This window comes from Bradyrhizobium sp. Gha (genome assembly GCF_900113735.1).
Classification (GTDB): Bacteria; Pseudomonadota; Alphaproteobacteria; order Rhizobiales; family Xanthobacteraceae; genus Bradyrhizobium.
In genome coordinates this window covers 339,127-525,911 of record NZ_FOQM01000002.1, presented here as the reverse complement: position 1 = coordinate 525,911, position 186,785 = coordinate 339,127, and the positions used below count along the sequence as shown (strand labels likewise).

Below are 186,785 nucleotides of genomic sequence, written 5' to 3'. Positions count from 1 at the left end.
CGAGGACATTGCCGGGCTCTATCGCCGGCGATGGGCCATCGAGTTGTTCTTTCGCTGGGTCAAGCAGACCCTCAAGATCACCCGCTTCGTGGGCACCTCCGAGAATGCCGTGCGAATCCAGATCTCCGTCGCCCTGATCGCCTTTCTGCTGCTGCGCCTGGCCCAGGCCGCCCAAAAAGCCGTTCAGAGCCCGCTCGTCTTCGCCAGGCTCGTCCGCACCAATCTCATGCACCGCAGATCGATCCAAAATCTGGACGCGCCCGAGCCAGTCCTTCAAGATCACAGACAGATGAGCCTCAGTCTATGCTAAGCGCTCAACCGGACAGCCGTGGGTCAAGCCCGGCCATGACGAGGAGAGATCCTACGAATAACTCGGCGCGTCCGGCTTCCGGAAAATGTGGATGGGATCGCCCGGCACGAACGGCTGGCCGCGGAACATCGCATAGGCATAGAGCGCGAGATAGACGATCGCCAGCGCGCCGACGGCGTAGAAGGCCCAGGTCCCGACTCGCTTCATGTTTCTGCTCCATAGCCGTCCCCGCGGGAAAGCTCAGGGCGCTTCTAGAGCGATGGGCAAGAAAAGACCAGCCTGAGCGCGGCGATCAAACGCCGCGGCGGCTGCGTGCGGGAACGCTGACCTCGGCGAGCCTCGCGACGTCCTCGTCCTGATCCACCGCCACATACTGGCCGTGCCAATAAGCGAGCGCGGCGTTGCGGACCGAGTTCTTGATGGTCCTGACGCGACCGATGACGATGCCGTGCGAATGCCGCTCGATGATGTCCTCGACCTCGCAATCGACCGATGACAATGCGCCGACCAGCAGCGGCACGCCGGAAACGGCGGTGACCCATTGAGCGCCTGCAAATCGATCAGCCCCCTTCAGGCCACCCTTGCCCGCGAAGCGCTCGGCGACATCGAGCTGATCGGCGGCGAGGATGTTCACGCCGAAGGCGCCGTAGCGGCGGATCAGCGGGAAGGACGAGGCATCACGGTTGATGCTGACCAGCAGCGTCGGCGGATCAACTGACAGCGAGGTCACCGAGGTGACCGTCATGCCCGTGATGTCCTTGCCCCGCCCGGCCGTGATGACGCTGACGCCGCCGGTGAGGCGGCGCATGGCGCCGCGGAAATCGGCGGACGAGACGGGGATTTCGGTCATGAGCTCGCGAGGGACTACATTCATGGCATGCTCCCCAAGTGGGGCTTCCCCCTATCTAGGTACGATCATCCGCGGACAAAAGGTGGCTCAGGATCGAGCCTTCGAGAGCTGCGAGCTCGACCGAACCCCGCACCCTCGGCCTGCTGGCATTAACCATGACGTCGTCGGCGATCCGGCCCTCCTCGATCACCAGCACCCGGTCGGCCAGCGCGACGGCTTCAGAGACATCGTGGGTCACCAGGATCGCCGTAAAGCCCTGGTCGCGCCAGACGCGCTCCAGAAGCCGCTGCATCGAGATGCGGGTGAGTGCATCCAGCGCGCCGAGCGGCTCGTCGAAAGCAAGCACGCGCGGACGGGAAACCAGCGCGCGCGCGAGCGCGACGCGCTGCTTCTGGCCGCCCGACAGCACCGATGGCCATTGGTCGCGCTTGTCGACGAGCCCCACCTCGGTGAGCGCCTTCTCCGCGCGCGACTGCGCGCTATCGGAGGCGCGATCACGGCCGAGACCGACCTCGACATTGGAGAGCACGCGCGCCCAGGGCAGCAGCCGCGGCTCCTGGAACATCACGCGGATGTCTGCGGCCTGCGCGTCCGCGCCAAAGCTGATGCTGCCGGCGTCGATCTTCTCCAGGCCGGCGATGAGGCGCAGCAGCGTGCTCTTGCCGCAGCCGCTCTTGCCGACGATCGCGACGAACTGGCCCGCGGGAATGTGCAGATCGATGCCGCGCAGCACCTCGTTGTCGCCGAAGGATTTGCGCAAGCCCCGGATGCTCAGCGGCAGCCCGCTTGCCTGAAAGGGCCGCTCCTCGCGCGCCACACGGGCGTGAGGCGCGAAGTTGGCAGGGATGGCGAGCTCGGTCTCGGGAAGGATCGTACGAAGCGCTGTCTGCATGGGATTCCCAATATTTCTGCTCAATTCTTCTGGAAGCCGGGGTGCCAGGCGAGCGTCGCCCGCTCCAGCACGCGGGAGGCGCTGTCGGCGAGCTTGCCGAGCAGGGCGTAGATCAGGATCGAGAGCACGACGACGTCGATCTGCATGAACTCGCGCGCCTGCATCGCCATGTAGCCGAGGCCCGAGGACGCCGCGATGGTCTCGGCGACGATCAAGGTCAGCCACATGATGCCGAGCGCGAAACGGATGCCGACGAAGATCGACGGCAGCGCGCCCGGGAAGATCACGCGGCGGAACAATTCGCTGTCGCTCATGCCGTAGATGCGGCCCATCTCGATCAGTTGCGGATCGACGGTGCGGATGCCGTGCAGCGTGTTCAGATAGATCGGGAAGAACACGCCGAGTGCGACGAGAAACAGCTTGGCGCTCTCGTCGATGCCGAACCACAGGATGACCAGCGGGATCAGCGCCAGGTGCGGCACGTTGCGCACCATCTGCAGTGTGGTGTCGGTGAGCTTTGCCGACAGCTGTGACAGACCGTTGGCGAGCCCGAAGGCGAAGCCGATGCCGCCGCCGATCAGAAAGCCGATAGAGGCCCGCCAGAACGAGACCCAGATGTTGCGGCCAAGCTCACCTGACAGCAGCAGCTTCCAGCCGGCGAGCGCAACATCGCTCGGTGCCGGCAAGACGCGCACCGGCACCAGGCCGGCGACGCTCGCCACTTGCCAGAGCACGATGATGGCGAGCGGCACGATCCACGGGAGCAGGCGGTCGATCCCGGGCAGGCGGAAATTGCGCGGGAGAGACACGCTGTCGATGAGGCTCATGATTGCGACACCCGATGCTGAGGGCGGTAATCGCTGCCGACCGTTTCTCCGAAGGGACCGCCGTTGAAGTGCAGCCTGGTCACGTTGCTCGGCTGCTCCAGCGAGAGCAGCGGGAACACCAGCTCGGCGAACCGATAGGCTTCCTCCAGATGCGGGTAGCCCGACAGGATGAAAGTATCGATGCCGATATCCTGATACTCCTTGATGCGAGTCGCGACCGTCTCGGCATCACCGACCAGCGCCGTGCCGGCGCCGCCGCGCACAAGGCCGACGCCGGCCCACAGGTTCGGCGCGATCTCGAGCTTGTCGCGCTTGCCGCCGTGAAGCTGCGCCATGCGCTGCTGGCCGACCGAGTCCATCCGCGCAAAGTTCTTCTGCGCGGCCGCAATGGTATCGTCGCTGACATGCTTGATCAGCTCGCCCGCCGCGCGCCAGGCCTCTTCGTTGGTCTCGCGCACGATCACATGGAGCCGGATGCCGAAGGAGAGCTTGCGGCCACGCGCAGCCGCGATGTCCCGGACCTTCGCGACCTTCTCGGCGACCAGTGCCGGCGGCTCGCCCCAGGTGAGATATTTGTCGACGGCGTCGACGGCAACGTCGATGCCGGCATCCGACGAGCCGCCGAAATAGAGTGGCGGCCGCGGCGACTGCACGGGATGGAACAACAGCTTGCCGTCCTCGATGCGGATGTGCCTGCCCGCGACGTTGACGGTCTTGCCCGCGAGCAGTCCGCTGTAGACGGTAAGGAACTCGCGCGTGACCTCGTAGCGCTCGTCGTGACCAAGGAAGATGCCGTCGCCCCTGTTCTCGACGGGATCGCCGCCGGTGACGACGTTGACCAGTAGCCGGCCATTGGTGACGCGATCGAGCGTCGCGGTCATGCGCGCGGCGACGGTCGGCGATTGCAGGCCGGGGCGGACGGCGACGAGGTAGCGCAACCGCTCGGTGAACGGCGCCACTGAAGAGGCGACGATCCAGGAATCTTCGCAGGAGCGCCCGGTCGGCAACAGCACGCCGTAATAACCGAGCTGATCGGCCGCCTGCGCGACCTGGCGCAGATAGTTGAAGTTGACCTCGCGGCCGCCGATGCCGGTACCGAGATAGCGGCCGTCCCCATGCGTCGGCAGGAACCAGAGGATATTAGCGTTACTCTTCGTACTCATGAACCTGGCCTCCGTGCCACGTCGGAAATCTTGATGGATTTGGGAATCAGCTTGAGTGCGAAGAACGCGTCGGCAACCTGCTGCTGATCGGCGATGACGGCGTCGGTGATCGGCTTGATGCCGTAAGCCTGCCGCTTCAAGGCGACCTCGACCACCGGGACCGACAGGCCGATCGTCGGCGCCAGCTGCGCGGCCACCGCATGGATGTCGCCCTTGGCCCAATCGTCGACCGTGCTCAGCTCCTTGAGCAGGGCATCGACGATCTCAGGATTGGCGTCGAGGAATTTCTTCGAGGAGAAGTAGAACTGATAATTGGCGACGATGTCGGTGCCATCGGCGAGCGTGCGTGCGCCGGTGGCAGCTTCGGCTGCGGCCTGGAACGGATCCCAGATCACCCAGGCATCGACCGCCCCGCGCTCGAAGGCGGCACGGGCATCGGCCGGCGCCAGGAACACCGGTTCGATCTCGGAATATTTGACTCCCGCCTTCTCCAGCGCCTTGAGCAGGAGATAGTGAACGTTGGAACCCTTGTTGAGCGCGACCTTCTTGCCTTTGAGGTCAGCGACCGATTTCAGCGGGCTATCTTTCGGCACCAGGATCGCCTCGCCCTTCGGCGCCGGCGGCTCGTAGGCGACATACTGGATCGGCGCGCCGGCGGCCTGCGCGAAGATCGGCGGCGCTTCGCCGGTATTGCCGAAATCGATCGCGCCGACATTGAGCGCTTCGAGCAGCGGCGGGCCGGAGGGGAATTCGGTCCACACCACCTTGTAGCCGTCGGCGGCTAACTTCGGCTCCAGCGTGCCCTTGCTCTTGAGCAGCACCAGCTTGCCGTATTTCTGGTAACCGATGCGGACGACCTTGTCCTGACCGTAGGAGGTGCCGACCGCCGCGGCGACGATGCCGACCGAGAGCACGATCGCCGCGACCACGCGCTGAATGATACGCCTCATGTTCAAGCCCTTACGAATGGGGAGATTGGTTGGCACGATCAGGTCGCCGTGCTGCGCCAGACGATGTCGCGGATCGCGATCGGCTTCGGGATCAGACCGAGCTTGGCGAAGCGATCGGCAACGTCCTGCTGGGTCGCGATGATGTCGTCGGTCACAGGGCCGATGACGAAATTCGCGCGATTCGCAGCGACGGTCTGGATATCCAGCGGCACGCCGGTGATCGCGGCCAGCGACTTGGCGACTTCGTCGCGGTGCTGTTCAGCCCATTGACCAGTCGCAGTCGTCACGTCGACGATCCGTTGCAGGATCGCGCCATGGCTTCTCGCGAACTCGCGGTTGGCGATGTAAAAGGAATTGGTCTTGGTGATCTCGCGCGCATTGACCAGGATTCGGCCGCTCTGCCTGGTTTCACCGATCGCGAAATACGGATCCCAGATCGCCCAGGCCTCGATGCTGCCATTGGCAAAGGCGGGACCGGCGTCCGGCGGCGTCAGATAGACGGGCGTGATGTCGGCATAGGTCAGGCCGGCCTTCTCCAGCGTCTGCACCACGACGTTGTGGGCGCTGGAGCCCTTGGTGAAGCCGACGCGCTTGCCCCTCAAGTCGGCAAGGGTGCGGATCGGCGAATCCTTGGGCACCAGGATGCCTTGGCCGTTGGTGATGGGCTGACCCGCGGCATAGACGATTGCCGCGCCCGCGGCCTGCGCGAACACCGGCGGGGAATCGCCGACCGCGCCGTAATCGACGCTGCCGACATTCATCGCTTCCATCATCGGGGGGCCCGATGAGAACTCGACCCATTTCACCTCGATGCCCTCAGGGGCGAAATGTTTTTCCAGAGTTGCCCGCTGGCGCGCGATGACGAGCACGCCGGTCTTCTGGTAGCCGATACGAATTTCCTTCAGTCGACTTTGCGCGCTCGCGCGCGAAGCGAACGCAGCAACGATCGCCGTTCCGGCCGATAGTTTGAGAAAGTCCCGACGCTGCATTCCACATTCCGGGCCGCGTGCGGCCGTCATCATTCGCGTGCAGAGGATGATGGTGCGGGTTACCGGAGCTGTCGAGACATCGGGGAAAATAGCAATGCGAGCACTGCGCGCCGCGCGATGTGCATGATTAATCTTTCAAGCGCTCGCGGCGATGCAGACGGAATTTTTCCGCACGCGAATGTGAGAGCTCGCGCAAACGGAACGAAAACCGCGAAAACAACCCCATGCACAGTAGCCGCGGCGTGCAGAACCGATTTACTACGCATTATCCGAAATTATTCTTGACCCGTCGGGCAAAACAGGCGCATGATGGCATCATGAGGCGTCGGTGACGGACAAGCCCCGCCCCTATTGCAACCATCTCACTGGCAGGTTCTGCAGGCCGCGGAACGCCCAGCCGCCGATCCGCACCGGCTCGTCATCGGCGAGCTCGATCTGCCTGGCGCGCGCGAACAGCGTCGGCAGCGCGATGTCGGCGATCATCGCGCGCGAAGCCCAGGCACCGGCGCAGAAATGCGGTCCGGCGCCAAAGGCGACGCTCTTCGAGGTGTCACGCCGCACGTCGAATTCGTCGGCGCGCTCGAAATGCTTCTCGTCACGGTTGGCGGAGCCGAACATCAGGAACACGCGCTCGTCGAGCTCGAACGAAATGTCGCGGATGGTCCACGGCTTTGCGATGCGCCGCGGCGACATGCCGATCGGCGAAATCCAGCGGGCGTACTCTTCGAACGCCTGCAGCCATGTCAGCTCGCCCTTGCGTACGAGATCGAGCTGCGCGGGATGCGTCAGCAACGCCCACACCGTGCCGGCGATCGCCTTGCGCGGCTCGTTCTGGCCGCCCGAGATCGCGAGCTTGACATTCGCGCGCACGCTCTCCATCGGCATGCCGGAGGCGAGGAGAACACCGAGGATGCTCTGGTCAGGATGTTTGCGCATCACCGGCAGGATATCGTCGATCGCGGCATCGATTCCCGACGTCGCAGCATGGCAGCGCGCCTCGACCGCGGCATCGCCGCCATAATTGGCGATGCCCTCGATCATGCCCTGCGACCACGCATCCATCTCGGCAAAGCCGATATTGGTGAGGCCGGTGATCGACTTCAGGCATTCCCCTGAAAGCGGCAGCGCGAAGTCGCGCATGAGGTCGATGCGCCCAGGCGCGATCGCATCGATGATGCGATCAGCATGGGCCTGGAACAGCGCCGTCCAGTGTGCCTTCACCGTTCTTGGCGACACCGCCGGAAACATCGCGCGCCGCTCGACCTGATGCGCTTCGCCGTCCTTGCGCATCATGTTGTGGCCCATCAGCCGGTGCATCAGGCCGGCCGGCTGATGCGAGGAGAACACGTCGACTTGCTTCTCGGAAATCGAGATATCGTCTCGACCCGTCAGAAGCGTCGAGCCGAGCTGCGGCACGAAGGCGATCGGCGCTTCCTTGCGCAATTTCGCAAGCATCGGGTAGGGGTCGGCCCAGAACGCGACGGGGTCGATGTCGATGCGCGGCGCGGTGCTCAAGGCGGTCTCCCCTGGATTGCTTTGGGGCGAGATTAGCGAACTCAGCCTCCGGCGTCTGTCCCTAGCGACTGGACCAACGGCAGTCTCAACGAAATTACTGGTTTGTCGCCGCAGCGGCGGTCGCCACATATTTCGTGTAGAATTCGGCGACCCGGCTGCGCCACATGCCGACGAACGCCTCTGAAGTCACGTTGTCCACCGATTTCCAGGTGCGCTTGAATGCCGGAAGTGCGTTGCCCCAGATCGCGCGCTTGCACCACCTCTCGCCCTTCTCCTTGCCTTCGCTGGTGGCGCACATCGATTTCCAGGCGGTGCGAGCGGGCCGGCTGATGTGCTCAGCGGCGCCTTCCCAGCCCTGCTGATGGATCAGGTAAAGATCGCTCATGTCCGGCTTCCGGTGCGTGATCCACTCGAACTGGATGCCTTCGGTAATGATCTTGTAAGCGGCCGCAACGGCGTTGTCCCGCGGGCTGCGAATCTGCCCGAAGCCGAACTTCCCGAATTCGTACTGGCTCAGCTGAAACAGGCCGATATACGAGCCGGTGCGTTGATTGGGGTTGAAACCGGATTCGATCTTGGCAACCGCCATCATGAAATTGACATCGAGACCAAACGCGTCGGAAGCGCGTTTGATCTCTTCGGCGGGCGTTCCGAGCGGAATGTCCTTGAACGCACGCAAGACGATCTCCGCCGGCTTCTCGGCGGGCGGCAGTTCGGACCAGACGTAGTAGATCAGATAACGGAAATCCTGCCTCGACGCCGCTTTCGGAGCAGCATCGGAGCCATCGCGTGCTGCCGGCAGCGGCTGGACGATATCCTGTCCCAGCGAGGCCAATTTCGGCGCGACGGCATCGTCGGCTCGTTCGGCTCCGGCGCTCGACGGCGTTGAACCAGCCGAGGTCACCGAGCCAAGCTCCGCTCTTTCTGCCCGAAGCGCTGCTGCAAGTTTTTTTGATGCCTCTGCGTACAACGCAGGCGTCACCATGTCCGCCGGGGCCGCCATCTTCGCGGGAGCCGTCACATTCGCTGCTGCTTCCGGCATGACGTCAGGCACTGTCGCGGCCGGTCTGTTTCCGCCGGCCAGATAGACTCCCACGGACGAGATAACAGCCACGATGCAGCCGGTCTGCCAAACCTTCATTGCCCGAAGTCCAGGGATGGCTTCTGTCTGAAGGCTGTTCGCATGTCCTGCGGCCTGTCGTTGAGTCCTCTTCGTAGACCCTTATGGTTTAAATGTGGTGAACGCGAGGAGGCTTTCTGGCTCCCCCATCATTGGACATGTCCCGGTTTGGGTCGAAAGCGGCCCCATTCCCGCCTCCTTAGGTTCAGGACGCACGGACCAGCCGGCAGGCCGCGACCGATGGAAACAGCTCATTCTGCAGGGAGATGCCGAGCCGGGTTGGGGCTTTCGATCTTCGATCATCCAGCGGCGAGGTGCGCCTCAGCGCGGATTGGGCGGCAACGTCTTGTGAATGTGAGTGGCTGCGATGGCCGCGTGACCGGTCCCGACCGCAATCTGGTGAAGGTCCGACACGACATCGCCTGCCGCATAGATGCCCGGCACAGTCGTCTGCTGATGCGCGTCGACATCGAGACATCCCGTATCATGGCTCCGCGCCCCGAGCCGGGTTGCGAGGATCGAGCCCGCCTTGCAGCCGAGCGCCGGATAAAGAACGTCAACCGCAACGTCGCCTTCGCTGCAGGAGATGACGATGCCCCGCTGTTCGATGCGCAACCCGGAACCAGCGCAGACCAGCTTGATCCCTGATGCGCGCAGATCATGCTCATCGAGAGCGTCGTCAGCGGAAGGCACGAGGGCAACTTCGCGCGAATAGCTGCGCAGGAACTTGGCCTTGTGCACGGCGCCGCTGCCGGCACCATAAACGCCGATGCGCTTGTCGGCAGCCTCGAACCCGTCGCAAACGGGGCAATAGCGGATCAGTCCGAGATGCACCGCTTCGTCATGCCCCTCGATCGCCGGCTCGACATCGACGATGCCCGTGGCCAGCAGAACCGTCCGCGCCCGTGCCGTGCCGCCCGCGAAGCGGGCCTCGAAGAACTCGCCGTTCCGGTCGAGACCGTCCACGCGGGCATTGATGAGGGAGATGCTGTAGGAGGAAGACTGCTTCCTGAGCAAGAGCAGGAGTTCACGGCCGGAGATGCCCGAGGGAAAGCCGGGGTAGTTGTGACTCTTCGGTATCCATTCCGCCCGGCTGCGGCCGGCATCGAAGACCGTGACGGACCGCTTGTAGCGCGCCAGATAAAGCGCGGCTGTCAGCCCGGCCGGCCCGCCTCCGATGACGAGGCAATCGAGAACGTCTGGTTTGCAAGGTGGCGTCATGGGCACTTCGTTCCGAGCTAGGGCTCACGACACCAAGGCCGCGCTCACCTCGCTATCAAACGCTCAGCGCGGTGCTCGTTCCTCGGACCGGGTGTGACCGAAGGGCCGTATGCGGGATCGCGGAGGTCGAAGGGACCCTGGTTCAGGCTGCACGGCCCGGCGAGCAGGCGCAGCACGATCCCGAACAACTCGTTCTGCGAGGAAATGCCGAACTGCTCACAGGCGCGCTTGCGGTAGGTCAGGGTCGAATGTAGGCTGATGCCGAGCGTTCGCGAGATCGCCTCGGAGGAGAAGCCGCAGCGGGAACGCCCTACCCCGCCGCGGTCTTCACCGGCGCAACATTGATCGCGAGCTTACCGTAGCGGTCGGTAAATGCCTCCGTGTCGATCTCTTCCAGCTTGATCTCGCCGCTCATCACGCTCCTCTTCCAGGCGGCCTGGTCGGGATCGTTCTGGAAGTCCGGCATCACCTCGCGGCCGAACAGTTCGAGCGATTCGCAGATGTGCTCGTGGCTGTTCTTGCCCGCTTGATTGAGCAGGATGACCTGGTCGATATGCGACGATTGAAAGCGCTTCAGCTTCCTGCGGATCGTCTCGGGCGAGCCGATCAGGCCGCCGCGTAGCGCCGCCTCCTGCGCCTCCGGATTGTCGCGCTTCCATTTCATGTATTCGTCCCACATGTTGACGGTGTAGGGCGCCGGACGCTGGCGGTTCTGCGAGGCGCCGTAGAATCGCAGCGCGAACTGGAAGAAGGTGGCGCCGTCGGCCCGCGCACGCGCCTCTTCATCCGTCTTCGCGCACATGAAGAACGACACCAGCGCCATGTTCGGGTTGATCTCGTAATCGGCGAGCTTGTGCAGCCGTTTTGTCATGGCGTTGTAGTAAGCGTGCACCCAGGCATGGGCGGCATCGGCGCTGACGAACTGGAAGCCGAGCGCGCCGAAACCGTGGCGGCCCGCGCGCTCGATGGTCGGCAGCTGCGAGCAGGCCATCCACAGCGGGGGATGCGGCTTCTGCACCGGCTTGGGCACGACATTGCGCAAGGGGATGTCGAAATATTTGCCGTGATGCTCGGACCCTGCGTCCTTGAACATCGGGAAGATCGCGGCGACGGCCTCCTCGAACACTTCCTTCTTGGTTTCCATGTCACGGCCGAACGGCGTCAGCTCGGTGATCGACGCGCTCTCGCCCATGCCGAATTCGCAGCGGCCATTGGAGAGCAGATCGAGCACCGCGACACGCTCGGCGACGCGCGCCGGATGGTTGGTCGTGAGCTGAAGGATGCCGTGGCCGAGCCGGATCTTCTTCGTGCGCTGGCTCGCGGCGGCGAGGAAGGATTCCGGCGAGGGCGAATGCGAATATTCCTCGAGGAAGTGATGCTCGACGACCCAGGCGTGGTCGTAGCCGAGGCGGTCTGCGAGTTCCATCTGCGAGAGCGCATTCTGGTATAGGGCGAGCTCGTCGCCCGCGACCCAGGGCCGCGGCAGTTGCAGCTCATAGAAGATGCCGAACTTCATGACGCCTCTCCCGCTTGCTCGTTTCTTGTTGCGGGCATCTTAATGCGCGGGACGCGACTGTCCACGCCGCCACAATTCCGCCATGCGGGAGAAGGCGTCGTGTGCCGTGCGGCGACCATCATGACAACCTGGACGATTGATCCAGATCAACGCGTCAGCCGGTCTGCTGCATTTAGTGTGCGGCAAGGCAACGGCCCGGATGCCGTCCCGATTCCCCCGACCAGTTCAAAGAGACCGAATATGTCGGCCCCTGACGCCACGATGTCACGCGTGCGCCGCAAGCGCATGGAGATTTTTGCGTTCCTGTTCCTGACCGCGATCGTGATGCCCGTCCTCGCGGTCGGAACGGTCGGCTCTTACGGGTTGGGAGTCTGGATCTACCAGACGTTCGCCGGTCCTCCCGGTCCGCCAAGCGCCCCGCATTGATCCCGCGACCCGAAAGACAGGCATCATGGCTCCAACCACACTCAACCGCCGCGCATTGATTACCGGCCGGGTGCTCAGCACCGTCAGCATCGTGCCGCCTCCGGGCTGCGAGATCGCCAGCATCCTGGTGCAGGCCCGCCCTGAGCGCCTCGCCGAGGTCGAGGCCGAGATCACCGCGCTTGAAGGCTGTGAGATCCATGGCCGCGACGTCAGAGGAAAGCTCGTCGTCGTGGCCGAGGCGCCCGATGCCGGCAGCCTCGGCACCATGCTCAACACCATTCAATCGCTGCGCAACGTCTATTCCGCGGCGCTCGTCTTTCACGCCATCGAAACGACTTGAGGTCGGGAGAGCCATCATGACATCGCCAAAGCTCGACCGCCGCCAGATGCTCAAGCTCGAGGCCGCCGCGATTGCGGCCGCCGCGGCCGGCATGCCCGCGCCTGCGCTCGCCGCCAATCTCGTCACCGAGCGCGACACATCGGAGTTGAAATGGGACAAGGCCGCCTGCCGCTTCTGCGGCACCGGTTGCTCCGTGATGGTGGCAACCAAGGACAACAGGGTCGTTGCCACCCATGGCGACATCAAGGCCGAGGTCAATCGCGGCCTCAACTGCGTCAAGGGCTACTTCCTCTCCAAGATCATGTACGGCCACGACCGCCTGACGCAGCCGATGCTGCGCAAGACGGATGGCAAGTACGACAAGAACGGCGAGTTCACGCCCGTCTCCTGGACCGAAGCCTTCGACATCATGGAGGCGAAGTGGAAGGAGGCGATGAAGAAGCGCGGGCCGAACGGCGTCGCCATGTTCGGCTCCGGCCAGTGGACGATCTGGGAAGGCTATGCGGCCTCGAAACTGTTCAAGGCCGGCTTCCGCACCAACAACATCGACCCCAACGCGCGCCACTGCATGGCCTCGGCCGTCGCCGGCATGATGCGCACCTTCGGCATCGACGAGCCGGCCGGCTGCTATGACGACATCGAGGCCACGGACGCGTTCGTGCTGTGGGGCTCCAACATGGCGGAGATGCACCCGATCCTGTGGACGCGGGTAACAGACCGCCGGCTGTCTGCGCCGCATGTGCGTGTCGCCGTGCTTTCTACCTTCGAGCACCGCTCGTTCGATCTTGCCGACATCGGCATGGTGTTCAAGCCGCAGACCGACCTCTACATCCTCAACGCCATCGCCAACCACATCATCAAGACCAACAGGGTGAACAAGGATTTCGTCGCCGCGCATACCATTTTCCGGCGTGGGCAGACCGACATCGGCTACGGCCTGCGGCCGGAGCACCCGCTCCAGAAAAAAGCCACGGGCGCGGCGAAGGCCAACGACTCCACGGACATGAGCTACGACGAATACGTCAAATTCGTCTCGGACTACACGCTGGAGAAGGCCGCCAAAATGTCCGGCGTACCGGTGAACCGGCTCGAGGCGCTTGCCGAACTCTATGCCGATCCAAAAACGAAAGTGGTCTCGTTCTGGACCATGGGCTTCAACCAGCACACCCGCGGGGTCTGGTGCAACAACCTCGTCTACAACATCCATTTGTTGACCGGAAAGATCTCCGCCCCCGGCAACAGCCCGTTCTCGCTGACCGGCCAGCCCTCGGCCTGCGGCACCGCGCGCGAGGTCGGCACATTCTCGCACCGGCTGCCCGCCGACATGGTCGTGACCAACAAGGAGCATCGCGACAAGGCGGAGCATATCTGGCAGCTGCCGGAGGGCACCATTCCCGACAAGAACGGTGCGCATGCCGTGCTGCAAAGCCGGATGCTGAAGGACGGCCTGATCAATGCCTATTGGGTGCAGGTCAACAACAATTTGCAAGCCGGCCCGAACGCCAATGAGGAGACCTATCCGGGCTTCCGCAATCCCGACAATTTCATCGTCGTCTCGGATGCCTATCCGACCGTGACGGCGCTGGCCGCCGATTTGATATTGCCGACTGCGATGTGGGTAGAGAAAGAAGGCGCTTACGGCAATGCCGAACGGCGCACGCAGTTCTGGCATCAGCTCGTCCAGGCGCCGGGCGAAGCCAGGTCCGATCTCTGGCAGCTCGTCGAGTTCTCCAAGCGCTTCAAGATCGAGGAAGTCTGGCCCGAAGAGTTGATCGCCAAGAAGCCGGAGGTGCGCGGCAAGACGCTGTTCGACGTGCTCTACAAGAACGGCCAGGTCGACAAGTTTCCTGTGGCGGAGATCGAGGAAGGCTACTCCAACCAGGAGTCCCAGGCGTTCGGCTTCTACGTGCAGAAGGGGCTGTTCGAGGAGTACGCGCAATTCGGCCGCGGCCATGGTCACGACCTCGCACCGTTCGAAAGCTATCACCGGGAGCGCGGACTGCGCTGGCCTGTGGTCAACGGCCAGGAAACGAAGTGGCGTTTCCGCGAGGGCAGCGATCCCTACGTCAAGCAGGGCACGGACGTGCAGTTCTACGGCTACCCCGATGGCAAGGCGCGCATCTTCGCGCTGCCTTACGAGCCTCCGGCAGAATCGCCCGACAACGACTATCCGTACTGGCTGTCGACCGGCCGCGTGCTGGAGCACTGGCATTCCGGCACCATGACTCGCCGCGTGCCCGAGCTCTACAAGGCCTTCCCCGAGGCTGTGTGCTTCATGCATCCTGATGACGCCTCGGAAGCCAAGCTTCGCCGCGGCGATGAGGTGAAAGTGGTCTCGCGCCGCGGCTATATCCGCGCCCGCGTCGAGACCCGCGGCCGCGACCGGCCACCGAAGGGCCTGGTGTTCGTGCCGTGGTTCGACGAATCCAAGCTGATCAACAAGGTGACGCTGGACGCCACCGATCCGATCTCGCTGCAAACCGACTTCAAGAAATGCGCCGTGCGCATCGAGCGGGTGTGATCATGCTCAAGCGAACTGGAATTGTGCTGCTGGCGCTCGCGATGGCCGCGGGTACGGCTACGCTGACTGCACAGACCGTGACCTCGGGCCTGCGCGGTCCGACGCCGCTGAGCGACGAAGGTCCGGCGCCGCCGATGCTGCCGAACCGCAATACGTCCGAGAAGGAGGCGCGCAATTATCCGGAGCAGCCGCCGGTCATCCCGCATTCGATCGACGGCTACCAGATCGACCTCAACAGCAACAAATGCCTGTCCTGTCATGCACGCTCGCGCACGTCGGAATCGCAGGCGCCGATGGTCTCGATCACGCATTTCATGGACCGTGACGGCCAGTTCCTGGCCTCGATCTCGCCACGCCGGTTCTTCTGCACGGAGTGCCACGTCCCACAGAACACGGCGACGCCGCCCGTGAGCAACGACTTCGTCGACATCGACACGCTGCTGTCGCGCGCAAGCCCGGGTGGCCGGCGATGACGACGACCGCGGACGAGCCAAAAGACAAGCGCGGCTTTATCGCGCGAGCCTGGGATTTCGCGCTCGAGCTGTGGGGTGTGCTGTCGCGGCCGAGCACCGTCTTCGCGCTCGGCACGCTCGTGCTCGCAGGCTTTGCCGCCGGCGTGATCTTCTGGGGCGGCTTCAACACCGCGCTGGAACTGACCAACACCGAAAAGTTCTGCACCGGCTGTCACGAGATGAAGGACAACGTCTTCGCCGAGCTCAAATCGACCATCCACTTCACCAACCGCTCCGGCGTGCGCGCGACCTGCCCGGATTGCCACGTGCCGCACAACTGGACCGACAAGATCGCGCGCAAGATGCAGGCCTCCAAGGAAGTCTGGGGCAAGATCTTCGGCACGATCGACACGCGCGAGAAATTCCTCGATCACCGGCTCGAGCTCGCCGCGCATGAATGGGCGCGCTTCAAGGCCAATGATTCCCTGGAATGCCGCAACTGCCACAGCGCCGATTCCATGGACATCACCAAGCAGTCGCCGCGGGCCTCGGTGGCGCATCAGCGCTTCCTGTTCACGGGCGAGAAGACCTGCATCGACTGCCACAAGGGCATTGCCCACCACCTGCCCGACATGCGCGGCGTTCCAGGGTGGCAGTAGGATCGTTCCGCGCCGCTTGAACCGGCGGGGCGAATGGTTAGTTTTGGGAGACTGGCGAATCGCATCGTTTCGCCCTTCCTCAAGACAGACATGACCAACTTCTCTCCGCATCAGGATGCCGCGCTCAAGGCCGTTGGCGACTGGCTCAAGGCCAAGCCCGGCCGCAACGGCACGCCGCCGATTTTCCGCCTGTTCGGCTTTGCCGGCACCGGCAAGACCACGCTTGCGCGGCACATCGCCGAAGGCGTCGACGGCGAGGTGAAATTTGCCGCCTTCACCGGCAAGGCGGCGCTGGTCATGCGCAACAAGGGTTGCGACGAGGCTTCCACCATCCACTCGCTGATCTACCGCGCCCGCGAGTCCGGCGAGGAGCAGCCGAGCTTCGAATTGTGGGACGACGCGCCCGCTTCCAAGGCCAAGCTGATCGTGATCGACGAATGTTCGATGGTCGATGCCGAGCTGGGCCGCGATCTGATGTCGTTCGATTGTCCGCTGCTGGTGCTGGGCGATCCCGCGCAGCTGCCGCCGATCCAGGGCGGCGGCTTCTTCACCAACACCGAGCCCGATGCGATGCTGACCGAGGTGCATCGCCAGGCGCAGGACGATCCGATCGTACGGATGTCGATGGACGTGCGCGAGGGGCGCGAGCTCGACATCGGCCGCTACGGCGAGAGCGAGGTCGTATCGCGCAAAGAGCTCGATCCTGATCGCGTCATGGGCGCCGACCAGGTGCTGGTCGGCCGCAACAACACGCGACGGGCCTACAACATGCGGGTGCGGCAGCGCCAGAACATCGAGGATGTCTTCCCCGTTGCCGGCGACAAGCTGGTGTGCCTGCGCAACAACCGCAAGAAAGGCCTGTTCAACGGCGGACTGTGGCGCGTGAAGTCGCGCAACACCTCGCGCTCGAAGTCGCGCATCCTCTCCATGCGGCTGTCGCCGGATGAAGACTTTGGCCACAAGGTCACGAAGGTGTCGGTGCGCGCCGACTGTTTCGAGGGCGGCATCGAGCAGATCGCCTGGGAGCAGCGCAAGCCCTATGACGAGTTCGACTACGGCTACGTGCTCACCGTGCACAAATCGCAGGGCTCGCAATGGGACGACGTCGTGCTGTTCGACGAGAGCTTTGCGTTCCAGGACTCGAGAGCGCGGTGGCTGTACACGGGGATCACGCGGGCAGCGAAAAGGTTGAGCATCGTCGTCTAGAGCGGCAATCCCCTTCGTCCCGCCACGAAATGAAATCCTCAACGGCCGGGGGCATCGACCCCGGAGCTCGCCGTGTCGCCAAGCCGGACCGGCGGCTTTTTCACGGACTCGTGTCGTAACATTGGCCGGGTCGGCCCGTATCTCCAGGTGTCTGAAAACGCCGGGCAGGCTGTTCGCCCGCCCTCAACCGCCCTAAACTGTCAGGCCTTCCGAAAGAGGATCCGCCATGCGCCGCTCCGTCCTGTCCCTGTTCGCCGCCACCACCGCCTTGACGCTGGCCTTCGCCGCACCGACCCGGGCCGCGGAAGACGCCGTAGTCATCCCCGCCCCTGCACTGGACGCAACCTCGGCAAGCGGCATCCAGACCGCGGTGCTCGCCGGCGGCTGCTTCTGGGGCGTGCAGGGCGTGTTCCAGCACACCGCCGGTGTCGTCAACGCCGTGTCCGGCTATGCCGGCGGCACCAAGGCGACGGCCGACTACCAGACGGTCTCGACCGGCCGGACCGGTCATGCCGAGTCGGTCGAGATCAAGTTCGATCCGAAGAGGATCTCTTACGGCAAAATCCTGCAGATCTACTTCTCGGTGGCGCACGACCCGACCCAGCTCAACCGCCAGGGGCCCGACACCGGCACGCAATATCGCTCGGCGATCTTCACCACCTCAGACGAGCAGAAGAAGGTCGCGGAGGCCTATATCGCCCAGCTCAACGGCGCCAAGGTCTTCAGCAAGCCGATCGTGACGAAGGTTGGCGCGCTGGAGGCGTTTTACCCGGCCGAGGCCTATCACCAGGACTATCTGACGCTACACCCGACCCAGCCCTACATCGCCTACAACGACATCCCGAAGGTCGAGAACCTGAAAAAGCTGTTCGCGGATAACTACATCGAGAAGCCGACGCTGGTGAGTGCCAGCAAGGCCACCAATTGATCCCAGAGATCACCAGACAAAACGGGAGACCCATGCCCGACACCAAGACGAAAACCACCGACGCCAAGGTCATCAAGAGCGAAGAGCAGTGGCGGCGCGAATTGTCGCCGATGCAGTACGCGGTGCTGCGCGAGAAGGCGACCGAACGTCCCTTCTCCGGCGAGTATGAGCACGACCACCGTGCCGGCACCTATGTCTGCGCCGGCTGCGGCAATGTGCTGTTCGAATCCGACGCGAAGTTCGATTCCGGCTGCGGCTGGCCAAGCTTCACCGCGCCTGCCGTCGAGAGCCATATCGACGAGGAGCGGGATACCACGCACGGCATGATCCGCACCGAGGTGCTTTGCTCCAAATGCAGCGGTCATCTTGGCCATGTCTTCCCCGATGGACCGGGACCGACCGGCCTGCGCTACTGCATCAATTCAGCGGCGCTGAAGCTCGAGCCGAAATAAAGGTTGCACGCCGCCGGGTTTCCCCGATGGAACCCGGCGGCGCGATGTGCTTTTCTCGCCCGGCGGTGCAGCCGATGAGCGCTTTCGGGCGGCCGCCAGGAAGGATGTGAAGGAGGGCGCCAAGGAGGACACCGTGACACTCGGGACCATCCTGATCATCCTGGTGATCATCTATCTCTTGGGCGGCTGGTCCGGCCGGATCGGCGGATATGGCTACGGCATGGGCCATTCCGGCATGGGGATCGGCGGCGTCATTCTGGCGGTGCTGCTCGTCCTGGTGCTTCTTGGCAAGATATAAACCATATAAGACACTGTAAACACTATGCTTTTTTGGTCTGCGGAGCTGCCATGCGCGGATTCATCATCTCGCATCGCAGGGGTCGCATTTTTGTCAAAACGGCCTATATTAGTGGACGAAAATGACATGCGGCGGGCCCGCTTGATTGCTCCGCCCACCAAAACCCCACGCGCTTAAAGCCCCAGACAAGATCACGAGGTCTTTGACCATGCGTCCACTGCGTCCGTTCAACTTCAACACTTCCGCCGAGCTCTTCCCCGCCGCCATCCGCAAGAAGAAGCGCGCGGGCTTCACCTATCGCCGGTTCGGCACTGCTGCCGAGGCCGTGCAGTTCGCGATGGAGCAGCTGCCGACGGATTCGCTGAATGGCGCCTATCTCCAGGTCGAGGAAGCTCGTTTCGACCAGAACGGCATCCGCTCGCTGTATGAGAGCGAGGCATTCCCGCTGCCCCGCCACCGCAAGCCGGAGCCGGTGGCCGAGACCGACGCCGACGCGGCGTAAGCTTTCCAAAAGTTCCGATGTGCGCGGACAGCGCGATGGCTGAAAGGTCATCGCGCTTTTTGCGTTTTAGTTCGAACTCTCGTGTCCGGGCCACGAGAGAGGGAACGCAGAGCAAGCAAAGCGCGCTACATCCGGGGCTGCTTGTCGAGCCAGCGGCGCAGGAGGCGGACGTTGCGCATATTGGCACGGAACAGGACGTCGAAGGCGTCGCCGGCGAACGGCACGATGCCGACGACGCCGTCGACTGCGACATTGCCCAGCATGCGCGCGGTGACGTACCAGGGCGCGCCAAGCGCGCGGGCCTCACGCACCAGCCACAGCGAGATCGCGGTGGTGATGACGTCGCCGACGACGGGGATCAGGCCGATCAGCCCGTCAATGCCGTAGCGGATATTGGTGCCGGGCAGGACGAATGCGATGTCGAGCAGCTTTGCGATCGCCTCGAACCGCGCGATCCGCTGCTCGCGCGTCAGATTGCCGAACGGATTGCCGTTGCCGAATCCTTGACTAAATCCCTGGCCGAATCCTTGGCCAGATCCTTCCCCGAATTCGAAACGAAATTCGCGAAACCCCTGCTCCAGGGTCTCGGGGCGGATCTCATGGCCCTCCTGGTCGATGATCGGCCCGCGGGTCTCGCGGCCCGAGAAGTCGGCGCGCGAATGCGTCCCGGAGCGGGGCTTGCGTGGTGCGAGAATGTCGTCATCGGGCATGGTCATGGCCATTGGAGAACGCAGTGACGCAACAGAGGTTGCTGCGTCACGTCAGGAAGGCGCGCTCAGCTTGCCGCCGCGGCCGGTTGCGGTTCCTCGACATAGTGATGCACGATCCAGGATGACAGCACCGACGGCACGAAACCGACCAGGCCGTACAGGATGAACTGCACCGCGCCGGAATCAGGCCCGCGCGAGCCGTAGGTGAACGCAGCCAGGACGAAAGCGAACAGGCCGACCAGCAGCATCCGCAGCGCCGGCCGGATCCGCCTGACGTGGATCAGGATGTCGTCGACCGCGCCGATCATCAACGAGGGCAGGACGCCGAACAGATAGCTGTATTGCAGGCTCTTGAAGAACACGGCGAACAGCTTGCCGACCTCCTCGAGACTGGTCTGCGTCCAGTAGCCGGACTGGTAGGTCGTCGTCAGCAGCAGCAGGAAACCGCCCACGAACGGACCAACGAGCGCAAACACCAGATAGCGTTTCATCGAGGACTCCTCATCCGCTCGCATTTATAGCAGCGCGCCGGGAACCTTGGATAGCGGGTTACAGGGGCTCGAAGGAGGAACAAGTGGCAAGGCGACGAGTTCAGACAGGACCTTGAAATTCACCAGTCAGATCTGGAGCCGTCGATGCCTCGTAAATTGATGTTGCTGGCGACGATCACGCTCTCGGCCCTCGGTGCCCTGTCGAACACGCCCGTGCTCGCTCAGGGCCATATGGGCTCACCGCAGGAACAGAATGCCTGCTCGCGTGATGCCTCGCGGCTGTGCCGGAAGGATCTCGGCAATGACGGTGCAGTGCAAGGCTGCCTGCAGGCCCATCGTGCGAAGCTGTCGCGATCGTGCAGCAAGGTGTTCGAGAGCCACGGCATGTGAGGGTCCGGCGATCCCGGGCGAACGGAGAACGAAGTGATGTTGCGGGAGGAACAGCTTTCGATCCTCAAGGACATCAGCCAATCCGTCGCCTTCGCCGACGATCGGAACGGTAAGGTCGGCGAGCTGATCGCGGACGGCTACGTGACGAAGGATGGCGACCTGTTCGAGCTGACCGCCAAGGGGATCACGGCTGTCGAGGAGCACGCGGCCGCCCTCGCGGCGAGCGACGTAGAACCGACGAGCGTATCGTCCGATCGATCGACCTGAGCGCGTGCCGGCATATTGCGTGACGGACGCGCAACATCTGCGAATTCCTTCGCGCCTCCCATTGAAGCTTCGCGACTTTAGCGCATACTTCGCTCGGGCGGCGCAGCACTTTTCGATTCGAACATCAAGAAATCGAGCGACCACATGCGGGGGCTGGAGTCCGCCGCGTGAAGGCTGTGACATGCGACATTTCAAGCCGCGTGCGGCGCCCCAAAAACCAAGTGGTTCAATCCACGGAACTCGGGGACGCATCCTTCATGACACGCAACCAGACCATCGCTTCGCCACTTAAGACCACAGCTTCGCTGTTGGCCTTGGCCGCCACCGCCCTCACCCTTCAGGCATCACCCAGCCTCGCCTTCTCGTCCGAAGCGCAGCAGATGTGCTCGGGCGATGCGATGCGGCTATGCTCCTATGAAATCCCTAATATCTCGCGCATCACCGCCTGCATGGTGCATAAGAAGGCCCAGCTCAGCCCCGGCTGCCGCGCCGTGATGGACCGCGAGCACGCAGCCGCTATCGCAGCCCGCAAGCGGGAAGCGGCCGCGGAGTAGCGGTGGCAAGTTTCAAGTCAAGAGCTGCCGCTTTGGACGGAGCACCTGTCCCTAGGGAGAGGTCGGAGCTCATCCGTGAGGGGTTACACTTTCATTATGCGCTGCGGCCCCTCACCCGGATTGCTCTGGACGATGCTTCGCATCGCCAAGTCCAACCCGACCTCTCCCCGCTGGGGAGAGGTGAGAAGCCTCAATCGCCCCACTGCGCAAAGGCGTCGTTGAAGGCGCGCTCGCCGGGGGCGCCCTTCTCGATGGCGATGATCGCACGGCGCTGGTTGGCGTAGACCAGCGGCACATCGAACCAGGAACGTTCCTTCAAGAGCTGGACGTTGCGGGCGCGGTCGGCATCGACGTTGGAGAGACCGACGAGGAAGAAACCGTCGGTGACCTTGACGGCGAGGCCTGCGAGCGGCGTGCCGCGCGCCTGCTCATTCGACTTCATCAGGATGCCCGGCACGTTGGAGACGCTGCCGCCCGGAAAGTCCGGTGGCAGGATGAAGGTCAGCTCGGCCGTGTGGCTCGCCGGCAGCGACGAGTCGGTGTTGCGGCGGAACGACATCGTCATCTTGAACTTGCGCTCGGGGATCTCGATGTCGGCACGCACGGCGACGTCGGCCTTCTGGTTGCCCGACGCCTTGATCGGTTCGAGCCGCCACACCACCGAGCCGACATATTGCTTGCCCTTCGGGTCGGACGGATCCTCGTCATAGAGCACGACCTTCTGCGCCACCGGCGCGGCAGGCTGGTCGCTGGCCGAGGGCTGGCCGACGCGATCCGGAATCTTGGGCTTGCTCTGCGGCTGCGAACTATCCTTCGGCGCCTCCACCACCTGGGTAGGGGACGGCTTGAGCATATTGGTCGCGGTCTGGACCAGCTGTTTGCCCCAAAGGATACCGGCGCCGACCAGGATCAGCACGACGCCGATGGCGATCGCGCTCTTGAACGGGAAAACGGAGCCTCTGCCGGCGCGCTTCTTGGCGTCCCGATTGGGCGCGATGCGCGGACGCGGCGACGGCGGCTGCGGCGTGTAGCGTTCGGCCTCCTCCATCGACTCGTCATAGGAATAGGGCGCGTCGGGCTCGGCGGCGCGATTTTCCAGGCTCGGCTCCAGCCGGTCGAATTCCGGCGTGGGCGAGGGCACGTTGGCGTAGGTGCGGCGCGCGGCGCGATTGGCCTGCGCGGCGGCTCCGCCGAGATCGTTGACGTCGGCTGTAATGTCGCGGAAGCCGCGCACGCCCGGTGCCGGCGGCACCGGAGGCGGCTGTCCGCCGTCTTGTGGACGGCGCGGAGGCGAGCGATCGCGTCCGGCCGGCGGTTCCGGCGGCGACGGCTGGCGCGGCGCGTCGAAACGTGGCGGCCGCGGCGGACGCGGGGCCTCGCCCTGGTCGTCGCCGAGCGGCGGACGTTCGTTGCGTGGCGGCGCCGCGCCTCGGGGCCGCGGCGGCGCGGACGGCTGTGGGGGTGCCGACGGGTTACTTTCGGCGGCACGGGCGCTGGCACGGCGGAATGCATCGCCGCTGCCCCCGGTGCGGGCGCCGCCAGCCGGGCGCGAGGCCTCGCGGGCACGCAGGGCGGCCTCGGATTCGACCTTGCGAACGGCCTCTTCCAGCGATAGCCGCTCGCGGGTGATCTCCGATTCGGACAGCGGCGGCTGCACGCTGCGCAGCTGCGCGATCAGCGCCGTGCGCGCACGCTCATAAAGCGCGCGCCGGCTTTCGCCGGGAGCGTTAGGGTCCAGGGCGGCAATAGCGCGGGCGATCAGCGGATAGTAATCAGCCATTTCTACTCAACTATATCCGCGTCCTGGTAAGAGATCGTTAAGCCTCAAACGGGTTTTGCACCAGGATAGTATCCTCGCGTTCGGGGCTGGTGGAAAGCAGCGCGACCGGGCACCCCACCAATTCCTCGATCCGGCGGACATATTTGATGGCCTGGGCCGGCAGCTGGGCCCAGGAGCGGGCGTTGGCCGTCGGCTCCTTCCAACCCTCGATGGTCTCCCAGATCGGCTCGACCCGCGCCTGGGCGCCCTCGCCGGCCGGAAAATGGTCGATCTCCTTGCCGTCCAGCTTGTAGCCGGTGCAGACCTCGATCGTGTCGAAGCCGTCGAGAATGTCGAGTTTTGTGAGTGCCAGCCCGTTGATGCCGCAGGTCCGAACGGCTTGGCGGACGAGGACCGCGTCGAACCAGCCGCAGCGGCGCGGGCGGCCGGTGTTGGTGCCGAACTCGCGGCCACGCTCGCCGATCTTGCGGCCGATCGCGTTGTCCTGCTCGGTCGGGAACGGGCCCTGGCCGACGCGGGTCGTGTAGGCCTTGCACAGGCCGAGCACATAACCGACCGCACTCGGTCCCAGGCCGGCGCCGGTCGCGGCCTGCGCCGCCACCGTGTTGGACGAGGTGACATAAGGATAAGTGCCGTGGTCGACGTCGAGCAGCGCGCCTTGCGCGCCCTCGAACAACATGCGCTTGCCGGCACGCCGCTCGATGTCGAGCAGGCGCCACACGGTCTCCGCGTAGGGCAGCAGTTGCGGCGCCAGCGCGCTCAGTTCCTTCAGGATCTCCTTGCCGTCGAACTCCGGCAGGTTGAGGCCGCGACGGAGCGCGTTGTGGTGCGCAAGCAGCCGGTCGATCTTGTGCGGGAGCGTGTCCAGATCGGCGAGGTCCATCAGGCGAATCGCGCGGCGACCGACCTTGTCCTCATAGGCAGGTCCGATGCCGCGGCGGGTGGTGCCGATCGCGGTCGCGGCATTGGAGGATTCGCGTAAGGCGTCGAGTTCACGGTGCAGCGGCAGGATCAGGGTGACGTTTTCGGCGACGCGCAGGTTTTCCGGCGAGACCGCAACGCCCTGCGCCCTGAGCTTGGTCACCTCGTCGAGGAAGGCGGCGGGATCGAACACCACGCCGTTGCCGATCACGGAGAGCTTGCCCTCGCGCAGCACGCCCGAGGGCAGCAGCGCGAGCTTGTAGGTCGTACCGTTGATGACCAGCGTATGGCCGGCATTATGGCCGCCCTGGAAGCGAACGACGATGTCCGCCTGCTCCGACAACCAGTCGACGATCTTGCCCTTTCCTTCGTCGCCCCACTGGGCGCCGACGACGACAACATTGGCCATTCGCGGGTAATCCTTCGAAGAATGCTCTCTCAGTGGCATGATCCAATCGGAAAACCGGTACCCACTTTTCCGGGAACATGCCTGCGCCCAGCCCAATTCCCGGCCTGGTGCCGTTCGTACGCGGGGCAGCCCCACCGGATAAAGGAAGCGGCCTTCCTAAGCAAGCAAGAACGGGGCTTTTTGAGGACCCAATGCCCGATCCAAGCCTTTGATATCCCCCGAAAATCCGGACATCTTCACGAGCCATGCGCAGATCTCGACCAAAGCGCTGGACGCAGCACCCGCCGCTGCATGGTCGCGATGCACCTGCAGCCGTTGATGCAACCTCGATTTCCATGTCTTTGGACGGTGCCGGTCTCAACCGTCCGGACCGAGCCGGGCCGCGGGCCTTGGCGTTCTTGTTGGTGCATTCCACCGCGGGGCCATAACGATCACAATGTCCGCCACCGGCCAGACCACGAGCGCCGAAACATCCGGCGAGCACTGGATTGCCAACCAGCCTTATCTCCTGCTCAGCATCACCGCGCTGTGCTGGGCCGGCAATGCGGTTGTGGGACGGATGGCCGCCGGACACATCCCGCCGGTGACGCTGTCCTTCCTGCGCTGGACCTTCGCCTTCCTGCTGGTGCTGCCGTTTGCCTGGAAGCACCTCGCCCAGGACTGGCCCGCGATCCGCAGCAAATTCGGCCTGATGATCGCGCTGTCGATCACCGGAATCGGCGCCTTCAACACACTGCAATATTGGGCGCTGGAACATACCCAGGCGCTCAACACCCTGCTGCTGCAGTCGGCCGCGCCTCTCGTCGTGGCGCTGTGGTCGCTGGCCATCCTCGGCATCCGTCTGACTGGGGCGCAGGCCTTCGGCGTGGCTCTCTCCATGTGCGGCGTGCTGATCATCCTGCTGCATGGCGATCTCACCACGCTGTCGAACATCGCCTTCAACAAGGGCGACCTGATCTTCATGGTCGCGCTGATCATCTTCGCGCTTTATTCGGTGCTGACCCTGAAGCGGCCGCCGATCCACGGCCTGTCGTTCCTTGCTTTCACCTTCGGCGCCGGCGCGGCGTGCCTCATTCCGCTGGAGATCTGGGAGCTGTCGGCGCGCCCCGTCATGAAGCTGGACGGGCCGAATCTGCTCACCCTGTTCTATGTCGCGGTGTTTCCATCGACGCTCGCTTATCTCTGCTTCAACCGTGGCGTCCGGCTGATCGGCGCCAACCGCGCCGCGCCGTTCTTCCACGTCGTGCCGGTGTTCGGCTCGATCATGGCCATGGCCTTCCTGGGCGAGCGGCCGCAGGCCTTCCACTTCATCGGCTTCGCGCTGGTGCTGTCGGGCGTGTTCGTGGCGTCACGGAAGCAGGCGACCTAGTTTCTCTGTTCAATATATTGACCGCCAATGGCACCTCCCGGGTCGCAGCTGCATCGTAGCATTGCGGCGCTGTGACTTGTGTCGTGACGGCGAACCGGCGCAAGCTCGCAATCGACGCCAATGACGATCGCCTCGCCCGCGCCCCCCGCATCAAATGCCGCCAGCTGGCTCAACAACCAGCCCTATTTGCTGTTGAGCCTGAGCTCGCTGTTCTGGGCCGGCAACATCGTGATCGCACGCCATGTCGGCGCGCATGTGCCGCCGCTCACGGTGACCACGATCCGCTGGTTCGGCGTGTTCCTGATCCTGCTGCCGTTCTCGTGGCCGCACCTGAAGCGCGACTGGCCCGCATTGCGGAACAGCCTGCCGCTGATGCTGTTCCTGTCGCTGGTCGGCTTCGCCTTCAACAATGCGATCTCTTACTGGGCCCTGCAATATACCGAGGCGTTGAACGCGCTGCTGATCCAGTCGGCAGGTCCGCTGTTCGTGGCGCTGTGGTCGCTGGTGCTGTTCGGCGTGCGGTTGACCGGCGGGCAGCTTGCAGGGATCGCGATCTCGTTGATTGGCGTGCTGATCATCATCCTGCGCGGTGATCTCGCTGCGCTGGCGAGCATCTCGTTCAACAGGGGCGACATCATGTTCGCCTCCTCGCTGGTGGCGTTCGGAATCTACTCCGCCTTCATCCCGCGCAGGCCGAAGGTCCACCAGCTCTCGTTTCTGTCCTTCACCACCTGCTGCGGCGCCTTCATGCTGCTGCCGACGGCGGTCTGGGAGGGCTGGAGCGGCCGGATGCTGCATTTCGACACCGAGACCCTGATGACGCTCGGCTACATCCTGATCTTTCCCTCGACCCTCGCCTATCTCTTCTTCAACCGCGGCGTCGCGCTGATCGGGCCGAACCGTGCCGCGCCGTTCTTCCATCTGGTGCCGGTGTTCGGCTCGGCGATGGCGATCCTGCTGCTCGGCGAGAAACTCCAGCCGTTTCACCTGATCGGCTACGCGCTGGTGCTCGCCGGCGTCGTCATCGCGTCACGACAGGGGTCTGCCGTGGCGTGAATCGCGACGGCTCAAAAAAGGAAAAGGTGGGCACGGCGCTTGCGCGTCATTGCCCATCGACCGAATTCCGCGCCAGGAATCAGGCCGCGCGAACCTTGGCGAGGAAGCCGTCCACCGCCCTGCGCAGCGCGCCGGACTGGTGATCCAGCTCGCGCGCGTTGGTCAGCACGTCGCCGGCCGCGGCGCCGGTCGCTTGCGCGGCCGACGTGACGCTGCCGATGTGGGCGTTGATCTCGCTCGAGCCGGCAGCAACCGACTGGATGTTGCGGGCGATCTCGCGGGTGGCGTCGCCCTGCTGCTCGATCGAGGCCGAAATGCCGGCGGTGATCTCGCTCATCTCGGCGATGGTCTGGGTGATGCCGCCGATCGCTGCGACCGCATCGCTGGTCGAAGTCTGCATCGCCGCGACCTGGGCGGAGATTTCCTCGGTCGCCTTGGCGGTCTGGTTGGCCAGCGCCTTGACCTCGGAGGCGACGACGGCGAAGCCGCGACCGGATTCACCGGCGCGCGCCGCCTCGATGGTGGCGTTGAGCGCGAGCAGGTTGGTCTGCGCCGCGATCGAATGAATGAGCTTGACCACCTCGCCAATCTTCTCGGCGCCGGTGGAGAGTTCCTGAACCGTGGCGTTGGTCCGTTCGGCGTCGCTGACGGCACGGCTGGCCACTTCGGTCGAGCGTGTCACCTGGCGGGAGATTTCCGCAACCGAGCTCGAGAGCTCTTCGGCGGCGGCGGCGACGGTGCCGACATTGCCGGAGGCTTTCTGCGAGGCCGCACCGACCGTTGCCGCCCGCGAGGAGGCATCGCTGGCGGTCGCGGTCATCGACTGCGCCGTCGACTGCATGCCGGCCGCGGCCGAGGACACCGAGCGGACGATGCCGTTGACGCTGCGTTCGAAGTCGCTGGCGATGTCTTCCATCGCGCTGCGACGTTCCGCCGCCGCACGCTCCATCGCCGCCCCTTCGGTCTTCTCGAGGTCGCGTATGCGAAGCGCATTGTCCTTGAAGATCTGGACGGTCGCAGCCATCGCGCCGACCTCGTCGCCGCGGCCGACGCCGGGGATGTCGCCCTCCAGCTTACCGTCGGCGAGATCCTTCATGCGGGCGCCGAGCAGGGCCAGCGGACGGCTGATGCTGCGGCCGATCATCCAGGCGACGCTGCCGGCGACGATGACGATGCCGAGCATGGCGAGGCCGAGCAGCCAGTAGACCGGAACCATCTTGGCATCGATATCTTCAAGATAGCCGCCGGTGCCGAGATACATGTCGAAGCCGGGAACGGCCGCCGAATAGCCGACCTTGCGGATCGGCTTTTCCTGGCCGGGCTTCATGTACTCGTAGAACAGCAGCAGCGAGCCGTTGGCCTTGACGCCGTCCATCCAATCCCTGGAGAGATTGCGGCCGTTGGTCAGAACGTCCATGCGGTTCTGGCCAACCTGCTTCGGATCAGGCGCGAGCTGGGTGATGCCGTCATAGGACGTGCCGAACAGATAGCCCGTGCCCTTGTCGTAGGTCATCGCGTTGCCGTAGCGACGAAGCTCGGCCATGGCCGCATCCTTGGTCAGCTCACCGGCATCGACGCGCTTCTTGAGATTGCCCGCGAAGCTGAGCGCCACTTCCACGATGGACTTCGTCTGGTCGATGCGCGCATTCACCATCTCGCGCTTCATCAGATATCCGGCGAGAACCCCGGAGATACACAAACCGACGAGGGTGACGCCGACGAGGATGCCAAGCTTGGGGGCGATCTTCAGATTGCTCAACTTCAAGGGATGGACTCCGGAGAAAAGGGATACGGGCACGCGAGTGAATCGGTCGAAATTGACTCAGCATTTAGTATGAGACCCCTTAGCAAGTTACTTACAGGCCTCCGTAGAAGCCCCTACGTCGCCGGACACAACGGTGAACAATAGCGGCGGCAACAACCCGGAATTGTACGCACTCACGCCGATTTCGCGTAAAAGACGCAAAGGCCCTGCCCACAAGGCCGAGCCGCAACAAGAACCGACAAACCAAATCGGGAGCAGGACATGCCGAAATACAGGGTGGTGACGCCGAAGGGCGCGAGCTTCACGGTCGCGGGCAGCGATTATTCCTACGAACGCGAGGCGCTCGATCCGATCGATGCCGAGATCGTCGAGGGGCCGGCCGACGAGGCGGAGTTCATCGCCGCCGCCAGAAATGCCGACGCGATCTACGCCAAGGGCATTCCGATCACCAAAAACATCATCGACGCGCTGGAGAACTGCAAGGTCATCACGCTCGGCTCGGTCGGCGTCGACAGCGTCGACATCAAGGCCGCCACCGCGCGCGGCATTCCGGTCACCAACATCCCTGATACCTTCATCGAGGAGGTCGCCGACCACGCCATGATGCTGCTGCTGGCAGGCTTCCGCCGGCTGATCGAGCAGGACAAGATGGTGCGCACCGGCCGCTGGTCCGAGGGCCGGCCCGCGCTGCTGAAAATCCCGCGATTGATGGGCCAGACGCTCGGCTTCATCTCGTTCGGCCGCGTCGCGCGTGCGGTTGCGAAGCGTGCCGCGCCGTTCGGACTGCGCATGATGGCCTACGATCCCTTCATCCAGGAAACGCTGATGTACGACCACGGCGTGATGCCGGCGACGCTCAACGAGGTGCTGTCGCAGTCCGACTTCGTGTCGATGCACGCCCCCGCCCGGCCTGAAGTGCATCACATGCTGACCGAGAAGCATTTTCGTCAGATGAAGAAGGGCTCGATCTTCATCAATACGGGGCGCGGCGCCACGGTCGACGAGGAGAGCCTGATCAAGGCGCTGCAGGAAGGCTGGATCGCGCACGCCGCCCTCGACGTGCTGGAAAAGGAACCGCCGCCGCACAACAACCCGCTCCTGAGCATGGAGAACGTGACCCTGACCGCCCATGTCGCCTCGGCCTCGGCACGATTCGATGAGGCCCGCAAGCGCCGGGTGGGCTACGAATTGTCACTGGTGCTTCAGGGCATGTGGCCGGTAAGCTGTGTCAATCCGTCGGTGCTGCAAGACACCGCGCTCCGCCGCTGGCAGCCCGTCAGCATGGATCGCGGGCCCAACAGCTGAGGCGGCCGGCGCAACAGGCGCCGCGGCAAAAAGACCGAGACGGCCCTTCACCGGCGATCAACGCCGGGAAGGGAGACATCACAGGGAGGAACTGATGAGGAACGACATCACACGTCGTGATGCCTTGGCGCTGGGCCTGTCCGCTGCGGCTGTCGCGGCATCAGGCGCGCCGGCGCATGCTCAATCCACGATCAAGGCAGCGGACGTCCCCGCCCCTAAACTGCCGATCGAGAAGGGCGCGACGCTTCGCATGCTGCGGCCGGTGCGCTTCGTCCAGGCCGACGAAGACGTGTTCCGCGCCAATGCGGCCAAGTTCACCAAGGCCACCGGCGTCGAGGTCAAGGTCGATTTCGTCGGCTGGGAGGACATCGCCCAGCAGACCGCGGTGACGGCCAATTCAGGCGCCGGCCCCGACATCATCATCGGCTTCTCCGATGCGCCGCACATCTATATCGACAAGCTGATCGAGCTGACCGATGTCGCCGACTATCTGGGCAAGCGTTACGGCGGCTGGCTGCCGCTGGCGCAGCGCTACGGCAAGAAGAACAAGAGCGAGACCTGGATCGGCCTGCCGTTCGGTGCGTCCGCAGGTCCGTTGATCTACCGCAAATCGATCCTGCAGTCGGTGGGCTTCGACAAGGTGCCGGAAGACCATGCCGGCATCCTCGACCTCTGCCAGAAGCTGCAGAAGGCCGGCAAGCCGGCAGGCTTCGCGCTCGGCAACGCCAAGGGCGATGGCAACGGCTTTGCCAGCTGGGCGCTATGGTCGCACAACGCGGCCCTGCTCGACGAAGAAGGTAACGTCACCATCAACAGCAAGGAGACCATCGCCGCGCTAAACTGGGTCAAGCAGCTGTATCCAACCTTCATCGCCGGCACCACATCGTGGAACGACGTCAGTAACAATCGCGCTTATTCCGCGCAGGAGATCTCGCTGACGGCCAACGGCGTGTCGCTGTATTTCTCGCTGAAGAACGATCCTGCGACCAAGGCGATCGCCGACGACAGCGAGCATCAATTGCTGCCGAAAGGCGTCGCCAAGATCTCGCCGATGGCGGGCCTGACGCTGAACGCCATGGTGTTCAAGCACAGTCAATATCCCAACGCCGCAAAGGCGTTGCTGCAATACATGCTGGAGACGGATCAGTACGAGCCGTGGCTCAATGCCAATTCGGGCTATTGGGCGCAGCCCCTTGCGGCCTATGCCGACGCGGCCGTGTGGTCAGGAGATCCGAAGGTGAAGATCTTCAAGGACACCATGAACAGCACCTATTACGACGGCTACAAGGGACCGATCTCGACGGCAACGGGTGCGGTCAGCGCGGACTACGTGCTGATCCAGATGTTCGCCTCCGTTGCGACCGGCGCTGCCACGCCGGAGGCTGCGGCCGCAGAAGCCGAGCAGCGCTGCAAGCGCTACTTCAGGCGACAGAGGTAACGCCGACGACGAGCGACCGTCATTGCGAGCGCAGCGAAGCAATCCGGCCCATCCACGCAGCGAGAGCCTGGATTTGCTTCGTCGCTTCGTTCCTCGCAATGACGATGGAGTGACTTTCCAGAACAGGACAACGCCCTGATGTCCGTGACCACCCTCTCCTCCCCTGCGCTGGCCCAGCGGCAACCGAACTGGCTGGTCCGCCTGTTCGACTACAAGCCGTTTTTGATCGCGATGTGCCTCGCGCCTGCGATCGGGTTACTGGCGGTGTTTCTGACCTATCCGCTGGGGCTCGGCATCTGGCTCGCCTTTACCGACACCACGATCGGCCAGAAGGGGATCTTCGTCGGCCTCGACAATTTCCAGTATCTGCTCAGCGATCCGCTGTGGTGGAACGCGGTGTTCTACAGCGTGGTCTACACTGGTATCGCGACTTTCGGGAAGTTTGCGCTCGGCTTCTGGCTCGCGCTGCTGCTCAACAACCATTTTCCCTTCAAGAGCCTCTTGCGCGCGATCATCCTGTTGCCGTGGATCGTACCGACGGTGCTGTCGGCCCTGGCGTTCTGGTGGATCTACGATCCGCAATTCTCGATCATCTCCTATCTGCTGGTCGACGTGCTGCATTGGCGCGACAGCAACATCGACTTCCTGGGCTCGCCCTGGCCGGCGCGGTTCTCGCTGATCGCCGCCAACATCTGGCGCGGCATTCCTTTCGTCGCGATCTCGCTGCTGGCGGGACTGCAGACCATCTCGCCCTCGCTCTACGAGGCTGCGATGCTCGACGGCGCCAGTTCCTGGCAGCGCTTCCGCTACATCACCTTCCCGATGATGATGCCGATCCTTGCCATCGTCATGACCTTCTCGATCATCTTCACCTTCACCGACTTCCAGCTGGTCTATGCGATCACCCGCGGCGGTCCCGGCAACTCGACGCATTTGCTGGCCACACTCGCGTTCCAGCGCGGCATCGCCGGCGGCGAGCTCGGCGAAGGCGCGGCCATCGCGGTGTCGATGATCCCGTTCCTGGTGTTCGCGACGCTGTTTTCCTATTTCGGCCTGGCGCGCCGCAAATGGCAGCAGGGAGAGGCCAATGACTGACACCGTCGCGCAACGCGCCGCCGTCGCTGACGCCAAAGCCGCACCCGACACCATGGCCTGGGATTCCGGGCTGCGCCGACTGATGATGATCTATCTGCCGCTCGGCTGCTTCGTCCTGATCCTACTGTTTCCGTTCTACTGGATGGCGATCACCTCGTTCAAGCCGAACGCGGAGCTGCTGAACTACCGGGAGCACAACCCGTTCTGGATCTCGTCCCCGACGCTGGCGCATATCAAGCACCTGCTGTTCGACACGTCCTATCCGCGCTGGCTGTGGACGACGATGCTGGTGGCGATCGGGGCGACCACGCTGTCGCTGGTCGCGAGCACGCTTGCCGCCTACGCCATCGAGCGCCTGCGCTTCCGCGGCAGCGCTTATGTCGGGCTCGGCATCTATCTCGCTTACCTCGTGCCGCCGTCGATCCTGTTCATCCCGCTCGCCACGGTGGTGGTGCAGTTCGGCCTGTTCGACTCGCCGCTGGCCCTGATCCTGGTCTACCCGACTTTCCTGGTGCCGTTCTGCACCTGGCTGCTGATCGGCTATTTCAAGTCGATACCGTACGAGCTCGAGGAATGCGCGCTGGTCGACGGCGCGACGCGGTTGCAGATACTGCGGCGGATTACGCTGCCCCTCGCCGTGCCCGGGCTGATCTCGGCTGGCATCTTTTCTTTCACGCTATCCTGGAACGAGTTCATCTACGCGCTCGCCTTCATCCAGAGCGGCGCCAACAAGACCGTGCCGGTCGCGATCCTGACCGAGCTCGTCACCGGCGACGTCTACCAATGGGGCGCGCTGATGGCGGGCTCGCTGCTCGGCTCGCTGCCGGTCGCGATCTTCTATTCGCTGTTCGTGGACTACTACGTGTCTTCGCTCACCGGCGCGGTCAAGGAATAGCTCTATCCTCTCCCTCCCCCGCGTGCGGGGGGAGGGAGCGCACTTCCTCCGTGGCGAGCAACCTAGCCCGACGGTACGATCACCACGTTCTTGTCCTTCGGCCAGCGGACGCGCCAGGCGAAGTTGATGTCGCGGACCTCGCCGGGCTTGGCGTCGAACGACCATTCCAGCACGCCGCGCTTGTCGCGGATATCCTTGGCCGTGGGCGGCGTGGTCGCGGGCAGCATCTCGACGACGATGTCCTCGTTCTCGCTGACCGGCAGCTGGTCCTCGATCGCGACGTGGATCGGGAAGTCGTGGCCGTTCCGGACAGTGGTCTTGAACGCGCGCTCGTCGGTTTTCGACGTCGTGACCAGGAGGCCGGCCGAGCCCTCGTTGCGCCTGAGCACCGCGCGTTCGATCTTGACCTTGTCGTCGGCGCCGAAGCCGAGCCGGACGATGTCGTCCTTGGCCGATGCCGAGAGCTTGCCGCGGCCGACGAAGATGCCGTCGCGGTAGATCGCGACCTTGCCAGGCAACAACGTGGTGTCGTCGGTCTGCTTGAAGCTGGCTTCGAGGAAGGCGGTGGGGTCCTGCACCGGTGCGGCGCGTACCGCGAGATCAGCGGGCACGCTCATCGCGGCGATGCGCAGGCTCTTCGTGCCCTCGGCGGCACCAAGACTGACGCGGCCGGGAATCTTGAAGGTGGCCTGGAAATCTCCGATCTCGGGGACCGCCTGCTGCTCGTCGGCACGCTGGGCCGGCAGATCAAATTCCTCCCTGCTTCGTGTCGCCTCCATCTTTCGCAATGCCGGCGCAGATGCAGGCGCCGGCACGGCCGTATCCGCGGCCGAGCCCAGCGCCCGCGGCTTCGGCAGTTGCGGATATTGCGCCACCAGCGAGCCCAGCTCCGGCGCACTGCCGCCACGGGCGATACGGACCGTGGAAACGCCGAGCGCGACATTCGACCAGTCCTCGCCGGTCGATTGCGTGACCTCGGCGCGGCGGACCAGCTCGAGCTGCGGCTTGCGGTCCTTGGCGCCGGTATCGAGCCGGGCATCGTAAAGCGGGACCCAACGCGCATTGCGCACGGCGTAAGTCACCCGCAGCGTCGCCTTGGTCGCAGCTGCGGAGGCGACATCGATGCGGACCTCGAGCTTGCTCGGCGGCTTGGCCGACCGGTCGGCTTCGAGTTGCGCGATCTGCCGATCGATCTCGCGCTGCTTTCGCGCGGCATCACGGATCGTGGTGTCCGCGGCCGCGACTTCGTCAGCCACGGCGGTAAAGGCCGCACGCCATTCGGTGATCGGGCGCGCCTCGCCCTTGTCGCCGAGACCGGCGGGAGAGGCTTCGGCGAAGCGTTGCGCGAATTTGCGCCGGGCTGTGGCCGCATCGATCGCGCCTTGCAGATCCGCGCGCTCGTCCTTCAGCGCCTCGATGCGCTTGTCGAGCTCGGGGACATTGACCGGCGGCGCCGTGCGCGGCGGCCGCGCATCGATGGTACCGATGGTGAGCTTCGCGCCGGCCTCACCTTCGACGCGGAGGGAGGACGGATCGAGCGAGAGCGGAAAATCCTTCGCGACCAGCGTCGAGTCGCCGGCCGCGAGGTCGATCGCGATCACGCGGGTGACGGTGGCACCGTCGGGATAGACGGTGACGGTGTCGATGGCCGATGTGGCGTCCACATCGGCAGCCCATGAGGGCGAGGCGAGCGCGGTGGCCATCAGAACCAGGCTCGTCGTCGTCAGACATTTTGGGATCGTGCGCATCCAATTTCTCCCTGCCGATACCGTCGCGCAGCCAACTGGGCGCGCGAAAACACGCCGCGCCATCGTGGTAGGACGCGGCAGCGAAGGAACCGGTTCGATTGGGGTTTCCGTTGGGCGCAGCTGCGGCAGCACCATGGCCGCGGAACGCGTCATCGCGCCGCGGCACCACTAGAAATCAACTTTCAGACCCTGGTCGGCGAACCCTGGCCGAAGATGCGGCGAAGCAGATCGGTCACGTTCCTGGCGCCGCACTTCTTCAAGATGCTGGCGCGATAGCCCTCGACCGTGCGTGCGCTCAGATGCATGCGCCGGGCGACCTCCTTGTTGGTCAGGCCGGCGGCGAGATGCGCCAGGACGTCACCTTCGCGCGCGGTCAGGGGTTCGCAATCGGGCGGCCAGCGTCGCCGGCTTAAATCCGGCTGCACGGATTCGTCGATCGCGGCATCGATCCGATCGACCACCTCGTGGGTGCGAAACGGCTTCTCGATGAAATCGGCCGCACCGCTCTTGATGGCATCGACCGCCATCGCGATGCTGCCGTTCGCCGACGTCACCAGCACCGGCGCCATGCAATTTTCCTCGCGCAGGCGCTTGAGCACATCCAGCGCGGAACGATCCGGCGGCATCTCGAGCACGACACAGGCCGGCATCCGCGCCCTGGCTTCCGACAACAGCGACGCGCCGTCGGCAAAGCAGATCACGTCATAGGCGCTCCGCTGGAGCGCGTCGGACAATTGTTCGCGGGAGGCGGCGTCGGTTTCGATGACGAATACCTCACCCTTGGAAAGCATATTCCCCGGCATAATCCGATCCAGCAATGTCTTGGTCAAAGGAAATGAGACGGCCAGGCGGCTTCATCGCGCCCCGCCGTCTTCCGCACCGCATTGGCGCCGGTGCTTCGCTTTCCCCTATGTATGTTCCACCCTGTGCCCGGATTTGACGGATCGGGACAGAAACTTTACATTTCGGGACATCTGCGGGAATGGCTGACAGGGACGAGTCGCATGACCGACCTCATTCGCAGCGCAGGCCTGAGCTGTTACCCGGACGTCGCCCGGTCGGTCGGGCTCGACCCCAAATATATGATGCGCAAGGCGAGGCTGCCGCTGGCCGTCCTCGACAAGCCGGATACCCCGATCGCCGTCGCAAGTCTGCGTCGCCTGCTCGAAATGTCGGCAGAGGTTTCCGGTGCTGAAGATTTTGGCCTGCGGCTCGCCGAGCACGGCGGACTGACCAATTTCGGCGCGGTCGGCCTGATCGTGCGCGAACAGGCAACCGTCGGTGAGGCCATCGAAGCTTTCTCCCGCTTCATCCATGTCCACCACGACGGCATGAAGCTCGACGTCGCCAGGGACAAGCAGACCGTGACGCTGACGCTGCATCTGCGCGGTCGACAGCCGACCGCGCCGCGGCAGTCGATCGACATGGCGCTCGGCAGCGTCCATCGCATCATCCAGTCGTTGTTCAGCAGCGACTGGCGGCCGCTGGAGGTGCACCTGCATTATCCGCCACCACGCGATCGCAAGCGCTACCACGAGTTTTTCGGCGGCCGCGTGATCTTCAACGCGGAGGAGGATGCGATCCTGCTGTCGGCGCACGACATGGAGCGGCGGATTCCGAGCGCGCATCCCCTGATCGCGAGCTACTTACGCAAGCGGATCGAGGCGATCGAAAACCGGCCGGCAAGTTGGGAGGAGAAGGTCGACGAGGTCGTGCGCATCCTGCTCGCGAGCGGCGACTGCACCGTCGAGCGCGTGGCCGAGCATCTCGCCTGCACCCGCCGCACCATCCACCGTCACCTCGCAGAAGCCGGGACCAGCTTCTCCGCGATTCTCGAAGCGCAGCGCGCCGATCTCGTGACCCAGCTGATCTCGGATCCCGACCGCCCGCTGGCTGACATCGCCGCACAGCTTGGCTTCTCCGCCCAGAGCGCCATGGCCCGCTGGTTCCGCGGCCACTTCGGTTGCACCGTCACGGAATGGCGCAAGGGCATGCGGCCGCGGGCCAGGCCGGCCGACATTCCGTCAACCTCCGCGGCCTAGCCCGGCGCAACGACGGGTTGAGGCGCATGCGCTGCTGTCAACCGCCCGTGCCGGCGCGGCGCGATCAGATCGCCCGCGCGAACATGCGAAAGCCCGGCGCGCCGATGATTGCTTCAAACGAGGGATCGCGTTTCTCTTCAGCAAGGTCGAACCCGGCCTTGGCGTAAGCGCGCTCGGCGGGGTCGTTGCCTATCAGGAAAGAGATCGTCGCGCGGGCAAATCCGGCCGCCCGGCCGTTTTGCAGCGCGCGTGCGATCAACGCCTGCACGAGACCGCGACCACGATAGGCGGGCTCGGTGGCGACATGCTCGATCATCCAGTCGCCTTCGCCGCCCTGCACCCAGCAGGCCCGCGAATACGTGCCGCGTTGGCGGATGGCTTCGAGCTCTGATGCTGCGAGCCCGGTCGCGAAACCGACCTCCTCAATCGCGCGCCAGGCCAAAATCCCGGTGTTCGCCGCAGGCACGGCGCAGAGCGCCGCGACCGGCTTTCCGTCGATCTCCGCGACCAGGAACTGCGAGACGTGCCACATCGATATCGCGCGGGCCGTGGCAACGCGCGCGATGAAATCGAGGCAATTGGATTGAGGCCAGTCGAGCGCAACGTCGAACCAGCCGCGCGACCGGTGGCCGCGCATCGATGACAGGATAGTACTTGCGATGAAATCGGCGTCTTCGGGACGCGCAGACCGTATCGTCATGCGCGCCCCCTTCGCGAAGACCTTAGGTGTTCTTGAGCGCGACGCGGAATTCGGCTTCGGTCTTGGCCTTGACCTCGTCGAGCGTGACGCCGTCGGCGAGCTCGATCAGCGCCATGCCGCCGTCGCCGTGCTTGTCGATGGTGAAGACCGCGAGGTCGGTGACGACCATGTCGACGACGCGCTCGCCGGTCAGCGGCAGATTGCACTTCTTCAACAGCTTGGGGCCGTCCTTCGCGGAATGCTCCATCACCACGACGACGCGCTTGACGCCGGCGACGAGGTCCATCGCGCCGCCCATGCCCTTGACCATCTTGCCCGGGATCATCCAGTTGGCGAGATCGCCGTTCTGGGCCACCTGCATGGCGCCGAGGATCGACAGATCCATGTGGCCGCCGCGGATCATTCCGAAGGAATCCGCGCTGGAGAAATAGGAGGTCGAGGGCAGCTCGCTCACGGTCTGCTTGCCGGCATTGATCAGATCGGCATCCTCTTCGCCCTCATAGGGGAACGGGCCCATGCCGAGCATGCCGTTCTCGCTCTGGAGACTGACGTCGACGCCGTCGGGGATGTAGTTCGAGACCAGCGTCGGGATACCGATGCCGAGGTTGACGTAGTAGCCGTCACGCAATTCCTTCGCGGCGCGCGCAGCCATCTGTTCACGGGTCCAGGCCATGTGACTCTCCTTAGGCGGCAGTACGCGGGCGGGTGTTGCGGAATTCGATGCGCTTCTTGGCCGTGCCGACCTCGACGATGCGCTTCACGAAAATGCCGGGCGTATGGATGTGATCGGGATTGAGTTCACCGGCCGGCACCAGATGCTCGACCTCGGCCACGGTGACCTTGGCCGCGGTCGCCATCATCGGGTTGAAGTTGCGCGCGGTCTTGCGATAGATCAGGTTGCCGGCGGTGTCGCCCTTCCAGGCGTGCACGATGGCAAGGTCGGCGAACAGGCCGCGCTCCATCAGATATTTCTCACCGTCGAACTCCTTCAGCTCCTTGCCTTCGGCGATCAGCGTGCCGACGCCCGTCTTGGTGTAGAAGGCCGGGATGCCGGCGCCGCCGGCGCGAATGCGCTCGGCCAGCGTGCCTTGCGGATTGAATTCGAGTTCCAGCTCGCCGGCCAGGAATTGCTGGGCGAACAGCTTGTTCTCGCCGACATAGGACGAGATCATCTTCTTGATCTGGCGGGTCTCCAGCAGGCGGCTGAGCCCGATGCCGTCGACGCCGGCATTGTTCGAGACCACAGTCAGACCCTTGACGCCGGAGTCGCGGATCGCATCCGACAGCGACTCGGCGATGCCGCAGAGGCCGAAGCCGCCCGACATGATCATCATGTTGTCCTTGAGAATGCCCTCGAGCGCCGACTTGGCGTCGGGATAGACCTTGTTCATGCAAAAAACCCTCGACTGAAATCTGCGGCAGGCGTCGCGCCTTGTTGGCGGCGATTATTAGGCGAATTCCTCCAAAGCCGTCAATGATACGGGGTTCTCCATTCCGCGGGCCGGTGGTAGAAGCTGCCCACGTCGTGGGCAGACCCGTCCGCGGCCTTGAAAGCGACAAGAAAACCCATCAAGTTGCGGCACTTAACAGAACAGGAATTGGGCGTGGGGACGCGCAGGTTTCCCGACCCCGCCCTACTGGCTGCAACGACCAACCCGATCAGGACATGCCATTGACCATGGCCCAAGGAATGAAGCGCCTCGGGACGCCGATCGCGGCGCTGCTCGGCGTCGTGCTGATCGCCCTGATCGCGACCTCCTGGCTCATCAACCGCGATGCGCTGCGCAAGGCCGTGGAAGCACAGATCCGCGACGTCACCGGACTCGAGCTCAGCGTGGCAGGCAACATCGACATCTCGGTGCTGCCGGCGAGCTACATCTCCTTCCATGACGTCGGCCTCAAGGGGGGCGGCACCAGCGACCCTGCGCTCCATGTCGACGTGCTCACGGCCAATCTCAGGCTTTTGCCGCTGCTGCTGCAACGGTTCGAGATCGCCGACCTGACGCTGCTGCGGCCACACATTCATGTCAGTCTGAAGCCGGATGGCGACAGCAATTGGACCCCCTTCATCCAGACCATCGCGCGGACGATGAAGCCCGGCGCCGACAACCAGGTGTCGTTTTCAGAGATCCGCGTCCAGGACGGCGTGCTCGACTACGAGGACGTCGCGACGAACGCCACCGAGAAATTGGAGGACATCGACCTGTCGCTGGCGTGGCCTTCGATCTCTCGCTCCTTTGCCGCAACCGGACAGTTCGACTGGCGCGGCGAGCGTGTCGACGGCTCGATCAGCTTCGCCGATTTCGTCGCGGCCCTCTCGGGCGATCGCTCGGGCCTGAAGGCGCGGATCGCCAGCGCGCCGCTCAAGCTCGCTTTCGACGGCAGCGTCGCCAACCGCACCAGCCCGATGATGGAGGGCACGCTGACCATCGACAGCCCGTCCTTGCGCAACGCGCTGCGCTGGACCGGGCAGCCGCAGCCCGGCAGCGGCGGCCTCGGCCGATTCGCGCTGAAGGCGCGTGCCAATGTCGTCGGCGCCTCGATCGCGCTGACCAACGTCAATCTCGAACTCGACGGCAACACGGCCGAGGGCGTGATCACCTATGCCAATAACGGCCGGCAGACGCTGCAAGCGACGCTTGCCGCCGACGCGCTCGACCTGACGCCCTATATCTCCACCTTCCGCCTGCTCGCGAGCGGCGCGCGCGACTGGAACAGGCAGCTGTTCGATCTCAACGGATTGTCGAGCACCGACCTCGACATGCGCCTGTCGGCAGCCCGGCTGACGGTCGGTCCTTCGAAGCTCGGCCGCACCGCGATCGGTGCCAATCTGCGCAACGGCACGCTGGCGCTCTCGGTCGGCGAGGCTCAGGTCTATGGCGGTATCGCCAAGGGCTCGTTCGGCATCTCGCGCGCCGATACGGTCGCCGACATCAAGGCGCAACTCCAGTTCACCGACGTCGACCTCCAGGCCTGCGCCTCCGAATTGTTCGGCGTCAACAAGCTGTCCGGCCGCGGCAACATCAACGTGTCGCTCGCCGCCTCCGGCTCGAGCCCGTTCGGCATGGTGCAGTCGCTCGACGGGACCGCCACCGTGACAGGCCATGACGGCGCGATCGCGGGCTTCAATGCCGAGCAACTGCTGAAGCGGCTCGAGCGCCGGCCGCTGTCGGGCGGCGGCAATTTCCGCAACGGCTCGACGCCCTACGACAATCTCACCATCGCGGTGAAATTCGCTGACGGGATAGCCACCGCCGAGGACATCCGCGTCGAAGGGCCGGCCGCGAAGATCACGCTGACCGGCACAGCGTCAGTGCCGACGCGCGAATATGACATGAAGGGTGTGGCGAGCCTCAATACAACCTCTGGCTTCAAACTGCCGTTCATGGTGCAGGGTCCGTGGGACGACCCGCTGATCTTCCCGGATCCCGAAGCCCTGATCCGCCAGTCGCCCGCGGCGTCTCCTTTCCTCGACCTGCTGAAACAGCGCATCACCGGCGGAAAGGGACAGGCGCCGGAGGGATCGCCGACGGCGGAAAACGCCAAAGAAGGCGCCAAGTCCAACTGAGGAATCCCACTGCGGATTCCAACTGAGGATCGAGTCCGCCGATCACGCGAATTGATCGGGGCGAATTGATGCGGTGATTGGATCGATGCGCGCGTTAAGCATCTCCGAACGCCCGATACACCTCGACCTATGTCTGACAACATGCCGCTAGATCGGATAGCGGCCATGGGCTAGTGTTTTATCCGACCGGTTAAAACACCGGCCGCTTGAGGGAGAAAAACGTGAAATCCAAGGTTATTGGCGCAATTACAATCGCGGTCGCTGCAGCTGGGCTGTTTGCAGCCGCTGCACCCGCATTTGCGCAGCAAAAGACGATTACGGTCTGGTGGAGCAAGGGCTTCTATCGCTCCGAAGACGACGCGCTGATCGAGACGATCAAGAAGTTCGAAGCCAAGACCGGCATCAAGGTCGAATTGTCGCAGTACGCGATCCAGGACATGATTCCGAAGACGGTCGCAGCACTCGATGCCGGCACCGTGCCTGATGTCGCCTATTCCGATTCCTACGACGTGCAGGCGCAGGGCAAGTGGGCCTACGAGGGCAAGCTCGAGGATCTCACCGACGTCATTGAGCCGATCAAGGACCGGTTCGTCCAGAATACGCTGGACGCCTCGATCCTCTACAACGACGTGGCCAAGAAGAAGGCTTATTACGGCTTCCCGCTGAAGCAGCAGAGCATGCACGTCCAGATCTGGAACGACATGCTGGAGAAGGCCGGCTTCAAGCAGAGCGATATCCCGAATGATTGGAACGGCTACTGGTCGTTCTGGTGCGACAAGGTGCAGCCTGCGATCCGCAAGGCCACCGGCCAGCGCATCTATGCCGTCGGCCAGCCGATGGGCGTGGAATCCACCGACGCATTCCAGTCGTTCTACACCTTCATGGACGCCTACCACGTCAAGCTGGTCGACGATGACGGCAAGCTCACGGTCGACGATCCCAACGTCCGCGAGAACCTGATCAAGGCGATGAAGGACTACACAGATACCTACATCAAGGGCTGCACCCCGCCGTCCTCGACGACCTGGAAGGATCCGGACAACAACGTCGCCTTCCACAACAAGACGATCGTGATGACCCACAATTTCACGATCTCGATCGCGGCGAAGTGGTACGAGGACTCGCAGAACCAGGCCCTCACGCAGGAACAGCGCGACGCCGGCAAGAAGGCCTATGAGCAGGACATCATCACTGCGTCCTTCCCGAAGGCCCCCGATGGTTCGACCATCCGCTACCGCTCCGACGTCAAGACCGGGCTGATCTTCACCGCGGCCAAGAACAAGCCCGAGGCCAAGCAGTTCATCAGCTTCCTGCTCCAGGAAGAGAATGTCCGTCCCTATATCGAGGGCGCGCTCGGCCGCTGGTTCCCGGTGACGAAGGAAAGCCAGGAAAGCCCGTTCTGGCAGGCTGACAAGCACCGCCGGGCCGTGTACGCGCAGTTCAAGGGCGGCACCGCGCCGTTCGACTTCACCAAGAACTGGAAGTTCACGATCCTCAACAACGAGAACGTGTGGGCGAAGGCCATGAACCGGATCGTCAGCGAGAAGGTCCCGGTCGACAAGGCCGTCGACGAGCTGATCGCCCGCGTCAAGCAGGTCGCAGGCTAGTTGTTCTTTTCCTCCTCCCGGCGCTGGTGCGCGGAGAGGTGAAACGCTAATACCGGCCGCCTCGAGCGGCCGGAAGTCCTTTCAAAGAGTCCCAAAGAATGGCGATTACGCTCTCTGGCGATCAGGCGATCCCCGCTCCACCCCTGTCGGCGCGGCTGACCACGGCGCAGGTCTGGGGCATCGTCCTGCTCGTGCCCTATCTGCTCGTTTTCCTCGCCTTCGTGGTTTATCCCGTCTGCTACGGGCTGTGGCTGGCGCGGGCTCCGTCGAACTACGTCGCGCTCTACAACGACCCGATCTTCGCGCGCGCCGCGGTCAACACGCTGATCTTCCTGGTCATCGGCATCAACATCAAGATGCTGATCGCGCTGTTCCTGTCCGGCTTCTTCGCGCAGCAGCGCACCTGGATCAAATGGCTCTCGGTGATCTTCATCCTGCCCTGGGCCGTGCCGTCGATCCCGACCATCCTGTCGGTGCGCTTCATGCTCAACCCCGAATGGGGCGTGATCAACCACCTCATCTTCTCTTTCACCGGCGATGACGGCCCGAACTGGCTGAACGACCCGACGGTGGCGCTGACCATGGCGATCGCCGTACACATCTGGAAGTCGCTGCCGTTCTGGACGCTGATCCTGATCACCGGCCGCCTTGCGATCGCGCAGGACCTGTTCGAGGCCGCCGAAGTCGACGGCGCCAACTGGTGGCAGAAATTCCGCTTCATCACCTGGCCGTCGATGCAGACGCTCTACGTCACCTGCACGCTGCTCTCGATGATCTGGACGCTCGGCGATTTCAACAGCGTCTATCTGCTCACCGGCGGCGGCCCGGCCGACCTCACCCACGTGCTGTCGACGCTCGGCATTCGCTATCTGCGGCTCGACCAGCTCTCGCTCGCGATGGCCTCCATCGTCTGCGCGATGCCGTTCGTCCTGCCGCTCGTGTACTTCATGATGAAACGGTTGTCGCGATGAAGCTTCCTGGCGTAAGCGAGTTTTCCTGGCGCGACGTCGCGACCGAAGCGCGATTGCTCTTGATCGGCATTCCCGTCTTCCTGTGGACGATGATTCCGATCTATCACATGTTCCTGTTCGCGATTTCCCCGAAGGAAGACGCGTTCTCGGGCAAGCTGTGGCCGGACCATCCGACCCTCCACAACTTCGAGATCGTGTTCAAGCAGCAGCATTACTTCCTGCGCGACTTCTACATACAGTTCTGGAATTCGCTGGTGATCGCCGCCGCGGTCGGCGTGATGACCCTGGTCGTTGCGACGGCCGCAGCGTTCTCGATCTCGCGGCTGAAGGTGCCGGGCGGACGCATGGTGTTGAATCTCGCGCTCTTCACCTACTTCATTCCGGCGGCGTTCCTCGCCGTGCCGATGTACCGCACCATGGGCAATTACGGCCTGCTCAACAATCGCTGGTCGCTGATCCTGGCGATGGTGACGATCGCCAGCCCTTACGCGATCTGGGTGCTGAAGCAGGCCTCCGACAAGCTGCCGGTCGAGCTCGACGAGGCCGCGGTGATGGACGGCGCCACGACGCTGCAGATCTTCCGCCTGGTTTATTTGCCGCTGATGATGCCCTCGCTGGTCGCGATCGGCACCTATGCGGTGCTGCTCGCCTGGAACGAATATCTCTATGCATTCCTGCTGCTGTCGAACGACCAGGACATCACGCTTCCCGTCGCACTCGGCAACTTCCTCGCCGCCGACGACTCGCCCTGGGAGTTGCTGATGACCACAGGCTTCATCTATGCGCTGCCGCCGGCCGCGGTCTATTACGCCTTCCGCCGCTACATGGTGGGCGGGCTCACAGCGGGCGCGGTGAAGTCCTAGAAATCTTCAGCGCGCTTCCTGCGATAAGCAATCAGCAGCGCGATCATCGAGCCGAAGAAATAGCCGGCGGTCGCGCCTGAAATGGCGCGGCCGACGATGATGGCCATCGCCCGGTCGCCGGCGTCGATCGCCGAGATCACGCTCACCGTGTACTGCAGAAAGAACACGACGAGATTGCGGATCAGCCCGAACGCGCTGCCCGGACGGATGATCTCTCCGGTCTTGTGATCGACATCGAAGGGGCGCGGCGTCAGCACGCCCACGGGCAGGAGCGCCAGCGCCGCCACGGTCCACGCAACGAGCGGCCACTGGTCATCCTGATGCCCGAAGCCAATGCGCGAGACACCCCAGACGATGAACACCATCGGCACGATCAATGCACGCCAGATCGGCGCCTTGCGCGGCCGCATCGACGTGATGCCCTGCCAGACCAGATACGCGAGCAGGATCCAGACCCAGGGCGGCGTATGGACCAGTATCTGATAAACGAACATCACGAACCATTCCCATCTAGAGAGGTGCGGCACTTTCGCCCTGCGAGCTCGACAGTTTTGAAGCCAGCGAAGCGATGACGATTACGACTGCGATCAGGGCGATCACCAGCGTGCAGATCGCGTTGATCTCCGGCTTCACACCGAGGCGCACCTCGGAATAGATCCGGATCGGCAGGGTCGCCGAGCCCGGGCCCGTGGTGAAGCTCGCGATCACGAGATCGTCGAGCGAGAGCGTGAAGGCGAGCATCCATCCGGCGACGATCGCGGGTGCGATCAGCGGCAGCGTCACGGACACGAAGGCACGGGCAGGGTCGCAACCGAGGTCCATGGCCGCCTCCTCCAGGGACCGATCGAGCGAGCCGAGGCGCGACTGCACGACGACGGCGACGAAGCACATCGTCAGCGTGGTATGGGCAATCGTCACTGTCCAGAAGCCGCGCTCGGCGTTCAGTGCCACGAACAGCAGCAGCAGCGACAAGCCCGTGATCACCTCCGGCATCACCAGCGGCGCATAGAGCATCCCGGAGAACAAGGTGCGGCCGCGAAAGCGCTCGCCGCGCGAAAGCGCGACCGCGGCCAGCGTACCGATCAGCGTGGCGATGGTTGCGGACGCGACCGCCACGCGCAGGCTCATCCAGGCTGCCTCGATCATGGCGCGATCGGCAAAGAATTCGCGATACCAGCGCAGCGACCAGCCGCCCCACACCGTCACCAGCCGCGAGGCGTTGAAGGAATAGATCACGAGGATGAGGATCGGCAAATAGAGGAAGGCGAGGCCCAGCGCCAGCGACGCGACGTTGAAGCGGGACAGACGTGAGGACTTGCGCATCTCACCGCGTCTCCAACTGCCGGCGCTGCAGCCGCTCGTAGAGCAGCAGCGGCAACAGCAGCACCAGGAGCAACACGATCGCCGCGGCTGAGGCGACCGGCCAATCCTTGTTGGTGAAGAACTCCAGCCACAGCGTCTGGCCGATCATCAGCGAATTGGAGCCGGCGAGAAGATCCGGAATCACGAACTCGCCGACAACAGGGATGAAGCAAAGAAGAACGCCAGCGCCGACGCCCGGCAGCGACAGCGGGAAAGTCACCAGCCAGAACACCTGCCAGGGCGGCGCGCCGAGATCGCCGGCCGCCTCCTCCAGCACCGGCTCCATCTTGGAAAGCGTGGCGTAGAGCGGCAGGATCATGAACGGCAAATAGGAATAGACGATGCCGATATACATCGCGGTGTCGGTGGACAGCCATACTACCGGCCGGCTGACCAGATGCAGCGCCAGCAGGATCCGATTGAGCAGGCCGTCATGCTGGAGGATGTTGATCCAGGCATAGATGCGGATCAGGAACGACGTCCAGAACGGCACGATCACCAGCACCATCGCCACGGCCTGCCAGCGCTTCGGCAGCCGCGCCATGCCATAGGCGATGGGGTAGCCAATCAACAACAGCAGTCCGGTCGCGGTCATGGCAACGGTCAAACTGCGCAGATAGGCGAACACATAGAGGTCGTCGGATACGATCAGCTTGAAATTGTCGATCGACAACGCGGCAAGGGCGGCCCGGATCGCCGTCCAACCCGCCGTCAGGTCGAACACCGGCTCGTAAGGCGGCTGTGCGATCACCGTCTGCGACAGGCTGATCTTCAGCACGAAGCCGAACGGCACCAGGAAGAACAGCACCATCCAGACATAGGGCGCGACGGCGGCGAAGCGCGCCGGCCGTGCGAAAATCCGGCGCGCGCTCATGACGGCAGCACCACGCAATCGTCGGGCGTGAACCAGGCGACGACGCGCTGACGCAGGCTATAGGCATCGACATCGAGACGCGCATTGTTGGCGACCGACGCCTGCAGCATTCCGCCGGTGTCGAGCTTTACCTTGTAGGTGGTGGTGCCGCCGAGATAACAGACATCGGCGATCACGCCGTCCAGGGCGTTGATCGCAGTTTCACGGCCGGCCTCGCTCGCGGGGCCACGACGCGACAGCTTGACCTTCTCGGGGCGGATCGCGACCGAGAATTTCACCTCCCCGACCGGCTGGCGCGGCTCGGCCACCACCAGCGTGCCCGCATCGCGTGTGCCGACAACCAGACGGTGACCGTCGCGCAATCTGGTCTCGGCGTCGAACAGATTGATGTCGCCGACGAACTCCGCGATCCAGCGCGAGCGCGGCGCCTCGTAAAGCTCGCGCGGGGGCCCGACCTGGGCGAGCTTGCCTGATCTCATCACGCCGATCCGGCTGGCCATCGTCATCGCCTCTTCCTGGTCGTGGGTGACGATGATGAAGGTCATGCCGAGCCGCCGCTGCAGGTCCATCAGCTCGCCTTGGGTGCTCTCGCGCAGCTTCTTGTCCAGCGCCGCGAGCGGCTCGTCGAGCAGCAGCAATTGTGGCCGGCGCGCCAGCGCTCGGGCCAGAGCGACGCGCTGTCGTTGTCCGCCGGAGAGCTGGTCGGGCTTGCGCTTCTCCAGCCCCTCGAGCTTCACCAGTGCGACCATCTCCGCGACACGCGCCGCGATATCGGCACGCGGCATGCCGGCGCACTTGAGACCAAAGGCGATGTTGTCGCGGACCGAAAGATGCGGAAACAGCGCGTAATTCTGAAACATCATGTTGATCGGGCGCTCATGCGGCAGTGCCTGTGCGATATCCTTGCCGCCGAGCAGAATCCGCCCCTCGTCCGGCGCCTCAAAGCCGGCAAGCATGCGCAGCAACGTGGTCTTGCCGCATCCGCTCGGACCCAAAAGCGCAAAGAACTCCCCGGCCTTGATATCGAGCGACACGCCGTCGACCGCACGGAACGTCCCGAACGTCTTGGCCACGCCTTCGATGCGCAGCAGCGGCTCGCCCGCCGCCGGATGGGCGTCTCCAGCCGCGTGGGCCGCGGCATCCATTCTAGGCAATTCGTCAGTCATGGTCCCTGCCAACCCCAATTCCGCCGCACGCTAGCGGCGGATCGGCCTTTGCTCAACCGGTTCGGGGCTCGTGCGCCATGAACGCAGCCAGCGCGTCATGGCCGGGCGCGGGCATCGTCAGGCCGAGCTTGGAGCGGCGCCACAGGATGTCCTCGGGGAAGCGCGCCCATTCGCGAGCCATGAGATAGCGCACCTCGGCGCCGGTCAGGTCGGGGCCGAAGGCGGGGCCAAGCTCGTCACGGGTCTTCGCCTCGCCGAGCACATCGGCCAAGCGCGAGCCGTAGGCCGCAACCAGGCGGCGGGCCTGTGGCTCCTCGAGAAAGCGCCAGCGGTGGCGTGCGAGGTCGATCTCGGTCTCGAAACGATCCCAGGCGAAATCTCCGCCAGGCAAGGCCGTGCCTGAAGTCCAGGGCCGCGACATCGGATAGAACGGCGTCAACCGCGTCACCGCCCGCTCCGCGCGCAAGCGCGAGGTCGTGACGTCGCCGCCGAACATTGTAAGCAGCGGTGCCTTGCGCCGGCGCGCGTGGAACAGCGTCGTGCCGTCACCTCGCCGCGCGGCCGCGGGCGTCAAATTGACGCCGGCGACCGTGCGCACGACGTCGGTGGGAGCGACGCGCGCGCGGAAATAGCGGCTCGCGGCATCGCAGAGATAGCTGACGTCCGCGCCCGGCATCGCTACGATTGCGGGATCGCCGGTGAAATCGCGGGTGACCGTCCCGAGCAGCGTGAAATCGCGCTCGAACGGGCTGGCAAAGATCAGGCCTCCGTCATTGTTCTGGAACACATAGACATTGTCGGACTCGAAGAGTTTTGGCACGACGATCTGGCTCATCTGCATGGCGGCCATGGGCGGTTGCGGCTGCCGCAGCACGGTCTCGGCGACCATCGACGCCCAACCGCCGGTGGCATTGGCCAGCGCACGCGCCGTGACTGCCCGGCGATGGCCGCGGTCGACCAATGCGAGCCGCCAGATGTCGGTCCTGTCCGCACGCACGCAGCGCGCACCGGTCAGGATCGCAGCGCCGCGTTCGGCAGCATCCAGTGCCGTGAGCACCACCAGGCGCGAATCGTCAACGACGCAGTCGGCATACTCGAAGGCGATGCCGAACGGACGCCTGAGCGCGTTGCCGACCGGATGATGCGTGATGTCGAGGGTGATCGATCGTGGCAGGCCGCCACGGTTCGTCAGCGTGTCATAAACATGGAGTCCAGCCCGCAGCAGCCATGGCGGTCGCTCGTCGGAATGGGCGGGGATCACAAAATTCATCGGCCGCACCAGATGCGGCGCGATCCGCAGCCACGTCCGGCGCTCGACCAGTGCCCGGCGCACCCGCCAGAAGCCGCGCCGCTCCAGCACCGATAGATCGCCGTGGATCAGTCGCGGTGTCGCCGACGATGCCGCGCCGCCGAGATCGCCCTGCTCGATCAGGATCACGCGCAGCCCGCGGCCGGCGGCATCGCGCGCGAGGCTGACACCGTTCAGGCCGCCGCCGATGATCGCAAGATCGTAATCCGCCATGGAACCGTGGAGAGGGCAGCGAGTGTGCGCCCCACACCACTAGCCGGTCTTGAGCGCAAGCTCCATAGCCACACCGCGGCCGACGAGATCGGCATATTTCCCGATCGGCAGTGGCTTGCCGAGCAGATAGCCCTGCACGCCGTCGCAACCTTCCGTGGCCAGGAAGACGAGCTGGTCGATGGTCTCGACGCCTTCGGCGATGATCGACATTTCGAGGCCGTGGCCGAGATCGATCACGGCCCGGACGATCGCGGCCGATTGCGGATTGCGGCCGAGATTGATGATGAAGGCGCGGTCGATCTTGATCTTGTCGAACGGGAACGCCTGGAGATAGCTCAGCGAGGAATAGCCGCTGCCGAAATCGTCCATCGAGATGCGCACCCCGAGCGCTTTCAGGCGGCGCAGCAGCGCGAGGCCGCGATCGAAATCCTCGATCAGCACGCCCTCGGTGATCTCGAGCTCGAGCCGGCCGGGCGCAAGGCCCGTCTCGATCAGGATCGAATGGACGAGCCCGACCACGTCGCCGTGCATGAACTGCGCCGGGGACAGGTTGACGGCAACCTGGAGCGGCTTCGGCCACGACGCCGCCTCGCGGCAAGCCTCGCGCAGGATCCATTCGCCCATCTCGACGATCAGGCCGCTTTCCTCCGCGATGGGGATGAATTCGGCGGGCGAGACCTGGCCGCGTACCGGATGCTGCCAGCGCGCCAACGCCTCGAAGCCGATGATCTCGCTTTCGACGATGCTGTTGCGTGCGATGCCTTGCGGCTGGAAGGCCAGCGACAGCTCGCCGTTCTTGATCGCCATCGACAGGTCCTGGTGCAGCACGCGGCGGTCGCGGATCTGCTGGTCCATCTCGGGCTGGTAGAGGCTGATCGTGCCGCGCGACTTCTGCTTGGCGCGGAAAAGTGCGGCGCCGGCATTGGCAAGCAGCGAGGCACCGTCGGAGCCGTTGTGCGGAAACACCGACATGCCGGTGGTGATGCCGGCACGCACCGCGCGGCCGTCGATGTGGAACTCCGGCGCGAGCGCCTCGCCAAGCTGCTGCGCCAATGCGAGGCCCGCGTCAGGCTGCTTGCCGTCGATGATCAAGCCAAATTCGTCGCCGGACAGACGCGCGACCAGGCCGCCGCGTGCCGTATCCTGGAGCCGCTGGGCCACCTCGACCAGCAGCTTGTCGCCAAGCGCATGGCCGAACACGTCGTTGACTTCCTTGAGGCCGTCGAGATCGACGCAAAGCACGGCGAATTCCTCGTCGGTCCCCTCGCAGGCCTCGATCATCTGGGTCAAGGCCTGAAGGAAGGCGGCGCGGTTCGGCAGGTCGGTGAGACCGTCATGGTAGGCCATGTGCGCCATGCGCGACTCGGTCTGCCTGCGGTTGGTGACGTCTTCGTGGGTCTTGATCAGGTATTGCGGCTCGCCGGAATCGTTGAGCACCGTGGCACGCCGGGTCAGGAACAGGCGCAGGCCGTCCTTGGTGGAGATCGGATGCTCCTCGGTGATCATCCCGCGCTTCTTGATCGCGGCCTCGTCGCGCGCGATGATCAGCTTGGCTTCCTTGGCATTGAAGATGTCGGAAGCAGTCAGGCCCGTGGCTTCCTCGCGCCTGCGGTTGAGGATCGTCTCGGCGCTGCGGTTGGCGAGCAGATAGCGGCCATCCCTGACCTGCTCGACGATCAGCGCGACCGGAATGTTGTCGACCACGAGCTCGAGGAACTTCTTGGTGCTCTCCAGCTCCAGCGACAGCGATTGCCGATCGGTGACGTCCTCGAACACCAGCAGCAGGAATTCCGGCTTGTTGCTCTCGTTGCGGACAACGATCCGCACCGAGGCCACCTTGCGCCGGGCATGGTCGCGTTCGACCTCGACCTCGAACTCGTTGCGATATTGTCCTTCAGGGGCCAGCAGGGCAGCGCGGTCCGCCGCCTCGATGCTCTCAGCCGATTTTGGACCGAACAGCTCGCGCGCGTTCTTGCCGACGACCTGGTCGCGCGAAAAGCCCCAGAACCGCTCATAGGCGCTGTTGGCAAAGATGTAGCGACCGTCCTCGATGTTCTTCGCGGCCACGCAGGCCGGCACGTTGTTCAGCACCGTTTCGAGGAATTGCTTGGTCGAGGCGAGCTGCCGCGACAGCCTGCGCTGCTCGCTGACATCGAGATGGGTCGCGACCGATCCGCCATTGGGCAGAATGAAATATTTGACCAGGATGGCGCGGCCGTCAGGCAGTTCGGTGATCAGGCCGTTGGGGCTTGCCGCCTTCTCGTAGAAGTCGTCGTCGGAGACGCCAAGGACGCCGCGCTTGCGCCTGAGCGCGAGAATGTCGTAGCCGGTCATGCCGGTCCAAAGGTCCGAGCGCGTCAGGCCGTAGATCTCGAGATAGCGGTCGTTGCAGAAGATGATGCGCCGCTGCGCATCCGTCATCACGACGCCCTGGTTGAGATTGTTCATGGCGGAGGACACGAAGGCGTTGCGCCGCAACTGCGAACGCCTGCTTCGGCGCAGCGCCGAATGGATCCACAGCGCGATCGCGACCAGGAATGCGCAGAGGACAATGCCGCCGATGAGGGCTTCCCAGATCAGATCGGGGTCGAGATCGCCAAAATGGCTCGACGGCGCGAAGCTGTCCGCGAGGGCACGCGAAGGCGCGACCGCGCTGGTCAGGCACACGACGGCCTGCACAGCAATCGGAAGCATGCTGCCTTCCTGCCAGTTCTTCTCAGCCATCCGCCACCCGCGATTTCAACTGCGGATTGTCTGGCTTCACCGGTTTGGATCGGGTAAACGCCTGTACGCCCAACAGAAAAATGTAACGGGAAATACGGCAATTGCCCTGACATGATAAATGCTTTCTTAACGGAAAATGCCCGCGCGGCGCGTTTCGCAGGCAAACCGACGTCGTCGGCACCTTCAGCAGGACTTCTGCATCACCATGGATAGGGTCGACTGCGTCGTCATCGGAGCCGGCGTGATCGGGTTAGCGGTGGCCCGGAAGCTGGCCCAGGCCGGGCGAGAGGTGATCGTGCTCGAGGCAGCCGAGGCCATCGGCACCGTCACCTCTTCACGCAACAGCGAGGTGATCCATGCCGGGATCTATTACCGCGCCGGAAGCTGGATGGCGCGTATGTGCGTCGCCGGCAAGCAGGCGCTCTATCGCTACTGCGGCGAGCGCGGCATCCCGCACAAGAATTGCGGCAAGCTGATCGTCGCGACCCATGCCAAGGAAACCGAGAAGCTGCACTCGATCAAGGCCCATGCAGAGGCCAACGGCGTCCTCGACTTGCAGCTGCTATCGGGCGAGGCGGCGCGCGCGCTGGAACCGGCGCTGGCCTGCGACGCCGCACTGCTCTCGCCGTCGACCGGAATCATCGACAGCCATTCCTACATGCTCTCGCTGCGGGGCGAGGCGGAGGAAGCAGGCGCGGCCTTTGCGTTTCACACGCCGCTGATCCGCGCCAGGGCGGAGGCCGGAATGATCGAGATCGAAGCCGGCGGCGAAGCACCGATGACCTTGCAATGCGGCCTGCTCGTCAACGCCGCCGGGCTCTCGGCGACATCAGTGGCGCGCCACATCGACGGCATGCCGGTCGATCGGATTCCGCCTGCTTACCTCGCCAAAGGAAATTACTTCAGCTGCAATGCGCGCGCACCGTTCTCGCACCTGATTTATCCGGTGCCCGAGCCCGGCGGCCTTGGCGTACATCTGACGCTGGACATGGCAGGACAGGCGCGCTTCGGCCCCGACGTCGAATGGATCGAGACGATCGACTATGAAGTCGATCCGTCGCGCGCCGAGCGCTTCTATCCGGCAATCCGCAAATATTGGCCGACGCTTCCCGATGGCGCGCTGATGCCGAGCTATTCGGGCATCCGCCCGAAGATCGTGCCACCGGCGGTCGCTACGCAGGATTTCCTGATGCAGGGTCCGCGCGACCACGGCGTCGCAGGCCTGGTCAATCTGTTCGGCATCGAATCGCCGGGACTGACGTCGTCGCTCGCGATCGCGGACCACGTCGCCGAACTGGCGGACAGCTAGACAGCATTTTCGAGCAAGTGGGGACCGGGTCGCCTCAAGAAAACGCGTCGAAACAAAAAAGCTGCGCGACGATCATCACGCAGCGCGCATCCTGCCGCAGGGATGAGCGCAAGCGCGCTGATCCCTGCGGGAAAGGATGCAAACTCTACACTGTTACAGGGGTTACTAGTGAAGCGTATCGCCAGTGTTCTTGAGACGCTCGATCTGGTCCTTGACCAGCAACTTCCGGCGCTTCAACTCAACAATTTGCAGGTCGTCTGTTGAAAGGTGCACGAGAGCTTCGTGCAATTCGTTCTCGAGAATTTTATGCTTCCGTTCCAATTCAACCAGATGTGCCTGAATTGTCATTCGAAACCTCCTCGGTAGGGGTGAACCTTGGATTCGATCCGGACGAGGGACTCTACATCACCGATTCGTTCTGTCGATGGGTATCCGTCGTCGCTCCGTCATTTTTGAAAATTCATATGTAACGAACCGTGAGTAAGGAACCACGCGGCGAAAAATCCATGATATCAATGTGCTCGCGCGACACCGCTTCCGAATCGTTGAAATATCTTGCGATGGAGCGGTGCGTGGGGGTGCAGATCGCTTGCGATCACGCCGCGCAAGGACGATAATTTCCACAGGGCATCCACAGCCTTTGATCTCAAGCCTTTCGGTTTTCGGCCACCGCAGACATGACCCATGAAGACGAGCGTGAGCTCGAAACCGAGCTCACCCGGTTGCAGCAGGAACACCGAGATCTCGATGCGGCGATCGATGCACTGCATCAATCGCCCGCCCCCGACCTGTTGCGGTTACAGCGGTTGAAGAAGCGCAAGCTGTTGTTGCGCGACCGTATCGCCTTCATCGAAGACCAGATCACGCCGGACATCATCGCCTGATCCCCAGCGGCTGCGGACGTGCTGAGTCGAATCCGCTTGACTCAAAAAGAACAAAATAAGAACATTGGTCCCGGCCCCCGATATGCCCGAAACACCCAAGGACAACCCGCAAGGACACCGCAGATGTCAGTCCCCGCCCCTCTCGATAACGGCCACTATGAACAAGCCTGTGATCAGGCGATCGCGATGTGCGACGGCAATCTGCGCAGCACCATCAAGGCGCTGATCATGGCCAACGAATATCTGGAAGCGGAGCTGGAGGAATTGCAGGCAGCGATTTCGGCCGGCTGCATTCCCGAATCCTCACGCAGCAGAAGCAGCGCGGCCTGAACTCGAGGCGCACCATCGGAGCAACGCCATGTCTGATGTGACCTACTACGTTGCAATGCCGTTCCTGATTGATGCCGACGGATCGCCTGTCGCGGGCGCCGCCGAGGAATGCCAGAGCCCGACGGCCGCCTTACGGCGCGCCGAGGCTCTGGCGCACGGTCCCGGCCATATCGGCGCGGTCGCGTTCAGTCGGAGCGGCGATCCGATGACCGGTGAATTCGGTGACGCCACGCTGCTGCGCAAATTCGGCAACGTGCCGGAAGATCTCGCGACGCTTTAATTTAGCTATTGACGAGCCTGATCCGCGGCTCGTGACGTCGGTGCGCCTTGCGCACATACATGGCGGCATCGGCTTCCTCCAGCGCGCGCGTGGCATCGGACTGCGCACCGAGCAGCGCGACACCGGCAGAAGCGCCCGCCATCACCTGCTGGCCACGAAAGGTGAATGACAAATCGTCGATCGCCTGCTCGAACATAGCAGCCTTCGCCTTCGCATCGGCCTCGCTGAGATTCCACAACAGCAGGGCAAACTCGTCGCCACCAAGACGGCCGACCACGTCGGAGGCGCGGATCTGCCGGCTGAGCGTCGTGGCGATCGCCTTCAGCACCTCGTCGCCGGCGGCATGGCCGAAGGAATCGTTGATCGGCTTCAGCCGGTCGACGTCGAGCACGATCAGCGCGCCGCTGGCGCGGTAGCGCTTCATGTAGGCGACGGCGCGTTGGAGCTCGCGCACAAAACCGCGCCGGTTGGGAATATCGAGCAGGAAGTCGGTGTCGGCCGCAGCTTCCAGTTCGGCGACGCGCCGCAGCGCCTGCGTCAGCTTCATCCGCAGGCCGCGGATGGTCGCCTTGCTGATGTCCGCGCCGGCTGTGGCCGCGCGAGAGGGCGCGGAGGACCTAGCCCGCGTGGGAGCAGTTTTGGTTCGGCTCCCGCTGGTTTTCCGGCCCTTTTTGGCCTTCGCAGCGGTCGCCCTTTTTGGTTTCTTCATGGGCTTCCTGCTCAATGAAGGCTTGCGGGGATTCACCAAGTCAGGATAGTGCATTCCCTTCTCCTTGCCACCGCCTTGCGAGCCGCCGGCCGGAACCGTTAATCTGGCCTATCTTTCTGTTTTCCGAGCACAATTGACGTCATGACCGCGCCGATCGCCATCATCATGGGAAGCCAGTCGGACTGGGAGACGATGCGGCACGCCGCCGACACGCTCGCAGCGCTTGGCGTCGCCTCCGACACTCGCATCGTTTCGGCACACCGCACCCCCGACCGGCTGTTCGGCTTTGCCAAAGGCGCCAAGGCCGCAGGTTTCAAGGTCATCATCGCCGGCGCCGGGGGCGCCGCGCATCTGCCGGGCATGACCGCGGCGCTCACGGAACTGCCGGTGTTCGGCGTTCCTGTCGAGTCCAGGACGCTCAAGGGTATCGATTCGCTCTATTCGATCGTCCAAATGCCCGCCGGCATTCCGGTCGGCACGCTCGCGATCGGCAAGGCCGGCGCGATCAACGCGGCGCTGCTCGCGGCATCCGTGCTGGCACTGTCCGATCCTGCCCTGTCCGATCGCCTCGCCGCCTGGCGCAAGGCGCAGACCGAGGCGGTCGCAGAGCGCCCGGAGGACAAGGCGTGACTGACGCAAAGCAGGTGAAGCTGAACCCCGGCGACACCATCGGAATCCTCGGCGGTGGACAACTCGGTCGCATGCTGGCCATGGCCGCGGCACGTCTTGGCCTGCGCTGCCAGGTGTTCTCGCCCGATCCTGATTCGCCGGCCTTCGACGTCGTGCTGAACGCGACCTGCGCCGAATATGCCGACGTCGAGGCGCTCGAGCTGTTCGCTCACGACGTCGACGTCATCACCTATGAATTCGAGAACGTACCGGCCGCGGCCGCCATGGTGCTGGACGCGCGCCGCCCAGTGCTGCCCAACCGCAAGATCCTCGAGACGACGCAGGACCGTCTGGCCGAAAAGGATTTCGTGACGCGGCTCGGCATCGGCACCGCTGCCTACGCCGACGTCACCTCGGTCGCATCGTTGCGCGACGCGATCGCGAAGATCGGCCTGCCCGCCGTGCTGAAGACCCGCCGCTTCGGGTATGACGGCAAAGGTCAGGCCATCATCCGCGAGGGCGATGACATCGCCAAGGTCTGGACCAGTCTCGCCACCAAATCGGCTATCCTGGAAGCCTTCATCCCTTACGAGCGCGAGATCTCGGTGATTGCCGCGCGCTCGGCCACAGGCCAGGTCGAGTGCTTCGACGTCACCGAGAACGAGCACCGCGACCACATTCTGAAGATCTCCCGCGCGCCTGCGCTGATTCCGGATGCGCTCGCCGAAGAGGCGCGCAGCATCGCCGGCAAGATCGCGACCGCGCTCGACTATGTCGGCGTGCTCGCCGTGGAGATGTTCGTGCTCGGCAACGGTTCCGGGCCGAGGGTGCTGGTGAACGAGATCGCCCCGCGCGTGCACAATTCCGGCCACTGGACGCTCGACGGCGCATCGGTCTCTCAGTTCGAGCAGCACATCCGCGCCATCGCCGGCTGGCCGCTCGGCAAGCCGGTGCGGCACGGTGAGGTCGTCACCATGACCAACTTGATCGGCGACGAGATCAACGAATACGAGAAGTGGCTGGGCGTGCCTGGCGCGACCGTGCACATTTACGGCAAGGGCGCCCCGCGCCCCGGCCGAAAGATGGGCCACGTCACTGAGGTCAGGCCTTCAACGAGCAAGTGAGGGGACTGCAGCAGAGCTGCGATCCCATTTTTCGTGTTGTTTCGACACGTTTTTCTTTACGCGTACCCGCAGCCACTTCGCTCGAAAACGCTCTACGCCGTCTTCACGCCGACGACGACGCCCGCGGGCTCCTCACTGAGCCAGCGATAGATCACCCCGCCCAGTGCGCCGCCGATCAACGGTGCGACCCAGAACAGCCACAGCTGCGTCAGCGCCCAGCCGCCGACGAACAGCGCAGGCCCCGTGCTACGTGCCGGGTTCACCGACGTGTTGGTGACGGGGATGCTGACGAGATGGATCATGACCAGCGCGAGCCCGATCGCGAGCGGGGCGAAACCTGCCGGCGCACGGCCGTGGGTCGCCCCCATGATGACGAACAGGAACATCATGGTCATCACCACCTCGGTGACGAAGCAGGCCATCAAGCCGTACTGGCCGGGCGAATGCGCATTATAGCCATTGGAAGCAAAGCCCTTGGCGAGGTCGAAGCCGGGCGCACCGCTGGCGATCACGTAGAGCAGTTCTGCCGCGACGATCGCGCCGCAGACCTGCGCGATCACGTACGGCAGGATCTGGCCTGCCGGAAAGCGACCGCCCGCGGCGAGGCCAACCGTGACGGCCGGGTTGAGGTGGCAGCCCGAGATGTGGCCGATAGCGTAGGCCATGGTGACAACGCTCAAGCCGAAGGCCAGGGACACGCCGACTAGGCCGATGCCGACCTGCGGAAAGCCGGCCGCGATCACGGCACTGCCACAGCCTGCAAATGTGAGCCAGAACGTGCCGATGGCCTCGGCCGCGTATTTCTTCATGTCCATGAGATGTCTCCCCTGATTCAAAGATGCCGGAACAATGTCCGCAGCGTCCGTTCTTACCGCCGATTCTCCCAAATCGGGCCACAGGGGAGCATTTTCGCCGCATTTAGTGGCTGAACTTGGCCCGAAATACCGCTTGGCAGGTGGACATCCCAGGTTTTGTCTGATACATCCGCGCCCTCAAGGTTAAGGGCTTGCGCTTTTGCCATCCCCTTTGACTTACCAGAATTCAAATCCGATCCACTGAAGAGGATGCCGCGTGCAGGTTCTCGTTCGCGATAACAATGTCGACCAAGCCCTCAAGGCGCTGAAGAAGAAGATGCAGCGCGAGGGCATTTTCCGCGAGATGAAGCTCCGCGGTCACTACGAGAAGCCCTCCGAGAAGAAGGCCCGCGAAAAGGCCGAAGCCGTGCGCCGCGCGCGCAAGCTGGCGCGCAAGAAGCTCCAGCGCGAAGGCCTGCTGCCTATGAAGCCGAAGCCGGTGTTCGGCGCTGGCCCTGGTGGTGATCGTGGCGGCCGCGGCGGCCCCGGCGCAGGTGCAGGCCCGCGCGGACCGCGCTGATCTTGCCTATATTGCAGGACTGAGTTTTCAATGACGCGGGCCCAGGCCCGCGTCATTAGTTTGTGAAGCAGTGCCTTTTCTGGGACGGGGCACTACAGATGCGGCACCAGCGCGAGCGAACCGTAGATGGCCTCCCCTTTCCCCGAGCCTGGCTTGGCGCGGCTACGCCAAATCTGGCGCCAACCGCTCGCGCTGACCTTGCTGGGGATCGCACTGTGCGGCTGCTCCTTCGATCTCGGATCGCTGATGCCGGAGAAGGACAAGCCGCAGGAAGCGCCCCACGCGGCGGCGACCCCGGATAGCAGCGCCGTCAGTCCGGGCAACGTCGCCGAGGCCCAGACCCACACGGCAAAAGCGCAAGGCTTGGCCAAGTCGGGCGAGACACAGGCCGCGCTGGACGAGTTCAATCGCGCCGTCGCACTCGATCCCTACAATGCGCAGGCGCTCTATGGCCGCGCGCTGCTCTACCAGGCCAATAACGAGCACGACTTCGCGATCGCCGATTTCGGCGCAGCCAGCGGGCTCAATCCGCAGAAGGCCGAACCGCTGCTCGGCCGCGCCGTCAGCTATCTCGCCATCGGCAAGGTCAAGGAGGCGGCGGCCGACCTCGACGAGGCCTCCGAAGCCGATCCGCACAATGCCCAGATCTGGACGATGCGGGGCCAGGCCTATGAGCGGCTTGGCGACAAGGCCAAGGCCGCGGCATCCTACAACAAGGCCGTCGCGTTGCGCCCACGCGATGAGGCCGCCCGCAGCGGCTTGGCCCGCGTCGGCGGCTAACGGTCTCTCCCAGCCCTGGTGAACCGGATTTTCTGAACGCGAACCGGCCTCCGCGTCGCGCGAAAACGCCTTGGGAGGGCGGAGACGCGGTCTTAATCGGGAGTGGCGCTCTTCGGCAGAACTGCGTGGAACATCGACTTCATGCCCGACAGCATCTCGTCGGCGACATTGGTTTTGGGCCGCGGCGCGGGCATGGTTGCGCCCGCGTCAGCGCGCAGGTCGAGCGGCGGCGCGATCACCGGCACCGGAATATCGGCCGGCGGTGTCAGCCGATTCGGATCATCATTGCCGACCGAGGCCGTGTAGGGGGGATACGCCTGCGACGCGCCGCCATTGCCATAGGCTTCCGGGGACGGCGTCGACACATTGATCGGCGGCGGCAATGGGCGCACCGTCGATGGCACCGCCGTTACGCCACGGGGAGCCTCGGGCACGCGGGACGCTTCCTGCACCGAAGGCTCGGGCGCCCTCTCAACCGCCTTGACCTCGACAGGCTTGATTGCCTCGACAGGCTTGATTTCGGTAGATTTGGCCTCGGCAGCCTTCTCGGCTGCCTTGCCCTCAGGGGACTTGCGCAGGCGCTCGATGGCGGCCCGCGCCAGATCGTTGGCGTCGGGGGCCACAGCCGGAGCAGCCGGCGACGAATTGGCCTCGACCACGGGCGCTGCCGGGGCGACCGGGGACGACTTGGCAACTGCCTTCTCATGCGCCGGGGTGTGGCTGTGCGAAGTGGCCTCGCCCGCGCCGGTGTCGGCAGCCTTGGTTTCGACAGGGGCGCCCTTGTCGGAAACGCTCTTCTCGGAGACGCCCTTGGCCTTGACGCCGGGGACCGGCAGGTTGGCGACATCGGCCGGCTTGCCGTTCTTGGCGGCTTCGGCAGGCCCCATCACGGCGGCCGGTGCATCCGCTGCCGGCCTCGCGTTGATGTAGTGGTTAACGATGTAGGCCCCGATGATCGTCGCGAGCACCGAGGGGAAAATATCCATCGAAATTTTAGCGAGGTATTTCAGCATTTCTCGGCCACTCCCCGCGCGACCTGATGCGGGAACTTTGGGGCATTGTAAGGGATCAACTGCGACGGATCGATGGCAAAAGTGACGCGTGTCTTACGCCTTCAACTCAATCTCAAGGAACACGATCTCGGTTGAGGTTTCGTTAAGCACGTCATGTTGGACGCCGGCCTTGCGGAAATAGGATTCTCCCGCCGCGAGCCGCGCCTTGGAGCGCTCCCCGCCGGAAGTGACGATGGTCATTTCGCCTGGTGTGAGGGGAACGATCACGTAGTCCATCCCATGGGTGTGATGCCCGGTCGCACTGCCCGGCGCGAGCCGCCATTCCGTCACCCGGACCTCGTCTTTGTCGACCTGAATCTCGGACCTGGCGGCAAGCATCTGGAACTTCTTTCGCGCAATCGGTTCAGGGCACGAACACCATGAACGCATGGACGGCAAATACCACATATGCGCGAGAAGATCGCGCATGTCAGCACTCAGGAACCGTTGATGAATTGTCGCGCGGTCTCCAACGCTCCGAAATTATCGAGGTTTTCGTGTCCGCCACCGGGAAACCGCACCAGCTTCTTCGGCTCGTGTGCGAGCTCAAATAGCCGCTCGCCGAACGTGATGGGAATCGCCGGATCGTTCGTGCCGTGCATGATCAACAGCGGCACAGTGAAGCCCCCGATCCGTTCGTCGGAGTGGAACCGATCGCGCATCAGAAGGCGGATCGGGACGAAACGAAAGAGCGAGGCCGCAACGTCGACCGTCGAGGTGTAAGGCGCCTCCAGAATCAATTTCCCGACTGGATGGCCGGATGCGATGGCGACCGCAACACCGGTCCCGAGCGAGAATCCCCAGGCAACGAGACGCGCCGCATCGTAGCGTTGTGTTGCGAAGGCGTAGGCGGCTGCGGCGTCCTGCAACAGGCCCTGCTCGCTCGGCGAGCCGGTCGAGCCTGCATAGCCGCGGTAGGATAGCGCGACGAGGCCGGTGCCGTCGGCCGTGATGCCCTCGAAGCGGCTGACGCGCCCCGCGAGAAAATCGCCATTGCCGTGGAAGAACAGCACCACGGCATGGCCGGGCTTTGGCGGCACATGCCAGACGATGACCTTCTCGCCGTCCGACGTGGTCAGGACATGCTCTTCGGCTTGCGGAAACCCGGCGGCGGCAGGGGCGGTACGCTCCGTGGTCGGGATCGGAAACAGCATGCTGCGCTGTTTTACGAACAGCAGGGCAAGCCCGGCGCAATAGCCGGCGGCGACGATGGCGGCGAACCATTTCAAGAACGTCATTGCAGTGCCGTCATTTCGAGACGGCGGGCTTGCGCCGGCCCTTGAGCAGTTCGACAACGTCCGTGCTCAGGGGAATCTCGCGGCAGCTGCAAGCCATCGCATGAGCGGCATGCCATCGGACGCGCTGTTCCCGCGTCGCTCTGGTCGGCATGCGATGGGACCGGTGCCACTCCCCGTTCAGGGTCATGGTCCGGTCCCGCCTTACGTCACATCGCCTTGACGATGTTCTCGGTGACCTTCTTGGCGTCGCCGAGCAGCATCATGGTGTTGTCGCGGTAGAACAGCGGATTGTCGATACCGGCATAACCGGACGCCAATGACCGCTTGATGAACATCACCGTGCCTGCCTTCCAGACCTGCAGCACCGGCATGCCGTAGATCGGCGAGGTCTTGTCCTCTTCGGCCGCGGGGTTGGTGACGTCGTTGGCACCGATCACGAAGGCGATGTCGGCTTGCGCGAATTCGGAGTTGATGTCCTCGAGCTCGAACACCTCGTCGTAGGGCACATTGGCCTCGGCGAGCAGCACGTTCATGTGGCCCGGCATGCGGCCTGCGACCGGGTGAATGGCGTATTTCACCTCGACGCCTTCCTTCTTCAGCATGTCGGCCATTTCGCGCAAGGCGTGCTGGGCCTGCGCCACGGCCATACCGTAGCCGGGCACGATGATGACCTTGGAAGCGTTCTTCATGATGAAGGCTGCATCGTCGGCCGAGCCGAGCTTGGCCGGCTTCTGTTCACCCGTCGCGCCGCCGGCCGCCGCGGTCTCGCCGCCGAAGCCGCCGAGGATGACCGAGATGAAGGATCGGTTCATCGCGTGGCACATGATGTAGGACAGGATCGCGCCGGAGGAGCCGACCAGCGCACCGGTGATGATCAGCGCCGAATTGCCCAGCGTGAAACCGATGCCGGCCGCAGCCCAGCCGGAGTAGGAGTTCAGCATCGAGATCACGACCGGCATGTCGGCGCCGCCGATCGGGATGATCATGAGCACGCCGAGCGCCAGCGCAAGGATGACGTTCAGCCAGAAGAACACCGGGCTGCCGGTGACGACGAGCCCGACGATGCAGGCAACCAACGCAACTGCGAGCGCGACGTTGATGACGTGCCGCGCCGGCAGAATGATCGGCGCACCGCTCATGCGGGCCGACAGTTTCAGGAACGCGATCACCGAGCCGGTGAAGGTCAAGGCGCCGATGGCGACGCCAAGCGACATTTCGACCAGGCTCTGGGTGTGGATGTTGCCGGGGGTGCCGATGTCGAAGGCCTCCGGCGCATAGAATGCACCGGCCGCGACCAGCACCGCGGCCATGCCGACCAGCGAGTGGAAGGCAGCGACCAGTTCCGGCATCGAGGTCATCGGCACACGGCGGGCGATAACCGCACCGATCGCCCCGCCGATGGCTATGCCGACGATGACGAGCAGCCAGGCGAGACCGTCCGCCGGCGGATGGTTGGCAAGCGTCGTCGCAACCGCGATCGCCATGCCGATCATGCCGAGCAAATTGCCCTGGCGCGAAGAGGCCGGGCTCGACAGCCCGCGCAGCGACAGGATGAACAGCACCCCCGCCACGAGATACAAGAATGCAGAGAGATTGGCGCTCATCTCAGGTCCCCATTGATCCCATCAGCCCGAGTGGCCGCTTACTTCGACTTCTTCTTGTACATCGCCAGCATGCGCTGAGTGACAAGGAAGCCGCCGAAGATGTTGATGCAGGCAAAGATCAGCGCGACGAAGCCGAACGCGCGCGCCCAGCCCGATCCGCTCGAGACGTTGGCGACGCCGCCGGCAAGCAGCGCGCCGACCACGATCACCGACGAGATCGCGTTGGTCACGCTCATCAGCGGCGTATGCAGCGCCGGGGTCACCGACCACACCACGAAATAACCGACGAACACGGCGAGGACGAAAATCGACAGCCGGAAGATGAAGGGGTCGACGACCTGTGCAGCATGCTCCATGACAGCTCTCCTTAAACCTTCGGCTGGAAGTTCGGGTGGATGACGGCGCCGTCCTTTGTCAGCGCGGTCGCCTTGACGAGTTCGTCGTCCCAGTTCACGGCGAGCTTCTTCTCCTTCTTGTCGACCATGGTCTCGATGAAGGAGAACAGATTGCGTGCATAGAGGCTGGAGGCCGAGGCCGCGACGCGGCCGGCGACGTTGGTGTAGCCGACGATCTTGATACCATCTGTCTCGACGACCTCGCCGGCCCTGGCGCCCTCGACATTGCCGCCGCGCTCGACGGCGAGATCGACCAGCACCGAACCCGGCTTCATCGACCTGACCATCTCGCCCGACACGAGCTTCGGCGCGGGCCGGCCCGGGATCAGCGCGGTGGTGATGACGATGTCCTGCTTCTTGATGTGCTCGGCGGTGAGCGCGGCCTGCTTGGCCTGATACTCTTTCGACATCTCCTTGGCGTAGCCGCCGGCGGTCTGTGCGTTCTTGAACTCCTCGTCCTCGACGGCGAGGAACTTCGCACCGAGCGATTCCACCTGTTCCTTGGTCGCCGGCCGCACGTCGGTCGCGGTGACGACGGCGCCGAGGCGGCGCGCGGTCGCGATCGCCTGGAGGCCGGCGACGCCGACGCCCATCACGAACACCTTCGCAGCGGGCACCGTGCCGGCGGCGGTCATCATCATCGGGAAGGCGCGGCCGAAGGCTTCGGCGCCCTCGATCACGGCGCGGTAGCCGGCGAGGTTCGCCTGGGAGGACAGCACGTCCATCACCTGCGCACGCGTGATGCGCGGCATCAATTCCATCGCGAAGGCGGAGACGCCGGCATCGGCCATCGCCTTCAGCGCGGCCTCGTTGCCGTAAGGGTCCATGATGGCGATGACGAGCGCACCGCGCTTGTACTGCGACAGCTCGGAAGGCTCGGGACGCTTCACCTTGATGATGATGTCGGCGTCCTTGAGCGCATCGGCGCTGACGGTGGCGCCCACCGCGCTGAATTCGGAATCGGGGAAGCCCGACTTGATGCCCGCGCCCGGCTCGACGGCGATCTCGGCGCCCAACGCCTTAAACTTCTTCACCGTATCAGGCGAAGCCGCGACCCGCGGCTCTGACGGATCGATTTCCTTGGCAACGGCGATCTTCATAGGTCCTCCGGCGGCGCGGGACAGCGCATGCGCAAAAAAGTAGCGTTACTCCCGCAGCGTTGCATACCGGCTTTGCCACCGGCTTGTTTGCAAATTTTGTGGGCAGCTGCCGCCGCAAGGGTGGGCAGCTGCCGAAGTCCGATTTAGGTCAGGAAGATCGCCATCAGAATCACGATCAGCGCAACCGACGCCGTGCCATACTTCACCAGCTTGATGAAGCCCTCGTAGGTCTGCTCGTGGGCAACGTAGTCGTTGCCGTCGGCGGTGCTGTATGCAACTTCGCTATGATCTGCCATCGATGTCCCCAGTCGAAAGTCGAATTCCTCGGCTGGGATACCTTAAACCTTCGGGCAGGGCAACGGCACGGAGGCGCGGTTTTCCAGCAAATAGGCTCATTTGGAATCCCGATTATCGCGGATCCAAAGCGCCCAATTGCGTCTACTGAACCGCGGTTCAACGTATCCCCGGCGCCGCCCCCTGCTCTAAATCCGGGCCCAAGCGGCCTTCAGCCCATCGCCTCCAGCTCGTCGATCATGCCGGCGATGACGCTGAGCCCGCCGTCCCAGAACTTGGGGTCTTTGGCGTCGAGGCCGAACGGACGCAGCAGCTCGGAATAATGCTTGGTGCCGCCGGCGGCGAGCATGTCGAGATAGCGCTCGGCGAAGCCCTCGGCCGCTTTCTCGTAGACGGCATAGAGCGAGTTCACGAGGCAGTCGCCGAACGCATAGGCGTAGACGTAGAACGGCGAGTGGATGAAGTGCGGGATGTACATCCAGTAGTTCTCGTAGCCTGCCTTGATCTCGATCGCCGGTCCGAGGCTTTCGCCCTGCACCGACAGCCAGAGCTCACCCAGTCGCGTCGCCGTGAGCTCGCCGTTCTTGCGCTCGGTGTGGACCGCACGCTCGAACGAATAGAATGCGATTTGTCGCACCACGGTATTGATCATGTCCTCGACCTTGCCGGCGAGCAGCGCCTGGCGCTGCTTGGCGCTCTTGGTCTGCGCCAGCAGCCGCCGGAAGGTCAGCATCTCGCCGAACACGCTTGCGGTCTCAGCCAGGGTCAACGGCGTCGGCGCCATCAGCGCACCGTTCTTCGCGGCCAGCACCTGGTGCACGCCGTGACCGAGTTCATGAGCGAGCGTCATCACGTCGCGCGGCTTACCCTGGTAGTTCATGAGCACATAGGGGTGCGCCGACGGCGTGGTCGGATGCGAGAACGCCCCCGGGGCCTTGCCCGGACGCACGGGCGCATCGATCCAGCGATCCGTGAAGAAACGCTCGGCGATGTCGGCCATTTCAGGCGAGAAGCCGCGATAGGCCGACAACACCATGTTGCGTGCATCGGGCCAGCCGATGACGTCAGTGGCAGCGAAGGGCAGTGGCGCGTTGCGGTCCCAATAGGCCAGCCGTTTCTTGCCGAACCACTGCGCCTTCAGCGCGTAATAACGATGCGAGAGTTTGGGATAGGCCGCACGCACCGACGCGACCAGCGCATCCACCACCTCGCGCTCGACGCGGTTGTTCAGATGGCGGGAATCCGCGACATCCTTGAAGCCGCGCCAGCGGTCGGAGATATCCTTGTCCTTGGCGAGCGTGTTGGTGATCAGCGCAAAGGTGCGCTCATTGGCCTTGAAGGTTTTCGCCAGTGCTTCCGCCGCTGCCTTGCGCTTGGCGCCGTCACGGTCCTGCAGGAAATTGAGCGTCGGCTCGATCGCGAGTTCTTTTCCGCCGACCTTGAAGCGCAGCCCGGAGATTGTCTGGTCGAACAGCCGGTTGAAGGCGGAGTAACCGGTCTGCGCCTTCTCCAGGAACAGCTGCTCGAGCTTGTCGTCGAGCTGGTAAGGCTTCTCCTTGCGCAGATCCTCGATCCACGGACGGTAATGCGCGAGCTCCGGCGCCTGCATGGCACGGTTCAAAATATCGTCATCGATGCGATTGAGCTCGAGCGCGAAAAACAACAAATGCGTCGACGCCGCCGTCAGCCGCTCGGAGACGTCGCCGTAAAACTTTGAAATCGCAGGGTCCACGCTGTCGCCGGCATGGACGAGACCGGCGTAGGAGCCGAGCCGGCCGGCGAGATCGTCGATCGCCTCGAACCGTCGCACGGCTTTCGCGAGCCATTTTCCGCCATCTTCGTTTGCTGTGCCTGTTGCGAGCTTGCCCTTGTAGTCCGTCTCGAACGCGACGCAATCGGCAGCCATGGTTTCGAGATCGCGCGCCACTTCCGGCGCATCGATCCCGGAATAGAGATCGGCGAGGTTCCACTCCGGAAGCTTGCCTGTCTTGCTTGCAGGCTTCGCGGAGGGCTTTGCCTTGGCGACGGATCTCGTGAGGGACTTCTTGGTGGCGGGCTTACGAAGGGCGTTCTTTGTGAGAGCGTTCTTGGAGCGCGAAGTCATTGTGTGGGAAACCTGTGTTCAACAATCGCTGCGGCGGGCGGGGGCATCAAGGTTTAAGAGTGCGTTAATCGGCTTCGGCCAGAGTGACCCGATTCGAGACAGATAGTAGTAGCGTGCGGGGAGCACCATGGCTGCCAGTATTTTGATTGCCGATGACGACGCTGTGGCACGCCGCCTGGTCGAGAACATGGTGCAGAAATGCGGCTATGAGACGATCGTCGTCGAGTCCGGCGACGCCGCAATATCGGCCCTGACCGCCCCCGACGCAGCTGCCATCGACGCCGTGATCCTCGACCTCGTGATGCCCGGCCTCGACGGCATGGGCGTGCTGACGAAAATCCGCGAAGCAGGCCTGAGCGTGCCCGTCATCGTGCAGACCGCTCATGGCGGCATCGACAACGTGATCTCGGCAATGCGCGCCGGCGCGGCCGATTTCGTGGTCAAGCCGGTCGGCGTGGAGCGGCTTCAGGTCTCCTTGCGCAACGCGCTCAACGCCTCCGCGCTCAAGGGCGAATTGCAGCGCATCCGTCACAGCCGCGAGGGCCGGCTGACCTTCTCCGACATCATCACGCGCTCCGAAGCGATGACGGGCGTGATGCGGGCGGCGCAAAAGGCCGCCAATTCATCAATTCCCGTGCTGATCGAAGGCGAGTCCGGCGTCGGCAAGGAGATGTTCGCGCGCGCCATCCACGGCAGTGGCGAGCGCAAGGCCAAGCCCTTCGTCGCGGTCAATTGCGGCGCTATCCCGGACAATCTCGTCGAGTCCATTCTGTTCGGCCACGAGAAAGGCGCCTTCACCGGCGCGACCGAGCGGCATGCGGGCAAGTTCGTCGAGGCCCATGGCGGCACCCTGTTTCTGGACGAAGTGAGCGAGCTGCCGCTGACGGCGCAGGTGAAGCTGCTCCGCGCGCTGCAGGAAGGCGCAGTGGAGGCCGTGGGCGGCCGCAAGCCCGTGAAGGTCGACGTCCGCATCATCTCCGCGACCAATCGCAAGCTGCTGGACCGGGTCAAGCAGGGCCACTTCCGCGAAGATCTTTTCTATCGCCTGCACGTGCTGCCGTTGACCATCCCCTCGCTGAAGTCCCGGCGCGAGGACATCCCGCATCTTCTCAGGCATTTCCTGGCGCGCTTTGCTGCGGAGGAAAACCGTCCGATCTCCGGCGTCACTGGCGAAGCCGTCGCGCATCTCGCCCAGCTCGACTGGCCAGGCAACATCCGCCAGCTCGAGAACGCAGTTTACCGCGCGGTGGTGATGAGCGAAGGCGACCAGCTTGGTCTGGACGATTTCCCGCTGCTGGCGTCGCATCCACATTCCGAAACTGAGATTCCGACCGCGCCGCTGATGATCGAGCCGGTCGCAGGCCCCACCGTCGTGTCGGGTGGCGAAATACCGATCGCACCGCTTCCCTTGGCGGGCTCGCTCTCGATGTTGACCTCCACCGGCGATGTCCGGGCGCTGGAGGACATGGAGAACGAGATCATCCGCTTTGCGATCTCGCATTATCGCGGACAGATGTCCGAGGTGGCCCGGCGCCTCAAAATCGGCAGGTCCACCCTGTACCGCAAACTCGACGAAGCCGGGGTTCCCGGCCATGGCGGGAAAAGCGGCGAGGAGACGCACTGAACCTCATGCGAACAGAGCTTCGCGCAGCCCGACGATGCACGCGCAAGCCGTTGAATTAAGGCAAAATTCGGCTGCGGCCGAAACCGTGACTTGGAAGTGACAGACACCGGGAAAAGCGCGCGGTAAAGCCGCACAATTCGTTGCAAACGGGCTGTCTTGAGGTCAGTTTGTCGTGAGTTTCCCGGGGTAGCGCTAGCTGCAAAAACGGGGCCTGTATATCGTCTGCGTAGGAATCGGTTGCGTGCAGGCGTTCGACTTTCGAGGGGCCGGCGCGACCGAGCCGAATCTCAATTAGGCGATAACGAAAGCTGTTCCACGGGGGACAGTTCACCCAAGGGGTGCCACACAATGCGTGACTGTTTGAACCACCGTGCGGGCTTTGACCGTGTCTTGATGACGGTCGCAGCGACCTTCCTCACGGTATCGGCCGGCTCGGCGCTGGCGCAGGATCAGGCGCGCAGCAGCGCCGCCGAGCTCGCGATCGAAGCCGCGATCCCGCGCCCCGAGCCTGCAAACGTCCCGCCCCCCACCGCCTCCGACATCAAGCCCGACACCACCGCCACCATCCAGGACGCGCCGAAGGAAGCCGCAACGGAGCCGGCGAAGGCCGAGGTAGCTCCGGCGGCGGAGAAGGTCGACACCAAGCCGTCCGACGTCGCCACGACGCCCGCAGCCGACGCGCCGAAGAGCGAGACGGCCACCACCGAGCCTGCGAAGGCAGAGCCCGCCGCAGCCCCGGCGGCTGCTCCCGCCGCACCTGCAGCCGCGGCAGCAACGCCGGCCGCAGAGCCGGTGAAGGCCGCGAGCAACGTGCCCGCCGCCGACCAGCCGGTCGCCGACAAGCTCAAGGACCTCATCAGCGCCAAGACCTCGCGCCATTTCGAGCGCAAGAATGAGCGCGCGGCGATCGAGAAGTTTTATGGCGCCCGTGACTACGCGCCGGTCTGGACGCAAGCCGGCAGCCTGACCACTGCTGCCAAGGGCGTGATCGCTCGGCTGAAGGATGCCGCTTCCGACGGCCTCAATCCCGCCGATTATCCGGTACCCGACTTCGCCGCCGCCACGACGCCCGATGCGCTCGCCGACGCCGAGCTGAAGCTCACTGCCAGCATGTTCGACTATGCACGCCAGGCGCAGAGTGGCCGCATGCACTGGTCCCAGGTCAGCGCCGACATCCAGTATCCCGAGCACCCGGTCGACCCTAACGAGGTGCTCACCAAGGTCACGACCGCAGCCGACGCCTCAGCCGCGCTCGACAGCTACAACCCGCCGCAGAAGCTCTACAAGGAGCTGAAGGCAAAGCTCGCACAGCTCCGCGGCCAGGGCGACGGTCCGGCGATCGAGATCGCCGAGGGTCCCGCGCTGAAATACACGCCTGCCAGGGGCAAGAAGCAGGCTGAGATCGTCGTGCAGGATCCGCGCGTGCCGCAGCTTCGCGCCAAGCTCGGCATCTCCGAGAACGCCAGCGACGACCATTACGACGCAACGGTCGCCGAGGCCGTGCGCAAATTCCAGGACGGCGCCGAGATCAAGGCGACCGGCGTGCTCGACGCCCAGACGGTCAGGGCGATGAACAGCCCGAAGCGGGACAAGCAGATCGACACCGTGGTGGTGAACATGGAGCGCTGGCGCTGGCTGCCGCGCGACCTCGGCGTCCCCTCCTTGGGCGATGCCTATGTCATCCTCAACATTCCCGACTATACGCTCAAGGTGATGCAGCACGGCCAGCAGGTCTGGACCACCCGCGTCGTCACCGGCAAGCCCGGTCAGCACGCCACACCTCTGCTGACCGAGACGATGAAGTACATCACGGTCAACCCGACCTGGAACGTGCCGCCGTCGATCGTCTATGGCGAATATCTGCCGGCGCTCCAGCAGGACCCGACCGTGCTTCAGCGCATGGGCCTGAAGCTGGAGCAGAACCGCGACGGCTCGGTGCACATCTCGCAGCCGCCCGGCGAGGCCAACGCGCTCGGCCGCATCCGCTTCAACTTCCCGAACAAGTTCCTGGTCTATCAGCACGACACGCCGGACAAGTATTTGTTCGCGAAGGACGAGCGCGCCTTCAGCCATGGCTGCATGCGCGTGCAATATCCGGATCAGTACGCTTCGGTGCTGCTCAACATCGCCATGCCGAACGAGCACTACACGCCGGAGCGCGTGCGCGGCATGTACGGTTCGGGTGAGATCGATCTGAAATTCCCGACGCCGATCCCGGTCAACATCACCTACCAGACCGCGTTCGTGGACGACGGCGGCAAGCTGCAATTCCGCAAGGACGTCTATGGCCGCGACGCGACCATGATCAACATCCTGAAGAACAGCCGCGGCAAGGATCTCGAGAGCGTCGTTGCCCACTCGCAGCCGAGCTATTCGCGGCCGGCGACGACGCTGCCATCAGGCGTGGCGGTCGCCAACAATGGCGGCTCGTCCGGGCTGAACTTCTTCGAGCGCCTGTTCGGCGGTGGCGCCCCGGCCCAGCCGCCGGCTCCAGTCGGCCGCCGGCCCCAGCAGCGGGTGTTCACCCGCTGAGGGCAGGCTCCGCTCCTCCTAAGATTCTTCAATGAAATCAGCGCCCCGTCCCATGGATGGGGTCGCTTAACGTTAACCATTCGCCATCCGTGGTCGGGCAGCGGGCGTTTTTTCGCCACACTCAGCCGCTTAGGATTGCAGTCTGGCTTGGTTTGGGGGCGGGAAGGTCAACCTCGGATTAACCTTCTCGCTTTAACAAAGCGTTCATCCTCTTTCTCGCGCTAACGGGGTTGGCGGGAGAGTCCATTTTGAACGCTCGTCGACTGGGTGGGCTCATACGTGCTGGCTGGTTTCGCACGCCAATTCGCTGCGTTGTCGTTGTCCCATGCGGGAGTGAAGGTCGGATCTCGGATCGGCCTCGCCTCGCTGGTGCTGCTCGCGGCTGCCGGTTCGGTTCATAACGCCGCCGCGTTGAACGAAACCAAGACGCTCTCCTTCCACCACACCCATTCCGGCGAAGATCTCACCGTCACCTTCAAGCGCGATGGCCGCTACGACGAAGCCGCGCTGAAGACGCTCAACCACTTCCTGCGTGACTGGCGCACCCAGGACGAGACGGTCATGGACCGCCACCTGTTCGACATCCTCTGGGAAGTCTATCGCGACGTCGACGGCAAGCAGCCGATCCAGATCATCTCCTCCTATCGCTCCCCCGCGACCAACGCGATGCTCCGCCGCCGTTCTGCCCATACCGGCGTGGCGCGCTTCAGCCAGCACATGCTGGGCCATGCGATGGACTTCTACATTCCGGGCGTGCCGCTGGAGCAGATCCGCTTCGCCGGCCTGCGCCTCCAGCGCGGCGGCGTCGGCTTCTACCCGACATCAGGCTCGCCCTTCGTGCATCTCGATACCGGCAACGTCAGGCACTGGCCGCGGATGACGCACGACCAGCTCGTCCGCGTCTTCCCGGATGGACGCACGGTCCATATCCCGAGCGACGGCACCCCGTTGAAGGGCTATGAGCTCGCCAAGGCGGACATCGAGCGCCGCGGCGGCGACGATGGCGCTGCGACCGTCGGCAAGCCGAGCTTCTTCGCCGCCCTATTCAGGGGAAAACAAACCCCGGCGGCCAGCGCTGACGAGGATGACGAGGGCGCGCCCGCCGTCACCGAGAAGCCGGCAGCACCGACCGTCGTCGCGGCCGCCGCGAAGCCGGCCGATCCGGTGCCGACGCCCCGGGCAAAACCGCAGATCGCCGCCGCGATTCAGCTCGCCGCGGCCGATGCCCAACTCGCCGCTCCGCCCAAGCCGAAGCCCGAGCCGGTGGCTGACAAGCCGGCCGGCGAGTTCGAGTCCCCTGCCGACATCATCAACGCCCGCGGCTTCTGGGATACCCCGCCCGCGCCGCAGCAGGCGACGCCGGCGCAGATCGCAGCCCTGAAGGCGCGCCAGGCGCTTGCCGCCGCCACTGATCCGCAGGCCACCGCGAGTGTCTCCAATGCCGCGTACGAGGCGTTGGCGTTTGCACCGGCTTCCGCCTCGCCAGTCGACCGCGCTCGCGTCGTCGCCGCCTCGGCGCCGATCCCGCGCGGCGCACGACCCCTGTCCGTGGCCCGCAACGCCGCGCCGGCCACGGAGGTCAATAGCGTCGTCGGCAAGAGCACCGACGGCATGATCGCCACCGCAACCCGGCTCTCCGCAGCCAATGGCGAGAGCATCTGGCTCAAGATCGTGATGCTGTCGCCCAGCGCCAGCCGCGCGATGTCGGTGACGCTGATGGGCGAGCTCGATATGGCGACGATGCGCGCCTATTTCGTCAAGCCGCAAGCTGTCATCGCGATGGGCTTTACCGACGATCCGATGCAGGGCCTGTCGTGCGACAGTTTCTCGGGCAGCGCCACCACGAAGCTCCCGACGACTTCGTTCATGATGCGCACCGCCTCGCTGCGCTGAGGCAGATCACCTGTCGCACCTTCCTGGCCCGCCGATCCAAATGATAGGTCAGCGCCAGCGACAGGCAGATCGATAGCTCCTGCTTCGGCAACTTGCCCGCAACAGGCAGCAACAATGCCCTCGTCTGCCGAAATTCGAACTGACCGGGAAAGCGCTCGCGAAATGTGTCGACCAGCGTCGTCTTGCAATTGAAGAAAATGGCGGCGTGCTCCGAATCCTTCAGGCGGCCGAGCCGGATCGTCGAGCCGCTGCCGGACTCATCGGTCAGGTAAGCCGGCTCGCCCCATTTCAGCGTTTCGGTGAGTTGGCCGACTTCGTCATGCTTCGCCGCGGTCGCAAAGATCAGGTCGCGCACCTGAAGCAGCCGCTTGCTGATCGGCGCCGGAAGAGCGTCGAAGGCACGGTTCACCTCTCGCGGTAGCGGCGGCGCAGTCATTGGCGTCTCCGTTCACAAACGAAGTGCAATAAGCCCGGTTGTAACCCGGATATTGCTTTCGCTCCCCGGGCTACGGCAGCAGTCTGTAAGGCGCAAAACGCCTCAGAGCATCCCCAGCGCCTGCATATAGGTCTCGAGAATGGTCTCGGCCTCGGCGCGTTCGTTAGGATCCTGCTTGCGCATACGCACGATCGTACGCAATGCCTTGACGTCGTAGCCGTTGCCCTTGCTCTCGGCATAGACGTCGCGGATGTCGTCGGAGATCGCCTTCTTCTCTTCCTCCAGCCGCTCGATGCGCTCGATGATGGATTTGAGCTGGTCCTTGGCAAATTTCGTCGCGGGCTCATCGTCGCGGACGGCGGCGGAGGTGGCCATCTTGGTACTCCCAATGGAACTGGCAAAACGAGGTGACGCCGGCATCCTCACCGCGCGTGCTGGCTAGACCCTTAGGGTTCGGACCTGTCACGTTCAAGCAAGCATCGCGCTCGTCCACAGCGCGCCCACACCTTCCTGCGGGGGCGCAGAGAAAGCTGTTGTGTGCTGCGACTCAAGCCGCTTCTCGGACAGTTCCTCAATGATTGTGGGGATGGACCTTCTTCATCGCCTCGAGCTGCCCGGGCGTTGCCGTGCCCTGGTACTTCGACTTCCAGGTCTCGTAGGGCATGCCGTAGACGGCTTCCCGGCTCTCGTCCTTGCTCAGCGCGACGCCTTTTGCATCGGCAGCGTCCTTGAGCCAGTTGGACAGGCAGTTGCGGCAGAAACCGGCCAGATTCATCAGATCGATGTTCTGGACGTCGGTTCGCCTCTTCAGATGGTCCACAAGGCGACGGAAAGCGGCCGCCTCGAGCTCAGTTCTGGTTTTGTCGTCGATTGCCATGGCTGGACCTCGCGGCTTGCCCTTGATGTTGGTCACCCTTACGGGATCAGGTAGGGTCCTGTCACAGATTTTGCCATATCACGGCGCAAACGGCCGGTTGAGCCATCGTAAGGCAGTTGCCCTGCCCCTACGCCAAATCGTCAATCATCTGGTATACGTTCCGCGACAATGATCGCCGAATCTCCCCGCTCCCCCCTTCGCCTGCTCGCCCGGTTGGTCCCGGTGCTGGTCGTTGCCTTGCTGTGCTTCTGGACCAGCCCGGCTTCGGCCGACTTCAGGCTCTGCAACAACACCTCGAGCCGGGTCGGTATCGCGCTCGGCTACAAGGACGCCGACGGCTGGACCACCGAGGGCTGGTGGAACATCTCGTCCCGCGCGTGCGAGACCCTGCTCAGGGGAACGCTCGTCGCCCGGTACTACTACATCTACGGGATCGATTATGACCGCGGCGGCGAATGGTCGGGGCAGGCCTTCATGTGCTCGCGCGACAAGGAATTCACCATCCGCGGCACCGAGGACTGCCTGGCGCGCGGCTACGACCGGACCGGCTATTTCGAGGTCGATACCGGCGAGCAGCGGGCCTGGACGGTTCAGCTCACCGACGCCAACGAGCAGCCTTCGCAACCCCGCGTGCCCGGCATGCCCGGCCCTGTTGGCCCTGGTGGCGGCGTGCCGGGTTTGCCCAATAGTCCGCCCGGTGGTACGCCCCCCGCCGCACCTGGGCTCCCGCCAGCCCCCTCGCCACCGTCTGGGAATAAGCCATGAGGCGTCTTCGCCGTATCAAGATTCTCGCAACCCTCGGACCTGCCTCTTCGGATCTCGCAATGATCCGCCGCTTGTTCGAGGCCGGCGCCGACGTGTTCCGCATCAATATGAGCCACACCCCGCATGACAAGATGCGGGAGCTGGTGGCGACCATCCGCAATGTCGAAAGCAGCTACGGACGCCCGATCGGCATCCTGGTCGATCTCCAGGGCCCGAAGCTCCGGCTCGGTGCATTCGCCGAAGGCGCGGTCCAGCTCCAGAACGGGCAGAGCTTCACGCTCGATTCCGACAAGACACCGGGCGACGCCACGCGCGTCAATCTTCCCCACCCGGAGATCCTGGCTGCGCTGCGGCCCGGCCACGCGCTGCTGCTCGACGACGGCAAGGTGCGCCTGATCGCCGAGGAGACCACGAAGGAGCACGCCGTGACCCGCGTCGTGGTCGGCGGCAAGATGAGTGACCGCAAGGGCGTCAGCCTTCCGGATACTGACCTGCCGGTCTCGGCGATGACCCCGAAGGACCGTGCCGACCTGGAGGCCGCGTTGGTTACCGGCGTCGACTGGATCGCGCTGTCCTTCGTGCAGCGCGCCGACGACGTGCTGGAGGCCAAGAAGATGATCCGCGGCCGCGCCGCCGTGATGGCCAAGATCGAGAAGCCGCAGGCGATCGACCGCCTTGCCGACATCATCGAGGCCTCCGACGCGCTGATGGTGGCGCGCGGCGACCTCGGCGTCGAGCTGCCGCTGGAGCGCGTGCCGAGCCTGCAGAAGCAGATGACGCGCATGGCGCGCCGCGCCGGCAAGCCGGTGGTGATCGCAACCCAGATGCTGGAATCGATGATCCAGGCGCCGGTGCCGACGCGCGCCGAAGTCTCCGACGTCGCCACCGCGGTCTATGAGGGCGCCGACGCCATCATGCTGTCGGCGGAATCGGCGGCCGGCAAATTCCCGGTCGAGGCGGTCTCGACCATGAACCGCATCGGCGAGGAGGTCGAGCGCGACCCGACTTACCGGTCCGTGATCACCGCCCAGCGCCCCGCGCCGGAGTCAACCGCGGGCGACGCCATTGCCGACGCCGCGCGGCAGATCGCCGAGACGCTCGACCTGCCGGCCCTGATCTGCTGGACCAGCTCCGGCTCGACCGCGACGCGCGTGGCGCGCGAGCGGCCGAAGCCGCCGGTCGTGGCGATCACACCGAACATCACCGCCGGGCGTCGGCTCGCCGTCGTCTGGGGCGTGCATTGCGTGGTGGCGGAGGATGCGCGCGACCAGGACGACATGGTGAGCCGCGCCGGCCAGATCGCCTTCCGCGACGGCTTTGTCCGCGCCGGCCAGCGCGTGATCATCGTCGCCGGCGTGCCGCTCGGCATTCCCGGCACCACCAACATGGTGCGTATCGCTTCAGTCGGCCCCGAGGGCGACGCGAATCTCTGAGGGCGGCAGGGCCCGCCGTGCACCAAATCAGCGAAACAACCCCATGCACAGTAGCCGGCTGGATGGGCTGCTTTGCTCGGGTTTTGCGAAAAGGCGTGCTCGGGCAACAACGCGAGCACGGTCAGGCCGAGGCCTCCCTCGCGTGCTGAACCTTAAGCCCCGACCAGCGCCTTGGCCGTCGGCAGCAGCGTCTGCTGCACCACGAGGCCACGGGCGCGGGCGTCCATGACGCCGACGGCGCGCAGCGCCAGCAGCGTCACGGTCTGGACCGCGTCGCGCATCTTGGCGGGATCCTCCAGATTGTCGGGCGCCAGCGGCCCGACCAGCGCCTCGTGCAGCGCGCCGAGCAGAGCGGTCGCGGCAAGTGACGTGTCCTGGGCGGGCAGATGGCCGGCCCGCACGGCCGCATCGATCCGGGCGGCGATCTCGCCGGCGATCTCGCGGCGGCTGGCCAGCCTGGAGGCACTCACGTCCACATCGACAGGTTCAGCCAAAATTCCCCAGGCCAACCGGCGCTGCGACAGCGTGTGGACCGCCACGGTGGTCACGGCCGCCGCCAGCGCAGAGGACGGACCTGGCGCGGCATCGGCCGCGCGCCGGATCGCCGCCAGCTCGTCGCGGGAGACCTCGGAAATCAGTTCGGAGATCAGCTCGGCCTTCGAGGGGAAGTAGCGATAGACGGTTCCGGCCGCCACATTGGCCCTGATGGCCACCGGCGCGATCTGCACCGCCGCCATGCCACCTTCGGCTGCGGCTTCCCTTGCCGCCGCCAGGATGGCGCTGCGCCGAGCCGCGAGGCGCTTAACCACTTGATGCGTCCGCCGATAAACCATGGCGCGCTTCCCATCCCACACGCCTGCCGCACGGCCGAGCGCGTCGTCACTGCAATCGATACAAATCGTCCCTGAAGGACTGAACAACTATTCAGGAGGGATGACAAGAAGCAAATGCATCTGCGCGCATTGCGTCATCGACGTCGCTGGCGGAGGCGCTACATCTGCGCAATCTGGAAACCGAGCGCCGCACCTCTGAAGGGACGATCTTCGAGGCCACCTTGTCCGTGACCGATCGCCCAGCGCTCGGGCCACGACAGACCTTCCACCCCGCGCGCCGTCGCCGCGTTGAAAGACGACCACCTGAGATCGTCGTGGTGACGATACAAGAGACCGCCCGGTCCCATGTCCGGATAGATCCTGACGTGGATATCAAACGGTGTACCCACGGCGAGGTCAGGGCCGAGCCAATACGCCGGACTGCGCCCGGGATCGCGACCGACAATCACGGTCAGGGTTTGCGCAGGTCCGCGAAGTCCAAGCCAGATGGGTGCAATCGCGCCGGGCTCGAAAGCCGTGAAGATCGTCTGCGCCGATGCGGCATCGATCGTCGCGCTTTGCCCGGTCAGTCTCAGCTCGATGCTGGCTCCGCTCCGGAGAGGTCCGCTGAACAGCGCCTTGGCTTCGCCGGACGGCAGCGCCGCCCACCGCGCCGGATCAGGATCAGGTATCGGCCATTCCAGCCTTTCTCTGACTGCACCATTGGTATCGAGCACCTGATAGCGCAGTCCGTGCGCATCGAGCGCGGCCTGCACACAATGGAGATATTCGACATCCTCGGGCATTCTGTGTGCCGTTCCGGCACCCGCGGTGCAGATTTGCAGGACGCCACGATGCGCCTGCACATCGAAGGCCAGGATGTGGCTGCACAGATAGGCCAGCACGTTTTCGTTCACGAGGATATCCCAGAACGGCCGCGCGTATTCGTGGCCGATCTCGCGTTGATATGCGCCGGAAAAGCCGTTGACGGGAAACACCGGGTGATGACCGATGACGAGCTTGTGCCTGATATCGCTGTGCTGCTTCAGCGTCGCCTCGAGCCATTCGATCTCGACATGTCCCTCGCCGCCGAGGCCGCTCCACAGCGTGTTGACGAACACCATCAGAAGGTCGCCACGCTGCACGAAGTAGGAGAGACCTGACTGCCCTGGCGGTCCGTTGTCGGGCAGATCGAGAAGGCTGCGAAACACGGTTTCGCTCATCACATCGTAGGTCGTGTGATTGCCGGACGTGTGCCACATGGGAATGGCGACCCGGTCGAGCCATGCCATTTCCGTATCCAGCCAATATCGCCACTGCGCGCGAAGAGCGTCCGCATCCGGCGTCAGGCCGATGATTTCATCGCCCGGAAAGACGATGAAATCAGGCTGCGGTCGCAGGCGTTGGACGACGGCGTTGACCGAGGCGAAGGTCTTTTCGTGCAATGCGCCAGGCACGCCCGAGCAGGAGTCACCATACAGCAGAAACTGGTGGCCCTCGCCGCGCGGCAACAGCGCGGAGATGGAATCTTTCACGGATTAGCGACCTTCCATTGCACTCGTTCCGATGGAAGAGTGGCAATTTCCGGAAGCGGGAGCAACGCGCAATATTCGCTGGCGCCTCCTCGTCATTGCGCGCAACGACGTTGTGGGTATGACGGCTTGCCATCGGCGAATGGTGGGCACGCTTGCGCTGTGGCCTACCTACGAGATCCTCAATGCCGCGCCCAAACAAAAAGAGCCCCATCCGCGGACGGGGCTCTTTGAACTCCGAGATCGTCTCAGCTTACTTGAGGCTGGACGAGATCGAGCCGAACTTGGTGTTCAGCGAGGTGCCGAGCTGGTTGACGACGGTGATGATCGCCAGAGCGATACCAGCGGCGATCAGGCCGTATTCGATGGCGGTAGCGCCGGATTCGTCCTTCACGAAACGCGAAACGAGGTTCTTCATAGACTGCTCCAAAAGGATTCACGTGGCTTCAACTGGTCCGGTCTTTTCGGCTTCCCAGCGCCGCCCGACCATGGAACCGAACGTAGAGGCAAAGACTTGCACCGCAGTTAATTCGACTGCGCAAACATGGAACGGATTGCATGTATTCGTCGATGGTAAACCGAAATCTAAAACAACCGGTTAAATTGCACGGACACAAGGAAGGGTGCTGTTTGAAGGCGTTTGCTTGACGCGAACGGTATCCACTTCGCTCGCGAACGCTTTGGGTAGCCCGCTGATTTACTGGAAGTTATGACCGCCGTGGTCCAATGCCGCCCGCGCGATCAACCCGATAAGAATACCACGAGGCGGCATGTCCCTTTCCTTCACCAACAGCATCGCAGTGCAGAGCCGCGCGCGCGCGCTGGTGCCGCTGTGCGTCGGCGCAGGCGCCTATCTGTTCTTCCTTTATATCGGCGACACGCTGCTTCAGGATTCCGACTCGTTCTGGCAGATCAAGATCGGTCAGTGGATTCTCGACCATCACGCCCTGCCCTATGCCGACTTCTATTCGTTCACACGGTTCGGCGAGCCCTGGATCTCGACGTCGTGGCTGTCGCAAATTCTGTTCTCGATCTCCTACACGCAATGGGATTGGGCGGGCCCGGTGATCCTCACCGCGCTCGGGATCGCCGCATCCGCAGCGATCCTGGTTCATCTGCTCGATGCGCATCTCGAGATCCCGCGCTCGGTGCTGTTTGCGATGCTCGCAGTGCTGCTGTCGCTGCATCACATCCTGGCGCGGCCGCATATCCTGGCACTGCCGGTGATGATCGCCTGGGTCGGCGTGCTGATGAATGCGGCCGACCGCAAGGTCACGCCGTCCTGGGCCTGGCTGCCGCTGATGTCGCTGTGGGCGAATTTGCATGGCGGCTTCGTGCTCGGCCTCGCGCTGATCGGCCCGATGGCGCTGGAGGCGATCTGGACGCTGGATTCCGGCAAGCAGATCCGGCTGCTCACGCGCTGGTTCCTGTTCGGCGTCGCCGCCACGACGGCTGCCTGCGTCACTCCCTATGGCTGGCGCACGCTGCTGGGCGCGACCAACATCCTCAATCTCGGCGAGTTGCTGTCCGTCATCTCGGAATGGATGCCGGCGAATTTCGCCTCGTTCTCCGCATTCGAGGCCGCGATTCTCGGCCTGATCGCACTCGGCCTGTTTCGCGGCCTCACGCTGTCGCCGCCACGCATTCTGCTGATCGTGCTCTTCACCTGGATGGGGCTCACGCATGTCAGGAGCATCGAGGCCTTTGCCTTCCTGGTGCCGCTGGCGCTGGCCAAGCCCCTCGGCGAACAATCGCCGCTGCCGCAAACGGACGCGCAAGGTCGTGAGAAAGCCGCCGAGAGCTGGGCGGCGCGCTACGTCACAATCACTGGCGCGCTGATGATCGCAGCCGCGGCCTGGACCTCGACCTCGATCTACATGTCGCATCACCGGTTCACCTTCACGATGGACCAGACGCCCGTCGCTGCCGTCGACCTGCTCCAGCAACGCAAGGCGCAGCGCATCTTCAACGCCTACCAGTTCGGCGGCTATCTGATCTCGCGCGACATCCCCGTGTTCATCGACGGCCGCGCCGAGCTCTATGGCGAGACCTTCGTGATGGATTTCTTCAAGGGGGTCGAGGTCAAGAAGCTCGACAATTTGACGCGGCTGCTCGACGAATACAGGATCGACGCCACGCTGATGGTCGCCGACAGCCCGGCCGCCCAGGTGCTCGATCACATCAAGGGCTGGAAGCGGCTCTATGGCGACAACATCGCCGTGATCCATGTGCGTGATGGCGCAACGGGCGCGGGCAACACGCCCGTGCCGACCCAATCAAACTGAGACGCCCGACAATGCCGCCGCTCGCCCCATCGACCGTGCAACGATCGACCGCGGAGCCAAAGCCGGCGATCGTGCTCGCGATGATCTGGGCGATAATCGTGGCTGTGCTCGCACTTCCGGCGATCAAAACCGGCGTGTTCGACACGCTGTCGACCGACGACGCCATGCGTCTGGTCGAAGTGCGTGATCTTCTCTCCGGTCAGGGCTGGTTCGACCTGACTCAGTACCGGCTCGACCCGCCCGGAATCGCCATGCACTGGTCCCGCATCGTCGATGCGCCCCTGGCCATTCTGATCTTCTTGCTCCGCCCGCTCCTCGGCCAGCATCATGCCGAAGCACTCACGCTGGTGCTGTGGCCGTCGCTGCTGATGGGCGCCGCGCTATGGCTCGCGGCGACGATCGCAAGTCAGGCAAGCGCTCCGGCGGACAAGCCGCGGGCGCAGCTCGCGGCGATTCTGCTTGCGGCGCTGTCGATCCCTGCCCTCATCCACTTCCGCGCCGGCGCGATCGACCATCACAATCTGCAGATCGTGCTGCTGCTCGGCTTCGTGCTCCACATCACCGATCTGGAACACCGTACAGCCAAGGCGGCTATGGCGGGATTCCTCGCAGCGCTTTCGCTATCGGTCGGATTGGAAATGCTCCCTGCCATCGCTATGGCGAGCGCGGCCGTCGTGGGCCTCCTGGTGTGGAAAGGCGCTGAAGTCCTGCGCCCAGCCTGCGCCTTTGGTGCAGGGCTTGCCGGGTCGTCGCTGTTGCTGGCGCTGCTTCTGCTCCCGATGAACAGTCTCGTCTCGCCGGTCTGCGATGCCTTCGGCGGACCCATCCTGCTCTTGGCCGCGGGGGGCGGCATCGCGCTGCTTGCGATCGCCGGTGTCAGCCGGCTGCGGGAGTGCTTGTGGGTGCGGCTGACGGCGAGCGCTCTCGCCGGTGCTCTTCTGCTGGGCGCATTTTTCAGATCATACCCGAGCTGCGTTGCATCGCCCTATGCGCAGGTCGACCCCCTGCTCGTCAGCTTCTGGCTTGGCCGCGTCATCGAGACCATGCCGGTGACGGAACTGGCCCAGATGCAGCCGCAAAAGCTGCTCGGCTATTACGCTTTTCCATTGCTGACGCTCGGCCTGTGTGGGGCTGCCATGATTGGCTGCACGCCGCAAACGCGCTTTCGCTGGATCGTCTCGACCATCACCCTCGCAGCGCTGTTCGGCGAGAGCCTGTGGGAATTGCGCGGCGCCGCTGCCGCGAACATCGTTGCGGCCCCGCTATGCGTCGCGGGACTCATCCGGCTTCGCACGAACGTCGTGGCCGGTTGGCGGCTGGTACGTGTGGCCCTATTGGTGTCGCCCGCCACACTTGGCGGCATGGGTTTTGCGGTCTGGCCGGCACTCGCTGCCGGCACGGGCGGACAAAAGATCGCGATGCCAGATCCCGCCGCATCCTGCCAGACCATCTCGAGCGCCGCACCACTCGCCGGCCTGCCGGCCGGGCGGGTGATGGCGCCGATCGATTCGGGTCCTGCGATCCTGGCGGCGACGGAACATTCCGTCTTCGCTGCTCCCTACCACCGCAACAATGACGGCAACCTCGTCATGCTCCACACGATGACCGAAACACCGCAAGCCGCGCGAGACATGGTCCGCGCACGGCAGGTCGACTACATCCTGACGTGCAACGGCTCCATCGATCAGGAGGATCTTGTCCGCATCGCACCGGAGGGCCTCGCCGCGCGTCTCGGCCGCGGCGAAGCTCCGGACTATCTGGAGCCGGTGCAGGCCGCGTCGAAACCCGGCTGGACTGTTTGGCGCGTGCGCAGGTAAGAGCTCGTCCGGCCTTCCGGGGCCTTCTCTAAAGTAGCCATCCCGGATTACGCTAACGCTCCATCCGGGCGACGTCAGCTTCGTGCCTGACGCGGCTCAATGCAGTCAGATCGGGCTATGCAAATGGCCTGAAGCAAACCGTGTCATGAAAAATCCGGACGCCATTGCCGTCATCGTCTCAGCGCTCCGCCAGGTCCATGGCGACGACGTCGCGCGCATGATGCTGGTCGAAGGCATGAGCCTCGCCAATCTGATCGATGCGATGTTTTCGGCGCCGCTGACGCACCGGGAGGCGGTTCGAGCGATCACCGATGGGCTCGATGATTTCATCATCACGCCGGACCTCGGGCTGATCTGGCACCTGAAATATGTCTACGGAGACCACTCCCTGCACGTCGTCGACCTGGAGATCGCCACGCCCGACGGTACGCTGGCGAGCAACGACGTCTGGCTTCGTCTGGCGTCGTGACCGCGGAGCCGGCGCTGAATGGCTGCTTTTCGTGTCCCGGCTCTGCAGCCGCACCACGTCGCAAGAGCGACGCGCTGCGCTAGCGTCCGGGCACGAGCGCTCAGTTTGAGCGCAACTTGATCCACCTCGTCATTGCGAGCGTAGCGAAGCAATCCAGATTCTTTCCGCGGATACACTTCTGGATTTGCTTCGCGGAGCCTGTCATCGGGCCGCGCTTCGCGCGGACCCGTTGGCTCGCAATGACGAGTGTGTCGCGATGACGTGCCTTCGCAAGGGCGCCTTTGCCAACCCTGCAGGACCGGAGCTATTTGGCGGCCTTCGCGATGGTCACACCGTCAGGTAATTCACCGACAATTTCGCGATAGGGCGTGGCGAGGCCGTCCACGAAAATACAAAAGCCCGGCTTGACGCCGAGCTTTTGCACGATTGGTTTGCCGGAATAACCGGCCATGGCAGGCGAGATCTACGCCTGCGGCTGCGGCTCCAGGCCGGGATCCGGATCGGGCCGCGGACGCGGCGACTTGCCGGCCGGGGGTACCGCGGAGGCGCGCGGCGTGGTCGGCTCGAGCACGGACTCGCGGTTCGGCTTCTTGCCCTTGAGGAGATCGACGATCTCATCTCCCGTCAGCGTCTCGAACTCGAGCAGGCCCTTGGCCAGGGTCTCGAGGTCGGCATGCTTCTCGGTGAGAATGCGGGTCGCCTCCTTGTAGCCTTCCTCGACGAGGCGCTTGATCTCGGAGTCGATCTTCTGGACCGTTGCTTCAGAGGCGTTCTGCGTCCGCGAGACCGACATGCCCAGGAACACCTCGTCCTGGTTCTCGCCATAGGAGACCGTGCCGAGCTCTTCCGACAGGCCCCAGCGCGTCACCATCATGCGGGCCAGGCGCGTGGCCTGCTCGATGTCGGAGGCGGCACCCGAGGTCACCTTCTCGCGGCCGAAGATCAGCTCTTCGGCGACACGGCCGCCCATCATGATGGCGAGCCGCGAGGTCATCTGCTCCAGCGACATCGACAGCTTGTCGCGTTCGGGAAGCTGCATGACCATGCCGAGCGCGCGGCCGCGCGGAATGATGGTCGCCTTGTGGATCGGATCGGTCGCCGGCACGTTGAGGCCGACGATGGCGTGGCCGCCCTCGTGATAGGCCGTCAGCAGCTTCTCTTCCTCGGTCATGACGAGCGACTTGCGCTCGGCGCCCATCATCACCTTGTCCTTGGCCTCTTCGAACTCGGCCTGGGTGACCATGCGCTTGTTGCGACGCGCAGCGGTCAAGGCAGCTTCGTTGACGAGGTTCATCAAATCGGCGCCGGAGAAGCCCGGCGTACCGCGCGCGATGGTCTTGAGGTTGATATCGGGCGCCAGCGGCACCTTGCGGACGTGGACCTTGAGGATCTGCTCGCGGCCGACGACGTCGGGGTTCGGCACCACGACCTGACGGTCGAAGCGGCCCGGACGCAGCAGCGCGGGATCGAGCACGTCGGGACGGTTGGTCGCGGCGATCAGGATCACGCCCTCGTTCGCCTCGAAGCCGTCCATCTCGACCAGCAGCTGGTTCAGCGTCTGCTCGCGCTCGTCATTGCCGCCGCCGAGACCGGCGCCGCGGTGACGACCGACCGCATCGATTTCGTCGATGAAGATGATGCAGGGCGCGTTCTTCTTGGCCTGCTCGAACATGTCACGCACGCGAGAGGCACCGACGCCGACGAACATCTCGACGAAGTCCGAACCCGAAATGGTGAAGAACGGCACGTTGGCTTCGCCCGCGACCGCACGCGCGATCAGGGTCTTGCCGGTGCCGGGAGGGCCGACCAGCAGCACGCCGCGCGGAATGCGGCCGCCGAGGCGCTGGAATTTGCCGGGGTCACGCAGGAATTCGACGATCTCCTGCAGGTCCTGCTTGGCTTCGTCGACGCCGGCGACGTCCTCGAACGTGACGCGGCCATGCGCTTCGGTCAGCATCTTCGCGCGCGATTTGCCGAAGCCCATCGCCTTGCCGGCGCCGCCCTGCATCTGCCGCGACAGGAAGATCCAGACACCGATCAGCGCGATGAACGGGAGCCAGGAGACCAGCAGCGAGACGAACCACGGCACGTTGTCGCCGGGCGGCTTGGCGGTGATCTGGACCTTGCTGTCATACAGACGCTTCACCAGCGTCGGGTCGTTCGGCGCATAGGTCTGGAAGCTCTGGCCGGTGGTGAAGGTGCCGTGGATTTCAGGCCCCTGGATCACGACGTCGCGGACACGGCCCTGGTCAACTTCGCTGAGGAGCTGCGAGAAGGCGATGTCCTGCGAGGAGGCCCGCTGACCCGGATTCTGGAAGAGCGTGAACAACGCCAACAGCAGCAAAACAATGATGACCCAGAGGGCGAAATTGCGCAGATTGGCGTTCATCGATCTTCCTTCGTGGTCGCGCGGATCGCGGCCTCATCCTTGGGCAAGCTAGAGAAAATCCCCAAGGAATCCTCTCGGTTAGATGGATACAATCTAGGTGCCGCCCCGGTCGCTGCCAAGGGAACGAGATGGGACTATTTATCCCATCTTAGAGCAATTCCCGCTGAAATAATGGCGTCAAAGCCGGGCTTTTTCCTGCCTGGTTAAGGTGTCCTGACGGCATCCGGGTCAACGGCCGGTGTCATGGTCCGCCCCTCGCCGCCTTCGAGTCCCCTTTCGAGCGCCGGGCCGGCGCAGGCGCGATGTGGATACGCCCACCCGCCAGGCTGATCAAGGCGCCTGCCAAGGTCTGCTTCAGAATCGGACGGCCATTTGCCCGGGCGCGGGCGCCCCTCGCGACCGCCTGACTGTGGACGGCTTGATCGAGCGCCGCCAGAAGGGCTTCGACCTTGCCGAGTTCCGCGGGCCCTTCATGCCCGAGCGCATCGATGGCCCGCAGCAACAGCCGCAGCCGGACTTCCTCCGGCAGGCTTGCAAAGGCCGTGGCCTCAAAGCTGCGAACGCCCACCCGATGCGGCGCACCGCCGCGATCCCGCAAGGCGAGGAAGCGCTCGGCGCCATCGGTCAGCACCTCGACCGCCGCGTTGGCGCGGGCAAGCCGCGCCGACAGCCGCACCAGCGTGCGAGCATCGCCGCCCTCGGCGGCAAGCTGCGGCAACAGCGCCCGCAGTCGCGGCCGCGTGAAGGTGGCGTCGCGATTGGTGGGATCGTCCGCGAAACCGATCCCGGCCCGTTTCAGGGTCGCGATGAGCTGCGATTTCGGAACATCGAGCAGCGGACGCACCAGCACGATGCCGTCGCGCGTGGTCAGGCGCGCCATCGCCGACAGCCCGGCGATGCCGCTGCCGCGGACGAGTCGCATCAGCAGGGTCTCGGCCTGGTCGTCGCGGGTATGGGCGGTCAGCACATGGCTCGCGCCGGCCGAGTGCGCGGCCTTCATGAGCAGGCGGTAGCGGGCTTCGCGCGCGGCGGCAGGCAATCCCGTCTTTGGCTTGGCGCCGCGCCAGTGCAGAGTCCGGTGCGCAAGGCCAAGCTCCGTGGCCAGCCGTTTGACCTCGCGGGCCTCACGCGCGGCCTCGCTTCGCAGGCCGTGATCGACGGTGACGACCGTGAGCTCAGGTCCGCGCGTCAAACTGCGCCGCCAGCGCGCCGCGAGCCACATCAGCGCGACCGAATCGGGGCCACCTGACACCGCCAGCACCAGCGCCGGCGCAGCTTTCAGCCCGGCGAAGAGCTGCCTCGCCGCGCGCGCCGAGATCGGTGAATTGTCCTCGTCTGACATGACGCTGCAATCGTCCGCGGATGGATCGACTGTTTAGCGCAACACCATCCGCTTTGTCAGCGGATCAGCACTTCACCCGCTTCTGCTCGCGGTCGACGGCGGCTTTGACGCCGGCCGAGGCGCGCGGATATTTGCGACCGACCTCGCCGAAGGCGGCACAGGCGGCTTCCTTTTCCTTCAGCGCGGCGAGCGACTGGCCGAGCCGCAGCAGCGCATCCGGCGCCTTCGCCGATTTGTCGTATTTGGTGGTGACGGCGAGGAACGCTTCGGCGGAGTCGCGATATTGCTGGCGCTGGTAGTAACTCTCGCCGAGCCAGTATTGCGCATCGCCGAGCAGCGGGTCGTTCGGGTATTTCGCCGCAAAATTCTTCATGGTCTGCTCGGCAAGCGCGTAGTCCTTGCGCTGCATGTAGCCGATGCCGAGGTCGAACTCGTCGCGCGGCGTGGCCGAGGGCGGCAGGGTCGCGAGCGCCGGAGCGCCGGCCTGCGGCGGGTAACCCTGCTGGGCGGGCGGATAGCCGGGCTGGACCGCCTGGGGCGCGGCTGCCTGCGGATAGGCCTGCTGCGGCGGCGCGGCCGCCTGCGGATAGCGGCCGCCATTGGCGCTGAGATCGAGCGGCTGCTGACCGCCGCCGAGCGGGCGCGGCGCGCCGGGCGCATTCGGAGTCTGGCTCGGGTCGAACGCATCGCCACGGCGACGGCTGCCGGGCGCGCCGGGGCCGGGCTGCTCCTGAACGATCGGCGCGGGAGCGGCGACCTGCGGCTGCTCGTAATTCGGCTGCATGGCCTGCTGCTGCGGCGGTTGCTGGCGATAGCCGGGGGCGACCTGGGCCGGCGGCACGGCCGCGACGTTGGGCTGGCCCGGCGCCTGGCCGGGTGTCGCGCCCTCGAGCTGGTGGATGCGATCCTCGAGCTGGCGGTTGCGATATTGCAGCTCTTCGTTCTGGCCGGTGAGTTGGCGCAGCTGGTTTTCCAGCCGCTCGATCCGCATCTCTGGGTCGCCATCGTCCGACTGGGCGAAGGCGGGCGAATACAAAGAGAGCAGCGCGGCGGCGGCCGCGGTGCCGGTTAAGACCTTAAATCTGGATGACATCTTGCCCTGACGACGAAAGCGAAATGGCCTGCGACGGAACCTGCGACGCGCCACACATTGAAGTGGAGTACGCCAAAACTGTGACTACCACCAAGGGGTTTTCAGTCACAGGTCGCTGAAACGAAACCGGCGCCCGTGAGGGCGCCGGCATCATCGGTTCCTGAACATGAACAGCGGCTGACCAGACGTCAGGAGCTCGCGTTCAGCACGGTCACGGCACGACGGTTCTGTGACCAGCAGGAGATGTCGTTACACACGGCCACCGGGCGCTCCTTGCCGTAGGAGATGGTGCGCATGCGGTTCGCGTCGATGCCGCGCGAGACCAGGAACGAACGCACCGACTGGGCGCGGCGGGCGCCGAGGGCGATGTTGTATTCGCGGGTGCCGCGTTCGTCGGCGTGACCTTCGATGGTGAAGGAGTAGCGCGGATAGGTCTGCAGCCACTGGGCCTGCTTCTCCAGGGTCACGATCGCCTGCGGCGTCAGGTCGGTCTGGTCGCTCTCGAAGAACACCCGGTCGCCCACGTTCACCACGAAATCCTGCTGGCTGCCCGGCGTCGCCGCGCTCGCATTCGCGTCCATACCCATGTTCTTGTTGGCGCAGGCGCCCATCGACAGGGCAATGGCAAGCACCGCGGCCAGCTTCAATCCCTGGAGGATACGCATAGGATATTTCATTCCGGAGCCTCCACGCTCACGTTCGTCCACTGCTGTCCGGTCTACAGGGGGTTGGTTAAGCGAACGTTCCGTCAACCTTGACGGAACCTTGCCTCAGCCGGTCAAATGCCCCCAACCAGCGAAAAGCACCCATCATGGTTAATGGGTTGTAAATGTGGCGCGAGGGTGAATGCAAGCCGGGCGGCCCGGCAAACGCTGGATCTCGCCGGAATTTTGGCCGCGATAGTGCCCCGGCCGCCACAGGGCCGCCGCAGAATCAGGCGTGAGCGGCCTCGGCCACCAGAACCGGCCGCTGCGGAACCTGGCGCTGGCCGCCGCGCCCGAACAGCATGCGCCGCTCGAACGCCGTCGAGCGCATGATCGGATAGCGCTCGAACACCTTCTTGCGGAAGGTCGGGAAATCGGCCGCCATCAACCCGAACGCCTTGGTGAGGCCGGGCACCTGCCGCGGCTCGGCGATCGGCGCGTGCAGGAACACCCGGCGATAGAACGCGTGATGCTCGGGACGCACGATCGCGAGGCCGAGATCGGCATTGAAATGCTCGCACGCCATGTAGGCGAGACGCGTCGTCAGATAAGGCAGCTCGGGGACGCGCTTGGCCATATCAGGATCGGCGACGAACCGCGTCGGATCGATCATGACCTCGCCGCGATCGAGCCGCGGCAGCACGACGTCGGGAAAAACGTCGGCCGAGGTCGACGAGCGCCATTCCGATGTCAGCACGCTGATGCGCACCGAGCTGCAGAGCTCGCCGCGGAGATAGACACCGAAGGTCCACGCGTTCGGCAGCTCGTCATACTTGTCGGTGACACGTGCCTCGGCAGATTCCTTGACGGCACCTTCGCGCAGATACGCGCGGTAGCGGAGGTTGTAGATCTCCTCCTTCTCCTCGGCCGTCTCGGCAAGATGATAGTCGACGTCGGTCAGGAGCTCTGCACCCCGTCCAACAGCCGAAATGATCGCTCTGGCTGAGGACTGCATCCCAACTCCCTACCCACCACCGCATACGCGCGGGACAACCTCCACGCGTGACCAATTATTAACAGCTTCTTAACGACGACGCAAAGCAATCGAACTATTAGGGTTAACCCACCGTAGGACTACGGAACGACCGCAAGAGTCTGAAACGACGGGACATTCGTTGAAGCAGCGGCTAGGCGAACGAGCGCGCGCCGACAACCTGCAGCAGGTTCTCGCCGCGCCGTCCATGCGAGGCGTTCAGGAGCTGCCGCATCCGCACGGCAGGCACCGGGCGGCTGAACAGATAGCCTTGCGCCTCGGTCACGGTGCCGTCGGCGCTGATCAGCTCGAGCTGCTCGTTGGTCTCGATGCCCTCGACCACGACCGACATGCCGAGATCGGCCGACAGCCGCGCCACGCCGCGCAGCAGCGTCAGCGGGCGATCGGTGTCGATGCCCTCGAGGAAGGAGCGGTCGATCTTGACCTTCTGCATCGGGAAATTGTGCAGATAGCTGAGGCTCGAATAGCCGGTGCCGAAATCGTCGAGTGAGATGCGCACGCCGAGCGCATGGAGCTGCGACAGGATGTCGTGGGTGAGTTGGGTGTTGCGCAGCAACGAGGATTCGGTGATCTCGATCTCGAGGCGATGCGCCGGCAGGCCCGACACTTCGAGCGCGTAGCGGATCTCGCTCAGCACGTCGCGCTGATGGAATTGCTGCGGCGAGAAATTGACCGCGACACTGACGCCCTCGGGCCACTTCATGCATTCCATGCAGGCGCGGCGCAGGATCCAGCGGCCGAGATCGACGATCAGGCCCATGTCCTCGGCAACCGGGACGATGTCGATCGGCGAGACCGTGCCGCGCACCGGATGATTCCAGCGCAGCAGCGCCTCGCAGGTGGTGATCTTGCCGGACTTGAGGTTGACGAGCGGCTGGTAGAACAGCTCGAACTCCTCGTTGGCGAGCGCCTTGCGCAGGTCGAGCTCGAGGATGCGGCGAGCCTCGACGGTCGCCGCCATCTCGTCGCGGAAGAAGCAGAAGGTGCCGCGGCCGTCGGCCTTGGCGCGGTAGAGCGCCATGTCGGCGTTCTTGAGCAGCGTGTCGGCGCTGGTGCCCTTCGGCGAGGTCAGCGAGATGCCGACGCTGGCGCCGATCTCGACCAGATGATTGTCGATACGGTAGCGCTCGCTCAGGCGCTCGACGATGCGGCGGGCGAGGCTTGCGGCATCCTCGGGCGAATTGATGTTCTGCTGGTACACGACGAACTCGTCGCCGCCGAAGCGGGCGACGAAATCCTCCGGCCGCAGCATCTCGCGCAGGCGGTTGGCGACCGCGCAAAGGAGCTGGTCGCCGCAGGGGTGGCCGAGCGTGTCGTTGACCTGCTTGAACTGGTCGAGGTCGATGAACAGCAGCGCGGAGAGCCGTTCGGAATGGTGCGACTGGGCGAGGAGGCGCTCGATCTCATCGCGGAAAGAGACCCGGTTCGGCAGCGCCGTCAGTTCGTCATATCTGGCAAGATGGCTGATGCGGGCTTCCGCATTGGTGCGTTCGGTGATGTCTTCCAGCAGCACCACGGTGCCGCCGCGGGCCATCGGCTGGAACGTCCAGGCCAGCGCGCGGCCGCGCGTCGTATCCGGGTCGGCGCTGACGATCTCGCGGATCCTCGCATGCTCGATCTCGGCGATGACCTGGTTGCCGCTCTCGACCGAGATGGTGCCGGCAGCGACGCAGGCCGACACGATGTCGACGGCGGTAGCGCCGCGCTTGACCAGGTCCTCGGGCAATTGCATCAGCTCGCCGAAGCGGTGGTTCATCACCGCCAGGCGCCCGTCGGCGCGGAACATGCACAGGCCGTGCGGCATGTTGTTGAGGGCGGTATCGAACTGGCTCGCCAGCGCGGATTCGCGGAAACTCGAGGTCAGTGCCTTGACGAAGATCGCGTGCAGGCTGAGGTTGATGTTCTTCAGCCCGACGAAGAAGAACGCGAGCAGGATGGCGAGCCCGATGTGGTAGGGGCCTCCATGCATCAGTAGCGCGAGCGACATCGGTCCGCAGGCGAGTGCGACGTGCCACTGGACCACCCGGGGCTGGCCGTAATTGCGGGCCGCGCCGCCCGCGGTATAGCCGATGCCGATCGCGACACAGAGCATGTCGGCAACGGGATCCTCATTGAGATAGATCACGACGAAGGCCCACACGCCGAGCACCGCGGCATAGCTGAGCGCGCCGGCCCAGTAACGCGGCGCCAGATCAGTGGCCTCGTCGAATGACAACGCCTCTGTTCGGTTCTCGTAGCTGCGCATCTGGAACGCGCGCGCGGTGCCGATGGCGATCAGCAGGAACGCGATCGGCCAAAGCCTGGCGTCGCCGGTCTTCAGCGCAGTCATGACAGCGGCCACGGCGGCGGAGGCCGAGCCGAGAAAGATCGCCCAGAAATTCTGAACCATGGAGTTGATGAGAGCGGCGTAGAGTATCGGCTCCAGCTCGTCTCGATCACTCTGCTTCTGGTCGGCCAGCTGCATTGGCTTGTTACGCGTCCTGTTCAGCGCGTACTTTTACCCGGACCAGATGAAGCCTTTCTGAGGGAACATCGTTAAAGTCGAGTTGTTCTTCGGCAATAGCGAAGCTATTTCCGCTGAGATATCAACGAACTAGGCAAGCCGTGCCGGGTGCAAGGTGAAGGAAAGATTGCCGCGCGCGCGCAAACCCGAAAAATCTGCGTTTGAAGCATCGCGCGTTGCAGCCGCGCGATCGATCTATTGGCCCGCGGTGGCGGACAACAGCGGCGACCACGCCGGATCGGAGGCGAAGCCCGGCGTCGGCACCTTCAGCTCGTTGCGCCCGGAGATGTCGACCGAGAACAGCGACGGTCCGCTGTTGCCGCCGGGGTCGCGGAAGAACATCAGCACACGGCCGTTCGGCGAAAAGGTCGGCCCTTCGTTGTGGAAGCCTGAGGTGAGAAGCCGCTCGCCGCTGCCATCAGGCTTCATGACGCCGATCGAGAACTGCCCGCCGCCCTGCCGGGTGAAGGCGATGTAGTCGCCGCGCGGCGACCACACCGGCGTCGAATAGGTGGCGTTGTTGTCGTCCTTGGAGAAGGAGATGCGCTGCGCCTGGCCGCCGCCCGCCGCCATCACGTAGATCTGCGACCGGCCGCCGCGATCGGACTCGAAGCAGATGCGGGTGCCGTCAGGCGAGTAGGACGGCGACGTGTCGATTGCCGGCGTGTCGGTGAGACGCGTCGTCGAACGCGAGCGCAGATCCATCACGAACAGGTTGGAGTTGCCGCCCTGCTGCAGGCTCATGATGACGCGCTGGCCATCCGGCGAGAAGCGCGGCGCGAACGTCATGCCCGGGAAGTTGCCGACGATCTCGCGCTGGCCGGTCTCGATGTTGAAGAGATAGACTTTCGGATCGCCCTGACCGAACTCCATGTACGTGATCTCCTGCGAGTTCGGCGAGAACCGCGGCGTCAGCACGAGGTCGGCGCCGCGGGTCAAGTACCGCACATTGGCGCCATCCTGATCCATCATGGCAAGCCGCTTGACGCGACGCTCCTTCGGCCCGGTCTCGTCGACGAACACCACGCGGCTGTCGAAATAACCCTTCTCGCCGGTCATCTGCTCGTAGATCTGGTCGGAGATGATGTGGGCGATGCGGCGCCAATATTCCGGCGAGGTGAAATATTGCTGGCCGGCGAGCTGCTGGCCGGTGACGACGTCCCAAAGGCGAAATTCGGCCTTGAGCCGGCCGTCCTGCTGCCGCGTCATGCGGCCGGTGACCAGGGCCTGGGCGTTGAGCGTCTTCCAGTTCTGGAAATTCGGCGCGACGTCGATGTTGCTGATGCGCTCGACGAAGGCGGCCTGGTCGATCGGAGCAAACAGGCCCGAGCGCTTCAGATTGTTGGTGATGACCTGCGTGACGCCGTTGCCGACGTCGCCGTCGGCGGGCGAGCCCGGCACGAAATTGGTGATCGCGATCGGGATTGGCCGGAATTCCGTGGGATTGATTTCAAGCCGCTTCTGAGCCAGGGCATGTCCGCCGCCGAGCATCGCAAGCGTGGATCCGGTCAGAGTCATAAAGCGGCGGCGGTTCATCGATCGAACGTCATTCATTGCAAAATTCTTTTGTTCGGATGTCACAACATATCTTTCAGGCCGAAGCGCATCGGAATGGTTTTCCAGGTGTCGTACTGCTGCTTGGGCAGGAACGAATAGACCTGGCATTGCACGATGGCGCGCTTACCGCTCTCCGCCACCGCCTGAGCGATCGAGCGGGACGGTCCTCTGGCTGCAACGATGACGGGCTCGGATGCCAACGTTCCATCGATCTTCATGTAGATATCGATGTCAGCCTCGTATTGGTCGGCATCCTGGCCGTTATAGGTCGGCGTGAAGCAGCGTTTGACCGCCGACATGAATGCTCCCTGCCAAGTCGCGACGTTGTTTGCGGCTGTCCCCGATGTCGACCCCAGTGACGCCGACGCATTCAGCGCCGCTCCCGTGAGTTCGTGCCGGGTCGCAGCGCGCTTGTCGAGGTCACGGGCAATCTGCGCGGGATCGAAGGTGCGCTCCTTGGGCTTCGGCTGCTGCTGCGGCTGCACCGCCGCGACCTTTTGCTCCACGGGCTTCGGCGGCGGCTTCTTGGTCTCCAGCTTCTTCTGCAGCTCCGCGATCGGATCTTCCTTGGCCGGGTCAGGCTTCTTCTCCTGCGGCTTCGGCTCTTCCTTCGGCTTGCTCTCGGCGACCGGCTTCGGCGGATCGGGCTTCTTCTCGACCGGCTTTTCGACGGGCTTCGGCGGCGGCGTGTCGGGGGTCGAGTTGGTCTTGATCAGCTCTTTCTTCTCGGTGACCTTGCCGACGGCATCTTCCTCGGCCTTGGCCTCGGCGATCTTCTCGACCTTGGGCTTGGGCTCTTTCTTATCGCCGGTCTTCTGCCCCGCCATGATCTGCGCGAGTTGATCGCTGGAGATGATGTCGACCGGAAGCGACTCCTGCGCGATGTAGGCCTTGCTGCTGAAGGTGAGCAGGCCCCATCCCAGCACGAGGACGTGGAGGACAATCGACGCAACCAGTGTCTTGTCGACCTTCACCTTCACCGGCTTAAGACCCCTGATCCGCTTCTGTGACGAGGGCCAGCTTCTTGAAACCCGCGCCCGACAGCAGCCCCATCACCTTGGCCACCGTGCCGTAATCCGCCTTCTTGTCGGCGCGGAGATAAATGCGCTCCTCGAGGCCGCCGCGCGCATCCGTGATCGCCTTCAGCTTCGGGATCAGCTCGTTGATGGCGATCTCGGCATCGGCGATGAACACCTTGCCGTTGATGTCGACCGACATCTGGATCGGCTTCTGGTCGCTCTGATCGAGGCTCTTGGCCTGGGTCTGCGGCAGGTCGAGCGGCACGCCCACGGTGAGCAGCGGCGCCGACACCATGAAGATGATGAGCAGCACCAGCATCACGTCGACCATCGGCGTGACGTTGATCTCGGCCATGACCGGCTTGCGCCGGCTGCGACGGCCGCCGCCTCCGGACGAACTGGCTACGTTCATGCCCATGGCTTGATGCCCAATCCCGCCTTCACGCTATACATCCCGTCCGTCAGCCCCGCTCATCGATCTGCCGGGACAGGATGGCTGAAAATTCGTCAGCGAAGCCCTCGAGCCGCTGGGCCTGCCGATTCACCTCGGAGGTGAACTTATTGTAGAAAATAGTGGCAGGTATGGCGGCGATAAGGCCGACGGCGGTCGCAAACAGCGCCTCCGCGATGCCGGGCGCCACCACCGCCAAGGAGGTATTTTTCGACGCCGCGATCGACTGGAAGCTCGACATGATGCCCCAAACCGTGCCGAACAGGCCGACAAAGGGGCCGGCCGAGCCGACGGTCGCGAGCACCAGGAGGCGGCGTTCCAGCCGCTCGACCTCGCGGGCGATCGAGACATTCATGACCTTGTCGATCCGCATCTGGAGGCCGGCGACCGATCGGGCGTGGCTCTCGAAAGAGCGCTTCCATTCGCGCATCGCCGCTACGAAACACGCCGCCATGGAATGGGTCGGCTTGGCCGAGAGCGTGCGATAGAGCTCCTCGATGGACTCGCCGGACCAGAATGCCTGCTCGAACCGGTCCATCGAGCGGCGGGTGCGGGCGTAAAGGAAGATCTTGTCGATCGCGATGGCCCAGACCCAGACCGAGCAGGACAAGAGGCCCAGCATGACGCATTTCACGATCCAGTGAGCCTGCCAGAACAGCGCGATCAGCGACACGTCGGCGGAAGCGGCAACCGGAAGGGCGGACTGAGCCACGTCGGCCGGATTCATCAGCAATATCCTCTCAAGACGACCGTTTTCTGGCGATCGTTACCTATATCCCGCCCCGCAAATGGCGGCCGGTTCCCCAACAGCCGCGCTAGAACCGCCGCGGCGGGCAAGCCTGCTCAAAGCGTTGTCTTTCTGGGGTGCAGGGGCTGGTCCAAAGCCGCCGCCTGCATTCCCTGCCAAGATGTCAAAACTAAGGGCCTCGACGACAGCTCCGGGCGCGATTGTCCATAAGTACCAGTGCCCGGCGATGGTTAATGCCGGGTTACCATGGGCGAATTTGGCTGCGGGAAAGGAAGGTGGCGCCGGGGGATGGGCGTATCTCGGCAGGTACCGACCCGCCAGCGACACCGGCTTTGCCGCTGGGCAGGCGGGTGACGGGGACAAGGATCACCGGTGGCGACACGTCACGCCACCGACGCGGGCTCGGGACAGTTCGCCAGCCGCGCGGGATTGCCGACGGCCGTGCAGCCGCGGGGCACATCCGACGTCAGGACCGTGCCGGCGCCGATCTTGGCTAAATCGCCGATGCTGATGTCGCCGAGAATGGTGGCGCCGGCACCGATATAGACGCGGCGCCCGATGCACGGCGAGCGCGCCGGCAGTTCACCGCGGCGGCCGATGCTCACATTCTGCAGAATGGTGACCTCATCGCCGATCACGACATTGGCGCCGATCACGATGCCCGTGGCGTGGTCGAGGTAGACGGCCGATCCGATCTGAGCGGCGGGATGGATGCTGACCTGCAGGACGTTCGAGGCCTCGTTCTGAAACAGCAGCGCCGCGTCGCGCTGGTCGTGGCGCCAGAGCCAGTGCGAGACGCGCCAGGCTTGCAGCGCGACATAGCCCTTGAAATGCAGCAGCGGCGGCAACAGGCCGGCAATGGCGGGATCGCGGAGCTTGATGGCTTGCAGATCATGGCTGGCCGCCTCGATCAGATCCGGCTGGCCGCGCAAGGCATCACGCGAGAACGCAGCGAAGCGTTCGCGTTCGGCGACGCGGCCGCCAAGACGGCGTCCGATCAGATCGGCAAGCGCAGCGGCGAAATCGGCATGCGCAAGAATCGCACCGGCGATGGCGTTGCCGAAAACCGGATCGGCGGCGGCGGCGCGCTGCGCCTCGTCGCGAAGGTTGCGCCAGAAGCTGTCGCTCGCGGTCATCGCAGCTTGTGCCATCGTCGCTCCCGGTATTTGGATGCTTCCGCGTGTCGAATAGAGGCCGCGCGCGACGCCGCGCCAGCGGCACCGCGCACCATGCCGCAGCCCCCGTGAGGCTACGAGCTTGCATGCGCGGCATCCACGACCATATAGTCCGTCGAAATTTCAAGCCCGCGGTGGTCCGCCATCCGCGGGCTTTTCGTACCCCCTGTTGCCGCCACACGCCCGCTCACCAAGGTCACGCCAAGACATGACGCCCAACGCGCCCGCCGACGACCAGCACGACGACATCATGTACCCCTCCGCCGTGCCGTTCCTGTTGGTCCATCTCGGCTGTGCTGCGGCAATCTGGTCGGGCGTCACGTGGCAGGCCCTCACCATCTGCGCGTCTCTGTATGTGGTGCGCATGTTCGGGGTCACGGCGGGCTACCACCGCTTTTTCTCGCACAAGGCTTATGCGACCAGCCGGGTGTTTCAGTTCATCCTGGCCTTCATCGCGCAAAGTAGTGCGCAGAAGAGCGTGTTGTGGTGGGCGGCCAAGCACCGGCACCATCATCTGCATTCCGACACCGAGCACGACACGCACTCGCCGCGGCATCGCGGCTTCCTGTACAGCCATCTCGGCTGGATCTTTGACCGGCAGCACGACACGACCGACCTCGTGAAGGTCGGCGATCTCGCTGCTTATCCGGAGCTGATGTGGCTGCATCGGCTGGAGCTGCTGCCGGCCGTGACGCTCGCCGCGCTCTGCTTCCTCGTCGCGGGATGGTCGGGTCTCGTCGTCGGCTTCCTGTGGAGCACGGTGCTGGTCTATCACGCGACCTTCTGCATCAATTCGCTCGCCCATGTGCACGGACGCAAGCGCTACGTGACGGGCGACGATTCCCGCAACAACTGGCTGCTGGCATTATTCACCCTCGGCGAGGGCTGGCACAACAATCACCACGCCTACCAGAGCAGCGTGCGACAGGGCTTTTACTGGTGGGAGATCGATCCGACCTATTACGTCCTGAAGGTCCTGTCCTGGTTCGGTGTCGTCTGGAACATGAAGGCGCCGCCCGAGCAGGTGCTGCGCAACGAGCAGCCGCTCGGCGCACGCGTCATCAGACGTGCCGCCCGCGAGCTTGCCGGTCGCTTCGACGCGCACGCGCTGGCGCACGCGATCTCGTCGGCGCTGCACCGGGCCGATCTCGCCCAGCTGCAACTGCCGACGCTGCATGACGTCCTCGATCGCGCCCATGAAGGCGTCGATGCGCTGACGCATCTGCACCTGCCGAAGATTCCGACCCGCGAGGAGTTTCTCGCCGAGGCTCGCGCGATGTTTGCGCGAACGCGATCACTCAACGAGATCGTCGATCACGCCTACGAACACTTCCTGACGTCGGTTCGCGCGCAGCTCGTGACGGTGCGCTGAAGCTCGCGGCCTGGCGCGGGTTCGCTTGCGCAGGGGTCATGGGGCGAGGCCGAGCGCGCAGCCACCCCACAAACCAAACCGCCCGCCTGCGGGGTGCGCAGGCGGGCGGTTCGGGGCCATCAGGACTTTGGGGGCATGCGCCTGAAGGCTTTGCGAGGCATCAGGCCGTTTTTTGGATCAGCCCTGCTGCTGGTCGGCCGGCGGCGGGGTCGGACGCGTCTTGTGCTGGGCCATGAACTGGTCGAACTCTTCCTTGTCCTTGGCGTGGCGCAGACGATCGAGGAAGTTCTTGAACTCGACCTGCTCTTCCTCGAGCCGGCGCAGCGTTTCAGAGCGGTACTCGTCGAAGGCGCGGTTGCCGGAGGATGGCGGGCCGAAACCGAAGCCGAAGCCACGGCGCTCCATGCGGTCGCGCATGCGGTCCATCTTGTACTGCATCCGCTCCATCTTGTTCTGCCAGCGATCCTGGTTGCTCCAGCACGACATTCTTCTGCTCCCGAGTGTGAAAAAGAGAAGGGCTAAACCGATCGGCCACCAGATGATGAAGCCGAGAATGGTCACGGCAATCCAGCCAGGATGCCAGGGCGTATCGAGCATGTGGGGCCGCGCGTACTGTTGCTGTTGGTCGGGGCCGCGCCAGCGATTGACATCAGCGGTGTAGGCCATTTCCCTTCTCCATCACGGCATCAGCGCCGTTGTGAATGTAAATAACATTTACATAGCTAGACCATCCCGCGATTTTGTCAAGCTGGCGGCCTGACACGCCCGCGTGATTATTTGCGTAATTTATTTCGGCCTGCCCCAGGGGCCGCCGGGCGGCACGCCGGAACCGGAGGATGCCTCCGGTGGCACCGGCGGCGGCTCGGCGCTTTTCGCGGGCGGCCGGCGATCGGTCGGGAAGCCGAGGCCGCGCAGATAGATCAGCACCTCGGCCTCGAGCAGCTCGTCCGGCGACATCGGCAGTTTTCGTCGCGCGGCATCGCCACGCGAGAACAGCGAGGCGACGCCGTGCGCCATCGACCAGATGTGCAGCGCCATCATCATGGCCGGCGGCCGCGGCGCGCCGGGCGGCGCAAGCGCGGCCAGGCGCTCGGCTGCAGCGCGAATGACGTTGAAAGCGCGCTCGCTGGCGGCCTGGAGCGCCGGGTTGGCGTCGACCGGCAGGCCCGATTCGAACATCGCGTTATAAAAAGCGGGCTCCTCGCGGGCGAAGGCGAGATAGGCCCGGCCGACGCGTTCGAATGCGGTGACGGTGTCGGGCCGTCCGTCGTCCCAGGCCGCGGTGAGCCGCTGCTCGAACTGCTCGAAGCCGCGCTGGGCGATCGAGGACAACAGCTCGTCGCGGTCGCGAAAATGCCGATAGGGCGCCGCCGCGCTGACGCCGGCCATGCGCGCAGCATCGGCGAAGGTGAAGCCGGCCGCACCTTTCTCGGCGATCAACCCGAGGGCGGCCTGCAACAGCGCTTCCTTCAGGTTGCCGTGGTGATAGCCGCGCTCGGCGCGGCGCTGCTCCTTGCGCCAGCTCATGTGAACGAGCTTTACATGAGCCGGGCAGGAAGGTCACTACCGGCAGCCGGGTTTGGTGAACCCGGACCTCCACGGAACCGACGTTCCGATCGGCCCTAGCCGCCCGGGATCGGCAGCACCGGCATGATCTCGACCCGCTCGCCGGGGAAGATCGCAAAATGCGGGTGGTTCTCGAACATTTTGGCGGCAGCCTCGTGCGAGGCGGCGCGGACGACGGTGAAGGCGCCCATCTCGTTGGCGATGTCTGCGATGCCGTTCGTATCGACCTTCTTGGTCTTGCCGAGCGGACCGCCCATGGCCTGGATCGCGCCTTGGTGTTTCTCGACCCAGCCCTTCCAGGCCGCCATGCCCTCCATCTCCTTGGCGTTGCGCTCTGCGTCGGACATCGCAGTCCACGCCGCCCATTTCGGACTGGTCTTGCTGCCGAGGAAGACGGCGAGATAGGTGTCAGTGCTCATCGGTCGTTTCTCCCTTGTCTACTGCTTCAGATCGTGAAAACCGGCGGCTGCGGCCTGCACGTCAGGCGGAAAGTCGGACATTTCCTGCACCTGGCGGATCTCGATGACCTCGTTGACCGAGGCCGGGCATTTCTTCGCCCAGGCGATCGCCTCCTCGCGCGAGGCGACCTCGATCATCCAATAGCCGCCCAGCACTTCCTTGGATTCCGCGAAGGGGCCATCGGTCACGACAGGTGCGCCGGTGGCGAACGAAACACGGGCGCCCGTCGACGGCGGATGCAGGCCGTCCAACGTGATCAGCACGCCGGCATCCTTCAGCGCCTCGTTGTAGCGCATCATCGCGGCGACGCGTTCGGGATCGAGTTGCACGTCCGCCGGCGCGCTCTCGTAGCCGAGCGGGATCATCAGCATCATGAATCGCATGCGGTTCCTTCCTACGCGGTTGTCCGTCCCCGCGCTCACTTCCAAGACGAACGGGCTTCTGCAAGGCCGACACGGCCGAGAAAATTATTTCGGAGATCATTGCGGCTCACCCGGCGGCGCCCTCTGTCCGACATGAGCGCCTTGCATGGCACCAACGAAACTGTCATGCCGCGCGGGCTCCAGCAAAGGACCGCGCCATGACCCCCTCCCCTGCCAAAGTAGCCCTCATCACCGGTGCCGCACGCGGGATCGGCCTGGCCACGGTGAAGCGCTTCCTCGCCGACGGTTGGCGCGTGGCACTGCTCGATATCGAGGGCGAGCTGCAGACGAGCGCGGCAGCGGCGCTGAAAAATCCTGACAACACGCTGGCGATCACCTGCGACGTGTCAGACGCGGTCGCCGTGGGCGCTGCAATGGCCGCGGTGATGAGCCGCTTCGGCCGGCTCGATGCGCTCGTCAACAATGCCGGCGTCGCCGTGTTCGCGCCCGTGCTGGAGACCAGCGACGCCGACTGGAACAGGATCATGGCGGTCAACCTCACCGGTCCGTTCCTCTGCACCAAGGCCGCAGTGCCCTTGATGCGCGACGGCAATGGCGGCGCGATCGTCAATATCACCTCGATCTCGGCGGTGCGCGCCTCGACGTTGCGCTCGGCCTACGGCACCAGCAAAGCGGGGCTCGCGCACCTCACCAAGCAGCTCGCGGTCGAGCTCGCCTCGCTCAACATCCGCGTCAACGCGGTCGCACCGGGTCCGGTCGACACCGCGATGGCGAAGCAGGTGCACACCAAAGAGATTCGCGCCGACTATCGCGATGCCATCCCGCTCAACCGCTACGGTCTGGAGGAGGAACTCGCCGAAGCGATCTATTTCCTGTGCTCCGACAAGGCGAGCTACATCACCGGTCAAATTTTGGCCGTCGATGGCGGCTTCGATGCTGCGGGTATCGGTCTGCCGACGCTGCGCGGCGAGCGGCGCAACGGGTAGAGCATTGATAGCTGGGTTCGCGATTTCGTGGAGTGCTCGATGCGGCGCGTCACCGTCCTCAAAGCCCTGATGATCGCGGCCGTGCTGATCGCCCCAGCAGGCGCCCACGCCGAGATCCGCATCATCCAAAGCCCCGGCGGACAGGTCGGACCATTCCTCGATCTTTTCGAGAAGGTGCGCGAGAGCGGGGAACGCGTGGTGATCGACGGCCCCTGCCTGTCCGCCTGCACGCTGGTGCTCAGCATCGTGCCGGGCGATCGCATTTGCATGACGAAGCGCGCCGTTCTGGGCTTCCATGCGGCGCGCTCGGTCGACCGGCGCGGACGCTTTTATGCCGAGCCGGAAGCATCCGAAGCCGTGCTTGCAGCCTATCCCGTCCCGGTCCGCGACTGGATCAGCCGCCACGGCGGTCTCACCTCACGGCTGCTCCTGCTGAAGGGGCGCGACCTCGCCGCGATCTACCCGCGCTGTCGATGACAGCTCGACGACAGTCTGCTGGCTCGACATGCTCATACAGGGAGCCGCAGCCGTCACGAACATTGCCGCCAGGACCTGGCGGTTCCCCTAGTAGAAGATGATCTGGATCATCGGCGCGAGCTTCATGCTGGCGCAGATGAGCATTCCCCACAGAGCAAAATTGATTTGTAGCGCCGCTGCCATCGGTCGCTCCCTTCCCCGTCACGCCCGCCCTGATTTGTAGGTTTTGTGAAACAAACTAGCGATTCTGGCACGTAGTTTACAGCCCAATCTTTCGCCAATCGAGGTGCGATGCAGTTCCGCCTCATGTCACGAAGCCGCTCGCACTGCTCTCGGAGAACGGGAGGGAAGGAATCTCCATTCGGCCATGCCGTCGACGTGGATTTCCCTCAAGTGCCGCGTAAGCGTGGAGCCGCAACGTTTTCCGTTTCACACAACAGGTCCGGCATGGCTCGGCACATTATCGTCTTGCTCGGTTTTTGCGCAGCGCTCGCAGGATGTACTGCCGCGCCGGCAGCGGAGCGCCGTCCGATCGCTTGGGACGGGCTCGGCCAGGATCCCAATCGACCCGTTGTCACGAAGCGTCGGCTTGCCAATCATGCTCCGCCGGACAGCGATCCCAATCTGGATCGGCAAAGAGTGCTTTCCACATTGCGTCCCTATTCCGACGCATGGTGGGCCGTCCACGACGAGATCGAAGCCGAGAAGGACAAGCAGCTTGGTTCGAAGCTCGTGATCTGTCCCAGCTGCGTGGCGCAGCCGCCGCGCGAGGACGTGACCGGATCGATCCGCTGACGAGGCCCCCTCTCTCGCGATCTCGGAGAGAGGGGAACATCCTGGTGGATCAGGCGATCGCGCCTGTCACATACCCTCGGCCGGACAGTTCACCATCCAGGGAATGCCGAACTTGTCGACGCACATGCCAAAGCCCTTGGCCCAGAACGTCTTGCTGAAGGGCATGGTGACGGTGCCGCCGTCGGCGAGCGCGTTGAACTTGCGTTGGCCCTCCGCGGGGTCCATGACCGTGAGCGAGATCGAAAAGCCCTGCGGCTTATGATAGTGCTCAGGCGGCGTGTCGGAGGCCATCAGCACGGCGCCGCCTGGCAACGTCATCCGCGCATGCATGATGGTCTTCTCGCGGCCGGGGGGCCCTGGGGGCATATCCGATGGCGGCGTATCCGAGAGGCGCATCATGGCGTCGATCGTGCCGCCGAGGACCTTGGCGTAATAGTTGAACGCTGCTTCGCAGGTGTCCTGATAGAACAGATAAGCACTGAGCATCGTCTCTCTCCTTCTTCTCTTCGCTAACCGTTTCCCGGCAGTTCTTCCGGCGCCCGCCGGCGCTACTTCTCGGTGAGCTTCTTCAGGCCGGCGAGGCCAATCTCAAAATCCTTGCCGATCATGCTGTCCATGTCGAAGAACACCTGCATCACCTTGGATATGAAGGGAGCCGGACCGGACATCGCCCATGTGACCAGCGTGCCATCGCCTTGCGGCACAAAAGTGAACTCTGCGGTGTTATGGCCTTCAAAGGGCCGTTCGAAGTCGAGCTTGATGCGCAGTTTCGACGACGGGTTCGCCTCGATGATCTCCATATGGCCGGCGCCGACATCGTTGTTGCCGTCCCATGCATAGGTCGCGCCCTTCCCGGCTGCCGCTCCGCCGTAGCTGCGCTTCATCGCGGGATCGCGATTCTCATAGGGCGACCAGCCCGTCCAGAAGTGGAAATCGGAGACAAGCGGATAGATCGCGCCGGCCGGCGCCTTCAGCGCGAGCGAGCGCTCGACACGGAACGTGTCGGGTTTCGTCAACGCGACGGCGAGGACGCCCGCGATCCCGACCGCGATCACGACAGCGATGATGGTAATGGCTCTCAGCATGAATGGCTCCCTTGATACGGGAATAAGACGAAGGGGATTGGCGCGCGCCGACATGTGACCGAACGAAATTTTCGGCTGTCACTTCGCTTTCGTACCCTGCCGGGCACTGCCAACCTTCGGCTGGCTGTCCCGGATCAGGCGATCGATGTGCATGCGGATATGGGCGGCTTCGGCCGAAGTGTTGGCAAGCGCGATGGCCCGGTCGAACGCGACGCGCGCTTCGTCGTTGCGGCCAAGCTGCATCAGGAAGGCGCCGCGCACGCCGAAAAAATGGAAATAATTGGCGAGCTTCGGCGCCAGCGGCTCGATCAGGTCGAGCGCGGCCTGTGGTCCGCGCACCTTGGCGACCGCGACTGCGCGGTTGAGCGTCACCACCGGCGACGGCTGCACCACCTCGAGCGCGCCGTAGAGGAGATCGATCTGGGTCCAGTCGGTCTCATCAGGCGTCGCCGCCCGCGCGTGAAGCGCAGCGATCGCGGCCTGGATCTGGTAGGGACCGCTGCGACGATGGCGCATCGCCTTGTCGATCAACGCCAACCCCTCCGCGATCATGGTGCGATTCCACAGCGAGCGGTCCTGGTCGTCCAGCAGGATCAGCGAACCATCGGCGGCAATGCGCGCGGCGCTGCGGGCGTGCTGCAGCAGGATCAGCGCCGTCAGCCCCATGATCTCCGGCTCGCTCTGGAACAAGCGCAACAACAACCGCGCCAGCCGGATCGCCTCCTCGCAGAGCGGCTTCCTGATCTCGGCGGTATCGCCGCTCGCCGAATAGCCCTCGTTGAAGATCAGGTAGATCATCGCGGCGACGCCGGCGAGCCGCTCCGAGCGTTCGATCGCGCCGGGCGCCTCGAACGGCGTCCCGGCTTGGGCGACCTTGGCCTTGGCGCGGGTGATGCGCTGCTCCATCGCGGCCTCCGAAACCAGGAAGGCGCGCGCGATCTGCTTCACCGTCAGACCCGAGACGATGCGCAGCGCCAGCGCGATCTGCTGGGTCGCCGGCAATTGCGGATGGCAGCAGATGAACATCAACCGCAAGATGTCGTCGCGGTAGTGCGAGCCGTCGAGCCGCTCGGCAAGCGCGCCTTCGGCGTCGTCGATATCCGAAATCGCCTGATCGTCCTCCGGCAACGGCTGCTGCTTGCGACTGCGGCGCACCTCATCGATCGCGACGTTGCGGCCGACCATGATCAGCCAGGCCGCGGGATCGCGCGGCGGCCCGTTCTGCGGCCAGGTTTTCAGCGCGCGCAGGCACGCGTTCTGGAACGCTTCCTCAGCCGTGTCGAGATCACGGAAATAGCGCAGCAGCGCGCCGACCGCCTGGGGACGCGCCGAGGTCAGGGCGGTCTCGATCCAGGCGGTGTCAGTGTCGCTCACGCCGAGATTCCTCCGGGCCTGAACACGCCGACCGGGCGCACCTCATAGGCGCCGCCGGGATTGGCGGCGCCGAGGTCGCGCGCCACGTCGAGCGCATCGTCCAAATTCTTGCAGTCGACGATGTAGAAGCCGAGCAGCTGCTCCTTGGTCTCGGCATAGGGGCCGTCGAGCACCAGCGGCGGGTCTTCCTTGCGCAGCGTCGCCGCCGCAGTGGTCGGCAGCAACCGTGCCACCGGGCCGAGGCGCCCCTGCCGGGTAAGCTTGTCCTGCACCACGGCGAGCTTCTTCATCACGGCCTCGTCCTGGTCCTTGCTCCAGGAGCCGACGAAGTCCTCGTCATGATAGCAAAGGATCGCATAAAGCATGGGCAGCACCTTCCTGAACGCTTGTTTTGAAGACGATCCACTATGCCCCGTCCCGACAGGGCTGCGGAAAAAATCTGCGAGAAAATTCCGTCGGATCGTGCCAAGGAGGGGCACCAATAGCGGAACCTTATGAGGCACTTCGAATGACCGCAGGTACACTGGCCGTCCTGATCAACAGCATGCAGCAGAACTGGTCGCCAGAGCGCTGGAAGGCGCGGTTCGATGCGGTCTGCGGCGGTCGCCCCGTGGCACTGCTGCCCGATGCCTCGCTCGATCCGGCCGACGTGCACTATGCCGCCGTGTGGAAGCCGGCACCCGGTGATCTCAAGACGTTCCCGAACCTGCGCGCGATCTTCAATCTGGGGGCCGGCGTCGACGCGCTGATGACGGACAACAGTCTGCCCGACGTGCCGCTGGTGCGCGTCGCGGTGCCTGATCTCACCAACCGCATGACCGAATATGTCGTGCTGCATGTGCTGATGCACCACCGTCAGGAGTTGTATTTGCGCGACTCCCAGCGCGCGAAGCGGTGGGAGCCGCTGTACCAATGGCCGGCGAGCGCCGTTACGGTGGGCGTAATGGGCCTGGGTACGTTGGGTGCTGATGCCGCCGATGTGCTGCGGCGGCTCGGCTTCCGCGTTGCCGGCTGGAGCCGCAGCCCGCGGACCATCCCGGGTGTCGAGTGCTTCCATGGCAGCGCCGGAATCGATGCCTTCCTGCACACGACCGACATCCTGGTGTCGCTGCTGCCGTTGACGCCGGATACGCAAGGCATTCTCAACCGAGAGGTCTTCACCAAGCTCAACCGCAAGAGCCCGCTCGGCGCGCCCGTCCTAATCAATGCCGGCCGCGGCGGCTTGCAGAACGAGGCCGACATCCTGGCCTGCCTCGACGACGGCACGCTGGGCGCCGCCTCGCTGGACGTCTTCGTGCAGGAACCGCAGCCGGCGAACAGCCGGTTCTGGACCCACCCCAAGGTGGTGCTGACGCCGCACAACGCCGCCGACACCGATGCGGACGCAATCTCGGCCTATGTCGCCGAGCAGATCGCAAGGTTCGAGGCGGGTGGAGCACTGGAGAATGTGGTGGATCGCGGCAGGGGGTATTAAGGCCTGCGCTTGTCCGTTCACCGTCTCTTAGCGAGAAGTTGATAGGCGTTGTTAATCAACGCTCAACGAACGAGTCGGACATGCGGACGAGCCTCGGCCTCAGGATGCGGATCACGGTGGCGCTGGCCGCGACGGCGGCAGCGACTGCGCTGATTGCCGTGCTCGGCGCGATGTGGATCATCGCAGGGATCATCGACCGCGCCGATCAGCGGGAACTGCGCAGCCATTATGATGCGCTGCTGTCACGAATCGCCGAGGAGTCCCACCGCGCCGCGGCGATGAGCACGGTCGTGGCCGCAATGCCGGCGACACAGGAGGCAATGGCCAAACAGGACCGCGACGCTCTGATCGCCCTGTTCGGTCCGGTCTTTACCGCGACCAAATCCAGCTACGGCGTCGAGCAGTTCCAGTTCCATACGCCGCCGGCAACCTCCTTCCTGCGCGTGCACCAGCCGGCCAAGTTCGGCGACGACCTCTCGAGCTTCCGCAAGACCGTCGTCGACGCCAATCAGGAGCACAAGGTCGTGGTCGGCCTGGAAGGCGGCGTCGCCGGGCTCGGTATCCGCGGCGTGGTGCCGATCGCGCAAGGCGCCAGGCATCTCGGCTCCGTGGAGTTCGGCCTGACATTCGGTCAGTCCTTCCTCGACGATTTCAAGCTCAACCGCCATGTCGACATTGCCTTCCACCTCGCCGACGGCGTGGGCTTCAAGCTGTTCGGCGGCACACTGAAGGGCAAAAGCTTCTTCGAAGCGGCCGATTACAGCCGCGCCGCCGGTGGCGACTTCACCATGCGCCAGGCAAAGCTCGACGGCGCGCCGGTTGCCGCGCTGCTCGGACCGATCAAGGACTTCTCCGGAAAGCCGCTCGGCGCCGTCGAGCTGGTGATGGACAACACCGATTACGTGGCCTCCGCCGATCGCGCCTGGTGGCTGTCGATCGGGATCGCCGCCTTCGGATTGATCCTCGCGGCGATCGTCGGCTATCTCATCGCCCGCGGAATCTCGCGTCCGATCCTGGCCATCACCAACGTGATGCGTGAGCTCGCGGACGGCCGTCTCGACGTCGCCATTCCGGCGAGCCGCGCCGATGACGAGGTCGGCGCGATGGTGAAGGCGGTCGCGGTGTTCCGGGACAATGCGGTGAATTTCAGCAAGCTTCAGGCCGATCAGCTCGAGGCCAAGGCCCACTCGGAAGCGGAAAAGCGGCGCGCTTTCGCCGCGCTCGCCGACAATTTCGAGGCCTCCATCCGCGATGTCGTCACCACGGTGTCCTCGGCCGCGGTCGAGATGGAGCACACCGCACGCTCGATGTCCGATATCGTCGACCAGTCGCGCCATCAGACCCGTGCGGTGTCATCGGCTTCCGCGCTCGCCTCGGAGAACGTGCAGACGGTGGCCGCCGCGGCGGAAGAATTGTCCTCCTCGATGATCGAAATCAGCCGCCGCCTTGCGCATGCGACCGAGGTGGTTGGCAAGGCCGCGAGCGACGGACGCCAGTCCAACGAACGGGTGCAGAGTCTCGCCGACGCCGCGCAGAAAATCGGCGACGTGGTCTCCTTCATCAACGGCATTGCCGGACAGACCAATCTGCTGGCGCTGAATGCGACGATCGAGGCGGCCCGTGCGGGCGAGGCCGGGCGCGGCTTTGCGGTGGTCGCCTCCGAGGTCAAGGCGCTCGCGACCCAGACCGCGAAGGCGACGGAAGAAATCGGCGCACAGGTCACGGCGGTTCAAGGCGAGACGTCGGGCGCTGTTGAAGGCATCCAGTCGATCTGCGTGACGATCCGCGAAGTCGACGAAATTTCCGCCGCGATCGCCGCGGCGGTCGGCCAGCAGGGCACGGCTACGCAGGAGATCGCGCAGAACGTCCAGCAGGCCGCCGCGCGCACCGGCGAGGTCTCGCAGAACATCGCAGGCGTCACCGAAGGTATTGCAGCGACCGGCACGGCCGCAGAAGAGGTGCTGGTTTCGGCGATCGAGCTGTCGAAGCAGTCGCAGCGCCTGCGCGACGAGGTCGATCGCTTCCTGGCGCAGATTCGCGCGGCGTAGTCAGACTAGGATTTGGCCCCCAGCATCACATCGATCGCGCCTTTCACGATCGCCTCCAGCTCCTTGCGCGGCACGCGTGCCCGGGAGCGGATGGCGATGGTGTGGATGGTGGCCGAGGCGAGTTGCGCCAGCGCGGCCGGATCGGCGCTCGCGGGCAGCTCGCCCTTCTCCTTGGCGCGGCGGAAGCAATTGGCGAAAGCCTTGTCGAGGTCGGTGAGTCCCTCCAGCACCATGGCGCGAATCTCGGGATCGCCGACCGCTTCCGACGCCGCCGTCACCACCGTGAAGCAGCCGCGCGGGCCAGTCTCGCCCGAGAGATAGATGTTCAGCGCCGCAGCATAGATGCGCTCCAGCCGCTGGCGCACCGGCATTTCCTGGCGAAAGATCTCGACCATCGATCCGCGCGCGTCCTCACGGTAGCGCTGATAGCTCTTGATGTAGAGCTCGCGCTTGTCGCCGAAGGCGCCGTAAAGGCTCGGCCGGTTCATTCCGGTGGCTTCGCTGAGATCGTCGAGCGAGGTCGCGGCAAAGCCCTGCCTGCGGAACAGATCGAGCGCCTTGCCGAGCGCGATGTCGGGCTCATAGGCCCGCGGACGACCCCGGCGCCTGGGGCGCTCGGGTTCACTGGCAGCAGCTGGCGGCTTCGGTTTTTGTACCATATCGCATATTAATCCTTGACCCGCTCCATATTATGCAAGACAGTACAAAAATCAATCTGGCCAGGTTGAGCGACACTGATCAAGAGGATTGCCCAAGGAGGCCCACGATGGATCTTTATTTCTCGCCGCTCGCCTGCTCCATGGCGACGCGCGTGGCGCTGTATGAAGCCGGCGCCGACGCGAACTATCTCGAGGTCGATTCCCCGACCAAGACGGTGCTGAAGGACGGCTCCGACTTCCGCGCCGTCAACCCGATCGGCCTGGTGCCGACGCTGCGCACCGACGAGGGCGTGGTGCTGACCGAGAACGCGGCGATCCTGCAATATGTCGCCGACCGTTTCCCGAAATCCGGACTCGGCGCGGCTGAAGGGATCGACCGGACCCGTCTGCATCAATGGCTCTGCTTCATCGGCACCGAGCTGCACAAGGGCCTCTTCATTCCCGTTCTCGACCGCAAGGCGCCGCAGGAGGTCAAAGCCTACGCGCTGGAGAAGAACCTGTCGCGGCTCGACTATCTCGATAATTACCTCAGGGGACGCGAGTTCCTGCTCGACCATTTCAGCGTGGCCGATGCCTATCTCGTCACGGTCATCAACTGGACCATGGCGACACCACCGATCGAGCTTTCGAAGTGGCCTGATGTGAAGGCCTATTACGAGCGCCTGCGTCAGCGCACGTCGGTTGCGAAGGCGGTCGCCGAAGAGTTCGAGCTGTACAAGGCCGAGCAGGCGCGGAAGAAGGCGGCGTAAGCCACGCTCGACAAGACATCGTCCCGGTTGGCAAGGCCGGGACGATTTTTTTCGTCAGCGCGTATAGCCATAGACCGCGGCCGCGTTGCCGGCGGAGACAAGCCCGCTCTCGACATCATCCTTGACCGCCATGCGATCGCGCTCACCCGGTGCGCCGATGCCGGCGCCGCCCGGGGTCATCACCACCAGCCGGTCGTCAGGCGGAATGGTCTGAAAGCCCTTGCCGCGCATCTTCTGTCCGGACTTGAGGCCGACATAGCCGGCCTCGCCGTTCTGGCCGCCATCGCGCCCGCGCGGCGGATGATCGATGCGGTCGAACGCGGCAAGAATGTCGAAGGGCGCATCGATGCCGGTACCGACCTCGATGATCTGGCCGAGACCGCCGCGGGTGCGCCCCGCGCCGCCGGAATCCGGACGCAGCTCCTTGCGCCAGAAGATCAGCGGGGTCTGCGTCTCCGCGATCTCGACCGGCGTGCCGCGCACGCCGCTGGGATAGGCGGTCGCCGAAAGCCCGTCCTTCGCAAAGCGCGCGCCGGTGCCGCCATTGGACGTCACCGCCATCGAGAACCCGTAATTGCCGCCCACGCCGGAACGGGTCTGTCCGCGCACGTTGAGATTCCACAAACACGAGGTGCCTTCCGCCGGCACACGCTCGGGAATGATCTGCCGCAGACAGCCGAACACCACGTCGGGCAGCATCTGGCCGATGATGTGGCGCGAGGCGACCGGCGCCGGCTTCGGCGCATTGAGGATCGCGCCCGCAGGCGCCGACACCGTCAAGGGCGAGAGCGAGCCGGCATTGTTGGGAATCTGCGAGGCGACGACGCAGCCGAGGCCGAACACGGTATAGGCCGTGGTGTAGGACAGCGGCACGTTGATGCCGAATTTGGACGCAGCCGAGGTGCCGTCGAAATCGACGTGGATGCCTTCGTCGGAGATCGTGAGCGTCGCCGCGAGCGTCACCGGCGCGTCGTATCCGTCGACCACCATGCTGTTGCGCCAAGTTCCCTTCGGCAGTTTTGCGATCTCGGCGAGAACGGCCTCGCGCGAGCGGTCGCAGATGTAGTCGCCGAGTTCGTCGAGCGTATCGATGCCGAACTCGGTCATCATCTCGACCAGGCGCTCGCATCCGACGTCGTTGCAGCCGGCGAGCGAATAGGTGTCACCCTCGGTGTCGATAGGCAGCCGCGTGTTGGTGCGGATCATCGCCATCAGCGTCTCGTTGACGACGCCCTGGTCGATCAGTTTCAGCATGGGGATGTAGAGCCCCTCCATGAACACGTCGGTCGCATCAGGTCCGAAGCCGATACCGCCGATGTCCATGAGATGGCTGGTGCAGGAGAACAGCGCGACCACCTTGCCATCCTTGAAGCAGGGCGTGGTGACGACGAAGTCGTTGAGATGGCCGGTGCCCATCCAGGGATCGTTGGTGATGTAGGCGTCGCCTTCCTTCATCGTCTGGAGCGGGAAGTGGTTGATGAAGTGCTTGACCGATTCCGCCATCGAGTTGACGTGACCGGGCGTACCAGTGACGGCCTGCGCCAGCATCCGCCCCTTGAGGTCGAACACGCCGGCCGAAAGGTCGCCGCATTCGCGCACGATCGGGCTGAAGGCGGTGCGGAGCAGCACCTGCGCCTGCTCCTCGACCACCGCGATCAGCCGGTGCCACATGATCTGAAGGTCGATCAGGCTTGCGCCATTTGCCTTGCTCATGATCAGGCTGCCTTCCGTTCCATGACGATGCTGCCGGCACCGTCGATATGGGCATCAAAACTGGTGGAGACGAAGGTGGAGGTCTCGTCCTCTGCGATCACCGCAGGACCTGCGATGGTCGCACCGGGCGCCATGTCCTCGCGGCGATAGAGCGGGATCTCGATGACCTCGCCTGCCCTGCCGTCGAAGAATTTGCGACTGCCCGAGGCTTTTGCCGCAGGCTTGCGTGTCACGGCGGCGACAACAGAGGGATGACGCGCCTCCGTCGTCGCGAGCACCGACCAGCTCAGCACCTCGATCGCGGCACCCGGGATCGGGCGTTCGAACATCGCCGCGTAATCCGCCTCGAACCTCTCGCGGAGGCCCGGAAGATCAGCCGATATCAGCGGCCGGTTCGGCAGCTCGACGGTGATCTCGTGGCCCTGGCCGACATAGCGCATGAAGGCGGCGCGGCGTTCGCGCACCGGCGCGCCGGCGGCACCCGGCTCGACCAGCGCGCGCGCTTCGGCCACCATCTCCTGCAAGAGGTCCGAGACCGCGCCCGTGTCGAAATCAGCGAGCCGGACATGACGGCTGCGCACGAGTTCATAGGCGATGGGCGCCGCGAGGAAGCCCACCGCCGACCCGACTCCAGCGTTCGACGGCACGATCACCCGGGAAACGCCGATCTTCTCGGCGACGCGGGCCGCATGCAAAGGTGCGGCCCCGCCAAAGGCGATCAGCGTGTGCTGGCCGACGATCTTGCCGCGTTCGACCGCGTGCACACGCGCGGCGCTTGCCATGTTCTCGCAGACGACTTCGTGGACGGCATAGGCCGCAGTCTCCGCCGACAGGCCCAGCGGCTCACCGACGTTACTCAGCAGCGTTTTCTTCGATAACTCCGGGTCGAGCTTGATCGTACCGCCGGCGAAGGCATCGGGATCGATCATGCCGAGCGCGACGTCGGCATCGGTCACGGCAGGTCGCTGGCCACCCCGGCCGTAGCAGGCCGGGCCCGGTTCGGAGGAAGCGCTCTCGGGGCCGACGGTCACACGCTTCATCGCATCGACGTGGGCGATCGAGCCGCCGCCGGCGCCGATCTCGACCATCTCGATCACGGGAATGCGCACCGGCAGGCCGGAGCCTTTCAGGAAGCGCGCGGCGCGATCGACCTCGAACACGCGCGAGGTCTCGGGCTGGAATTGCTCGATCAGGCAGATCTTCGCGGTGGTGCCGCCCATGTCGAAGGACAGCACCTTGCTCTCCCCGAGTCGCGCTGCGATCTGCGCCGCAAAGATCGCGCCGCCAGCGGGACCGGACTCGACCAGGCGCACCGGAAAGCGCCGCGCCGTCTCGATCGAGGTGACGCCGCCGCCGGAGGTGACGAGATAGATGGCGCCGCGGAACTGCTCGATCTGCAACGCGTCCGCCATGCGGGCGAGATAGCCGTCGATCAGCGGCTGCACATAGGCATTGGCGACCGCCGTCGAGGTGCGCTCATATTCGCGTATCTCAGGGCACACGGCAGAGGACAAGGTGATGGAGATGCCGGGCATCTCGTCACCGAGGATCGCAGCGGCGCGCCGCTCGTGCTCGGGATTGGCATAGGAATGCAGGAAGGCGATTGCGACGCTCTCGATCTTCAGCTCACGCAATTTCGGCGCAAGCGCGCGCACCGCGACTTCGTCCAGCGGGAGGCGAACCGCGCCGTGAGCGTCGATGCGTTCGGGCACGGTGAAGCGCTGCGATCGCGGCGCCAGCGGCTTCGGCTTGTCGATCGAGAGATCATACTGGTCGTAGCGGCTCTCGGTGCCGATATCGAGCACATCACGAAAACCCTCGGTCGCAATCAGCGCGGTCTTGGCGCCGCGCCGTTCGATGATGGCGTTGGTCGCAAGCGTCGTGCCGTGAATGAATACATCGATATCGCTGACATGTGCGTGCGCGTCGGTGAGAATGAGGCGCATGCCATCCAGCACCGCCTGCTCGGGCCGCTGCGGCGTGGTCAGCACCTTGCGCGTCTTGCGCACCTCACCCACATCAAGCACGATGTCGGTGAACGTGCCGCCAATATCCACGGCAAGCCGCACCTCGGCTCCTTCAAGCATTCCTGAACACTCCGTGCTGATCGTCAAACCGCGGTCGAAACCACCGCAATTTCCATACCAGCGACCACGCAAATGGTGAAGCCTCAGGCGCCCTTTGCGTGGCACCTATGCGACGGTAGAGTCCACACCGCACGGCACCTTCAGAGCAGGAAAGCCAGTGCTGCCTCGCAACGCTCCTCGACCTTCAGCGTCAGGAGATCGTCGGCGCGGGTGCGGCCGAGATTGACCGCGGCAATGGGGATTTGCCTGACGGCCGCAGCCTGCACGAAGCGGAAGCCGGAATAGACCATCAGCGACGAGCCGACGATCAGCATGGCGTCGGCCTGCGCCAGATGGTCCTGCGCGGTGGCAACGACGTCGCGCGGGACATTCTCGCCGAAGAACACGACATCGGGTTTGAGGATGCCGCCACAGGCTTTGCAAGCCGGCACCTCGAACGAGGAAAAATCCGTGCGCTCCAGGTCGGCATCGCCATCCGGTGCGTCGGCGGCGTCGAGCTGCAACCATTCCGCATTGAGACGCCGAAGCCCATCCTGGAATTCATCGCGCGAGGTCTTGCGGCCGCAACCCATGCAACGGACGAGGTCGAGCCGTCCGTGCAGATCGATCACTTGCCGGTGACCGGCGGATTGATGCAGGCGGTCGACGTTCTGGGTCAGCAGCATCGCGCAGCGACCGCCCGCCTCGAGCCGGGCGAGCGCATGATGCGCATCGTTCGGCCTGGCCTGTCCGAACCGCCGCCAGCCGATCAGGCTGCGCGCCCAATAGCGCTGGCGCGTCCGCTCTTCGGACATGAAGGCCTGGAAATTGACCGGTTGGGTGCGCTTCCAGTTGCCGTTGCCGTCGCGGTAGTCGGGAATGCCCGAATTGGTGCTGCAGCCGGCGCCGGTCAGAACGAACAGCTTTTCGTGCCGGCCGACGAAATCCTGCAGCCGAGGGTCTGCCAGCGGAGCGTTTGTCATGGCGCAGATGTAATCTCCGCTGCGGCATTTTGCCAGATCAACCCTCTAGCTCGCCCAATTCTCGCGAAATTCCGGAAAGAGCGTCAGCCCTCCGCAGGCATAGATGGTCTGTCCGGTGATGTAGGCGGCATCGTCGGAGGCGAGGAAGGCGAACACGGCGGCGATCTCTTCCGGCGTGCCAACACGACCGAGCGGAATGTGGCTGGTGACGACGCCACGCGCTTTCGGATCACCGGTCCAGGCCGCGTTGATCGGCGTGTCGATCGCGCCGGGGCCGACGGCATTGACGCGGATGCCACGTCCGGCAAATTCCAGCGCCAGGGTGCGGGTCAGATTGGCCATGCCGCCCTTGCTGATCGAGTACGCGAGATAACCGGGCTTGGGGATGATCTGGTGGACACTGGAGCAGTTGATGATGGAGCCAGGCCCGCCACGCGCAACGAAATGCGCCAGCGCCTTTTGCGCACAGAGCACGGCGCCGTTGAGATTGACGTCGATGATGCGGCGATAGGCATCGATATCGAGGGCCTCGCTCGGCGATTCCAGCTGGAATCCGGCGTTGTTGACGAGACAGTCCAGGCGCTTCCAGCGCGCGAGCACCGTCTCGAACATCGCAGCGACCTCCTGCTCGCTGCTGACGTCGGCCTTGACAATGAGATGATCGAGCTTGCCGTGCCCCCGGTCGCTCGATCCCGTTCGCACCAACGCGAGCGACTCTTCGGCCCTTTGGGGATGATCGACATAGTTGATGGCGACGGTCGCGCCCTCCTGGGCGAGCCTGACGGCGACGGCGCGGCCTATGCCCTGGGAGGCGCCGGTCACCAGCGCGTATCGGCCGACGAGGCGCGAGGGAAATGGGGTCGAACGATCGGTTTGCGGCATGGCTTCTCTCCGGGATGCCTCATCATCGATGGAACGGGGATTTTGTTCCATCTCCTGGTGCATCGCTGGGATTCATTCCGCGCGTCGCGCCAGTGGCGAGGTCAGGATCTGATACACGATAATGGCACCGAAAGTCGCGGTGCCGATCCCGCCCATGGTAAATGCACCGAATTTGATCGTGAGATCACCAGCGCCGGCCGTCAGCGCCACGGCAACGGTGATCAGATTGGCAGGATTGGCGAAGTCGACCTTGTTCTCGACCCAGATCCGGCCCGCCATCGCGGCGATCAAGCCGAACAGCACGATCGAGAGGCCGCCGATGACGGGGCCGGGGATCGACAGGATGAGCGCACCGAATTTCGGTGAGAAGCCGAGCAGGATCGAGACCGTGGCCGCGAACGCAAACAGCAGCGTCGAATAGACCTTCGTCGCCGCCATGACGCCGATGTTCTCGGCATAGGTGGTGACGCCGGTCCCACCGCCGCAGGCGGCCACGATCGTGGCGAGGCTGTCGGCGAACAGAGCGCGGCCGAGATAGGCATCGAGGCTCCGCCCCGTCATGGCGCCGACGGCCTTGATGTGACCGAGGTTCTCGGCGACGAGAATGACCGCAACCGGCGCGATCAGGAAGATCGCATCGGCGTGGAAGGTCGGCGTGGTGAAGTTCGGCAGGCCGAACCACGGCGCGGCCGAGAGCTGCGTGAAGTCGATCGGCTTGCCGAAGCCGAGGCCGTTGGCGAACAGCAGGTACAACAGATGCCCGCCGATCGCGCCGAGGATGATGGGCAGGCGGCGCCACAGGCCGGGGGCGGCGACGGCGACCACGCCGATGATGAGTACGGTCGCAAGTCCGATCCAGGTGTCGAAGGCGTTCGCGCTCACCGCCTTGACCGCCACGGGCGCGAGGTTGAGGCCGATCGCCGCGACCACGGCACCTGTCACAGCCGGCGGCATCAGCCGCTCGACCCAGCCGACACCCGACCACATCACGATCAGCGCGATCACGCCGTACAGCACGCCGGCGCCGACGATGCCGCCGAGCGCAACCGACAGGTTGGGGTTCGGCCCATGCCCGGCATAGCCGGTGGCGGCGAGGACGACGGCGATAAACGCGAAACTCGAGCCCAGATAGCTCGGCACGCGTCCCGCCACGATGACGAAAAAGATCAGCGTGCCGACGCCCGAGAACAGCACCGCGACGTTGGGATCGAACCCCATCAGCAACGGCGCGATGATCGTCGAGCCCGACATTGCAACGCAATGCTGAAGGCCGGAGACGATCGTCTGGCCCCACGGCAACCGTTCCTCCGGCATGACCACGCCGGAGGTCTTCAGCTTCCAACGCGGAAAATAGCCCTGCGCCTGCCCGTCCGAGCCCGTTGCCTTCGACATCTTCCCCCTTTGCGGTGCAGCGATTGATCTTCGTGCGATCCGACAAAAATGTGATTGTTGCTTATACCGGCATCATCACATGATGTGAATCATGCGAGACCAACGCGTTCCCGGGCTCATGATATGGCACAAGTCGCGTTCCAGCCAGCCGTCCAGCGCCGGCACCAGCCCTGGTACAAGATCCTCTATGTCCAGGTGCTGATCGCGATCGCACTCGGGGTGCTGATCGGCTATTTCTATCCCGATCTCGGCAAGGCCCTGAAGCCGCTCGGCGACGGCTTCATCGCCCTGATCAAGATGATGATCGCGCCTGTGATCTTCTGCACCGTGGTGCACGGCATCTCCTCCATGGGCGATCTCAAGCGTGTCGGCCGGGTCGGGCTGAAGTCGCTGGTCTATTTCGAGACGGTGTCGACCGTGGCGCTCGCTGTCGGCCTTTTGGTCGGCGAGGTGCTCCAGCCCGGGCATGGCTTCAACATCGACCCCACCACGATCGACCCGAAGTCGGTGGCGACCTACGTCACCAAGGCGAAGGAAGACGGCATCGTGGCCCACCTCATGGGCATCATCCCCGACAGCTATTTTGGTGCCATCGCGCGCGGCGACCTGCTCCAGGTGCTGCTGGTCTCGATCTTGTCGGGATTCGCCATCGCATTTCTCGGCAAGGCCGGAGAGCCGATCGCGGAGGCGGTCGACAAGGCCGCAAAGATGTTCTTCGGCATCATCCGCATCATCGTGCGCGTGGCGCCGATCGGCGCCTTCGGTGCGATGGCGTTCACCGTCGGCGCCTATGGCCTCGGCTCGCTGCTCAACCTCGCCGCCCTGATCGGCACCTTCTATCTCACCAGCATCCTGTTCGTGCTGATCGTGCTGGGCGCGATCGCCAGGGTTGCGGGCTTCTCGATCCTGCGCTTCATCGCCTACATCAAGGACGAGCTCCTCATCGTGCTCGGCACCTCGTCCTCGGAGACGGTGCTGCCGCAGATGATCCAGAAGATGGAGCATCTCGGCGCCTCGCGCTCGGTGGTCGGCCTCGTGATCCCGACCGGCTACAGCTTCAACCTCGACGGCACCAACATCTACATGACGCTGGCGACGCTGTTCCTGGCGCAGGCGACCAACACCCATCTGACGCTCTGGCAGGAGCTCGGCATTCTCGGGATCGCCATGATCACCTCGAAGGGCGCCTCCGGCGTGACCGGCGCCGGCTTCATCACGCTTGCCGCAACGCTCTCCATCGTGCCCGACATCCCGATCCAGTCGATCGCGATCCTGGTCGGCATCGACAAGTTCATGAGCGAGTGCCGCGCGCTCACCAATCTGATCGGCAACGGCGTCGCCTGCGTCGTCATCAGCATCTCCGAAGGCGAACTCGACCGCGAGGCGCTGCACCAGACCATGGCGCATCCGCTGGAGATGGGCGAGGCGCTGGAGCCTGGCGGAAGCGCGTAGAGACGATACGCGAAGATCGAGAGCGGGCGCAGCCCGCGGTTTCCTGCGGCGTTTCCCGGAGTAGAAGATTGGTACGACCGGCGTCACAACGACGGCGTTGGGATCACGGACTGATACTCATCCATTCCACCCGACGCGGCTGGGGCAGAGCGTCGGGTTTTTGAAGAATGTCATCAGGATCTGCCGGGCGGGATCAGATGATCCCGCCATTGGCGCGCAGCATCGCCGAAATCGAAACGACGCGTGACTTCGATCGCTTCCAGGAACGCCTCGTCATGGCTGACGACGAGTAACGCTCCATCGTAGGCGCTCAAGCCCGCTTCGACTGCAGCGATGGACTCCAGATCCAGATGGTTGGTCGGCTCGTCCAGGATCAGCAGCGACGGCGGCGTCGATCCGCCCAGCACGCAGGCGAGGCCCGCCCGAAACAGCTGCCCGCCACTCAGGCAGCCGACTTCCTGCATGGCGGCATCCGCGCGAAACATGAAGCGCGCCAAAGCGGCATGGCATTCGTTGACGCCCGCCTTCGGATTGAGCCGCGCGAAATTGTCGAGGATCGAGATCGCGGGATCGAGCAGGCTGACCTTCTGGTCGAACAGCGCGAAGTCCGGCCTGACCCGCACAGTGCCCGAGACAGGGTGTAGCTCACCCGCAATCAGCTTCAGCAGCGTCGTCTTGCCGGAGCCATTGGGCCCGGCAATCGCGACACGCTCCGGCCCGACGATCGCAAGCGATAGATCGCGCAGGATCGGCCGCTCCGGCTGATAGCCCGCACTGACGCGATCGAGCCAGACCACTTCCCTGCCCGCGGGGAGCTGCGTCGACGGCAGCTTGACGGACAGCGCCTGAAGAATCTCCACGCGCCGGCGCGCAGTTTCGACCGCATCGACGGCCTCCGCGCGCCGCCGCTCGGCAATCTGCGCGCACTTGCCGCCGCTGTCCTCGCTGCGATCCCTGCGCGCGCCGGCGAGGATCCGCGGCATGTCGCCTTTGGCACGCTTCGCCCTTCCGCCGCTGTCCTTGCGCGCTTTTCGTTCGGCTGCTTGCTGCGCCTTCCCATCGATCTCGGAGAGATGTCTTTCGGCATGGGCGAGGTCGTGCCTGACGGCTGCGAGCTCGAGCGCCTTCTGCGCGCGGTAGCTGCTCCAGTTGCCGCCATAGCGCGTGGCGCCGGGCGAGGTCAGCTCGACGATGGCGTCCATGGTCTCGAGCAGCGCGCGGTCATGGCTGACGACGATCGCGCCGCCACGCCAGGCGGCGAGGAGTTCGATCACGGCCTGGCGCCCGTTCCAGTCGAGATTGTTGGTCGGCTCATCCAGCAGCAGGAAGTCGGGCTCCGTAAAGAGCAGTGCGGCAACTCGCACGCGCGTGACCTGCCCGCCCGACAAACGATCCAATGCCGTGTCCGGCGCGAGATCGAAGCCAACGCGGGCAAGAGCGGACGCGAGCCGCATCTCGAGAGTCCAGTCGGCTTCAGCGACATCCTCCGCCGAAGCATCACCGCGCTCCGCCCGGCGCAGCAGGTCCAGCGCGTCGCGCACGCCGAAGAGGTCGGCGACCGTCACACCGGCGCGCAATTGGGCGTCCTGGCGCAGGAGCCCGACGGTTCCGTTGACGATGGCGCGACCCGACTGCGGGACGAGCTCGCCCGTGATCGCAGCGAGCAGGGTTGTCTTGCCGACACCATTGCGGCCGACGAGACCGGCGCGCTCCGCGCCGAAGGTCAGATCGATGTTGCAGAGAAGCGAACGGCCGTCAGGCGTGGATAGCGACAGGCGCGACAGGATGATGGAAGCAGGCATGGAATTCCCCGTGAGCAATGCGGATGGGCGTTGCGGTCGGGGTCAAATCCATGGCTGCTGATATCCTTGATGAGAGAGTTGCTAATTAGTCCTGCTGTCGCTGGAGATCAAGCTGCACGTGGCTCAGCTGACTGTTAAGCGGCCAGCCTGTCGAACTGAACCTTGCCTGCCTTCATCACGAGCGGAATGTGCTCGCCCTGGCCGAGCAGACATGTCACGTCATGCAACGGGTTGCCGTCGACCACCAGCAGATCCGCGAGCGCCTCGGGGGCGATCCGGCCGAGTTTTCCTTCCATGCCGAGCACCTCGGCACCAATCAATGTCGCGCTGGCGATGACCTCGCGCGCGCCTTGAATTTCGGCGCGGATGCGGAATTCGTCACTCTGCAGGCGCTGCGACGGCCCGAGCAGGTCGCTGCCATAGCCGATCTTCACGCCGGCCTTGCGATAGATTTCGAGCGAGCGCAGGCCGGCATCGCGCACGTCGGCGATTTTGGCGACGCTCTCCGGCGGCAGGCCATACTGCGCGCCTTCGCTGGCGAGCGCCTCATAGGTAACCAGCGTCGGCACCACATAGGCGCCCTTCTCGGCCATCAGGCGCGCGGCCTGATCGTCGACGAGATTGCCGTGCTCGATGGTGCGGACGCCGCAGCGCACCGCGCGCGCGATCGCCTCGGCGGTATAGGCATGGGCGAGCACGTAGGTCTGGCGGCCCCGCGCCTCCTCGACGATGGCGCGGATCTCGTCCTCGGAGTAGCCGAAGGCTCCGACCGGATCGGTCGGAGAGGCGACGCCGCCAGATGCCATGATCTTGATCTGGTCGGCGCCCATCTGGAGTTCCTCGCGCACCGCCCTGCGCACGCCGTCAACGCCGTCGGCAACGCGCGCCAGCGCACCGACGCGCACGCAGCAAGGGCAGGCCGCGTCGCTGGCGAGATAATCCGAACGCGCCCGCATGTCGCCGTGCCCGCCGGTCTGGCTGAGCGCACGACCGGACACGAACAGACGCGGACCATCGGCCAGGCCGGTCTCGATCGCCTGCTTCATCGCATGGCCGGCGCCACCGGCATCGCGGACGGTCGTAAAGCCTCGCCGAAGCATGCCGCGCAACAGCAGTGTCGAGCGCAGCGTCACCAGCACGTTGGGCATGTGAACCTGCTGCGCCAGGTTGAGCTCGATCGCGATGGTGTGCACGTGGAGATCGATCAGGCCGGGCATCAGCGTCTTGCCCGTCAGATCGATGGTTCGATCGGCGGTGACCTTGATCGGCCGGTCCGACACCTCCTTGATCATGGTACCCTCGACCAGCACGTCATGGCCCGTCAGCAACTCCGGCTGGAGCGGGTCGAGCAGAGCGGCGTTCTTGAAGAGAATGCTGGCCATGATGATGTCCTGTCAGGGCGGCGGCGCAAGCAGCGCCGGCAAAGTGAGCTGGGCAAAGGGCAGACACGCGGCGACGTCGTCCTCGTCATACCAGCCGGCTTCATGCAGCAGATTGAGCGAGCCGAGCGTATGACCGCGCCAGCGCACGGGCATGTTGAGCACGCTGGCGCAGCCGAGCGAGGCGATCAGCTCGTGGTCGGAGAAGACGTCGCGCAAATCATCTTGCGTGCGGCCGATATAGGCCTCGCCGCGGTCGAGCACGGCTTCGGTCCACGGCCCCGGCGCCAGGCGCTTGCGGCCGCCGGTGGGATAAGGTCCGGGAAGGTTGGAATAGATCCGCGCGGCTTCGCCGCTGACCTCGTCGTAGGTCAGGATCGTGAACAGCTTGTGCCCGATCGCCGAGTTCAGCGCTTCGTCCAGCGCCGCAAACAGCGTGCCCGGCTGATCCGCCCCGCCCTGTGCCGCCGCAACGGCACTGAGCCAGGGATCGGGCTTCGGTCTGATCCGGGTCATGCAACCTCGCCCGCCGCGATCTCTTCCAGCGAACGGCCACGCGTCGGCACGCCCATCAGCACGACGGTGGCCGCTCCCAGCAGCAGGACGGTCGTGGTGACCCCGAACACGCCGGCGAAGCCGAAATTGGGATAGAGGTAACCGACCAGGATCGGCGAGACGATCGCGCCGATGCGGCCGATTGCGGAGGCTAGCCCTGCGCCGGTGGTCCTGATCGGCGTCGGGAATACTTCGGCGGTGTAGGCATAAACCCCCGCATAAGTGCCGTTCATGAAGAGGGACAGGAAAATTCCCGCCAATATGATGTGCTGGTCGGTCTGCGCGAACGCGAGGCCGAGCGCACTGACGCCGCCAAGCACCATGTAGGTCGCGATCGTCGCCTGCCGGCCGATGCGCTCGTTGAAATACGCGGCGCTGAAATAACCGGGAATCTGTGCGCAATAGATCGCGATCGAATAGCCAAAGCTCTTGGTGATGCTCATGCCGTTCTGGACCAGCAGGCCGGGGATCCAGACGAAGAAGGAATAATAGCTGAAGGTGATCGCAAGCCACATGATCCAGGTCATGATGGTGATGCGCGCCTGGCGGGCGGCGAGAAGTGCCGTGAAATTGGCGAGCAGCGTTCCACCGGTGGACGGCGCCGCGGCTTCGACGACCGGCGGCGGCAGCACACGACCTTCGCGCGCAAATCCCGCCTCAATCCTGTCGAGCACCGCTGCGGCTTCGTTCTCCCGGCCGCGGGCTTCCAGCCAGCGCGGCGATTCCGGCAGGGCCCGCCGCCACCACAGCAGCATGACGACGGGCAGCGCCGTAATCACCAGCACGATGCGCCAGCCATTGTCGTAGGCGGGCACGATGAAATAGCCCAGCAAGGCTGCGGCAACGAAGCCAAAGGAGAAGAAGCCGGCCAGCGCGCCGGTGAAGCTGCCGCGGTAGCGCCGCGCCACGAACTCCGCCAGATACGGCGCGATGATCGCACTCTCCGCGCCGGTGCCCATGCCGGCGACAATCCGCGCAACGAAAAAGCTCGACCAGCTATCGACCGTCGCACTGACGATGGATGCCACGCAGTAGAGCGCCAAGGCCGACATCATCACCGCACGGCGCCCGATCAGATCACCGAGCGTGCCGGCAAGCAGGGCGCCAAAGAGGAAGCCGATATAGGTGCTGCTGCCGAGCACGCCGATCTCGACGCTGGAGAGATTCCAGGCCGTGCGCAGCACGGGCAGGATGAACGCCAGCACCGCCGCGTCCATCGCGTCGAACATGTAGCCGAGCCCGCCCATCAGGAGCAGGTGGGTGTGGAAGCGTGCGAACGGAAGGCGCTCGATGCGCGCCGATATCATTGACATGAAAGTCCCCCTCGATTGCGGCCCGGCACACCGCGCGTCGTTCGGGAAGGAACCATAGACAAAGTGACATTATCGTCATAATTTATAATCTTGATCTAAGATATCACCACGGTGAATGTGTGTCGTTCCGCGCGCTCGACCTCAACCTCCTGAAAGTCTTCGAGGCGCTGATGACCGAGGGCAGCGTCACGCGCGCCGCGAGCGTGTTGGCGATGACGCAGCCTGCCGTCAGCAATGCACTCGCGCGCCTGCGTGATGCGCTCGGTGATCCCCTGTTCGTACGGTCGGGCACCGGGATCCGTCCGACGCAACGCGCCGTGGTGTTGTGGGAGCCGATCGGCGAAGCGCTGGAGCGCGTGCGCGGGGCGCTGGACGAGCAGGTGTTCGATCCGGGCAGCGCCCAGACCCAGTTTACGCTCTCGATGTCCGACTATGTGGCTTCGCTGGTCATGCCGGACCTGCTGAACCATCTCGGCCAGGTCGCACCGAAGGCGCGCGTGCACACCGTCCCCAACACGGTCGTGGAGATCGCCGACCAGCTCGAGGACAACAGGGTCGACTGCGTCTTGAGCGTCTATGTCAATGAGTCGCAGCAGCCGGCTGCTATCCGCTCGCGCTCGCTGTGGACCGTCGACTATGCCTGCTTCATGCGGCGCGGCCATCCGCTGGCCGCAGCCAAGCGGCTCAGCTCGCGCGCCTTTCTCAACGCCCGTCACATCGATGTGAGCCTCGCAGGAAAGACGCAGCCGTCCTACGATCTCTTCCTTGCCTCACGCGGGCTGTCGCGCAATCTGGTGGCGACCGTCAACCATTACGGCGCGGCCTACGAGATCGTCCGGCAATCCGATCTCATCGCCGTGCTGCCGAGCGATCTCCGCTCGGAGTCCCGCCATGCGCCGTTCCTGCACGCGATGCCGCTTCCGCTCCAGGCGCCGCCGCGCATCGTCAGCCTGTTCTGGCATCAGCGCAACGACACTGTCCCCGCGCAGCGCTGGCTGCGCGAGACCCTGGTCGGCATGTTCGCGAAGTCGGAGTGAGCGATCAGCGCTTCAGCGCGGAGCCGAGGCATGGAATCAGTCGATGCCGAGATCCGTGACTGGAGTCTGGGTGCCGCCATTGACGATCAGCTCCGCCATCACCGCGCCGGCGCCGGGGCCGAGCTGAAAGCCATGCAGCGCTTGCAGAGAGAAAGCCGATCTCATACCTGAGGGCACATGGCACGCATCACCATCATCGAGACCGGGCAGGTCCCGCCAAAATATCGTGAGCGACACGGCTCATTCTCGGACATGTTCGAGCGCATGGTTCGCGCCGAGGATCCATCAGCCGAGGTCGAGATCGTCAGCATCCCGAACGGCGATGCGCTGCCCGATCCGGGCAAGCTCGAGGCCGTGCTGATCACCGGTGCCGCCGCCGGCGTCTATGACGGGCTCGACTGGATCGCGCCGCTGGAAGATTTCGTGCGCAGCGCCTACGCCAACAGAACCCCGATGGTCGGCGTCTGCTTCGGTCACCAGCTGATCGCGCAGGCACTCGGCGGGACCGTACGCAAATCAGACAAGGGCTGGGGCATCGGCCGGCACGTCTATCGCGTGCTGCCGGACAACGGCGTCGTCGATGGCGAAGCGATTGCCATTGCCTGCTCGCATCAGGACCAGGTGATCGAAGCCCCCGCCGATGCGCTGACTATCCTCTCGTCGGAATTCACCCCGCATGCCGGCCTGCTCTATGCCAACGGCGCGGCCCTGACGGTGCAGCCGCATCCGGAGTTCGACGTGGCGTTCGCGGAAGTCTGCTGCGAACTGCGCGAGGGCAAGGCGCCGGATGATGTTGTTGCCACGGCAAGGGCGTCGCTGGCAGAGCCGATGGACAGCGCGAAGCTCGGCGGCGCGATTACCAGGTTCTTGGCACGGCGCTGATCTCACCCCGCTTGCGGGAGAGGGAGAGGACGCAATTCAGAATGGATCCGTCCCCAGACCCGGCACATCGGCCGGCCGCGGCCCTGGCGCCGCCCAATAAAACCGGCGGTCCTTCTCGGAAATCGCGATGTCGTTGATCGAGGCCTCACGCCGCCGCATCAGGCCGTGCTCGTCGAACTCCCACTGCTCATTGCCGTAGGAGCGATACCACTGACCGGTGGCGTCGTGCCATTCGTACTGGAAGCGCACCGCGATGCGGTTGCCGTCGAAGGCCCAGAGATCCTTGATCAGGCGATAGTCCCGCTCCTTCTCCCATTTTCGGGTAAGGAAGGCGACGATGGCCTCGCGGCCCTGAAACACCTCCGAGCGATTTCGCCAGCGGCTGTCCTCGGTATAGGCGAGCGAGACCCGCACCGGATCGCGTGAATTCCAGGCATCTTCGGCCATCCGCGCCTTTTGCGCAGCGGTGTCTCGGGTGAAAGGCGGAAGCGGTGGGCGCGACATTATGGCCTCATCGGTTTGGTGGGACCGCAATCTATTCCTGCTTGCGACGGAGTCGAGAGGCCATCCCCTATCACCCGATCACGAAATCAGATCGGCCTTCATCAGCGTGCGGATCGATTTCGGGATCGGCTGCGCCCGGCCGCTGCTGATGAAGGCGACGCGCACCTCTGCCTTGACCAGCACCTCCTCACCACGCCGCACCTCCTGCGCCAGCATGATCGATGCGCCCTTCACAGCGACCGGCCAGGTCACGACGTCGAGCACATCATCCATCCGCGCAGGCTTGAGGAAATCCAGATGCATCGAGCGCACGACGAACGCGAAGCCTGCGCCCTCGGTTTCGACCTGCTCGAACAGGGCCTGCTGCTCGGCGCCCATCAGCCTGAGATGATTGGTGCGCCCACGCTCCATGTAGCGCAGGTAACTGGCGTGATAAACGATGCCTGAGAAATCCGTGTCCTCATAATAGACCCGGACCTGCATGTGGTGGCGGCCGTCGCGGATCTCGCCGTCGAGATGAGCTGTCACGTCGCGAGCCTCCTCGCTTGTCGCTACTGGCCCGTTGTGCGCAAAAACGCCCGGCCGCGCAAGCGCGGCTAGGACACAATTGCGGCCGGCGGCCGCCCCAAGGTCACCTCGACGATCTCGGGCGGCACGCCGACGCGGACCGGCACGATGCTGCAACCGAGACCGCCGGAAACGATGACGTCGCATTTCAGCCGAAAGTGGCCGTAAGCGAGTTGCGCCGCATATTCCGGCGGAAGCGCGGGCGACCAGCCGAACAGGCGGACCTGGCCACCATGGGTGTGGCCGGACAGCTGCAGCGCGACGCGCGCGGGCACGCGCCAGGCGATGTTGGGCTCGTGCGCGAGCAGGATCACGGGCGCATCGTCGGTGATCCTCGCGAGCGTTGCCGTGAGATCGTCGGCGCCAAAGCTCCGCGCGCGGCCGTGACGTTGCGCCGGCGCATAAGCGAGCTGATCACCGAGACCGGCGAGCCAGAACGAGCGGCCGTCCTTGGTGAGGCGGACGGCGTCGTTCTCGTAGACGGGAATGCCGGCAGCCCGCAGCGCGCGCTGGGCAACCGGCATGCCCTGCCCGACGCGCTGGACGACCTTGTCGTCCCAATAATCGTGATTGCCCATGACGGCATGAATGCCGAGTGGCGCCTTGAGGCCGGTCAGCACCCTGGCCCATTCATCGGCCGCAATGAGCCGCGTGACATAATGGTGGCCGGCCACATAGTCGCCGAGCAGAACGACGAGATCGGGCTCGAGCGCGTTGGCCTGATCGACGATGGCCTCGATCCGCTCGAGCGACATCCAGGGCTCGCAGGCATGGATATCGGCGATCACGGCAATCTTGAGCGGAAAATCGGCGGGCCATTGCCGCGGAGCCGGGCGATAGCGGGCGATCCGTGGCCGCAGCTCCGGCTCAACGCCGACGCCATAGGCGGCCGTCGAGAGGCCCAGCGCTGAGAGGCCGCCGACAGAACGGATGAGATGACGTCGAGAAATCATGGAAGCTTTGCTCGTGATGCGCTTCCGTGATGCAGCTCGAATGGAGCGGAATTGGGGTGCGCTTGTGCAAATCATCCGGACGGAGATTACAGAAATTTCATGACGGCAGGAGCACTGCGCGAACGCGCAGATCACTCGTCGGTTTCGTCCGTGCCGAACAGGCCGAACTGCGCCGCCGCATCGCGCGACGGTTCGGCGATGCCGAGATGGCGGAAGGCGTGCGAGGTGAGCAGGCGGCCACGCGGGGTACGCTGGAGATAGCCGCACTGAATGAGATACGGCTCGATGATGTCCTCGATCGCATCGCGCGGCTCTGACAAAGCCGCCGCCATCGTCTCGACGCCGACTGGGCCGCCGCCATAGTTCATCGCGATCGTCGTGAGGTAGCGGCGGTCCATGGCATCGAGGCCGGCGGCGTCGACTTCCAGCGCACTCAGCGCGTGGTCGGCGATCTTGCGGTCGATCTTGTCGGCATCAGCCGCCGAGGCAAAATCGCGAACGCGGCGGAGCAGGCGGCCGGCGATGCGCGGCGTGCCGCGGGCGCGGCGCGCGATCTCGTTGGCGCCATCCGCGCTCATACCCACGTTGAGCACGCGCGCACCACGGCTGACGATGCTCTCCAGCTCCTCGATCGTATAGAAGTTGAGGCGGACGGGAATGCCGAAACGGTCGCGCAGGGGATTGGTGAGCAGGCCGGCGCGCGTGGTGGCGCCGACGAGGGTGAATTTCGACAGTTCGATCTTGACCGAGCGGGCCGCCGGCCCCTCGCCGATGATGAGGTCGAGCTGAAAGTCCTCCATCGCGGGATAGAGCACCTCTTCCACCGCCGGGCTGAGGCGGTGAATTTCATCAATGAAGAGCACGTCGCGCTCTTCGAGATTGGTCAAGAGCGCGGCAAGATCGCCGGCCTTGGCGATGACAGGACCGGACGTGGCGCGAAAGCCGACACCCAGTTCCTTGGCGACGATCTGCGCGAGCGTGGTCTTGCCGAGACCGGGCGGGCCGACGAACAGCACATGATCCAGCGCCTCGCCGCGCTTGCGCGCCGCCTCGATGAAGATCGAGAGATTCTTGCGCGCCTGCTGTTGGCCGACGAAGTCGGACAAGGATTGCGGACGCAGCGCAGTGTCGCCGACATCGTCGCTGCGGCGCTCGGGCGAGACCATACGGTTGGCCTTGGGATCGCTCACTTCGCAAGTTCCTTCAGGCCGAGGCGGATGAGCTGCGCCGTCTCGGCGTTCTCACCCGCGCTGCGCGACGCGGATGCAATGGCCGCAGCGGCCTGCGGCTGGCCGTAGCCGAGATTGACCAGCGCGGAAATCGCGTCCGCCACCGGCCGTGGCGCGCGCTGCTCGTCGACGGCGCCGGCGAGATGCACGACCGCGGGATCGACATTGGCGAAGGCCGGCGCCTTGTCCTTCAACTCGGTGACGATACGCTCGGCCACCTTGGGCCCGACGCCGGGCGTGCGCGCAACAGCCGCCTTGTCACGCAGCGCAATCGCATTGGCGAGATCGGCCGGCGCCAGCGTGCCGAGCACGGCGAGCGCGACCTTGGCGCCGACGCCCTGCACGGTCTGGAGCAGGCGAAACCATTCGCGCTCTTGATCCGTGCGGAAGCCGAACAGTTTTATCTGATCCTCGCGGACATAGGTCTCGATCGACAATACAGCCGCTCCGCCCGGTGAGGGCAGATGCTGCAGCGTGCGGGCCGAGCAATGCACCTGATAGCCGACGCCGCCGACGTCGAGCAGAACATAATCCTCGCCGTAGGAATCGATCAGGCCCTTGAGCTTGCCGATCATAGTCCCGCAACCTTCAGCCGAAGCGCCGTGCTCTGGCGGTGATGGGCGTGGGTGATGGCGATGGCGAGCGCATCCGCGGCGTCCGCCGACGGCGGCTCGGCCTTGGGCAGCAAGATCTTCAGCATCATCGCGATCTGTTGCTTGTCGGCATGGCCGGCGCCGACCACGGTCTTCTTCACCTGGTTCGGCGCATATTCGGCGACAGCGATACCGAACATCGCGGGCGCGAGCATGGCGACGCCGCGAGCCTGGCCAAGTTTCAGCGTCGCGACGCCGTCCTTGTTGACGAAAGTCTGCTCGACCGCGGCTTCCGTCGGCTGGTGGCTGGAGAGAACGGCTGCAAGCCCCTCATGGATCGACAGCAGCCGGCTCGACAGCGGCAAATCGTCCGGCGGTTCCACTGAACCGCAGGCGACGTAGATGAGGCGGTTGCCCTCGGCCTCGATCACGCCCCAGCCAGTGCGGCGCAGGCCGGGGTCGATGCCGATGATGCGAACGGGTTGGCGAATCGGGAGCGCGGTCATGGGCCAGTGATAGCGGTTGGCCCATGATAGCGAAACAGAAACAGAACAGAAGTAAACAGGGGAAAGGGGTCTCGCCTTCCTAGCCGCCCATCTTCGCGACCAGCGTGTCCGACACCTCGAAATTTGCGTAGACGTTCTGGACGTCGTCATGCTCGTTGAGCAGGTCCATCAGCTTCAACAGCTTCTCGCCGGTCTCATCGTCGACGGCGACCGTGTTCTGCGGTTTCCAGATCAAAGCGGCCTTGCGCGGCTCGCCGAACTTGGCTTCCAGCGCCTTGGCGACGTCGCGATAACCCTCGGTCGAGGCGTAGATCTCGTGACCGCCCTCGCTCGAGACCACGTCGTCGGCGCCGGCCTCGATCGCGGCATCCAGCACCGAATCGTCATCGGCGACGCTGCGGTCATATTCGATGATGCCGGTGCGGTCGAACATGAAGGAGACCGAGCCGGTTTCGCCGAGATTGCCGCCGGATTTCGTGAAGAACGAGCGGATGTCGGATGCGGCGCGGTTGCGATTGTCGGTCAGCGCCTCGACGATGACCGCGACGCCGCCGGGGCCATAGCCCTCGTAGCGGATCTCGTCATAGTTCTCGCCTTCGTTGCCAAGCGCCTTCTTGACGGCGCGCTCGATATTGTCCTTCGGCATGTTTTCCTGACGCGCCGCGATGATGGCAGCACGCAGGCGCGGGTTCATGTTGGGGTCGGGCGTGCCCAGCTTGGCCGCGACGGTGATTTCGCGCGCCAGCTTGCCGAACAGCTTTGACTTCTGCGCATCCTGCCGCCCCTTGCGGTGCATGATGTTCTTGAATTGGGAATGTCCGGCCATGCGTGATCTTCTCTAGGGAATCGTGCGCCAAAGGTGAGCGAGGGGGAAGCGCGGCCTTATAGGCCGCCAACCCACCGGAATGAAAGGGCCTCTCATACTTTAAGGTACCACCGTAGTGTCCGATGCCCAAGAATCAGGCACCGTTAACCCTGATTTCATTCTGGTCTGCGAAAAATAGCGTCTGCCCGTTCCCCGACAAGAGTGGAGCCGATGGTGTTCGCATTATTTCGGAAGCGTCTGCCTGACATGGCCGCGGCCGCGGTCGCTTCGCAGGCTGCGCAGCCGCCAGCCGAGCCCGAGGTCGATGCCGCCCGCGAAATCCTGGAACTGCTGGAACTCGAGCTCGGCGCCATGATCCGTCAGCTGGAGCGCGCCGCCAATTCGGTCGCGGGCGGAGCCGAAGCGACCGCGGCGACGCTCGCCGATATCCGCCGGCGCACCGATGCGCTGACCGGGCGGACCAACGCCGCACAATCCAATGCCTCGGGCTTTGCTCAGGCCGCCGACAAGTTCACCCAATCCGCGCAAGGCATCGGCGCGCAGGTCCGCGAGGCCGGTAAGCTCGCCGACCAGGCCAGCGCGGCCGCCCTGGAAGCGCGCGAAAATGTCGATCGCCTGCGCGAATCCTCCGCCGCGATCGGCAACGTCGTCAATCTGATCGCCCAGATCGCGCGGCAGACCACGCTGCTCGCGCTCAACTCGACCATCGAAGCCGCGCGCGCCGGTGCCGCCGGCAAGGGCTTTGCGGTCGTCGCGACCGAAGTGAAGGCGCTTGCGGTGCAGACGCAAGGAGCGACGGAGGAGATTTCCAAGAAGATCGACGCGCTGCAGCGTGACGCCGCGGGCTCCGCCGACGCCGTGCACCGCATCTCGCAGGCCATCGAGGCGATCCGTCCCGTGTTCGACGCCGTCAATGGCGCGGTGGCCGAGCAGAATGCCACCACCAGCGAGGTCTCCGGCAGCGCGAGCAGCGCATCGCAATTCATCATCTCGGTCGGCGAGAGCGCGGCCGAGATCGACGCCGCGACCAAGGCCGCCGAGACCCATGGCGAGAACGTCGCCAGCGCCGGCAAGGCGGTGACGACCTTCGCGCAGAAGCTGAAATCGCGCTGCGCCGTGCTGCTCCAGCAGAACGAGCACGACGACCGCCGCAAGACCGAGCGGCTGCCCTGCCAGCTGAAATTCGAGAGCGGGCGCGGCGTGCTGCCGGTCTACGAGATCGCGATGGACGGCGTGCTGATCGGCGGCGCGGACGCAAGCCGGCTCGCGCCGCAGGCGATCCTCGACGGCATCCTCGAAGACGTCGGCGCCTGCCGCCTGCGCGTGGTCGAGCAGTCCAAGGCCGGCGCGCGCACGCAATTCGTCAACGCCAATGCCACGCTGCGCGAAAGGATCGAAGACAAGCTCTGGTCGATCCACGAGGAGAACACGGAGTTCGTCACCCGCGCGATGGAGGCCGGCAACGCGCTGACGCGGATATTCGAACAGGCCGTCGCGCGCGGCGAGGTCAGGATGGACGATCTCTTCGACACCGACTACGCCGAGATATCAGGCACCAATCCGCAGCAGTATCGCACGAGATATCTCGACTGGGCCGACCGCGCTCTGCCGGCCTTCCAGGAAGCCTTTCTGGCCAAGGAGCCCCGCATGGCGTTCTGCGCCATGGTCGACCGCAACGGCTTCCTGCCGGTCCACAACAAGATCTATTCGCATCCGCAGCGACCGGGCGATGCCGCCTGGAACACGGCCAATTGCCGCAACCGCCGCATCTTCAACGATCCGGCCGGGTTGGCGGCGGCGCACAACCAGCGCTCGTACCTGATCCAGAGCTATGCGCGCGACATGGGCAACGGCAACACGGTGATGATGCGGGAGATCGACGTCCCGATCCGCGTGCAGGGCCGGCACTGGGGCGGATTTCGCACGGCCTACAAGCTGTAGTGCACGCTCAGGCAACCGCCGGGCGCGAATCACGGCCCCGAGTTGAGGCCCCGGGGTTGTGGGTCCGTTCGCCGGGACGACACGAAGTGTGTAGTACGCGCCCTCAACTCAACCAGAACTTCGGCGTCGCCGGCTCCAGCCTTCCGCCTGCGCGCACCGGTGCAATCCGCAGCGCGAGGCCCGTTGCGTCATCCGTCTCGACCGCCACGCCACTCAGCGTCGCAACGCCCGCTGCCGGCTCGAAGCGGCCCGACGGAATCCCGGACGTGAATCGCCGCAGCGGCTCCTCCTTCTGCATGCCGATGATGGAGTCGTAATCGCCGGTCATGCCGGCGTCGGTCATGTAGGCGGTGCCGCCTGACAGGATCTGGTGATCGGCGGTCGGCACATGGGTGTGGGTGCCGACGACCAGGCTGGCGCGGCCGTCGCAGAAGAAGCCGACGCCCTGCTTCTCGCTACTCGCCTCGCAATGGAAGTCGACGACGATGGCGTCGGCCGCGACGCCGAGTGGACAGGCACCCAACTCGCGCTCGAGCGCTGCGAAGGGATCGTCGAACGGGGTCATGAAGACGCGGCCCAACGCGTTGACGACGAGGGCATGCTTGCCGTTCTTGGTCTCGACCAGAGCGGCGCCGCGGCCGGGCGTGCCGCGCGGATAGTTCGCGGGACGCACCAGGCGCTCGGCGCGCTCGATGAAGACGAGCGCCTCGCGCTGGTCCCAGGAGTGATTGCCAAGCGTCACCGCATCGGCGCCGGCGTCGAGAAACTCCTGATAGATGGCTTCCGTGATGCCGAAGCCGCCGGCCGAATTCTCGCCGTTGACGACGACGAAATCGAGCGACCAGTCCTTGACCATGCCGGGCAGATATTCGGCGATGGCGTTGCGCCCGCTACGGCCGACGACATCACCCACGAAGAGAATGCGCAACTTCAGAACTCCGGAAATCGAACACGTCGGATTCCGTTAGCACATAATCCAGCGCCACGTCGTGCGATAGTGCCGGAACCGCCTTGATCTCCTGCGCTGCAAAAGCGAGCCCGATGCCGAGGATGTTCTTGGCTTTGCGCAAGTGCGCAAAGGTGAAATCGTAATGCCCCGCACCATAGCCGATGCGATGGCCGAGACGGTCGAACGCCGCGAGCGGTGTCAACATGACGTCGGGAATGATCTCGCTTGCCGCCGGCGACGGCTCCGGGATGCCGAGCGGGCCGAGCATCAGGCGGTCATTTGGATGGAAGATGCGGAAGATCAGCGACTGGCCGCGCGCGGTCACGCAGGGCAGCGCCAGCCTGGCGCCCTCCTCCGCGAGCTTCTTCATCAACGGCATCGGATCGATCTCGCTGCGGATCGGCGAGTAGCCGGAGACAACGCTGCCGGGCAGCAGCTTGAACGGCAGCCCACGCTTGGCGAGCTTTGCCGCGGCGGTGCTGCGCTTCTTCTCGCTCAGTGCGTCGCGCGCGGCGAGGGCTTTGGCGCGGAGTTCGGATTTGGAGTTGGACATGTGCGTTTGCTCCGAACGCGGAGCCTTGCTCCGCTGTCATCACCCGCGAAGGCGGGTGATCCAGTATCCCAGAGGCGGTCGTGATTCACACAAAGGCCGCGGCGTACTGGATGCCCCGGTCAAGCCGGGGCATGACACCTGTTGAACTGGCCGCAGTCATTCAACAAGTACAAACCAACGACAGGCACAAACCAAGCAAACAAAAGTGCGAAGCCGCGGACGCCGTTGAAGCACTCGATCCCGGAGTTCCCTACGAAAGTAGGTGGGCACCATATGTCCGGGCCCACGGGCCCGGCCAGGGACAGTTCCCTAAAGGATCGATAAGGCCCCGGGGATATATGGCTCCTGACGCGCGTCGCAGCCTCGCTTGCGCAATGTAACAACGATACCGACGAATCGCCAGCCCGACTGTTGGTTACTCACCTCTCCCGCTTGCTGGAGAGGTCGCGCCACAGGCGCGGTCTCTCCTCTTGGGCAAGCGGGAGAGGGAGGGGAGACTATCACCCGATCGCAATCCCGTTGCCGACGGTCCGGTTCAACACCTGCGTCGACTTCTCGATACGCTCCGCCGCTGCGTTCAGCGCGTTGACCACGGCGGTCTGCGTCATCCGGGCGCGCTCGACGGCGGCGTTGCGGAAATCGCGGAGCTCGACCAGCTCCTGCTCCATGGTGCGGATGCGATTGCCGGCGTCGACCAGTTCGTCGCAGACGGTCAGCGCCGCCATCACGGTAAGTCGCGCATCGCCGATCTCGCCGAATTTGCCACGCAGCGACTGGATCCGCGTCTCCAGGCTTTCGGCAAGCTTCAACAGCCGCACCTCCTGGCCCTCCTCGCAGGCCATGCGGTATTGCCGGGCGTTGATGGTGACGTTGATGTGGCTCATCCGTCCTCTCCGGTATCGAGCACCGAGCGTATCGTGACGATCGCGGAATCCAGCCGGTCGGAGATCTCGCGGTTAGTGCGCTCGAGCTTGCGCGCCTTCATCAGCGCACCATCGAGCTCATCGGCAAGGCGCGAGCGGTCGGCGCCCAGCGCCTGGATTCGCGTCGCGAGCTCGTTCTCATCACGGTCGGCGTCGCGCCGCCGCTCGACCGCGCTTTCGAGCGCGTCGAGTGCCGCCGTGAGTCTGCGGGTCGCGATCTCGATCTCGACGGCGGAGGACTCCGTCATGGCAGAGCTTTTGGAAACGCGATCGTTCATGCAGTCAGCGGCGGAACCTGTGGACTTTGCGCGGCCTTTACCTCGGGGGCCTGCCGCCCGGCAAAAGACTCGGTTGGGCAAGCGGTTAGAAGCAGAAATTTACGTGGCAAGCTAGCCAAGCGCAACGCCGCCGCGAAACTATGCACCGATAAGCAGCTTTTCGCGCCGGGGCGCGTTTGATTGCCTTGGCCTGCCGGAACCGAGATGCTATCCCAGCCCCGCCCTTCCGAGGCCGAAAGGCTTCTTTCCGCGCGGGCGAACCGCCGCCAAGCGCTTCATTTCAGACGGATTTCAGACATGACGCAGGTCGACCACAACCGTATGGCCAACGCAATCCGCGGCCTCGCAATGGATGCCGTCGAGAAGGCGAAGTCGGGCCATCCCGGCCTGCCGATGGGCGCCGCCGACATGGCCACGGTGCTGTTCACGCAATTCCTGAAATACGATGCCGCTGCAACCGACTGGCCCGACCGCGACCGTTTCGTGCTCTCGGCCGGCCACGGCTCGATGCTGCTCTACGCACTGCTGTACTTGACTGGCAATGAAGCGATGACGCTGGACCAGCTCAAGAACTTCCGCCAGCTCGGCTCGCTGACACCGGGGCATCCCGAGAATTTCCACACCAAGGGCATCGAGACCACCACCGGCCCGCTCGGCCAGGGTATCTCGACCGCGGTCGGCATGGCGCTCGCCGAGAAGATGCTCGCCGCCGAGTTCGGCAAGAAGATCGTCGATCACCACACCTATGTGATCGCCTCCGACGGCGACCTGATGGAAGGCGTGTCGCAGGAAGCGATCGCGATGGCCGGCCATTGGAAGCTCGGCAAGCTGATCGTGCTCTACGACGACAACGGCATCTCGATCGACGGCCCGACCTCGATCTCCGACTCGGTCGACCAGGTGAAGCGCTTCAAGTCGGCGGGTTGGGCCGCCGAGAAGATCGACGGTCATGATCAGGCTGCCATCGCGGCTGCGATCACCCGCGCGCAAAAGTCCAACAAGCCGACACTGATCGCCTGCCGCACCACCATCGGCTTCGGCGCGCCGCACAAAGCCGGCACCGCGAAGGCGCATGGCGAAGCGCTCGGCGCCGACGAGCTCAAGGCCGCCAAGGAAAATCTCGGCATCTCGCTCGAGCCATTCTCCGTGCCTGACGACGTGCTGAAGGCCTGGCGCGCAGCAGGCTCGCGCGGTGCAGCCGCTCGGCAGGAATGGGAAGGACGGCTCGGCGAGCTCGGCAGCCGCAAGCGCGCCGAGTTCGAGCGCCGCCTGCGTCACGAGCGTCCGGCTTCGCTCGCGAAGGCCGTGAAGGCCTACAAGAAGGAGCTGCTGGAGAAGCCGATGACTGCGGCCACCCGCAAGTCGTCGGAAGCCGTGATCGAGGTGATCGCCGGCGCGATGCCTATGGAATTCCTCGCCGGCTCCGCCGACCTCACCGGCTCCAACAACAACAAGGCGAAATCGGCGACCGCCTTCTCCGCCAAGACGCCGAAGGGCCGCTTCATCCATTACGGCATCCGCGAGCACGGCATGGCGGCGGCGATGAACGGCATCTTCCTGCATGGCGGCTTCGCGCCGAACGGCGCGACCTTCCTCGTGTTCACCGATTACGCGCGCCCCGCGATGCGCCTCGCCGCACTGATGGGCGCCGGCGTCGTCTACGTGATGACGCACGATTCCATCGGCCTTGGTGAAGACGGTCCGACCCATCAGCCGGTCGAGCACCTCGCAGCGCTGCGCGCCATTCCGAACATGCGCGTGTTCCGCCCCTGCGACGCCATCGAGGTCGCCGAGTGCTGGGAGCTGGCGCTGAACCGGATCGATGGTCCGACCGTGCTGGCGCTGACGCGGCAGAACCTGCCGCAGCTCCGCACCACGGCTAATGAGAACGCCTGCCAAGCCGGCGCCTACGAACTGGTTGCGGCCCAGGGTGAAGCCAAGGCGACGCTGTTCGCTTCCGGCTCCGAGGTCGAGATCGCGGTGGCCGCCCAGAAGCAGCTTGCCGAGCGTGGCATCGCGTCGCGGGTGGTATCGGTGCCCTCGCTCGAGCTGTTGTTAGCGCAACCAGAGGCCAAGCGCGCCGCCATCATCGGCAATGCGCCGGTGAAGGTCGCGATCGAGGCGGCCGTGCGCTGGGGCTGGGACGCCGTGATCGGCCAGGATGGCGAATTCGTGGGCATGCATTCCTTTGGCGCCAGCGCGCCGGCGAAGGACCTTTTCAAACACTTTGGCATTACCGCCGAGGCTGCGGTTAACGCGGTCGTGAAGCGCGTGTCCTGAGAGTTGAGCTTGCCCGAAAAAAGGACTACGTAGTTCTCTCATATGATCAAGCACCGCCCGGCCGAACCGGGCGTCCGCCCCTAAAAAACCCTCGCAGGCCCGTTAGAGCGCGCTGTGCGGGGTGACAACGGTCATTGAAGGAGACGAAACATGGCAGTCCGCGTGGCAATTAACGGTTTTGGCCGCATCGGCCGCAACGTCCTGCGGGCGATCGCGGAGTCGGGGCGCAAGGACATCGAGGTCGTCGGCATCAACGACCTCGGCCCGGTCGAGACCAACGCTCATCTCCTTCGTTACGACAGCGTCCATGGCCGCTTTCCCGGCACCGTGACGGTCGAGGGTGACTCGATCAGCCTCGGCAATGGCAAGATCAAGGTGAGCGCCGAGCGCGATCCCTCGAAGCTGCCGTGGAAGGATCTCGGCGTCGACATCGCGCTGGAATGTACCGGCATCTTCACCTCGAAGGACAAGGCCTCCGCCCATCTGACCGCCGGCGCCAAGCGCGTGCTGGTCTCCGCGCCCGCTGACGGCGCCGACGCCACCATCGTCTACGGCGTCAACCACGAGACGCTGACCAAAGATCACATGGTCGTCTCCAACGGCTCCTGCACCACCAACTGTCTCGCGCCGGTCGCCAAGGTGCTGAACGACCTCGTCGGCATCGAGACCGGCTTCATGACCACGATCCACGCCTACACGGGCGACCAGCCGACGCTGGACACGCTGCACAAGGATCTCTACCGCGGCCGTGCGGCTGCGATGTCGATGATCCCGACCTCGACCGGCGCCGCCAAGGCCATCGGCCTCGTGCTGCCCGAGTTGAAGGGCAAGCTCGACGGCGTTGCGATCCGCGTGCCGACCCCGAACGTCTCGGTCGTCGACCTCAAGATCGTCGCCAAGCGCGCCACCGACGCCAAGGAAATCAACGCGGCGATGAAGCGCGCCTCGGAGCAGCAGCTCAAGGGCGTGCTCGGCTACACCAACGCGCCGAACGTCTCGATCGACTTCAACCACGATCCGCACTCCTCGACCTTCCACGAGGACCAGACCAAGGTGCAGAACGGCACGCTGGTGCGCGTGATGTCCTGGTACGACAACGAGTGGGGTTTTTCGAACCGCATGGCCGACACCGCGGTCGCGATGGGCAAAGTGATCTGAGCCAAGGTCGCGTGTCCCGGACGCGAAGCAGCGTGAAACGCTGCTTCGCAGAGCCGGGACCCATTCGGCCGAGGGACTCGCTGTTATGTAGGTCCCGGTTCCGCACAGCAGCGCTTCGCGCCGCTAATAGCGCCCGGGACAAGGAAGCATCCAATGACCAACAAATTCCGCACCCTCGACGACGTCGATGTGAAGGGTAAGCGCGTGCTGCTGCGCGTCGATCTCAACGTGCCGATGGACAATGGCCGTGTCACCGACGCGACCCGGCTCGAGCGCGTCGCGCCGACCATCACCGAAATCTCGGACAAGGGCGGCAAGGTCATCCTGCTCGCGCATTTCGGCCGGCCCAAGGGCCGCGATGCGAAGGACTCGCTTCTGCCGGTCGCGCAGGCGCTGTCGCAGGTCGTGAAGAAGCCTGTCGCGTTCGCCGACGACTGCATCGGCGAGCCCGCGGCCAAGGCGGTTGCGGGCCTGCAGGACGGCGAGATCCTCTGCCTGGAAAACACCCGCTTCCATAAAGAAGAAGAGAAGAACGATCCGGCCTTCGTCGCAGAATTGGCAAAACTCGGCGACATCTGGGTCAGCGACGCGTTCTCGGCGGCGCACCGCGCCCATGCCTCGACCGAAGGCCTCGGCCACAAGCTGCCGGCCTATGCCGGCCGCACCATGCAGGCCGAGCTCGATGCGCTCGAGAAGGCGCTGGGCTCGCCGACCAAGCCCGTCATCGCCATCATCGGCGGCGCCAAGGTCTCGACCAAGATCGACCTCCTGGAAAATCTCGTCACCAAGGTCGACGCGCTCGTGATCGGCGGCGGCATGGCCAACACCTTCCTGCACGCCCAAGGCGTCGGCGTCGGCAAGTCGCTGGCCGAGAAGGACCTCGCGCCGACGGCACTGCGGATCATGGAGAAGGCGGAAGCCGCCAACTGCGCCATCATCCTGCCGGTGGACGCCACTGTCGCCTATCACTTCGCGGCGAATGCGCCCTCGCACGCCTACGGCCTCGATGCGATCCCGGCCGACGGCATGATCCTGGACGTCGGCCCGCAGTCGATCGCGCGCATCCACGCGGCCATCGACGATGCTGCGACGCTGGTCTGGAACGGGCCGCTCGGCGCCTTCGAAATGCAGCCGTTCGACCGCGGCACGGTCGCGGCGGCCAAGCACGCCGCCGAGCGCACCAAGGCCAAGAAGCTGGTTTCAATCGCCGGCGGCGGCGACACTGTTGCTGCCCTCAACCAGGCCCAGGTGGCCGGCCGGTTCACCTATGTCTCGACGGCCGGCGGCGCATTCCTTGAATGGATGGAGGGCAAGCCTCTGCCCGGCGTCGAAGTTCTGCGCACGAAGTAATTCGCCGACGAGAAGCAAGCGGCCCTGAGGGCCCAAACGGAGATATGACAGATGGCTCGGATCACGTTGCGTCAATTGCTCGACCATGCGGCTGAGAACGATTACGGCGTACCGGCCTTCAACATCAACAACATGGAGCAGGCGCTGGCGATCATGGACGCGGCCAACCAGGTCGACGCGCCCGTCATCATCCAGGCCTCGCGCGGCGCCCGCTCCTACGCCAACGACGTCATGCTCAAGCACATGATGGACGCGGTCACCGAAATCTATCCGCACATTCCGGTCTGCGTGCATCTCGATCACGGCAACGAGGCCGCGACCTGCATGACCGCGATCCAGGCCGGCTTCACCTCGGTGATGATGGACGGCTCGCTCAAGGCCGACGGCAAGACCCCGGGCGACTGGAATTACAATGTCGGCGTCACCAAGACCGTGACCGACATGGCCCATCTCGGCGGCATCTCGGTCGAGGGCGAACTCGGCGTGCTCGGCTCGCTCGAAACAGGCATGGGCGACAAGGAAGACGGCCACGGCGCCGAAGGCAAGCTCAGCCACGACCAGTTGCTGACCAATCCGGACGAGGCGGTGAAGTTCGTGCAGGAGACCAAGGTGGACGCGCTCGCGATCGCCATGGGGACTTCTCACGGCGCCTACAAGTTCACCCGCAAGCCTGACGGCGACATCCTCGCCATGAACGTGATCGAGGAGATCCACCGCAAGCTGCCGAACACCCATCTCGTCATGCATGGCTCCTCCTCGGTGCCGCAGGACCTGCAGGACATCATCAACGCCTATGGCGGCAAGATGAAGCCGACCTGGGGCGTGCCTGTTGCCGAGATCCAGCGCGGCATCAAGAACGGCGTGCGCAAGATCAACATCGACACCGACAACCGCATGGCCATGACGGGCCAGATCCGGAAAGTGCTCAAGGACAATCCGGAAGAGTTCGATCCGCGCAAGTATCTGAAGCCGGCGATGGAGGCCATGACGAAGCTGTGCAAGCAGCGGCTCCAGGAGTTCAACACCGCCGGCCAGGCCGCCAAGTTCAAGAAGATCCTGACCCCCGCCGAAATGGCCAAGCGCTACGCCAAGGGCGAGCTGGATCCCAAGGTCGCGTAGGACCGGACACCGCCCTATCCTGGGGGAGTCTCCGCAAGGACGGTGACTGATGGACTCGCGGAGAGTCCCCCTCACCCGGATTTTACGCCAGGCGTCAAATCCGACCTCTCCCCGCAAGCGGGGAGAGCTGAACCGTCACCAGCCGCTCATTTTGTACCCAACCGCCTCCCCGTCCCCTCCCCTGCGACCAACGTTGTCTCGGCAATTGCCCGAGAACGGTCTAACTTCACAGGCAAGGGCAGAATCGTTTTGGGAGGACCTCTCGATGAATCTGACTGAGCTCAACAGGATTGCGACCGCCATGGTTGCCTCAGGCAAGGGTATCCTTGCCGCCGACGAATCCTCCGGCACGATCAAGAAGCGGTTTGACGCGATCGGCGTGGAATCGACCGAAACGAACCGTCGCGACTATCGCGAGATGCTGTTCCGCGCCAAGGAGGCCATGAGCCAGTACATCTCCGGCGTGATCCTCTATGACGAGACGATCTGGCAGGATGCCAAGGACGGCACGCCACTGATCAAGCTGATCGAGAGTAGCGGCGCGATTCCCGGCATCAAGGTCGACGAGGGCACCCAAGCCCTGCCGATGTGCCCGGGTGAAACCGTCACCGTCGGGCTCGACAAGCTCGCCGAACGCTTGAAGAGATATTACGAGCGCGGCGCGCGTTTCGCCAAATGGCGCGCGGTGATCGACATTGCGAGCGGCATCCCCTCGATGACCGCGATCAGCGTCAATGCCCACGCGCTGGCACGTTACGCCGCGCTGTGCCAGGCCGCGCAGATCGTGCCGATCGTCGAGCCTGAAGTGCTGATGGATGGCGATCACGACATCGATCGCTGCTATGAGGTGACGACCCGCGTGCTCAACAAGACCTTCCAGGAGCTGCGCGTGCAGCGCGTCGCGCTCGAGGGCATGGTGCTGAAGCCGAACATGGCGATCTCGGGCAAGAAATGCGCAAAGCAGGCCTCGGTCGAGGAGGTCGCCGAGAAGACGATCCGGCTACTGAAGGCTTGCGTGCCCGCGGCGGTGCCCGGCATCGCCTTCCTCTCCGGCGGCCAGTCGGACGAAGAGGCGACCGCGCATCTCAACGCCATGCACAAGCTCGGTCCGCTGCCCTGGGGCCTGACCTTCTCCTACGGCCGGGCGCTGCAGGCCGCGCCGCAGAAGGCCTGGTCGGGCCGGCCTGAGAATGTTACGGCCGGGCAGAACGCATTCAGTCATCGCGCCCGCATGAACGGCCTCGCCTCCCGGGGCGAATGGCAAAGCAGCCTGGAACAGAAGGCAGCCTAGATCTTGTCGAACAAACCGCCTCCGCCGCGCCCGGCGCCGCGCCTCTATCTCTTGACGCCCGTGGTCGACGATCCCGCCGCGCTCGTCGCCGGCTTGCCCGATCTGCTCGCGGCAGCCGATGTCGCGGCCGTGCTGGTGCGGCTGAAGGAGACCGACCAGCGCACCATGATCTCGCGGATCAAGGCGCTGGCGCCCGTCGTGCAGAATGCGGGCGCGGCCCTGCTCGTCGACGGCCATCCTGAAATCGTCGCGCGCGGCGGCGCCGATGGCGCGCATCTGCCCGGTATCGCCGCGCTGAAAGAGGCGCTGCCATCGCTCAAGCCCGATCGCATCGCCGGCGTCGGCGGGCTGACGACGCGACACCATTCCATGGATGCAGGCGAGATCGGCGCGGACTATTTGCTGTTCGGCGAGCCGGACGCGAAGGGACAGCGGCCCTCGTCACAGGCGATCGCGGAGCGGCTGGACTGGTGGGCCGAGCTGTTCGAGCCGCCCTGCGTCGGCTACGCGATATCGTTGGAAGAGGCTCACGACTTCGCCGCCAGCGGCGCCGATTTCGTGCTGGTTGGCGATTTCATCTGGGTCGATCCGCGCGGGCCCAAGGCCGCGCTGATCGAGGCCGACGGCGCGATCAAGAAGGCCTTCACGGCTGTTGCGGCAGGTCAGAGCTAGCGCCCGGCATGACGCTCCCGCGCATCACCCTTGTGAGCACGCTGCTGCTGGCGACACCCGCGCTCGCGCAGCTCCAGATCACGCCGCCGGCCACCATCCCGAGCCCTGCGGCTGAGAAGCAGAAGCCTAAAGAGCCGGCCAAGGACAAGCCCAAGGTCGCGCCGCACACGATCACCAAGAAGAAGGAAGCCGCGCCAGCGCCCAAGCCGTCGGCTTCGCCGACCCCGGCGCTGCCTGCGACGGTGATCCCCGCACCAGCCCCCGACAATCCCAACGTCGATCTGGTGTTCGGCGCCTATCAGCGCGGCCAGTACAAGACCGCCTTCGAGCTCGCCAGCGCGCGCGCCAAGACCGGTGACGCCAAGGCCATGACCATGCTGGGCGAGCTCTATTCCAATGCCATGGGGATCAGGCGCGACTACGCCAAGGCGATCGAGTGGTACAAGCGCGCGTCCGACGCCGGCGACCGCGAGGCGATGTTCGCGCTCGCCATGCTGCGCATCGCCGGCCGCGGCGGCCCGGTCGACAAGGGGGAGGCGGTCAAGCTGATGGCTTCCGCCGCCAAGCTCGGCGAGCCCAAGGCGGCCTATAACCTCGCTTTGCTCTATCTCGACGGACAGACCCTGCCGCAGGACGTCAATCGTTCCGCCGAGCTGTTGCGCCAGGCGGCCGATGCCGGCTTGCCGGAGGCGCAATACGCGCTTGCGACCTTCTACAAGGAAGGCACCGGAGTGCCGAAGGACCTCGAACGGTCGGTGCGGCTGCTCCAGGCCGCCTCGCTGGCCGACAATGTGGATGCCGAGGTCGAATATGCCATTGCCCTGTTCAACGGCACCGGCACGCCCCAGAACCAGCCCGCAGCCGTCGCGTTGCTGCGCAAGGCGTCCCGCCAGGGCAGCGCGATCGCCCAGAACCGCCTCGCCTGGGTCCTGATCAACGGGATGGGCACATCGGTGGACAAGGTCGAGGGATTCAAATGGCATCTGGTCGCCAAAACCTCCGGCAAGGGCGACCCGGAGCTCGACAAGCGGTTTTCCGAGCTGCCGGCCGACGACCGCGCCAAGGCGGAGGCCGCGGCCAAAAAATGGCTTGGGGCAAAATGACCCGAGGCAATGACTTGACGCAATGACTTGACGTTTGCCCCCTCGCGGGGCAACCCCATCTCCTCAAATGGCGTGGTTCCGCGCCCCTCCCCCGTCAAAGACTGATCTCATGCTGTATTCCGCCACTATCAACGTCATGGTCAAAGCTGCGCGCCGCGCCGGCCGCAGCCTCAAGCGCGATCTCGGCGAGATCGAGCATCTCCAGGTCTCGCTCAAGGGCCCGGCCAATTTCGTCACCCTCGCGGACAAGCGCGCCGAGGAGATCCTCTACCAGGACCTCTCCAAGGCGCGGCCCGGCTACGGCTTCATCGGCGAGGAAGGCGGCACTCGCGAGGGCAGCGACAAGAGCCACACCTGGATCGTCGATCCCCTTGATGGCACCACCAATTTCCTGCACGGGATCCCGCAATTCGCGATCTCGATCGGGCTCGTCCGCGAGGGCACCATCATCGCCGGCGTGATCTACAACCCCGCCAATGACGAGCTCTACATCGCCGAGCGCGGCAAGGGCGTCTTCCTCAACGACCAGCGCCTGCGCGTCGCCGGCCGCCGCCAGCTCCACGAATGCGTGGTGGCCTGCGGCCTGCCCCATATCGGCCGCGGCGACCACGAGGAATTCCGCCGCGAGATGACCGCGATCCAGGACCGCGTCGCCGGCCTGCGCCGCTTCGGCGCCGCCTCCCTCGATCTCGCCTTCGTCGCCGCCGGCCGCCTCGACGGCTATTGGGAGCGCAATCTGCAATCCTGGGACATCGCCGCCGGCATCCTGATGGTACGAGAAGCCGGGGGCACCGTGAGCGACATCGCGACGCCGGGTGATCCGCTGGTCACCGGGCATGTGGTGTGCGGCAATGAGTTCGTGCACGGGGAATTGGTGAAGATTTTGCGGAAGTAGGGGGTAGCGCGACGGCCCGATCTGCGACCTAAGAATCGTCACCGTCGGATTCCTCCTCGCGATACTCTCCGCCGAGGGTCGGGCCCTCGATCATCGTGGCGCCTTTCGACTTGATGACCCGGCGAAGCGGGACCGAGCTCTCACTTCGCAAGACCTCCATCAACTGCTCCGAATGGGTGACGATCCAGATGTCGGCGCGGCCCGATGCCTTGACGATCAGCCGGGCCAGTGGCGCCAGCAGCGACGGGTGCAGGCTTGTCTCGGGTTCGTTCAGCGCGATGAACGGCGGAAGCCGATAGCCCATGAACACCGCGAGCAGGCAAATGTATTTCAGCGTCCCGTCGGACAGCTCATGAGCCCCAAACGGACGCGGCATGTCCTCGAGTTGCAAATCGAATTCACACAGGCCGCTTCGTTCCCATGCGCGAAGCTCAGCGCCCGGGAATGCGTCCTGGATTGCGTCCTGCAAGTCGGTTGCGTCTTCCCTGATGGTATAAAGTGTCGCCAGGGCCGCGGCCAGATCGCTTCCATCGGCACTGAGCGAGGGCGTAGTGATTGCGAGGCAAGGCTTTCGTATCGGTGAGGCCGGATCGGTGCGAAAGTCGTGATAGAAGCGCCAGCCCAGCATCGCGCTTCTGATCAAGTCGATTTCGGGGCACTCCTTGCCGTCTGAAAAGCCGGCAAGCGCGGTCTCGGACGGCAGCACCGCGTCCTTGTGGCTGGTCCATGCGCCGGTATCGCCGCGGAGGCTGACGAGCGAATTCTTCCGCTCCATCAGCAGAACCGGTCGCCTGCCCTGCGTCGCCTCGATACTTTCCGCCTTGATCATCGGCTCGCCGGAAAACGCCGCCTCAACGGGGCCAGGAAATCCGATCTCGATGAAATATCTGAAACGGTCGAATTTGGCGGACAACCGCAATCGCCCGTCTTCGCCGCGTTTGCGGATGCCGGACCAGCAGACCGAATTCAACCCGCCTTCCTCGGCGATTGTCCGTGTGATCCGCCCGCTAGCCGCATCGCGCAACAGCGACAGGGACTTGTAGAGATTGGATTTGCCGACGCCGTTCTCACCGACAAACACGGACAGGGGGTGGATGGGTAGGGAGAGCCGCCGGATGGAGCGATAGTTCGAGATCGCAATGTCGGTCAGACGCATCACATGCTCTCAATCGTCAGGTTGTATGTAGCCGCGCCAGTAGCGAATACACGCCATTCAATCCAGAGATGTAGTCTGGATCGAGCGACCTGGGAAGGCAAGCTCCGCTCGTCATTCCGGGGCGCGCCTCGCACCATAGCTCGCGCTACGCGCGCCCCGGAATGACGGAGAGACGTGTCATTGGCCGGCCCTCACCGGTGCCGGCGGCCCGTACATCTCGCTTTCCCTCCCCACCTTCTCCCTGTCCCCCGCGAGCACACGCTGCACCGAGACGAAGAACACCGGCACCATCAGCAGCGCCAAAATCACCACCGCGATCATGCCGCCCATCACGACGGTGCCGAGCGCTTGCTGGCTGGCGCCGCCGGCGCCGTGGGCGATGGCCATCGGCAGCACGCCGCAGATGAAGGCGAGCCCCGTCATCAGGATCGGGCGGAAGCGCAGGCGGCAGGCTTCGATCGTCGCTTCGACCAGCGGCTTGCCCTCTTTGCGCAGATCCTTGGCGAACTCGATGATCAGGATCGCGTCCTTGGCGGCGAGGCCGATGATGGTGATCAGGCCGACGGTGAAATAGACGTCGTTGGGCAGGCCGCGCAGCATCGCCGCCACCACCGCGCCGACCATGCCGAGCGGCACGGTGAGCAGCACCGCGAGCGGGATGGTCCAGCTCTCGTAGAGAGCGGCAAGGCACAGGAACACCACGAACACGGAGAGTGCCAGCAGGAACGGCGCCTGCGAGCCCGACAGCTTCTCCTGGAGCGACTGTCCGGTCCATTCATAGCCGAAGCCGCGCGGCAGCTTGCCGGCGAGCCTCTCCATCTCGGCGATGGCATCGCCCGAGGTGAAGCCGGGCTTTGCTTCGCCCGAGATGCGAACCGCCGGATAATAGTTGAAGCCGGCGATCTGGGTCGGACCGCGCGCCCATTCGACCGTGGCGAAGGAGGAGAACGGCACCAGCTGGCCATTGCTGTTCTTGACGTTGTAGTTGAGGATGTCCTCGGTCTTCATGCGATCGCGGCTGTCGGCCTGCACCACGACGCGCTGCATGCGGCCCCGGTTCGGGAAGTCGTTGATGTAGTTCGAGCCGAGATTGGTCGAGATCGTGTTGTTGATGTCCTCGAAGGTGACGCCGAAGGCGCCGGCTTTCTCGCGGTCGATCACGAGATTGACCACGCCGGCCTCGGGCAGGCCTTCGACATAGACCTTTTGCAACACGGGACTCGCGTTGGCCTCCGTGATCAGCTGGTCGGCGGCGCGCATCAAGGCCGGATAGCCCTTCTGGCCGCGATCCTGCAGGCGGAACGAGAAGCCGGAGGAGTTGCCGAGATTGTCGATCGGCGGCGGCTGCAACGCCGAGATCTTGGCGTCGCGGATCGAGGCCGACAGATCGCGGTTGATGTCATTGACAACAGCCGCAGCAGACTCCTTCGGCCCGCGCTCCGACCAGTCCTTCAAGGTGATGAAGGCCTGCGCGGTGTTCATGCCCTGGCCGGAGAAGCTGAAACCGGTGAGGAAGGTGACGTTCTCGACACCCGGCCGTTGCGCCAGATATTTTTCCACCTTCTCGATCACGGCCTCGGTGCGGCGGTAGGACGAGTCGGACGGCGTCTGTACGTCGGTGGTGACAAAGCCCTGGTCGTCGACGGGCAGGAAGCCGCCGGGCAGGCTGACGAAGGCCCAGGACAGACCGACCAGCAGCGCAGCATAGACCAGCATCAGGCGGCCGGTGCGCTTGAGCGAGAAGCCGACCGTGCGCGAATAGCCCTCCTTGCCGCCTTCGAGCATGCCGTTGAACCAACCGAACACGCCGCGCCTCGCGTGGCCGTGGCCGGCCGCGACAGGCTTGAGCAAGGTCGCGCACAGCGCCGGCGTCAGGGACAGCGCCAGGAAGGCGGAGAAGCCGATCGCCGCAATCATCGTCACCGAGAACTGGCGATAGATGATGCCGACCGAGCCAGGAAAAAACGCCATCGGCACGAACACCGCCATCAGGACCAGCGTGATGCCGATGATCGCGCTCGTGATCTGCGACATGGCTTTCCGCGTCGCCTCCTTCGGCGACAGGCCCTCCTCGGCCATGATGCGCTCGACGTTCTCCACCACGACGATGGCGTCGTCGACGAGGATGCCGACGGCGAGCACCATGCCGAACATGCTGAGCATGTTGATGGAGTAGCCGGCGAGCAGCAGCGCGGTGCAGGCGCCGAGCAGCGCCACCGGCACCACGACGGTCGGGATGATGGTGTAACGGATGTTCTGCAGAAACAGGAACATCACCACGAATACCAGCACGACCGCCTCGAGCAGCGTCGACAGCACCTTCTTGATCGAGGCCTCGACCACAGGCGTGATGTTGTAGGGGATCTCGTAGGAGATGTTGGCCGGGAAGAAGCGCGACAGCTCCTTCATCTTCGCCTCGACCGCGCTCGCGGTCGCCAGCGCGTTGCCCGTCGGCGACATCAGCACGGAGAGCCCCGCGGTCGGCTTGCCGTCAAGGCGGGTGTTGAACTGGTAGCTGAGACCGCCGACCTCGATCCGGGCGACGTCGCGCAACCGCACGGTCGAGCCGTCCGCGTTGGCACGCAGGATGATGGCGCCGAATTCATCCGGCGAGGACAACTGGCCCTTGACCAGCACTAGCGCAGAGGTGCGCTGGCTCGCGGCCGACGGCTCGGCGCCGATGCTGCCAGAGGCGACTTGTGCATTCTGAGCGGATATCGCCTTGTTGACGTCGTCAGCGGTCAACCCATAGCCGACGAGCTTTGCCGGATCGACCCAGACGCGAAGGCTGCGTTCGGTCGAATAGAGCGTGGCACGGCCAACGCCGGGGATACGGCGGATTTCACCGAGCACGTTGCGGATCATGAAGTCGCCGAGGCCGACTTCGTCGAGACTGCCGTCGGTCGAGTTCAACGTGATGATCTGGAGCACCGCACTCGAGGCTTCCTCGATCAGAATGCCCTGCTGGATCACCGCGCGCGGCAGTCGTGCCTCGACGCGCTTGATGCGGTTCTGCACCTCGACCGAGGCGGCGCTGGTATCGGTGCCCGGCTGGAAGTTCGCTGTGATCTCGACCTGGCCGAGCGAGTCGCTGGTCGATTCGAAATTGAGGATGCCGGAGGCGCCGTTCAGCTCCTCCTCGATCAGCCGCGTGACGCTGTTGTAGAGGTTTTCCGGCGACGCGCCCGGGTAGCTCGTCGAGATCGAGATCGAGGGCGGCGCGATGATCGGATATTGCGCGATCGGCAGCAGCGGGATCGAGATCGCGCCGATCAGACAGATGAACAGCGCGACGACCCAGGCGAAAATCGGCCTGTCGATGAAGAAGCTCGGCATGGGACGTTACCGCGTGGCCTGCTGCGTGTGCCTGACGTCCGCGCTCGCCTCGGCCTCGGACCAGGATTGCGGCTTGACCTTGTCGCCGGCTGCGAACTTCTGGAATCCTTCGACGACGACCTTGTCGCCGGCCTTCAGGCCCTCGGTGACGAACCAGACGCCGTCCTGCACCGAGCCGGTGCGAATCGGCTGCACCGCGATGCGATCGTCGCCCTTGACGACGAACACCTCGCTGCCGCCGCCGCCATTGCGCTGGACCGCCTGCTGCGGCACCGCAATGGCATCGCTATCGAGGCCCTGTTCGATGCGGACGCGGACATACATGCCCGGCAGCAGTTCGCCCCTGGGATTGCGGAACTCGCCGCGCAAGGTCACCTGGCCGGTGTGGGCATCGACCTTGGCATCGGAGAACAGCAATTTGCCGTCCAGCCCATAGGTGGTGTTGTCGTCGAGCACGAGACGCACCTTGGCGGCATCCGCCGCGATGCGATCGAGATCGCCGCTCTCGAAAGCGCGACGCAGCTGATTGAGCTCCGTCACCGACTGGGTGAAGTCGGCATAGACAGGATCGAGTTGCTGCACGGTGGCGAGGTTGGTCTCGTTCTGCACGACCAACGCGCCTTCGCTGACCAGCGCCGCGCCGACCACGCCGTCGATCGGGGCGCGCACGGTCGCATAATCGAGGTTGAGCTTTGCCCGTGCGAGCTCGGCTTTGCGCCCTTCCACTTCGGCCTTGGCCTGTAGCTCGGCGGCGATGGTCTTTTCGTTCTCGGCTTCGGGCGCGGCGCGCTGGCTGGTCAGCGTCGCGATACGGCGCGCCTGCTGCTGCGCCTGCTTCAACGCAGCATCGGCCTTGGCAAGCGCCGCCTCGTTGGCCATCACCTCGACCTCGAACGGACGCGGATCGATCCGATAGAGCGGATCGCCCGCCTTCACCTCGCCGCCCTGGCGAAACAACCGCTCGACCACGATACCTGACACACGCGGCCGCACCTCGGCAACGCGCGTCGGCGAGATCCGACCGGGCAGCTCACGAACCACGGCGCGCGGTTGCGGCTTGACCGTGACGATGCTGACATCGGGCTCGATGGGCTGCGCGGCAGAGACGGCGGACGAAGATTCGTCGCAGGCAGATAGCAGCGGCGCAAAGGCCGCGAGCATCATTGCAACGCATGCCGATCGCGCTCGAATTCCTGACATGAAGTTGAGTGCCCCAAGATTATTGAAACTGATCGAGCGTCGCGCGAGCCCGTTCTGGACCATCATCGCGACTGGTGCCGCCAAAATAGAAGGGACGCGCTGCGACGCAACGGATCGCGCGGGCGGCTCAATGTCACACGCGGCTATGGCGCTGAGTTCAGGCTGATTTTTTGGATTCACCGGATTGTGAGTCAGGTTCCATCATCGCGCGCTGCGACAGAACATCGCGATCAGTCGACCGCCGCCTTCATCCTGTAGTGGCTGACGCCCCACTCCGTTCCGTCGGCGTAACCAAACAGGCCTGCGGTGGCGAGAAAGAACCAGCGCCAGCGCCGCATCCACAGCGCGATGTCCTCGCCGTAGACGTTGCGCAAGGAGGATTCGATCGCGTCGCGATGCGCGTCGAAATTGGCGAGCCAGTCGTTTGCCGTCCGCCGATAATGAGTGCCGCTCCAGCGCCATTCCTTCTCGATCCGGAAGATATCGTCATATTGCCTGACGAGCTGATGGCTCGGCATCACGCCGCCGGTGAAGAAATGCTGCGCGATCCAGTCTTCGCGATTGGTGCGGTCGAAGACATAGGAGCCGGCGCGATGGGTGAAGATGTGCATGAAGAAGCGCCCCTCGGGTGCCAGCCATGATCGCACGCGCGTCATCAGCTCGCGCCAGTTCGTCATGTGCTCGAACATCTCGCCGAGACGATGCGGTCGTACTGGCCCTCCGGCGCGAACACGTTCATGTCTGATGTGACGACGCGCAGGTTCAGCAGGCCGCGCTGCCGCGCGATCTCCTCGACATAGGCGCGCTGCGATTGCGAGCTCGATACAGCCGTCACCTTGGCATGCGGAAACTGCCGCGCGATCCACAGCGACAGCGAACCCCAGCCGCAGCCGAGTTCGAGGATGGTCTGCCCGTCGGCGAGGCTGGCATGCGCGACGGTCTGGCGCAATGCCTCCTCCTCGGCTTCCTGGAGCGGCGTCGCATCGGTCTTGTAGAAGCAGGAGGAGTATTTGCGGTTCGGGCCCAGCACCTGCGCAAAGAAGGACGCAGGCAATTCGACATTCCTGATATCAATGCTAGCAGCGTCCCCGGTGATCGGCCGCAGCATCATCCGGCCGGCGAACGCGGCATCGTCGACCGCATCAAGCGCCGCGAGGCGGGTTGCGGTGCGGGAGCACAGGCCCTGGATTGCGGCGCGGACCACCACGTCGGGCAACGGCACGCGTTCGGCAGTCCCCATGATCGCGGAAACAACGCTCACGCAGCCCCTCCCTGGCCAGGTCCCTGCGGCCGGAAGCAGCACGATGGCCGTGCAAAAGCCGAGCCCGGCCTGCGGGATGCCGAAGTTTTGCAGCCTATGTGGCGTATCAAAGCCCGGTTTCAGCTTTGGGTTCCGCGCCTCCTTCCCGAAATCCGCACATCCGGCGCTTTTTTTGGGCGGGCGCTGTGCCATAGTGTGGGATGCAAGCAAGCTTTCGTAACGGATGATACCGGCCATGCCGCCAGGCGCCTCGCCCCGCTCCTCCCTCAACATCGAGTACACGAAACTATCCTCCCCCAGCGTCTTCCTGGTCCGGATGCTGGTTTTCCTGGTGCTGTGCTCGCTGGTGGGCGTGGTGCTCTACAAGCAGATCATCCAGGCCTTTTTCGCCAACCCCGGGCTGAACGCCCTGATCGGGGCGGTGCTGTTCATCGGCATCGTGCTGGCCTTCCGCCAGGTCATCCGGCTCTATCCCGAGGTCTCCTGGGTCAACAATTTCCGCATCGCCGATCCCGGCCTGGCACCGGCCCGGCATCCCAGGCTGCTCGCGCCGATGGCGATGATCCTGGGCGGTGAACGCACCGGGCGGATGTCGATCACGCAGACGACGATGCGGCATCTGCTCGATTCGATCGCAACCCGCCTGGACGAGGCCCGCGACATTTCCCGCTACATGACGGGGCTGTTGGTCTTCCTCGGCCTGCTCGGCACCTTCTGGGGCCTGATCGAGACGGTCGGCTCGGTCGGCAAGGTGATCGACGGGCTCAAGGTCGGCGGCGATGCCGGCGCGCTGTTCGACACGCTGAAGGAGGGCTTGGCTGCCCCGCTCGGCGGCATGGGCATTTCGTTCTCGAGCTCGCTGTTCGGTCTCGCCGGCTCGCTGATCCTCGGCTTCCTCGATCTGCAATCGAGCCAGGCGCAGAACCGCTTCTACACCGACCTCGAAGACTGGCTCGCCACCACCGTGCGCGAATACGGCAGCGGCGAAGTCGCCACCGTCGCGAACAGTGGCGGCGGCATTGCCAGCGGCGAGCTGCAAGCCGCCGTCGACCGCCTGCGCTCCGTGCTCGAGGAAGGCAGTGCCAGCCGCGGCACCACGGCGGCCATGGCGAGCCTTGCCGAAGCGATCCAGGCGCTGGTCTCACATATGCGCACCGAGCAGCAGATGATCCGCGAATGGGCCGATGGCCAAGGCGAGCAGAACCGCGAGATCCGCCGCCTGCTGGAGCGCATCGCGCGCCAGCCCGAGAAGAGTTAAGCAATCAGCATGTGAGAGGCGAGCATGGCTCTAGCCCGCGGCCGCCGCAGCGAAGGCGCCTTCAACTACTGGCCCGGATTCGTCGACGCGCTGTCGACGCTGGTGCTGTCGATCGTGTTCCTGCTCTCGGTGTTCCTGGTCGTGCAGTTCTTCCTGTCGCAGGAGGTGACCGGCAAGGACAAGGCCCTGGAGCAGCTCAACGCCAAGATCGCCCAGCTCACCGAGCTGTTGTCGCTGGAGAAGCTCGGCAAGCTCTCGCTCGATGACCAGGTCTCGCAGCTCAAGGCCGGCCTCGCCTCGGCCGAGAGCGAACGCGACCGCATGAAGGGCCTCTATGAGGGGCTCGCCAATGCCGGTAACGACGCGCAAGGAAAGACCGCCGAGCTCGGCAAGGCGCTGGACTCGGAGAAAGCGGTCTCGGCGCGGGCGCTGGCGCAAATCGAGGTGCTGAACCAGCAGATCAGCGCGCTCCGCCGGCAATTGGCGGCGCTCGAAGAGGCGTTAGATGCCAGCGAGAAGCGCGACAAGGAATCGCAGAACCGCATTGCCGATCTCGGCTCACGGCTGAACGTGGCGCTGGCGCAGCGCGTGCAGGAATTGTCGCGTTACCGCTCGGAGTTCTTCGGGCGCTTACGCGCCATTCTCGGCAATCGTCCTGACATCCGCGTGGTCGGCGACCGCTTCGTGTTCCAGTCCGAGGTGTTCTTCGACACCGGACAGGCAACGCTGCTGCCGGAGGGCAAGGCCGAACTCGACACGGTCGCGGCCGCGCTGATCGAGCTCGACAAGAAGATCCCGAGCGAGATCGCCTGGGTGCTGCGCGTCGACGGCCACACCGACGTGCGCCCGGTCAACGGCCCGAACTTCAAGTCGAATTGGGACCTGTCGTCGGCGCGCGCGATCTCGGTGGTGCAATATCTGATCTCGCTCGGCGTCCCTGCCCAGCGCCTGGTCGCCGCCGGCTTCGCCGAATTCCAGCCGCTCGACCCAGGCAACACCGAAGAGGCCTATAAGCGCAACCGCCGCATCGAGCTGAAGCTGACGGAGCGGTAGTGAGCGCGCTTCGCCTTCGACCCTATGTGGACTCCGACGAAGCGGCGACGATCGAGCTCTGGCGTCGCACCTGGCAGCAGGCCTATCCGCAGATCGACTTCACTGCGCGCCTTGACTGGTGGCGCGCGCGCTGGCGCAACGAGCTGGTGCCGAAGGCCCAAATCGTGGTCTCGGAACAACATGGCGTACTGACGGGTTTCGTGACCATCGATGCGGACGGTTATCTCGACCAGCTTGTGGTTGACCCCAATCACTGGGGTTCGGATGCGGCGCATCTGCTGGTCGACGAAGCAAAACGCCTGTCACCGTCGGGTGTCACGCTGCTCGTCAACAAGGACAACGCCCGCGCCATCCGCTTCTATGAGCGCAACGGCTTTGCCCATGCCGGCGAGGATGTGAACCCGACATCGGGCCGGCCGGTGCTGAAGATGGTGTGGCGGCCGTGACGGCAAGCAGATGGAGAGGATCGATGCGGCTGAGCGATCTGGCCAAGGGGTCTTCGGTGTTTCTCGGCGTCATCGTCGCCGGCTATGTGTCGACCCTTTATGTCGATCAGCGGCTTGCGGCGCCGTCCAAGACGGCGAGTGAGTCGGCAAGTGAGGCGACCGGTTCGTCTGCACCAACGCGCACTCCTGCGCCGGCCGACAGTCCGGCTCCGGCCAACGGCGGCTCGGCCTGCATCGGCGAGGGCGGCAGCTGGAAGAACTGGCCGTGGCCGAACGTGCCGATGGGCTCGCCGAAGTGTCCGTAAGCGGGCCTACAAACTCCGCTGTCATTCCCCGTGAAGGCGTGGAATCCAGTACGCCGCGGCTTCTCGGTTCATCACTGGTGTCTCGGAGTACTGGATCACCCGCTTTCGCGGGTGATGACACTGTGGGTGGCGAAAGAGCCGGGCCTCACACCCCCTCGAACTGCAATCTCGCCAGCCGCGCATAGAGCCCGTTCGCCGCCACGAGCTCGGCATGTGTGCCGTGCTCGACGATCTTGCCCTGATCCATCACCAGGATGCGGTCGCAGGAGAGAACGGTGGCGAGGCGATGCGCGATCACCAGCGTGGTGCGATGGGCCATCAGCTCTTCGAGCGCGGTCTGCACCAGCGTCTCGCTTTCCGCGTCGAGCGCTGAAGTCGCTTCATCCAGCAGCAAGAGCGGCGCATCGCGCAGGATGGCGCGCGCGATCGCGATGCGCTGGCGCTGGCCGCCGGACAGCGTCACACCGCGCTCGCCGAGTGGCGTGTCAAAGCCTTCGGGCAGGCGGCGGATGAACTCGCTGGCGTGTGCAAGCTCGGCGGCGCGCTCGACCTCGGCGTCATCAGCATCGGGCCGGCCGAAGCGGATGTTCTCGCGGGCGCTTGCGGCGAACACGTTGGATTCCTGCGGCACCAGAGCGATGCGGGAACGGAAGTCGCGCGGGTCGGCTGATTTCACCGGCACGCCGTCGAGCGAGATCGCGCCGCTGCGCGGATCGTAGAAGCGCAGCAACAGATGGAAGATCGTGCTCTTGCCGGCGCCGGACGGGCCGACGATTGCGACCTTCTCGCCGGGCCGGACCGTGAACGACACGGCATCGAGCACTTTCACGTCGGGCCGTGCCGGATAGGCGAAGCTGACGTGATCGAAACCGACCTCGCCGCGTCCCGGCACGGGCAATGCGCGCGGCGACGCGGGTGCCGCAATCTCCGGCTTCACGTGCAGGATCTCGAACAAGCGCTCGGCGGCGCCTGATGCCGCCGACACCTCGCCCCAGACCTCGCTGAGCTGGCCGAGGCCTGCGGCCGCGAAGGCTGCATAGAGCACGAACTGGCCGAGCCGGCCGGGCGTGATCGCGCCCGTGAGCACGTCATGCGAGCCGATCCAGAGGATCGCGACCACGCTGGCGAACACGATGAAGATCACGATGGCGGTGAGAACCGCGCGCGCTTGCGTGGAGGTGCGCGCGGCCTCGTAGGCCTGCTCGACCTCACCGCCGAACCGCTTCGCGGCCAGCCCTTCGCTGGTATAGGCCTGCACGGTGCGGATCGCGCCGACCAGCTCGCCGGCATAAGCCGAAGCATCGGCCAACGTGTCCTGCGCGTTGCGCGACAACCGCCGCACCCAGCGCCCGAACGCGACCAGCGGCAGCACGATCACGGGTATCGCCAGCAGCACGAAGCCTGACAGCCGCGGGCTGGTAATGACCATCATGGCTGCCGCGCCCAAAAACATCATCAGGTTGCGCAGCGCGATCGACACGGAGGCGCCGACCGCGGATTTGATCTGCGTCGTATCGGCGGTGAGCCGCGACACCAGTTCGCCGCTGCGCGCGGAATCGAAGAAGGACGGCGACAGCGACAGCAGGTGCCCAAACACGTCGCGCCGGAGATCGGCGACGATGCGCTCGCCGATCGTCATCACGAGATAGTAGCGCGAGGCGCTCGCGAGCGCGAGCACGGCGACGACCGCGATCATCACCGAGAAGTAGCTGTTGATCAGCGCGATGCCCTCAGGCGTCAGGCCGAAATCGATCATCCGGCGCACCGCGACCGGCACCAGCAGGGTGGTCAGCGCGGCGATCGTCAGCGCGACAAAAGCAAGCGCTGCGCGGCCGCGATAGCGGGCTACGTAAGGCGCGAGGGCCATCAGCGGCCGCAGCCTGGCGCGGCCTTTCTCAGGCTGCTCGATCAGTTCCACCTCGATCGACGGGGCTTCTGCGGGCCTGGTTTCAAGCCGTTCAACTGCGCTCATTGGAATCCGACCAAAAGAGAGACTTCGCTCCACATAGGCCCCAGCAGGAGGCGAGGCAAATACGGGATGTCCCTTAGGGCGGAGGACCCGGTTCCGCTGTTCCGACAATGGCTTGTTTTAGGGGCCCCTGTGCGGTATAGACCCGGCAAATCCGTCATCGATAGTCACTCAAGCAAGGCGCCGGGCGCCCCAGGAATTGCCATGAAAGCCGAAATTCATCCGGATTATCATACGATTAAGGTCGTCATGACCGACGGAACCGAGTACCTGACCCGCTCCACCTGGGGCAAGGAAGGCGACACGCTGAACCTCGACATCGACCCGAAGTCGCACCCGGCCTGGACCGGCGGCAATGCCCAGATCATGGACCGCGGCGGTCGCGTTTCGCGGTTCCAGAAGAAGTTTTCGGGCTTCCTCAAAAAGGATTGATCCGGCCGCAGGGCTGGAGACGAAAACGCCCCCGGGAGACCGGGGGCGTTTTCGTTTTTGGGGCTTCTCGTCATTGCGAGCGAAACGAAGCAAATCCAGGCTGTCTCCGTGGAGGCGGTCTGGATTTGCTTCGTCGCAAGAGCTCCTCGCAATGACAGGAGGCGACCTTACCGCTCGAACGCGGCCTTCAGCGCGTTGAGCTGCGGCACCAGCGGATTGCCGATGGCGATGTGGTCGGCCGGCGGGGTGTGGATGGTGGTGTCGAGCCGGCGCACGCGGGTCTGCAGGCTCATCGAGCGATCGATCAGGTCCTGCAGCTGCGTCGGCAGCTTCTCGATCGTGTCGGGGGGGCCGGGATCGGCGGCGCTGAGCTTGACCTTGGTCTTCTCGCGATTGGCCTGAACCAGCGTCATCTCGCCTTCCTTCACCGCGCGATGCAGCAACAGCCAAGAGGCGAGCTGCATCAGGCGCGTGGTCAGGCGCATGCTCTCGGTCGCATAGGTGAGGCTGACGGCGCGGTCGAGCGCCTTGGCCTCGGTCCGGCCGGCGCCGTCGAGATAAGCGGCGGTCTCTTCGACGAGATCCATGCCCTCGCGGAACAGCAGGCCGAATGCTGCGGAATTGGTGAACCGCTCGCTGAGTTGAACGAGAGCACCTTCGGCTTGCAAACGTTCCATGGTTAACGCCCCTTACGCAACTGTTTACCTGTCCGGCTTTGGCGCCGGCTTATGATGAACAAATCATTGCGCGAGCGAACCGCGGAGTCCAGCGGCAAGCGCGGATATGGTTTCTGTGGGTCATTCCCGGGAATTCAATCAGGAACAGACGCAAAAAAGAGCCGCCGGAGACCGGCGGCTTTGAAAGTTGATAACAGGGAGGCGTCAAACAGAGTGGACAGGAGCCACTCGGTGTCCAAACGAGGACAGTTCGAGTCATAAACTCGAAAGCTTAATGGCGTGTAAACGAACGAATTTTTTGAGGGTTCGTTAGCCATGTCGGTCACTGGCCGAGCGGGGCGCGCTCCGCCGGCAGAAAGGGAGTTTCTCGGCCTATGACTTGAAAATACTGTTCGCCGCATCGCGGGAGGCGCGCTTCTTGGTGGCGGCTTCCTCCAGCCTGACGATCTCGGTCTTCAGCAGAGCGACGCGCTCGGTCAGTTCCTCGACCGACAACAGTGAGAGATCCTGTCCGATCTCATGGCTGACTTTCTTCCGCGGGCGGTCGTCGTCTTCCGTCGGCATGTCGTTCCTCCTGCGTTCGCGGATCACACGGGTGAGGCGGTTGCCAGCCCGGACTGCGCTGGCTAAGCAAAGGCCTCCTTCCCCTCGCACCTTTGCTCAAGGACACATCATGGACAAGCTGCCCGCGCAAATGACCGTGGTCGCCATCTCCAAACCCGGTGGACCCGAAGTGCTGGTGCCGGAACAACGGGCCCTGCCGCAGCCCGGTCCTGATGAAATCCTGGTGAAGGTGCAGGCCGCCGGCGTGAACCGGCCCGACGTGGCGCAGCGTTCCGGTGCCTACCCGCCGCCGCCCGGCGCCAGCGATCTGCCCGGCCTCGAAATCGCAGGTGAAGTGGTCGCCGTCGGCAGCAACGCCAAGCGGCACAAGATCGGCGACATCGTGATGTCGCTCGTCGCCGGCGGCGGCTATGCGCAGTACTGCATCGCGCAGGACGCCCAGGCCATGAGCGTGCCGCCGGCGCTCTCGATCAACGAAGCCGGTGCGCTGCCGGAAACCCTGATGACGGTCTGGCACAATGTGTTCGAGCGCGGCGGCCTGAAGGCCGGCGAGACGCTCCTGATCCATGGCGGCTCCTCCGGCATCGGAACGATGGCGATCCAGCTTGCGAAAGCGTTCGGCGCAAAAGTGTTCGTCACCGTGGGATCGCAGGACAAGATCGATGCGTGCCTGAAGCTCGGTGCCGATCGCGCGATCAATTACAAAACCGAAGACTTCGTCGCCGTGGTGAAGGAAGAGACCGACAAGGTCGGCGTCAATTTGATCCTCGACATGGTCGCCGGCGACTATGTCGACCGCAACTATGATGCAGCCGCGGTCGATGGGCGAATCGTGCAGATCGCAACCCTCAACGGCCCCAAGGTCAGCGTCAACATCGCCAAGGTGATGGTGAAGCGATTGACCCATACCGGCTCGACCTTGCGCCCCCGTAGTAATGCGGACAAGGCCGCGATGGTGGCTGCCATTGAAGCGAAAGTGATGCCGCTGTTGCGCGCGGGCCGGATCAAGCCGCTGATGGACAGCGCTTTCCCGCTGGAAAAGGCCGCCGACGCACATCGGCGCATGGAGACCTCCGCACATATTGGCAAAATTGTGTTGGAGGTCTAGGCCGTTGACCCACCAAGCGAGGCGGAAACCCTTTGATTTTCCTCGCTTTCGTGGCATCTATCGCCAGCTGCCGAACCACTTCCGTCCGGTCTGAAATCGCATTTACGTGCCAGCCTTCCTGCACGCAGAGTTTGCGTCGAACGCGGAGAACTGACCTTGCGTCTGATCAGGTGCCTCGCGCCCATCGCGCTGGGCCTCATGATTCTTGTCGCCATTCTTGTCGCCGCGTCGCCTGCACGCGCGCTTGACGCTGTCAGCGTCCGCAGCGACGCGCCCGCGATCGACCTCACCGGCGTGCTCGAGCACCAGCGCAGCGATTCCGACCGCATCCAGGTCTCCACCGCGCCCGGCACCGACGGCATCGTCCGCCGCATCGAGGTGCGCGCCCGCGAAGGCGGCCAGAACTGGGTGGTGTTCGCGCTCGCCAACAACACCGACGACCAGCTCGATCGCCTGATCGTCGCCCCGCATTACCGCATCGTGTCCTCGGGCCTGTTGTGGCCCGACCTCGGATTGTCGCGTATCGCCACCATCACGCCCTCGACCGGCGACCGGCCGGAGCGGCAGGAAAGTCCGACCGCCGACGTCTTCCGTGTCACGCTCGATCCCGGCGCCGTCATCACGTTCGTTGCCGAACTGCGCACCGACAAGCTGCCGCAGCTCTATCTGTGGGAGCCGGAAGCCTACAAGGACAAGGTCAACTCGTTCACGCTGTACCAGGGCATCGTGATCGGCATCTCCGGGCTTTTGGCTCTCGTTCTCACCATCTTGTTCGTGGTGAAGGGCAGCATCATGTTCCCCGCCGCCGCGGCGCTGGCCTGGGCGGTGCTGGTCTATATCGGCGTCGACTTCGGCTTCTGGGGCAAGGTGCTCGACATGTCGAACAACGCCGAGCGCATCTGGCGCGCGGCGGGTGAAGCGATATTGGCGGCGACGCTGCTGGTGTTCCTGTTCGCCTATCTCAATCTCAGTCGATGGCATGTGCGCTACTCGCACATCACGGTGGGCTGGCTCGCCTTCCTGGGCTCGCTGGTCGCGCTCGCACTCTTTGATCCGGCCGTCGCGTCCGGCATTGCGCGCATCTCGCTGGTGCTGATCGCCTTCGCCGGTTTCGCGCTGATCGTCTATCTCTCCACCCACGGCTTCGACCGCGCGGTGCTGCTGATCCCGACCTGGTTCCTCCTCGTGGTCTGGGTGGTCGCGGCCGGCATGACGGTCGCGGGCTCCGTCACCAACGACATCGTCGGCCCTGCCCTGCTCGGCGGCCTCGTGCTGATCGTGATGCTGATCGGCTTCACGGTGATGCAGCACGCCTTCGCCGGCGGGGGCGCCACCACCGGCATCGTCTCCGACATCGAGCGCCGCGCGCTGGCGCTGGCCGGTTCCGGCGATCTGATCTGGGATTGGGACGTGTCCGCCGACAAGGTTTTTACCAGCCCCGAGACGGAAGCCCTGCTCGGGCTGAAGCGCGGCACGCTGGAAGGTCCGGCGGCCTCGTGGCTCGAAGTGCTGCACCCGCTCGACCAGGATCGTTTCCGTGCCGCGCTCGACAGCGTGCTCGACCAGCGCCGCGGCCGACTGGTGCAGGATTTCCGCCTGCGTACCCCCGACGGTCACTTCATGTGGTTTGCGCTGAAGGCGCGCCCGGTGGTCGGCTCCGACGGCGAGGTCTCGCGCGTGGTGGGCACACTCACCGACGTCACTGACCTGCGCAACGCCGAAGAACGCATGCTGCACGATTCCGTGCACGACAATCTGACCGGTCTGCCCAACCGCAAACTGTTCATGGATCGCTTGGGTGCCGTCGCCCATTTCGCCAAGTCGATGCCGACACTGCGGCCGACGCTGATGGTGATCGACCTCGACCGCTTCAAGCAGGTCAACGATTCCGTCGGCATCGCAGTCGGCGATTCCATCCTGCTGACGCTGGCCCGCCGCCTCACCCGCATCCTGAAGCCGCAGGACACGCTGGCGCGCCTCGCCGGCGACCAGTTCGGCCTGATCCTGCTCTCGGAGCAGGACCCAGCGCGGATCACCAATTTCGCCGAGACCATCCGCAAGACCATCCGCGCGCCGATCGCCTTCAACGATCGCGAGATCTTCCTGACCGCCTCGATCGGCATGGCGCTGTCCGATCCGCAAACCCAGCTCACGGACGAGATCATCAAGGACGCCGAGCTTGCGATGTATCACTCCAAGCGCATCGGCGGCGACCGGATCGACGTCTACAAGCCCGCGATGCGCGCGCGAAAGACCGACCGCCTGACGCTGGAGAGCGAGTTGCGCCGCGCCATCGAGCGGCAGGAGCTCACCATCCTGTACCAGCCGATCGTCCGGCTCGAGGATCGCTCGGTCGCCGGGTTCGAGGCGCTGGCGCGCTGGGACCATCCGAAACTCGGGCGCATGGCGCCGTCGGAATTCATCACCATCGCGGAAGAGACCGGCCTGATCGTCGACCTCGGCATGTTCGTGCTCGACCAGACCGCCAAGCAGCTCTCGATCTGGCAGCGCGCGATGCGCTCGCGCGAGCCGATCTTCGCGAGCGTCAACGTGTCGTCACGTCAGCTGCTGCGCCATGACCTCATCCACGATATCCGCACTGTGCTGTCGCGCTCCTCGGTGGCGCGCGGCACGCTGAAGCTGGAGCTGACGGAATCGCTGGTGATGGAGAATCCGGAGCATGCCGCGCAAATGCTGACGCGGATCCGCGAACTCGGCACCGGACTGTCGCTCGACGATTTCGGCACCGGCCATTCCTCGCTGGCCTACCTTCAGCGCTTCCCGTTCGACACCATCAAGATCGACCAGTCCTTCGTCCGCACCACCAATCGCGGCACCCGGCCGGTGATCCTGAAGTCGATCATCGCGCTCGCGCATGATCTCGGCATGGACGTGGTGGCTGAAGGCGCCGAGACCGATTCCGACGCGGTCGAGCTGTATCAACTGGGCTGCGAATACGCGCAGGGCTTTGCCTTCGGCGAGCCCATGGACGCGGACGCGGCGATGCGCCTGCTGACGGAAGTGCGGCTGGAAGCGGCGAGCTGATCTCGCCGCGCATGACGATACTGCGCGCGCCGCCTACCCCAGCCTGCGCCCATCCTTCTTCATCTTCGTGAACCGCACGCTCTGGCCATCAGGCATCCGGACCGCCTTGAAGCCCGCGGCGAGGCAGGCTTCGCGCTGGGGCATCTGGATGTCGGGACTGCGCAGGCTATCCCACCATGACGCACGGTTGGCCGCCCGCGGCAGCGCCGCGCCGATGATCTCCTCGATCTGCTCAAAGGTCAGCACGAATTCCATCTGCTTCTGCCGCATGAGGTAATCGCGTAGCGCATCGTAATCGTTCACTGTCGTCCTCTGCATTTTTCCGCGGCGGTTTGCGCAAAACCGATACCGGGGGAAACCAATTCTTAACTCATCGGCGCAGCGCCGTCGCGGTTTAAACACTACGCAAGCTTTCAGGCGCATCCGTTAAGGTCGGGAGCAAAGGATGCTGTCTGGATGGCGCGAAGCCACGGCCCGCCGGCCCTGGCGTATTTCGGCGAAGCTGCTGATCATCTCGTCCGTCGTGACGGTGATCGGCTTTTCCGCCATTTGCGTCAACGTCATGCTGGACATGCGCCGCGGCGAAGAGGCACTGGCCCGCCAGACGCTGGAAAACCTGGCCACGACCATCGAGGCCGACATCAGCCGCAACGTCGAGATCTACGACCTGTCGCTGAAGGCCGTGGCCAGCAACATGCTGCTGCCCGAGATCGCGACGGTCAGCAGACCGATCCGGCAATTGATCCTGTTCGACCACGCGACGACCGCCAAGCATTTTGGCGCCATTCAGGTGTTCGACGCCGACGGCGGGCTGACCATCGACGCATCCACGCTCGACCCGGTTCCGGAGAACCGCGCCGACGAGGAGTATTTCAGGGTTCATCGCGACAACCCCAATGCGGGGCTGTTCATCAGCCGCCCGATGCTGTTTCGTGGCGCCTATGCCATCGTGCTGAGCCGGCGCGTCAGCGATCAGGACGGCGGCTTCATGGGCGTCGTCGCCGGCTCGATCCGCTTCAGCTATTTCCACGAGTTGTTCGAGCGCCTGAGCCTCGATCCTGAAGACACCATCACCGTGCTCAAGCGCGACCGCACCATCATGATGCGGCGCCCGTTCGATCTCGACGTGATCGGTAGGAACCTGGGCGACCGGTCGAACTGGAAGCCGGAAATTCTCAAGGAAGCGCGCTCCTACGCGGGACAGGGTCCGGTGGACGCGACGCCGCGCCTTTATGTCCGTAGCACCAGCATCACCACCCCCCTGTACGTCGTCGCGGGCAAGCCGCTCAGTGCCGTATTCGCGCTCTGGCAAAGGGAGGCCTATCGCATCGGCGCGGTGGTGCTGGCGCTGATCCTCTTCGTGCTGGCGTCGACGTTGGTCCTCGCCCGCGAGATCAGCCGGCGCGCGGACGCCGAGAGCAGGCTCGAGGAGATGGCGACGACCGACGCGCTCACGGGCCTGCGCAATCGCCGCAAGTTCGACCAGGTCATCGACACCGAATGGCGGCGCGCCGCGCGGCAGAAGTCAGAGGTCGCGCTTCTCATGATCGATGCCGATCATTTCAAGGCGTATAACGACACGTTCGGCCACCAGGCCGGCGACCAGTTGCTGGTCGGCATCGCCATCTGCATCTCCGATTCGGTGCGCCGCGCCGGCGACTGCGCCGCGCGCTATGGTGGCGAGGAATTCGCGGTGCTGCTGCCGAACACGTCGGCCGCCGACGCGTTCAAGATTGCCGAGACCATCCGCGCCAAGGTGCTGGGCTGGTCTGATGGCGGGGCGGGATCGACCGTCTCCTGCGGCATCGCGAGCCTCGCGCCGACCAGCGGCATCGACTGGTCCGTGCTGGTCGCCGCCGCCGACAAGGCGCTCTATGCCGCGAAAGCCGGTGGACGGAATCAATCGGTGGTGGCTAGCCTGCCCAAGCTTTCGCTGGTGGCATGAGGCCTACTCTCTCGGCGTCATTGCGAGGAGCTCTTCGCGACCAAGCAATCCAGACTTCCTCAGCGAATAGATTCCTGGATTGCTGCGCTCCGCTCGCAATGACGGGCGCCCTACTGCCCCAGATACTTCTTCATCTCCGCGATCAGCCCCTCGCGCAATTCCGGCCGCTTGAGGCCATAGGCGATGTTGGCGCGGAGGAAACCGGGCTTGGAGCCGCAATCATGCCGCTCGCCCTCGAACTCGACGCCGTAGAACTTTTGCGATCTGGCGAGGCCGATCATGGCGTCGGTGAGCTGAATCTCGCCGCCGGCGCCGCGCTCCTGGGTCTCCAGGATCTTGAAGATCTCCGGCTGCAGGATGTAGCGGCCGGTGATCGAGAGGTTGGAGGGCGCGGTGCCCTTGGCCGGCTTCTCGACCATGCCGTCGACCTCGAACATCTTGCCGGTGCGCTTTCCGACGCCGCAGATGCCGTATTGGTGCGTGAGATGGTCGGGCACGGCCTCGACCGCGATCAGGTTCGATTTCTCGCCGAGGGTGGCAGCGGTCTCGATCATCTGCTTCAGGCACCCGGGCGAATTGAGCACGAGTTCGTCGGGCAGCAGCACCGCGAACGGCTCGTCACCGACGATGTCGCGCGCGCACCAGACCGCATGACCGAGGCCGAGCGGCGCCTGCTGGCGCGTGAAGCTGACGGCGCCGGCGTCCGGCTGGTTCTGCGCCAAAATCTCCTGCTCGGCCTTCTTGCCGCGTGCAGCGAGCGTGGCGTCGAGCTCGAACATCCTGTCGAAATGATCTTCGATGACATTCTTGTTGCGGCCGGTGACGAACACGAAGTGCTCGATGCCGGCTTCCCTCGCCTCGTCATAGACGTACTGGATCAGCGGCTTGTCGACGATGGTGAGCATTTCCTTCGGCATTGCCTTGGTGGCGGGCAAGACGCGGGTGCCGAGGCCGGCGACGGGAAATACGGCTTTGCGGATTTTCATGTGATTGATCGAATACCCTTGAGCGTACGTGAAAGAAGCAATGGCATCTTGCTAGCTGGTTTGCAGCCGGTAACAAAGGCGGATGTTGGGCCCGCCCCGTCGAATTGAGAAAAGGCCGGCAGCGAAATTTCACTTTTCTTAAGATATTGGCAACCGTAACGAGGCCTCCTGATGGCTGATTTTTGGCTGGACGGGTGTGACATGGTGCGATCGCTGGCAGGGTTGGCAAAACGGGGGGGATCTCTTGGCGGCGCAACAATGATTGCGGCCGCGCTGCTGTTCCCCGTGTCCGCGCATGCTCAGGGACAAAACGGCCTGTCTAACCTGTTCGGCGGTATTTTCTCAGGCTCGAACCCGTCGCAACCCGCACCCGGCCCAGGCGGCATCCAAACCGGACCTCAGCCCTGGAGCGGCGAAGACGGTGCCTCCGGCCATCCGCTGATGACGGCGGCTGCGATCCGCGAGGCGGCGGGCAATTTCGACAATTGCGTCGCTGGCATGTGGCCCGATGCCGCACGCCGCGGCATCACGCAGGAGAATTTTCAGCGCTTCACCGCCGGGCTTGCGCCCGACCTGCGCATCATGGATCTCATGGATTCGCAGCCGGAATTCTCCAAGTCGATCTGGGACTATCTCGACATCCTCGTGAACGACAACCGCCTCGCCAAGGGCAAGGAAGTTCTCGCCACCTACAAGGCGCAGTTCGATGCCACCGAGAAGGCCTATGGCGTCGACCGCTATATCATCGCCGCGATCTGGGGCATCGAGTCCAATTATTCGACGCAGATGGGCGACCGCAGCGTGCTGCAATCGACCGCGACGCTCGCCTGCATCGGCCGCCGCCAGGCTTATTTCAAGGACGAGTTCCTCTCCGCGCTGGAGATCCTCAACCGCGGCGACCTGCGCCCTGAGCAGATGCGCGGCTCCTGGGCCGGTGCATTCGGGCCGACGCAGTTCATGCCGACCGCGTTCAAGCGCTATGCCGTGGACGGTGACGGCGATGGACGGCGCGATGTCGTCGACGATCCAACCGATCTGATCGCCTCCACTGCCAACAATCTGAAGAAGGACGGCTGGCAGCCCGGCGAGACCTGGGGCTACGAGGTCGTGGTGCCCCAAGGCTTCAACTACATGCTGGCCGACCGCGCCAAGATGATGACGATCGCGCAATGGGAGAAGCTCGGGCTCAAGCGGGCGACCAACCAGCCCTTCCCGCATCCGGCCGAGAAAGCGTATCTGCTGGCGCCCGCCGGCGCCCAAGGACCAGGCTTCCTGATGCTGCAGAATTTTCGAGTCATCATGAAATACAACCCGGCCGAGGCCTATGCGATGGCGATCGGCCATTTCGCCGATCGCCTGCGCGGCGGTCAGCCCTTCGTGCAGCCGTGGCCCCGGCAGGAGCGGGAGCTATCGCGGACCGAACGGCTGGAACTGCAGCAGCTTCTGGCCCAGCGCGGCTTCTACAAGGGCACTCCGGACGGCCAGTTCGGCGGCCAGACCCGGGACGCCCTGCGCAACTTCCAGGCCTCGATCGGGCTGCCTGCTGACGGATTTGCCACCGCCGACGTGCTGGACCGGCTGCGCGGGCGGTAAAAAACGCGGCGAAACTAACCCTGATCAGGGATTTTGGCGGCCCGGCGGTATTTTCCCTAGGAATCTGCAAGAGAACTTGCCCGTTTGGCGCCCGATTCCGTTATTATATCGACCTGTCTCCAGACCCTTGCGCGCGCCCGAGATCGCATGCCGAAGCCAAAATCCTTTTTCAAGGCGGTGACCGAGACCGGCCCGCTGATCGCGCTCGGGACGGCGCTTGCGATCATGGTCGGGGTCGCGGGACCGGCTGCCGCGCAGTTCTTCAGCTTCCCCGGATTCGGCAGGCCGCCGCCGCAGCGGTCTGCACCGCCGCCACAACGTGGTGGCGGCTGGTTCGGTGGCGACTTTTTCACGCCATTCCAGCAGCAGCCGCAGCCGCAGGCCCCGCGCCAGGATTTTTCACGCGCCCCGGCCCCGGCCAAACGCGAGACGGTTGCCGACAAGAACGTGCTGGTGATCGGAGACGCCATGGCCGACTGGCTCGCCTATGGCTTGGAGGATGCCTACGCCGAGCAGCCCGACATGGGCGTGATCCGCAAGCACAGGACAACGTCAGGCCTGATCAAGTACCAGCCGAAGGGTGAACCCTCGGACTGGGCGGCGGCCGCGAAGGGCATCCTGGAAACCGAGAAGCCTGACGTCATCGTCGTCATGCTCGGCCTCAACGACCGCATCGCGATCCGTGAAACGATCGACAAATCCGACAAGCCTGCCGACAAGGACAAGAAGAACGACAAAGGCGCGCGCGCCAAGCAAGGAAAAGGTGACGCAAAACCTGGCGACGCCAAGTCCGATACCGCCAAGTCCGATACCGCCAAGTCCGATACCGCGAAGTCCGATACCACGGCAGCCGATGACAAGGCGGCAGCAGATCCCGACCTGCCGCAGGACGACGCCGAAAACGCCGACGCGCCGGTCGCCGCGCCCGGAAAGACACGCAACCCGAACGGTGTCTACGAATTCCGCGACGACCACTGGGTCGAGCTCTACAGCAAGAAGATCGAGGAGCTCGCGAACGTCCTCAAGGCCAAGGGCGTGCCGGTGCTCTGGGTCGGCCTGCCTGCGATTCGCGGGCCGAAGGGCACCGCCGACATGCTGTTCCTGGATTCGCTCTACCGCGAGGGCGCGGCCAAGGCCGGCATCACCTATGTCGATGTCTGGGACGGCTTCGTCGACGAAGCCGGCCGCTTCCTGCAGAAGGGCCCCGACTTCGAAGGACAGATCCGCCAGCTGCGCAGCTATGACGGCGTCTACTTCACCAAGCCGGGCGCCCGAAAACTTGCCCATTATGTCGAGCGCGAAATCACGCGCCTCTTGGCCGGACGTTCCGGCCCGATCGCGCTGCCGAGCGAGCCCGCAACGCCCGACACCAACGCCGAGCCCGGCAAACCCGCGCCGCGGCCGCTGGCCGGGCCGATCGTGCCGCTGGTCGCAGCCTCGATCTCGACCGATCAATTGCTGGGGGGACCGGGCACGCGCCCCGCCGCCGTCGATGCGCTCGCCGCAAGAACGCTGGTGAAGGGCGAGCCGCTGGCCGCGCCCGCCGGCCGTGCTGACGATTATGCCTGGCCGCGCCGTGAAGTCGGCCGCGAGCAGGCCAAGGGCGATACGCCAATGGCGGCAACGACGCCTGATGGGGGCGCTGCGGCCGCCGTCGCGCCCGGCACGCCCGCCGCGATCGCGCCGCTCAAGCCGCCGGCAGCGAAGAAGCCTGCGCCGCCGCAACAGCCGGCACAGGCCGCGCCATCCTTGCGCGATTTCTTCGGCTTCGGCTCGCCACAGCCCGCGCCGCGTCAACTGGCACCTGCACCGCGCAACCCGAATCCTGCGATCCCGCGTCCGCCGGGCAATGTCGGGCGGGCGGCGGAAGTGCTTCGGTAATTGGCTCCGTGTCCCGGACGCAGCGCAGCACCTCTTGGTGATGCGACAGAGCCGGGACACAGCCTCTCACAACATCACAAAAGAACGCCAACATCACAAAAGAATGCGCCCCGGCTCTGCGCAGCAGCGCTTTTGGCGCTGCAGCGCGTTCCGGGGCACGAGAGCGCGTGTTTATCGCTCAGCCGTAATAGCGCCAGCGCTGCGGCGGTCTACGTGCGGGGCGCGACATCAGGAGCGCGAGCGCGAAGCCGATGCCGCCCGCAACGAGCAGCGCGCCGAGCGGGTTGTCCTGGACCTTCTGCGCGATCGCCTTGGAGCCATCCCGGAAGGTCTCGCCGCTGTTGTCATAGGCATCCTTGGCGTAGCTGGTGGCGGTGTCCGCCGCATCACGCACGGCGTCCTTGGCCTGGCCGTAGAGATTCTGCACGGTGCCGGCCGCTTCGCGGGCCTTGCCCGACGCCTGGGTTTGCCCATCGCCAGCGAGATCACCGACGGCGCCTTCTGCGCGTCCAGCGAATTCCTTGGCCGATCCGACGATCCTGTCCTTGTCCATGATGCTCCTCCTCGGGGGTCTGCCCATGTAACCGATCAGGAGGAGCGCAGTTCCACGGCCACCGAGAGTTTGGCCTAGAGAATGAGCCCGCCATCGACCACGAGTGTCTGTCCGATCATGTACGACGACAGCGGCGAGGCCAGGAACAGCGCGGCGCCCGCCATGTCGGACGGCGTGCCCAATCGCCGCAGCGGAATGCGTGACAATGCGGCTTCGCGCCGCTTGGGATTGTCGGTCGTCACCTTCGTCATCTTGGTGTCGACAAGGCCGGGCGCGATGCCGTTGACGCGGATGCCGTCCTCGGCCCACGCCTCGCCCAAGGTCCGCGTCAATCCGACCGCGCCGGTCTTCGACGCATTGTAGGCGGGATTGCCCATGGTGGAATGGTAGGCCGCGGTCGAGGACACCATGATCAGTGCGCCCCTGGAATGCCGCAACATGGAATGAAAACGCGTCGCACACGCCATCAGACTCATCAGATTGACCTCGACGACCGTGCGGAAGCCCGTCATCTCGAATTCGCCACGGCGATAGAGCACTGCGCCCTGCGCGAGCACCAGGATATCGAGCTTCTCGAATGACGGCTTGAACGCTTCGACGGCGCCGGGGTCGCTGACGTCGAGCTGCGTATAGGCAAGACCCGTGAGATCGGAGCCCTCCTCCGCCTGATAGTCCGCTGCGCGAGCGCGCGTGCCGCACACCGCAACATCGGCGCCCCTCGCGCGAAAGGCCTGCGCGATGCCGTTGCCGATGCCGCTGGAACCGCCGACGACCAGCAGCTGCTTGCCAGAGAAATCGAGCTCGTTCGCCATCGCGGCCTCCCTTTTGTTTTGCTCGTTTGACTGTTTTGCTTGTTTGACTGTTTGCTTGTTTGACCTGTCTGGGGATCGATGCCAGCCTCGTCAATCTCATAACAAGAAGCAAGAGATCGCGAGGAAACAGCATGTCCGAATTCAAAGAGCTCAGCCGCTCCGTGAAAGGCCTGACCGTTCTCGTCACCGGCGCGGCGAGCGGCATGGGGCGCGCGACCGCGCGCGTGTTTGCGGCTGAAGGCGCCAACGTTGCCGTCACCGACTATGACGAGCAAGGGGCACATGCGGTTGCGAAGGAGATCGCGGCGAGCGGTGGGTCGGCGAAAGCGTGGAAGCTCGACGTCGCCGATGGTGGCGAGATCAAGCGCGTGGTCAAGGATGTCGCAGCGCATTTCGGCGGCCTCGATGTCCTCGTCAACAATGCCGGCATCTCCGTGCGCGTCGCGATCGATGATGAAGGTTACGAAGATGCCTGGGCCAAGGGCATCGCTGTGATGCTGACGGCGCATCCGCGCATCATCCGCGCCGCGCTGCCGCACTTGCGCAAGTCGAAGTCCCCGCGCATCGTCAACATCGCCTCGACCGAGGCGCTCGGCGCCACCGCGCTCCACAGCCCCTATTCGGCCGCGAAGGGCGGTGTCGCGAGCCTCACGCGCTCGCTCGCGGTCGAGCTTGGCCGCGAGGGCATCACCGTGAACTGCATCTGCCCGGGCCCGATCCGCACCGCGATCACCGACCGCATCTCCGAGGAGCACAAGACCATCTACGCCAAGCGCCGCACCGCACTCGGACGTTATGGCGATCCCGAGGAAGTCGCACATATGGCACTGAGCCTGTGTCTTCCGGCGGCGGCGTTTCTGACCGGTGCGGTGATTCCTGTCGATGGTGGCCTGATGGCCCGAAACGCGTGAGAGCCATGCGCAGGGAGCGTTGACATCATCAAGCGCGGGAGTAGCTTTTTCATCGACAGAGCGGGAGCAACCGCTCGCGGTTCGCGGGAGAGACGCCATGACGATCGCCATCCGGCAGCTTCAGAAGCATTTTGTCGGCGAGGTTTCCGGCCTCGACCTGCGAAAGCCTCTCACACCGGATGAGGCGCGCGACGTCGAGGCCGCCATGGACACATACGCGGTGCTCGTCTTCCACGACCAGGACATCACCGACGAGCAGCAGATGGCTTTTGCGCTGAACTTCGGTCAGCGCGAGGACGCGCGCGGCGGCACCGTGACGAAGGAGAAGGACTATCGGCTCCAGTCCGGCCTCAACGACGTCTCCAATCTGGGCAAGGACGGCAAGCCACTGGCGAAGGACAGCCGCGCGCATCTGTTCAATCTGGGCAATTGCCTGTGGCATTCCGACAGCTCGTTCCGTCCGATCCCGGCAAAATTCTCGCTGCTGTCGGCGCGCGTAGTGAACCCGAAAGGCGGCAACACCGAGTTCGCCGACATGCGCGCGGCCTATGACGCGCTCGACGACGAGACCAAGGCGGAGATCGAGGACCTCGTCTGCGAACACTCACTGATGTATTCGCGCGGATCGCTCGGCTTCACCGAATATACCGACGATGAAAAGATCATGTTCAAGCCGGTGCTGCAGCGGCTGGTGCGGACCCATCCCGTGCATCGGCGCAAGTCGCTGTATCTGTCATCGCATGCCGGCAAGATCGTCGGCATGAGCGTGCCGGAGGGACGGCTCTTGCTGCGCGACCTCAACGAACACGCAACGCAGCCTGAATTCGTCTATGTCCATAAATGGAAGCTGCATGATCTCGTGATGTGGGACAACCGCCAGACCATGCACCGCGTCCGCCGCTACGACCAGTCGCAACCGCGCGACATGCGAAGGGCGACGGTGGCGGGGACCGAGCCGACGGTGCAGCAACAGGCGGCCGAGTAGGCGCCGCTCAGCGCCGCTCAGCAATTGGTGTCATCGCCCGGCATGACCGGGCGATCCAGTCACTCCGAGACGATCGTGATGAATCGAGAGGCCGCGGCGGTACTGGATGCCCCGGTCAAGCCGGGGCATGACAGCGGTGGGTGGCGCGAATACGGCAGAGAGCCGCTACGCGTGCCCGGCCTCGTTCGACAACATTCCGGGATCGATGCCGATCTTGCGCAAGGCGCGACCGTATTTCTCGTCGACGTCGTCGCCGAAGATCAGATCCGCATCGGCGTCGCAATGCAGCCAGCCATTGCTCTGGATCTCGGTCTCGAGCTGGCCGGGCGCCCAGCCGGCATAGCCGAGCGCAAGGATGGCGTGCTTGGGGCCGGAGCCGTTGGCGATCGCGCGCAGGATGTCGACGGTCGCGGTGAGGCAGACGCCGTCGTCGATCCGCAGTGTCGCGTGCTCGATGTAGAAATCGCTGGAATGCAGCACGAAGCCGCGGCCGGTGTCGACCGGGCCGCCGGCCAGCACCTTCATGCTTTCGGCATTTTGCGGCAGCTTGATGTGCTCGCCCTTCTTGATGATACCGAGCTGCTCCAACAGCTCCGGGAAATCGATGCTGCCGGCCGGATGGTTGACGATGATGCCCATCGCGCCCTCAGCCGAATGCGCGCAAAGATAGATGACCGAGCGCTCGAAGCGGGAGTCGCCCATCACAGGCATCGCGATCAGGAGCCGGCCGTCGAGATAACCGGCCGAATGGGGGAGCGCGCGGCCTGCCCTGCGGGAGCTTTCGCCCGTCCGTTTACCTGTGGGAGCCATCGGTGAAGCACTCCGGTTTCAATTCCTATCCTGATGTCGGGCCGATCCCGTGTCAAATCAAGGCTTGCAGAGACTTGATTCGCGCGCATCCATCACAAGCAATTCAATGGTTTGGCCCGAGGTGACCTTGTAAAGACGTGCCATGTTGACAAGAGTTCCCCTGCATGCGGCGATCGGCGTCGCGACAACCTTGCTTGCGTCGTCATTGGCGGTGGGGGCCCATGCCGACGACGCATCGCCGTGGCTGCGCGACGGACATTCCGCGGTGCGGTTGCTGGCGGGATCGCGGACCGGCGCAGTGCTGCTCGGCGGTATCGCCTTCCAGCTCCAGCCCGGCTGGAAAACCTACTGGCGCATGCCCGGCGACTCCGGTGTTCCGCCGCGGTTCGATTTCTCGAAGTCGGACAATGTCGAAGCAGTGACCGTGATGTGGCCGGCACCGCTGAAATTCGACGACGGCGCAGGCGGCCATTCGATCGGCTATCACGACCAGATCGTGCTACCTTTGCGCATCGTCGCCAGGGCCGCCGACAAGCCGGTGACGTTGCGTGCCGAGATCAATTACGCCGTCTGCGAAAAGCTCTGCATTCCCGTCGAGGCCAATATCGAGCTCGGCTTCAACAATGTTGCGTCGACCGAAGACGCCAATCTGCGCGCGGCGCTCGACACCGTGCCGAAGCCCGCCAATATCGGCGATCCCAATCCGCTGACCATCCGCGATGTCAAGCGCGACGGCCCGAAGAACGTGGTGGTCGATGTCGTCGCGCCCGAGAACAGCAAGGTCAATCTGTTCGTGGAAGGACCGAGTCCCGAATGGTCTTTGCCCATTCCTGACGCGGTCGAGCATAGCCCGCCCGGCGTGAAGCGATTTTCGTTCGAACTCGACGGCCTGCCCCCGGGCGTCAAACCCGACGGCGCAGCACTGAAGTTCACGCTGGTCGGGCCGGAGAAATCGTACGAGTTCAATACGAATTTGGACTAGGTATGGTCCTGGCTTTCGCCACGACGGCGCTGGTAACACCCAACCGAATCTTAAGGAATGGTTGCTAATCCTTGGATACCGCAAGATGCGGGACGCCTGGGGATTTCGACTTGGCCGTGATGGATGCAGAACCCGCTACGACCGGACCATCGGGGCTGACCGCGCGGCTGCGTGCCAGGTTGAACGGCGGCTCGAGCGAAGCCTCGCTGACGCGGCGGCTGGCCGGCACCATCTTCATCATTCGCGTCATCAGCGCGGGGCTCGCCTATTTTTCGCAGGTGCTGCTCGCGCGCTGGATGGGAACGTCGGACTACGGCATCTATGTCTATGTCTGGACCTGGGTGCTGCTGCTCGGCAGCATGATGGACTTCGGCATCTCCGCCTCCGCGCAAAAGATCATTCCGGAATATCGCACCAGTGACGACCATGCGCTGCTGCGCGGCTTTCTCTCCGGCAGCCGCTGGCTCACCTTCGCCGTCTCGACCCTGGTGTCACTCGGCCTTGCCGGCATCGTCAAGCTGCTGTCGCCCTGGATCGATCCGGCCGAGGAATTGCCGCTCTATATCGGCTGCATGACGCTGCCGGCCTTCGTCGTCGCCAACACCCAGGACGGCATCGCGCGCTCGCATGACTGGATGCAACTCGGCCTGATGCCGCAGTTCATCATCCGCCAGGCGCTGATCATCGGCATCACGGCCGGCGCCTTCCTGCTCGGCTATCATCTCGGCGCTGTTTCCGCGATGGTTGCGAGCGCGGGCGCCGTGTGGATCGCGATGACCGGGCAGATGGTCGTGCTGAACCGCAAGCTCGCCGACCGCATCGCGCCCGGCCCCAAGGCTTATGACATCAGGGGGTGGCTCGCAGTGTCGCTGCCGATCCTGCTGGTCGAGAGCTTTTACCTGCTCTTGTCTTACACCGACGTGCTGGTGCTCCAGCAATTCCGTCCCTCCGACGAGGTCGGCGTCTACTTCGCCGTGGTGAAGACGCTGGCGCTGGTGTCGTTCATCCACTACGCAATGTCGGCGACGACGGCGCATCGGTTCGCCGAATACAACGCACTCGGCGACAAGGCGCGCCTGTCGGCCTATGTCGCGCACGCCATCGCCTGGACGTTCTGGCCCTCGCTCGCCGCGACCGCCGCGCTGCTCGCGCTCGGCAAGCCGCTGCTCTGGCTGTTCGGGCCGCAATTCGTGGTCGGCTACGACATCATGTTTGTCGCCGCCGTTGGCTTGGTCGTCCGCTCTGCGATCGGGCCGGTCGAGCGGCTGCTCAACATGCTCGGCCAGCAGAAGATCTGCGCGCTGGCCTACGCGTTGGCGTTCGTGATGAACGTCGTGCTCTGCATCGCGCTGGTGCCGCGCTTCGGCGGCCACGGCGCCGCGGCCGCGACCTCGATCTCGCTGACCTTCGAGACGGTGCTGCTGTTCTGGATCGTGCGGCAGCGGCTGGGGCTGCACGTGCTGGCGTTTGGCAAATAGGTCCTACGCCGCCGTCCCCGGTCGCTTAGGCGGGGAAGGACTATTTCGCGCCAAGCCGAAGAACAAAGCGAAACACCTGCCGATCGCCGGATTGTAGCACTATTTTTCTTATTCCACCCAACAGGTTGCATCCCGGGGAAAGTTTATTCTACGTCATATTGCCCAACTGACGAGATAAACCTAGATTCCCCCACCCATGATTGATCCGCTTTACGTCGCCTCGGGTTTCGGCGTCGGCCTGCTTGTCGGGCTGACCGGCGTGGGAGGCGGCTCGTTGATGACGCCGCTCCTGATCCTGCTGTTCGGTATCCACCCGACCACGGCCGTCGGCACCGACCTGCTCTATGCCGCCGCCACGAAGACCGGTGGCAGCGTGGTGCATGGCTGGTCGCGCAGCGTGCACTGGCCGGCGGTGCTGCGGTTGGCCTGCGGCAGCATTCCGGCCAGCGCTTTGACGCTGCTGGTGCTGTGGAAGCTCGATCTCCGAGGCGATACCGAACGCAATCTGGTCAGCCTGGTGCTGTGCTTTGCGCTGTTGCTGACCGCAATCTCGCTGATCTTCCGCAATTCGATCATGGAGCGCTATCGTCGCCGCATGGAGCAGGTCGGCGAGCGCACCACGATGATTGCGACCGTCATTACCGGCATCGTGCTGGGCGTGCTGGTCTCGATTTCGTCCGTGGGCGCCGGTGCGGTCGGCGTAACCGTGCTGCTGCTGCTCTACCCGCGGCTGCCGATGGCAACCATCGTCGGTTGCGACATCGCGCACGCCGTGCCGCTGACGCTGGTGGCCGGCATTGGCCACTGGGTGCTCGGCTCGGTCGACTGGGCTCTCATGGGCGTGCTGCTGCTGGGCTCGCTGCCCGGCATCGTCATCGGCAGCTACAGCGCGACGCGCGTGCCGGAGACGGTGCTGCGCGTGGCGCTCGCCAGCGTCCTCGTAGTGGTCGCCGGCAAGATCATGTTCGCGGAACTGAACCTGCAATCCGCGATCGTGACGGCGTTGGCCTGGAGCCATTGAGGCCGATCCGGCCCCCCTCTCGCCGTCATCGCCCGGTTTAACCGGGCGATCCAGTACCCCGAGAAAGTCGTGATTCAATCGGCCGGGACGTACCGGATGCCCGGTCAAGCCGGGGCATGACAGGTGTGCGCGGTTACGCCGCGGTCCAGCCGCCGTCGATCGACAGGTTGGTGCCGGTGATCTGGGCCGCATCGTCGCTGCACAGGAACAGCGCCAGCGCTGCGACCTGCTCGGAGGTCACGAACTCCTTGGTCGGCTGCGCGTCGAGCAGCACGTCGTGGATGACCTGCTCGCGCGTGAGGTTGCGGGCCTTCATCGTATCCGGGATCTGCTTTTCGACCAGCGGCGTCCAGACATAGCCAGGGCTGATACAGTTGCAGGTGATCTTGCTGGTCGCAACCTCGAGCGCCACGGTCTTGGTCAGGCCGGCGATGCCATGCTTGGCCGACACATAGGCCGACTTGAACGGCGAGGCGACCAGCGAATGCGCCGAGGCGGTGTTGATGATGCGGCCCCAGCCCTTCTTCTTCATGCCGGGGACGGCGGCGCGGATGGCGTGGAAGGCCGAGGACAGGTTGATCGCGATGATCTGGTCCCACTTCTCCGGCGGGAATTCCTCGATCGGCGAGACGAACTGGATGCCGGCATTGTTGACGAGGATGTCGACCGAGCCGAACGACTTTTCGCCGAGCGCGATCATCCCGGCGATCTCGGCCGGCTTGGTCATGTCGGCGGGCGAGTAGACCGCCTTCACGCCGAAATCGGACTCGATCTTGGAGCGCTCCTTCTCGATATCCTCGGGCGAGCCGAAGCCATTGATGACGACATTGGCGCCGGCGGCGGCGAAAGCGCGCGCATACGCAAGCCCGATGCCGCTGGTGGATCCTGTCACGACGGCGTTCTTGCCTGAGAGTGTACCCATGTTACTCGCTCCTTTGTGGCGGGGGCGCAGTGACGTCCCCCGTGAGATCGTAAGTGACCATGGTCTCGCCGGACTGCGGCCTGTCGAGCCAATCCTTGTGGCGCATCGACAGATGCACGTCGCGCACGCCGCTTTCCCAATGCTCGACCATCGCGACATGCGAGAAGTCGTAGTCCTTGGATGAGGATTCGTAATTCTTGCTGCGATAGATCAGGTGCACCACCGTGACCGTGCTCTCCCGGGCCGCCTTGTTGAGGATCTCGACCGAGGGATCGTTCTTCAGATAATCGGGCAGCTTGTCGATCAGCGCGCGCAGCGCCTTGCGGGTGTTGTGCACCTGCTTGTTCTTGTCCGTGTTCATCCGCGTGCGGCTGGAGAAGCGGATGTCCTTCTCGCGCTCGGTCGCCTCGAGCAGCGAGGTCGGGAGATCGCCGCGGGCGCTGAACAGGTCGACCTGGAAGATCAGGAGGTCGCGGTCGATCTCGGCGTCAAGCACGAAGTCGAGCGGCGTGTTGGAGGCGATGCCGCCATCCCAATAATGCTCGCCGTCGATCACCACGGACGGAAAGCCCGGTGGCAGCGCACCTGAGGCCATGATGTGCTCGGGGCCGATCTTCTTGCCGAGCTTCTTGAACTCGTAATTGTCGAAATATTTGAAATTGCCGGAGGTTACACCGACGGCGCCGACCGACAGGCGGGTCTTGAGATCATTGATACGGTCGAAGTCGACGAGCCGCTCCAGCGTCTTCTTCAGCGGCGCAGTATCGTAATAGCTCTCGGCCTGCTTGCTGCCCGGCGGCCAGAGCGGCGCGGGCGGCACACGCGGGACGAAGAACCCGGGCACGCCGAAGGTCGCGATCAGCGCAGCGCTGGTGGAATTGAACAGCTCGCGGCTGTGGTCGCTCTTGCCGATCGGCTTCCACGGCACCGGCGCGGACACCATCTCCCAGAATTCCTTGAGCCGTTTGACGCGGATCTGGCCCTCATTGCCGGCGACGATGGCTGCGTTGACCGCGCCGATCGAGATGCCGGCCACCCATTCGGGCTCGAAATCGAAATGGCAGAGCGCCTGATAGGCGCCCGCCTGATAGGAGCCGAGCGCGCCGCCGCCCTGGAGAACCAGGACGCGCTGCGCCTTCGCGGGGACCGTTGCAACTTCCGGGCTGTGATCTGTCATAAGGAGGGACACTAACAAATAATCGCGAAAGGCGAGCCACCGTGGCGACACTCTGCCGCGGCGTCAATGCATCCCGGGATCAAGTCTGGCTTATCTGGGGTCGGTCGAAGCCAGGATCATGGTCCAGAACACCTTGTATTTGGTGCCTGGAGCATAGCTCGCGGCTATGCCCAATTTTGTGACACCGCTCTTGAGCATGTTGGCGCGGTGAGGCGGCGAGTCGCGCCAGCCGGAAAACGCTTCCGCCAGCGTATGATAGCCGGCAGAGATGTTCTCGACGGCCACCGACGCGGGATAGCCGCCGGCGGCAAGGCGCTTGCCCAGGGGCGCACGGACGTCATGGTCCATCTTGTTGGCGGCAGCCATGGCGTTGGACTGGGATTCGGCGAGCCGCATCAATTCAGGGTCGACCTCGACGGTGCCGAGGCCGTTGTTCTGGCGGTATTGCGAGATCATGATCGCGGCGGCCGGCGCATCGAGCTTGGCGCCCGGGACCGACATGTCGGCATACATCGACGGCTGCTGGACCGGCGCTTCGTCGCCGGCACAGCCGGCGAGAAGCAAAATGATGAGAATTGCGGCCGCAGCGCGCATGTTCAGGGGCCCCCAAATGAGGGGCCGTTGTTGCATACCAACCGTGGCTGAAAGGTGAATTTTGAGGAAAATCCTCGCGCGACAATCTCGCCATTCCGGGTTCGCGCTGGCGCGCGCCCCGGAACGACGGTGCACTACCCCGCAAATATGCGGTAGCGGCGGGGTCTCAAGCCGATCGTGTCGCCAGCACGCAGTTCCCGGTCGCGAGGTGCATCGATCTCGATGGTCTCGCCGCCTGACAGTGCGACCTCGGCCCGCTGCACTGGGCCGAAATTGCGGACATGCTGAACCGCGCCCTCGAAGGCGCCCGAACCCGGCGGGCCGACGAGCATGTCATGTCGCCGCACGAACAGTTTTGACGCGCCAGGCGCAAGTCCGTCTGCCGCAAGATTGAGCGCGCGCTCGCCGAACCGCACCGCGCCATCGACCACATGGACCGGGAGCTCGATGGATTCGCCGATGAAGCCATGGACGAAGGCGGTCGCCGGCGTCTCGTAGACGTCGTCGGGCGAGCCGATCTGCTCGATCCTGCCCTTGTCCATGACGACCACGCGGTTGGCGACTTCGAGAGCCTCTTCCTGATCGTGAGTGACGAAGATCGAGGTGACGTGGATCTCGTGGTGCAGCGAGCGCAGCCATTTGCGCAGCTCCTTGCGCACCTTGGCATCGAGCGCACCGAAGGGCTCGTCGAGCAACAGGATACGAGGCTCGATCGCAAGCGCGCGAGCGAGCGCGATGCGCTGGCGCTGGCCGCCGGAGAGCTGGCTCGGATAGCGGTCGGCGAGCCAATCGAGCTGCACGAGATCGAGCAGCTCCTTCACGCGCCTGCGGATCGTCGCTTCGTCCTTGCGGATCGCGCGCGGCTGTACGCGCAGGCCGAAGGCGACGTTCTCGAACACGCTCATATGACGGAACAGCGCGTAATGCTGGAACACGAAGCCGACGTGACGCTCGCGCGCGCCCTGCGCCAGCGCGTCCTCGCCGTTGAAAGCGACCTCGCCGGAATCCGGCCAGTCGAGGCCGGCGATGATCCGCAGCAGCGTGGTCTTGCCCGAGCCGGACGGGCCGAGCAGTGCGAGCAGCTCGCCGTCGTTGACCTTGAGATCGACGCCGTCAAGCGCGGCAAAGCTGCCGAACTTCTTGACGAGATTTTTGACTTCAATGGTCATTGACGTCGTATCCTTCGTCGAGGTGGCGTTCGAGAATGGTTTTGGCGATCAGCGTGAGCAGCGCCAGCATCGCGAGCAGCGAGGCGATCGCGAACGCCGCGACGAACTGGTACTCGTTGTAGAGGATCTCGACCAGCAGCGGCATGGTATTGGTCTCGCCGCGAATATGACCTGAGACGACCGAGACCGCGCCGAACTCGCCCATCGCACGCGCGTTGCAGAGCAACACGCCGTAGAGCACGCCCCATTTGATGTTGGGCAGCGTGACGCGGAAGAAGGTTTGCAGGCCGGAGGCGCCGAGCGAGATCGCAGCCTCTTCCTCCTGCGTGCCCTGCTCCTGCATCAAGGGGATCAGTGCGCGCGCCACGAACGGAAACGTCACGAAGGTGGTGGCGAGCGCGATGCCGGGCACCGCGAACAGGATCTGGATGTCGTGGTCCCTGAGCCAGCCGCCGAAATAACCCTGCGCGCCGAACAGCAGCACGAAGACGAGGCCGGAGATGACAGGGCTCACCGAGAACGGCAGGTCGATCAGCGTGATCAGGAAGGTCTTGCCCGTGAACTCGAACTTTGCGATGGCCCAGGCGGCAACGAGACCAAAGACGAGATTGAGGCTGACCGAGATCGCCGCCACCACCAGCGTCAGCTTGATCGCCGCCAGCGCCTCGGGCTCGGCGAGCGCGGCGAAATAGGCCAAGATGCCCTTCGAGAAGGCTTGCGCGAACACCAGGACCAGCGGCAGTACGACGAAGACGGAGAGGAACAATACCGCCAGCGTGATGATGGCGATGCGCACCGCCTTCGGCTCGGTGCGGAGATTGTTGCGCGCGGCTGCCGCACGCGCACGGGCCCTGGCATCGGGGGCGGAGAGCGGGGCAGAGTCTGCGATCTGCATCGTCATCGCATCCACCTCAACGCACCGGGACCCGGTCCTGCGCCCAGCGCTGCAACCGGTTCACCGCGAAGATGATGACGAAGGAGACGACGAGCATGACGACAGCAATGGCGGTCGCATCGGCGTAGCGGAATTCGGAGAGACGGATCACGATCAGGAGCGGCGCGATCTCGGAGACGTTGGGCAGATTTCCGGCGATGAAGATCACCGACCCGTATTCGCCGACCGCGCGCGCGAAGGCGAGCGCAAGCCCCGTGAGCAGCGCCGGCGCGAGCGAGGGCAGGATCACGCGGATGATGGTCTGCCAGCGGCTGGCGCCAAGGCTGCCAGCGGCTTCCTCGATTTCGGCGTCGATATCCTGGAGCACCGGCTGCACGGTGCGGACAACGAAGGGAATCCCGATGAAGATCATGGCGACGAAGATGCCGACTGGCGTGAACGCCACCTTGATGCCGAGCGCGGCGAGCGGCGCACCCAGCCAGCCCTTCTCGGCGAACAGCGAGGTCAGCGCGACGCCAGCCACCGCCGTCGGCAATGCGAAGGGTACGTCAACGATGGCATCGAAGATTCGCCGACCGGGGAAGCGATAACGCACCAGCGCCCAGACCACGATGCTGCCCATCACGAGGTTGACGCAGGCGGCAGCAAAAGCGAGACCGAAGGAGACGCGCAACGCGTTCAGGGTGCGACGGCTGGAGACGATCGCCCAGAACTGATCAAGGCTGAGCTCGGTGGATTTCAGCAACAGCCCGGCGAGCGGAATCAGAATGATGACGGACAGCCAGGTCAGCGTCAGTCCCATCGTGAGACCGAAGCCCGGCAATGTCCGGCGTCGTGCTGCGATTGCGCCCACCAGGCCTCCTGCTAAAGCCGCTCCGACAGCGCCCGATCAGTTCTTGTAGATCTGATCGAAGATGCCGCCGTCGGCAAAATGGACTTTCTGCGCCTTGGCCCAACCACCAAAAACGTCATCGATGGTGAATAGCTCGACCTTGGCGAAGGACTTCTCATACTTCTTGGCGATCTCCGTATCGCGCGGACGGTAGAAATTGCGCGCGGCGATCTCCTGACCTTCCTTCGTGTACCAATACTGGAGATACGCATCGGCGGCGTTCCGGGAGCCCTTCTTGTCCGCGACCTTGTCGACGATGGCGACCGGCGGCTCCGCCAGGATCGACAGCGGCGGCGCCACGATCTCGAATTTCTCCGGGCCGAATTCCTTCAGCGCGAGATAGGCTTCGTTCTCCCAGGCGAGCAGCACGTCGCCGACGCCGCGCTCGACGAAGGTCACGGTGGCGCCCCGCGCGCCGGTGTCGAGCACCGGTACCTGCTGATAGAGCTTGCCGATGAACTCCCTGGCCTTGTCGGCGGAGCCGTATTTCTTCTGCGCGAAGCCCCAGGCCGCGAGATAATTCCAGCGCGCGCCGCCTGACGTCTTCGGGTTCGGCGTGATCACGGCAACGCCTGATTTGAGCAGGTCGTCCCAGTCCTTGATGCCCTTGGGATTGCCTTTGCGCACCAGGAACACGATGGTCGACGTGTAGGGCGATGAATTCTGCGGCAGCCGCTTCTGCCAGTCGGCCGCGATGAGACCTTTGCCGGCGATGGCGTCGATGTCGTAGGCGAGCGCGAGCGTCACCACGTCGGCCTGCAGGCCATCGATCACGGCGCGCGCCTGTGAGCCGCTGCCGCCATGCGACTGCTTGATCTCGACGCTCTTGCCGGTTTCCTTCTGGTAGGCGTTGGCGAACGCCTTGTTGAATTCGGCATAGAGCTCGCGCGTCGGATCGTACGACACGTTCAACAGGTTGATATCAGCGGCGAGAGCCGAGCTTACCAAAAACCCTGTAACGAGAAGTCCTGCAGCAAGCGGAGCGATACGGCGCATCATGTGCATCTCCATTCACTTCGACGACGTCGATGTCGGCGAAGGCATGCGGGCGAAACTCGTGGCGAAACGCTCTGAAGTCAACGGAAGCGGATTTTCTTGTTCGCAGGCTCGCAGCGCGGCTGTGCTACGAACCCTTCATCGTGTGAATGCCGCATTCTGTCTTGCCACGGCCGCGCCAGCGACCCGCGCGCTCGTCCTCGCCTTCGGCTGTTCTGCTCGTGCAAGGCATACACCCGACCGAGCGAAAACCGGATGCGAGAAGGGGGTGACGCGGCAATTTGGCGCGGACGAAAATCGCCTCGAGTTCCTCGCGCGAGACATTGGCGAACGGGTTGAACTTCAACCGCGCGCCATCATCCTCGACGACGGGAATATCGGCGCGCGTATTGCCCTGGAAACGCTTACGACCGTTGAGCCATGCATCGAACGGCTTCAGCGCGCGCGCCAGCGGCTCGACCTTCCGGATCCGGCAGCAGGCATCGGGATCGGAGAACCAGAGATCACGATCCGGATCCTCGCGCGTCAGCGTCTCCTCGGCGGGCTTGACCGAGCGGACGTCCTTCAGGCCCAGCGTTGCTACAAGCGTATCGCGATAAGCCAGCGTCTCCTCGAACAGCCAGCCGGTGTCGAGGAAGATCACGGGGATCGCCGGATCGACATCCGCCATCACCTTCAGCAGCGTCGCCGATTCCGTGCCGAAGGACGACACCAGCGCGAGTTTCTCACGACCGACAGTGTTCAAGGCCGCGGCGATGATTTCCGCGGGCGAAGCGTCGCGCAATGCGCGATCAAGCTCGTCCGCCGAAGGCAGCGTGGAGGCCGGCGAGACCTGGGGAAGGATGGCGTTCACGTGCCGACACCCTCGGAGTGACGCAGCTGCATGCGCCGGTGCAAGGCCGTGATACGGCCATCGCCCGTCGGCTGGTAGAACACCGAATAGCGCCTTGCGGTCTGCATGAAGGCTTCCGCGTCGGCCTGCTTCTTCACCTCGAAGGAATCGAAGCCGGCGCGCAGCATGAAAACGAACTGGTCGCGCAGGATCTGGCCCGTGGCGCGCAAGTCGCCACGATAATTGTACCTTTCGCGCAGCAATCGCGCCTGGCTGTAGGCGCGCCCATCGCGGAAGGTCGGGAACACCAGCGCGACGGTGGCGACTTTGCCGAGATAGGGCACGAGCTCGTCGATGTCGCGATTGTTCGGCCAGATCACGCCGACCTTGCCGGCACGATCGAGCAGGGCGGCGGCATTGCCGATGAAACGTTCGGCCGGCACAAGGATGTCGCCGCTCTCGGGCAGCGGCGTATCGACGGCGAGCTTGACGAAGCCGTCGTCGACGATTTTTCCCCCGTTAACGAGTGGCATAGACGCGCTCCTTGAAGGGCTCGACGCCGAGGCGCTTCACCGTGTCCATGAACAGTTCTTCGGGCCGCTC

General features: G+C 64.5%; 182 protein-coding genes, 1 other RNA gene and 2 pseudogenes (1 of these 185 running past the window's edge). 75 read left to right on the top strand and 110 right to left on the bottom strand.

Annotated elements, in window-relative coordinates; all coding sequences use genetic code 11:
- On the top strand, positions 1-310 hold a 310-nt coding region (locus tag BM222_RS05635), incomplete at its 5' end, for a transposase (RefSeq protein ID WP_502690866.1).
- A gap of 51 nt (positions 311-361) precedes the next feature.
- Here BM222_RS05635 and BM222_RS40890 read toward each other — a convergent pair.
- The 12 genes and pseudogenes from BM222_RS40890 to BM222_RS05580 form a co-directional block, all read right to left on the bottom strand.
- Entirely contained in the window at positions 362-517 is a 156-nt protein-coding gene (locus BM222_RS40890) for a hypothetical protein (RefSeq protein ID WP_177243026.1), read from the bottom strand.
- 85 nt (positions 518-602) lie between these two features.
- On the bottom strand, positions 603-1,184 hold the full coding sequence (locus BM222_RS05630) for a flavin reductase family protein (protein WP_092227256.1): 582 nt from the start codon (positions 1,182-1,184) through the stop codon (positions 603-605).
- A gap of 31 nt (positions 1,185-1,215) precedes the next feature.
- Positions 1,216-2,052, bottom strand: coding sequence for an ATP-binding cassette domain-containing protein (locus BM222_RS05625; RefSeq protein ID WP_092227255.1), 837 nt, complete (start codon positions 2,050-2,052; stop codon positions 1,216-1,218).
- Positions 2,053-2,072: 20 nt separating this feature from the next.
- Positions 2,073-2,879 (bottom strand): aliphatic sulfonate ABC transporter permease SsuC, encoded by an 807-nt coding sequence (gene ssuC, locus BM222_RS05620; protein WP_092227254.1) that lies wholly within the window; start codon positions 2,877-2,879, stop codon positions 2,073-2,075.
- The gene (ssuD, locus tag BM222_RS05615) at positions 2,876-4,042 is read right to left on the bottom strand and encodes an FMNH2-dependent alkanesulfonate monooxygenase (protein ID WP_092227253.1); all 1,167 of its coding nucleotides are present in this window, start codon (positions 4,040-4,042) and stop codon (positions 2,876-2,878) included. Before ssuD ends, ssuC begins: the two co-directional genes overlap by 4 nt.
- On the bottom strand, positions 4,039-4,992 hold the full coding sequence (locus BM222_RS05610; RefSeq protein WP_092227252.1) for a sulfonate ABC transporter substrate-binding protein: 954 nt from the start codon (positions 4,990-4,992) through the stop codon (positions 4,039-4,041). Before BM222_RS05610 ends, ssuD begins: the two co-directional genes overlap by 4 nt.
- Positions 4,993-5,030: 38 nt before the next feature.
- The gene (locus tag BM222_RS05605) at positions 5,031-5,981 is read right to left on the bottom strand and encodes a sulfonate ABC transporter substrate-binding protein (RefSeq protein ID WP_092227251.1); all 951 of its coding nucleotides are present in this window, start codon (positions 5,979-5,981) and stop codon (positions 5,031-5,033) included.
- A 348-nt stretch (positions 5,982-6,329) separates the two neighbouring features.
- Positions 6,330-7,496 carry a cytochrome P450 gene (locus BM222_RS05600; protein ID WP_092227250.1) on the bottom strand — a complete coding sequence of 389 codons (1,167 nt, stop codon included), beginning with the start codon at positions 7,494-7,496 and terminating at the stop codon, positions 6,330-6,332.
- 94 nt (positions 7,497-7,590) lie between these two features.
- Positions 7,591-8,637: a transglycosylase SLT domain-containing protein gene (locus BM222_RS05595; protein WP_092227249.1), complete on the bottom strand. Its 1,047-nt coding sequence runs from the start codon at positions 8,635-8,637 to the stop codon at positions 7,591-7,593.
- Positions 8,638-8,937: 300 nt separating this feature from the next.
- Complete coding sequence (locus tag BM222_RS05590) at positions 8,938-9,837, bottom strand: NAD(P)/FAD-dependent oxidoreductase (protein ID WP_092227248.1); 900 nt, start codon at positions 9,835-9,837, stop codon at positions 8,938-8,940.
- 140 nt (positions 9,838-9,977) lie between these two features.
- Positions 9,978-10,133 (bottom strand): annotated as a pseudogene (locus tag BM222_RS41905) (LuxR family transcriptional regulator); the annotation flags it as partial.
- Positions 10,134-10,147: 14 nt separating this feature from the next.
- On the bottom strand, positions 10,148-11,353 hold the full coding sequence (locus BM222_RS05580; RefSeq protein ID WP_092227247.1) for an LLM class flavin-dependent oxidoreductase: 1,206 nt from the start codon (positions 11,351-11,353) through the stop codon (positions 10,148-10,150).
- A gap of 240 nt (positions 11,354-11,593) precedes the next feature.
- Here BM222_RS05580 and napE point away from each other — a divergent pair, with 240 nt between their 5' ends.
- The 10 genes from napE to BM222_RS05530 all read left to right on the top strand — a co-directional run bounded on the left by napE (position 11,594) and on the right by BM222_RS05530 (position 19,137).
- Positions 11,594-11,779, top strand: coding sequence for a periplasmic nitrate reductase, NapE protein (gene napE / locus BM222_RS05575; RefSeq protein WP_092227246.1), 186 nt, complete (start codon positions 11,594-11,596; stop codon positions 11,777-11,779).
- Positions 11,780-11,804: 25 nt separating this feature from the next.
- Positions 11,805-12,119 carry a chaperone NapD gene (locus BM222_RS05570; RefSeq protein ID WP_092227245.1) on the top strand — a complete coding sequence of 105 codons (315 nt, stop codon included), beginning with the start codon at positions 11,805-11,807 and terminating at the stop codon, positions 12,117-12,119.
- 16 nt (positions 12,120-12,135) lie between these two features.
- Complete coding sequence (gene napA, locus BM222_RS05565; RefSeq protein ID WP_092227244.1) at positions 12,136-14,640, top strand: nitrate reductase catalytic subunit NapA; 2,505 nt, start codon at positions 12,136-12,138, stop codon at positions 14,638-14,640.
- Positions 14,641-14,642: 2 nt separating this feature from the next.
- Positions 14,643-15,113, top strand: a complete 471-nt coding sequence (locus tag BM222_RS05560) for a nitrate reductase cytochrome c-type subunit (protein ID WP_177243025.1) — start codon at positions 14,643-14,645, stop codon at positions 15,111-15,113.
- Positions 15,110-15,751 (top strand): NapC/NirT family cytochrome c, encoded by a 642-nt coding sequence (locus BM222_RS05555; RefSeq protein ID WP_092227242.1) that lies wholly within the window; start codon positions 15,110-15,112, stop codon positions 15,749-15,751. Before BM222_RS05560 ends, BM222_RS05555 begins: the two co-directional genes overlap by 4 nt.
- Before the next feature lie 90 nt (positions 15,752-15,841).
- Positions 15,842-16,957 (top strand): ATP-dependent DNA helicase, encoded by a 1,116-nt coding sequence (locus tag BM222_RS05550; protein WP_092227241.1) that lies wholly within the window; start codon positions 15,842-15,844, stop codon positions 16,955-16,957.
- 226 nt (positions 16,958-17,183) lie between these two features.
- Complete coding sequence (msrA, locus tag BM222_RS05545; protein WP_092227240.1) at positions 17,184-17,885, top strand: peptide-methionine (S)-S-oxide reductase MsrA; 702 nt, start codon at positions 17,184-17,186, stop codon at positions 17,883-17,885.
- 32 nt (positions 17,886-17,917) lie between these two features.
- Positions 17,918-18,337, top strand: coding sequence for a peptide-methionine (R)-S-oxide reductase MsrB (msrB, locus tag BM222_RS05540; RefSeq protein ID WP_092227239.1), 420 nt, complete (start codon positions 17,918-17,920; stop codon positions 18,335-18,337).
- Positions 18,338-18,470: 133 nt separating this feature from the next.
- Positions 18,471-18,635 carry a DUF3309 family protein gene (locus tag BM222_RS05535; RefSeq protein WP_177243031.1) on the top strand — a complete coding sequence of 55 codons (165 nt, stop codon included), beginning with the start codon at positions 18,471-18,473 and terminating at the stop codon, positions 18,633-18,635.
- Between the two features lie 208 nt (positions 18,636-18,843).
- Positions 18,844-19,137: a hypothetical protein gene (locus BM222_RS05530; protein ID WP_027532521.1), complete on the top strand. Its 294-nt coding sequence runs from the start codon at positions 18,844-18,846 to the stop codon at positions 19,135-19,137.
- A 125-nt stretch (positions 19,138-19,262) separates the two neighbouring features.
- Here BM222_RS05530 and BM222_RS05525 read toward each other — a convergent pair whose 3' ends face one another.
- Positions 19,263-19,853: a DUF4112 domain-containing protein gene (locus tag BM222_RS05525; protein ID WP_092227308.1), complete on the bottom strand. Its 591-nt coding sequence runs from the start codon at positions 19,851-19,853 to the stop codon at positions 19,263-19,265.
- Between the two features lie 59 nt (positions 19,854-19,912).
- Positions 19,913-20,338 (bottom strand): DUF5413 family protein, encoded by a 426-nt coding sequence (locus BM222_RS05520; protein ID WP_092227237.1) that lies wholly within the window; start codon positions 20,336-20,338, stop codon positions 19,913-19,915.
- Positions 20,339-20,482: 144 nt separating this feature from the next.
- Between BM222_RS05520 and BM222_RS05515 the strand changes: the two genes are divergently transcribed.
- The 3 genes from BM222_RS05515 (at position 20,483) to BM222_RS05505 (ending at position 21,549) form a co-directional block, all read left to right on the top strand.
- On the top strand, positions 20,483-20,728 hold the full coding sequence (locus BM222_RS05515) for a hypothetical protein (protein ID WP_092227236.1): 246 nt from the start codon (positions 20,483-20,485) through the stop codon (positions 20,726-20,728).
- A 36-nt stretch (positions 20,729-20,764) separates the two neighbouring features.
- Positions 20,765-20,995, top strand: a complete 231-nt coding sequence (locus BM222_RS05510) for a hypothetical protein (protein WP_092227235.1) — start codon at positions 20,765-20,767, stop codon at positions 20,993-20,995.
- Positions 20,996-21,252: 257 nt separating this feature from the next.
- Positions 21,253-21,549, top strand: a complete 297-nt coding sequence (locus BM222_RS05505) for a hypothetical protein (RefSeq protein WP_349509846.1) — start codon at positions 21,253-21,255, stop codon at positions 21,547-21,549.
- Between the two features lie 190 nt (positions 21,550-21,739).
- On the opposite strand, the gene BM222_RS05500 is transcribed toward BM222_RS05505, so the two are convergent.
- Positions 21,740-23,329: a hypothetical protein gene (locus BM222_RS05500; protein WP_092227233.1), complete on the bottom strand. Its 1,590-nt coding sequence runs from the start codon at positions 23,327-23,329 to the stop codon at positions 21,740-21,742.
- Between the two features lie 37 nt (positions 23,330-23,366).
- Positions 23,367-24,659 carry an adenylosuccinate synthase gene (locus BM222_RS05495; protein ID WP_092227232.1) on the bottom strand — a complete coding sequence of 431 codons (1,293 nt, stop codon included), beginning with the start codon at positions 24,657-24,659 and terminating at the stop codon, positions 23,367-23,369.
- Between the two features lie 436 nt (positions 24,660-25,095).
- Here BM222_RS05495 and BM222_RS05490 point away from each other — a divergent pair, with 436 nt between their 5' ends.
- A complete protein-coding gene (locus BM222_RS05490; RefSeq protein WP_092227231.1) occupies positions 25,096-26,028 on the top strand; it encodes a DMT family transporter in 933 nt (310 codons plus the stop codon).
- Between the two features lie 120 nt (positions 26,029-26,148).
- Positions 26,149-27,084 (top strand): DMT family transporter, encoded by a 936-nt coding sequence (locus BM222_RS05485; RefSeq protein WP_092227230.1) that lies wholly within the window; start codon positions 26,149-26,151, stop codon positions 27,082-27,084.
- Positions 27,085-27,163: 79 nt separating this feature from the next.
- Here the strand turns inward: BM222_RS05485 and BM222_RS05480 are convergent, their stop codons facing one another.
- Positions 27,164-28,849, bottom strand: coding sequence for a methyl-accepting chemotaxis protein (locus tag BM222_RS05480; protein WP_092227229.1), 1,686 nt, complete (start codon positions 28,847-28,849; stop codon positions 27,164-27,166).
- Positions 28,850-29,110: 261 nt separating this feature from the next.
- Here BM222_RS05480 and BM222_RS05475 point away from each other — a divergent pair, with 261 nt between their 5' ends.
- The 4 genes from BM222_RS05475 to BM222_RS05460 all read left to right on the top strand — a co-directional run bounded on the left by BM222_RS05475 (position 29,111) and on the right by BM222_RS05460 (position 33,582).
- Positions 29,111-30,154, top strand: coding sequence for a C-terminal binding protein (locus BM222_RS05475; protein WP_092227228.1), 1,044 nt, complete (start codon positions 29,111-29,113; stop codon positions 30,152-30,154).
- Between the two features lie 94 nt (positions 30,155-30,248).
- The gene (locus BM222_RS05470; protein ID WP_092227227.1) at positions 30,249-31,592 is read left to right on the top strand and encodes an ABC transporter substrate-binding protein; all 1,344 of its coding nucleotides are present in this window, start codon (positions 30,249-30,251) and stop codon (positions 31,590-31,592) included.
- 138 nt (positions 31,593-31,730) lie between these two features.
- Positions 31,731-32,687: a carbohydrate ABC transporter permease gene (locus BM222_RS05465; RefSeq protein WP_092227226.1), complete on the top strand. Its 957-nt coding sequence runs from the start codon at positions 31,731-31,733 to the stop codon at positions 32,685-32,687.
- A complete protein-coding gene (locus BM222_RS05460; RefSeq protein ID WP_092227225.1) occupies positions 32,680-33,582 on the top strand; it encodes a carbohydrate ABC transporter permease in 903 nt (300 codons plus the stop codon). The genes BM222_RS05465 and BM222_RS05460 overlap by 8 nt, the downstream gene beginning before the upstream one ends.
- Before the next feature lie 62 nt (positions 33,583-33,644).
- Here BM222_RS05460 and BM222_RS05455 read toward each other — a convergent pair whose 3' ends face one another.
- Together BM222_RS05455 and BM222_RS05450 are read right to left on the bottom strand one after the other, a co-directional pair.
- Positions 33,645-35,330, bottom strand: coding sequence for a mucoidy inhibitor MuiA family protein (locus tag BM222_RS05455; RefSeq protein WP_092227224.1), 1,686 nt, complete (start codon positions 35,328-35,330; stop codon positions 33,645-33,647).
- 182 nt (positions 35,331-35,512) lie between these two features.
- Positions 35,513-36,133: a response regulator transcription factor gene (locus BM222_RS05450; protein WP_092227223.1), complete on the bottom strand. Its 621-nt coding sequence runs from the start codon at positions 36,131-36,133 to the stop codon at positions 35,513-35,515.
- Positions 36,134-36,334: 201 nt separating this feature from the next.
- On the opposite strand from BM222_RS05450, the gene BM222_RS05445 reads away from it, so the two are divergent.
- Positions 36,335-37,372 (top strand): AraC family transcriptional regulator, encoded by a 1,038-nt coding sequence (locus tag BM222_RS05445; RefSeq protein ID WP_092227222.1) that lies wholly within the window; start codon positions 36,335-36,337, stop codon positions 37,370-37,372.
- Positions 37,373-37,436: 64 nt separating this feature from the next.
- Here BM222_RS05445 and BM222_RS05440 read toward each other — a convergent pair whose 3' ends face one another.
- From BM222_RS05440 to BM222_RS05430, 3 genes are read right to left on the bottom strand one after another with little or no spacing between them, the layout of a single operon-like run.
- Positions 37,437-38,072: a GNAT family N-acetyltransferase gene (locus BM222_RS05440; RefSeq protein WP_092227221.1), complete on the bottom strand. Its 636-nt coding sequence runs from the start codon at positions 38,070-38,072 to the stop codon at positions 37,437-37,439.
- A gap of 22 nt (positions 38,073-38,094) precedes the next feature.
- The gene (locus tag BM222_RS05435; protein ID WP_092227220.1) at positions 38,095-38,745 is read right to left on the bottom strand and encodes a CoA transferase subunit B; all 651 of its coding nucleotides are present in this window, start codon (positions 38,743-38,745) and stop codon (positions 38,095-38,097) included.
- A 10-nt stretch (positions 38,746-38,755) separates the two neighbouring features.
- Entirely contained in the window at positions 38,756-39,463 is a 708-nt protein-coding gene (locus BM222_RS05430) for a CoA transferase subunit A (protein WP_092227219.1), read from the bottom strand.
- Between the two features lie 287 nt (positions 39,464-39,750).
- Between BM222_RS05430 and BM222_RS05425 the strand changes: the two genes are divergently transcribed.
- The 4 genes from BM222_RS05425 to BM222_RS05410 all read left to right on the top strand — a co-directional run bounded on the left by BM222_RS05425 (position 39,751) and on the right by BM222_RS05410 (position 45,081).
- A complete protein-coding gene (locus BM222_RS05425) occupies positions 39,751-41,640 on the top strand; it encodes an AsmA family protein (RefSeq protein WP_092227218.1) in 1,890 nt (629 codons plus the stop codon).
- Positions 41,641-41,861: 221 nt separating this feature from the next.
- A complete protein-coding gene (locus BM222_RS05420) occupies positions 41,862-43,247 on the top strand; it encodes an ABC transporter substrate-binding protein (protein WP_092227307.1) in 1,386 nt (461 codons plus the stop codon).
- A gap of 98 nt (positions 43,248-43,345) precedes the next feature.
- Positions 43,346-44,218 carry a carbohydrate ABC transporter permease gene (locus BM222_RS05415; protein ID WP_092227217.1) on the top strand — a complete coding sequence of 291 codons (873 nt, stop codon included), beginning with the start codon at positions 43,346-43,348 and terminating at the stop codon, positions 44,216-44,218.
- The gene (locus BM222_RS05410) at positions 44,215-45,081 is read left to right on the top strand and encodes a carbohydrate ABC transporter permease (RefSeq protein ID WP_092227216.1); all 867 of its coding nucleotides are present in this window, start codon (positions 44,215-44,217) and stop codon (positions 45,079-45,081) included. The genes BM222_RS05415 and BM222_RS05410 overlap by 4 nt, the downstream gene beginning before the upstream one ends.
- Here the strand turns inward: BM222_RS05410 and BM222_RS05405 are convergent.
- The 6 genes from BM222_RS05405 to BM222_RS05380 are packed head-to-tail and all read right to left on the bottom strand — an operon-like array spanning position 45,078 to position 52,729.
- A complete protein-coding gene (locus tag BM222_RS05405; RefSeq protein WP_092227215.1) occupies positions 45,078-45,575 on the bottom strand; it encodes a DUF6622 family protein in 498 nt (165 codons plus the stop codon). The genes BM222_RS05410 and BM222_RS05405 overlap by 4 nt on opposite strands.
- 16 nt (positions 45,576-45,591) lie before the next feature.
- The gene (locus BM222_RS05400) at positions 45,592-46,404 is read right to left on the bottom strand and encodes an ABC transporter permease (RefSeq protein WP_092227214.1); all 813 of its coding nucleotides are present in this window, start codon (positions 46,402-46,404) and stop codon (positions 45,592-45,594) included.
- Position 46,405: 1 nt separating this feature from the next.
- Positions 46,406-47,317 carry an ABC transporter permease gene (locus tag BM222_RS05395; RefSeq protein ID WP_092227213.1) on the bottom strand — a complete coding sequence of 304 codons (912 nt, stop codon included), beginning with the start codon at positions 47,315-47,317 and terminating at the stop codon, positions 46,406-46,408.
- The gene (locus BM222_RS05390; RefSeq protein ID WP_092227212.1) at positions 47,314-48,483 is read right to left on the bottom strand and encodes an ABC transporter ATP-binding protein; all 1,170 of its coding nucleotides are present in this window, start codon (positions 48,481-48,483) and stop codon (positions 47,314-47,316) included. Before BM222_RS05390 ends, BM222_RS05395 begins: the two co-directional genes overlap by 4 nt.
- A 52-nt stretch (positions 48,484-48,535) precedes the next feature.
- Positions 48,536-50,005, bottom strand: coding sequence for a glycerol-3-phosphate dehydrogenase (locus BM222_RS05385; RefSeq protein ID WP_092227211.1), 1,470 nt, complete (start codon positions 50,003-50,005; stop codon positions 48,536-48,538).
- Positions 50,006-50,044: 39 nt separating this feature from the next.
- Positions 50,045-52,729: a sensor domain-containing protein gene (locus BM222_RS05380; protein WP_092227210.1), complete on the bottom strand. Its 2,685-nt coding sequence runs from the start codon at positions 52,727-52,729 to the stop codon at positions 50,045-50,047.
- 136 nt (positions 52,730-52,865) lie between these two features.
- Here BM222_RS05380 and BM222_RS05375 point away from each other — a divergent pair, with 136 nt between their 5' ends.
- Positions 52,866-54,038, top strand: coding sequence for an NAD(P)/FAD-dependent oxidoreductase (locus BM222_RS05375; RefSeq protein ID WP_283810219.1), 1,173 nt, complete (start codon positions 52,866-52,868; stop codon positions 54,036-54,038).
- Positions 54,039-54,203: 165 nt separating this feature from the next.
- Here the strand turns inward: BM222_RS05375 and BM222_RS05370 are convergent, their stop codons facing one another.
- Positions 54,204-54,386, bottom strand: a complete 183-nt coding sequence (locus BM222_RS05370) for a YdcH family protein (RefSeq protein ID WP_092227209.1) — start codon at positions 54,384-54,386, stop codon at positions 54,204-54,206.
- Between the two features lie 329 nt (positions 54,387-54,715).
- Here BM222_RS05370 and BM222_RS05365 point away from each other — a divergent pair, with 329 nt between their 5' ends.
- The 3 genes from BM222_RS05365 (at position 54,716) to BM222_RS05355 (ending at position 55,532) form a co-directional block, all read left to right on the top strand.
- The gene (locus BM222_RS05365) at positions 54,716-54,922 is read left to right on the top strand and encodes a YdcH family protein (RefSeq protein WP_092227208.1); all 207 of its coding nucleotides are present in this window, start codon (positions 54,716-54,718) and stop codon (positions 54,920-54,922) included.
- Positions 54,923-55,045: 123 nt separating this feature from the next.
- Positions 55,046-55,252 carry a hypothetical protein gene (locus tag BM222_RS05360; protein WP_092227207.1) on the top strand — a complete coding sequence of 69 codons (207 nt, stop codon included), beginning with the start codon at positions 55,046-55,048 and terminating at the stop codon, positions 55,250-55,252.
- Positions 55,253-55,280: 28 nt separating this feature from the next.
- Positions 55,281-55,532, top strand: coding sequence for a hypothetical protein (locus BM222_RS05355; RefSeq protein ID WP_092227206.1), 252 nt, complete (start codon positions 55,281-55,283; stop codon positions 55,530-55,532).
- Between the two features lies 1 nt (position 55,533).
- Here BM222_RS05355 and BM222_RS05350 read toward each other — a convergent pair whose 3' ends face one another.
- Complete coding sequence (locus BM222_RS05350; RefSeq protein ID WP_177243024.1) at positions 55,534-56,241, bottom strand: GGDEF domain-containing protein; 708 nt, start codon at positions 56,239-56,241, stop codon at positions 55,534-55,536.
- 141 nt (positions 56,242-56,382) lie between these two features.
- Here BM222_RS05350 and purE point away from each other — a divergent pair, with 141 nt between their 5' ends.
- A complete protein-coding gene (purE, locus tag BM222_RS05345) occupies positions 56,383-56,871 on the top strand; it encodes a 5-(carboxyamino)imidazole ribonucleotide mutase (protein WP_092227204.1) in 489 nt (162 codons plus the stop codon).
- Positions 56,868-57,974: a 5-(carboxyamino)imidazole ribonucleotide synthase gene (locus BM222_RS05340; protein ID WP_092227203.1), complete on the top strand. Its 1,107-nt coding sequence runs from the start codon at positions 56,868-56,870 to the stop codon at positions 57,972-57,974. The genes purE and BM222_RS05340 overlap by 4 nt, the downstream gene beginning before the upstream one ends.
- A 92-nt stretch (positions 57,975-58,066) precedes the next feature.
- On the opposite strand, the gene aqpZ is transcribed toward BM222_RS05340, so the two are convergent.
- Positions 58,067-58,789 (bottom strand): aquaporin Z, encoded by a 723-nt coding sequence (gene aqpZ / locus BM222_RS05335; RefSeq protein WP_092227202.1) that lies wholly within the window; start codon positions 58,787-58,789, stop codon positions 58,067-58,069.
- A 256-nt stretch (positions 58,790-59,045) separates the two neighbouring features.
- Between aqpZ and rpsU the strand changes: the two genes are divergently transcribed.
- Together rpsU and BM222_RS05325 are read left to right on the top strand one after the other, a co-directional pair.
- Positions 59,046-59,348: a 30S ribosomal protein S21 gene (rpsU, locus tag BM222_RS05330; RefSeq protein ID WP_092227201.1), complete on the top strand. Its 303-nt coding sequence runs from the start codon at positions 59,046-59,048 to the stop codon at positions 59,346-59,348.
- Between the two features lie 126 nt (positions 59,349-59,474).
- On the top strand, positions 59,475-60,128 hold the full coding sequence (locus tag BM222_RS05325; protein WP_092227200.1) for a tetratricopeptide repeat protein: 654 nt from the start codon (positions 59,475-59,477) through the stop codon (positions 60,126-60,128).
- A gap of 92 nt (positions 60,129-60,220) precedes the next feature.
- On the opposite strand, the gene BM222_RS05320 is transcribed toward BM222_RS05325, so the two are convergent.
- From BM222_RS05320 to BM222_RS05285, 8 genes are all read right to left on the bottom strand, one after another.
- Positions 60,221-61,141, bottom strand: coding sequence for a hypothetical protein (locus BM222_RS05320; RefSeq protein ID WP_092227199.1), 921 nt, complete (start codon positions 61,139-61,141; stop codon positions 60,221-60,223).
- A 93-nt stretch (positions 61,142-61,234) separates the two neighbouring features.
- Positions 61,235-61,519, bottom strand: a complete 285-nt coding sequence (locus tag BM222_RS05315) for a cupin domain-containing protein (protein ID WP_092227198.1) — start codon at positions 61,517-61,519, stop codon at positions 61,235-61,237.
- 98 nt (positions 61,520-61,617) lie between these two features.
- Positions 61,618-62,418, bottom strand: a complete 801-nt coding sequence (locus tag BM222_RS05310; protein WP_092227197.1) for an alpha/beta hydrolase — start codon at positions 62,416-62,418, stop codon at positions 61,618-61,620.
- 206 nt (positions 62,419-62,624) lie between these two features.
- Complete coding sequence (locus BM222_RS05305) at positions 62,625-64,022, bottom strand: NAD(P)(+) transhydrogenase (Re/Si-specific) subunit beta (protein ID WP_092227196.1); 1,398 nt, start codon at positions 64,020-64,022, stop codon at positions 62,625-62,627.
- A gap of 38 nt (positions 64,023-64,060) precedes the next feature.
- Entirely contained in the window at positions 64,061-64,378 is a 318-nt protein-coding gene (locus BM222_RS05300; RefSeq protein WP_014492434.1) for a proton-translocating transhydrogenase family protein, read from the bottom strand.
- Between the two features lie 11 nt (positions 64,379-64,389).
- Complete coding sequence (locus BM222_RS05295; RefSeq protein ID WP_092227195.1) at positions 64,390-65,517, bottom strand: Re/Si-specific NAD(P)(+) transhydrogenase subunit alpha; 1,128 nt, start codon at positions 65,515-65,517, stop codon at positions 64,390-64,392.
- 143 nt (positions 65,518-65,660) lie between these two features.
- The gene (locus BM222_RS05290; protein ID WP_018317799.1) at positions 65,661-65,813 is read right to left on the bottom strand and encodes an aa3-type cytochrome c oxidase subunit IV; all 153 of its coding nucleotides are present in this window, start codon (positions 65,811-65,813) and stop codon (positions 65,661-65,663) included.
- Between the two features lie 209 nt (positions 65,814-66,022).
- The gene (locus tag BM222_RS05285) at positions 66,023-67,915 is read right to left on the bottom strand and encodes a M3 family oligoendopeptidase (RefSeq protein ID WP_092227194.1); all 1,893 of its coding nucleotides are present in this window, start codon (positions 67,913-67,915) and stop codon (positions 66,023-66,025) included.
- Between the two features lie 127 nt (positions 67,916-68,042).
- On the opposite strand from BM222_RS05285, the gene BM222_RS05280 reads away from it, so the two are divergent.
- The 3 genes from BM222_RS05280 to BM222_RS05270 all read left to right on the top strand — a co-directional run bounded on the left by BM222_RS05280 (position 68,043) and on the right by BM222_RS05270 (position 73,964).
- Positions 68,043-69,539: a sigma-54-dependent transcriptional regulator gene (locus BM222_RS05280; protein ID WP_092227193.1), complete on the top strand. Its 1,497-nt coding sequence runs from the start codon at positions 68,043-68,045 to the stop codon at positions 69,537-69,539.
- 348 nt (positions 69,540-69,887) lie between these two features.
- Positions 69,888-72,071 carry a L,D-transpeptidase scaffold domain-containing protein gene (locus BM222_RS05275; RefSeq protein WP_092227192.1) on the top strand — a complete coding sequence of 728 codons (2,184 nt, stop codon included), beginning with the start codon at positions 69,888-69,890 and terminating at the stop codon, positions 72,069-72,071.
- A 279-nt stretch (positions 72,072-72,350) separates the two neighbouring features.
- Positions 72,351-73,964: a peptidoglycan L,D-endopeptidase MepK gene (locus BM222_RS05270; RefSeq protein WP_244547013.1), complete on the top strand. Its 1,614-nt coding sequence runs from the start codon at positions 72,351-72,353 to the stop codon at positions 73,962-73,964.
- Here BM222_RS05270 and BM222_RS05265 read toward each other — a convergent pair.
- The 3 genes from BM222_RS05265 to BM222_RS05255 all read right to left on the bottom strand — a co-directional run bounded on the left by BM222_RS05265 (position 73,936) and on the right by BM222_RS05255 (position 75,277).
- On the bottom strand, positions 73,936-74,400 hold the full coding sequence (locus BM222_RS05265; protein WP_092227190.1) for a DUF1801 domain-containing protein: 465 nt from the start codon (positions 74,398-74,400) through the stop codon (positions 73,936-73,938). The two genes, BM222_RS05270 and BM222_RS05265, sit on opposite strands and share 29 nt — an antisense overlap.
- Positions 74,401-74,502: 102 nt before the next feature.
- The gene (locus BM222_RS05260) at positions 74,503-74,775 is read right to left on the bottom strand and encodes a DUF2312 domain-containing protein (protein ID WP_014492426.1); all 273 of its coding nucleotides are present in this window, start codon (positions 74,773-74,775) and stop codon (positions 74,503-74,505) included.
- Between the two features lie 196 nt (positions 74,776-74,971).
- Positions 74,972-75,277, bottom strand: a complete 306-nt coding sequence (locus BM222_RS05255; RefSeq protein WP_092227305.1) for a DUF1244 domain-containing protein — start codon at positions 75,275-75,277, stop codon at positions 74,972-74,974.
- 168 nt (positions 75,278-75,445) lie between these two features.
- On the opposite strand from BM222_RS05255, the gene BM222_RS05250 reads away from it, so the two are divergent.
- Entirely contained in the window at positions 75,446-76,042 is a 597-nt protein-coding gene (locus tag BM222_RS05250; protein ID WP_092227189.1) for a DUF1036 domain-containing protein, read from the top strand.
- Positions 76,039-77,475 (top strand): pyruvate kinase, encoded by a 1,437-nt coding sequence (gene pyk / locus BM222_RS05245; RefSeq protein WP_092227188.1) that lies wholly within the window; start codon positions 76,039-76,041, stop codon positions 77,473-77,475. The genes BM222_RS05250 and pyk overlap by 4 nt, the downstream gene beginning before the upstream one ends.
- Before the next feature lie 152 nt (positions 77,476-77,627).
- On the opposite strand, the gene BM222_RS05240 is transcribed toward pyk, so the two are convergent.
- The 3 genes from BM222_RS05240 to BM222_RS05230 form a co-directional block, all read right to left on the bottom strand.
- Positions 77,628-78,308, bottom strand: coding sequence for a TetR/AcrR family transcriptional regulator (locus BM222_RS05240; protein WP_092227304.1), 681 nt, complete (start codon positions 78,306-78,308; stop codon positions 77,628-77,630).
- Between the two features lie 158 nt (positions 78,309-78,466).
- Positions 78,467-79,822 carry a metallophosphoesterase family protein gene (locus BM222_RS05235; protein ID WP_092227187.1) on the bottom strand — a complete coding sequence of 452 codons (1,356 nt, stop codon included), beginning with the start codon at positions 79,820-79,822 and terminating at the stop codon, positions 78,467-78,469.
- A 250-nt stretch (positions 79,823-80,072) separates the two neighbouring features.
- A complete protein-coding gene (locus BM222_RS05230) occupies positions 80,073-80,237 on the bottom strand; it encodes a Flp family type IVb pilin (RefSeq protein ID WP_092227186.1) in 165 nt (54 codons plus the stop codon).
- A 352-nt stretch (positions 80,238-80,589) separates the two neighbouring features.
- Here BM222_RS05230 and BM222_RS05225 point away from each other — a divergent pair, with 352 nt between their 5' ends.
- The 3 genes from BM222_RS05225 (at position 80,590) to BM222_RS05215 (ending at position 84,390) form a co-directional block, all read left to right on the top strand.
- Positions 80,590-82,104, top strand: coding sequence for a hypothetical protein (locus BM222_RS05225; protein WP_092227185.1), 1,515 nt, complete (start codon positions 80,590-80,592; stop codon positions 82,102-82,104).
- An 11-nt stretch (positions 82,105-82,115) separates the two neighbouring features.
- Complete coding sequence (locus BM222_RS05220) at positions 82,116-83,921, top strand: hypothetical protein (RefSeq protein WP_092227184.1); 1,806 nt, start codon at positions 82,116-82,118, stop codon at positions 83,919-83,921.
- 145 nt (positions 83,922-84,066) lie between these two features.
- Positions 84,067-84,390, top strand: a complete 324-nt coding sequence (locus tag BM222_RS05215; protein ID WP_092227183.1) for a hypothetical protein — start codon at positions 84,067-84,069, stop codon at positions 84,388-84,390.
- Positions 84,391-84,694: 304 nt separating this feature from the next.
- Here the strand turns inward: BM222_RS05215 and BM222_RS05210 are convergent, their stop codons facing one another.
- From BM222_RS05210 to BM222_RS05155, 12 genes are all read right to left on the bottom strand, one after another.
- On the bottom strand, positions 84,695-84,841 hold the full coding sequence (locus BM222_RS05210; RefSeq protein WP_244547012.1) for a hypothetical protein: 147 nt from the start codon (positions 84,839-84,841) through the stop codon (positions 84,695-84,697).
- Positions 84,842-84,853: 12 nt separating this feature from the next.
- Positions 84,854-86,779 carry an ATP-dependent zinc metalloprotease FtsH gene (gene ftsH, locus BM222_RS05205; protein WP_092227182.1) on the bottom strand — a complete coding sequence of 642 codons (1,926 nt, stop codon included), beginning with the start codon at positions 86,777-86,779 and terminating at the stop codon, positions 84,854-84,856.
- Between the two features lie 241 nt (positions 86,780-87,020).
- On the bottom strand, positions 87,021-88,121 hold the full coding sequence (gene tilS / locus BM222_RS05200) for a tRNA lysidine(34) synthetase TilS (RefSeq protein WP_092227181.1): 1,101 nt from the start codon (positions 88,119-88,121) through the stop codon (positions 87,021-87,023).
- A 64-nt stretch (positions 88,122-88,185) separates the two neighbouring features.
- Positions 88,186-89,214 (bottom strand): tol-pal system protein YbgF, encoded by a 1,029-nt coding sequence (gene ybgF, locus BM222_RS05195; protein ID WP_092227180.1) that lies wholly within the window; start codon positions 89,212-89,214, stop codon positions 88,186-88,188.
- A gap of 188 nt (positions 89,215-89,402) precedes the next feature.
- Positions 89,403-89,891 carry a peptidoglycan-associated lipoprotein Pal gene (gene pal, locus BM222_RS05190; RefSeq protein WP_092227179.1) on the bottom strand — a complete coding sequence of 163 codons (489 nt, stop codon included), beginning with the start codon at positions 89,889-89,891 and terminating at the stop codon, positions 89,403-89,405.
- Between the two features lie 256 nt (positions 89,892-90,147).
- The gene (locus BM222_RS05185) at positions 90,148-90,873 is read right to left on the bottom strand and encodes an N-acyl amino acid synthase FeeM domain-containing protein (RefSeq protein ID WP_092227178.1); all 726 of its coding nucleotides are present in this window, start codon (positions 90,871-90,873) and stop codon (positions 90,148-90,150) included.
- 172 nt (positions 90,874-91,045) lie between these two features.
- Positions 91,046-93,376, bottom strand: a complete 2,331-nt coding sequence (locus BM222_RS05180) for a putative bifunctional diguanylate cyclase/phosphodiesterase (RefSeq protein ID WP_092227177.1) — start codon at positions 93,374-93,376, stop codon at positions 91,046-91,048.
- 234 nt (positions 93,377-93,610) lie between these two features.
- The gene (tolB, locus tag BM222_RS05175) at positions 93,611-94,951 is read right to left on the bottom strand and encodes a Tol-Pal system beta propeller repeat protein TolB (protein ID WP_177243030.1); all 1,341 of its coding nucleotides are present in this window, start codon (positions 94,949-94,951) and stop codon (positions 93,611-93,613) included.
- A 41-nt stretch (positions 94,952-94,992) separates the two neighbouring features.
- Positions 94,993-95,952 (bottom strand): cell envelope integrity protein TolA, encoded by a 960-nt coding sequence (tolA, locus tag BM222_RS05170; RefSeq protein WP_092227303.1) that lies wholly within the window; start codon positions 95,950-95,952, stop codon positions 94,993-94,995.
- Between the two features lie 4 nt (positions 95,953-95,956).
- Positions 95,957-96,409 carry a protein TolR gene (tolR, locus tag BM222_RS05165; protein WP_092227175.1) on the bottom strand — a complete coding sequence of 151 codons (453 nt, stop codon included), beginning with the start codon at positions 96,407-96,409 and terminating at the stop codon, positions 95,957-95,959.
- 43 nt (positions 96,410-96,452) lie between these two features.
- Positions 96,453-97,169 carry a protein TolQ gene (tolQ, locus tag BM222_RS05160; RefSeq protein ID WP_027532430.1) on the bottom strand — a complete coding sequence of 239 codons (717 nt, stop codon included), beginning with the start codon at positions 97,167-97,169 and terminating at the stop codon, positions 96,453-96,455.
- A gap of 404 nt (positions 97,170-97,573) precedes the next feature.
- Positions 97,574-98,341 (bottom strand): serine acetyltransferase domain-containing protein, encoded by a 768-nt coding sequence (locus BM222_RS05155; protein WP_092227174.1) that lies wholly within the window; start codon positions 98,339-98,341, stop codon positions 97,574-97,576.
- Between the two features lie 232 nt (positions 98,342-98,573).
- Here BM222_RS05155 and BM222_RS05150 point away from each other — a divergent pair, with 232 nt between their 5' ends.
- Positions 98,574-99,737, top strand: a complete 1,164-nt coding sequence (locus BM222_RS05150; RefSeq protein ID WP_092227173.1) for an acyl-CoA desaturase — start codon at positions 98,574-98,576, stop codon at positions 99,735-99,737.
- Between the two features lie 177 nt (positions 99,738-99,914).
- On the opposite strand, the gene BM222_RS05145 is transcribed toward BM222_RS05150, so the two are convergent.
- The 4 genes from BM222_RS05145 to BM222_RS05130 form a co-directional block, all read right to left on the bottom strand.
- On the bottom strand, positions 99,915-100,403 hold the full coding sequence (locus BM222_RS05145; protein WP_092227172.1) for a DUF2852 domain-containing protein: 489 nt from the start codon (positions 100,401-100,403) through the stop codon (positions 99,915-99,917).
- Positions 100,404-100,523: 120 nt separating this feature from the next.
- The gene (locus BM222_RS05140; RefSeq protein ID WP_092227171.1) at positions 100,524-101,264 is read right to left on the bottom strand and encodes a TetR/AcrR family transcriptional regulator; all 741 of its coding nucleotides are present in this window, start codon (positions 101,262-101,264) and stop codon (positions 100,524-100,526) included.
- 95 nt (positions 101,265-101,359) lie between these two features.
- Positions 101,360-101,722, bottom strand: a complete 363-nt coding sequence (locus tag BM222_RS05135) for a hypothetical protein (RefSeq protein WP_092227170.1) — start codon at positions 101,720-101,722, stop codon at positions 101,360-101,362.
- Between the two features lie 18 nt (positions 101,723-101,740).
- The gene (locus BM222_RS05130) at positions 101,741-102,145 is read right to left on the bottom strand and encodes a YciI family protein (RefSeq protein WP_092227169.1); all 405 of its coding nucleotides are present in this window, start codon (positions 102,143-102,145) and stop codon (positions 101,741-101,743) included.
- A 197-nt stretch (positions 102,146-102,342) separates the two neighbouring features.
- Here BM222_RS05130 and BM222_RS05125 point away from each other — a divergent pair, with 197 nt between their 5' ends.
- The 3 genes from BM222_RS05125 (at position 102,343) to BM222_RS41900 (ending at position 104,403) form a co-directional block, all read left to right on the top strand.
- On the top strand, positions 102,343-103,131 hold the full coding sequence (locus tag BM222_RS05125) for an SDR family NAD(P)-dependent oxidoreductase (protein WP_092227168.1): 789 nt from the start codon (positions 102,343-102,345) through the stop codon (positions 103,129-103,131).
- Positions 103,132-103,170: 39 nt separating this feature from the next.
- Entirely contained in the window at positions 103,171-103,608 is a 438-nt protein-coding gene (locus tag BM222_RS05120) for a S49 family peptidase domain-containing protein (protein WP_092227167.1), read from the top strand.
- Between the two features lie 639 nt (positions 103,609-104,247).
- Entirely contained in the window at positions 104,248-104,403 is a 156-nt protein-coding gene (locus BM222_RS41900) for a hypothetical protein (protein ID WP_244547011.1), read from the top strand.
- Between the two features lie 66 nt (positions 104,404-104,469).
- Here the strand turns inward: BM222_RS41900 and BM222_RS05110 are convergent, their stop codons facing one another.
- The 4 genes from BM222_RS05110 to BM222_RS05095 form a co-directional block, all read right to left on the bottom strand.
- Entirely contained in the window at positions 104,470-104,889 is a 420-nt protein-coding gene (locus tag BM222_RS05110) for a VOC family protein (protein WP_092227165.1), read from the bottom strand.
- Positions 104,890-104,951: 62 nt separating this feature from the next.
- A complete protein-coding gene (locus tag BM222_RS05105; RefSeq protein WP_092227164.1) occupies positions 104,952-105,488 on the bottom strand; it encodes an SRPBCC family protein in 537 nt (178 codons plus the stop codon).
- A 78-nt stretch (positions 105,489-105,566) separates the two neighbouring features.
- Positions 105,567-106,862 carry an RNA polymerase sigma factor gene (locus BM222_RS05100; protein ID WP_092227163.1) on the bottom strand — a complete coding sequence of 432 codons (1,296 nt, stop codon included), beginning with the start codon at positions 106,860-106,862 and terminating at the stop codon, positions 105,567-105,569.
- The gene (locus BM222_RS05095; protein ID WP_092227162.1) at positions 106,859-107,227 is read right to left on the bottom strand and encodes a YciI family protein; all 369 of its coding nucleotides are present in this window, start codon (positions 107,225-107,227) and stop codon (positions 106,859-106,861) included. Before BM222_RS05095 ends, BM222_RS05100 begins: the two co-directional genes overlap by 4 nt.
- 143 nt (positions 107,228-107,370) lie before the next feature.
- Between BM222_RS05095 and BM222_RS05090 the strand changes: the two genes are divergently transcribed.
- Positions 107,371-108,336, top strand: a complete 966-nt coding sequence (locus tag BM222_RS05090) for a 2-hydroxyacid dehydrogenase (RefSeq protein ID WP_092227161.1) — start codon at positions 107,371-107,373, stop codon at positions 108,334-108,336.
- A gap of 80 nt (positions 108,337-108,416) precedes the next feature.
- On the top strand, positions 108,417-110,384 hold the full coding sequence (locus BM222_RS05085; protein ID WP_177243023.1) for a methyl-accepting chemotaxis protein: 1,968 nt from the start codon (positions 108,417-108,419) through the stop codon (positions 110,382-110,384).
- Between the two features lie 5 nt (positions 110,385-110,389).
- Here BM222_RS05085 and BM222_RS05080 read toward each other — a convergent pair whose 3' ends face one another.
- Complete coding sequence (locus BM222_RS05080) at positions 110,390-111,043, bottom strand: TetR/AcrR family transcriptional regulator (protein WP_092227160.1); 654 nt, start codon at positions 111,041-111,043, stop codon at positions 110,390-110,392.
- A gap of 107 nt (positions 111,044-111,150) precedes the next feature.
- Between BM222_RS05080 and BM222_RS05075 the strand changes: the two genes are divergently transcribed.
- Positions 111,151-111,792 (top strand): glutathione binding-like protein, encoded by a 642-nt coding sequence (locus BM222_RS05075; protein WP_092227159.1) that lies wholly within the window; start codon positions 111,151-111,153, stop codon positions 111,790-111,792.
- Between the two features lie 54 nt (positions 111,793-111,846).
- On the opposite strand, the gene BM222_RS05070 is transcribed toward BM222_RS05075, so the two are convergent.
- The 5 genes from BM222_RS05070 to BM222_RS05050 all read right to left on the bottom strand — a co-directional run bounded on the left by BM222_RS05070 (position 111,847) and on the right by BM222_RS05050 (position 118,828).
- Entirely contained in the window at positions 111,847-113,505 is a 1,659-nt protein-coding gene (locus BM222_RS05070) for a hydantoinase B/oxoprolinase family protein (protein WP_092227158.1), read from the bottom strand.
- Between the two features lie 2 nt (positions 113,506-113,507).
- On the bottom strand, positions 113,508-115,592 hold the full coding sequence (locus BM222_RS05065) for a hydantoinase/oxoprolinase family protein (RefSeq protein ID WP_092227157.1): 2,085 nt from the start codon (positions 115,590-115,592) through the stop codon (positions 113,508-113,510).
- 140 nt (positions 115,593-115,732) lie between these two features.
- On the bottom strand, positions 115,733-116,554 hold the full coding sequence (locus tag BM222_RS05060; protein WP_092227156.1) for an NAD-dependent protein deacetylase: 822 nt from the start codon (positions 116,552-116,554) through the stop codon (positions 115,733-115,735).
- A 45-nt stretch (positions 116,555-116,599) separates the two neighbouring features.
- Entirely contained in the window at positions 116,600-117,436 is an 837-nt protein-coding gene (locus tag BM222_RS05055) for an SDR family oxidoreductase (RefSeq protein ID WP_092227155.1), read from the bottom strand.
- A gap of 72 nt (positions 117,437-117,508) precedes the next feature.
- Entirely contained in the window at positions 117,509-118,828 is a 1,320-nt protein-coding gene (locus BM222_RS05050) for a solute carrier family 23 protein (protein ID WP_092227154.1), read from the bottom strand.
- Positions 118,829-118,951: 123 nt separating this feature from the next.
- On the opposite strand from BM222_RS05050, the gene BM222_RS05045 reads away from it, so the two are divergent.
- Positions 118,952-120,280 (top strand): dicarboxylate/amino acid:cation symporter, encoded by a 1,329-nt coding sequence (locus tag BM222_RS05045; protein WP_092227153.1) that lies wholly within the window; start codon positions 118,952-118,954, stop codon positions 120,278-120,280.
- Positions 120,281-120,453: 173 nt separating this feature from the next.
- On the opposite strand, the gene BM222_RS05040 is transcribed toward BM222_RS05045, so the two are convergent.
- The 4 genes from BM222_RS05040 to BM222_RS05025 form a co-directional block, all read right to left on the bottom strand.
- Entirely contained in the window at positions 120,454-122,082 is a 1,629-nt protein-coding gene (locus BM222_RS05040; RefSeq protein ID WP_092227152.1) for an ABC-F family ATP-binding cassette domain-containing protein, read from the bottom strand.
- Between the two features lie 134 nt (positions 122,083-122,216).
- Positions 122,217-123,464 (bottom strand): metal-dependent hydrolase family protein, encoded by a 1,248-nt coding sequence (locus BM222_RS05035; RefSeq protein ID WP_092227151.1) that lies wholly within the window; start codon positions 123,462-123,464, stop codon positions 122,217-122,219.
- Positions 123,465-123,476: 12 nt separating this feature from the next.
- Positions 123,477-123,977 (bottom strand): GAF domain-containing protein, encoded by a 501-nt coding sequence (locus BM222_RS05030; protein ID WP_092227150.1) that lies wholly within the window; start codon positions 123,975-123,977, stop codon positions 123,477-123,479.
- On the bottom strand, positions 123,974-125,329 hold the full coding sequence (locus tag BM222_RS05025) for an MFS transporter (protein WP_092227149.1): 1,356 nt from the start codon (positions 125,327-125,329) through the stop codon (positions 123,974-123,976). The genes BM222_RS05030 and BM222_RS05025 overlap by 4 nt, the downstream gene beginning before the upstream one ends.
- A gap of 170 nt (positions 125,330-125,499) precedes the next feature.
- Here BM222_RS05025 and BM222_RS05020 point away from each other — a divergent pair, with 170 nt between their 5' ends.
- Positions 125,500-126,366, top strand: coding sequence for a LysR family transcriptional regulator (locus BM222_RS05020; protein ID WP_349509847.1), 867 nt, complete (start codon positions 125,500-125,502; stop codon positions 126,364-126,366).
- Between the two features lie 36 nt (positions 126,367-126,402).
- Here the strand turns inward: BM222_RS05020 and BM222_RS42790 are convergent, their stop codons facing one another.
- Positions 126,403-126,531, bottom strand: a complete 129-nt coding sequence (locus BM222_RS42790) for a hypothetical protein (protein ID WP_283810222.1) — start codon at positions 126,529-126,531, stop codon at positions 126,403-126,405.
- 12 nt (positions 126,532-126,543) lie between these two features.
- On the opposite strand from BM222_RS42790, the gene BM222_RS05015 reads away from it, so the two are divergent.
- Positions 126,544-127,248, top strand: a complete 705-nt coding sequence (locus tag BM222_RS05015; protein WP_092227147.1) for a type 1 glutamine amidotransferase — start codon at positions 126,544-126,546, stop codon at positions 127,246-127,248.
- Positions 127,249-127,284: 36 nt separating this feature from the next.
- Here the strand turns inward: BM222_RS05015 and BM222_RS05010 are convergent, their stop codons facing one another.
- From BM222_RS05010 to BM222_RS04980, 7 genes are all read right to left on the bottom strand, one after another.
- Positions 127,285-127,752, bottom strand: a complete 468-nt coding sequence (locus BM222_RS05010; RefSeq protein ID WP_092227146.1) for a nuclear transport factor 2 family protein — start codon at positions 127,750-127,752, stop codon at positions 127,285-127,287.
- A 78-nt stretch (positions 127,753-127,830) separates the two neighbouring features.
- A complete protein-coding gene (gene ybgC / locus BM222_RS05005) occupies positions 127,831-128,280 on the bottom strand; it encodes a tol-pal system-associated acyl-CoA thioesterase (protein ID WP_092227145.1) in 450 nt (149 codons plus the stop codon).
- 68 nt (positions 128,281-128,348) lie between these two features.
- Entirely contained in the window at positions 128,349-129,272 is a 924-nt protein-coding gene (locus tag BM222_RS05000; protein WP_092227144.1) for a metallophosphoesterase, read from the bottom strand.
- Between the two features lie 131 nt (positions 129,273-129,403).
- On the bottom strand, positions 129,404-130,438 hold the full coding sequence (ruvB, locus tag BM222_RS04995) for a Holliday junction branch migration DNA helicase RuvB (RefSeq protein WP_177243029.1): 1,035 nt from the start codon (positions 130,436-130,438) through the stop codon (positions 129,404-129,406).
- Positions 130,439-130,458: 20 nt separating this feature from the next.
- Positions 130,459-131,076, bottom strand: coding sequence for a Holliday junction branch migration protein RuvA (gene ruvA, locus BM222_RS04990; protein ID WP_092227142.1), 618 nt, complete (start codon positions 131,074-131,076; stop codon positions 130,459-130,461).
- On the bottom strand, positions 131,073-131,600 hold the full coding sequence (gene ruvC / locus BM222_RS04985; RefSeq protein WP_092227141.1) for a crossover junction endodeoxyribonuclease RuvC: 528 nt from the start codon (positions 131,598-131,600) through the stop codon (positions 131,073-131,075). Before ruvC ends, ruvA begins: the two co-directional genes overlap by 4 nt.
- 79 nt (positions 131,601-131,679) lie before the next feature.
- Positions 131,680-132,426 carry a YebC/PmpR family DNA-binding transcriptional regulator gene (locus tag BM222_RS04980; RefSeq protein ID WP_092227140.1) on the bottom strand — a complete coding sequence of 249 codons (747 nt, stop codon included), beginning with the start codon at positions 132,424-132,426 and terminating at the stop codon, positions 131,680-131,682.
- A 210-nt stretch (positions 132,427-132,636) separates the two neighbouring features.
- Here BM222_RS04980 and BM222_RS04975 point away from each other — a divergent pair, with 210 nt between their 5' ends.
- Positions 132,637-134,367 (top strand): methyl-accepting chemotaxis protein, encoded by a 1,731-nt coding sequence (locus BM222_RS04975; RefSeq protein WP_092227139.1) that lies wholly within the window; start codon positions 132,637-132,639, stop codon positions 134,365-134,367.
- A 103-nt stretch (positions 134,368-134,470) separates the two neighbouring features.
- Here the strand turns inward: BM222_RS04975 and BM222_RS04970 are convergent, their stop codons facing one another.
- The 5 genes from BM222_RS04970 to BM222_RS04950 form a co-directional block, all read right to left on the bottom strand.
- On the bottom strand, positions 134,471-135,295 hold the full coding sequence (locus BM222_RS04970) for a TIGR00282 family metallophosphoesterase (protein WP_177243022.1): 825 nt from the start codon (positions 135,293-135,295) through the stop codon (positions 134,471-134,473).
- Positions 135,273-135,869, bottom strand: a complete 597-nt coding sequence (locus BM222_RS04965; RefSeq protein WP_092227137.1) for a 5-formyltetrahydrofolate cyclo-ligase — start codon at positions 135,867-135,869, stop codon at positions 135,273-135,275. Before BM222_RS04965 ends, BM222_RS04970 begins: the two co-directional genes overlap by 23 nt.
- 206 nt (positions 135,870-136,075) lie before the next feature.
- Positions 136,076-136,236: non-coding RNA, 6S RNA (gene ssrS, locus BM222_RS04960), on the bottom strand.
- Positions 136,237-136,369: 133 nt separating this feature from the next.
- A complete protein-coding gene (locus BM222_RS04955; protein WP_092227136.1) occupies positions 136,370-136,753 on the bottom strand; it encodes a cell division protein ZapA in 384 nt (127 codons plus the stop codon).
- Positions 136,750-137,040, bottom strand: a complete 291-nt coding sequence (locus tag BM222_RS04950; protein ID WP_092227135.1) for a DUF4164 domain-containing protein — start codon at positions 137,038-137,040, stop codon at positions 136,750-136,752. The genes BM222_RS04955 and BM222_RS04950 overlap by 4 nt, the downstream gene beginning before the upstream one ends.
- 327 nt (positions 137,041-137,367) lie before the next feature.
- On the opposite strand from BM222_RS04950, the gene tkt reads away from it, so the two are divergent.
- The 8 genes from tkt to BM222_RS04910 all read left to right on the top strand — a co-directional run bounded on the left by tkt (position 137,368) and on the right by BM222_RS04910 (position 146,938).
- A complete protein-coding gene (gene tkt / locus BM222_RS04945; RefSeq protein ID WP_092227134.1) occupies positions 137,368-139,350 on the top strand; it encodes a transketolase in 1,983 nt (660 codons plus the stop codon).
- A 150-nt stretch (positions 139,351-139,500) separates the two neighbouring features.
- Positions 139,501-140,508, top strand: a complete 1,008-nt coding sequence (gap, locus tag BM222_RS04940; RefSeq protein ID WP_092227133.1) for a type I glyceraldehyde-3-phosphate dehydrogenase — start codon at positions 139,501-139,503, stop codon at positions 140,506-140,508.
- A gap of 153 nt (positions 140,509-140,661) precedes the next feature.
- Positions 140,662-141,858 (top strand): phosphoglycerate kinase, encoded by a 1,197-nt coding sequence (locus BM222_RS04935; protein WP_092227132.1) that lies wholly within the window; start codon positions 140,662-140,664, stop codon positions 141,856-141,858.
- 51 nt (positions 141,859-141,909) lie between these two features.
- Positions 141,910-142,977, top strand: a complete 1,068-nt coding sequence (fba, locus tag BM222_RS04930) for a class II fructose-bisphosphate aldolase (RefSeq protein WP_092227131.1) — start codon at positions 141,910-141,912, stop codon at positions 142,975-142,977.
- 265 nt (positions 142,978-143,242) lie between these two features.
- Positions 143,243-144,268 carry a class I fructose-bisphosphate aldolase gene (locus tag BM222_RS04925; protein WP_092227130.1) on the top strand — a complete coding sequence of 342 codons (1,026 nt, stop codon included), beginning with the start codon at positions 143,243-143,245 and terminating at the stop codon, positions 144,266-144,268.
- A gap of 3 nt (positions 144,269-144,271) precedes the next feature.
- Positions 144,272-144,940 (top strand): thiamine phosphate synthase, encoded by a 669-nt coding sequence (locus BM222_RS04920; protein ID WP_092227129.1) that lies wholly within the window; start codon positions 144,272-144,274, stop codon positions 144,938-144,940.
- Between the two features lie 8 nt (positions 144,941-144,948).
- On the top strand, positions 144,949-146,043 hold the full coding sequence (locus BM222_RS04915; protein WP_092227128.1) for an SEL1-like repeat protein: 1,095 nt from the start codon (positions 144,949-144,951) through the stop codon (positions 146,041-146,043).
- Positions 146,044-146,152: 109 nt separating this feature from the next.
- Positions 146,153-146,938: an inositol monophosphatase family protein gene (locus BM222_RS04910; RefSeq protein ID WP_092227127.1), complete on the top strand. Its 786-nt coding sequence runs from the start codon at positions 146,153-146,155 to the stop codon at positions 146,936-146,938.
- A 28-nt stretch (positions 146,939-146,966) separates the two neighbouring features.
- Here BM222_RS04910 and BM222_RS04905 read toward each other — a convergent pair whose 3' ends face one another.
- The 4 genes and pseudogenes from BM222_RS04905 to BM222_RS04890 all read right to left on the bottom strand — a co-directional run bounded on the left by BM222_RS04905 (position 146,967) and on the right by BM222_RS04890 (position 153,891).
- Complete coding sequence (locus tag BM222_RS04905) at positions 146,967-148,094, bottom strand: AAA family ATPase (RefSeq protein ID WP_092227126.1); 1,128 nt, start codon at positions 148,092-148,094, stop codon at positions 146,967-146,969.
- Positions 148,095-148,271: 177 nt separating this feature from the next.
- Positions 148,272-151,430 (bottom strand): multidrug efflux RND transporter permease subunit, encoded by a 3,159-nt coding sequence (locus BM222_RS04900; protein ID WP_092227125.1) that lies wholly within the window; start codon positions 151,428-151,430, stop codon positions 148,272-148,274.
- A 6-nt stretch (positions 151,431-151,436) separates the two neighbouring features.
- Positions 151,437-152,630, bottom strand: a complete 1,194-nt coding sequence (locus BM222_RS04895; RefSeq protein ID WP_092227302.1) for an efflux RND transporter periplasmic adaptor subunit — start codon at positions 152,628-152,630, stop codon at positions 151,437-151,439.
- Positions 152,631-152,860: 230 nt separating this feature from the next.
- A pseudogene (locus BM222_RS04890) lies at positions 152,861-153,891 on the bottom strand (SAM-dependent methyltransferase).
- A gap of 235 nt (positions 153,892-154,126) precedes the next feature.
- Here BM222_RS04890 and BM222_RS04885 point away from each other — a divergent pair.
- From BM222_RS04885 to BM222_RS04870, 4 genes are read left to right on the top strand one after another with little or no spacing between them, the layout of a single operon-like run.
- Positions 154,127-155,149, top strand: a complete 1,023-nt coding sequence (locus BM222_RS04885; protein WP_177243020.1) for a flagellar motor protein MotA — start codon at positions 154,127-154,129, stop codon at positions 155,147-155,149.
- A 24-nt stretch (positions 155,150-155,173) separates the two neighbouring features.
- Complete coding sequence (locus BM222_RS04880; protein ID WP_092227123.1) at positions 155,174-156,202, top strand: peptidoglycan -binding protein; 1,029 nt, start codon at positions 155,174-155,176, stop codon at positions 156,200-156,202.
- On the top strand, positions 156,202-156,648 hold the full coding sequence (locus BM222_RS04875) for a GNAT family N-acetyltransferase (protein WP_092227122.1): 447 nt from the start codon (positions 156,202-156,204) through the stop codon (positions 156,646-156,648). Before BM222_RS04880 ends, BM222_RS04875 begins: the two co-directional genes overlap by 1 nt.
- A gap of 23 nt (positions 156,649-156,671) precedes the next feature.
- Positions 156,672-156,953 carry a hypothetical protein gene (locus tag BM222_RS04870; RefSeq protein WP_092227301.1) on the top strand — a complete coding sequence of 94 codons (282 nt, stop codon included), beginning with the start codon at positions 156,672-156,674 and terminating at the stop codon, positions 156,951-156,953.
- A 145-nt stretch (positions 156,954-157,098) separates the two neighbouring features.
- Here the strand turns inward: BM222_RS04870 and BM222_RS04865 are convergent, their stop codons facing one another.
- Positions 157,099-158,925, bottom strand: a complete 1,827-nt coding sequence (locus BM222_RS04865; RefSeq protein ID WP_092227121.1) for an ABC transporter ATP-binding protein/permease — start codon at positions 158,923-158,925, stop codon at positions 157,099-157,101.
- A gap of 201 nt (positions 158,926-159,126) precedes the next feature.
- Here BM222_RS04865 and rpmE point away from each other — a divergent pair, with 201 nt between their 5' ends.
- Positions 159,127-159,354 (top strand): 50S ribosomal protein L31, encoded by a 228-nt coding sequence (gene rpmE, locus BM222_RS04860; protein ID WP_011084323.1) that lies wholly within the window; start codon positions 159,127-159,129, stop codon positions 159,352-159,354.
- A gap of 167 nt (positions 159,355-159,521) precedes the next feature.
- Here the strand turns inward: rpmE and rcdA are convergent, their stop codons facing one another.
- Together rcdA and BM222_RS04845 are read right to left on the bottom strand one after the other, a co-directional pair.
- Positions 159,522-160,031 (bottom strand): protease adaptor protein RcdA, encoded by a 510-nt coding sequence (gene rcdA / locus BM222_RS04855; protein WP_092227120.1) that lies wholly within the window; start codon positions 160,029-160,031, stop codon positions 159,522-159,524.
- 372 nt (positions 160,032-160,403) lie between these two features.
- A complete protein-coding gene (locus BM222_RS04845; protein ID WP_092227119.1) occupies positions 160,404-160,595 on the bottom strand; it encodes a DUF1192 domain-containing protein in 192 nt (63 codons plus the stop codon).
- A gap of 109 nt (positions 160,596-160,704) precedes the next feature.
- Between BM222_RS04845 and BM222_RS04840 the strand changes: the two genes are divergently transcribed.
- Positions 160,705-161,703: an NAD(P)H-quinone oxidoreductase gene (locus BM222_RS04840; protein ID WP_092227118.1), complete on the top strand. Its 999-nt coding sequence runs from the start codon at positions 160,705-160,707 to the stop codon at positions 161,701-161,703.
- A gap of 156 nt (positions 161,704-161,859) precedes the next feature.
- The gene (locus tag BM222_RS04835; RefSeq protein WP_092227117.1) at positions 161,860-164,748 is read left to right on the top strand and encodes an EAL domain-containing protein; all 2,889 of its coding nucleotides are present in this window, start codon (positions 161,860-161,862) and stop codon (positions 164,746-164,748) included.
- A gap of 33 nt (positions 164,749-164,781) precedes the next feature.
- Here BM222_RS04835 and BM222_RS04830 read toward each other — a convergent pair whose 3' ends face one another.
- Positions 164,782-165,051 carry a DUF7662 domain-containing protein gene (locus BM222_RS04830; protein WP_092227300.1) on the bottom strand — a complete coding sequence of 90 codons (270 nt, stop codon included), beginning with the start codon at positions 165,049-165,051 and terminating at the stop codon, positions 164,782-164,784.
- A 142-nt stretch (positions 165,052-165,193) separates the two neighbouring features.
- On the opposite strand from BM222_RS04830, the gene BM222_RS04825 reads away from it, so the two are divergent.
- Positions 165,194-166,693, top strand: a complete 1,500-nt coding sequence (locus BM222_RS04825; RefSeq protein ID WP_092227116.1) for a sensor domain-containing diguanylate cyclase — start codon at positions 165,194-165,196, stop codon at positions 166,691-166,693.
- 110 nt (positions 166,694-166,803) lie between these two features.
- On the opposite strand, the gene BM222_RS04820 is transcribed toward BM222_RS04825, so the two are convergent.
- On the bottom strand, positions 166,804-167,679 hold the full coding sequence (locus BM222_RS04820; RefSeq protein ID WP_092227115.1) for a UTP--glucose-1-phosphate uridylyltransferase: 876 nt from the start codon (positions 167,677-167,679) through the stop codon (positions 166,804-166,806).
- A gap of 201 nt (positions 167,680-167,880) precedes the next feature.
- Here BM222_RS04820 and BM222_RS04815 point away from each other — a divergent pair, with 201 nt between their 5' ends.
- A complete protein-coding gene (locus BM222_RS04815; RefSeq protein WP_092227114.1) occupies positions 167,881-169,272 on the top strand; it encodes a lytic murein transglycosylase in 1,392 nt (463 codons plus the stop codon).
- A gap of 147 nt (positions 169,273-169,419) precedes the next feature.
- Entirely contained in the window at positions 169,420-171,153 is a 1,734-nt protein-coding gene (locus BM222_RS04810) for an SGNH/GDSL hydrolase family protein (protein WP_092227113.1), read from the top strand.
- Positions 171,154-171,331: 178 nt separating this feature from the next.
- Here BM222_RS04810 and BM222_RS04805 read toward each other — a convergent pair whose 3' ends face one another.
- Both BM222_RS04805 and BM222_RS04800 read right to left on the bottom strand, forming a co-directional pair.
- Positions 171,332-171,706 (bottom strand): CsbD family protein, encoded by a 375-nt coding sequence (locus tag BM222_RS04805; protein ID WP_092227112.1) that lies wholly within the window; start codon positions 171,704-171,706, stop codon positions 171,332-171,334.
- Positions 171,707-171,780: 74 nt separating this feature from the next.
- On the bottom strand, positions 171,781-172,518 hold the full coding sequence (locus tag BM222_RS04800; RefSeq protein WP_092227111.1) for an SDR family NAD(P)-dependent oxidoreductase: 738 nt from the start codon (positions 172,516-172,518) through the stop codon (positions 171,781-171,783).
- A gap of 131 nt (positions 172,519-172,649) precedes the next feature.
- On the opposite strand from BM222_RS04800, the gene BM222_RS04795 reads away from it, so the two are divergent.
- Together BM222_RS04795 and BM222_RS04790 are read left to right on the top strand one after the other, a co-directional pair.
- Positions 172,650-173,429: an SDR family NAD(P)-dependent oxidoreductase gene (locus BM222_RS04795; protein ID WP_177243019.1), complete on the top strand. Its 780-nt coding sequence runs from the start codon at positions 172,650-172,652 to the stop codon at positions 173,427-173,429.
- Positions 173,430-173,526: 97 nt separating this feature from the next.
- Positions 173,527-174,414: a TauD/TfdA dioxygenase family protein gene (locus tag BM222_RS04790; protein WP_092227110.1), complete on the top strand. Its 888-nt coding sequence runs from the start codon at positions 173,527-173,529 to the stop codon at positions 174,412-174,414.
- Positions 174,415-174,579: 165 nt separating this feature from the next.
- Here BM222_RS04790 and BM222_RS04785 read toward each other — a convergent pair whose 3' ends face one another.
- A complete protein-coding gene (locus BM222_RS04785) occupies positions 174,580-175,224 on the bottom strand; it encodes a YqgE/AlgH family protein (RefSeq protein WP_092227109.1) in 645 nt (214 codons plus the stop codon).
- A gap of 142 nt (positions 175,225-175,366) precedes the next feature.
- On the opposite strand from BM222_RS04785, the gene BM222_RS04780 reads away from it, so the two are divergent.
- The 3 genes from BM222_RS04780 to BM222_RS04770 all read left to right on the top strand — a co-directional run bounded on the left by BM222_RS04780 (position 175,367) and on the right by BM222_RS04770 (position 178,705).
- Positions 175,367-176,206 carry a protein-disulfide reductase DsbD domain-containing protein gene (locus BM222_RS04780; protein ID WP_092227108.1) on the top strand — a complete coding sequence of 280 codons (840 nt, stop codon included), beginning with the start codon at positions 175,367-175,369 and terminating at the stop codon, positions 176,204-176,206.
- Positions 176,207-176,316: 110 nt separating this feature from the next.
- A complete protein-coding gene (locus BM222_RS04775) occupies positions 176,317-177,684 on the top strand; it encodes an oligosaccharide flippase family protein (protein ID WP_177243018.1) in 1,368 nt (455 codons plus the stop codon).
- A gap of 196 nt (positions 177,685-177,880) precedes the next feature.
- Entirely contained in the window at positions 177,881-178,705 is an 825-nt protein-coding gene (locus BM222_RS04770; protein WP_092227106.1) for a sulfite exporter TauE/SafE family protein, read from the top strand.
- A 133-nt stretch (positions 178,706-178,838) separates the two neighbouring features.
- Here BM222_RS04770 and BM222_RS04765 read toward each other — a convergent pair whose 3' ends face one another.
- The 10 genes from BM222_RS04765 to BM222_RS04720 form a co-directional block, all read right to left on the bottom strand.
- Positions 178,839-179,627 (bottom strand): 3-hydroxybutyrate dehydrogenase, encoded by a 789-nt coding sequence (locus BM222_RS04765; protein WP_092227105.1) that lies wholly within the window; start codon positions 179,625-179,627, stop codon positions 178,839-178,841.
- Position 179,628: 1 nt separating this feature from the next.
- Positions 179,629-180,804 carry a DUF3734 domain-containing protein gene (locus BM222_RS04760; protein WP_092227104.1) on the bottom strand — a complete coding sequence of 392 codons (1,176 nt, stop codon included), beginning with the start codon at positions 180,802-180,804 and terminating at the stop codon, positions 179,629-179,631.
- Between the two features lie 90 nt (positions 180,805-180,894).
- The gene (locus BM222_RS04755) at positions 180,895-181,398 is read right to left on the bottom strand and encodes a CAP domain-containing protein (RefSeq protein ID WP_092227103.1); all 504 of its coding nucleotides are present in this window, start codon (positions 181,396-181,398) and stop codon (positions 180,895-180,897) included.
- A 134-nt stretch (positions 181,399-181,532) separates the two neighbouring features.
- Complete coding sequence (locus tag BM222_RS04750) at positions 181,533-182,567, bottom strand: sulfate/molybdate ABC transporter ATP-binding protein (RefSeq protein WP_092227102.1); 1,035 nt, start codon at positions 182,565-182,567, stop codon at positions 181,533-181,535.
- Positions 182,557-183,468, bottom strand: coding sequence for a sulfate ABC transporter permease subunit CysW (cysW, locus tag BM222_RS04745; protein ID WP_092227298.1), 912 nt, complete (start codon positions 183,466-183,468; stop codon positions 182,557-182,559). Before cysW ends, BM222_RS04750 begins: the two co-directional genes overlap by 11 nt.
- 10 nt (positions 183,469-183,478) lie before the next feature.
- Positions 183,479-184,285 (bottom strand): sulfate ABC transporter permease subunit CysT, encoded by an 807-nt coding sequence (gene cysT, locus BM222_RS04740; protein WP_502690869.1) that lies wholly within the window; start codon positions 184,283-184,285, stop codon positions 183,479-183,481.
- A gap of 66 nt (positions 184,286-184,351) precedes the next feature.
- Positions 184,352-185,365, bottom strand: a complete 1,014-nt coding sequence (locus BM222_RS04735) for a sulfate ABC transporter substrate-binding protein (protein WP_092227100.1) — start codon at positions 185,363-185,365, stop codon at positions 184,352-184,354.
- Positions 185,366-185,477: 112 nt separating this feature from the next.
- Positions 185,478-186,203, bottom strand: a complete 726-nt coding sequence (locus BM222_RS04730) for a phosphoadenylyl-sulfate reductase (protein ID WP_092227099.1) — start codon at positions 186,201-186,203, stop codon at positions 185,478-185,480.
- Complete coding sequence (locus BM222_RS04725) at positions 186,200-186,715, bottom strand: DUF934 domain-containing protein (protein WP_092227098.1); 516 nt, start codon at positions 186,713-186,715, stop codon at positions 186,200-186,202. The genes BM222_RS04730 and BM222_RS04725 overlap by 4 nt, the downstream gene beginning before the upstream one ends.
- Positions 186,702-186,785, bottom strand: partial view of a nitrite/sulfite reductase gene (locus BM222_RS04720; RefSeq protein WP_092227097.1) — the 3' end only. The gene runs 1,572 nt beyond the window's last position; 84 of the gene's 1,656 nt are visible here — the last part of the coding sequence; its start codon lies beyond the right edge, outside the window — the gene reads right to left on this strand; it ends in the stop codon at positions 186,702-186,704. Before BM222_RS04720 ends, BM222_RS04725 begins: the two co-directional genes overlap by 14 nt.

Excerpts from the sequence above, each read along its gene's own strand:
- BM222_RS40890 (WP_177243026.1), bottom strand. The coding sequence starts at position 517 with ATGAAGCGAGTCGGGACCTGGGCCTTCTACGCCGTCGGCGCGCTGGCG.
- BM222_RS05630 (WP_092227256.1), bottom strand. The coding sequence starts at position 1,184 with ATGAATGTAGTCCCTCGCGAGCTCATGACCGAAATCCCCGTCTCGTCC.
- BM222_RS05625 (WP_092227255.1), bottom strand. The coding sequence starts at position 2,052 with ATGCAGACAGCGCTTCGTACGATCCTTCCCGAGACCGAGCTCGCCATC.
- ssuC (WP_092227254.1), bottom strand. The coding sequence starts at position 2,879 with ATGAGCCTCATCGACAGCGTGTCTCTCCCGCGCAATTTCCGCCTGCCC.
- ssuD (WP_092227253.1), bottom strand. The coding sequence starts at position 4,042 with ATGAGTACGAAGAGTAACGCTAATATCCTCTGGTTCCTGCCGACGCAT.
- BM222_RS05610 (WP_092227252.1), bottom strand. The coding sequence starts at position 4,992 with ATGAGGCGTATCATTCAGCGCGTGGTCGCGGCGATCGTGCTCTCGGTC.
- BM222_RS05605 (WP_092227251.1), bottom strand. The coding sequence starts at position 5,981 with ATGCAGCGTCGGGACTTTCTCAAACTATCGGCCGGAACGGCGATCGTT.
- BM222_RS05595 (WP_092227249.1), bottom strand. The coding sequence starts at position 8,637 with ATGAAGGTTTGGCAGACCGGCTGCATCGTGGCTGTTATCTCGTCCGTG.
- BM222_RS05590 (WP_092227248.1), bottom strand. The coding sequence starts at position 9,837 with ATGACGCCACCTTGCAAACCAGACGTTCTCGATTGCCTCGTCATCGGA.
- BM222_RS05580 (WP_092227247.1), bottom strand. The coding sequence starts at position 11,353 with ATGAAGTTCGGCATCTTCTATGAGCTGCAACTGCCGCGGCCCTGGGTC.
- napE (WP_092227246.1), top strand. The coding sequence starts at position 11,594 with ATGTCGGCCCCTGACGCCACGATGTCACGCGTGCGCCGCAAGCGCATG.
- BM222_RS05570 (WP_092227245.1), top strand. The coding sequence starts at position 11,805 with ATGGCTCCAACCACACTCAACCGCCGCGCATTGATTACCGGCCGGGTG.
- napA (WP_092227244.1), top strand. The coding sequence starts at position 12,136 with ATGACATCGCCAAAGCTCGACCGCCGCCAGATGCTCAAGCTCGAGGCC.
- BM222_RS05560 (WP_177243025.1), top strand. The coding sequence starts at position 14,643 with ATGCTCAAGCGAACTGGAATTGTGCTGCTGGCGCTCGCGATGGCCGCG.
- BM222_RS05555 (WP_092227242.1), top strand. The coding sequence starts at position 15,110 with ATGACGACGACCGCGGACGAGCCAAAAGACAAGCGCGGCTTTATCGCG.
- BM222_RS05550 (WP_092227241.1), top strand. The coding sequence starts at position 15,842 with ATGACCAACTTCTCTCCGCATCAGGATGCCGCGCTCAAGGCCGTTGGC.
- msrA (WP_092227240.1), top strand. The coding sequence starts at position 17,184 with ATGCGCCGCTCCGTCCTGTCCCTGTTCGCCGCCACCACCGCCTTGACG.
- msrB (WP_092227239.1), top strand. The coding sequence starts at position 17,918 with ATGCCCGACACCAAGACGAAAACCACCGACGCCAAGGTCATCAAGAGC.
- BM222_RS05530 (WP_027532521.1), top strand. The coding sequence starts at position 18,844 with ATGCGTCCACTGCGTCCGTTCAACTTCAACACTTCCGCCGAGCTCTTC.
- BM222_RS05525 (WP_092227308.1), bottom strand. The coding sequence starts at position 19,853 with ATGACCATGCCCGATGACGACATTCTCGCACCACGCAAGCCCCGCTCC.
- BM222_RS05520 (WP_092227237.1), bottom strand. The coding sequence starts at position 20,338 with ATGAAACGCTATCTGGTGTTTGCGCTCGTTGGTCCGTTCGTGGGCGGT.
- BM222_RS05515 (WP_092227236.1), top strand. The coding sequence starts at position 20,483 with ATGCCTCGTAAATTGATGTTGCTGGCGACGATCACGCTCTCGGCCCTC.
- BM222_RS05510 (WP_092227235.1), top strand. The coding sequence starts at position 20,765 with ATGTTGCGGGAGGAACAGCTTTCGATCCTCAAGGACATCAGCCAATCC.
- BM222_RS05505 (WP_349509846.1), top strand. The coding sequence starts at position 21,253 with ATGACACGCAACCAGACCATCGCTTCGCCACTTAAGACCACAGCTTCG.
- BM222_RS05500 (WP_092227233.1), bottom strand. The coding sequence starts at position 23,329 with ATGGCTGATTACTATCCGCTGATCGCCCGCGCTATTGCCGCCCTGGAC.
- BM222_RS05495 (WP_092227232.1), bottom strand. The coding sequence starts at position 24,659 with ATGGCCAATGTTGTCGTCGTCGGCGCCCAGTGGGGCGACGAAGGAAAG.
- BM222_RS05490 (WP_092227231.1), top strand. The coding sequence starts at position 25,096 with ATGTCCGCCACCGGCCAGACCACGAGCGCCGAAACATCCGGCGAGCAC.
- BM222_RS05485 (WP_092227230.1), top strand. The coding sequence starts at position 26,149 with ATGACGATCGCCTCGCCCGCGCCCCCCGCATCAAATGCCGCCAGCTGG.
- BM222_RS05475 (WP_092227228.1), top strand. The coding sequence starts at position 29,111 with ATGCCGAAATACAGGGTGGTGACGCCGAAGGGCGCGAGCTTCACGGTC.
- BM222_RS05470 (WP_092227227.1), top strand. The coding sequence starts at position 30,249 with ATGAGGAACGACATCACACGTCGTGATGCCTTGGCGCTGGGCCTGTCC.
- BM222_RS05465 (WP_092227226.1), top strand. The coding sequence starts at position 31,731 with ATGTCCGTGACCACCCTCTCCTCCCCTGCGCTGGCCCAGCGGCAACCG.
- BM222_RS05460 (WP_092227225.1), top strand. The coding sequence starts at position 32,680 with ATGACTGACACCGTCGCGCAACGCGCCGCCGTCGCTGACGCCAAAGCC.
- BM222_RS05455 (WP_092227224.1), bottom strand. The coding sequence starts at position 35,330 with ATGCGCACGATCCCAAAATGTCTGACGACGACGAGCCTGGTTCTGATG.
- BM222_RS05450 (WP_092227223.1), bottom strand. The coding sequence starts at position 36,133 with ATGCCGGGGAATATGCTTTCCAAGGGTGAGGTATTCGTCATCGAAACC.
- BM222_RS05445 (WP_092227222.1), top strand. The coding sequence starts at position 36,335 with ATGACCGACCTCATTCGCAGCGCAGGCCTGAGCTGTTACCCGGACGTC.
- BM222_RS05440 (WP_092227221.1), bottom strand. The coding sequence starts at position 38,072 with ATGACGATACGGTCTGCGCGTCCCGAAGACGCCGATTTCATCGCAAGT.
- BM222_RS05435 (WP_092227220.1), bottom strand. The coding sequence starts at position 38,745 with ATGGCCTGGACCCGTGAACAGATGGCTGCGCGCGCCGCGAAGGAATTG.
- BM222_RS05430 (WP_092227219.1), bottom strand. The coding sequence starts at position 39,463 with ATGAACAAGGTCTATCCCGACGCCAAGTCGGCGCTCGAGGGCATTCTC.
- BM222_RS05425 (WP_092227218.1), top strand. The coding sequence starts at position 39,751 with ATGGCCCAAGGAATGAAGCGCCTCGGGACGCCGATCGCGGCGCTGCTC.
- BM222_RS05415 (WP_092227217.1), top strand. The coding sequence starts at position 43,346 with ATGGCGATTACGCTCTCTGGCGATCAGGCGATCCCCGCTCCACCCCTG.
- BM222_RS05410 (WP_092227216.1), top strand. The coding sequence starts at position 44,215 with ATGAAGCTTCCTGGCGTAAGCGAGTTTTCCTGGCGCGACGTCGCGACC.
- BM222_RS05405 (WP_092227215.1), bottom strand. The coding sequence starts at position 45,575 with ATGTTCGTTTATCAGATACTGGTCCATACGCCGCCCTGGGTCTGGATC.
- BM222_RS05400 (WP_092227214.1), bottom strand. The coding sequence starts at position 46,404 with ATGCGCAAGTCCTCACGTCTGTCCCGCTTCAACGTCGCGTCGCTGGCG.
- BM222_RS05395 (WP_092227213.1), bottom strand. The coding sequence starts at position 47,317 with ATGAGCGCGCGCCGGATTTTCGCACGGCCGGCGCGCTTCGCCGCCGTC.
- BM222_RS05390 (WP_092227212.1), bottom strand. The coding sequence starts at position 48,483 with ATGACTGACGAATTGCCTAGAATGGATGCCGCGGCCCACGCGGCTGGA.
- BM222_RS05385 (WP_092227211.1), bottom strand. The coding sequence starts at position 50,005 with ATGGCGGATTACGATCTTGCGATCATCGGCGGCGGCCTGAACGGTGTC.
- BM222_RS05380 (WP_092227210.1), bottom strand. The coding sequence starts at position 52,729 with ATGGCTGAGAAGAACTGGCAGGAAGGCAGCATGCTTCCGATTGCTGTG.
- BM222_RS05375 (WP_283810219.1), top strand. The coding sequence starts at position 52,866 with ATGCCCGCGCGGCGCGTTTCGCAGGCAAACCGACGTCGTCGGCACCTT.
- BM222_RS05370 (WP_092227209.1), bottom strand. The coding sequence starts at position 54,386 with ATGACAATTCAGGCACATCTGGTTGAATTGGAACGGAAGCATAAAATT.
- BM222_RS05365 (WP_092227208.1), top strand. The coding sequence starts at position 54,716 with ATGACCCATGAAGACGAGCGTGAGCTCGAAACCGAGCTCACCCGGTTG.
- BM222_RS05360 (WP_092227207.1), top strand. The coding sequence starts at position 55,046 with ATGTCAGTCCCCGCCCCTCTCGATAACGGCCACTATGAACAAGCCTGT.
- BM222_RS05355 (WP_092227206.1), top strand. The coding sequence starts at position 55,281 with ATGTCTGATGTGACCTACTACGTTGCAATGCCGTTCCTGATTGATGCC.
- BM222_RS05350 (WP_177243024.1), bottom strand. The coding sequence starts at position 56,241 with ATGAAGAAACCAAAAAGGGCGACCGCTGCGAAGGCCAAAAAGGGCCGG.
- purE (WP_092227204.1), top strand. The coding sequence starts at position 56,383 with ATGACCGCGCCGATCGCCATCATCATGGGAAGCCAGTCGGACTGGGAG.
- aqpZ (WP_092227202.1), bottom strand. The coding sequence starts at position 58,789 with ATGGACATGAAGAAATACGCGGCCGAGGCCATCGGCACGTTCTGGCTC.
- BM222_RS05325 (WP_092227200.1), top strand. The coding sequence starts at position 59,475 with ATGGCCTCCCCTTTCCCCGAGCCTGGCTTGGCGCGGCTACGCCAAATC.
- BM222_RS05320 (WP_092227199.1), bottom strand. The coding sequence starts at position 61,141 with ATGCTGAAATACCTCGCTAAAATTTCGATGGATATTTTCCCCTCGGTG.
- BM222_RS05315 (WP_092227198.1), bottom strand. The coding sequence starts at position 61,519 with ATGCTTGCCGCCAGGTCCGAGATTCAGGTCGACAAAGACGAGGTCCGG.
- BM222_RS05310 (WP_092227197.1), bottom strand. The coding sequence starts at position 62,418 with ATGACGTTCTTGAAATGGTTCGCCGCCATCGTCGCCGCCGGCTATTGC.
- BM222_RS05305 (WP_092227196.1), bottom strand. The coding sequence starts at position 64,022 with ATGAGCGCCAATCTCTCTGCATTCTTGTATCTCGTGGCGGGGGTGCTG.
- BM222_RS05300 (WP_014492434.1), bottom strand. The coding sequence starts at position 64,378 with ATGGAGCATGCTGCACAGGTCGTCGACCCCTTCATCTTCCGGCTGTCG.
- BM222_RS05295 (WP_092227195.1), bottom strand. The coding sequence starts at position 65,517 with ATGAAGATCGCCGTTGCCAAGGAAATCGATCCGTCAGAGCCGCGGGTC.
- BM222_RS05290 (WP_018317799.1), bottom strand. The coding sequence starts at position 65,813 with ATGGCAGATCATAGCGAAGTTGCATACAGCACCGCCGACGGCAACGAC.
- BM222_RS05285 (WP_092227194.1), bottom strand. The coding sequence starts at position 67,915 with ATGACTTCGCGCTCCAAGAACGCTCTCACAAAGAACGCCCTTCGTAAG.
- BM222_RS05280 (WP_092227193.1), top strand. The coding sequence starts at position 68,043 with ATGGCTGCCAGTATTTTGATTGCCGATGACGACGCTGTGGCACGCCGC.
- BM222_RS05275 (WP_092227192.1), top strand. The coding sequence starts at position 69,888 with ATGCGTGACTGTTTGAACCACCGTGCGGGCTTTGACCGTGTCTTGATG.
- BM222_RS05265 (WP_092227190.1), bottom strand. The coding sequence starts at position 74,400 with ATGACTGCGCCGCCGCTACCGCGAGAGGTGAACCGTGCCTTCGACGCT.
- BM222_RS05260 (WP_014492426.1), bottom strand. The coding sequence starts at position 74,775 with ATGGCCACCTCCGCCGCCGTCCGCGACGATGAGCCCGCGACGAAATTT.
- BM222_RS05255 (WP_092227305.1), bottom strand. The coding sequence starts at position 75,277 with ATGGCAATCGACGACAAAACCAGAACTGAGCTCGAGGCGGCCGCTTTC.
- BM222_RS05250 (WP_092227189.1), top strand. The coding sequence starts at position 75,446 with ATGATCGCCGAATCTCCCCGCTCCCCCCTTCGCCTGCTCGCCCGGTTG.
- pyk (WP_092227188.1), top strand. The coding sequence starts at position 76,039 with ATGAGGCGTCTTCGCCGTATCAAGATTCTCGCAACCCTCGGACCTGCC.
- BM222_RS05240 (WP_092227304.1), bottom strand. The coding sequence starts at position 78,308 with ATGGTTTATCGGCGGACGCATCAAGTGGTTAAGCGCCTCGCGGCTCGG.
- BM222_RS05230 (WP_092227186.1), bottom strand. The coding sequence starts at position 80,237 with ATGAAGAACCTCGTTTCGCGTTTCGTGAAGGACGAATCCGGCGCTACC.
- BM222_RS05225 (WP_092227185.1), top strand. The coding sequence starts at position 80,590 with ATGTCCCTTTCCTTCACCAACAGCATCGCAGTGCAGAGCCGCGCGCGC.
- BM222_RS05220 (WP_092227184.1), top strand. The coding sequence starts at position 82,116 with ATGCCGCCGCTCGCCCCATCGACCGTGCAACGATCGACCGCGGAGCCA.
- BM222_RS05215 (WP_092227183.1), top strand. The coding sequence starts at position 84,067 with ATGAAAAATCCGGACGCCATTGCCGTCATCGTCTCAGCGCTCCGCCAG.
- BM222_RS05210 (WP_244547012.1), bottom strand. The coding sequence starts at position 84,841 with ATGGCCGGTTATTCCGGCAAACCAATCGTGCAAAAGCTCGGCGTCAAG.
- ftsH (WP_092227182.1), bottom strand. The coding sequence starts at position 86,779 with ATGAACGCCAATCTGCGCAATTTCGCCCTCTGGGTCATCATTGTTTTG.
- tilS (WP_092227181.1), bottom strand. The coding sequence starts at position 88,121 with ATGTCAGACGAGGACAATTCACCGATCTCGGCGCGCGCGGCGAGGCAG.
- ybgF (WP_092227180.1), bottom strand. The coding sequence starts at position 89,214 with ATGTCATCCAGATTTAAGGTCTTAACCGGCACCGCGGCCGCCGCCGCG.
- pal (WP_092227179.1), bottom strand. The coding sequence starts at position 89,891 with ATGAAATATCCTATGCGTATCCTCCAGGGATTGAAGCTGGCCGCGGTG.
- BM222_RS05185 (WP_092227178.1), bottom strand. The coding sequence starts at position 90,873 with ATGCAGTCCTCAGCCAGAGCGATCATTTCGGCTGTTGGACGGGGTGCA.
- BM222_RS05180 (WP_092227177.1), bottom strand. The coding sequence starts at position 93,376 with ATGCAGCTGGCCGACCAGAAGCAGAGTGATCGAGACGAGCTGGAGCCG.
- tolB (WP_177243030.1), bottom strand. The coding sequence starts at position 94,951 with ATGAACCGCCGCCGCTTTATGACTCTGACCGGATCCACGCTTGCGATG.
- tolR (WP_092227175.1), bottom strand. The coding sequence starts at position 96,409 with ATGGGCATGAACGTAGCCAGTTCGTCCGGAGGCGGCGGCCGTCGCAGC.
- tolQ (WP_027532430.1), bottom strand. The coding sequence starts at position 97,169 with ATGAATCCGGCCGACGTGGCTCAGTCCGCCCTTCCGGTTGCCGCTTCC.
- BM222_RS05155 (WP_092227174.1), bottom strand. The coding sequence starts at position 98,341 with ATGGCACAAGCTGCGATGACCGCGAGCGACAGCTTCTGGCGCAACCTT.
- BM222_RS05150 (WP_092227173.1), top strand. The coding sequence starts at position 98,574 with ATGACGCCCAACGCGCCCGCCGACGACCAGCACGACGACATCATGTAC.
- BM222_RS05145 (WP_092227172.1), bottom strand. The coding sequence starts at position 100,403 with ATGGCCTACACCGCTGATGTCAATCGCTGGCGCGGCCCCGACCAACAG.
- BM222_RS05140 (WP_092227171.1), bottom strand. The coding sequence starts at position 101,264 with ATGAGCTGGCGCAAGGAGCAGCGCCGCGCCGAGCGCGGCTATCACCAC.
- BM222_RS05135 (WP_092227170.1), bottom strand. The coding sequence starts at position 101,722 with ATGAGCACTGACACCTATCTCGCCGTCTTCCTCGGCAGCAAGACCAGT.
- BM222_RS05130 (WP_092227169.1), bottom strand. The coding sequence starts at position 102,145 with ATGCGATTCATGATGCTGATGATCCCGCTCGGCTACGAGAGCGCGCCG.
- BM222_RS05125 (WP_092227168.1), top strand. The coding sequence starts at position 102,343 with ATGACCCCCTCCCCTGCCAAAGTAGCCCTCATCACCGGTGCCGCACGC.
- BM222_RS05120 (WP_092227167.1), top strand. The coding sequence starts at position 103,171 with ATGCGGCGCGTCACCGTCCTCAAAGCCCTGATGATCGCGGCCGTGCTG.
- BM222_RS05110 (WP_092227165.1), bottom strand. The coding sequence starts at position 104,889 with ATGCTCAGTGCTTATCTGTTCTATCAGGACACCTGCGAAGCAGCGTTC.
- BM222_RS05105 (WP_092227164.1), bottom strand. The coding sequence starts at position 105,488 with ATGCTGAGAGCCATTACCATCATCGCTGTCGTGATCGCGGTCGGGATC.
- BM222_RS05095 (WP_092227162.1), bottom strand. The coding sequence starts at position 107,227 with ATGCTTTATGCGATCCTTTGCTATCATGACGAGGACTTCGTCGGCTCC.
- BM222_RS05090 (WP_092227161.1), top strand. The coding sequence starts at position 107,371 with ATGACCGCAGGTACACTGGCCGTCCTGATCAACAGCATGCAGCAGAAC.
- BM222_RS05085 (WP_177243023.1), top strand. The coding sequence starts at position 108,417 with ATGCGGACGAGCCTCGGCCTCAGGATGCGGATCACGGTGGCGCTGGCC.
- BM222_RS05080 (WP_092227160.1), bottom strand. The coding sequence starts at position 111,043 with ATGGTACAAAAACCGAAGCCGCCAGCTGCTGCCAGTGAACCCGAGCGC.
- BM222_RS05075 (WP_092227159.1), top strand. The coding sequence starts at position 111,151 with ATGGATCTTTATTTCTCGCCGCTCGCCTGCTCCATGGCGACGCGCGTG.
- BM222_RS05070 (WP_092227158.1), bottom strand. The coding sequence starts at position 113,505 with ATGAGCAAGGCAAATGGCGCAAGCCTGATCGACCTTCAGATCATGTGG.
- BM222_RS05065 (WP_092227157.1), bottom strand. The coding sequence starts at position 115,592 with ATGCTTGAAGGAGCCGAGGTGCGGCTTGCCGTGGATATTGGCGGCACG.
- BM222_RS05060 (WP_092227156.1), bottom strand. The coding sequence starts at position 116,554 with ATGACAAACGCTCCGCTGGCAGACCCTCGGCTGCAGGATTTCGTCGGC.
- BM222_RS05055 (WP_092227155.1), bottom strand. The coding sequence starts at position 117,436 with ATGCCGCAAACCGATCGTTCGACCCCATTTCCCTCGCGCCTCGTCGGC.
- BM222_RS05050 (WP_092227154.1), bottom strand. The coding sequence starts at position 118,828 with ATGTCGAAGGCAACGGGCTCGGACGGGCAGGCGCAGGGCTATTTTCCG.
- BM222_RS05045 (WP_092227153.1), top strand. The coding sequence starts at position 118,952 with ATGGCACAAGTCGCGTTCCAGCCAGCCGTCCAGCGCCGGCACCAGCCC.
- BM222_RS05040 (WP_092227152.1), bottom strand. The coding sequence starts at position 122,082 with ATGCCTGCTTCCATCATCCTGTCGCGCCTGTCGCTATCCACGCCTGAC.
- BM222_RS05035 (WP_092227151.1), bottom strand. The coding sequence starts at position 123,464 with ATGGCCAGCATTCTCTTCAAGAACGCCGCTCTGCTCGACCCGCTCCAG.
- BM222_RS05030 (WP_092227150.1), bottom strand. The coding sequence starts at position 123,977 with ATGACCCGGATCAGACCGAAGCCCGATCCCTGGCTCAGTGCCGTTGCG.
- BM222_RS05025 (WP_092227149.1), bottom strand. The coding sequence starts at position 125,329 with ATGTCAATGATATCGGCGCGCATCGAGCGCCTTCCGTTCGCACGCTTC.
- BM222_RS05020 (WP_349509847.1), top strand. The coding sequence starts at position 125,500 with ATGACCGAGGGCAGCGTCACGCGCGCCGCGAGCGTGTTGGCGATGACG.
- BM222_RS42790 (WP_283810222.1), bottom strand. The coding sequence starts at position 126,531 with ATGAGATCGGCTTTCTCTCTGCAAGCGCTGCATGGCTTTCAGCTCGGC.
- BM222_RS05015 (WP_092227147.1), top strand. The coding sequence starts at position 126,544 with ATGGCACGCATCACCATCATCGAGACCGGGCAGGTCCCGCCAAAATAT.
- BM222_RS05010 (WP_092227146.1), bottom strand. The coding sequence starts at position 127,752 with ATGTCGCGCCCACCGCTTCCGCCTTTCACCCGAGACACCGCTGCGCAA.
- BM222_RS05000 (WP_092227144.1), bottom strand. The coding sequence starts at position 129,272 with ATGATTTCTCGACGTCATCTCATCCGTTCTGTCGGCGGCCTCTCAGCG.
- ruvB (WP_177243029.1), bottom strand. The coding sequence starts at position 130,438 with ATGGTCTCGCCCGAGCGCCGCAGCGACGATGTCGGCGACACTGCGCTG.
- ruvA (WP_092227142.1), bottom strand. The coding sequence starts at position 131,076 with ATGATCGGCAAGCTCAAGGGCCTGATCGATTCCTACGGCGAGGATTAT.
- ruvC (WP_092227141.1), bottom strand. The coding sequence starts at position 131,600 with ATGACCGCGCTCCCGATTCGCCAACCCGTTCGCATCATCGGCATCGAC.
- BM222_RS04980 (WP_092227140.1), bottom strand. The coding sequence starts at position 132,426 with ATGGCCGGACATTCCCAATTCAAGAACATCATGCACCGCAAGGGGCGG.
- BM222_RS04975 (WP_092227139.1), top strand. The coding sequence starts at position 132,637 with ATGGTGTTCGCATTATTTCGGAAGCGTCTGCCTGACATGGCCGCGGCC.
- BM222_RS04965 (WP_092227137.1), bottom strand. The coding sequence starts at position 135,869 with ATGTCCAACTCCAAATCCGAACTCCGCGCCAAAGCCCTCGCCGCGCGC.
- BM222_RS04955 (WP_092227136.1), bottom strand. The coding sequence starts at position 136,753 with ATGAGCCACATCAACGTCACCATCAACGCCCGGCAATACCGCATGGCC.
- BM222_RS04950 (WP_092227135.1), bottom strand. The coding sequence starts at position 137,040 with ATGACGGAGTCCTCCGCCGTCGAGATCGAGATCGCGACCCGCAGACTC.
- tkt (WP_092227134.1), top strand. The coding sequence starts at position 137,368 with ATGACGCAGGTCGACCACAACCGTATGGCCAACGCAATCCGCGGCCTC.
- gap (WP_092227133.1), top strand. The coding sequence starts at position 139,501 with ATGGCAGTCCGCGTGGCAATTAACGGTTTTGGCCGCATCGGCCGCAAC.
- BM222_RS04935 (WP_092227132.1), top strand. The coding sequence starts at position 140,662 with ATGACCAACAAATTCCGCACCCTCGACGACGTCGATGTGAAGGGTAAG.
- fba (WP_092227131.1), top strand. The coding sequence starts at position 141,910 with ATGGCTCGGATCACGTTGCGTCAATTGCTCGACCATGCGGCTGAGAAC.
- BM222_RS04925 (WP_092227130.1), top strand. The coding sequence starts at position 143,243 with ATGAATCTGACTGAGCTCAACAGGATTGCGACCGCCATGGTTGCCTCA.
- BM222_RS04915 (WP_092227128.1), top strand. The coding sequence starts at position 144,949 with ATGACGCTCCCGCGCATCACCCTTGTGAGCACGCTGCTGCTGGCGACA.
- BM222_RS04910 (WP_092227127.1), top strand. The coding sequence starts at position 146,153 with ATGCTGTATTCCGCCACTATCAACGTCATGGTCAAAGCTGCGCGCCGC.
- BM222_RS04905 (WP_092227126.1), bottom strand. The coding sequence starts at position 148,094 with ATGCGTCTGACCGACATTGCGATCTCGAACTATCGCTCCATCCGGCGG.
- BM222_RS04900 (WP_092227125.1), bottom strand. The coding sequence starts at position 151,430 with ATGCCGAGCTTCTTCATCGACAGGCCGATTTTCGCCTGGGTCGTCGCG.
- BM222_RS04895 (WP_092227302.1), bottom strand. The coding sequence starts at position 152,630 with ATGTCAGGAATTCGAGCGCGATCGGCATGCGTTGCAATGATGCTCGCG.
- BM222_RS04885 (WP_177243020.1), top strand. The coding sequence starts at position 154,127 with ATGCCGCCAGGCGCCTCGCCCCGCTCCTCCCTCAACATCGAGTACACG.
- BM222_RS04880 (WP_092227123.1), top strand. The coding sequence starts at position 155,174 with ATGGCTCTAGCCCGCGGCCGCCGCAGCGAAGGCGCCTTCAACTACTGG.
- BM222_RS04870 (WP_092227301.1), top strand. The coding sequence starts at position 156,672 with ATGCGGCTGAGCGATCTGGCCAAGGGGTCTTCGGTGTTTCTCGGCGTC.
- BM222_RS04865 (WP_092227121.1), bottom strand. The coding sequence starts at position 158,925 with ATGAGCGCAGTTGAACGGCTTGAAACCAGGCCCGCAGAAGCCCCGTCG.
- rpmE (WP_011084323.1), top strand. The coding sequence starts at position 159,127 with ATGAAAGCCGAAATTCATCCGGATTATCATACGATTAAGGTCGTCATG.
- rcdA (WP_092227120.1), bottom strand. The coding sequence starts at position 160,031 with ATGGAACGTTTGCAAGCCGAAGGTGCTCTCGTTCAACTCAGCGAGCGG.
- BM222_RS04845 (WP_092227119.1), bottom strand. The coding sequence starts at position 160,595 with ATGCCGACGGAAGACGACGACCGCCCGCGGAAGAAAGTCAGCCATGAG.
- BM222_RS04840 (WP_092227118.1), top strand. The coding sequence starts at position 160,705 with ATGGACAAGCTGCCCGCGCAAATGACCGTGGTCGCCATCTCCAAACCC.
- BM222_RS04825 (WP_092227116.1), top strand. The coding sequence starts at position 165,194 with ATGCTGTCTGGATGGCGCGAAGCCACGGCCCGCCGGCCCTGGCGTATT.
- BM222_RS04820 (WP_092227115.1), bottom strand. The coding sequence starts at position 167,679 with ATGAAAATCCGCAAAGCCGTATTTCCCGTCGCCGGCCTCGGCACCCGC.
- BM222_RS04815 (WP_092227114.1), top strand. The coding sequence starts at position 167,881 with ATGGTGCGATCGCTGGCAGGGTTGGCAAAACGGGGGGGATCTCTTGGC.
- BM222_RS04810 (WP_092227113.1), top strand. The coding sequence starts at position 169,420 with ATGCCGAAGCCAAAATCCTTTTTCAAGGCGGTGACCGAGACCGGCCCG.
- BM222_RS04805 (WP_092227112.1), bottom strand. The coding sequence starts at position 171,706 with ATGGACAAGGACAGGATCGTCGGATCGGCCAAGGAATTCGCTGGACGC.
- BM222_RS04800 (WP_092227111.1), bottom strand. The coding sequence starts at position 172,518 with ATGGCGAACGAGCTCGATTTCTCTGGCAAGCAGCTGCTGGTCGTCGGC.
- BM222_RS04795 (WP_177243019.1), top strand. The coding sequence starts at position 172,650 with ATGTCCGAATTCAAAGAGCTCAGCCGCTCCGTGAAAGGCCTGACCGTT.
- BM222_RS04790 (WP_092227110.1), top strand. The coding sequence starts at position 173,527 with ATGACGATCGCCATCCGGCAGCTTCAGAAGCATTTTGTCGGCGAGGTT.
- BM222_RS04785 (WP_092227109.1), bottom strand. The coding sequence starts at position 175,224 with ATGGCTCCCACAGGTAAACGGACGGGCGAAAGCTCCCGCAGGGCAGGC.
- BM222_RS04780 (WP_092227108.1), top strand. The coding sequence starts at position 175,367 with ATGTTGACAAGAGTTCCCCTGCATGCGGCGATCGGCGTCGCGACAACC.
- BM222_RS04770 (WP_092227106.1), top strand. The coding sequence starts at position 177,881 with ATGATTGATCCGCTTTACGTCGCCTCGGGTTTCGGCGTCGGCCTGCTT.
- BM222_RS04765 (WP_092227105.1), bottom strand. The coding sequence starts at position 179,627 with ATGGGTACACTCTCAGGCAAGAACGCCGTCGTGACAGGATCCACCAGC.
- BM222_RS04760 (WP_092227104.1), bottom strand. The coding sequence starts at position 180,804 with ATGACAGATCACAGCCCGGAAGTTGCAACGGTCCCCGCGAAGGCGCAG.
- BM222_RS04755 (WP_092227103.1), bottom strand. The coding sequence starts at position 181,398 with ATGCGCGCTGCGGCCGCAATTCTCATCATTTTGCTTCTCGCCGGCTGT.
- BM222_RS04750 (WP_092227102.1), bottom strand. The coding sequence starts at position 182,567 with ATGACCATTGAAGTCAAAAATCTCGTCAAGAAGTTCGGCAGCTTTGCC.
- cysW (WP_092227298.1), bottom strand. The coding sequence starts at position 183,468 with ATGACGATGCAGATCGCAGACTCTGCCCCGCTCTCCGCCCCCGATGCC.
- BM222_RS04735 (WP_092227100.1), bottom strand. The coding sequence starts at position 185,365 with ATGGAGATGCACATGATGCGCCGTATCGCTCCGCTTGCTGCAGGACTT.
- BM222_RS04725 (WP_092227098.1), bottom strand. The coding sequence starts at position 186,715 with ATGCCACTCGTTAACGGGGGAAAAATCGTCGACGACGGCTTCGTCAAG.